This window comes from Limosilactobacillus sp. (genome assembly GCF_040772465.1).
In the GTDB taxonomy this organism is placed as follows: domain Bacteria; phylum Bacillota; class Bacilli; order Lactobacillales; family Lactobacillaceae; genus Limosilactobacillus.
Genome location: NZ_JAXGYB010000004.1, coordinates 57672 through 221448 on the forward strand (window position 1 = coordinate 57672; position 163777 = coordinate 221448).

General features: G+C 45.2%; 168 protein-coding genes, 8 tRNA genes, 1 pseudogene, 1 CRISPR repeat array, 1 riboswitch and 2 other annotated features (1 of these 181 running past the window's edge). Of the genes and pseudogenes, 35 read left to right on the forward strand and 142 right to left on the reverse strand.

Features of this window, described 5'->3' with window-relative positions:
• The 4 genes from priA to gmk form a co-directional block, all read right to left on the reverse strand.
• On the reverse strand, positions 1 to 808 hold the start of the coding sequence (priA, locus tag AB3114_RS05000; RefSeq protein ID WP_367342168.1) for a primosomal protein N'. Its footprint begins 1616 nt before the window's first position; 808 of the gene's 2424 nt are visible here — the first part of the coding sequence; its start codon is at positions 806 to 808; its stop codon lies off the left edge, out of view.
• Entirely contained in the window at positions 809 to 2026 is a 1218-nt protein-coding gene (coaBC, locus tag AB3114_RS05005; RefSeq protein WP_367342169.1) for a bifunctional phosphopantothenoylcysteine decarboxylase/phosphopantothenate--cysteine ligase CoaBC, read from the reverse strand. It lies immediately after the preceding gene.
• 111 nt (positions 2027 to 2137) lie between these two features.
• Entirely contained in the window at positions 2138 to 2356 is a 219-nt protein-coding gene (rpoZ, locus tag AB3114_RS05010; protein WP_367342170.1) for a DNA-directed RNA polymerase subunit omega, read from the reverse strand.
• A 1-nt stretch (position 2357) separates the two neighbouring features.
• On the reverse strand, positions 2358 to 2972 hold the full coding sequence (gmk, locus tag AB3114_RS05015) for a guanylate kinase (protein WP_367342171.1): 615 nt from the start codon (positions 2970 to 2972) through the stop codon (positions 2358 to 2360).
• Positions 2973 to 3137: 165 nt separating this feature from the next.
• Between gmk and AB3114_RS05020 the strand changes: the two genes are divergently transcribed.
• Positions 3138 to 3458: a hypothetical protein gene (locus tag AB3114_RS05020; RefSeq protein ID WP_367342172.1), complete on the forward strand. Its 321-nt coding sequence runs from the start codon at positions 3138 to 3140 to the stop codon at positions 3456 to 3458.
• Positions 3459 to 3584: 126 nt separating this feature from the next.
• Here the strand turns inward: AB3114_RS05020 and recN are convergent, their stop codons facing one another.
• The 15 genes from recN to AB3114_RS05095 all read right to left on the reverse strand — a co-directional run bounded on the left by recN (position 3585) and on the right by AB3114_RS05095 (position 13847).
• Positions 3585 to 5270 carry a DNA repair protein RecN gene (gene recN, locus AB3114_RS05025; protein WP_367342173.1) on the reverse strand — a complete coding sequence of 562 codons (1686 nt, stop codon included), beginning with the start codon at positions 5268 to 5270 and terminating at the stop codon, positions 3585 to 3587.
• 15 nt (positions 5271 to 5285) lie between these two features.
• Entirely contained in the window at positions 5286 to 5735 is a 450-nt protein-coding gene (locus AB3114_RS05030) for an arginine repressor (protein WP_367342174.1), read from the reverse strand.
• Between the two features lie 11 nt (positions 5736 to 5746).
• Complete coding sequence (locus AB3114_RS05035) at positions 5747 to 6562, reverse strand: TlyA family RNA methyltransferase (RefSeq protein WP_367342175.1); 816 nt, start codon at positions 6560 to 6562, stop codon at positions 5747 to 5749.
• Between the two features lie 12 nt (positions 6563 to 6574).
• Complete coding sequence (locus AB3114_RS05040; protein WP_367342176.1) at positions 6575 to 7450, reverse strand: polyprenyl synthetase family protein; 876 nt, start codon at positions 7448 to 7450, stop codon at positions 6575 to 6577.
• An 11-nt stretch (positions 7451 to 7461) separates the two neighbouring features.
• Positions 7462 to 7749, reverse strand: a complete 288-nt coding sequence (locus AB3114_RS05045; RefSeq protein ID WP_367342177.1) for an exodeoxyribonuclease VII small subunit — start codon at positions 7747 to 7749, stop codon at positions 7462 to 7464.
• Entirely contained in the window at positions 7736 to 9094 is a 1359-nt protein-coding gene (xseA, locus tag AB3114_RS05050; protein ID WP_367342178.1) for an exodeoxyribonuclease VII large subunit, read from the reverse strand. Before xseA ends, AB3114_RS05045 begins: the two co-directional genes overlap by 14 nt.
• Entirely contained in the window at positions 9081 to 9944 is an 864-nt protein-coding gene (locus AB3114_RS05055) for a bifunctional 5,10-methylenetetrahydrofolate dehydrogenase/5,10-methenyltetrahydrofolate cyclohydrolase (RefSeq protein ID WP_367342179.1), read from the reverse strand. The genes xseA and AB3114_RS05055 overlap by 14 nt, the downstream gene beginning before the upstream one ends.
• A 106-nt stretch (positions 9945 to 10050) precedes the next feature.
• Positions 10051 to 10464, reverse strand: coding sequence for a transcription antitermination factor NusB (nusB, locus tag AB3114_RS05060; protein WP_367342180.1), 414 nt, complete (start codon positions 10462 to 10464; stop codon positions 10051 to 10053).
• Between the two features lie 2 nt (positions 10465 to 10466).
• Positions 10467 to 10910 (reverse strand): Asp23/Gls24 family envelope stress response protein, encoded by a 444-nt coding sequence (locus AB3114_RS05065; RefSeq protein ID WP_367342181.1) that lies wholly within the window; start codon positions 10908 to 10910, stop codon positions 10467 to 10469.
• Between the two features lie 73 nt (positions 10911 to 10983).
• Entirely contained in the window at positions 10984 to 12057 is a 1074-nt protein-coding gene (locus AB3114_RS05070) for a M24 family metallopeptidase (RefSeq protein WP_367342182.1), read from the reverse strand.
• An 83-nt stretch (positions 12058 to 12140) separates the two neighbouring features.
• Positions 12141 to 12422, reverse strand: coding sequence for a 50S ribosomal protein L27 (rpmA, locus tag AB3114_RS05075; RefSeq protein WP_367342183.1), 282 nt, complete (start codon positions 12420 to 12422; stop codon positions 12141 to 12143).
• A 23-nt stretch (positions 12423 to 12445) separates the two neighbouring features.
• Entirely contained in the window at positions 12446 to 12769 is a 324-nt protein-coding gene (locus AB3114_RS05080; RefSeq protein ID WP_367342184.1) for a ribosomal-processing cysteine protease Prp, read from the reverse strand.
• Between the two features lie 2 nt (positions 12770 to 12771).
• Entirely contained in the window at positions 12772 to 13080 is a 309-nt protein-coding gene (gene rplU / locus AB3114_RS05085; RefSeq protein ID WP_283583471.1) for a 50S ribosomal protein L21, read from the reverse strand.
• Positions 13081 to 13096: 16 nt separating this feature from the next.
• Positions 13097 to 13166: a sequence feature (ribosomal protein L21 leader region), on the reverse strand.
• A gap of 46 nt (positions 13167 to 13212) precedes the next feature.
• On the reverse strand, positions 13213 to 13671 hold the full coding sequence (locus AB3114_RS05090) for a TetR-like C-terminal domain-containing protein (RefSeq protein ID WP_367342185.1): 459 nt from the start codon (positions 13669 to 13671) through the stop codon (positions 13213 to 13215).
• Positions 13656 to 13847 carry a hypothetical protein gene (locus AB3114_RS05095; RefSeq protein ID WP_367342186.1) on the reverse strand — a complete coding sequence of 64 codons (192 nt, stop codon included), beginning with the start codon at positions 13845 to 13847 and terminating at the stop codon, positions 13656 to 13658. The genes AB3114_RS05090 and AB3114_RS05095 overlap by 16 nt, the downstream gene beginning before the upstream one ends.
• 164 nt (positions 13848 to 14011) lie before the next feature.
• Between AB3114_RS05095 and AB3114_RS05100 the strand changes: the two genes are divergently transcribed.
• Positions 14012 to 14085, forward strand: a tRNA-Arg gene (locus AB3114_RS05100).
• 92 nt (positions 14086 to 14177) lie between these two features.
• Here AB3114_RS05100 and AB3114_RS05105 read toward each other — a convergent pair.
• The 4 genes from AB3114_RS05105 to AB3114_RS05120 form a co-directional block, all read right to left on the reverse strand.
• Positions 14178 to 14303 (reverse strand): hypothetical protein, encoded by a 126-nt coding sequence (locus AB3114_RS05105; protein ID WP_367342187.1) that lies wholly within the window; start codon positions 14301 to 14303, stop codon positions 14178 to 14180.
• Positions 14304 to 14414: 111 nt separating this feature from the next.
• Positions 14415 to 14942 carry a hypothetical protein gene (locus AB3114_RS05110; RefSeq protein WP_367342188.1) on the reverse strand — a complete coding sequence of 176 codons (528 nt, stop codon included), beginning with the start codon at positions 14940 to 14942 and terminating at the stop codon, positions 14415 to 14417.
• A gap of 2 nt (positions 14943 to 14944) precedes the next feature.
• Positions 14945 to 15982, reverse strand: coding sequence for a hypothetical protein (locus AB3114_RS05115; protein ID WP_367342189.1), 1038 nt, complete (start codon positions 15980 to 15982; stop codon positions 14945 to 14947).
• The gene (locus AB3114_RS05120; protein WP_367342190.1) at positions 15982 to 16854 is read right to left on the reverse strand and encodes an exonuclease SbcC; all 873 of its coding nucleotides are present in this window, start codon (positions 16852 to 16854) and stop codon (positions 15982 to 15984) included. Before AB3114_RS05120 ends, AB3114_RS05115 begins: the two co-directional genes overlap by 1 nt.
• Before the next feature lie 205 nt (positions 16855 to 17059).
• On the opposite strand from AB3114_RS05120, the gene AB3114_RS05125 reads away from it, so the two are divergent.
• Positions 17060 to 17191 carry a hypothetical protein gene (locus AB3114_RS05125; RefSeq protein ID WP_367342191.1) on the forward strand — a complete coding sequence of 44 codons (132 nt, stop codon included), beginning with the start codon at positions 17060 to 17062 and terminating at the stop codon, positions 17189 to 17191.
• Between the two features lie 124 nt (positions 17192 to 17315).
• On the opposite strand, the gene glnA is transcribed toward AB3114_RS05125, so the two are convergent.
• Positions 17316 to 18659: a type I glutamate--ammonia ligase gene (gene glnA / locus AB3114_RS05130; RefSeq protein WP_367342192.1), complete on the reverse strand. Its 1344-nt coding sequence runs from the start codon at positions 18657 to 18659 to the stop codon at positions 17316 to 17318.
• Between the two features lie 210 nt (positions 18660 to 18869).
• Complete coding sequence (gene miaA / locus AB3114_RS05135; protein ID WP_367342193.1) at positions 18870 to 19790, reverse strand: tRNA (adenosine(37)-N6)-dimethylallyltransferase MiaA; 921 nt, start codon at positions 19788 to 19790, stop codon at positions 18870 to 18872.
• An 82-nt stretch (positions 19791 to 19872) separates the two neighbouring features.
• On the opposite strand from miaA, the gene AB3114_RS05140 reads away from it, so the two are divergent.
• A complete protein-coding gene (locus AB3114_RS05140) occupies positions 19873 to 20049 on the forward strand; it encodes a DUF3042 family protein (RefSeq protein WP_367342194.1) in 177 nt (58 codons plus the stop codon).
• A gap of 74 nt (positions 20050 to 20123) precedes the next feature.
• Here the strand turns inward: AB3114_RS05140 and AB3114_RS05145 are convergent, their stop codons facing one another.
• The 7 genes from AB3114_RS05145 to AB3114_RS05175 form a co-directional block, all read right to left on the reverse strand.
• Positions 20124 to 20549: a rhodanese-like domain-containing protein gene (locus AB3114_RS05145; RefSeq protein ID WP_367342195.1), complete on the reverse strand. Its 426-nt coding sequence runs from the start codon at positions 20547 to 20549 to the stop codon at positions 20124 to 20126.
• 24 nt (positions 20550 to 20573) lie between these two features.
• Positions 20574 to 21539 (reverse strand): ROK family glucokinase, encoded by a 966-nt coding sequence (locus AB3114_RS05150; RefSeq protein ID WP_367342196.1) that lies wholly within the window; start codon positions 21537 to 21539, stop codon positions 20574 to 20576.
• Positions 21532 to 21786 (reverse strand): YqgQ family protein, encoded by a 255-nt coding sequence (locus AB3114_RS05155; RefSeq protein WP_367342197.1) that lies wholly within the window; start codon positions 21784 to 21786, stop codon positions 21532 to 21534. Before AB3114_RS05155 ends, AB3114_RS05150 begins: the two co-directional genes overlap by 8 nt.
• Positions 21786 to 22445, reverse strand: coding sequence for a rhomboid family intramembrane serine protease (locus AB3114_RS05160; RefSeq protein WP_367342198.1), 660 nt, complete (start codon positions 22443 to 22445; stop codon positions 21786 to 21788). The genes AB3114_RS05155 and AB3114_RS05160 overlap by 1 nt, the downstream gene beginning before the upstream one ends.
• A complete protein-coding gene (locus AB3114_RS05165) occupies positions 22442 to 22999 on the reverse strand; it encodes a 5-formyltetrahydrofolate cyclo-ligase (protein WP_367342199.1) in 558 nt (185 codons plus the stop codon). The genes AB3114_RS05160 and AB3114_RS05165 overlap by 4 nt, the downstream gene beginning before the upstream one ends.
• Positions 23000 to 23145: 146 nt before the next feature.
• On the reverse strand, positions 23146 to 23295 hold the full coding sequence (rpmG, locus tag AB3114_RS05170) for a 50S ribosomal protein L33 (protein ID WP_104688004.1): 150 nt from the start codon (positions 23293 to 23295) through the stop codon (positions 23146 to 23148).
• Positions 23296 to 23450: 155 nt separating this feature from the next.
• Positions 23451 to 25532, reverse strand: a complete 2082-nt coding sequence (locus AB3114_RS05175; RefSeq protein WP_367342325.1) for a peptidoglycan D,D-transpeptidase FtsI family protein — start codon at positions 25530 to 25532, stop codon at positions 23451 to 23453.
• A gap of 208 nt (positions 25533 to 25740) precedes the next feature.
• Between AB3114_RS05175 and AB3114_RS05180 the strand changes: the two genes are divergently transcribed.
• Positions 25741 to 28377 (forward strand): YfhO family protein, encoded by a 2637-nt coding sequence (locus AB3114_RS05180; protein ID WP_367342200.1) that lies wholly within the window; start codon positions 25741 to 25743, stop codon positions 28375 to 28377.
• An 81-nt stretch (positions 28378 to 28458) separates the two neighbouring features.
• Here the strand turns inward: AB3114_RS05180 and greA are convergent, their stop codons facing one another.
• From greA to AB3114_RS05215, 7 genes are all read right to left on the reverse strand, one after another.
• Entirely contained in the window at positions 28459 to 28944 is a 486-nt protein-coding gene (gene greA / locus AB3114_RS05185) for a transcription elongation factor GreA (RefSeq protein ID WP_367342201.1), read from the reverse strand.
• 111 nt (positions 28945 to 29055) lie between these two features.
• Positions 29056 to 29415, reverse strand: coding sequence for an endolytic transglycosylase MltG (locus tag AB3114_RS05190; protein WP_367342202.1), 360 nt, complete (start codon positions 29413 to 29415; stop codon positions 29056 to 29058).
• A 9-nt stretch (positions 29416 to 29424) separates the two neighbouring features.
• Positions 29425 to 31851 carry a phenylalanine--tRNA ligase subunit beta gene (gene pheT, locus AB3114_RS05195; protein WP_367342203.1) on the reverse strand — a complete coding sequence of 809 codons (2427 nt, stop codon included), beginning with the start codon at positions 31849 to 31851 and terminating at the stop codon, positions 29425 to 29427.
• Positions 31852 to 31857: 6 nt separating this feature from the next.
• Entirely contained in the window at positions 31858 to 32904 is a 1047-nt protein-coding gene (locus tag AB3114_RS05200) for a phenylalanine--tRNA ligase subunit alpha (RefSeq protein WP_367342204.1), read from the reverse strand.
• Positions 32905 to 33202: 298 nt separating this feature from the next.
• Entirely contained in the window at positions 33203 to 33535 is a 333-nt protein-coding gene (locus tag AB3114_RS05205; protein WP_367342205.1) for a winged helix-turn-helix transcriptional regulator, read from the reverse strand.
• A 12-nt stretch (positions 33536 to 33547) separates the two neighbouring features.
• Positions 33548 to 34048 (reverse strand): HD domain-containing protein, encoded by a 501-nt coding sequence (locus AB3114_RS05210; RefSeq protein WP_367342206.1) that lies wholly within the window; start codon positions 34046 to 34048, stop codon positions 33548 to 33550.
• Between the two features lie 169 nt (positions 34049 to 34217).
• The gene (locus AB3114_RS05215; RefSeq protein ID WP_367342207.1) at positions 34218 to 35009 is read right to left on the reverse strand and encodes a TrmH family RNA methyltransferase; all 792 of its coding nucleotides are present in this window, start codon (positions 35007 to 35009) and stop codon (positions 34218 to 34220) included.
• Between the two features lie 64 nt (positions 35010 to 35073).
• On the opposite strand from AB3114_RS05215, the gene AB3114_RS05220 reads away from it, so the two are divergent.
• The 4 genes from AB3114_RS05220 to AB3114_RS05235 all read left to right on the forward strand — a co-directional run bounded on the left by AB3114_RS05220 (position 35074) and on the right by AB3114_RS05235 (position 38362).
• Positions 35074 to 35346: an acylphosphatase gene (locus AB3114_RS05220; RefSeq protein WP_367342208.1), complete on the forward strand. Its 273-nt coding sequence runs from the start codon at positions 35074 to 35076 to the stop codon at positions 35344 to 35346.
• 95 nt (positions 35347 to 35441) lie between these two features.
• Positions 35442 to 36425 (forward strand): membrane protein insertase YidC, encoded by a 984-nt coding sequence (gene yidC, locus AB3114_RS05225; protein WP_367342209.1) that lies wholly within the window; start codon positions 35442 to 35444, stop codon positions 36423 to 36425.
• Between the two features lie 56 nt (positions 36426 to 36481).
• Positions 36482 to 36892: a peptide deformylase gene (locus AB3114_RS05230; protein ID WP_367342210.1), complete on the forward strand. Its 411-nt coding sequence runs from the start codon at positions 36482 to 36484 to the stop codon at positions 36890 to 36892.
• Positions 36893 to 37051: 159 nt separating this feature from the next.
• Positions 37052 to 38362: an MATE family efflux transporter gene (locus AB3114_RS05235; protein ID WP_367342211.1), complete on the forward strand. Its 1311-nt coding sequence runs from the start codon at positions 37052 to 37054 to the stop codon at positions 38360 to 38362.
• A gap of 89 nt (positions 38363 to 38451) precedes the next feature.
• Here AB3114_RS05235 and AB3114_RS05240 read toward each other — a convergent pair whose 3' ends face one another.
• The 28 genes from AB3114_RS05240 to AB3114_RS05375 all read right to left on the reverse strand — a co-directional run bounded on the left by AB3114_RS05240 (position 38452) and on the right by AB3114_RS05375 (position 70456).
• Positions 38452 to 48060, reverse strand: coding sequence for a DUF1542 domain-containing protein (locus tag AB3114_RS05240; RefSeq protein WP_367342212.1), 9609 nt, complete (start codon positions 48058 to 48060; stop codon positions 38452 to 38454).
• Positions 48035 to 48238: a YSIRK-type signal peptide-containing protein gene (locus AB3114_RS05245; protein WP_367342213.1), complete on the reverse strand. Its 204-nt coding sequence runs from the start codon at positions 48236 to 48238 to the stop codon at positions 48035 to 48037. Before AB3114_RS05245 ends, AB3114_RS05240 begins: the two co-directional genes overlap by 26 nt.
• 531 nt (positions 48239 to 48769) lie before the next feature.
• Positions 48770 to 50266, reverse strand: coding sequence for an ATP-binding protein (locus tag AB3114_RS05250; RefSeq protein WP_367342214.1), 1497 nt, complete (start codon positions 50264 to 50266; stop codon positions 48770 to 48772).
• A gap of 17 nt (positions 50267 to 50283) precedes the next feature.
• The gene (locus tag AB3114_RS05255; protein WP_367342215.1) at positions 50284 to 50970 is read right to left on the reverse strand and encodes a response regulator transcription factor; all 687 of its coding nucleotides are present in this window, start codon (positions 50968 to 50970) and stop codon (positions 50284 to 50286) included.
• Positions 50971 to 51199: 229 nt separating this feature from the next.
• A complete protein-coding gene (locus AB3114_RS05260; RefSeq protein ID WP_367342216.1) occupies positions 51200 to 52102 on the reverse strand; it encodes a CHAP domain-containing protein in 903 nt (300 codons plus the stop codon).
• 209 nt (positions 52103 to 52311) lie between these two features.
• Entirely contained in the window at positions 52312 to 52491 is a 180-nt protein-coding gene (gene rpmF, locus AB3114_RS05265; protein ID WP_283583435.1) for a 50S ribosomal protein L32, read from the reverse strand.
• Positions 52492 to 52542: 51 nt separating this feature from the next.
• Entirely contained in the window at positions 52543 to 53094 is a 552-nt protein-coding gene (locus AB3114_RS05270) for a DUF177 domain-containing protein (RefSeq protein ID WP_367342217.1), read from the reverse strand.
• Between the two features lie 61 nt (positions 53095 to 53155).
• Positions 53156 to 54298 carry a nucleotidyltransferase gene (locus AB3114_RS05275; protein WP_367342326.1) on the reverse strand — a complete coding sequence of 381 codons (1143 nt, stop codon included), beginning with the start codon at positions 54296 to 54298 and terminating at the stop codon, positions 53156 to 53158.
• 9 nt (positions 54299 to 54307) lie between these two features.
• Positions 54308 to 55051, reverse strand: coding sequence for a class I SAM-dependent methyltransferase (locus AB3114_RS05280; protein ID WP_367342218.1), 744 nt, complete (start codon positions 55049 to 55051; stop codon positions 54308 to 54310).
• On the reverse strand, positions 55051 to 55410 hold the full coding sequence (gene rsfS, locus AB3114_RS05285) for a ribosome silencing factor (protein ID WP_367342219.1): 360 nt from the start codon (positions 55408 to 55410) through the stop codon (positions 55051 to 55053). Before rsfS ends, AB3114_RS05280 begins: the two co-directional genes overlap by 1 nt.
• A complete protein-coding gene (gene yqeK / locus AB3114_RS05290; RefSeq protein WP_367342220.1) occupies positions 55403 to 56020 on the reverse strand; it encodes a bis(5'-nucleosyl)-tetraphosphatase (symmetrical) YqeK in 618 nt (205 codons plus the stop codon). Before yqeK ends, rsfS begins: the two co-directional genes overlap by 8 nt.
• Positions 56007 to 56624, reverse strand: a complete 618-nt coding sequence (locus tag AB3114_RS05295; RefSeq protein ID WP_367342327.1) for a nicotinate-nucleotide adenylyltransferase — start codon at positions 56622 to 56624, stop codon at positions 56007 to 56009. The genes yqeK and AB3114_RS05295 overlap by 14 nt, the downstream gene beginning before the upstream one ends.
• A 48-nt stretch (positions 56625 to 56672) precedes the next feature.
• Positions 56673 to 56984, reverse strand: coding sequence for a ribosome assembly RNA-binding protein YhbY (gene yhbY / locus AB3114_RS05300; RefSeq protein ID WP_367342221.1), 312 nt, complete (start codon positions 56982 to 56984; stop codon positions 56673 to 56675).
• 9 nt (positions 56985 to 56993) lie between these two features.
• On the reverse strand, positions 56994 to 58115 hold the full coding sequence (yqeH, locus tag AB3114_RS05305) for a ribosome biogenesis GTPase YqeH (RefSeq protein ID WP_367342222.1): 1122 nt from the start codon (positions 58113 to 58115) through the stop codon (positions 56994 to 56996).
• Complete coding sequence (locus AB3114_RS05310; protein WP_367342223.1) at positions 58108 to 58641, reverse strand: YqeG family HAD IIIA-type phosphatase; 534 nt, start codon at positions 58639 to 58641, stop codon at positions 58108 to 58110. The genes yqeH and AB3114_RS05310 overlap by 8 nt, the downstream gene beginning before the upstream one ends.
• Positions 58642 to 58780: 139 nt before the next feature.
• Positions 58781 to 59134, reverse strand: coding sequence for a 50S ribosomal protein L20 (gene rplT, locus AB3114_RS05315; protein ID WP_367342224.1), 354 nt, complete (start codon positions 59132 to 59134; stop codon positions 58781 to 58783).
• Positions 59135 to 59173: 39 nt separating this feature from the next.
• On the reverse strand, positions 59174 to 59371 hold the full coding sequence (rpmI, locus tag AB3114_RS05320; protein WP_283583426.1) for a 50S ribosomal protein L35: 198 nt from the start codon (positions 59369 to 59371) through the stop codon (positions 59174 to 59176).
• 24 nt (positions 59372 to 59395) lie between these two features.
• On the reverse strand, positions 59396 to 59908 hold the full coding sequence (gene infC, locus AB3114_RS05325) for a translation initiation factor IF-3 (RefSeq protein ID WP_367342225.1): 513 nt from the start codon (positions 59906 to 59908) through the stop codon (positions 59396 to 59398).
• 40 nt (positions 59909 to 59948) lie between these two features.
• Positions 59949 to 60080 (reverse strand) — a sequence feature (ribosomal protein L20 leader region).
• Between the two features lie 52 nt (positions 60081 to 60132).
• On the reverse strand, positions 60133 to 61068 hold the full coding sequence (gene dnaI, locus AB3114_RS05330; protein ID WP_367342226.1) for a primosomal protein DnaI: 936 nt from the start codon (positions 61066 to 61068) through the stop codon (positions 60133 to 60135).
• 14 nt (positions 61069 to 61082) lie between these two features.
• Entirely contained in the window at positions 61083 to 62450 is a 1368-nt protein-coding gene (locus AB3114_RS05335) for a DnaD domain protein (RefSeq protein ID WP_367342227.1), read from the reverse strand.
• Positions 62451 to 62462: 12 nt separating this feature from the next.
• Positions 62463 to 62948: a transcriptional regulator NrdR gene (nrdR, locus tag AB3114_RS05340; RefSeq protein WP_367342228.1), complete on the reverse strand. Its 486-nt coding sequence runs from the start codon at positions 62946 to 62948 to the stop codon at positions 62463 to 62465.
• A gap of 37 nt (positions 62949 to 62985) precedes the next feature.
• The gene (gene coaE, locus AB3114_RS05345) at positions 62986 to 63582 is read right to left on the reverse strand and encodes a dephospho-CoA kinase (RefSeq protein ID WP_367342229.1); all 597 of its coding nucleotides are present in this window, start codon (positions 63580 to 63582) and stop codon (positions 62986 to 62988) included.
• A 9-nt stretch (positions 63583 to 63591) separates the two neighbouring features.
• A complete protein-coding gene (gene mutM / locus AB3114_RS05350) occupies positions 63592 to 64446 on the reverse strand; it encodes a DNA-formamidopyrimidine glycosylase (RefSeq protein WP_367342230.1) in 855 nt (284 codons plus the stop codon).
• Between the two features lie 14 nt (positions 64447 to 64460).
• Positions 64461 to 67127 carry a DNA polymerase I gene (gene polA, locus AB3114_RS05355; protein ID WP_367342231.1) on the reverse strand — a complete coding sequence of 889 codons (2667 nt, stop codon included), beginning with the start codon at positions 67125 to 67127 and terminating at the stop codon, positions 64461 to 64463.
• A gap of 112 nt (positions 67128 to 67239) precedes the next feature.
• Positions 67240 to 67959 carry a Bax inhibitor-1 family protein gene (locus AB3114_RS05360; RefSeq protein ID WP_367342232.1) on the reverse strand — a complete coding sequence of 240 codons (720 nt, stop codon included), beginning with the start codon at positions 67957 to 67959 and terminating at the stop codon, positions 67240 to 67242.
• 87 nt (positions 67960 to 68046) lie between these two features.
• A complete protein-coding gene (murC, locus tag AB3114_RS05365; RefSeq protein ID WP_367342233.1) occupies positions 68047 to 69357 on the reverse strand; it encodes a UDP-N-acetylmuramate--L-alanine ligase in 1311 nt (436 codons plus the stop codon).
• A gap of 81 nt (positions 69358 to 69438) precedes the next feature.
• The gene (gene ytpR, locus AB3114_RS05370; protein ID WP_367342234.1) at positions 69439 to 70077 is read right to left on the reverse strand and encodes a YtpR family tRNA-binding protein; all 639 of its coding nucleotides are present in this window, start codon (positions 70075 to 70077) and stop codon (positions 69439 to 69441) included.
• A 58-nt stretch (positions 70078 to 70135) separates the two neighbouring features.
• A complete protein-coding gene (locus AB3114_RS05375) occupies positions 70136 to 70456 on the reverse strand; it encodes a thioredoxin family protein (RefSeq protein WP_367342235.1) in 321 nt (106 codons plus the stop codon).
• Positions 70457 to 70581: 125 nt separating this feature from the next.
• On the opposite strand from AB3114_RS05375, the gene AB3114_RS05380 reads away from it, so the two are divergent.
• A complete protein-coding gene (locus AB3114_RS05380; protein ID WP_367342328.1) occupies positions 70582 to 70920 on the forward strand; it encodes a hypothetical protein in 339 nt (112 codons plus the stop codon).
• Positions 70921 to 70966: 46 nt separating this feature from the next.
• Here AB3114_RS05380 and trmB read toward each other — a convergent pair whose 3' ends face one another.
• From trmB to AB3114_RS05395, 3 genes are read right to left on the reverse strand one after another with little or no spacing between them, the layout of a single operon-like run.
• A complete protein-coding gene (gene trmB / locus AB3114_RS05385; RefSeq protein ID WP_367342236.1) occupies positions 70967 to 71608 on the reverse strand; it encodes a tRNA (guanosine(46)-N7)-methyltransferase TrmB in 642 nt (213 codons plus the stop codon).
• An 8-nt stretch (positions 71609 to 71616) separates the two neighbouring features.
• Complete coding sequence (locus AB3114_RS05390; RefSeq protein WP_367342237.1) at positions 71617 to 72825, reverse strand: ABC transporter permease; 1209 nt, start codon at positions 72823 to 72825, stop codon at positions 71617 to 71619.
• On the reverse strand, positions 72818 to 73555 hold the full coding sequence (locus AB3114_RS05395) for an ABC transporter ATP-binding protein (RefSeq protein WP_367342238.1): 738 nt from the start codon (positions 73553 to 73555) through the stop codon (positions 72818 to 72820). The genes AB3114_RS05390 and AB3114_RS05395 overlap by 8 nt, the downstream gene beginning before the upstream one ends.
• A gap of 111 nt (positions 73556 to 73666) precedes the next feature.
• Here AB3114_RS05395 and AB3114_RS05400 point away from each other — a divergent pair, with 111 nt between their 5' ends.
• Positions 73667 to 74107 (forward strand): HIT family protein, encoded by a 441-nt coding sequence (locus AB3114_RS05400; protein WP_367342239.1) that lies wholly within the window; start codon positions 73667 to 73669, stop codon positions 74105 to 74107.
• 60 nt (positions 74108 to 74167) lie between these two features.
• On the forward strand, positions 74168 to 74428 hold the full coding sequence (locus tag AB3114_RS05405; protein WP_367342240.1) for a hypothetical protein: 261 nt from the start codon (positions 74168 to 74170) through the stop codon (positions 74426 to 74428).
• A 107-nt stretch (positions 74429 to 74535) separates the two neighbouring features.
• On the opposite strand, the gene AB3114_RS05410 is transcribed toward AB3114_RS05405, so the two are convergent.
• The 8 genes from AB3114_RS05410 to AB3114_RS05445 all read right to left on the reverse strand — a co-directional run bounded on the left by AB3114_RS05410 (position 74536) and on the right by AB3114_RS05445 (position 84512).
• Positions 74536 to 75486 carry a peptidylprolyl isomerase PrsA gene (locus tag AB3114_RS05410; RefSeq protein WP_367342241.1) on the reverse strand — a complete coding sequence of 317 codons (951 nt, stop codon included), beginning with the start codon at positions 75484 to 75486 and terminating at the stop codon, positions 74536 to 74538.
• Positions 75487 to 75581: 95 nt separating this feature from the next.
• On the reverse strand, positions 75582 to 78077 hold the full coding sequence (locus AB3114_RS05415; protein ID WP_367342242.1) for an AAA family ATPase: 2496 nt from the start codon (positions 78075 to 78077) through the stop codon (positions 75582 to 75584).
• Positions 78058 to 79284 (reverse strand): exonuclease SbcCD subunit D, encoded by a 1227-nt coding sequence (locus AB3114_RS05420; RefSeq protein WP_367342243.1) that lies wholly within the window; start codon positions 79282 to 79284, stop codon positions 78058 to 78060. Before AB3114_RS05420 ends, AB3114_RS05415 begins: the two co-directional genes overlap by 20 nt.
• An 85-nt stretch (positions 79285 to 79369) precedes the next feature.
• On the reverse strand, positions 79370 to 79747 hold the full coding sequence (locus AB3114_RS05425; protein WP_367342244.1) for a YlbF family regulator: 378 nt from the start codon (positions 79745 to 79747) through the stop codon (positions 79370 to 79372).
• A gap of 75 nt (positions 79748 to 79822) precedes the next feature.
• Positions 79823 to 81955, reverse strand: coding sequence for a PBP1A family penicillin-binding protein (locus AB3114_RS05430; RefSeq protein WP_367342245.1), 2133 nt, complete (start codon positions 81953 to 81955; stop codon positions 79823 to 79825).
• A gap of 155 nt (positions 81956 to 82110) precedes the next feature.
• Positions 82111 to 83799 (reverse strand): arginine--tRNA ligase, encoded by a 1689-nt coding sequence (gene argS, locus AB3114_RS05435; RefSeq protein ID WP_367342246.1) that lies wholly within the window; start codon positions 83797 to 83799, stop codon positions 82111 to 82113.
• Positions 83800 to 84034: 235 nt separating this feature from the next.
• Positions 84035 to 84105, reverse strand: a tRNA-Gly gene (locus tag AB3114_RS05440).
• Between the two features lie 44 nt (positions 84106 to 84149).
• Complete coding sequence (locus AB3114_RS05445) at positions 84150 to 84512, reverse strand: hypothetical protein (RefSeq protein WP_367342247.1); 363 nt, start codon at positions 84510 to 84512, stop codon at positions 84150 to 84152.
• 109 nt (positions 84513 to 84621) lie between these two features.
• On the opposite strand from AB3114_RS05445, the gene AB3114_RS05450 reads away from it, so the two are divergent.
• The gene (locus AB3114_RS05450; RefSeq protein WP_367342248.1) at positions 84622 to 84960 is read left to right on the forward strand and encodes a DUF1516 family protein; all 339 of its coding nucleotides are present in this window, start codon (positions 84622 to 84624) and stop codon (positions 84958 to 84960) included.
• Here AB3114_RS05450 and folP read toward each other — a convergent pair.
• The 11 genes from folP to AB3114_RS05505 form a co-directional block, all read right to left on the reverse strand.
• A complete protein-coding gene (folP, locus tag AB3114_RS05455) occupies positions 84957 to 86117 on the reverse strand; it encodes a dihydropteroate synthase (protein ID WP_367342249.1) in 1161 nt (386 codons plus the stop codon). The two genes, AB3114_RS05450 and folP, sit on opposite strands and share 4 nt — an antisense overlap.
• 15 nt (positions 86118 to 86132) lie before the next feature.
• Positions 86133 to 86711, reverse strand: coding sequence for a GTP cyclohydrolase I FolE (gene folE / locus AB3114_RS05460; protein WP_367342250.1), 579 nt, complete (start codon positions 86709 to 86711; stop codon positions 86133 to 86135).
• Positions 86692 to 87216: a 2-amino-4-hydroxy-6-hydroxymethyldihydropteridine diphosphokinase gene (folK, locus tag AB3114_RS05465; RefSeq protein WP_367342251.1), complete on the reverse strand. Its 525-nt coding sequence runs from the start codon at positions 87214 to 87216 to the stop codon at positions 86692 to 86694. Before folK ends, folE begins: the two co-directional genes overlap by 20 nt.
• Positions 87206 to 87571 carry a dihydroneopterin aldolase gene (folB, locus tag AB3114_RS05470; protein ID WP_367342252.1) on the reverse strand — a complete coding sequence of 122 codons (366 nt, stop codon included), beginning with the start codon at positions 87569 to 87571 and terminating at the stop codon, positions 87206 to 87208. Before folB ends, folK begins: the two co-directional genes overlap by 11 nt.
• A 15-nt stretch (positions 87572 to 87586) precedes the next feature.
• Complete coding sequence (locus AB3114_RS05475; protein WP_367342253.1) at positions 87587 to 87805, reverse strand: hypothetical protein; 219 nt, start codon at positions 87803 to 87805, stop codon at positions 87587 to 87589.
• A 145-nt stretch (positions 87806 to 87950) separates the two neighbouring features.
• On the reverse strand, positions 87951 to 89249 hold the full coding sequence (locus AB3114_RS05480) for a glutamate--cysteine ligase (protein ID WP_367342254.1): 1299 nt from the start codon (positions 89247 to 89249) through the stop codon (positions 87951 to 87953).
• A 118-nt stretch (positions 89250 to 89367) separates the two neighbouring features.
• Complete coding sequence (locus AB3114_RS05485) at positions 89368 to 89673, reverse strand: HigA family addiction module antitoxin (RefSeq protein ID WP_367342255.1); 306 nt, start codon at positions 89671 to 89673, stop codon at positions 89368 to 89370.
• A 59-nt stretch (positions 89674 to 89732) separates the two neighbouring features.
• Positions 89733 to 91487, reverse strand: a complete 1755-nt coding sequence (locus tag AB3114_RS05490; protein ID WP_367342256.1) for a DUF2075 domain-containing protein — start codon at positions 91485 to 91487, stop codon at positions 89733 to 89735.
• Between the two features lie 148 nt (positions 91488 to 91635).
• Positions 91636 to 91974, reverse strand: coding sequence for a type II toxin-antitoxin system PemK/MazF family toxin (locus AB3114_RS05495; protein ID WP_367342257.1), 339 nt, complete (start codon positions 91972 to 91974; stop codon positions 91636 to 91638).
• A 65-nt stretch (positions 91975 to 92039) separates the two neighbouring features.
• A complete protein-coding gene (locus tag AB3114_RS05500) occupies positions 92040 to 92309 on the reverse strand; it encodes an AbrB/MazE/SpoVT family DNA-binding domain-containing protein (protein ID WP_367342258.1) in 270 nt (89 codons plus the stop codon).
• Positions 92310 to 92564: 255 nt separating this feature from the next.
• A tRNA-Arg gene (locus tag AB3114_RS05505) sits at positions 92565 to 92637 on the reverse strand.
• 105 nt (positions 92638 to 92742) lie between these two features.
• On the opposite strand from AB3114_RS05505, the gene AB3114_RS05510 reads away from it, so the two are divergent.
• The 5 genes from AB3114_RS05510 to AB3114_RS05530 all read left to right on the forward strand — a co-directional run bounded on the left by AB3114_RS05510 (position 92743) and on the right by AB3114_RS05530 (position 95328).
• Positions 92743 to 93234: a hypothetical protein gene (locus tag AB3114_RS05510; protein WP_367342259.1), complete on the forward strand. Its 492-nt coding sequence runs from the start codon at positions 92743 to 92745 to the stop codon at positions 93232 to 93234.
• A gap of 24 nt (positions 93235 to 93258) precedes the next feature.
• Complete coding sequence (locus AB3114_RS05515; protein ID WP_367342260.1) at positions 93259 to 93738, forward strand: hypothetical protein; 480 nt, start codon at positions 93259 to 93261, stop codon at positions 93736 to 93738.
• A 35-nt stretch (positions 93739 to 93773) separates the two neighbouring features.
• On the forward strand, positions 93774 to 94322 hold the full coding sequence (locus AB3114_RS05520; RefSeq protein ID WP_367342261.1) for a hypothetical protein: 549 nt from the start codon (positions 93774 to 93776) through the stop codon (positions 94320 to 94322).
• Positions 94323 to 94382: 60 nt separating this feature from the next.
• Positions 94383 to 94889: an Ltp family lipoprotein gene (locus AB3114_RS05525; protein ID WP_367342262.1), complete on the forward strand. Its 507-nt coding sequence runs from the start codon at positions 94383 to 94385 to the stop codon at positions 94887 to 94889.
• A 76-nt stretch (positions 94890 to 94965) separates the two neighbouring features.
• Positions 94966 to 95328, forward strand: coding sequence for a hypothetical protein (locus tag AB3114_RS05530; RefSeq protein ID WP_367342263.1), 363 nt, complete (start codon positions 94966 to 94968; stop codon positions 95326 to 95328).
• Between the two features lie 281 nt (positions 95329 to 95609).
• Positions 95610 to 96679: a CRISPR direct-repeat array (repeat unit 28 nt; unit sequence GGATCACCCCCACATACGTGGGGAATAC).
• 29 nt (positions 96680 to 96708) lie between these two features.
• Here AB3114_RS05530 and cas2e read toward each other — a convergent pair.
• The 8 genes from cas2e to cas3 are packed head-to-tail and all read right to left on the reverse strand — an operon-like array spanning position 96709 to position 106030.
• Positions 96709 to 97590, reverse strand: coding sequence for a type I-E CRISPR-associated endoribonuclease Cas2e (gene cas2e / locus AB3114_RS05535; protein ID WP_367342264.1), 882 nt, complete (start codon positions 97588 to 97590; stop codon positions 96709 to 96711).
• The gene (cas1e, locus tag AB3114_RS05540) at positions 97587 to 98537 is read right to left on the reverse strand and encodes a type I-E CRISPR-associated endonuclease Cas1e (protein ID WP_367342265.1); all 951 of its coding nucleotides are present in this window, start codon (positions 98535 to 98537) and stop codon (positions 97587 to 97589) included. The genes cas2e and cas1e overlap by 4 nt, the downstream gene beginning before the upstream one ends.
• Positions 98534 to 99175 carry a type I-E CRISPR-associated protein Cas6/Cse3/CasE gene (gene cas6e / locus AB3114_RS05545; protein ID WP_367342266.1) on the reverse strand — a complete coding sequence of 214 codons (642 nt, stop codon included), beginning with the start codon at positions 99173 to 99175 and terminating at the stop codon, positions 98534 to 98536. Before cas6e ends, cas1e begins: the two co-directional genes overlap by 4 nt.
• A 15-nt stretch (positions 99176 to 99190) precedes the next feature.
• Positions 99191 to 99892 (reverse strand): type I-E CRISPR-associated protein Cas5/CasD, encoded by a 702-nt coding sequence (gene cas5e, locus AB3114_RS05550; protein ID WP_367342267.1) that lies wholly within the window; start codon positions 99890 to 99892, stop codon positions 99191 to 99193.
• Positions 99873 to 100964: a type I-E CRISPR-associated protein Cas7/Cse4/CasC gene (cas7e, locus tag AB3114_RS05555; protein ID WP_367342268.1), complete on the reverse strand. Its 1092-nt coding sequence runs from the start codon at positions 100962 to 100964 to the stop codon at positions 99873 to 99875. Before cas7e ends, cas5e begins: the two co-directional genes overlap by 20 nt.
• Positions 100957 to 101556 (reverse strand): type I-E CRISPR-associated protein Cse2/CasB, encoded by a 600-nt coding sequence (gene casB, locus AB3114_RS05560; protein WP_367342269.1) that lies wholly within the window; start codon positions 101554 to 101556, stop codon positions 100957 to 100959. The genes cas7e and casB overlap by 8 nt, the downstream gene beginning before the upstream one ends.
• A gap of 1 nt (position 101557) precedes the next feature.
• Positions 101558 to 103288, reverse strand: coding sequence for a type I-E CRISPR-associated protein Cse1/CasA (locus AB3114_RS05565; RefSeq protein ID WP_367342270.1), 1731 nt, complete (start codon positions 103286 to 103288; stop codon positions 101558 to 101560).
• Between the two features lie 3 nt (positions 103289 to 103291).
• Positions 103292 to 106030 carry a CRISPR-associated helicase Cas3' gene (cas3, locus tag AB3114_RS05570; RefSeq protein ID WP_367342271.1) on the reverse strand — a complete coding sequence of 913 codons (2739 nt, stop codon included), beginning with the start codon at positions 106028 to 106030 and terminating at the stop codon, positions 103292 to 103294.
• 809 nt (positions 106031 to 106839) lie between these two features.
• On the opposite strand from cas3, the gene AB3114_RS05575 reads away from it, so the two are divergent.
• Together AB3114_RS05575 and AB3114_RS05580 are read left to right on the forward strand one after the other, a co-directional pair.
• Positions 106840 to 107367: a helix-turn-helix domain-containing protein gene (locus AB3114_RS05575; protein ID WP_367342272.1), complete on the forward strand. Its 528-nt coding sequence runs from the start codon at positions 106840 to 106842 to the stop codon at positions 107365 to 107367.
• Complete coding sequence (locus AB3114_RS05580) at positions 107352 to 108155, forward strand: IS3 family transposase (protein ID WP_367342329.1); 804 nt, start codon at positions 107352 to 107354, stop codon at positions 108153 to 108155. Before AB3114_RS05575 ends, AB3114_RS05580 begins: the two co-directional genes overlap by 16 nt.
• Before the next feature lie 10 nt (positions 108156 to 108165).
• Here AB3114_RS05580 and AB3114_RS05585 read toward each other — a convergent pair.
• Both AB3114_RS05585 and AB3114_RS05590 read right to left on the reverse strand, forming a co-directional pair.
• Positions 108166 to 109014 (reverse strand): annotated as a pseudogene (locus AB3114_RS05585) (IS3 family transposase).
• Positions 109011 to 109610 (reverse strand): helix-turn-helix domain-containing protein, encoded by a 600-nt coding sequence (locus AB3114_RS05590; RefSeq protein ID WP_367342330.1) that lies wholly within the window; start codon positions 109608 to 109610, stop codon positions 109011 to 109013. The pseudogene AB3114_RS05585 and the gene AB3114_RS05590 overlap by 4 nt, the downstream one beginning before the upstream one ends.
• Before the next feature lie 140 nt (positions 109611 to 109750).
• Here AB3114_RS05590 and AB3114_RS05595 point away from each other — a divergent pair, with 140 nt between their 5' ends.
• On the forward strand, positions 109751 to 109885 hold the full coding sequence (locus tag AB3114_RS05595; RefSeq protein ID WP_367342273.1) for an IS3 family transposase: 135 nt from the start codon (positions 109751 to 109753) through the stop codon (positions 109883 to 109885).
• Between the two features lie 49 nt (positions 109886 to 109934).
• Here the strand turns inward: AB3114_RS05595 and AB3114_RS05600 are convergent, their stop codons facing one another.
• From AB3114_RS05600 to AB3114_RS05610, 3 genes are read right to left on the reverse strand one after another with little or no spacing between them, the layout of a single operon-like run.
• A complete protein-coding gene (locus AB3114_RS05600; RefSeq protein WP_367342274.1) occupies positions 109935 to 110324 on the reverse strand; it encodes a hypothetical protein in 390 nt (129 codons plus the stop codon).
• Positions 110302 to 110841, reverse strand: a complete 540-nt coding sequence (locus tag AB3114_RS05605) for a hypothetical protein (RefSeq protein WP_367342275.1) — start codon at positions 110839 to 110841, stop codon at positions 110302 to 110304. The genes AB3114_RS05600 and AB3114_RS05605 overlap by 23 nt, the downstream gene beginning before the upstream one ends.
• Positions 110825 to 111430 carry a hypothetical protein gene (locus tag AB3114_RS05610; RefSeq protein ID WP_367342276.1) on the reverse strand — a complete coding sequence of 202 codons (606 nt, stop codon included), beginning with the start codon at positions 111428 to 111430 and terminating at the stop codon, positions 110825 to 110827. The genes AB3114_RS05605 and AB3114_RS05610 overlap by 17 nt, the downstream gene beginning before the upstream one ends.
• Before the next feature lie 172 nt (positions 111431 to 111602).
• Between AB3114_RS05610 and AB3114_RS05615 the strand changes: the two genes are divergently transcribed.
• The 3 genes from AB3114_RS05615 (at position 111603) to AB3114_RS05625 (ending at position 114452) form a co-directional block, all read left to right on the forward strand.
• A complete protein-coding gene (locus AB3114_RS05615) occupies positions 111603 to 112316 on the forward strand; it encodes a transposase (protein ID WP_367342277.1) in 714 nt (237 codons plus the stop codon).
• A 38-nt stretch (positions 112317 to 112354) separates the two neighbouring features.
• Positions 112355 to 113164 carry an IS3 family transposase gene (locus tag AB3114_RS05620; RefSeq protein ID WP_367342331.1) on the forward strand — a complete coding sequence of 270 codons (810 nt, stop codon included), beginning with the start codon at positions 112355 to 112357 and terminating at the stop codon, positions 113162 to 113164.
• 196 nt (positions 113165 to 113360) lie between these two features.
• Positions 113361 to 114452 carry a tyrosine-type recombinase/integrase gene (locus AB3114_RS05625; RefSeq protein WP_367342278.1) on the forward strand — a complete coding sequence of 364 codons (1092 nt, stop codon included), beginning with the start codon at positions 113361 to 113363 and terminating at the stop codon, positions 114450 to 114452.
• A gap of 148 nt (positions 114453 to 114600) precedes the next feature.
• Here the strand turns inward: AB3114_RS05625 and AB3114_RS05630 are convergent.
• The 4 genes from AB3114_RS05630 to AB3114_RS05645 all read right to left on the reverse strand — a co-directional run bounded on the left by AB3114_RS05630 (position 114601) and on the right by AB3114_RS05645 (position 117259).
• A tRNA-Leu gene (locus AB3114_RS05630) sits at positions 114601 to 114684 on the reverse strand.
• A gap of 95 nt (positions 114685 to 114779) precedes the next feature.
• Positions 114780 to 115058, reverse strand: coding sequence for a hypothetical protein (locus AB3114_RS05635; RefSeq protein WP_367342279.1), 279 nt, complete (start codon positions 115056 to 115058; stop codon positions 114780 to 114782).
• A 394-nt stretch (positions 115059 to 115452) separates the two neighbouring features.
• Positions 115453 to 116595, reverse strand: a complete 1143-nt coding sequence (locus AB3114_RS05640) for an NADH-dependent flavin oxidoreductase (RefSeq protein ID WP_367342280.1) — start codon at positions 116593 to 116595, stop codon at positions 115453 to 115455.
• A 22-nt stretch (positions 116596 to 116617) separates the two neighbouring features.
• On the reverse strand, positions 116618 to 117259 hold the full coding sequence (locus tag AB3114_RS05645) for an NAD(P)-binding oxidoreductase (protein ID WP_367342332.1): 642 nt from the start codon (positions 117257 to 117259) through the stop codon (positions 116618 to 116620).
• Between the two features lie 181 nt (positions 117260 to 117440).
• Here AB3114_RS05645 and AB3114_RS05650 point away from each other — a divergent pair, with 181 nt between their 5' ends.
• Entirely contained in the window at positions 117441 to 118337 is an 897-nt protein-coding gene (locus AB3114_RS05650; protein ID WP_367342281.1) for a LysR family transcriptional regulator, read from the forward strand.
• Positions 118338 to 118372: 35 nt separating this feature from the next.
• Here AB3114_RS05650 and AB3114_RS05655 read toward each other — a convergent pair whose 3' ends face one another.
• The 5 genes from AB3114_RS05655 to AB3114_RS05675 form a co-directional block, all read right to left on the reverse strand.
• Positions 118373 to 119005: a lysostaphin resistance A-like protein gene (locus tag AB3114_RS05655; protein WP_367342282.1), complete on the reverse strand. Its 633-nt coding sequence runs from the start codon at positions 119003 to 119005 to the stop codon at positions 118373 to 118375.
• A 64-nt stretch (positions 119006 to 119069) separates the two neighbouring features.
• Positions 119070 to 120083 carry a LacI family DNA-binding transcriptional regulator gene (locus AB3114_RS05660; RefSeq protein ID WP_367342283.1) on the reverse strand — a complete coding sequence of 338 codons (1014 nt, stop codon included), beginning with the start codon at positions 120081 to 120083 and terminating at the stop codon, positions 119070 to 119072.
• 102 nt (positions 120084 to 120185) lie between these two features.
• Complete coding sequence (locus tag AB3114_RS05665) at positions 120186 to 120779, reverse strand: hypothetical protein (protein WP_367342284.1); 594 nt, start codon at positions 120777 to 120779, stop codon at positions 120186 to 120188.
• 53 nt (positions 120780 to 120832) lie between these two features.
• Positions 120833 to 121849 (reverse strand): glycoside hydrolase family 73 protein, encoded by a 1017-nt coding sequence (locus tag AB3114_RS05670; RefSeq protein ID WP_367342285.1) that lies wholly within the window; start codon positions 121847 to 121849, stop codon positions 120833 to 120835.
• Positions 121850 to 121947: 98 nt separating this feature from the next.
• Complete coding sequence (locus AB3114_RS05675; protein ID WP_367342286.1) at positions 121948 to 122448, reverse strand: universal stress protein; 501 nt, start codon at positions 122446 to 122448, stop codon at positions 121948 to 121950.
• 126 nt (positions 122449 to 122574) lie between these two features.
• Between AB3114_RS05675 and AB3114_RS05680 the strand changes: the two genes are divergently transcribed.
• Positions 122575 to 123414, forward strand: coding sequence for an NAD(P)H-hydrate dehydratase (locus AB3114_RS05680; protein WP_367342287.1), 840 nt, complete (start codon positions 122575 to 122577; stop codon positions 123412 to 123414).
• On the opposite strand, the gene AB3114_RS05685 is transcribed toward AB3114_RS05680, so the two are convergent.
• The 10 genes from AB3114_RS05685 to AB3114_RS05730 all read right to left on the reverse strand — a co-directional run bounded on the left by AB3114_RS05685 (position 123411) and on the right by AB3114_RS05730 (position 136126).
• The gene (locus AB3114_RS05685; RefSeq protein ID WP_367342288.1) at positions 123411 to 123851 is read right to left on the reverse strand and encodes a CopY/TcrY family copper transport repressor; all 441 of its coding nucleotides are present in this window, start codon (positions 123849 to 123851) and stop codon (positions 123411 to 123413) included. The genes AB3114_RS05680 and AB3114_RS05685 overlap by 4 nt on opposite strands.
• A gap of 99 nt (positions 123852 to 123950) precedes the next feature.
• Positions 123951 to 125597, reverse strand: a complete 1647-nt coding sequence (locus AB3114_RS05690) for a polysaccharide biosynthesis C-terminal domain-containing protein (RefSeq protein WP_367342289.1) — start codon at positions 125595 to 125597, stop codon at positions 123951 to 123953.
• A 42-nt stretch (positions 125598 to 125639) separates the two neighbouring features.
• Complete coding sequence (locus AB3114_RS05695) at positions 125640 to 125903, reverse strand: type II toxin-antitoxin system HicB family antitoxin (RefSeq protein WP_367342290.1); 264 nt, start codon at positions 125901 to 125903, stop codon at positions 125640 to 125642.
• A 149-nt stretch (positions 125904 to 126052) separates the two neighbouring features.
• Positions 126053 to 127966, reverse strand: a complete 1914-nt coding sequence (locus AB3114_RS05700; protein WP_367342291.1) for an ABC transporter permease — start codon at positions 127964 to 127966, stop codon at positions 126053 to 126055.
• Position 127967: 1 nt separating this feature from the next.
• A complete protein-coding gene (locus AB3114_RS05705) occupies positions 127968 to 128723 on the reverse strand; it encodes an ABC transporter ATP-binding protein (RefSeq protein ID WP_367342292.1) in 756 nt (251 codons plus the stop codon).
• Between the two features lie 88 nt (positions 128724 to 128811).
• Complete coding sequence (locus AB3114_RS05710) at positions 128812 to 129786, reverse strand: sensor histidine kinase (RefSeq protein ID WP_367342293.1); 975 nt, start codon at positions 129784 to 129786, stop codon at positions 128812 to 128814.
• Positions 129779 to 130459, reverse strand: coding sequence for a response regulator transcription factor (locus tag AB3114_RS05715; protein ID WP_367342294.1), 681 nt, complete (start codon positions 130457 to 130459; stop codon positions 129779 to 129781). The genes AB3114_RS05710 and AB3114_RS05715 overlap by 8 nt, the downstream gene beginning before the upstream one ends.
• 128 nt (positions 130460 to 130587) lie before the next feature.
• Entirely contained in the window at positions 130588 to 133008 is a 2421-nt protein-coding gene (gene leuS, locus AB3114_RS05720; RefSeq protein WP_367342295.1) for a leucine--tRNA ligase, read from the reverse strand.
• 343 nt (positions 133009 to 133351) lie between these two features.
• Positions 133352 to 134542, reverse strand: coding sequence for a methionine adenosyltransferase (gene metK / locus AB3114_RS05725; RefSeq protein ID WP_367342296.1), 1191 nt, complete (start codon positions 134540 to 134542; stop codon positions 133352 to 133354).
• Positions 134540 to 134639: riboswitch (SMK box riboswitch) on the reverse strand. It overlaps the preceding gene by 3 nt.
• A gap of 137 nt (positions 134640 to 134776) precedes the next feature.
• A complete protein-coding gene (locus AB3114_RS05730; protein WP_222257956.1) occupies positions 134777 to 136126 on the reverse strand; it encodes a transposase in 1350 nt (449 codons plus the stop codon).
• 185 nt (positions 136127 to 136311) lie between these two features.
• On the opposite strand from AB3114_RS05730, the gene AB3114_RS05735 reads away from it, so the two are divergent.
• Together AB3114_RS05735 and AB3114_RS05740 are read left to right on the forward strand one after the other, a co-directional pair.
• Positions 136312 to 137037, forward strand: coding sequence for a hypothetical protein (locus AB3114_RS05735; RefSeq protein WP_367342297.1), 726 nt, complete (start codon positions 136312 to 136314; stop codon positions 137035 to 137037).
• Positions 137038 to 137137: 100 nt separating this feature from the next.
• Entirely contained in the window at positions 137138 to 137998 is an 861-nt protein-coding gene (locus AB3114_RS05740) for an ROK family protein (RefSeq protein ID WP_367342298.1), read from the forward strand.
• 40 nt (positions 137999 to 138038) lie between these two features.
• Here the strand turns inward: AB3114_RS05740 and AB3114_RS05745 are convergent, their stop codons facing one another.
• Both AB3114_RS05745 and AB3114_RS05750 read right to left on the reverse strand, forming a co-directional pair.
• Positions 138039 to 138587, reverse strand: coding sequence for a DNA-3-methyladenine glycosylase I (locus AB3114_RS05745; protein ID WP_367342299.1), 549 nt, complete (start codon positions 138585 to 138587; stop codon positions 138039 to 138041).
• 64 nt (positions 138588 to 138651) lie between these two features.
• Positions 138652 to 140082: an MFS transporter gene (locus tag AB3114_RS05750; protein WP_367342300.1), complete on the reverse strand. Its 1431-nt coding sequence runs from the start codon at positions 140080 to 140082 to the stop codon at positions 138652 to 138654.
• A gap of 156 nt (positions 140083 to 140238) precedes the next feature.
• Here AB3114_RS05750 and AB3114_RS05755 point away from each other — a divergent pair, with 156 nt between their 5' ends.
• Positions 140239 to 140694 carry a Fur family transcriptional regulator gene (locus AB3114_RS05755; RefSeq protein WP_367342301.1) on the forward strand — a complete coding sequence of 152 codons (456 nt, stop codon included), beginning with the start codon at positions 140239 to 140241 and terminating at the stop codon, positions 140692 to 140694.
• Between the two features lie 56 nt (positions 140695 to 140750).
• Here AB3114_RS05755 and AB3114_RS05760 read toward each other — a convergent pair whose 3' ends face one another.
• On the reverse strand, positions 140751 to 142094 hold the full coding sequence (locus tag AB3114_RS05760; protein ID WP_367342302.1) for an amino acid permease: 1344 nt from the start codon (positions 142092 to 142094) through the stop codon (positions 140751 to 140753).
• Between the two features lie 77 nt (positions 142095 to 142171).
• Here AB3114_RS05760 and AB3114_RS05765 point away from each other — a divergent pair, with 77 nt between their 5' ends.
• The 4 genes from AB3114_RS05765 (at position 142172) to AB3114_RS05780 (ending at position 146621) form a co-directional block, all read left to right on the forward strand.
• Positions 142172 to 142693 carry a VanZ family protein gene (locus tag AB3114_RS05765; protein WP_367342303.1) on the forward strand — a complete coding sequence of 174 codons (522 nt, stop codon included), beginning with the start codon at positions 142172 to 142174 and terminating at the stop codon, positions 142691 to 142693.
• 22 nt (positions 142694 to 142715) lie between these two features.
• Entirely contained in the window at positions 142716 to 142994 is a 279-nt protein-coding gene (locus tag AB3114_RS05770; protein ID WP_367342333.1) for a hypothetical protein, read from the forward strand.
• A gap of 122 nt (positions 142995 to 143116) precedes the next feature.
• Positions 143117 to 144862, forward strand: a complete 1746-nt coding sequence (locus AB3114_RS05775) for an ABC transporter ATP-binding protein (protein ID WP_367342304.1) — start codon at positions 143117 to 143119, stop codon at positions 144860 to 144862.
• Complete coding sequence (locus AB3114_RS05780) at positions 144855 to 146621, forward strand: ABC transporter ATP-binding protein (RefSeq protein ID WP_367342305.1); 1767 nt, start codon at positions 144855 to 144857, stop codon at positions 146619 to 146621. The genes AB3114_RS05775 and AB3114_RS05780 overlap by 8 nt, the downstream gene beginning before the upstream one ends.
• 57 nt (positions 146622 to 146678) lie before the next feature.
• Here the strand turns inward: AB3114_RS05780 and AB3114_RS05785 are convergent, their stop codons facing one another.
• The 3 genes from AB3114_RS05785 to AB3114_RS05795 form a co-directional block, all read right to left on the reverse strand.
• Positions 146679 to 147032, reverse strand: a complete 354-nt coding sequence (locus AB3114_RS05785; protein ID WP_367342306.1) for a hypothetical protein — start codon at positions 147030 to 147032, stop codon at positions 146679 to 146681.
• A 57-nt stretch (positions 147033 to 147089) separates the two neighbouring features.
• On the reverse strand, positions 147090 to 147725 hold the full coding sequence (locus tag AB3114_RS05790; RefSeq protein ID WP_367342307.1) for a flavodoxin: 636 nt from the start codon (positions 147723 to 147725) through the stop codon (positions 147090 to 147092).
• Positions 147726 to 147887: 162 nt separating this feature from the next.
• Positions 147888 to 148742, reverse strand: coding sequence for a DUF3737 family protein (locus AB3114_RS05795; protein WP_367342308.1), 855 nt, complete (start codon positions 148740 to 148742; stop codon positions 147888 to 147890).
• A 273-nt stretch (positions 148743 to 149015) separates the two neighbouring features.
• Between AB3114_RS05795 and AB3114_RS05800 the strand changes: the two genes are divergently transcribed.
• Both AB3114_RS05800 and AB3114_RS05805 read left to right on the forward strand, forming a co-directional pair.
• Entirely contained in the window at positions 149016 to 150173 is a 1158-nt protein-coding gene (locus AB3114_RS05800) for a MalY/PatB family protein (protein WP_367342309.1), read from the forward strand.
• 198 nt (positions 150174 to 150371) lie between these two features.
• Positions 150372 to 150830, forward strand: a complete 459-nt coding sequence (locus tag AB3114_RS05805; protein WP_367342310.1) for an NUDIX domain-containing protein — start codon at positions 150372 to 150374, stop codon at positions 150828 to 150830.
• Between the two features lie 66 nt (positions 150831 to 150896).
• Here AB3114_RS05805 and AB3114_RS05810 read toward each other — a convergent pair whose 3' ends face one another.
• The 15 genes from AB3114_RS05810 to AB3114_RS05880 form a co-directional block, all read right to left on the reverse strand.
• Complete coding sequence (locus AB3114_RS05810; RefSeq protein WP_367342311.1) at positions 150897 to 151319, reverse strand: Hsp20/alpha crystallin family protein; 423 nt, start codon at positions 151317 to 151319, stop codon at positions 150897 to 150899.
• A 242-nt stretch (positions 151320 to 151561) separates the two neighbouring features.
• Positions 151562 to 152062 carry an acyl-CoA thioesterase gene (locus AB3114_RS05815; RefSeq protein ID WP_367342312.1) on the reverse strand — a complete coding sequence of 167 codons (501 nt, stop codon included), beginning with the start codon at positions 152060 to 152062 and terminating at the stop codon, positions 151562 to 151564.
• 127 nt (positions 152063 to 152189) lie between these two features.
• Positions 152190 to 152990 carry a LysM peptidoglycan-binding domain-containing protein gene (locus tag AB3114_RS05820; protein WP_367342313.1) on the reverse strand — a complete coding sequence of 267 codons (801 nt, stop codon included), beginning with the start codon at positions 152988 to 152990 and terminating at the stop codon, positions 152190 to 152192.
• Between the two features lie 386 nt (positions 152991 to 153376).
• The gene (locus tag AB3114_RS05825; protein WP_367342314.1) at positions 153377 to 154222 is read right to left on the reverse strand and encodes a hypothetical protein; all 846 of its coding nucleotides are present in this window, start codon (positions 154220 to 154222) and stop codon (positions 153377 to 153379) included.
• A 20-nt stretch (positions 154223 to 154242) separates the two neighbouring features.
• Entirely contained in the window at positions 154243 to 154848 is a 606-nt protein-coding gene (nrdG, locus tag AB3114_RS05830; protein WP_367342315.1) for an anaerobic ribonucleoside-triphosphate reductase activating protein, read from the reverse strand.
• 20 nt (positions 154849 to 154868) lie between these two features.
• Positions 154869 to 157097, reverse strand: a complete 2229-nt coding sequence (gene nrdD / locus AB3114_RS05835; protein ID WP_367342316.1) for an anaerobic ribonucleoside-triphosphate reductase — start codon at positions 157095 to 157097, stop codon at positions 154869 to 154871.
• Positions 157098 to 157416: 319 nt separating this feature from the next.
• On the reverse strand, positions 157417 to 158133 hold the full coding sequence (gene budA, locus AB3114_RS05840; protein ID WP_367342317.1) for an acetolactate decarboxylase: 717 nt from the start codon (positions 158131 to 158133) through the stop codon (positions 157417 to 157419).
• A gap of 20 nt (positions 158134 to 158153) precedes the next feature.
• Complete coding sequence (gene alsS / locus AB3114_RS05845) at positions 158154 to 159833, reverse strand: acetolactate synthase AlsS (protein WP_367342318.1); 1680 nt, start codon at positions 159831 to 159833, stop codon at positions 158154 to 158156.
• 275 nt (positions 159834 to 160108) lie between these two features.
• On the reverse strand, positions 160109 to 160795 hold the full coding sequence (locus tag AB3114_RS05850) for an amino acid ABC transporter permease (RefSeq protein ID WP_367342319.1): 687 nt from the start codon (positions 160793 to 160795) through the stop codon (positions 160109 to 160111).
• Between the two features lie 37 nt (positions 160796 to 160832).
• A complete protein-coding gene (locus AB3114_RS05855) occupies positions 160833 to 161651 on the reverse strand; it encodes a transporter substrate-binding domain-containing protein (protein ID WP_367342320.1) in 819 nt (272 codons plus the stop codon).
• Between the two features lie 371 nt (positions 161652 to 162022).
• The gene (locus AB3114_RS05860) at positions 162023 to 163018 is read right to left on the reverse strand and encodes an asparaginase (RefSeq protein WP_367342321.1); all 996 of its coding nucleotides are present in this window, start codon (positions 163016 to 163018) and stop codon (positions 162023 to 162025) included.
• Between the two features lie 376 nt (positions 163019 to 163394).
• Positions 163395 to 163479 (reverse strand) — tRNA-Leu (locus tag AB3114_RS05865).
• Positions 163480 to 163489: 10 nt separating this feature from the next.
• A tRNA-Cys gene (locus AB3114_RS05870) sits at positions 163490 to 163560 on the reverse strand.
• Positions 163561 to 163609: 49 nt separating this feature from the next.
• Positions 163610 to 163684 (reverse strand) — tRNA-His (locus AB3114_RS05875).
• Positions 163685 to 163701: 17 nt separating this feature from the next.
• Positions 163702 to 163772 (reverse strand) — tRNA-Trp (locus tag AB3114_RS05880).
• Between the last annotated feature and the right edge of the window lie 5 nt (positions 163773 to 163777).

Genomic DNA, 163777 nt, shown 5'->3' on the forward strand with positions numbered 1-163777 from the left:
GTAGCGGTTTGGTCAGTTCCTTATCGTTAGGAATTTTCCCGCCGGGTCGCCGGTAGGTTTCAATTTGCACTTTTTGCAGCCATCCCCGTTTCTCACCCAAACGGAAAGTGGCTGCTGAAAGTCCAGTCTGTTTCTCGGCTTTTTGCTGAGCAACGGTCGAACCATTGAGACTTTGCAAATAAGAAATTAACCTATTTTGGGCGTGCGCGTTCTTAGCAATTCCTTGCCGCTCATCTTCATAGCGTCCAAAGTCTAAGACCGGTTTAATCCCGGTGATTTTCTTGGCGTGCGCCTGGTTTTCCACCTGGTATTCAAAGACAACTTTCTTTTGCCTGCGTAATTGCCGAATTCTTTGGACAATCTCAGGATTAGCAGCTACTTCGCTAAAGTCAATTTCATCAAGGTTATGGAAAATTTCTTCAGCATCCTTTTCACTAACCTCATCGACGATCCGGACAATTCGTCTAGTCTTGCCTTTCAGGGCAGCGGGTATCATCGCGTAAAGGCAGCTTATCCAAAACGAATAGGTATCATCAGCCATCCATTGGGACAGTTTAAGCAATTCTTCATTAATTACCGGTTCCATATCCATCAAAGAACCCAGTGGGCGCAACTGACCTTGATAATGCGTCGGCTGATCAATGTTGACGACAAATCCCTGGACATTGCGATGACCGTTGCCAAAAGGCACTACCACCCGCATGCCTGGTTGGACGATGTCAGACCACTTGTCAGGAACCTCATAACTGTAAGGGTGGTTGGTTTGCATCGTCGGCACATCAACAATTACTTGTGCAACTCTTGCCATTTACCGTCCTTCCCTAATCTTCTGAGCAATTAAATGCATCAGATGTTCCGCAATTTTGTTCTTGCTCTCCACGGGCCAGCGATCTGGCTCAGCATTTTTTTGCAAAATAACGACTTGGTTATCATCACTGCCAAAGCCAATCCCTGCTTTAGAAACGTCATTGGCGATGATCATGTCCGCATGTTTTTGATCTAACTTGCGTTGGGCATTCTCCATGAGGTCATTCGTTTCCGCAGCAAAACCGATGACTAACTGCTGTTGTTTCATCTGGCCAGCCATTTTGAGAATATCCTGAGTTGGAACGAGATCAAAGTGATAATCTTTTTGACCTACCTGCTTCTTCACTTTATGATCAACAGTTTGGCTCGCTTTAAAGTCAGCAACCGCGGCAGCCATGATTAAAACATCGCAGTCAGTAAAATTTTCTTTGACTGCAGCAGCCATCTCTTCTGTCGTTTGAACTCGGACGATATGGCAATTTTCTCCTTCTTGTGGAAGCTGAACTGAAACTGATCCAGCTACAATGGTAAGATCAGCTCCCATTGCCAAGGCAGCCTTAGCAATTGCCACACCCATTTTGCCGGAAGAGCGGTTGCCAATAAAACGCACTGGATCCAGCGGTTCACGGGTTCCGCCTAGTGTTAATAAGACGTGGCACCCAGCTAATTCACCGTGATGATGCAACTGATCAATCCGACGTTGGATCAAGTCGACCACTTCAGGGACTTCCGGTAACCGTCCCTTGCCAGAATAGCCTTCTGCAAGCAACCCTTCTGCTGGTTCGATAATCTGTACACCATCATCCGCTAAGCGTTTCAGATTGCGCTGCGTGCTGGGATTGGCAAGCATATGATTATTCATTGCAGGGAAAACCATCTTTGGGGCAGCCGTCGCCAAAAGCGTAGTGCTGGCCGGATCGTCGGCCAAGCCATTTGCCATCTTGGCGAGGATGTCAGCAGATGCCGGCACAACCACTGCCAATTCCGTCCAGTCGGCTAATTGGATATGCGGCACCTCTCCGGTTAACGTAGGTTTCCACAGATCCGTCATCACCGGATGTTTAGTCAGCGAAGAGAGGGTTGCCGGTCCAATCAACTGCTGGGCAGCAACCGTCTCCACTACCCGGACGTCATGTCCGCGGTGCTGCAGTCCGCGAACTACTTCAACCGCTTTGTATGCCGCGATGCTGCCACTGATATATACCGCAATCCTAGTCATCTTGATTTCCCCCCTGCCTTTTTCTTGTTTTGATTATATCATGACGAACCAAAAGAAAAACAGCGCGCTGCACGTGGATTGAGTACAGCTCGCTGTTAGCATTTCTCAGGACTAGTCCTGCAGATCTTCCGTGTGGTTAGGATCAATCGTGACCTTACCGGCCACAATTTCTTCGAGGGCCTTACCAACAGGCTTGACGGAATCATAGTGATCCAGAACGCCCGGATCACCACTTTCTAATTCGTGTGCCCGCTTGCTAGCTAGCATCACGAGTGAATAACGGGAATCAACCCGCTTTAACAGATCATCAACTGATGGAAACAGAATCATTTTACTTATCTCCTAACATTTCAAGATAATCCGGCATGACACGCGGAACACGTAACCGTTCTGAGCGGATAATGTCTTTAATCTTATTGACCGCGTTTGGTACCTTGTCGTTAACAACGGCATAATCGTAATTTTGCATCATCCGAATTTCACCAAAAGCCTTGTGAATTCGTTTATTGATAACGTCCATGCTATCAGTACCACGGTGAATTAAGCGGTGCTTAAGCTCCATTAAATCTGGCGGCGTCAAGAAAATGAACACCCCATCTGGACACTTAGAACGCACTTGCATAGCCCCATTAACTTCAATTTCGAGAAAGACATCATGGCCGGAGTCCAATGTATCATTAATATATTTTAATGGTGTCCCGTAGTAATTGTCAACGTACTTGGCATATTCCAGCATTTCACCGTTTTGAATATGTTGCTCGAATTCTTCCTTGCTAACAAAAAAGTAATCGACACCGTTTTTTTCGCCAGGACGTGGCTTACGAGTCGTCATTGAAACAGAATATTGGAAATCATTACCAGGTTGATCAAAAATGGCCTTCCGGACAGTACCTTTACCGACACCAGAAGGACCTGATAATACAATTAACATTCCACGCTTCGTCATCACTTGGTGCTCCTTAATCAGAAATGTATTAGTAGTATTGTGCAATATAATATAAGTAAATTCAAGCCCCTTTTTTATAACTTTATTTATCATGACTTTTCCTTGCAATCCAAAACATATGTTCGTATACTATTAGTTGCAAACAAATGTTCGGGAGTGATTATTGTGCAAAACCAGTCATCATTAAATCAAGGTTCAGCTGCTACCAATCTTTACCAAAAAATCAGCCGTTTTTTCCGAGCAGATCCATCTACTAAGCTTTTTAACAAGCAGCCAGAGTGGCAACGACGCCTCTTTCTTCAACGCGCTACTGAGCAAGCTTTAAATATCTTTATTCAAATCTTGCCAGTTAGCAAAGAAGGCAAGGTTACCAATATCACTGGCAGAATTCATCAATTGAGTCATGATCGCTTCTTAGTGCATAATAATAACGTTGATTATTTCTTTAACTTTAACCAAGTTCAGTATCTTATCAATTTAAGTTGATATGATCGGATATTCAAATGGCCCGCGGCAAAATCACCGTGAAATGAACCCCCTAAGTTGGACAAACAATCCAACTTAGGGGGTTCTTTATGACTAAATTTGATTTTGCTGAAATCAGTGTGTAGTTTACTGATCTTCTTGACCCATCTTAAGCAACTCACTGGCGTGCTCACGGGTCAATTTAGTTATTTTTTCACCAGACAACATCCGTGCCAATTCTGCAACACGCGCATCTGGCTTTAACTTAGTTACCGACGTCAATGTCCGTGAACCATGCACGGCCTTTTGGATCAAGAGGTGGTGCTGGGCAACAGCTGCAACTTGTGGTAAGTGGGTAATGCACAGGACTTGCGAATGCTTGGCAATACCTTTGATTTTATCAGCAATCGCTTGAGCCACACGACCACTGACCCCTGTATCCACTTCGTCAAAGATAATGCTGGTAACACCTTCATTGGCGGCAAAGATTGTTTTCAGTGCCAACATCACCCGGGATAATTCACCGCCAGACACAATCTTAACTAGTGGACCCATCCCCTCGCCAGGATTAGTCTGAATGTAAAATTCTACTTCGTCACAACCGTCAGGGCCAAAGTCATGGGATCCAGCAAAATGGACTTTGAACTGGGCTTTGCCCATGTATAAAGACTTCAGTTGCTGGTGAACACGATCTTCCAAGTTATGAGCAGCAGCTTGTCGTGCCCGGGTCAACTGCTCAGCTAACCCTGTCAGCTGCTTAGTCAATTCTGCTAATTCTGCCGACAGGTCATCCGCCGAATCAGCAGCAGCTTCCATCTCTGATAATTCTTGCTGGATCTTGTCATAGTACTTTAAAACAGCTGGAATGTCGTCACCGTACTTATGCTCAAGGGTACCGATCGTTGTTAAACGCTGGTCAATTTCATTTAGCCGGTCACCATCAAATTCCAGCATATCGAGTTGGTGACCAGCATTGTCAGCCAAGTCTTGCAGGGAATAATAGGCATCGGATAATGAACGGTCCATCTCAGCGTAGTCGTCACCAAAGTTGGCAACACCAGATAAAGTATCCATCACCGTTGCTAGTTGATCCAAGACAGCTGGGGATTCATCGTTACCGTTAAGTGCTTCCACCACCGTCTGCAAAGCCGTATTGATCTGCTGAAAATGGGCCAATTGCTCACGTTCTTTCTTGAGTTGTGACTCTTCATCTTCGTGCAGGTCGGCCTCACCGATTTCCTTAACTTGGTAGCGAAGCATATCGAGACGTTGCGCCCACTGCTGTTCATTTTTCTGTCGGTTTTCAATCGTCTTTTTTAGCTTGACATAGTGACGGTATTTTTCTTGGTATTGCGATTTCAACGCTAATAGTTTACTGCCAGCAAACTGATCCAGCATCCCCAGGTGTTTTTCTGGTTGCAGTAGCTGCTGGTGCTCATTTTGCCCCTGGATATCGACTAAGTTAGCGCCAATCTTTTTTAAAATCGTGGTGTTCACGAGTTCGCCATTCACACGGATCGTGTTACGGCCACTACGGTTGATTTGGCGGTTAATGATCAAAACACCGTCATCGTGGTTAATGCCAAGTTGATCTAGCAAGGCAAGGTAATCATCATCTTTGGGAATTGTAAACTGGCCCTGAAGTGATAATTTATCAGCACCGTGACGAATGTATTCTTGGGAACCCCGGCTGCCAGCCAACAAGCCGACGGCATCGATAATGATCGATTTACCGGCACCAGTTTCCCCCGTCAAAACAGTCATGTTGTCAGCAAAGGTTAGTGTCTGGTGCTCAATGATTGCTAAGTTATCAATCGTCAATTCTTGTAACACTTTGCTATCCCTCCACTACTGTTGGTCGCGTAATTGCTGATATAGTTTCTGAGCATCATCGTCAGAATTGCAGATCACGAGTACGTTGCTGTCATCGCCCAAGGTGATGAAAATTTCATCAAAATCCATCTGCTGTAATAATTGTGACATCAATGGCCCCCGACCGGGATTCATCACCATGGCAATAAAACGTTCATTGATTTTCAGTTGACGCACGTCATTAGCCATCATCGTGTTCAGCCGTTGACCGAGATTAGGCTGCTTCCGTGCTGGCATGCTGTAACGATAGCCACCGTCCGTGCTTGGCACCTTAATCAATTGCAATTCCTTAATATCGCGGGACACCGTCGCTTGGGTGACGTCAATTCCCTCGTTTTTGAGCAGCCGCACCATGTCGTCCTGACGTTCAACATTTTGCTGACTAATCAATTCACGAATTTTTTGTTGACGTTCGCTTTTGTTCATTCTAATTCCCCCTAACGATTGAGTTCATCGTCCGCAGCCGCCAAAGTTTTATCAATATCGACATCTGGTGACACAGTACCATGGTGGTCAGTTAGCTTGAGATGCGCCAAAAATTCAATATTGCCTTGGCCACCCTTGATCGGCGAAAAATCAAGGCCGAGTACATCAAAATTGTCTTCAGTGGCAAATTGCAATACCGTTTGCAAGACTTCGCGGTGAACATCGTGGCTGCGAACGATCCCGTTTTTGCCAACCTTTTCACGTCCGGCTTCAAATTGCGGCTTAATCAAAGACACTACTTCACCACCCACTGGCAAAATGTGGGACAGTGGGGGAAGAATTAAACGCAATGAAATAAAGGAAACGTCGATCGATGCAAAAGCCGGTTGACCCTGTGCGAAGTCACTGAGCTTACTGTAGCGAAAGTTAGTTTGCTCCATGACAACAACTCGCGGGTCCTCACGCAGCTGCCAAACCAGTTGATTCGTTCCAACATCCAGAGCATAGACCAGTTTTGCGCCATTTTGCAGCATCACATCGGTAAAGCCACCGGTAGAAGAACCAATGTCCAAGCACGTTTTATCCTTAACATCTACGCCAAAGACTTTAATGGCTTTAGCCAATTTCAGGCCTCCCCGGCTGACATAGGGCATCTTGTGCCCTTTCATGTGGAGAGTCGTTGTCACCGGAATTTTCACACCCGGTTTGTCGAGTCGTTCGTTATTCTTGCCTAAAATTTCTCCAGCCATCACAGCTCGCTTGGCCTGTTCACGTGATTCAAATAATCCCTGCTTGACCAAGAGGACATCAACGCGTTCCTTTTCCATTGTCTTCACCTCCTACGCTTTGAAGTAAGCTAAGAATTCATCGTAGCCAGCAAATGAGTGCCCCGTCAGTTGATTCAGTTGTTCCTGATCTTGACGTGCAGAATCAAGTGCCTTGTCTAACTGCTCTTTGGCACCATCCAAGCCCAGTAGACTTGGGTAAGTATTCTTATTTTCACCCGCATCTTTATGGGTGGCCTTTCCTAATTGTTCAGGTGTCGATGTAACGTCCAAGATATCATCGTAGATTTGAAAGGCCAGGCCAAAACTAGCTCCAAAAGCCTCCAGTGCTTTCATGATTGGCTGATTCTGGTTGGTGATAATACCACCAGCCATCACAGCGTAACGCAATAAAGCACCTGTTTTTTGACGGTGTAAGTAACGAAGCTGATCCAGGTTGAGTTTTGTACCGGTGTAATGAATGTCACGGGCCTGGCCAGCTACCATCCCAGCAGGACCAGCTGCTTTAGAAAGGGCCTGCACTAAACGCAAACGAGTCCTTTCCGGTAAGCCATTTTCGCTGACCCACTGGAAAGCAAGCGTCAACAAGCCATCCCCAGCTAGCGTTGCCATCCCTGCGCCAAAGCGAACATGGTTGGTAGCCTTACCGCGACGCAGCGGATCGTTGTCCATCGCTGGCAGATCATCATGGATCAGTGAATAAGTGTGGAGTAACTCCAAAGCACAGGCTGCTTTTAAAACAGCCTGATCAATAGTTCCACCCAGCATTTCAACGGTAGCTAGGGTCAGGGCAGGTCGCAGACGCTTACCACCGGCCATCAAGGAATAGGTCATCGCATCGCTAAGGGTTTGCTGGTCGATGTCACGTCGTACGAAATGACTTAAGTAATCATTGATTTGTTGCTGATAATCTGACACTGATTTTGTCATATTGACCACCTTTACATATCTTTCAAATCAGAATCGTAGCCCTGGTTGCCACCTTCGTTGGTCGGGTCGTCGCCTTCTTTTTCGTATGGCTGCTCCTGGCCGTTTTCGTCCATCACCTTTGCCAAGGTGTTTTGGGCAGTCGTCAATTTCTTTTGCAGTTTGTTAGCCAGCGTCATACCTTGATTAAACTGTTTCAGTGCTTCTTCAAGGGGAACGTTACCCTGTTCCAACTGGTTGACGATTGAGTCCAATTCCTGCATTTGTTCTTCAAAACTAGCTTTTTTTCTAGTCGTTGCCATTTTTATGCTCCTCTACTCGTGTTTGCTGTATTTGTGCTTGCGCTATCCCATCATGGAAATGAAGCTTAACGGTATCACCATTCTTCAGTTGTTCTGCTGAAGAGATGACATGTTCATCACGACTAACGTAGCTGTAGCCACGCGTCATCACCTTTAACGGGCTTAAACTATCCAGCTCCTTAATCATGGTCGTCAGTGCCTGACGATCAGACTGCAAGCGGTTGTTTGCCAGTTGCTGTAAAGTCATCGTCTGCTCTTTTAGGTGGTGTTGGGCCTGGACCAGACGTTGTTCCGGTGACTGGTGGGCCAAAGCCATCTTTTGTTGGCTCAAATGCTGGCTCAATTTATGTAGCTGCCCTTGAAAGGCCGCCGTCATCTTAGTGGTGAGATTGGACAGATTCTGTTCATAGCCTTGGTATAGCCGTTCCGGACTTTGAAAAATATAACTCTGCGTCAGTTCATTAAGGTGTTGCTGGGACAGGCGCAATTGTCCGTTCATCACCTGTACCAAGCGGTTCTTTTCATTAGCTAACTGCGTCAATAAGTCCGTCAAAACCGGCGTCGTCACTTCAGCAGCAGCGGTTGGCGTTGCTACCCGCCGGTCAGCCACGAGGTCCGCAATCGTCGTGTCCGTTTCGTGACCGACGGATGAGACAACTGGTACCTGGCTGGCCGCGATTGCCCGCGCAACACTCTCTTCATTAAACGGCCAGAGATCTTCAAGCGATCCCCCACCACGACCGATAATCAGGTCATCAAAGTTGCCAATCTGGTTAACCGCCTCAATTTGGTGTACTAACTGCGCAGCAGCATCATCCCCCTGGACAGCAGAAGGAAAAAGAATTATCTGGACTTTCGGATCACGCCGTCGTGCTGTCGTTATGATATCCCTAATCACAGCACCAGAAGGACTGGTGATCACTGCAATTCTCTTGGGAACCAACGGTAATGGTTTCTTAGGTAGGTCGAATAAGCCCTCACCCTTTAGCTTTTTAACCATCTGTTTAAAGCGTAAGTAGAGTGCACCTAGTCCGTCGGGTTCCATGCTTTCCGCAATCAGCTGGTAATTACCGCGCGGTTTATAGACGTCCACCCGTCCGGTAATCAAAACTTTCATCCCATCTTGGGGCTTGAACTGCACCTTCGCAAATTGGGGAGCAAACATTGCCACGTTAATGACCGCCTGTTCATCCTTGATAGAAAAATACTGGTGGCCACGCCGTAAACGAAAGTTATAAAGCTGACCGGTCACATAAACGCGTCTTAGATAGGGGTCCACCGTAAACTTACGTTTGATGTAGTCAGTGAGCTCACTGACAGTTAAAAATTCACTACTCTTCACCATTGATCTTCCATTCCGTCAAATCGACTGATTGTGCCAACATCGAAGCCACGGTCATCGGACCAACTCCGCCCGGCACTGGTGTGATCAAACTAGCCACTTTTTTAACCGCATCGAAGTCAACATCACCGATCAATTTTCCTTCTGCTGTCCGGTTGATACCAACGTCGATGACGACTGCCCCTGGTTTGACGTCGTTGGCACCAATCATCTTAGCTTGGCCGGCAGCCACAATGAGAATATCTGCCGTCCGTGTCAAAGCCGACAAGTTTTTAGTATGGCGACCAGCAATCGTAACGGTAGCGTTAGCGTTAATCATCAACGACTGGAGCGGTCGGCCCACCAGAATGCTGCGACCGACAATAACCACATTTTTGCCCGGCAAGTCGACATCATAGTGCTCCAACATCTTCATAATACCGCGAGGAGTGCATGCAACCGGATAATTTCCCGGCTGTTTATTGTATAGCTTACCCACATTAATCGGGTGAAAGCCATCCACGTCCTTTTGGGGATCGATAGCATTAATTAAATGAACCTGATCCAAATGATCCGGTAGCGGTGCCTGAACCAGGATGGCATTGATCGTTTCATCCTTATTAAATTGTTCGATCGTCCGCATCAGCTCTTGTTCCGTTGCACTTTCTGGGAATTGGGCGATCATAAATTTTATTCCCATCTGTTCTGCTTTACGGCGCTTGGTCCGTGAATAAATCCGGCTCGCCGGATCATTACCAACTAGGATGTCAGCGATCCCTGGTTGCACCCCACGCTGTGCCAACTTAGCAATGCGTAAACTGGTGTTTTGGTTGACCTGCTTGGCTAATTCGCGACCATTAATGATTTCAGCCATCCGTTTTCCTCCTCAAATCAGATATGTATTTAGTATTTTAACATGCAATTTTCATTGTAAAAATACATAAAAAACTGGTTTCTCACGTGAGAAACCAGCCAATTGATTAATTATTATGCTGCTTTACAAAGTTGCCTAAAGCACCATTGATAAATTTGCGGGACTTTTCATCGGAAAAAGTCCGCGCTAACTGTAACGCTTCGTTAATCGCTACAGCGGTTGGTAAGGCTTCTTCATACTGCAATTCATATAAGCCGAGGCGCAGGATAATCAAATCAGGTTTTGCCAGCCGGTCAATTGTCCAGCCATTAGCCAGTAAAGAACTGATTTGCTGATCTAATTCGTCTTTATGTTCCAACACACCGGTTACTAATTGATCCAGATAAGCGGGCACCTGGTCATCTTTATTCATCTTGAGAACGCTATGATAGATTGTTTCCCGACTAGTATCTGGTGAAGCGTCTAAAGCAAATAAGGTTTGAAAGGCGGTTTCCCTAATTTTGTGTCGCGTAATATCCAATCTTAGTCTTCCTCGTTCTCTTCTTCATTAGCGTGTAAACCGAAAATATCATTTTGATCCACTTGGTTTTCTTTTTCAGCTGGAATAATGCCTTGGATGTGGACATTAACCTCACGCGGTTTCAGGTTAGTCATCAACTGAATTTGTTGCTTGACCTTGTCCTGAATTTCAGCCGCGATCTTAGGCACAGAAACGCCATAAGCTAAGTAAACGTCGACGTCGATGGTGATGGCATCATCTGCGTTCGACAACTTGATGCCCTTGCGTTCTGAAGAATGTCCTAAGAAGCGACTAACGCCGTTGGAGATTGAGCCGTGCATCTTCACAACACCCTTAATCTCACTAGCGGCAATGCCAGCGATAATTTCTAAGACCCGTGGAGCCATTTCGATTTTGCCCAATGACTGGTCCTCATTACTTAATACAATATTTGTATCTTTTGCCATTGTCAGCCCTCCCGCTTGATATATCTCTTTTATTTTGCACTATCTGCCATTAAATTGCAATTATCAGCCAAAATTAGTCAATGATTTGAAGATCCGTCGATGCCTTGGTCAGCACTTGTGCATCGCCATGGGTCAGCAAAATGTCGTCTTCAATACGCACGCCACCAAGACCTGGCAAGTAGATGCCAGGTTCGACCGTAATAACTTGGTTGGCCTTAAACCTGACATCATCACGACCAACACTATACGAACTTGGCAGCTCATGAATTGCGAGGCCAATACCATGGCCCATACCATGTTGAAAGTTATCGCCAAACCCAGCCTCTTCGATTAAGGAGCGGCCAACCGCATCCAGCTGGTCGCCACACATTCCAGGTCTAGCGGCTTTGATTACTTCACGGCGTGCCGTGTTAACAACGTCATATATTTCACTTAGTTGGGGATCAGGACGGCCCATCGCAAACGTTCGGGTCATATCAGCCGTATAGCCATCGACAAAGTAACCGAAATCAAGCGTCACCATGTCCCCGTCCTTCAATTGACGGTTCGTTGCAGTAGCGTGGGGTTCCGCCGAATTAGGGCCACTAGCAACGATGGTGTCAAAAGAGGCTTTCTGAGCACCGTGGTCTTTCATCCAAAAATCGAGTTGGTTAGCCACCTGCCGTTCAGTCATCCCTACTTTAATATGATTAAGAATGTAATCATAACCAGCCGTTTGCAGCTCCGCAGCCCGTCTTAACTTGGCAACTTCACCAGAATCTTTGACCGCACGCTGCTTCTCCACCAAATCGCTTTGCGGCACGATGTCAGCTTCCATCACGTCATCTAATTGGTCATATTCGGCATAGCTTAAAGAATCTTCAAAGCCAAGAACATCGATATTAAAGCCTTGGCACAACTTATTAACGGCCCCAAAATAATCCGACGAAATGGTTGCGATCACTTCATCTGAATCAAAATCAGCCAGAGCAGTCTGGTAACGGGCGTCACTGATAATAATGGCATAATCCGCCGTCACTAAAAGAGCGCCATCCCCCTGTAACAAGTCAAAACCTGTCAGGTAATAGATGTTCTCCTCCTTAGTAACCAACATTGCATCAATGTAGAGCTTTGCAAAACGCTTGCGAAGTCGTTCTAAGCGTGTCATTTTCTGGCCTCCTGAGAATAATTACCAAATGAAAAAAGGTTGCGACAACAATGTCACAACCTTTAATATATAGCCGTCCGTTACTATTCAGCAACTGGAACAACTGAAACCTTGCGATTGTTACGACCCATGCGTTCAAACTTAACAACGCCATCGATCTTAGCAAACAGGGTGTCATCGTTGCCGCGGCCTACATTTTCACCTGGGTGAATGTGAGTACCACGTTGACGGTAAATGATTGAACCTGCAGTAACGGTTGAGCCATCAGCTGCCTTAGTGCCTAAACGACGACCAGCAGTCTTACGGCCGTTAGAAGTTGAACCGCCACCTTTGTGGTGTGAGAAGAATTGTAAATCCATAACCATAGTGTTCACCTCCACATGATGAGCTATTCTTTAATTTTAACTTGAAGGTACTGTCCATACTGGTCTTGAATGTCCAAGAGGCCATTCAACAGTGTTTGACAGATAACCTGCGAATCACGTCCAGCATCGATAGCAGTAATCTTAAGGAAACCACCGTCTTTGCTGTTGGCAGTCTGTGTTGGTGCGTGGTGTGCAACCTCGGTCAGGGCATTAACACAAGCCAGTGTTAATGAAGAAACCCCTGCACAAACGAGATCGTAGCCTTCATCAACTGAATCAGCATGCCCCGTTAATTGGAAGGCACTATAGTGATGATCGGCACCAACTCGAAAGATTGCTTTGATCATGACTAAGCGTTGATCTTGTCAATCGTAACCTTAGTGTATGGTTGACGGTGACCCTGCTTAGTGTGAGTGTGCTTCTTTGGCTTGTACTTGAAAGTAACAACCTTCTTTTCCTTGCCTTGTTTGTCAACTTTGCCTTCTACAGAAGCGCCGTCAACCAGTGGCTTACCGATCTTAACATCGTCGCCACCAACAAAGACAACTTGGTCAAATGTTACCTTGTCACCAGCCTTAGCGTCAAGCTTTTCAACGTAGATGGCCTTGCCTTCTTCTACCTTGTATTGCTTGCCACCAGTAACAATAATTGCGTACATCTTCTTGTGCACCTCCTTAGTTTCTAAGACTCGCCGAACGAGTAGCATGTGCTTTTCACTCGTTTGTCGTGCGGTTGTAGTTGTCGGTTCACAAATACAACGCTCTTATGTTATCAAGGATTAGCCATGCAGTCAAGAATGATCATTGATTTTTTCAGTATTGAAATACTGAATGACTGCCATATGCTGATCTTCGTGTTTTAACAACTGATGTAAGTCATCAGTCATGGCAACAGCATTTTCTTTCATTCCGTCCTGCACCCAGGCACTAATCAATCCTAAAACCCCTTGGACCACAAACGCCTGTTGTTCAGCCAAAGCGACCGTTTGATCATCATCATGTTCATCAGCCTGCTTAATAAAGGCTCTGACGTTCTCATTCAGACGCTCTTTGAGCATCCCGAATAAATCACTCTCGTGTTGGTGGTCAAATAAGACTGAAGCTTCGCCAGGATGACGGTGCAAATACAAAAATGCTCTCTCGACCCCAAAAGTTTGTAGACGAAGCAGTTTTCTCCCCAAAACCACATCGTCTTTGACAGAAACAGCTTTAAAAAAGTCATTCACGACCTGATTCAAAGTTGCGGACACAAAATCCTTTTTGTCACGGTAATGCAGGTAAAAGGTTCCCCTGGTAACATAGCTCGTGATGTAATGTGTTGGACGCTAATGGACTTAACCGGCATTACCCGCAAAAGTTCAACCAATGCTCGCCGCAATCGCCGTTGTGTTTTAACAACCCGTGGGTCAATACGTCGATCTGTCATCAATTTAATCCTCCCATCAATTAGTTATAAATTCCCCCTAAGTGCCCAAATTATATAAACTCTTTTATTATTAGTCAAGGCGCGTCAGCAATGGAATTTAATAACATTTTAGGAGAACAAGTATTGACTTTATGTCTAATGGATCGCTATACTTAACAACGTCTGGGGCGGTAGCTCAGCTGGATAGAGCATTCGCCTTCTAAGCGAACGGTCGTGGGTTCGAATCCCACCCGCCTCACTATATTTGGTCACTGCATTATTGCGGTGGCTTTTTTATATAAAAAAGGTCCCGGAAACTTCCGGAACCGATATATGAATAAAATGATTGCTCTAATTAGCTTTCCGCTCATCATTAACCTGGCGAGCGTGCTTACCTTTATTAGCTGCACTGCCAAAGTACCACTGACCGGCAGCTGACAAAATTAAAATTAAGGCAACGATAATAGTTGGTAGCATGTACCTCACTCCCCATTTGTCTTACTATTGGTAAGCATAACTCATGGGCAGAAAATTGCAATCAAATTGTAACAATTGATAAGAATCTTGAAACAATCTTTAATATTTTTGCTAATTCTTTGATTTTGACAATGCCAGCGATGCATCTTCAATCGCATGATCAGCAAAACCTAAATCAACAAGGCCAAACTTTAAAATCATGTGCCAAGCATGGCGGTAACTATCCTGGCTATGACTAAACTGCACATCAGTCAGTAAACGGGTAATGGCCAAAAATTGCTTATTGAGGTCTTGTACTTTGGTTGACTGATCAGCCTCAGCAATCCGCTGCCAGCCATCATCATCTAAAACTACCAGGTGCGTCCACTGTCGCTTTGCCGCCCACAGCAACATCAAATTGAGGCACTGACAATATGCCGTCAGCAGCTTTTGCTGATCAGCTTGGTAATCTTTGCGCAACAAGTTCCAACCGGCCAGCTGAGCGCATTGACTCCACTTAATAATGATTGTCGTCATTATGTTATCTTGATGAGCCTGTGCGCCAACCAGAACTGAATTGTCATCGTCCGCCTGGCGATCACTTTCTGCCCAGTCAGCATCAATTACATTGTGAAGCATCTTGGTAATATCCAGCTTCAATTCTAGTCCTCACTTTCTGCACTATCAGCGGAATGATTATCCGCATTATCTTCATCGTCACTCTTAGCTGCTTGACTACTATCAGCGTAATCGTTAATTGAATCCTCAGGAGCGCTTTGCAGGATTAACGGCAACGAACGAACAGCTACCAGATCACGATTTTGAAGGTACCATTGCCGAATCAATGGGTAATGCAACAGCAAATCGAAGAAACTGGCCTGCTCTTCAGGATCGACAACGACAAATGACCAGACCCGACTGTAGTCCTTCGGGTCAAAACTAATTTGTAATTTGATACCCTCCAGACGCAATTCAGCACCATTGTTCTTTGGCAAGTTCATCAACATGTAGTCTGTTTCGGCAGTTGCCACAAACAGGCGATCGATGACGGTTAAATCAAGGTCTGGCTTGGCAATTTGGTAAGTTACGTCCTGACCGCTAGCTAAGATCCCTAAATCAATTGTGAAGTCCAATTCATCAGCCATCAACTTAGCAAAAGCAACTAGTGGCTTAACGCTCTCAGCCAGCTCCAAATCATTATGCTGGTGCATTCCTTGGTCAATAAAGGAATTGACCAATGCCCGGTTGGAGAAACGCAACTCATGCTCTTTCAAATCAATAAAGAAGAGTAACTCATTGCGTTGTTGATCCACAAAAAATGCACCATTGTGTTCTGGATCATAACGGAAAATATAACTTTCGTTCCGACCTAACGGATCCAACATGGCCTTCAAATGGTGGCTAGAATCGTCTTCGATAACTGTTAAACCATCCACGTCATGCAAGGACAGCAAACGGTCCATCATCAGCAAAAAGTAATCTGCCGGTTGGTAGTGTTGAGGATATTGCACAAAAGGATCTGAGAGGTCTAAATGAACTAACTGCTGCGTAGCAGACAGCAATTCATCGGCCCGGTCGGTGTTGACCATCTGGTCCAGCAACTCAACATAGTGTTGACCAGTTTCCAATCCCCGTTTGATCGAATTACTGAGCTCGGCAACCCTGTCACTGGTGGCAGAAACCATCTTTTGATTACTCATTAGTTCTCACCTGCTTTCTCATTATCTAATGAGTGCAGGTAGTTCGCATATAGATTGCGGTTGGCTAATTCGAAGTCGTCAAAAGAACCAAACGTATCATTAATACTCTTCTGCTCGTAACTCAGAATTGTGTTTTCCTTAGATAATTCCAAAACCGTCTTCTCATTTTCCTTGATGGTGTCAGCAGCTGTTTCTGCTTTCTTATCATCGTCTTCTAGTTCGGATAGTTGTTCTACCAGGCTTTGACGATTTTCCTTAGTACGACTGGATTCAAACAAACCACCACGACTATTATTATCACGGAGTTCCGCTTGAATGCTGCTCTTCTGGCGTTCGCGTTCCTCTGCCTTATCGATCAAATCCTGAAGGTGGTCGTCCTCGTTGGACAGTTCAGCAATCTTAGCACTGTTATAGCGCTTGCCGCTCTTTGCTAATTCAAAACTCTTCTGCAGCTTCTGGTATTCATCCTTGTTAAAGATAAAACGCAGGTTAAGAACGTCGAGTTCACCAAATAAGCGGCGATCCCACCAGTTACCAAAGTAAACGCGGAAGTGACCTGTTTGGTATTCTTCGTAATAAAAGAAAGGATAAGTGTGTCCCAAGTACTTAATCAGTTTCCCACTCAGGTATGTACTTAGCTGATCTGCTAAGTCGTCGACTAAGTTCATTACTCCCTGATTATTCGGTTGTTGTTCACGGTGTTCAATTTCTGCAGCGTAACGCTTATTATCCAGCAACCGGTAGACTTGTTCGTCATCGTGAGCGTCTACTGCCTTTTTCAAATCTTTTAAATATTCAATTTTATTTGCAATTTGATGGTTAATCACTTGACTGATGTCTTGTGCACCATGTCCTTGTTCAACATTCGCCATTGCCAACGCTCCTTGATATAGTCTTAGTTTTATATTAGCAAATTTTCGAAAAGAGTGAACAATTATCGTGAATATCATTCTTTTTTCTTAAGAAATAACTAAGCAAAGTTGCATTGTAGAGAAAGAGGGTTATAATAAAGATGTTTAGATATTTCACATATGTGTAGTACCTAAACCGCATTTGGCGAAAAGAGGCGATAATTTTATGGCACAAAAGTTGAGTAAGCAAGAACGCAAGGAAATGGCTCGCAAGGCCATGGAAAAGCGCGGAAACAAGAAGCCAGATGGCTCCGGCTTTGAAAAGATTGACGCTGACGCCAAGAAGCTTTCTGAATAACGATAACTATTAGATTAAAAATCTCCCTTAGCATTGTGCTTCGGGAGATTTTTTGGTACTAAAAAAAGACCCGTGACTTGCAAGGATTGGCAAATCACAGGTCTTAATTAGTTTTTAATCTAAATTAGTATTGGCTGATGTAGTTGTTCCGCTCCCAGTCAGAAACTTGTTGACGGTAAGCATCATATTCCCGAGTCTTAGCCTCGTAGAAACTCTTGTAAAGGTGGTCGCCCAGGGCACCACGCACAACTGTATCGGTCTTGAGATCCTTAAGGGCGTTGTGGAGGGTGTCTGGCAAGTTCTTAATGTTCTTTTCAGCACGTTCTTCTTCAGTCATCTTGTAGATGTTTTCGTCAACACTTGGTGCTGGAGTCAACTTGTTCTCTAAGCCATCCATGCCGGCAGCCAAGATTGTAGCAATTGCCAGGTATGGGTTAGCCGTTGGGTCAACAGAACGCAATTCCAAACGAGTGCCCATCCCCCGGTCACTTGGGATCCGAACCAATGGTGAACGGTTAGATGCAGACCATGCGACGTACACTGGAGCTTCGTAACCTGGAACCAACCGCTTGTATGAGTTGACGATTGGGTCGCAGATAGCAGTCAAGCTGCGAACGTGCTTCAGAACACCGGCCAAGAAGTGGTAAGCCGTGTCAGATAACTGCATCTTGTCCTTTTCATCGTAAAAGGCATTCTTACCTTCCTGGTTAAAGAGTGACATGTTGATGTGCATCCCTGAACCATTAATGCCAGACAGTGGCTTTGGCATGAAGGTAGCGTGCAGGCCGTGTTGCTTAGCAATCGTCCGAACCACAAACTTGAAAGTCTGGATGTTGTCAGCGGCTTCCAGTGCATCAGCGTACTTAAAGTCAATTTCGTGTTGGCCAGGTGCAACTTCGTGGTGAGAAGCTTCAACGCTGAAGCCCATCTTTTCAAGCATGATGACAATGTCACGACGGCAATCTTCACCAGCATCGCCTGGTTCCATGTCAAAGTATGATTCGTGGTCGTTGACTTGGAAAGTTGGGTTACCGTGTTCATCAGTCTTGAAGAGGAAGAATTCTGGTTCAGGACCAATGTTGAAGCTCTTGAAACCGGCAGCTTCCATCTTCTTAACCTGGTCAATCAGGGCGTTACGTGGGTCACCAGCAAATGGGGTCCCATCAGTCATATGAACAGAGCAGATAACCCGGGCAACCTTGCCGTGTTCTTCACCCCATGGGAAGACCAGCCAAGTAGAGTTATCTGGGTACAGATACATGTCACTCTCTTCGATCCGCACGAAACCATCGATAGAAGAACCATCGAACATGATCTTGTTAGCTAACAGCTTATCCAGTTGGCTAACCGGAATGTCGACGCTCTTCATCGTACCGAACAGATCAGAAAACATCAGACGCAGAAAATGAACATTTTCTTTTTTGACCAGTTCGTGAACTTCATCATTGGTATAGACATGTTTTGACATTGAAATCATCCTTCCGTTGCAATCTGCAACAATCCCTGCGGGCAAGCCCACCTTTACATTTCAGAATGACCAGAAACAGAAAACCGAACAATTACGTCGATCTTTCGCCTGCATCATTCATCACTGGTATAAAGATTAACTATCTGTCCCAAAAATGTCAATTCAAATTTAGTGAATCGAACGGTGAAAGCCCAGAAACCGTTTTCTAATTTATTTTTTTAACCAGTTTTTCAGGTCAACTTCAATTTCTTTAGTGCTATCTTTGCCACTAACTAAGTCATACCAGTGAACGTTCATTTTATTGCGAAACCAAGTTAACTGCCGCTTAGCATAATGGCGTGAATCCAATTTAATTTTATTAATAGCTTCATTCAGCGAACATTGGCCAGCAAAATAAGGAAATAATTCGTGGTAACCAATTCCCTTGCCAGACTGCCAATTTGGTCCCCCAGCATCCCACAGTTGGCGTGCCTCTTCCACTAAGCCATTCTTCACCATCAGATCTACCCGCTGGTTGATTCGCTGGTATAGGACTTTCCGATCAGTCGTCAGCCCAATTAAATAAAATTGATTTTCGTTATCATGCTGTGGTTGTTGGGAAAAAGGCTGACCGGTAACGGAAATAACTTCAAGCGCTCGGACGACTCGACGAACATTGTTAACAGGAATTTTAGCCGTGGCCTCTGAATCCAGTGATTGCAGTTTATTCCAGAGAGCCTGTTTACCATAAGCATGACCATAATCTTCCCATTTTTTTCTAATGGCGGGATCCTCAGCATTGCCATTGCTGCCCAAATTCAAATTATCCACCAGTGCCTGGACATAGAAGCCCGTACCACCAACGATCAAAGGCAAACGTCCCCGCCCAGCGATCTCGTTAATTTGTCGATTGGCTAAATCTTGAAAGTCAGCCACCGAAAAATGTTCATCCGCTTGCCGGATATTAATTAGGTGATGGGGAATCCCTTGCATTTCATCCGGCATAATTTTAGCAGTTCCGATGTCTAGTCCCTTGTAAACTTGCATGGAATCGCCTGAGATCACCTCGCCATCTAAGTCACGAGCAATTTGAATGGACGAAGCTGTTTTACCGACTGCGGTCGGCCCGACTATGGCTGCGACTTTGGTCAATCTAAAGGCCACCTTTCCGAATTTGACTAGTTATGTTGTATAATTAGAGTATATCAACAATGCACTGAAGGAGGTTGTAAAAATGGGTAAATTTGCTAAAGGCTTTGCATTCGGGACATTGGCCACGCTAGCTGCAGTAGCTAGTGGTGTTATCACCTTTCACCAAACGGTGATCAAGCCCGTTGAAGACGAAGAAAACCGCTTTGACGAAAACCGTCGCGCTGCTATCCGTAAAGGTCGGTCAGCTCACCAGGGTTAAAAAACATATTCAAAATCAAAAGCCTCTAGCATTCGGAAATTTCCGGACGTTAGAGGCTTTTGATTTAGTTACGCTTAATCAGCATACTTATCTTTTTTAATCTTGCCGTGCCATTCCAGGTAGCCGCCGCTCAGAATATAGAGATTGCGGTAACCATGTTTGTACAAAATACGTGCGGCCTGAGTAGCAGTGGTAGTGCCAGCATCATAGAGATAAATTGGCAGGTCCGAACGCAATTCACTATACTGCTGTGTTAAATAAGCATAGGGAATATTACGAGCACCTAAAATATGACCTTTTTTGAAGTCTTTGCCCTGACGTACATCCACCACCTGGGCTCTGTGAATGCCACTAGCAAACTGGTCTTCATCAATAACCGTTGCATAATGGTGCATCTGCCAGCGGTTAAAGAAGTAACTGCCACCCCAGACAATTGCCAAGGCACCAAAGACAACGATCAAGGAGCCCCACATATTACCTGTTGTTGCTGCTGCAATCATCAATCTCTCTCATCCTTCCATCAACTATTCAAATTTACGTGCCAATGAGGCAGCACCGATGACACCGGCGTCGTTGCCCAGTTCGGCCAACTTCAAAGTAGTTGAAGTCCGAACCGTTGGGAAGGCAAACTTCATGAAGTTCTTTTGAACCCGATCGAGCAAGAACTTGCCGGCTGCGGAAACCCCGCCACCGATAACCATGTATTGTGGGTTAAGGGCGTTGGATAAGTTAGCACAAGCCAGCCCTAAGTACATGCAGACTTCATCGACAACTTGGTTGGAGAGGAAGTCGTTTTGCTTAGCCAGGTCAAAGACGATCTTGGAGGTAACTTCATCCCCGTTGTCAATCATTGCCTTCAGCTTACTGTCGCCTTCGTATTCTTCAGCCTTGTCCTGGGCAATGTGAACGATCCCGGTAGCAGAAGCGTATTGTTCAAGACAACCGTGGTTGCCACAAGTACACAGGTAGCCACCTGGCTTGACGATCATGTGACCGACTTCACCACCAGCATCACCAAAACCATGGATCAGCTTGCCATTGGCGATCAGGCCACCGCCGACACCGGTGCCCAGTGTGATAAAGGCTACGTCGTCACCTTCGTTACCAGCACCCTTCCAGCGTTCACCAAGGGCTGCGACGTTAGCGTCGTTTTCAATAGCAAACTTCAGGCCGGTACCTTCTTCGATTGGCTTAGCGACAGCAGTTGGCTTCTTCCAACCCAGGTTGTAAGCACTAGTAACAGTACCCTTCTTGTGATCGATGGTGCCGGGAGTACCCATCCCGATACCAACAAAATCACTCTTGTTCATCTTGTACAGGTCGATGTGGTGATTGATTGATTCCACAATGTCAGGTGCAATATGGGCGCCATCATCCAAAATGTTGGTCTTAATAGACCACTTTTGCTGGATTTCACCATTTTCAGTTAAGAAGGCAAACTTAATCGTCGTTCCACCAAGGTCAACACCAATCAGTTTTTTGTTACTCATTTTTGCTCGTCCCTTCCTTATGCTTTAGATCGCGTTCTTTTTGTTCACGATGCTCCCGCCGTAAAACTAATTTAGCCTGTAAATAAGTTTCACGATCTAGAACGCCAGCCTGGTAAAGATTATCGATCTCCAAAGCGGCTAATTCAATATCCCAAAGACGGCGTCCTACGTAAATGAAAACATCAAAGCGCTTGAGGAGTTGCAACACATCGTAATAGGTTTTTAAATGACTACCATTACTCTGCATCAATGTAACCCCATTCCGCTAAATACAAAAATAGCTACAATTAATATAATGCCACTCAGTAAGCGCTTTAGCAAGTCTATTCTTCCAAGTCGCGGTGCACCAACGACTGCAGCCATTAAAAATCCACCGATCAAACCACCGATATGACCAGCTAAATCGACCCCTGGCATAAAAAGGTCAGCTACTAAGTTAAAGACAACTAGGATCAGAAATTGCCGGGCAATAGAACGAATAGCAACGTTATCGCGGAAAACCAATCCCAGCAGCAAAAAGGCGCCAAACAAACCAAAGATCCCGGTACTGGAGCCAGCCGCGATGCCATTGGTCAAAAACGCATTACTCATGATGTTACCGGTAATCACACTGAGCAAGTAAATCACGAGCATCCGCCAGTGACCAAATAAGCGCTCGACGTAATAACCGATAAAATACAACGTAATCGAATTAATGACCAAGTGACCGGTGCCGATGTGAACGAAACCAGCCGTTAACAGCCGCCAATATTGGCCAGCGCGGACTAGAGCAGCTGAGTTAGCCCCAAAGTGAACGAGCACAGCGGTGTTAGTCGATCCACCCGCCAGAGTCATGGCCATAAAGACCAGGACCTGAATAACAACCAGAATCGTCGTTACCGGCGCATCACGCCAAGAAAAACTCATTGATCATCACCTGAGCTAATGACAGTGTCCACTTGAACATCGGTTGCCTCACTTTGCCAAGCACCATCATCCGCTAACTGCACATCCATTGCTAAGGCAATGGTATTACCATGGTAGCCGGCCAAGTAGCGGTCATAATAGCCACCACCAAAGCCCAGTCGTTTACCCTGCTTAGTAAAAGCCACCCCCGGGACGATCACCAGGTCGATTTGTTCAGGGGATAAAACTTTGCCACCAACTGGTTCTAAAACGCCAAAATGGGTTTCCTTAAATTTTGAGGCCTCATCAACGGTTACAAATTCCATCTGGTGACCAGGTAAAGTACGTGGCACCAAGACCTGCTTACCTTCTTCTTGGCCACGCAAAATGATCGGGTGGGTGTCAATTTCAAAACCCATACTCATCGTCACGGCGACTGTCTTTGCCTCTAACCATGCCTGCTGCTCAAAAAGTTTGGAATAAAGCTTCTTTTCCTCATTGATCCGGGTTGTCGGATTCAACTGTCTTAAACGCGCAATAAAAGCTTGGCGAATATCATTTTTGGTTGCTGCCATATTATGCCTCCATCTAATGAACGATATGCTAATACAACAATAGCCCCTAGCATTCAAAGAACACTAGGGACTATTGACAGTTATTTAAGGAATTATTTGAAATTCCCGTGTGACTGCCATCCGCAGCCTTACGGCCATTGACCGTATTACTTAGTTTCGCGGTGCAGGGTCACTTTGCGTTCGCGTGGGCAGTACTTCTTCAGTTCAAGACGGTCGGGATTGTGCCGACGGTTCTTGCTGGTTAAGTAAGTCCGTTCGTGACATGAAGTGCACTCTAAGGTAATGTTTACACGCATCGGTTGCAACCTCCAAACATTTCAGATTATTTCCGGTTATTCGAAAACCTAACTCATTCAATATACCATCAATCAAGTCTTTTTTCCAGAAAAAACTCAGACTTTGTTAAGGAGTTTTCCTTGACATCTCTTTTTTAACTGGATTAAAAGCCTCTTTAGTTAGCTGAATTACTGTTTTCGTACGGCTTTGGATTCTGGACCATCTTCCAGTAGGCATTGAAAATCTGCCGAGCCATCGTCATGTTAGCTCCACCATCACTGTTGGTGCATCCAGGAATGGAAAGGGCTACGACCACTTGCGGGTTATTGGATGGTGCCCAACCAGCAAAACTTAAGGTCGTTGTCGAGTGACCCTCGGAAGTAGTTTCGGCCGTCCCGGTCTTCCCGGAAACAGATGGTTTGATATTCTTCATGTTGCCAGCAGTAACGTAAGAGTTAGTACCATGAGTAACCAGGTACATCCCCTCATGGACTTGGCGGAAGTATTCCTTTTTAGCCGGAATCTTCGCCTGGACTTGCGGTTGAGTTGAATATTCAACAGGTCCTAACTGGCCATTGCTCTTCGTTCCCCGAATTTCCTTGACGATGTACGGCCGCATCTTGTAACCACCGTTAGCGATCGTTGAGATGTACTGGGCCAACTGCATGACGGTGTATTCATCGTAGTTACCATATGAAAGGTCAAGCGCAGAACCAATGTGTTTCCGGGTTGACGGACCTTCGTAACCAATCGTTTCACCTGGCAGGTCGACACCCGTCTTAGTGCCAAGGCCAAACATGTTGAAGTAGTAGCGCAGCTTCGTAAAGGCCTTCGTAGACATCGTCAGGTTTTCGCCGGACTTGTATTTAAAGCCGGCTTCCTTCATTGCCAGTTGCATCATATAGGAGTTAGAAGAAACTTCTAGAGCTGTCGGCGCATCAACGGCCATATCAGCCCCACCACTGTGGTTGAACCAAGACGACTTCTGCGTTCCGGCTAACGTAATTGGGTGGTCGGTCAAGGTACTGTTAGTCGGTGTAATAACACCACTCATGAAGCCACCCATGACGGTAGCACCCTTGACAACCGAACCAAGAACGATTGGCTGGTTAATGGCACCGATCTGGTTAACCGTTTCTTTGCCGGTCTTTGGATTACGGTCAATCCCGGCCATGGCATAAATAGCACCCGTGTTGGGGTTCATCACGACGGCATAAACACCGTTGGAATAGGAATTGCCAGCAGCTGAGTAGTTATTCTGAAGAATACTTTGAACCCGTTTTTGGAATTTAGAGTTAACCGTCAGAACCAGGTTATCACCCTTCTTACCAGCATACTTAGTAACCGACTTGGTGACGTTATTACCAGTAGTTGTAACCTGAGTCTGCGACTTTGAACCAGCCAGCGTCGACTGATACTGTTTTTCCAGATAAGACTGACCCACACTGTCGTTCCGGGAATAGCCTTCTGAAAGCAATGAATTGACTTCATCATCAGGTAAACCGGTTTTGGTCGTGGATACTGTCCCGGTCAACGTCTGAGTATCCTTACCCTGAGGGTAATTTCGTGTCCAGGCCTTACCGATCTTAACACCAGGCATCTGGTTGAGGTGTTCACCAACTTCGGCTAATTCCTTAGACGTAACACCAGTCTCCTTGATGTAGGTCGTCGATAGTGAATAAGCACCATTCATAGCCGCATAAATCTTGGCCTTGTTCTTTTGGTTAGCAGTCAGTGAGTACTTATCCGGGTGATTTTCAAGGTAGGACACACTCTTGTTATAAGCGGAATTGCTTGTAACACTTTCACTACCAGCATGTGCCATCTTCTCAACACGTTTCAGGTTGGAGTCCTTGGCCAGGTAATAGTCGATCTTATTGCGTTCCGTCAAGCGGTTTTTGCCGACGTTAACGTAATTACCCAGTCGATTAGCAATCTTGTACAGCTGGGAAGTTGAAACATTTGAGCCCTTGGTGTACGTGATCGCTTGGTGAGCCTGATTACCAACCATCACGTTGCCCTGGGAATCATAAATCATCCCCCGCTGGACATTGTTGGTTTGGATGGTCGTATCAGAGTGCTTCACTTCAGCCTTGTAGGCATTGCCATTGAGAATCTGCAGGTAAAACAAACGGATACCCAAGACTAGTAACAGAATACCCACGACAGTAATCAAAAGATTTAACCGCGAAGAAATCACTGATTTATTGTTTTTACGTTGGTGGTTGCCGCGGTTGAGCTTAAACCACCCTTTCATTTGATTCAGGAAATCCACTATTCTTTTGCTCCTCTTCGCAATCTTCACGAATAATACTATCAAATATACTCCTGGATTGAAAGCTACTCAAACTGAACGGTCATAGATTAAACTTTTCTTATAATTCCGCACACCTAACTTCCCTCTTCGCCCTAGCGAAAGAAGTGCGCTATAATAATAATTCAATTTAAGTTCTGGAGGCACGGTTGTGAAATTTTCGCACATCAAGATTCATCTAAACGCCCGCCAATGGACACTTTTGGCCAGTTTTTTGCTGCCGTTTTTCATTATGCTCGGCTACTTCATCAGTCGGCAAATGGCCCCTTTTGGTCAGAGTTCAATCCTAACGGTTGATCTGGGGCAGCAGTACGTCGACTTCTTTGCTTATCTACGACGTGCCATCCTGCACCACCCGAGTAGTTTCTTCTATTCATTAGGCAAGGGCCTCGGCGGCGAGATGTGGGGCACAAACGCCTACTATTTGTGGAGCCCACTGAACCTCTTACTGCTGCCGTTTACCGGCCAGCACTTAGCCAGTGGCATCCTTTTCCTCACCTTAGCCAAATACGGTTGCGCCGGTCTTAGCATGGCTTGGCTTTTAGAGCGCCAAAATCTTCAGCATAATGTACGGACCGTCGCTTTTGCCACCGCTTATGCTTTGATGGGCTGGATAATCGCTAACCAACTGAATCTCCTTTGGCTCGACGTTTTATTCATCCTGCCACCACTGCTGGCCGGACTGATCGATATTTGGCAGGGCAAGCGACCTTGGCTTTATGTCGGCTGGCTGACCATCGCGTTAGTCGACAACTATTACATGGCTTGGATGTGCTGTGTCTTCACCATCCTCTTCTCCATTTGGCAAATCAGCGGCCAGCAATTAAGTTGGAAGACACTGGGCTGGCGTTTCTTAAAATATGCTGGCTCTTCATTGTTAGCTGTTGGCAATGCCATGGTCGTTTTATTGCCAACCCTTTTTACCCTATTAGATAGCAAAGCCACTTATACCAGCAATTCATGGCAATGGAAGTTGGAATACCGGCCGTGGAAGATGTTAGCCAAGCTGCTGGTGCCCGGTACATTTAATTTTAAACAAATGCCTTCGGGGCAGCCCAACCTCTACGTTGGCGTCCTCATCGTCTGTGCGGCGCTAGCATACCTGCTTAGTCGCCACATTGCTTGGCAGCGCCGACTAGCTGCCATTATCATCACAGCTTTTCTGGCCGCCTCATTCTGCGTTCAAGCCCTTGACTTATTCTGGCATATCGGCCAGTTCCCGGTGTGGTATCCATACCGCTTCTCATTTATTGCCAGCTTCTGGCTCATTTGGTTAGCAGCCCAAGTTATTCAGCCGGGTTTCCGGCTCAGCTGGTGGCAAACCACCGTCATTGCCCTTCTTATCGGTAGTGGACTAATCTGGCTGTGGTTCCATTCGTCCCAACTCAGTTACATCAGCCACGACCAGATTTTAATGGCCGCCGCCTTCCTAGCTGCATCCCTGATCTACTTTAATTTGCCATCAACAGAAAATCCGTTGGCGGTCGATCTTTTGCTCTTGTTGCTAATTGGTCTTGACGTAGGTACCAATGCAGTAATCTCACTCAATAACATTTCTTATGTTCCGAAAAACCAGTTCGCCGTCTACACCAGGACGATGGACCAAGCCGTCAGCCGTCTGCAAAAGCATGACCACGGTCTTTACCGAACCGGTAAAACCTTCATGCGCACCAAGGATGATCCTTTTCAGGCGGGCTTTAACAGTGGCGACCACTTTGGTTCCACACTGAAGCCCAATACGCCTAACTTCATGGGTGCAATCGGGCAGCCGGATGGCGATGGCTTTGTTACCTACTCCAACGGCACCCAGGTCACGGATTCACTGCTGGGATTCAAATACTTTATGTCCGCTCGCCATAGTGGTTACGAAAATGGCCAAAACGTACTACCGATCACCAGCTACCGTCCCGACCTTAAGGGCCAACACTGCTTTGCCATGACTAAAATGGTCTGGTTATCGCACAATAAAAATGCCCTTCCTTTAGCTTTCGGCGCCAATAAAGAGATTGTGTCTTTGAAACGTACCACAATGGATCCGGTCCAATACCAGTCCCAACTCTTTCAGGCACTCGCTGGCCGCCCGATCTACCAATCATTATTTGCGGTTCAGGATTTCGATCACGTTACCTTTAACAACGTCCAGCGTTCAACCAGGATCACCGGAACCATCTTCCGCAAACAGAACCTGCTGAAACCAGCCAGCATTACATTAACGATCGTGCCCCACACCAACGGTTCCTACTACCTGACCCTTGGCCCAGAACTAAAGGACAACGCAACCATCAAGATTAATGGCAAGCCGTTGCCACAATACCCGACTTATCGTAATACCGTCGTCAGCAACATTGCCTATCATGATCGTGGCCGTCACATCAACGTCACCATCGGCCTAAAGCATTCTTCCCTCTGGATGCAGGACGTTAGCCTGTATCGTCTGCACCAAGGCGCTTTCCAATCTAGCCTGCGGACACTGCAACGTTCCCCGATAACGATCAAGCATTATAGTTCGACCACCATCAAGGGCTTAGTCAACACCAAGGCTAACCAACAAGTCTTGATGACGACGATCCCCAATGATGAGGGCTGGCACGTCAAGGTGGATGGTAAAGCCGTGGCACCGCAAACCGTCGCCGGACTCTTCATGGCGATCCCGATGACGCCAGGACACCACCAGATCACCCTGCACTACCGGCCACCATACCTGATCACCGGTTTACTGGTCAGCATTCTGTCTCTAGTGGTCAGCGGTCTACTGGCCCATTACTTACCGCGCCGTCAACTAATATAAGTCACAACAAAACCCCCAGAATCGGGTTTGGCTCAAACAGCCATCCCAACTCTGGGGGTTATTTTGTAGGTCTAACGGCAATTAAGCAACATTCTCAACTTTCAGAATCTTAACTTTCATCGTGCCGTTAGGAATTTCGATTTCAACTTCTTCGCCAACCTTGTGGCCCAAAAGGCCCTTAGCCATTGGTGATTCGTTAGAAATCTTGCCTGACAGCGGATCTGATTCGGATTCACCGACGATTTGGTAACTCTCGGGTTCTTCATCAGGAAGTTCCTTAAAGGTGACCTTCCGACCCATTGACACTTCGTTTTTGTCAACAGAATTGTTATCGATGATCACCGCATACTGCAGCATGTTTTGGATTTGAGAAATCCGACTTTCAACGAAGGCTTGTTCATCCTTGGCAGACTCGTATTCTGAGTTTTCTGACAAGTCACCATAACTTCTAGCAATCTTAATTCTCTTAATAACTTCAGGGCGACGCTTCAGGCGCAAGTCTTCAAGCTCTTTTTCGAGCTTTTTCTTACCCTCAGCAGTCATCGGAAAGCTTTTTTCCTCAGCCATTGAAAACGCTCCTCTTTGATTTATTTATTAGCATTTGCAACACTACCATCTTCACTAGGAAATGTAAATAGGCAATCAGTTGCTTTTGTCGTTTCAACAGTCAGCTAGCTCTCATTTAACCTTGGCTAGCTGACGTTTTTGAATATTTCGAACAATCTGCGGTGTCGACATCTTACGTGTCATCTTAAATTGACCTGCTTTCACACCAGTCGTCTTGTGCGTCTGTAAGTAATAATCAAAGACGTAGGCACTGCGGACCAAATGGTGCTGTTTTAGCAAGACGCCCACTTCCTTGTCAGTCGCTCCCCGCGGCACAGTAACCCGCACGATTGCTGGATCCGATGGATTCACCGGGCGCAAACTTTGGTCAAAGACCTGGTGAGTCACTAAGCAGGCGATGATCACCAACGCGATGATCACCAAAACAACCACGTTTTGCCGACGCAATTGCTGTTTCGTAAAATGCTTCATGACCGTAAATTAACGAATTTCGGCGCCCAGGTCGTCTTGCAGCCGCTTTTCAATCTTTTCAAAGGCGGCATTGACCTGTTCTTCCTTCAGGGTCGTCTTGTTATCCTGGTAGGTCAGAGTGTAGGCCAGGGACTTCTTTCCCTTTGGCAAGTGCACACCTTCGTAGACGTCGAAGAGATGGATATCCTTCAAGAAGGCCCCACCATGTTGAGTCATCAGATCAACGACTTGCTGGTTCGTAACGGTGTTGTCAACCAGCAGAGCGATATCACGGGTGATGGATGGGTACTTGCTGATGTGTTCGTAGTGACGACTCCGCTTGTCAGCGTCCAACAGGGCTTCGAGGTTCAGCTCAAAGACATAGGTCTCCGGGATCCGGTAATCCTTAGCAACCGATGGGTGAACCTGACCGACAAAGCCGACCAGCTGATCATCCAGGTAAATGTCAGCCGTCCGGCCGGGATGCATTTCAGCGCGATCATGGTTTGCAACGTAGGTAACCTTGCCCGCAACCGCGATGTTATCCAGGTACTGTTCAACAATTCCCTTCATCTGGAAGAAGTCTACCGGCTTCGTCTTGGTGTGCCAATTGTCGGCAGTCAACTGACCGGTGAGGACGCCAGCCAGGTGTTCGTGTTCGACCGGCCGTGGATCACCATTTGGCAGGAAGACCCGCCCCATTTCGTAGAGGGCCACGTTTTGAACCTTGTGGGCAATGTTGTAGGCCACGTCATTCAGCAAGCCGCTGATGATGCTCATCCGCGTTGCCACGTGTTCAGAACTCATTGGGTAGTCAACCTGCATAGGTTCACGGTCTGATGGCTGAATCTGGAACTGCTTAGCTTTGGCAACCGTTGTCAGTGAGTAAGAGATGGCTTGGTTCAGGCCGACACCTTCCATCACACGACGGCTAGCGCGCAGGAACTTTTGCCGTGGCGTGAAGCCACCGACCGTCCGCGTCATTGTTGGCAGAGTTGAAGGAATCTGTTCGTAGCCATACAGACGGGCAATTTCTTCGTTCAAGTCGGCTGGAATGGAAATATCCCAACGACGAGCCGGAACCGTTACCTCGATCTTGTCATCGACCGTCTTGGTTGGGAAGTCAAGGCGACGCATGATATCCGTGATCTGCTCCGTCTTCAGGTCAGTGCCGAGGACAAAGTTGACCCGAGCTTTCGAAATCGTAATCTTCTTCGACTTAACTGGTGCCTGACTGCCGACGACAATACCCTTGGTGACCTTGCCACCACCCAATTGTTGGAGCCAGTAGGCAGCTTCGTTCAAAGCCTGTTCCACAGTTTCAGGGTTAATGCCCCGTTCGAAGCGCATGGATGATTCACTGTGAAGGTCCAGACGGCGAGCCTGCTTCCGAACCATGACCGGATCGAAGATGGCACTTTCCAGTGCAACCGTCGTAGTGTCATCATCAACCGCCGTGGATTCACCACCCATAGTCCCGGCTAAAGCAATCGGCTTGCCATCAGAAGCAATCACGATGTCGTTAGCCTTCAGTGTCCGTTCTTCACCATCCAGGGTCGTCATCTTGGTACCTTCCGCTGGGTGTTGAACGTGAATTTCCTTCACTGGCAGCTTGTCGTAATCAAAACTGTGCAGCGGTTGACCGTACTTCAGGAGGATATAGTTGGTGACGTCGACGACGTTGTTCTTCGGCCGCACACCGGAGTTCCACAGACGAATTTGCATCCACATCGGACTCGGCTTGATCTTGACGTTTTCAATGACCCGCATCGTGTAAGTAGGGGCAATCTTTTCGTCATCAACGTGGACCTTGATCTTGTCTTTAGCCTGGTCATCAGCGTCTTCCGTGCATTCATGGGTGCTGAAGTGCTTTGGCAGGTCGTAGATAGCAGCAATGTCGTTAACGTTGCCGTACATGCTCAGCATGTCACCACGGTTAGGCGTCACGTCGGTGTCAACGATCGTGTCGTCCATCCCCAAGTAAGGAAAGACGGAGTCGCCAACTTTAGCATCGTCTGGCAGGAAGTAAATTCCTTCATCATAATCCTGGGGAGCAATGCTGTTAGAGAAGCCAATTTCCTGAAGAGCACAGAGCATCCCGTCTGATTCTTCGCCCCGGATCTTGCCGCGACGGATCTTGACGTTGTCCGCAACCCGTGCACCAGGCAGAGCCACAATGACCTTCTTGCCTGCTTGAACATTAGGGGCACCGCAGACAATCTGGGTGGTCTCATCCGGGCTAATTTGGACCTGGCAGAGATGAAGGTGGTCGGAATTTGGATGGGCCACACATTCCTTCACGTAACCGACGACAAGTTTCTTCAGACCATCACTAGGGGATGAAACACCGTTGAGGTCGACTGAAGTCCGGGCCAGCTTTTCACCCAGAGCGGCGGGCGTGATGTGGTTAGCCTTCAGGTCAATATATTGATTTAACCAATCGTATGATACCTTCATTTCGCACTATCCTTTCTCGTTGAATTGGGTTAAGAAGCGGACATCATTGAGGTAGAAGTCACGGATATCTTCAACCCCGTATTTCAGCATAGCAAAACGGTCAGGGCCCAGGCCAAAGGCAAAGCCACCGTACTTTTCAGGGTCAACCCCTGACATCTTCAAAACGTTCGGGTGAACCATGCCGGCACCGAGGACTTCAATCCAACCGGTGTTCTTGCAGATTGGGCAGCCCTTGCCCATGCAGTTGAAACAAGTGATGTCGACTTCGACCGATGGTTCGGTGAATGGGAAGTAGCTCGGCCGCAGACGAATGTCCAGGTCATCCCCGAAGAGGGTCTTGGCAACTTCTTGCAGCGTCCCCTTCAAATCGGCCATAGTGACGTGTTCGCCGACCACCAGACCTTCAACCTGGTTGAATTGGTGACTGTGAGTTGGGTCGTCGGTATCACGCCGGTAAACCTTACCTGGTGAAATCATCTTCAACGGACCCTTAGAAAAGTCGTGCTTTTCCATCATCCGGGCCTGCATCGGTGAGGTTTGGGTCCGCATCAGAACCTGGGACGTGACATAGAAGGTATCCTGCATGTCACGAGCCGGGTGGTCCTTCGGCAGGTTCAGTTTTTCAAAGTTGTAAACTTCTTCTTCGACTTCATCACCGACGGCTACTTGGTAGCCCATACCGACGAAGAGATCTTCCAATTGGTCAATGATCTGCTGGATCACGTGCGGTTGGCCCTGAGCCACGGCGGTTCCGGGAAGCGTAACATCCAGTGTTTCTGCTTGCAGCTTGGCGTTCAGCAGGTTCTTAGCTAACTCGGCGCTGCGCTTTTCGATTGCTTCTTGCAGGTCGTTGCGCACCTGGTTGGCGTACTTACCGACAACCGGCCGCTGATCAGCAGCCAGGTCCTTCATTCCACGCAGAACGGCCGTCAGTGAGCCCTTCTTGCCCAGCATGCTGACACGAACGGCATTGACCTTGTCGGGGTCACTACTGTCAGCAATCTGTTGCAGCCCTTGCTTGCGCAATTGCTCTAATTTTTCTTTTAAGCCCATGCAAAATCCTCCTCTTAATGTGGGCAGACCAAATAAAAAACGCCTCGTCAAAGGGACGAAGCGTTCGCGGTACCACCCTAGTTTGCAGTTAGACTACACACTCAAAATCGATAACGGTGATTGGCCGGGGTACGAGGTACCAACTCCGGAAGTGAAATTCGGAATGCCGGGTCATGGACAGCTCTCAGTCAATGACTGTCCTTCCCTGCTGACTAGACAAACCTACTAGTTTCCATCGACGTTTTTTCAATAACAATATTTTAGGCTTGACCACCGAAGTTAGTCAAGCCTAAACAAATTATTTGTCGCAATACTTATCGCTCCACTGGTGAACTGCCGACATAACTGGAGCCAGGTCACGACCCTCAGCAGTCAGGGAATAGCTAACACGGCTTTCTCCCGGCTGGGTGTTGCGGCTAACGATTCCTTCATCCTGAAGTTCACGTAGGCGTTCACACAAAACCCGGTCGCTGCAATCTTGAACGTGATTAGCCAGGTCCTTAAAACGCTGGGTCCGTTCGTGCAGTAACACCTCAATAATTAGCCCATTCCACTTCTTGCCCAAGATCGTAAAAGTATGGGTAAAGCGCGGACACAGGCTGAATTCATCTTTAACTGATGATTCTGCCATCTAAAAGCCTCCTTACGCTTTTGCCTTAATCAAAGCCACCTCACGCCGTACGCGCTTACGGAGCGGCCCGAAGAATTCGTGTTCAGCTTCGTAGTCATCCACGAGCGAAACAATCAAACTTTCGGGATAACGGGGAACGGCCAGGGTTGCGCCAAACATGTGCTTTAAGATGATGTCGCGTTCCTTGGCGTTCAATGGTGTTAATTTTTCTGCGTTGCGCAATGCTACGCGCGGGTGGATAAAGGCGTGAGTACCCAAATCAAACTTTGTGGTGCGCCAATCGTAATAAAACAAATCGTGCAATAAGCCTGCACGGGCAGTGCTACGGTAATCAAGATGCAGCCGCTTAGCAATCCGGTAACTATCGAAAGAAACCGAAATGCAGTGCTGCAGGCGGTTAGAGTGGTGGTGCTGCGTGTAATTTGCTAACTTCTGTACTTCCGGTTTAGCCAACAAATCTTTGACGAGTGACAAGTACTCGCGATCACTTTTCCATTCATTATCTGATTTCATTTAGATGAATCGACCCCTTTTCTATCAAACAAAGCGCTTCTTCGGGCAAATACCCCTTCGCAGAAAAGCAGGTCTATCCCTGCTTACTTAATTATAGTTCATTTGATAGTCAATCGGCAAGCGGGAGCACCAGAAATAATCCGTTTTACTTCCCATGATAATGGTGCATCTAGCCCTGCTGACCTTGCCCGCCTTCCTTATTCAACTCAAACATCAAGATGCCAGCCGAAACCGCCACGTTCAGTGATTCGGCACGACCACGCATCGGGATGTAAAGGTTCTGGTCCGTCAACTCCAGCAAATCCTTGTCCATCCCATTCCCTTCGTTGCCCATGATCAGGGCAAAAGTCTCTGGTGTTTGAACCTCCCGGAAGTTGCGGGCCTGGGGATTCAGTTCCGTCCCGTAAACCGGGGCCTTAATCTTATTAAAATCACCGATCCACTTCTTTAAGTCACCATTAAAGAGGCGCAAGTGGAACTGACTTCCCTGCATGGAGCGCACTACTTTTGGGCTAAAGATGTCAGCCGTCTTTTCGTTAACGACGACTCCCGCAAAGCCTGCTGCATCAGCGGTTCGAACCATCGTGCCGACGTTGCCCGGATCCTGAACGCTGTCGAGCATCAGCCAGGCACCATTGATTTCGCTGGGAATGCCATAAGTAGCCGGCAATTCTGCCACGGCACAGATTCCTTGCGGCGACACAGTTTCCGTGATGTGTTTAATGATTTCGGGAGTCACCTCATAGACCTCATCGACAAGTGATACAATATCACTGTGTTTATCTAACTCGGCGGCCGTCCCAATTAACTGCTCCACCTGAGCTCCGTTGTGCAAGGCTTCATTGACAAGGTGCCAACCATCTAAAAGGTAACGGTTAGTTTGTCGGCGGAATTTTTTGGTCGCCAGTTTTTTCCAATTTTTAACGTGTTGGTTATGAACTGATTTCAGTTGTTCTCGCATTGTTTTCACCTCAGTGCGCTTATTATACCATCGTTTGCTTTAGATTTATTTGGGAGGGATCATCATGGTTAACTATCATTTCCACGTCTATGGCATTGTTCAGGGAGTCGGTTTTCGCGGTACGGTCTATTACACCGCCACTAAGCTGAAGATGACGGGCTTTGTGCGCAACGAGCAGGATGGCAGTGTCTATATCGAAATCCAGGGATCTGACGACCAAATGAAGAAATTCAGGGCCCAACTCGATCGGGGAATGACACCTTATGCCAGAATTTCGAAAATTGAAAAAACGGTTGGCCAAGTCCAGGACTACGGAGCCTTTACGGTTGAATACTGATAACGTCCGGAATCACTCCATCAGATCAGTGGAAATCTGCTGGCCGATAGAGTATGATACATTAAGTTAATTTTGAAAGGATCTTTTATTTTCCAATGAATAAGAAACGACTCAGCCTCATTCTATCGGGAGGAATGATGGCTTTATTATTGAGTGGTTGCCAAAAGATTATCCCAACCGCTCAAAATCCTTCTCATGCCCACCCACACGGCATTGTCTACCATTACTTAGGTGTGCCAATGATGCACATCATGAACTGGTTGGCTAGTTTTCTCGGTCACAACTACGGCTGGGCACTGGTGGCACTGGTTGTCATCGTCCGTTTGATCCTGTTGCCAATTATGATCAGCCAAATGAAGCGCTCGACCATGATGCAGGAAAAAATGAACATGATCCAGCCGCAGATGCGGGAAATTCAAAAACGGACTAAGGAAGCCAAGACACCGGAAGAACAAGCTGCAGCCAGCCAAGCAATGATGCAGCTATACCGGCAAAATAACATCAGTATGACCGGCGGTATCGGTTGCCTGCCCCTGCTGATTCAACTGCCAGTCTTCACTGGTCTGTATGACGCGATTCGTTATTCCCCGCAGCTTTACCACGCTACCTTCATGGGAATCCCGCTGGGGAAGCCGAGTGCACTGATGGCTTTCCTGTCATTTGCCGTCTACCTCTTGCAGGCATGGCTGTCAATGATTGGCGTTCCAAAGTCACAGCAGCGGCAAATGTTTGCGGCGATGATCATGTCACCTGTAATGATCCTGTTCATTTCCCTTTCGGCTTCAGCCGGTTTAGGAATCTATTTCTTCATCGGCGGGCTCTTCGCCGTCATTCAAACCCTTGCAATCAATGCCTACCGGCCACGGATGCGTAAACGCCTGGACCAGCAGATGAAGGATCACCCGATCAAAAAGGTGGACCTGCCCCCATTGCACCAGGAAAGTGCTCAAGATGAGCACCAATCTGCTGTCGAGCAATTGCGGCGTACGAATGCTAATAAGGGCAATAATAATGGAAACAGCAAAGGTGGCAGCGACTTGCGGCGGTTGAATGCCGGCAAGCAGCACCACAAGAAGTAATTAATTTAAATCAGAGGCTGGGCTTGTCACCCGGCCTTTTTTAGGAGGAATTTTCAATGATCAAAGCCATCAACCACGACCAAAACAGTCTCCAGCAAATTTCCCAGCCTGCCAGTCAAAATGATCGTCAGGTCGGCCGTGACCTAGCTGACACCCTTGCCGCCCACCATGATCACTGCGTCGGCATGGCAGCCAACATGATCAACGTCCATAAACGCATCATTGCCGTTTCGATGGGACCTGTTGACGTCGTCATGTTTAATCCCGTGATTACGGCCAAGAGCCAGCCATATCAAACCAAGGAAGGCTGCCTCAGTTTGACCGGTGAACGCCCAGCCAAGCGTTACAAACGAATCGAACTCGACTACCGCGACATGGACTGGCACAAACGTCACATCACCCTCACCGCTTTCACCGCTGAAATCGTCCAACACGAAATCGACCACTGCGACGGGATCCTGATCTAGTTGACGATTGCAACAATTTCCTGATAAGATTTCTGTTGGAATAATTCTTACAAATATGGATGCGGAATCGCCGGGTTCCGCCAAGACTAACTATCTGGTCCTTCACTGACAGGCGCCTGTTTGGGGGAGGTGGGGCCGACCATTTGGGAGGTCAAAAACATGCAACTCAAGCATGAAGTAAATCACTACGTTGTTCGGAACATTGCCGCGATGGTGGGCATGTCGATGTACCTGTTGATCGACACCCTCTTCATCTCAATCGCTGCGGGTCCAATGGGGCTGACGGCCTTGAACGTCGCCTTACCACTGTTCAGTCTCTTCAACTGTCTGGGGATGATGTTTGGGGTTGGCGGAGCGGCCTATTACTCACTCAATAAGATCAATCATCCCGAACGCGTGCATTCGACATACAGCGAATTGATGATCTTCGGGGTCATCTTAGGATTTCTGATCACACTGGCAATTGAAATCTTCATCCACCCGCTGATCTATTTCTTAGGTGGAAGCAACCAAACTTATCACCTGGTGCATACTTACATCTCGATCATCGCCTTTTGCGCGCCACTATACATGGCCAACTTCTTGTCGATTAATTTTATCCGTAACGATGATCATCCAAGCCTGACAATGGCCGCGACCTTAACCGAAACCACTAGCGTCATCGTGATCGATTGGCTGCTGATTTTCGGCATCGGATTGAAGATGGAGGGTGCCGCTATCGCAACGATCTTCTCGCCACTTGCTTCCTTGTTGGTGCTTTCGCGGCACCGGCACTTCGCCAAACGTCAGTTGTCCCTCTTCTGGACAAAGCCACGCCTAAAGACCATTCTCGAGTCGGCCAAATTAGGTCTGGCCGCCGGAATTAACGAACTGAGCAACGGCTTTATTGTCTTTGTCTTTAACATCATTCTGCTGCACATCGCAGGTAACTACGCCATTGCCGCTTACGGGATCATCTCTAATATCGCACTGATTTCAGTGGCTCTGGCCAACGGGGTGGCCCTCGGCATCCAGCCGATTACGAGTCGGGAATACGGAATCGGTAATTATGACAACGTAAAGAAAGCTTTCTGGCAGGGCATTAAGATTACGGTTGCCATTGGCCTAGCAGTCTTCATCATCCTATCGATTTTCCGTCAGCCCGTCGTCAACCTCTTCAATTATCAGCACCAAGCAACGATGTCGAAGTTTGCGATGACCGGAGTCCCGATTTACTTCAGCGGTGCCATGTTTATCAACGCCAACATCCTGATGATCCTCTTCCTGACTTCCATCAAGTCGTCGCGGACTGCCTTTACCCTTTCACTGCTGCGTGGCTACCTCATCCTGACACCGATCACGATCCTGTTAGGCTTTACTGCCGGTGTCAATGGTGTCTGGGCTGCGGTGCCGTTAACCGAATTGATCATCTCGTTGATCAGCGCTTACTTGATTTACAGTCGTTTTAAGAAATTTGAGGCTCGTTCATAATTTTTATAATACGAAAAAACGGCCTGGCCGTGGACATTCCACGGTTAAGCCGTCTTTTTGTGTTGTTAGGAGATTTAAGCTAGTTTAACTTAGTCTTCCTTCTTGTCACGCTTAGCTGCACCAAACAATCCAACAAGTCCTGCAGCAGCCAGTCCCATCAGACCGAGTGCTTCGTTCTTGTCATTACCAGTTTGTGGCAGCTTCTTGCTGTTATCATTAGCACCGGCGTTGGCGTTAGCATTCTTCACAGCGTGAGCCATCGCAGTAAGGCTACCGTTGTTGAGGTTTGCACCATTGCTAGTTCCTGCATTAGCATGGCCAGCATTTGCGCCATTAGCGTTGGCTGAACCGTTATTACCGTTCAGTTCACCAGCGGCTCCGTTGTTGGCACCATTGTTATTGGTGTTGTCAGAACCACTGTTACCGTTTTGGTTACCAGAGTTGTTGCCACCGTTGTTCTGGTTGTTATTAGTGTCGATGTCAGCAGAACTGAGGTTCCGGATACTGTCCAGGCCTTGGTTCAGGGCTTGGCTAATAGCATTGGCGTCACTAGCACTGTTAATGGCTTCCTTAGCCTGGCTTGCAAGATCGTCGGCCTTGTTAACCAGCTGTGACTTCTGATCAGCGTTCAAGCTGTCGTCGGCGTTAATTTCGTCAGTCTTTTGATTCAAAGCATCGTCGATTTGCTTGATTGCTTCAGACTTTTGCTGGTTGAGAACTTCACTAGCGCTTGGTACCTTCACATCATTGATAGCCTTGACACCATCGAAGACAGCGTTGGAAACACCATCGGCAGTTGTAGCCTTGGCAATGTTATCCTTGGCAGTCTTAGCAGCATCGGCAGCTTGCTGGTTCAAGCTCGACTTTTGATCATCGCTCAAGCTGGAGCTGTTGATCTCGTTTTGCTTGTCAGCCAAAGCCTTGTCGATCGTCTTGTCGGCATCGGCCTTGTGTTGTGCCAGAACTTCGCTAGCACTTGGTACGTGGATGCCGTTGATGGCCTTAACACCATCATTTTGAGCCTTGGTGACATCTCCGGCATTAGTAGCCTTAGCGATGTTGTCCTTAGCCGTCTTAGCAGCGTCCTGGGCTTGCTTAGTCAAGTCGTCCTTCTGTGCTTGTGGCAGAGTCGAGTTCTTGATCTCGTCTTCCTTGTTCTTCAGAGCATTGTCGATGGCCTTGTTGGCGTCGGACTTCTGTTGAGTAAGAATCTCGCTAGCACTTGGTACGTGAATGCCGTTGATGGCGTTGACACCATCGTTTTGTGCCTTGGTTACATCTCCGGCATTAGTAGCCTTGTTGATGTTGTCCTTAGCCGTCTTGGCAGTATCTTTTGCTTGCTTGTTCAGATCGTCTTTCTGTGCCTGTGGCAGAGTTGAGTTCTTGATCTCGTCTTCCTTGTTCTTCAGGGCATTGTCGATCGCCTTGTCCGCATCGTTCTTCTGCTGGTTCAGAATTTCGCTAGCACTTGGTACATGAATGCCATTAATAGCATTCACACCATCGTTCTGTGCCTTGGTGACATCACCGGCGTTAGTGGCCTTGTTGATGTTGTCCTTAGCCGTCTTGGCAGTATCTTTTGCTTGCTTGTTCAGATCGTCTTTCTGTGCCTGTGGCAGAGTTGAGTTCTTGATCTCGTCTTCCTTGTTCTTCAGGGCATTGTCGATCGCCTTGTCCGCATCGTTCTTCTGCTGGTTCAGAATTTCGCTAGAACTTGGGACATGGATGCCGTCGATAGCGTTGACACCATCATTTTGGGCCTTAGTTACATCTCCGGCGTTAGTAGCCTTAGCGATGTTGTCCTTAGCCGTCTTGGCAGTATCTTGTGCTTGCTTGTTCAGATCGTCCTTCTGTGCCTGTGGCAGAGTTGAGTTCTGGATCTCGTCTTCCTTGTTCTTCAGGGCATTGTCGATCGCCTTGTCGGCGTCAGACTTCTGTTGATTCAGAACTTCACTGGCACTTGGTACGTGGATGCCGTTGATAGCAGCAATACCATTGTCCTCAGCCGTCTTAATTGCAGCGTCATTATTAGCTGTATCAATGGCCTTATTAGCATTATCAGCTGCATCAGCTACCTGTTGCTTGAGACTAGCCTTAGCATTATCTGACAAGCCCTTGGCGTTGTCAATTTCGGCATTCTTAGCTTGTTGAGCAGCGGCAATTGCAGCCTTTGCAGCAGTTTGTTGTTCTGCCAACGTTGGCACATGAACACCGTTGATGTTGTTCAAGCCTTCCTGTTCAGCCTTAGTCACATCATCGTTAGTCGTTGCCTTGGCGATGTTTTCCTTAGCAGCATTAGCAGCGTCAGTAGCTTGTTTGTTAAGATCAGCCTTTTCAGCATCAGTCAGGTGACTAGCGTTCTTGATTTCATCTTGTTTCTTAGCAAGAGCATCATTAATAGCATTATCTGCCTGCTTCTGCTGGTCAGCTAAGCTTGGAACATGAATACCATTGATAGCGTTGATACCATTGGTTTCGGCACTCTTGACGGCAGCATCATTAGTGGCATTGTCGATGTTCTTCTTAGCTTGGTCAGCAGCATCCTGAGCCTGCTTGTTCAAATCATCCTTCTGAGCTTTATTAAGGTTAGCAGCACTATTAATTTCATTCTGCTTTGCCTTCAGTGCACTGTCGATGGCTGACTTGGAATCATTCTTCTTGTCAGCCAAACTTGGAACATGAACACCATTGATAGCGTCAATACCATTAGCTTCAGCCTGGTTGACAGCATCATTGGTCGTTGCCTTAGCGATGTTGTCCTTAGCGGCCTTAGCGGCATCGGTAACTTGTTTATTCAAGGCATCCTTCTCATCCTGAGTCAGGTTAGCAGCACCATTGATTTCGTTCTGCTTGTTCTTTAAAGCATTATCAATAGCTTGGTTAGCAGCGTCCTTTGCTTCGTCAAGACTTGGTACTTGAACATTACTCAAGTTCTTCAAGCCGTCACTCTTGGCTTGATCAACGCCTGCATTAGTCGTGGCCTTATCAATGTTGGCATTAGCTGTGTCTGCAGCATCTTGTGCCTGCTTGTTCAAGGCATCCTTTTCAGGTTGAGTGAGGTTGTCAGCATTGTTAATTTCGTTCTGCTTGTTCTTCAGAGCGTCATTAATAGCCTGCTTAGCGGCAGTCTTAACTGTTGAGTCAGTTGGCACATTGATCTGATCAATGGAGTCAGTACCCTTCTTTTGGGCATCCTGAACTGCTTGATCACTCGTTGCCTTGTCGATAGCGCTCTTGGCATCGTCCGCTGCCTTATTAACTTGATCCTTCAGAGCATTCTTCTCTTCGTTGGTCAAGTTCTTGTTGGCATCAATGGCACTCTTCTTAGCATCTGCAGCCTTGTCAATGGCATTCTTAGCGGCAGTCTTAGCAGCTGAGTCAGTTGGCACATTGATCTTATCAATGGCGTCAATACCCTTCTTTTGAGCATCCTGAACACCTTGATCACTCGTTGCCTTGTCAATAGCACTCTTGGCATCGTCCGCTGCCTTATTAACTTGATCCTTCAGTGATTGCTTCTCTTCGTTGGTCAAGTTCTTGTTGGCATCGATGGCATCGTTCTTGGCATTTGCAGCCTTGTCAATGTCAGCCTTAGCGGCACTCTTAGCTGCCGAGTCAGTTGGCACATTGATCTGATCAATAGCGTCAGTACCCTTCTTCTGGGCATCCTGAACTGCTTGATCACTCGTTGCCTTGTCGATAGCGCTCTTAGCATTGTCCGCTGCCTTATTAACTTGATCCTTCAGTGATTGCTTCTCTTCGTTGGTCAAGTTCTTGTTGGCATCGATGACATCGTTCTTGGCATTTGCAGCCTTGTCAATGTCAGCCTTAGCGGCACTCTTAGCTGCCGAGTCAGTTGGCACATTGATCTGATCAATAGCGTCAGTACCCTTCTTCTGGGCATCCTGAACTGCTTGATCACTCGTTGCCTTGTCGATAGCGCTCTTAGCATTGTCCGCTGCCTTATTAACTTGATCCTTCAGTGATTGCTTCTCTTCGTTGGTCAAGTTCTTGTTGGCATCGATGGCATCGTTCTTGGCATTTGCTGCCTTGTCAATGTCAGCCTTAGCGGCGGTCTTAGCTGTTGAGTCAGCTGGAATACTGATCTTGTTAATGTTGGCAATACCAGTCGTCTTAGCTGCATCAACGCCATCATTAGTCTTAGCTGAGTTGATAGCTGCAACTGCATCGTCAGCAGCCTTATTAACATCATCGGTCAGCTTTTGGCTTTCATCGGTAGTCAGGTAAGTTGCCTTCTTAATGTCGGCAATCTTTGCGTACTGAGCAGCCTTGACCTCAGCGATCGCAGCACTTTGGCGAGAAGCTAAGGAAGGAACAGTAACGTTGTTAATAGCAGCAATCCCATTAGCTTCAGCGGTGTTGATTGCGTCATCGTTGGCAGCTGCATCGATAGCAGCATTAGCATCGTCAGCAGCCTTCTGAGCATCGTTGTTTAACTGATCTTGCTGTGCCTGAGACAGGTTAGTAGCAGCCTTAATCTCATTTTGCTTTGCAGCCAATGCATCGGCAATTGCCTGGTGAGCCTTAGTCTTTTGTTCAGCCAGTGTTGGAACATTGACATTGTTAATAGCAATGATCCCATCTGATTCAGCCTTGTCAACCGCATCATTAGTCGTGGCCGTGTTGATGTTGTCCTTGGCGTTAGTAGCAGCATCTTCAGCCTGCTTGTTCAGGTCAGCCTTTTCAGCATCACTCAAGTTAGTAGCATTTGAAATCTGTTGCTTCTTAGTAGCAAGGGTTGAATCAATTGCTGCAATAGCGGAGGATTGCTTGTCGGCTAAGCTTGGAATGTTGATGTCATCGATTGCTTTGATACCAGCATTTTGAGCGTCACTAACACCAGCGTTAGTAGTGGCCTTATTGATGTTGTCCTTAGCCGTCTTAGCAGCAGCTTGGGCTTGATCCTTCAGCGCTTGTTGCTCTTGCTTAGTCAAGTTAGTAGCTGCATCAATAGTTTTATTCTTAGCATCCAAAGCATTGTTAATAGCAGCGATAGCGGCTGACTTAGCAGTCGTAGCTGGTGCCTTGACATTGCTAATGGCAGTCTTCCCTGTATTTTCAGCATCAGTAACTGCAGCGTTAGTCTTGGCATTGTCGATTGCAGCCTTAGCAGCAGTTGCAGCATCGCTAGCCTGCTTCTTCAAACTGTTCTTTTCTTCATCAGTTAAGTTGTTTAAACCGTCGATATCTTCCTTCTTAGAATTTAATGCTTGTTGAATAGCCAGCTTAGCATCATTCTTAGCCTTATTCAGTTGAGCAATATTATTGTTGCCATCCAATCCATTGATGGCATCAGTAATCTTCTGAGCTGCGGAGTCAACTTGTGCCTGAGTTGCGTCTGGGTTGTTCAGAACCGTCTGACCATTGCTAATTGCTTGATCATATGCGTCCTTCTTGGCTTGACTTGCTGATGCGTAGTTTGGATCTGCCTTTTGTGCATCTGCCCCATTAACTGCATTTTGCAGGGCAGTCTTATCAGTGGCTTTACCCTTCAAATTGCTCTTGGCATCATTGATGGCCTTCAAAGCATTATCCAGAGCTTCCTTAGTTGGGTTGGCCTCATTCAATACAGTTTGTCCAGCTTTAATGGCATCATCATAAGCCTTCTGGGCTTTATCACTTGCATTGTAGTATCCGTGATCTGCGCGAACGTCTGGTGCGGCATCGACGGCTGTTTGTAGAGCTTTCTTGGAAGTCTGAGTAGCATTGCTGTTACCATCCAATCCGTTGATGGCGTCAGTAATGGCCTGAGTTGCGTTGTCAACTTCAGCTTGAGTTGCGTTCGGGTCGTTCAGAAGCGTCTGACCAGTGCTAATTGCTTGGTCATATGCGTCCTTCTTAGCTTGACTTGCTGATGTGTAATTTTGTTCTGCCTTTTGTGCATCTGCACCATTAACTGCATTTTGCAGGGCAGTCTTATCAGTGGCTTTACCTTTCAAGTTGTCCTTGGCGGTGTTAATAGCTGTTAGTGCGTTTGTAATGTCGGCCTGCTTTGGGTTAGCTTCGGACAAGATGTTCTGACCCTTAGTAATTGCACTGTCGTAAGCATCCTGGGCGTCCTTATCAGCATTGTAGTAGTCATGTTTTTGGCGCTCAGTTGGTGCAGCGTCAACTGCATCCTGCAATGCCTGCTTAGATGCATTGTAGTCACCATCAAGGCCAGTCTTGCTGTCCGTAATCCGCTGCAGAGCATTCTGGTAATCAGCAGTCGTAGAAGCAGGATTGGTTAGAACCTTATTACCGTTAACAATAGCACTATTGTATGCATCTTTAGTAGTCCGGCTAGCCTTAGTATATGCTTCAGTCTTCTTAACATTTGGTTCATCATTAACGGCGTTTTGCAGAGCCTGCTTAGCGATAGCGTTCAAGGCACTATTGATCTTATCCGTAGCAGTCTTTACATCATCGTTGGTAACGTATGGAATAGTGGAAGTGTTAACATTCTTTTCATCGCCGACCTTAGTCACTGCGGCATCGTAAGCAGCCTTCTTATTTTGTAAGTCCTGGGCTGCCTTAATGGCATCAGTGTAAGCCTTTTGTTGATCAGCTGTAGCACCCTTGAAGGCATCACTGTTTTTTTCGTCGCTGGCGCCCTTAACTAATGTGTCAAGGTCACCTGTAGAAGTTCTATCACCATTCAGTGCAGTATATGCATTCTTCAAATTAGCTAAAGCAGTGCTCATTGCACTCGTATCAGTGCCCTTCAATGCATCATTAGCAGCTGACAAAGCCTTCGTATATGCATCTCTATCTTCCTTGCTATCGTTGTAGAACTGGTGAGTCTTTTCAACATTGCTTTCTGTGTTGAGTTCATTCCGAAGATTGGTCTTAGCTTGATCTAAAGCAGTCGAATCTTCGGCAGCTTGTAATGTACTCAAAGCATTTTGGACTTGATTCTGAGTTACAAATGGCGTCTTGGTAGTGTCAACCTTAGTTGGATCTTCTGGTGTACCAGTTTGACTTAATGCGTCACTATATGCTTTGGCACTGTCCAGAATTGTTTGGGCATCTTTAATAGCTTGACCAAGAGTCGTCTTCGGGTTAGCAAGCTTGGAGTCTGCAAGAGCAGCAGCGTTGTCGGTACCTGCCTTGGTAAATTCACTTTGTAACGTCTTGGTATCAGTTGGTTGACCATTCAGATTAGTGACAGCCGTGTTAAGAGCAGTTACGGCTTTAGTGATTGCATCAGGGTCTGTTGAAGTCAGCAATCCATTAGCATTATTCAGTTGACTATCCAGTGCTGACTGGTTAGGAGTCTTATTCTCGGTGACAGGTGTGCTGTTATCGTTCAGGTATTGATAGCCGGCCTTTGCCTTGTTAGCTGCGTTTATAGCATCTTGCAGGTTTTGCCTTGCAGTTGCCAGCTTTTCGGCAGCTTTTGCATCAGCAACCGTAATGGTCTTAGTCTCAGAATCAACGTAGTTCCGAGTGGCCGTAATGTTGATCTTATCAGTGTCTTTCAAACTCAATGCGTTGCCATCGGAATCAACCAATGAAATGGTAAAGTTACCATCTTTATCAGTGACACCCTGGTAAGAAGTCGTCACAGTATGACCATTAGGGTTGTTCTTATCGACTACCCATTCAGAGCTCTTAGCATTTGTATCAGAACTTGCCTTAACTGAGTTTGTAACGCCATTGATGTCAACCTTGATGTAGTTGCCTTGATTGCCACTGTTCGAGGAAGCATTCCCGTGCAAAGTGTGAGTTTTACTGTCGTAGTAAACGTTGTTCAATACAACGTCTTCGCCAGCCAGGGTAAAGTAAACTGACTTAGCATTGGCATCATTGACAATGCCTTGAACAGCATTAACACCGTCTTTGTTAGGACCAGAAATAGTGTTAATCGTTGGCTTGCCATTGCTGCCATATGTCACGTTGATTTCGTGCATTGGTGCTGAGTCAGAACCATCACTCAGGTGAGTCTTGACACGAGTGAAGTCAATGGTCCCATTCTTAACAAATGATGCACTACCAGCATTGTTAGGAAGACTAATACTGAATTCTTGTGGTTGATCGGAAGTAAAGGTAGCACCTGTGCCCATGTTAATGGCAGTAACGTTTGTTCCATCACCACTAATCTTAAAGGTTGAGTGTGGATCCAATTTGACCGTGCTACCTGCACCGGCTGTGAATAGGTGGCCCTTGTAGCTGCCTAGATTAGTTGCGTTGAGAGCAAAAGTAGCATTCTTGCCAATTTCAACAGTGGCCTTGCCATTAATATAAACCGGGTCGTCCCAGCCAGCGCTTATCATATTTGGAGCATCAGTAGAGGTAATCGTTAAATTACCATTATCCGTAATGGTGGCACCTGACTCAATGTCAAAGGCACTTGAAAGGTGGTTATCGTTGGTGGACTTGTTAAGGTTAATTACCAGGTTGGCATTCGGGTCAATGGTGAGGTTCATCTTACCCTTAGAGGCGATGGCACGACTAATACCGTAAGCAGCGAAGCCATTCAAATTTTCCGGTGCGGTAACGGTGTGTGGCTCAAGGGTAACGTTAGCGCCATTAGCAACATCAATGTCAACTGAGCCACCTGCATCAACTTCAATTACGTGACTGTTTTCAGCAATCAAGTTAACGTTGCTGCCAGCCGCAAAGTTTACCTTGTTAACCCCACTGGTAAACTGAAGGACTTGTTGGTTACCGCCTTGAACCGAGTATGAATTATCTTTTAAGGTTTTTGGATCTTTGAAGGTGTATGAATTATGTAGCGACTTAACAGTGACATTGCCATTGAAGTTAACGGTAGTACCAGTAGTGCTAGTCCCGTTGTTAGTAAACACCATCTGGGAGCCAGTGTAAGTCATGTTGTCGAAATTATAGGTTCTGGCATTGTTAATTGGGCCAAAGTAGCTAGTTCCGTAAACATCAACGTTCTTAAAGGTTATGGCATTATCGTTGCTGCCACTGCCGTAAGAGGCAGTGTACCCATTAAAGTTCACTGCGTAACGCTTGCCAGCAGCAGATTCAATAGTGATGTTGCGCTTGTGGGCGATGTTAAAGGCAGTTTGTCCTGGCCAGCTACTGTATGAGCTATTAATATCTTTCCCAATGATAATGTCAGTAGCAGTTCCCTTTTCAATAGCATTTCTTAGGCTGTCCCAGTCAGTAACAGTAACAGCCTCTTGACTATTCGTCGGTTCTTCTACCAGTGATGTTGCCAATGTATTTGCTGACACTGCACTGTTCTTCTTCACATTCGAAAGATTCAGCGTCTCAGTATCACTTGTCTTAGCGTCCTTAGTTACCTCAGTGCCTTTGTTTGCTGAGTCCAAAACAGTCTTGTTAGTGCCTGAAGCCTTAGCACCAGTAAACGTCTTTGCCTGATCATCATTCTTAACTGATTGTGATTTGACCTCACTCGTAGTAGACTTTTCCGTCTTGCTGCTCTGCTTTGTAGTTTGGGCAGATGAATTCTTAATATCACTAGAAGCAGACTGTGCTGCACTGTTAGTGCTTTGCTTCATACTTTGAGCTGATGAATTCTTAGCATCATTCGAAGCAGACTGCGCTGCACTGCTGCCTTGCTTCGTAGCTTGCGCGGAAGAAGCCTGAGTCTCAGTTGCACTAGCATCCGATGCAGCTGAGGAACTAGAAGCAGTAAGGGTTACATGATTCTGGCTAGTCAGCTTTTGTGAACCAGTTTCAGAACCAGTTTGAACCCCCCCCATTTTGGGCAGGAGCGGTCGTATCAGCATGTGCGACCAGCTGGCCACCGCCGTAAAGGCTGAAGGCCACACCGACCAGCACAGATGCCACGCCGACGTTAAACTTGCGCAGAGCAAAACGCTGGTGAACATTCCGCCGATTCTTCTCCTGAATCAACTTCTTATTATTTTTTGAAACCATCAATATACCCCCAAATCTTGTCAGGCACCATCTGTGCCCAAAACTAGATAAATAACCAGAGTAAAAGTATGACCATTGTGTAAAAAAATTCACACTTTCGTCAAAATTCACTTACAAGTGCAATTATATCTTGAAACAAATTTTTAAACAACCAAATTATCGCTAATACTTTTATTTACGTAAAATATTCTAATAATTATTTAATAGTAGAGATTTATTTCTCTTTTTCAATGATCAATTGAAAGATCAAAAAACATGTCTAATGACATCGAAAGGCTTACTGACTGCTTCACTTCTGTGAGATAGCATTTCGAATTTCAAAAAATTTTCAAAAAAATAAGGATAAAAAACAACTTTTCTCGTATCTGCTGATAAATAGAAATAATTTCAGTAATATCAAATGACATTTGTCTTTAAATATTGATCAAACAGGAAATTCAGCACAAAAACAGGCCCCAGTGTTCAGCAACTCGAACACTGGGGCCTTATTTCTACTCTATAAAAAGATGGATCATCTCTGATCCATCCCCATTAATTTTGTTTACCTTTCTTCTTTGGCTCATCCACAATCGGCAAGGTCACCCGGAAGAGTGAACCATAACCGAGCGAACTCTCCAGACTAATCGTGCCATGATAGCCTTCGACCAGTCGTTTAGCAATCGCCAAGCCCAGACCATTGCCGCCTTTCTTCCGGCTCCGCGCCTTATCGACCCGGTAGAAGCGGTCAAAGACCCGCTTGGCATCCTCAGGGCCGATTCCCTCGCCGAAGTCCTGCACACCAATCTCGACTGAATTGAGGTTACGTGACAGGGTGATGTGGATTTCCTTGCGCTTGGTCGAGTACTTAACAGCGTTGTCACACAAGATAATCAGGATCTGCTCAAGGTGGTCATGGTAAACCGGCACCTTAATCTTATTCTTGAGGTCGTTATCCAGCATAAACATGAAGTCCGGATGAACCATCTTGTAGTCATTGTAAACGTGGGTGACCACGTCGTTGACGACACATTCAGAGCCCTTGAATTGAACCTCGACTTCCTCAGCCCGGCTCAGATCCAACATCTCCTGCACCAGACTATTCATCCGGCTCGTTTCTTGCAGGACCGCCTTAATTGACGAATCCAGCAGCTTTGGATCCTTCTTGCCCCAACGATCCAGCATCTCGACGTGGCCCTGAATAATCGTAATCGGCGTCCGCAATTCGTGCGAAACGTCGGAGACAAACTGTCCCTGCTGTTCAATGTAACGCTGCATCTGGTCCAGCATTTCGTTGACCATCTGGCCCAACTCGGAAAGCTCATCGTGACGGTGCATCTCGGGAACCCGAATGTTTTTAACCGGGTCATTGCGGACCGCGACGACAGTGTCGTGAATGTCATTCAACGGCCGCAGCAAGATATATGACAGGAAGTAACCCATCAGACCAGTGACGATAATTACCAAGATCATCAGCAAACCGCAGACCAAGTGAATCCGCTGAACATGCTGGTAATAGGAAGTCAGGTGGTTTTCCACCTGCAGGTAGCCCAGCGTCTGTCCCGTCTGCTTACTCCGCAGGCGCTGATAACCAACATAAATCTTATGGAACTTACCGCGCGTCTGCTGGATAGACCGACCACTCTGCCGTTTCAGCCCTGCCTGGGTCTTGCCAGTCGCAAAGACCGGCCGACCCTGGCGATCATAAACCTTAATCGTCAGGTTGGAATTAGCTAGGCTCTGCACCATCGAGTGGTGGTAGTAAGATCCATCTTTATCGTGAGAATCCGGCTTCTCATAGAGTGACTGGCCGACCTGACGGCTAGTAAATTGACTTTCGTTTTGAAATGAATCATCGATGTGCCTTGCCACAGTGGTCATACTCGTTTGCAGAGAATGACGCTCCTGCCGCAATAAATCTGTTGTAAACGCCGAAACAAGGGTCAGGGCCAAGACCAAGAAGATGATCATTGAACCGATGGCAGTGCCGAAAGCCCACTTGACCCTCAATGACACAAAGCGATTCCCTTTTTTCATTGGACGTTTACCCATCAAATTTCACCTTCAAATTAGGAACGAATGACGTAGCCAGTACCCCGCACGGTCTGAATGTAGCTCTTTTCACCTGGACGATCAATCTTGTTCCGCAGGTAACGGATGTAGACGTCGACCACGTTGGTTTCCACATCGGAGTCGTATCCCCAAACTTTGCTCAAGAGGTCCTTACGAGACATCACGACGTTGATGTGTTCCATCAAGATCAAAAGCAATTCGTATTCGCGCTTGGTCAAGTTGATAACTTCATCCCCACGCCGCACCACGCGGTTTTCTTTTTCGATCGTCAGATCCTTGTAAGTAACCGTGGTCTGATGCGATTCGTTGTTACCATCCTCAATATTGATCCGCCGCAGCAGTGCCCGCACACGAGCCAGCAACTCTTCGATGGCAAACGGCTTGACGATGTAATCATCAGCCCCGTGATCCAGTCCAGAAACCCGGTCGATGACGGAATCCCGCGCCGTCATGATGATGATCGGGGTGTCCTTTAATTCACGCACCCGGCGAGCAACTTCGATCCCGTTGAGTTCTGGCAGCATCAGATCCAGCAAAATGACATCAAAGTCCTGATTCAGTGCAGCATCCAACCCAGCGCGACCATCAAGCTCAACGTCAGTTTCGTACCCTTCGTGTTTTAATTCCAGCTCCACAAAGCGTGCCAGATTCTCTTCGTCTTCGATAATTAAAATCCGACTCATTTTTAAACTCCCTCTATTAAACTCGGCAACCCATCAGGCACCGTAACACTTTCTAATTTTAGCATAGTTTAGCGACCTGCTTGGCAAAGATCATTAAAAAAATTCTATGATTTTGCTCAGATCAATCGACTTTATTATATCCTTTTTATCAGAAAACTCACGCCATAAACACAACAACGCGGGCTCCGGCATTGGCCGCGTCCGCGCTAGTTTCAATTTCAATCATTCTCTACCAATTCAACTGCCAACGGCTCTGGTTGTCAGCATCATAACTCGGCGTAAAGAACTGGGCATGGATGACGTCATGGTAGCAGTGCCGCGAAATCAACATGTAGTTCCACTGGTTAGCAGCTGGACCGTGGGTGTTGTTCCCACCAGAATACAGGCCGTTTTGCTCTGCCGCAATGATGTCGCCGTTAGCCAAAACGTGAATGACCACGAAGGTGTGACCGTAGGGATTGGTACCCAGCGGTTCGGGGTGATCGTGACCAGTACCGGCGATAGCACCGGCATGCGGTACAGAACTAACGTGACCACCAACGGCGTGTGCCCAATCTTCAGCTGCATCGCCGCCCATGGCAACTTTGACCTGTGGCAGGCGTTGCTGACTGCCCTTTTGCGACCACAAAGCGTAGAAGTAGCTGGAAGCAAAGCCCACACACTGATCGGCTGCTACTCCGCGACCGTTAAACCAGCCTGCCGGGTCTTGGTAAGCTAAGCCAGCAGTCCGTGGAGTGTGCAAGTACGGTTTGATATCTTCTGGTTCTTCACCGAGGTACCAGCGCTCCACACCGCCATTATTGGTGTCCGGGTTCTCAGCCACTTGTCCCGTTCCGTCCGGGCGCAAGCCACCATTAGTGCTCGGGGTAAAGAAATCTGTGCTGGCACTGACTGGCAAAACTGTTTTATTACCCGATTGCTGGCTGCTAGTGTCGGAACTAGAACTTGAACTACTGCTGTCGTCTGAACTGCTCTTGCTGCTCAGCGAAGAAAGACTGTTAGCAGCCGACATTGACTTTGGAATCGCCAATTTTGTAATCATTTTAATTGGCTGATGTGTATGATGTTGCATCGCAGCAGCGGTGTGCAGAGGCAATAAAGCCAAAGCTGCAGCCGCTGTGACAATGCTCATTTTTCCGATAATTTTGCGAGATATACTATGCCCTGACAAGGCAACTTCCTCCAAGATTATTATTTTCCCAGAGTCCAATATAGCAAAACCAGCGCAGCCGTAGTGAAAAGCAATCGTTTTGTAAAGGATTGACAACTTGTTTGTAACATTAGACAAAAGAAAAGCCCCGAAGAACCGGTTTCTTCGGAGCTTTTCTGTTTATTTAGTCATTAGTTGTTAGTCTTAACAACTTGTTTGCCATCGTAGTAACCGCAGTTAGGGCAAACCATGTGTGACTTGCGGAGTTCACCGCAGTTTGGGCAAGGTGCCAAGCCAGGAATCGTCAACTTAATGTGACCCCGACGAGTACGCTTACGCATCTTAGACTTCTTACGTGCTGGAACAGCCATGGAAGACACCTCCTTATAAAATAATCATCCACAAAGGTTTTTAACCGCCGGCTAATGCTTTTCATCCTGATCAGGAAATAATTTTTTCAACTTCGCCAGACGTGGATCAACTTGTTTAGCGTTGCGCTTCTGATGCTCTTCGTCGCTGATAACCGCCCAGCCTTTACCGTGCGGCATCACGTTGTTCTTCTTTTCTTCGTCTGTCAACACTCGTGACGGAATCTGTTCGAAGATATTTTCGACGAGAGCATTATCTAAATCAATTGAGGATTCATCTGGATCTACCGTGAAGACAACCTCATCCGCGTCGTAACGATCACGGTGGGCCTCATCCCCAATGTAGGTTTCGGTGAAATCAAAATCGAGCGGCAATTCGACCGGAGCCAGTGAACGACTCGACGGCACCGTAATCGTCGTCTTGACATTGACGGAAATAGTGGCGTCGCCCCGATCGTAGGTCAGGTAACCATCAACCTTAACCGGCTGGGCACCTAAAACCTGCTGCGGAAAACGCGCGCTGAATACCGAATCCAATTGAAAAGTCTTGGTGATATGAAGCGGTTGGTCAGCATACTGCTTTGCCTCTTGTAAAGACCATTTCATTGCCAAAACCTCCTAATGCAACATTTTGAATTATACTAGGTCACTTATTAGTTGTCAATGTTTATTCCTTGACAGCTATTCTGATTGGCCCGTGCTTCAGATCCTGCTCAACCCCGTTGAACATCTGATACAGTTTACCAGCCCGGTAATCGAGTTGCAAGATCTGGTCACGGACATTCTGGTTGACGTTGGTGATTAAAGTCAAAGGTACCGCCCTTTTAATCTGGTGCAGGTAGCGTTGGCCCCGTTCATTGAAACCGAGGATGTGCAGATATGGATGTGCCATCTTAGCTTGGACCTGGTCCACGGTCATCTCTAGCAGAGTGTAAAGATATGCCCGCAGTAAGCGCGCGTAAGTGTAGCGCTTGGACTTGACCGCCCGGTTGAAGTCAGCGAAAGTCAAGTTGCGACTAGCCGCGTCCTTCATCCGGTATTCTAGCCCCTCCGCCACTTCGTAATACTGGCCGAGCAGATCAACTGGAGCTTGGATCAGATGATTACGTAATAATGGGTAGAGATCATCCCATGTTGGCACGTGTTTGACTTGTCCCAACGCCGTCGCAGTTGATGCCGGCACGGCTCCATCAATTGTTTGCCCCTGCTCAACGGCATTGCGGATCGCCGTTGCACTGGCGAGGTGACCATCGAGCTGCGAATCATGGTAGTCGCTGCCGACACGCTGGATGGGGTGAAGCTGCAGATCCAGATGTTGCTGCTGACGTGCCTTTTCGTAAGAAAAAGCCAGGATATCGTTGGGCTCCGTCAACTGGTGGCCCGTCAATTGCTGCAGTTCCATGTTAAATTGCGTCGCGTAAGTGGCATTGTAGCGATGAAATTCAGTGCTGGAAAATTGCCGCTCCGCCTGCACGAGCGTAGTAAAATCCCAGTCCGGATGCTCAGCGCCATAGACGACGTCATTAACTTGCAAAGCCGCCAGCAAGTGCAATGCCCCGGCCGCAAAGATGTGGGCGGGCTGGACTGCGTAAAAGATTGGCAGTTCCACCACCAGGTCAACCCCGTTTTGCAAGGCTAGCTTGGCTCGGTCCCACTTATCGAGAATCATCGGCTCCCCACGCTGGCTAAAGTCACCACTCATCACCACAACTACCACATTGTCGCCAGTCAATCGTTTGGCCTGCGTCAGGTGATAGCGGTGGCCATTGTGAAAAGGATTGTATTCTGCTACTAAACCAACTGCTTTGATTGCACTCACCTACTTGTGACATTCAAAGAAATAACGACGCGTCTTCTCATCAGGCTGGGCATTACCAAAATCAGCAGTGGCTAGGACATCGGTGAAACCAGCGTTTGCTAAAGCCTGTTGCCACCAGTCGATGGAATAAGCCCGCTCAAAATGGGTTTCACCAAAGCGCTGGTAAGAACCATCGTCTTGTCGCTGAAAGATCGCCAAGTCATGGATCACCCCGTGCTCGACATCATCATTGGCGTAACTGGACCACATAAAGGCATACTGCTGATCATCATCTTCATAATTGTACATGTAGCCAGGATAAATGACGTCAGTCTGGTAAGGCGTGATCGCATCAAACAAAAACACTCCGCCATCTTTCAGGTGCGCATACACTTGTTCGAGCGTCTGCTGAACGTCCTCAGGAGCCGGCAAGTAATTGAGAGAATCCGCAAATGACGTGATCGCGTCATAGGACGGCAAACCATCAAGCTTGCGCATATCCGCGGCAATCAGCTGCACATTAACACCAGCCTCCGCCGCGTGTTCACTCGCCAGACTCAGCATTTCTTCTGATTGGTCCAGGTCGGTCATTGCCATCCCCCGCCGGGCTAACAATACACTTAAACGGCCCGCACCACCCGCTAAATCGAGCACTGCTGGCCGTTTAGTTTTGATTCGTTCATCCGCATAGTCTGCCCAGCGCTCATACTGTGAACCGTCGAAAAGGTCATCGTATACCTGGGCAAAGCTCGAATAGATTGCCATTAGTCTTTAACCCATTGGCTGATGTCAACATCTGGAGCTTCGGACCATAACTTTTCCAGGTTGTAGAAATGCCGCGTCTCTTCACGGAAGACGTGGACAACAACATCGCCGAGGTCGATCAGAACCCACTGGGCGTTGTTTTTGCCCTCAACACTGCCGATTTCGACGCCGTTTTCGTGGGCCGCTTCGACAATGGCGTTAGCGATCGCCTGCACCTGACGGTTGGAGCCACCAGTCATGATCACAAAGTAGTCGGCCATCGGGCTAATTTGATCTACCTTTAAAGCTACAATATCGGAAGCCCGGCGACCATCAGCCGCCTTGACTACCATTTTTAATAAGTCTTTACTATTATCCATTAATTTCTCCTTCGTATTTCGGTACCCAGGCGTTATAGGTTAGAATCGTTGCCGGGTAAATTGGTGAACCATGATCGAGCAGATACTGGAGCGTGCTCTTAGTTTGGTAAGCAACACCCAAAGCTAATGACTTCTTTGTCAGTTCCCGCGCCAGGTCAACACCCGGAAAAGCGCGTGCCGGTTCAATGTAATCAGCCATGTAGATAACCTGTTCGAGCTTGGACATGGTCGCAGCACCGGTCGTGTGGTGACGAATGGCATTCAAAATATCTTCGTCCCAAACACCCAATTCGTGCTTGACCATCTCAGCGCCGACGAGGCCGTGCCAGATGGGATTCCCCCAGTTCTTTAAATCGGGGTCTAAGCCGTCACGGTCGATCTCCTTGATGAAGTCCTTATCCGAACGTTGCTTAGCATAGTCATGGCAAAGGCCGGCGATGCTAGCTTTTTCTAAGTCAACGTCATTGGCCTGTGCTAAGTCCAGAGCTGTCTGCTCCACACGCAATACGTGCTTGAAACGTGGCGTGTCTAGCGCTTCTTTCAGGCGGTCGACGAGCTCATCGCGCGTCAGCGGCGTCAACTTCTCAGTATAGTGATCAATGCTTGTCATAGTACAAATGATGCTCCTCAATGTAATCTTGAACAGCTGACGGAACCATATAACGGATTGGGCGTCCATTGGCAACACGTTTGCGAATATCAGTTGAGCTGAAATCAACCTGTGGCACATCCACCCAGATCACGGGGTACTTGCTGAAATTATCAGCCTTCGGACGACGCACCCCAACGAACTGAACCATCTTTGCCAACTCGTCAATCTTATGCCACTTTGGTAGGTAGTCGACCATGTCGCCACCGATGATAAAGTAGTAATCGGTGTCCGGATGCTTCTTTTTGAGACGTTTCATCGTGTCGTAGGTATAACTTACGCCTTGACGGTTGATTTCATCCATTTCCAAACCAAAAAATGAATTGTCCGCAATCGCTAATTTAATCATCGCAACCCGGTCCCGCGCATCGATAGCGTCCTTATGGTCAACGTGCGGCGGTTGGTAATCAGGCATAAATAGGACCCGATCTAGGCAGAGTGCTTTCCCCGCCTGGTCGGCCACTAAGAGATGGGCATTGTGAATCGGATTAAAAGTCCCACCATAAATTCCAACACGCTTGCGGGGACTAAAGCGCACCTGTTGGGGTTTGGCCTGCGGGATCACGCGTGTTGCTGTTTGAGCTTTCTTCTGCACAATGGTTCTTCCTTTACTCTAAATTTTGGCAACTTTGAGCGAGATGTCGCGTTGCTTTTCGTGATCAGACTGCTTAAAGAGGACCAGGGTCTTGCCAATCGTTTGGACCACTTGGATATCAGTGTGGCTTTCAATGAAGTCTTTAAGTTCAGCCGTCGTCACATCAGTGTTCTGCTGTAAGCTGACCTTGATCAACTCACGACGATTAAGAGCACCGTCCAATTGATCTAGCCAAGCATCAGTCAAACCATTTTTGCCAACACTAAACAGTGGCGTTAAGTGGTTTGCCTGTGCCCGTAAGAAACGTTTTTGTTTACCACGTAATTCCATTCTTATCCCTCAAATCATTGCTTTCCGTAATAACACTGCGACACCCTTAGGCGCCCAGCCGACAACGCTGGAATGAGCGGGAACGGTAACCCAGCCCAAGCCTTCGATTACTAAGTCGCTCTTTTCTTCCACCGCAAATTCATGGCGCTCCAAAGCAGGCATGGATTGTAACTCCTTCTTGCTCGGTGGCGTCAGCAATTCGCCCGCGTGCTTTTCGTAAAAGGCATCTGCATTGGCCAACTTAGTCCGGTGAATCATCAAATTGTTATCAAAATATGCTTCAAATCCCTCACGTTGACCGGACACGTAGTCGAAACGCGCGATGGCGCCGAAGAATAGTGTCTGTCCCGCGTTCAGTTGGTAGGTTCGCGGCTTAATCTCCCGTTGGGGAGCAACCAGCTTCAGGTACTTTGCCGGCAAGATGTGTGCCATCTGTTCTTCGTGCACGATTCCTGGTGTGTCGACCAGCTTGTGGCCGTCATCCAGCGGAATTTCAATTTTATCCAGCGTCGTTCCAGGGAAACGCGACGTCGTGATCAGGTCTTTGACCCCGCTGCGTTGCGAGATAATAGCGTTGATCAAAGTGGACTTACCGACGTTGGTAACGCCGACGACGTAAACGTCCTTACCCTTGCGATAATGATCAATTTTAGCCAGCAAGCGGTCAATTTGATGACGCTTCTTGCCAGAGACCAATACCGTGTCGAGGGGACGTAAGCCAGCAGCGTTAGCCTGCTGACGGACCCAATCGGTCAGTTTAGAACGGCGCAGAGAGTGTGGCAAGAGGTCTTCCTTGTTGCCAACCAGCAAGACTGGGTTGTCACCGACAAAACGGTGCAGTCCCGGAATCAGGCTGCCACTGACGTCAAAGACGTCGACGACGTAGACGATCAAAGCATCTTTCTGGCCGATTTGATTAAGCAGACGCAAGAAATCATCATCCGTCAGCGAAACTGGTGCGATTTCGTTATAGTGCCGCAAACGGAAACAACGTTGACAATAGAGTTCATGGCTCTTCAAACCGCGTTCTAACGCTGACTTGGGAGTGTAACCGACACCCTTGGGATCAGTGGTTTGAATAACGGCGCCACAACCGATACAACGTAATTCTTCATCTGATGATTCAGTCATTGATGCCCTCCTGCCATTTCATTTCATCTGGATATTGCCGTTTCAGCTGCTTCATCACCCGGCGTTCAAAAAAGCGGTTGATCTGAGTATCCCACTTATCACTATCGATCAGCGGTTGGACCAAAGCGCTGCGCACCCCAGCCCTGTTAGCGGCACAGACGTCCGTCATTAACTGATCGCCAACCATTAAAACTTCACTTTTTTTCAGACCAAGCTTGCGCCGGGCACGGTTGATCCCAAAGCTCAGTGGTTTTAGTGCTCGCGACATGAATGGCAAATGCAAGTTACGCACTGCCCGGGCAACCCGTTTGGCATTATTGTTGGAGATCACAATCAACGGAATACCAGCTTGGTGCAGCGAATCCATCCATTCTCGCATTTCAGGGGTGCCATTGGGATCGTTCCAAGCCGTCAACGTGTTATCAAGATCGCTGAAGACTGCCCGAATCCCCGCTTTTTTCAGCGCGGCCGGTGAAATAGCATAAGCTGTTTTGACCATCCAGGTTGGTTTAAACGTTTCAAACATTTTGTGCCCCTTTACCTCTCGTAGGATTGTTATACATAGCTAATTATAGTTAAAAAGACCCTATTATTTCAAATTTTTAGTATACAAAAGCGGGGCTCGACAACTAAGAGTGCCACGCCCCGCTGAAATTAATTATTGATTAGTTTAATGCCTTTTTTGCTTCGTCAGCAACTGCCTTAAAGGCGTCAGCATCGTTAACAGCTAAGTCAGCCAACATCTTACGGTTGATGTCGATCTTAGCCAGCTTAAGGCCGTGCATCAACTTGCTGTAGCTCAGACCATTGATCCGGGCAGCGGCGTTGATCCGGGCAATCCAGAGTTCACGGAACTTACGCTTGTTGACTTTCCGGTCACGGAAAGCGTAAGTGTAACTCTTCATCACTTGGTCTTTAGCCGTCTTAAAGAGCGTGCCCTTTGAACCACGGTAGCCCTTTGCTAACTTCATAATCCGCTTGCGCCGTGCGCGCGTAACAGTTCCACCTTTAACTCGCATATTGTGGTATCCTCCTCTTTATTTCATCCGATCCGTCGATTAGTTGAACGGAAGCATCTTCTTGTAACGCTTTACGTTGGTGTGGTCCATCATGCTGGTACCACGAAGTTGACGACGTTGCTTCTTAGTCTTGCCGTGGAAACGGTGACTAGTGAAAGCATTGCCACTCTTGAAACCACCCTTAGCGGTCTTCTTGAAACGCTTTGCAGCAGCGCGATTAGTTTTCATCTTTGGCATAAGAAAAACCCCTACCTTTTGTAATTATTTGTTGTCCTTATCAGTCTTTGGAGCTAATGTCAGGAACATGCTCCGTCCTTCCATCTTTGGCCGTTGCTCAACTTCGGCAACATCCTTGGTTGCTTGAGCCATTCTTTCAATCATGTCACGACCAATATCCTTGTGCGTGATAGCACGGCCACGGAAGCGGATCGAAACCCGAACCTTATCACCTTTACTGATAAACTTCTGTACACGCTTCAACTTAACATTGAAATCATTTGTATCAATGGTTGGGCTTAAACGGATTTCTTTAACAGCAACCGTCTTTTGCCGCTTGCGGGATTCACGCGCTTTCTTTTGCATTTCGAAGCGGTACTTCCCGTAATCCATAATCCGTGCAACCGCTGGCCGCGCCTTTGGGGCAACCAGTACTAAGTCTAATCCAGCATCTTCAGCCATCCGCAGTGCTTCCCGCTTGGACTTAATGCCCAGCTGTTCACCGTCCTGGCCAATTAACCGTACTTCACGTGCGCGAATGCCGTCATTGACAATCATTCCTTGAGCTATAGCAACACACCTCCAATTTCTTGCGAAAGAACCAGCAAAAAAGCGGGATGCAACGCACCCCGCCATTCAGCACTACCATCCCTGGTACTGCCTTATTTCATCTCGTTTGCCCGGCCACTCTAGTAACCAAGGCGAGAAGCGGGTGCTTCTGCTTTTTCTTTCAACGTTTACTAGAATAACCAAAGTCACGACGAATGTCAAGTCATATTTGCTTAGTGTTTTTGCCGCAAATTTTGTCCCATCATCGGCATTTCTTTAGATAAGAACTGAATCCGTTCCATAATCCGTTTAGCCTTCAACGGTTCCTGGTTACCCTGCGCGTCGACAGCCAGGTGCTCTTCTTCCAGTTCCTTCATATCGAAGTTGGAAGAGAAGAAGGTCGGTAGTTCCTGTTGCATCCGGTATTCTAAGATGACGCCGAGGACGTCGTCACGGATCCACGCAGACATAGCATCTGCGCCGATATCATCGATCATCAAAACCGGTGCCGCCTTCACCGTGTTCAGCAAATCCTCGGTCGTGTTATTTTTGATCGAGTTCTTCATCTGGACGGCAAAACTTGGGAAGTGCAGCATCGTCACTTGATCCCCCTGCAGGGCTAACTGGTTAGCAATCGCTCCTAAGAGGAAGGTCTTGCCGACACCGAAACTGCCATAGAGATAGAGTCCAGGTACAAATTTGCCGTTTGGCTTGTAGTCCTGGGTAAATTTGATTGCCGCATTAAAAGCCGCCTGCCGACTAGCCGACTGGTGCTCTTCATCCATATAGAAGTCATCGAAACTGGCCTCACGGATAAAACGCGGCATATTCAGCAAAGTGACACGGTTGCGCAGTGCCGCCTGTTGTTGTTGTTCTTTCAGCTTGGCAGTCGGAACATAGACGACATCGATCTGCCGATAGCCCATTTGCAGCTGGGCACTGTAACCAGGGGCTACCGTCGTCTTACCCTTAGCCGACCGCTGCTTTTCGTCATAGAACTCGAAGAGTTTCGACATGCTGCGTTGGATGATTCCTTGGTCCAGCTCTCCCTGGTGTTGGTGGAGAAACGACTGCACATCGGGGTCAGCCATCACAGTCTTCACTTTTTGCTGGTACTCCGCAGCGTGGCTAGCAAATAAGCTCTTCATGCCGGCACCTACTGATTTCATGGGCTACACCTCCTTCATGACTTTTTTTGTTGACGATGTAATGAAGCCAACAGCTTCTTTGATTCTGCCACTTGGGCATTCGTGGCTTTGTGATGCTGTTTCTTACCAGAATCCTTAGCCCAATCCGGCAACGTTTCCTTAACCTGTCCACGGTTGCTACGACGTTGCCGCTTAGTCCGCGTTACTTGGGTCTTAGTCTGGTGTTGACCAATCTCACGTAAGGCCGCCGCTGCTGACGTGATTTGCGCCCGCTGCCAGCTGTTGGCGATCGTATCAACCAGGTTTTTCCGCAAGGTCGGTAAATTTTGGTTGATGATGACATAATAACTCAAAATATTGATGACGTCTGTCTTCATCCCCATTTGGACCAAGTTGGAAATGATGTATTTTTCGTTGCTGGTGACAAAGCCCCCGCCAGTCTGTTTTTTCAGAGTGGCTAGGAACTGCAATGGAGCTAACTTCTGGGCCACGGCCACCAGTTGCTGCTCTTGAGCACCCAATTGAGCATCAGCGTCCGCGTGCTGAGATTCAGTCTTGGTTTGCTGACCAGATTCTCGCTGCTGTCCTTGTGGTTGCTGATACGATGCGGCCACGGCCATCTGGAAGCTACGCGGCTGGAAGCGATTTTTAACACCCCAGTCGATTGCCTGAAGGACCAATTTGCGAAGGGCCACTTCATCTAGCCCGTACATCAAATGAGTAGTGGTGATTAACTGACGATATTTTTGTAAATCATCACTAGCAACGCCATCCTGTTTCAGTTGCTGCGACAAGGCCCCATAATCAAAACCATCCTGCGGTGTTTGGACAATCCGTTTTTGATCACTAGTTTTGAGTGAATCCTTAGCATCCTTGAGGATCTGTTCATCGCGACCCAATTCTGCCTGATCCGGTTTAAAAACGTCAAAAAAGGCATGCGTCTGCTCATTTAGCTTGTCCACGTCATACTGGTATTGCCCGGCCTTGTCGACCAGTTCCTCGAACTGCTCATTGCCGACGTTCTGCAACAAAAGCGTGCTCAAGAGATCGTCAAAAAGCAACTGCCGGGGAGTCAGCTGGGCTTGTAGCTGGTAGACAAAAAAAGGCTCCCCATCTGCTGTCCCAGAAAAAGTGCGCAGCAATTCTAAAGCCTCTAGTTGGTTGCGTGCCACCGTTAAGTCGTTAACACCAACGTTGAGTAAGGTTAACAAACGGGAATGGTGGTTCAGCTGATCCAATGTCGGGTGGCTTACTAGTTCGGAACGTAACACCTGAATAAGTGCGAAGGCAACCGGACTCATCAGCGGCTGATAGTAGTCAGTCAACTCCTGATTATTTAACTGTGAAAAAGCAGCAGTTGTCGTTACAAGATAGCCACTGTTGGGGCTGATTGCTTCCGTCAACTTTAGTTCACCCTATTTCTTTTTGGTCTTTTCAGAATCCGACTTATTCTGTTTAATCATCGTCTCCAGTTCGTTCATAAAGGCCCCGACATCCTTAAACTGCCGGTAAACGCTAGCAAAACGAATATAAGAAATTTCGTCCACGTCTTTTAACTCGTCCATCACGTATTGGCCAATCACGGCACTAGAAACCTCGTTTTCACCCAGACTACGAACCTTGTTTTCGACGTCATTAGCAATCTTAGTCAGTTGGTCGATGCTAACCGGCCGCTTTTCAGCAGAGCGCACGAGACCATTTAAAATCTTCTTGCGATCGAATTGCTGACGCGTTCCGTTCTTCTTCACAACGAGCAGTGGCGTTTCTTCGTAACGCTCAAAAGTGGTAAAACGCGTCCCGCAGTGCGGACACTCCCGCCGCCGTCGAATAAAGGTTCCGTCATCGCTAGGACGAGAATCAATCACCCGTGAACCATCTTGATGACAATGAGGACAAATCATGGTGAACCCCCCTTGTTTCTTATAATATTTGTTTTAACTATACCATATTCAGATGGTCGATCAACCAGGCCGCCTGCTGGCGCGTAAACTGGCGGTCACCACTGTTATCGATCACCCAGTTAGCCAGTTCCCGTTTCTTTGCTAAAGACATTTGACTCGCGATGCGCTGTTGAGCCTGTTCTTGGCTGAGACTGTCACGGGCGATGAGCCGCTGCAACTGGGTCGTTGGGTCAACGCTAACGACCACGATTTGGTCGCAGTCACCCTGATATCCCTGTTCAAAGAGGGTCGGAGCATCCAGAATGACGTGCGAGCGTCCTTCCCGCTGAGCATCGGCAAAGTTTTGGTTAATGGACTGGCGGATCAAGGGCTGCATGATCTCGTTGAGGGTAGCCAATTGACGCGGCCGGGCAAAGACCAATTGTCCCAAAGCGCGACGGTTCAATGAGCCATCTGGCAATAAGACGTCATTGCCAAAAGCACCGGTAATCTGGGGAATGGCCTTCCCGTCTGCCGCCGTCAACTGATGTGCTACTTTATCGGCATCGACAATCCGCCAGCCAGCATCCCCAAACTGCCGGCTGACGGTCGACTTGCCACTGGCGATGCCGCCAGTTAAACCGATCACTTTCATAACAGGGCCTCACTTATCTTCAGGCAATACTTGGTCATCCGGCATCGGTTGGCAATGCGGGCAAAAAGTCGTGCCCCGCTCGGCTACCTTGATCTTTACCATCTTGGTACCGCACCGCGGACACTTTTCGCCAGAACGGCCATAAGCTTCGAGGTGGTCTTGAAAACCACCAGCATCACCGAGAGCATTTTTAAAAGTGTGCACCGTCGTCCCCTTGTACTTAGTAGCCGTTGCGATTTCTTTAATTATGTTGTCATGCAGGGCCTGGATCTGTTCGGCACTGAGGCTGTTAGCCGCCTGTTCAGGGTTGATCCGGCTTTGCCAGAGCACCTCGTCACAGTAGATGTTACCCAGTCCCGCGACATGCCGTTGGTTGAGAAGGAAGGGCTTGATCTTTCCCCGTGACTTATGAAGGATCTTGGTAAAGTAGTCAACGGTGAAATCCTCAGACGTTGGCTCAGGGCCAATCGTCTTAAGTCCGCCCACCTGCATTTCCGTACCGGTCGGCACCAGCCGCATCCGACCGAATTTACGGGTGTCGTGGTAGCACAATTCTGTGCCGTCGGTGAAATGAAAAACAACGTGGGTATGCTTGTCGATCGGCCCCCCTTCTGGTTGGCTGAAATACTGTCCTTCCATGCGGAGGTGGCTGATCATCGTCAAATCATTGCTAAAACGGAAAAGAAGGTACTTGCCCCGCCGATCGATCCGCAGAATGGTTTGTCCGATCAGATTTTGCCGAAATTTTTCGACATCCCCACGGATGATTTTGCCGTAGTAAACATCAATCCCGCGAATTTGCCGACCTTTAGCAATTTTCATCAGGCCACGGCGAACCGTTTCAACTTCTGGTAATTCTGGCATCCAAACTCACTTCCTTACTTTTTCAAATCGTACCAGGTGTCGCCCCACTTGCTCTCAACTTTCAGTGGAACATCCAGCTTAACTGCGGAGTCCATCACGTGCGGAACTAATTTTTCGAGAGTTGGAATCTCATCCTTTGGTGCTTCAAAGACCAGTTCGTCGTGGATTTGAAGGAGCATCCGGGCTTTCAAACCTTTTTCTTTCAATTGTTGAGCCATATTGATCATCGCAATTTTGATGATATCAGCAGCACTACCCTGAATTGGCGTGTTCATCGCCGTCCGTTCAGCGAAAGAACGCCGGGCAAAGTTTTTCGCATGGATATCCGGTAAGTAACGACGCCGGTGAGTCAGTGTTTCCACATAGCCTTTCTCGTGAGCTGATTTTACGATCCGGTCGATGTAGTCTTTAACCCCGGGGAATTCGTGGAAGTAATTGTCGATGAATTCCTGTGCCTGTTTCCGGCTGACATGAATGCTCTGTGACAAACCGTAAGCGCTGATGCCGTAGACGATGCCGAAGTTCACCGCCTTAGCGTGGCGCCGCATGTTAGGTGTGACTTCTTCGTCAGCACCCAGGTGAAAAATCCGCCGGGCCGTGCTGGCGTGAATGTCCTTGCCATCGATGAAGTCTTGCTGCAGGTTCTTATCACCGGTGACATGGGCAAGAACCCGTAATTCAATTTGCGAATAATCAGAGCTAAAGATCTGCCAGTCCTCGTGGCTTGGTACAAAGGCGTGACGAATTTGCCGACCCTCTTCAGTCCGCACCGGGATGTTTTGCAGATTAGGGTCGACAGAGGACAAGCGTCCCGTCTGGGTCAAAGTTTGCAGATAACGGGTGTGGACCTTGCCATCAGTGCTGTGGATCACCTTCAGCAAGCCATCCACATAGGTAGACTTAACCTTGTTAACTTGGCGGTAAGTCAGAATGTGATCGATGATCGGCGACTGGCCGCGCAGTTTCTCCAAAACGGCGACCGCAGTCGAGTAACCAGTCCGCGTCTTTTTAATCACCGGTAGGCCCATCTTTTCAAAAAGAATATGACCAAGTTGTTTTGGCGAATTGATGTTAAATTCCTCGCCCGCATCATTGTAGATACTTTGTTCCAACTCGCTGAGGCGCTCGGTCATCTTGCTTCCCATTTCCTTGAGCAGGTTGCTGTCCACCTTAAAGCCGTTGATCTCCATCTGGGCCAGTACATAAGTCAGCGGCAACTCAATATCGTGATACAGGGGCAACTGTTCATGATCATCGAGTTCTTTGCGCAATTTAGCATGTAAGTCTTCAATAGCCCGCCCCTTCTTGGCCAAGTGGGTAAAGAAGGTTTGGTCGTCATCAGGAATTGCCCGTTTAACACCCTTGCCATAGACCTGTTCGTCGCTTTCCACATCGAAGTAATTATGCTGATGAGCCAATGCGCCCAAATCATTGTTGTTGTCGTTAGTGTCCAGCAGGTAGGACGCCAGCAAAAGGTCGAAATCGACGTTCTTCAAGGTCAAACCCAAACGGTGCAAACCGACGATCTGTTCTTTAGCATTAAAGCAATTCTTTTGAACTTTTTCACTAGCCAGCAGATCAGCAATTTCCGGCTTCTTCAGCAATTCAACATCGCGGCTGACCAGCCACTGGTCGCCACTACCGATCACAAAACCAGCAAAAGGCGACAGATGGTAATTAGCTTCTGGCATTTCCAAGATAAAGGAAAAGCTGGCTGGCAGTTTTTTGAGCACTGACATGTTGTCAGCCGTCAATTCCGTGTAGTGGATCGGCTTAGCAGCCTTGGCTACTTTGTCATCACCGGCTGCAACGCCCATTTTGGCTAAGAAACTGTTGAAATCCATCTGCTGGTAAAACTTAATCAGATCATCGCGCTGGTCGCCCTGGTAGGTCAGATCGTCCAGCTTGACAGTCAGCGGTGCATCCCGCAGAATCGTTGCCAGCTTCTTATCCTGGCGGGCAATAGCCTCATCAGATACCAGGTGTTCTTTCATCTTGCTGGCCTTTAACTGGTCGATATTATCATAAAGATTCTCAACGCTGCCAAACTTTTGCACCAGCTTGAGGGCCCTCTTTTCCCCAATCCCGGTCACACCAGGATAGTTATCGGAGGTGTCGCCCATCAAGGCTTTTTGGTCGACGATCTGTTCAGGGGTGATCCCCAGTTCCTCCTGAATCGTCTCGGGAGTGTAGTATTTGGTGTCCGTAACACCCTTCATCGTCCGCACAACTGTACTGTTAGCAGTTGCCAACTGGGTCAAGTCCCGGTCACCAGTGACAATCAGAGTTTCATAACCGCGATCATCAGCTTGCTTGGCGAGGGTTCCGATAATATCGTCGGCTTCATAATTCTTCAGTTGGTACGGGGTCATTCCACAGAGTTCACACAGTTTGTGTACGTAGGGAATTTGTTCAACCAATTCTTCGGGAGTCTTGTTGCGGCCGCCCTTATAGTTACTATCCATCTTAGTCCGGAAAGTTACCCTACCAGCATCGAAAGCTGCTAAAGCATAATCCGGTTTAAATTTATTAAGCACGTGATCCAGCATCAGCTTAAAGCCGTAGATCGCAGCCGTGTGCAGGCCATCCGCGTTAGTAAACTTATCAATTTGATTATGCATGGCAAAAAATGCCCGAAACATAATACTATTTCCGTCGATCAGCAACAATTTCTTGGCCATAAAATTTTCGCTCCCTTATTCTTATCCAACCATAATTGTACCAAATTTGGGTCCCCTCACAAAATTTTGAGCATTAAAAAAACGCCCGCACGAGGCGGACGTCCTTATTTAATTAATCCCGGTTGCTTCCCATCTGTAAGATGTTGAGCAGCTGGATGAACAAGTTGATGAAGTCTAAGTACAGCTGTAAAGCCCCAGTGACGGCTAAGCCGTTTGTGGAAACCTGCCCAGCGTAGTTGACGTACAGTTGCTTCATCTTCTGGGCATCATAAGCCGTCAGGACAACGAAGATGATGACGGCGATGTAAGAGAAGATGTAGGTGATCATAGCACTCTTCAAGAACATGTTGATCAGAGAAGCGATGATCAATGCAATCAATGCGGCAAAAGCATGCGAACCGGCCCGGTCCAAATTGCGGTGGGTCACCGATCCGTAAAGCGCTAGTGCCACGAAAATCGAAGCTGCGGAAACGAAGGCCACCGTGATGTTGGCTGCCGTGTACACTCCAGCGATGAGCGCGAACTCAACGCCGTAGATCACCGACATGACCATCAGCATGATGAATCCCCCGACCGCATTGCGGGTTGCGCTGACAGAAACCCCGATTGACAAGGCAATTGGCAACAGTAACAGTAGCCAAACCATGCCTGGGTGTTGGCTAAAGTATCCCAGCACCTGTGTCTTCAGAGGGTTCATCACAACGTAAGCACTCAGTGCCGAGACCAGAACTGCAAAAGCCATCGTCCCGTACATCCGAGTCAAAAAGCTAGTCAACCCACTAGCATCAACAACAACCTTGCGCTGTTGTTGTTCAGGTTGAAAGTTATCCATGGAGATTCCTCCCATCCATTGTTATTTCTATATTGTCAAACTTGGTTAAGCTTGATCTTAGCAGAAGCTGTGACGCCACGCAAGCGATTAACGCTGCGCCAGCAATTTCTTATAAGCATCTTCATATTTTGGAATGTCGCCGGCACCCATGAAGATGATGACGGCGTTGTGGTAATCAAGCAACTGCTTAATTGAATCCATCTCAATGTTAGCACTGCCTGGAATCCGGTCTTCCAAATCCATTCGTGAAACGTTACCGCTGTGTTCACGGATAGATCCAAAGATTGGCGTAACGAAAACCTTGTCGGCACGCGAAAGCGACTTGCCAAAGTCATCCAGGTAAGCAGCCAGCCGTGAATACGTATGTGGCTGAAAGACCGTGATAATTTTGCGGTCCGGGAATTTCTGCCGGGCAGCATCCAAAGTGGCCTTAATTTCGGACGGGTGGTGAGCGTAGTCATCGATGATCTTCATGTCAGCCACGTCCGTTTCGCTAAAGCGGCGTTTGACCCCACTGAAGTTAGCCAGTTCATCGGCGATCACTTCGAGGTCGACCTTTTCCATGTATGAAACGGCGATCACTGCCAAACTGTTGAGAATGCTGTGCTCACCATAGAGGTGAATGGTGAAGGTTCCCAACTTCTTGTCGCGGAAGTAGACGTCAAAGGTCGAGCCGCTTGGTTTACGTTGGATGTTAGCAGCGCGGAAATCATCCTTGTCACCAGTCCCGTAGTAGTAAATCGGCACGTCAAGCTTTAACTTGCGCAGATTTTCATCGTCGCCCCAGGCGAAGACGGCCTTCTTAACCTGCTTACCATACTGTTCAAAGGAAGCTCGCACGTCGTCGATATCCTTAAAGTAGTCCGGGTGATCAAAGTCGATGTTAGTCATAATCGCGTAATCTGGGTGGTAAGCCAGGAAGTGGTCACGGTATTCATCGGCTTCGAATACGAAGAAGCGGGCGTCGGGTTCACCATGGCCGACACCATCCCCGATCAGGTAACCGGTTGGGGCGACAGCATGGAGCACGTGTGAAAGCAAGCCGGTCGTGCTGGTCTTCCCGTGGGCCCCGGCGATACCAATACTGGTGTAACGAGCAACCTGTTCTTCCACGGCTTCTGGGTAGCTCAGGACGGTTAAGCCCATCTCATGAGCACGCTTGATTTCTGGCTGGTCATCACCAAAGGCGTTGCCCTGAATGACAATCATGCCGTCTTTCAGGTTAGCCGGGTCGAAGTTATGAATCTTAATGCCGACGCGTTCCAGCGGGCCCTGGGTGAAAGTTTTCTTTTCGATGTCGCTGCCTTCAACGTGGTTGCCTTGGTCATTTAAGATCCGAGCTAAAGATGCCATCCCGGTTCCTTTGATACCAACAAAATAATATGATTTTTTAGTCATTGTAATCCTTCCCTGAATTTTGGATTGAAGTGGAAGAGGACGTGCCGTCGACTGAGACGTAACGCCCTCCCAATTGATTTTTTAAGCGAACAAGGTGTCGCCGCGTTTAAAGTCGAAAGCATCGCCAACCTGGCCGAAGTCGTCTGGTAAGATAACACAACCAGGACGGTTAGGAGCATTCTTCAAGCGCAATTCGCGGCCCGAGCAAATCATGCCGTTGGATTCGACACCACGCAATGATCCTGGGTAAATGATTTCACCACTAGGCATCATGGCACCGATCTTAGCCACCACGACCTTGATGTGATTCTTTAAATTAGGGGAACCACATACAATCTGCAGCTTTTCATCACCAGTGTCGACCGTCGTAATGTGCAGATGGTCGGAGTCCGGGTGCTTTTCCATCGATTCAACGTAACCCACCACAAACTTTGGCTTGTGGTCAGCCTTTAATTCATTTTCAAAACCAGCCTTCTTAATAGCTGCATTTAAAGTGGCCAACTGGTCATCAGTCAAAAAGACTTGACCATCCTGGCCCTTCAGACCTGGCAGTAACTGACTGGCGTTTAAAAAGTTGTAGCCGAGGAGATGACCATCTTTTTTATCTGTGATGGCAACAACATCGTCGTGCTTAGCAACTTCTTGGCTAGCGGTACTAGCCGCACAAATAACCACGAGAACGTCGCCCATGGCTTTTGGATTGTAACTTGTGATTAACATTTCACATTTCCTTTCCAACAAGTTAACGGCTTTTCACCGCTTTTATATTTTATCTCATTTAGTTAAGCCCGTGAAGAAAATCTTCGACTTGCTGTTTGGTTTTGCGATCTTTGTTCACAAAACGTCCCAGTTCCTTACCATCACGGTAAACGACAAAGCTCGGAATACCAAAGATGTTTAAGTCAGCTGCCAAATCGATATTTTCGTCGCGATCCACTTTCAAAAACTGGTAATCGCTGAAATCAGCCTCAATTTGTGGCATCGCCGGTTTGATAAAACGGCAATCTGGACACCAATCTGCCGTAAAAAAGAGGACGTAGGTGCCATTCTTAACCTTCTCTAAAAGCTGTTCTTCAGTCATTTTTGGTAAAGTTTCCATCATTTAACCTCCATCAAAAGCTGCTTGATCTCCACCGAAAATTATACCTGGCTACCCCAAAAATTGCCAAGAAGATAGATTATGTTACAATTATCTTATTGCAAAATCGGAAGAAGGAGATTGCGATGAACGACTCAAATACTGCATTGAATCCATGGCTTGTCTCTGCCACGCTAGGTGCATCAGGAATTGCCGGCTTCTTGGTTGGCAAATTACTGGGCAACCGTAAGTTATCTGCTAATAAAATTTTGAGAAATATCCGCAGCGATTTTCGAACTGAAGGCCCCGTCACCGGGAGCTGGATCGAAAGCTTCACAAAGCCTTACCAGCGCTTTGCTTTTAAGACTGACACTTATCGTGGTGGCATCAGCCGAATTGAGGACGGCCAAGTCGTCAACTACAACTTTTTAGCAGATGCCCACACTGGCACTCTGCTGCAGCTCGAACGCGAAGACGAAAAGTAAACAAAAAGGCTGGGAAAGCGTGATGTTTTCCCGGCCTTTCGTGTTGTTAAGCAAAGTGCGCCGTCAATTTATAAATTGGCTGCCCCTTTGCCGCAAATTTCTGCTCGTATTCTGTTTCAACGTTGTGTGCTTGTTCATCGCTGTTGTGCAGATCCAACCATACTCCATCAAAGACTAAGCCGTAGTTATTCATGGAACAAAGTGAATACTCGAAGAAACCCATGTTGTCGGTTTTGAGTTCAATCCCGCCGTGTTCCTGCAAAATCTCCTGGTATTCATGTAAGAAGGTTTTGTAAGTCAGACGCCGCTTTTCGTGACGCGACTTCGGCCAGGGATCAGAAAAGTTGAGGTAAAGCCGGCTAATCTCGCTCGGTTGGAAAAAACTGGTTAATTCCGCCCCGTCCGCATTGATCAGCTGCAAGTTAGGCAGCTTTTCTGGCAAGGCCTTCTTAAGGGCAATCGCTGCAACGGTCGACTGGATTTCGACACCGATGAAATTGATCTCTGGATGAGCTTTAGCCATCCCAATGATAAACTGGCCTTTTCCCATCCCCAGTTCTAGTTGTAATGGCTGTTCTTTTTGGAAACGTTCCTGCCACTTACCAGCATATTTAGCCGGTTTTTTTACTAACATTTCGGGATGAGCCTGCATCAGAGGCTCAGCCCACTTTTTATGTTTAACTCGCATTTTTGACCTCACTTTAACTTTTTGATTCGCTGTGGCATCAACAGACGACTGATCAAGATGGCTTCGACAATGCCAGCAGCTATATCAATCAACATCCACTGCCAATCGCCCTGGTTGCCAACACTAGCTATGCCAATTAAGATTCCGCTCGTCATGAGAATTACCATGGCTAAGTGCTGGAAATCATGCATTCTTGCCAAATGACTTGCCGGATAAAGGTGGGTGAAGGCATTATTATCGAAATGTCCGTAGAACGGGGTCAACTCACCCGCAATCACGTAGACAAAGAGCAGCGTCAGTATCAATTTCAGCCACCCGACACCCACAAAGAAGACGACCAACATTGCCACGATCGTCAGCCGACTCACCAAACCCGCAAAATCATCGTTACGGACAAAGCCACGGGCATAGAGATAGGACCACGGATGTTTTTTCACAGTTAATACATTGATGAGACCACGCGCCCAGCGCCGTCGTTTGACAGCTCCCTGAACACTTGGTACATCCGTGAAAAGATTGAAGAAACGGTAAATGCTGTCCATCCGGCTTTGTTCGTAGTCAATTGCCCGACGCCAGTCCAAACTAAACGGCACCCGGTACTCCAGCCAGTTAGCCAGCAAAAATAAAATAGCGACAATCGCACCAGCCCAGGCGTCCTTCGCAAATGTGCCGATAGCAATGACAAACGACTGCAGCCAACGATTGTTCATCCAATCACGCTTGCCTGGTGCCAGGTGTGTATTGTTATTGAAATGAATCCAGTTGACCAGCATCAGGTCAAATTTGCCGATAATCATCGCAATCACGGCCCAGGCCAGTTGATAGTTATTCCATCCCATCGTGACGCGGGCAAACGGAATCGCAACGACAGTGCCGGCAATTGTAATCAGCTCACCCAGCAACAGACTGTGACGCCAAGCTCGTTTCATGTAGCCAGTCATTGCCTTACTCTGCGGCATTAAAAAGACCCGGTCAGCGGGTTGCAACAGCGTCGCAAAGCGCCCAATCTGTAACAAGACACCGGACCAGATGATCAGCAGTAACGGTGCCCACCACAGTCCATGACGCAGTTTACCGAGCCAACCAACGTAGCCATATGCCAGTGCGCCCATTAAGAAGAAGAGAGCAATGACAAAGTGGTCATTAAAAACCAATCGCCAGTACTTGATCAGCATGAGAAAATGGGCTGACTGACGCTTTTTATATAAATCAATCATCGGCACCATCCCTTGCCATTTTCAGATAAATATCATCCAGTGAAGCATTAGCATCACTGGCCTGTTTGCGCAGATCCTTCAGCGTTCCGCTAGCCTTGACGCGCCCGTTTGTCAGCAAGACAAAGCGGTCACAATAGCGTTCGGCCGTGTCAAGGACGTGTGTTGACATCAAAACCGCTGTCTTGTGACGTTTAGCCCGGTTGATCAAACGAATCAGTTCATGAACCGCCAAGGGATCCAGACCATAGAACGGTTCGTCGACGATTAACAGTTTAGGATCCGTCAGAAAGGCGCAGCAGATCATGACCTTCTGCTTCATCCCCTTCGAGAACTTGGCCGGGAACCAATCCAGTTTATTGTCCAAACGGAAAGTCTTTAATAGCTCTTTGCCCCGTTCCCATGCCTTTTTCTTGTCAAGACCATAAGCCGTCATCGTCAATTCCAGGTGTTCCCGTAAAGTCAGTTCATCATACAGAATTGGGGTTTCGGGAACATAGGCAATTGATTGCTTATATTGTTCTTCATTATTTTTGATTGTCATCCCATCTAGTGAAATGGATCCGGAAAATGGCCGCAACAAGCCGATCACGTGGTTAATAGTCGTTGATTTGCCGGCACCGTTAAGACCAATTAAGCCAACCAGTTCGCCGGGTTCAACGTCAAATGTCACATCTTTCAAGACGGGCACCTGCCCGTATCCGCCAACAAGGTGTTCAATCTTTAAGCTCATATTTGTCCCTTCTTGTTTTGATTACCGCTAAATTATACCATAGGCTTATCTTGTGTATCATTGCACTGATCGGCTATACTTAACGTAATGATGACATAAGGAGCTGATCAAATGGCAGATGAAGAAAAAGATTGTATTTTTTGCAAGATCATCCGTGGCGAGATTCCTAGCTACACGGTTTATGAAGACGACGTTGTTAAAGCATTTCTGGATATTTCTCAAAACACCCCAGGGCACACTTTAGTTGTCCCAAAGAAACACGTCAAAGACATCTTTGCCTATGATGACGAATTAGCATCCGAAGTTTTCGCGCGGATTCCAAAGATTGCCCGGGCAATTAAGGCTTCCAACCCTGACATCATTGGGATGAACATCATGAACAACAACGGTCGAGTTGCTTACCAGTCCGTTTTCCATTCACACATCCATCTCTTGCCACGGTATTCCGCATCAGATCCGTTTGAAATCAAGTTTACGGACAATTCCGCTTCGTACGACGAGGCAAAGTACAAGAAAATTCAAGACAGCATTATCAAACATATGGAGGCATAATTCCTGACCAAGATTCAACAAAATATTACCAAAGCAAAGCGTCAACTTCATGTTTTAAAGTTGCATGGTGCCGTCGCCGTTGAAGACATGCGCGAACACTACCGCAACCGTCGCCAAAACACTAAAGAAATCATTGCGGCTGCTGAAACGCTGAAGGATTCTGCTAAAAAATTAAATTCATCATTGAAGGAATTGGAGCCAGGAACGGAAGCAGCTGCCAAGGCCGCTCGTTCAATCAACCGTTCCATCAACCGGATGCAGAACCGCAACCAGGCACAGGTAGAAAAAATCAAACGTGTCCTGAAGAAGTTTGAAAAATAAGAATTGCGGATTATGTCTCAATAATTCCGTCGAGCATTTCTCGTAAAGGCTCACTGATACTAAAAAAGGATCGGCAAAAATGCCGGTCCTTTTTATGTGGATCAAATTTATTTAGCGGATGATGAACTCGTGGACGTGCCCAGTGAGTTACCGCTGTTGCTGGAAGTACTGTTAGTCAAGTAACCATCCAGCACGTTCTTCAAATCGTTATCCTTGATCGAAACGTTACCCTTCTTCAGCACCTTAGATACCACGTTGTGGAGGAAGGTCGTGTTGTTCATGTTCTGTTGAACGATCTGGTTCTTGATGTCACTGATGTGGTCAGACTTCAGACCCTTGTTCGGGTGGTTGATCATGTAAATGACTTCATAACCATTAGCCGTCTTAACTGGTGACTTCGTGTATTCGTTGGTCTTCAGTTTGAAGGCAGCCTTCTTGTAAGCAGAATCCAACTGGGTATCGGTATTGTCAAATGCTGGTACCTTACCGCCATTATTCTTGGTAGATGTATCGGTTGAATTCTTCTTAGCTAACTTCTTGAATTCAGGATACTTGTTGGAACCACTGTAGTTATTCAGCTTGTTGATGATTGACTGAGCGCTGGACTTGGAGCCCACCAGAATTTCAGCCGTTGAAACCTTTGGCTGGTACTTCTTCCACTGCTTGTTGATGTCAGCATTGCTGATGTGAGAATAATGACGCACAGCAGCTTGCAGCAAGAGGTTGGAACGAATCTGCTGCTTAAAGCTCTTGGTAGTCAGACCTTGTTGAGAAAGCACGCTCGAGAAGGATGACCCATATTGCTTCTTGTAGCTGTTGAACTCAGCGTTAACTTTCTTGTCGCTGACTTGTTTGCCGTATTGTTTTTGTAGCACCTTATCCAGGATCATCTGTTGCAGCACTTGCTTGCCTTGGCTAGTTTGCTTCATGCTGGAGTAGTACTGATCTTGGGTGATCTTACCACCACTTGTCGTCGCAACTGCCTTATTACCACAAGCGGCCAGTGGCAGCATCAACATTGCGCCAGCAACGAGTGCTAACATCTTCTTACTCTTCAAATTATTTTCACTCCTTAGTGATTCGGTTATTTTTACACCGTTCTACTATAACACAAACCGTTAAAACGGCAATCAAATGGCAAAATTCTTTATTATTACTTCAAATTTTCTTCACTGGACTGGGCCAGATTCAGTACCGAAATGTCATTTTGCTTGTCGCAAATGCGGTCGTCTGCGGTTAGGTAGATCACTTGACCGGTCTCAGCCATCGACTGGAGTAGTTCAATCATCTTCTGCTTACGAATGCGGTCAAAGTTGACGAAACCATCATCGATAATCAATGGAAATTCGATCGTGTCACTCATGACTTTGATAAAGCCTAGTCGCAGTGCAACATACAGCTGTTCTGCCGTCCCGGTCGACAATTCATTGATATTGAACTGCAGACGATCAGCGGAAGTGACCATCAAATTACCCTTGTCGTCAAAGTCAATATTTTGATAATGACCATCAGTCAATAACTTAAAGTATTCAACGGCGCGTTGCAAAATCAATGGGTAGCGGTCAGCCGATGCCTTTTCCAGAGAGCGACTGATCCACTCCTCCGTCAAACGCAAGCTCAAGTATTGCTTTAACAGTTGGTTGACCTTGGCTTGGGCATTGGCCAACTGCTGTTCTAATTCGGTCACTGTGCCGTCCTTAACCAGGTGGTGCAGTTGAACTTTCAGCGACTCTTGATCGGCGGTCAATTGGTTCTGACGTGCCATCAGCTGACTAACTGCTTTTTGCCTATCCAGGACATTTTGGTCGATCTTCTTAGCCGTCCCCAACGCTTCCAAGGCTTGCCGATCTGCTGGTTTCAATTGCTGGGAAGTGGCTTCAACCTGGGCATCACTCTTGATCGAAGCAGTGCGGTCTTTCAGATACCGCTCAAAATCTTTATCATCAGTAACTTTAAGCTGCTGGTAACCAGCTTTTTTGACTTGCTCATCATGCAGCAATTGATCACGACTGTGCGCCATATCTTCTTCAGCTGTCTTCAGCTCATCCTGCAGTTGTTCCCACCGCTGGTACGACCGTTCGAGTTGATCCAGATTGTTAAGCAGCTGCTGCCAAAAATCGTTGCTGGCTGCCGTATTGAAATCGGGGAAGCGCTGGCTCCACTGTTTCTGCAGATCTTGAAGATGCTGTCCTTCTTTATCATAAGAGCTAATAGCCTGTTCTAAGTCCTGACCGTGATGCAGATCACCCTGCATGGCCAGCCAGTTATCCACTGGGTATCTATCCAGATCATGATCACGACCAAATTGAGCAATTGCCTCCTGGTTGTTGTCACTCGACCGCTTCTTCCTGGACTGCAGATAAAGCAGGTACCCACCGGCAACTAAGACGAGACAGGCAATCAAGGTCAAGGTCACGTTAGGAAGGGCTAAGCCGACAATCATCAACAGAATACCCAATCCTAAAACAAGTGAACCAGGCGTTAGTAGCCCTTGGAAGGTATGCTGCGAGTTTTGCTGGTTCATCAATTGCTGAACCTGCTGCACCTCACTATCATTGAGCGGATCCGGCAAAGGTTTGCCGTACTTCTGCTCAAGCTTGGCCAACTCATTTTGCTGATCTTGGACTTTACTTGCTTGACGCTGGTGGGCCAGCACATCTGCTTGAATTTTCTTCAATAGTGGACGCGGATCATTATTCTCCCGCCACCTAGCAGCGTAGGACTGGATTTGGTTCTGATTGATCTGCTGCAGCTTGCTTCCAATTTGGCCGATCTTTTGTCGCTTCTGAATCACTGAACGCTTTAATTCCGGTTCCTGAGCACGTATCTGCTGCAGCTTAACGATTTGGTCATCACTGGCTTGATGCTGCTGCTTTTTGTTATCCGATGCATCTTTAAATTGCTGATAAACCGGCCACAAACGCTGCAGCCGTACCGCTTCTTCCTGATCCTTTTGGGCTGATTGCAAATCAGTACTTAGTTGCTGCAGTTGCTTCTGCTTCGTCGACAGGTCTTTTTGAAATTGGACGTACTGCTGGTTGTTTTCTTGAGCCGTCGCCAGTTGGCTATCAAGCCGATCAACTTCTTTTAGTGCGACGTTCAGCGGTCGCGTATTCGCACGGACACCATAAAGGCGTTTTGCTTGTGAATCTAATTCCTCTTTTTTCTCCTGCCAGCGCATACTACCAACGGCACCAACCTGCTGAAGATTTTGCTTGAGCTGGTCGTCAGTTACGTCGCTAACCGTCGATAGTTCACCCTGGTCAAAGTAAAAGACGTTCCGCACTAAATCAAGATTCAGTGGGCCTAGCAATTCGTGCAGAGTCATCTTGCTGGCTTGGCCATTTTCATCAGTGATCTGCACGTTGCCACCGCGACTACCCTTGCTGCGGTTAATCCAGTAACGCTGTCCCTGGTGTTCGACTAAAAGGGAACCGCCGTAAGCTTCCGTTTCCCGGGGAATATAGCGCTCGTACTTGTTTTTACCGCGACCATTGGCAAAACCAAAGAGAACACTCAAAATAAACGTCACCAAAGTGGATTTGCCAGCTTCATTGGGGCCGTAAATTGCTTGCAAATGGCTGTCAAGCGGGAGATTAACATCAACCCACTTGCCGAAGCCATCGATTTTAATCGCCAGAATCTTCATCTTCGTTTTGCCCCCTTCCTAACAACTCAGTCGCAGTCTGTTGAAACTGTTTCATCAAATCCGGAGAATTCAAGTAATGACGAATGTAATCGGCACTTAAATTCTTGTCATCATCGACAAGCGCTGCCAGACCCTGCTGACTAAAGACTTCTTTAGCAGCCGAATCCCAATATGGACGGTCAGCTTCCGTTAAAGTGGGCATTGCCCGTTGACCATCAACTTGGGCATGAGCCGGCCACCAAGTTAACGGATTGGCATGACTCTGGGCAGCCTGCAGCTGCTCTAACAGCTTGTCGATATCAACATTGGCTGTATCGCCGTCTTTTACATGCAAACTGATGTTGAGCATCGTCAGCTTCTCTTGCTGCTGTTCGGCAAACTCCTCAGCTAGGTTCATCACCTTTGCCCGCAGCGTCCGTTCATTTTGGGCTTCACCATTCACATCAACATCCAGCGTTGCCCACTTGATCACGTCCGTCGATACAAAACGTGGCACTAATTTTTCGTTATTTTCTTCGACCAAGTAACAACCATGAGATCCTGATTCGTTGATATGCCGGCCCTGGGGATTGCCGCAGTAAACGACCGGTGGCTGCTCGTTTAAGATCTGGTGCTTGTGGATATGGCCGAGTGCCCAGTAATCGTAATGACGGCTCAATAGCTGTTCGACCTTAAAGGGTGCGTAATTGTCATCATGACCATTAGCGACCTGACCGTGCAGCATGCCGATACAGAAATCAGCGTTTTGCCCCAGCGGATACTCATCAACCATGTTTTCTTGAATCCACTTGCGACCATAGCTGAAGCCGGCAATTTTAACTTGTCGCCCGTCTTTGAGGGTCAAGGTTTTCGTTTCAACTTCATTGCCAAAGACGTGCACGTTGTCTGGCAAAAGCATCTGGTCGCTAGCCACGTTTTGGTAATCGTGGTTACCATAGCTCAAATAAGCCGGAATATTCTGGTCAGCTAACCGCTGGCACTGTCGAATAAAGAAATCTTCGGCTTTAACACTATGACGATCACGATCAAAAATGTCTCCGACAATCAAAACGAAGTCGACCCTTTGCCGGATAGCCAAGTCGATAATTTGTGCAAAAGCCTGATAAGTTGATAGCTGAATTTGCTGATGTAATCCTGCCGGAACTTGACTTGCCAACCCCCGAAATGGACTGTCAAGATGGAGGTCACCTGTATGAATAAATTTCAATGAATGCACCCCTCTCTAATACGCCAAACAGGGACTTGCGATCCATTTACATCACAAGCCCCTGTTTTGACTAAAATATCAGTTTTTACTTCTGATCGTTGTTGTTTTGGTTTGGCATCACGGAATTATACAGGTTACGGATTGGGCCCGTAATAATTTCGTTTAACTGCTGGAGCATGTTGTCCATTGCCTGTTCCTTTTCCATCAAGGTCTTGATCAGTGGCTTAGAACTAAATTGTTGGGCCAAGTCCTGCATTTCCTTGATCTCATCCTGAGTTGGTTGCTGGCCAGCCTGTTGCTTCTTTTGCAGTTCCATTTGCTTGGATTGGAACTTAGTGAAGAGCAGCATGGAGTCGGGGTCGTTTTGCATGTCAGCAAAAGCCTTCTTCAGCGCAGTGAATTCCTGCGTTTTGTTCATCTGTTCTTCCATTTCGTTGGCGGTGTCGTAAATGTTAACTACCATCGTATATCCTCCTAAAATAAAATCCACCAATAATTATAACAAATCAATTGCATCTTTGTAGAGCAAATTCTGTTATCAAGGGATCAAACTGCGCAAACCGTTGACAAAGTCGTTGACCTTCTGCCCCAGTTGACCACTCTGGTTCTTGGCATTGTTGAACCAGTTCTCGATTTCCTTGCTGGTGTTATTGCTGCTACTACTGCTGTTATTTCCACCGGTTGCCCGTGTCTGGGCATCCTCAACATCAAACTTGTTGCCAGCCGTGTTCGGCAAGATCCCTTCCATCTCAGTCTTAAAGAGGGAATTGATGCTGTGATCAGTAATATCTTGCAACTGGTGGTTAGCATTAGTCGAATCATAACCTTCCCAAGTAGCCACGACGACATCGGGCGTATAACCGACGACCCACTTGTCACGGTCACCAGTGCCGTAGCCATTGACACCCGAATTGGTTGTCCCGGTCTTACCAGCAATCGTGTAGCCATCCGGCTTAGCGGTTTTCCCGGTACCCAGTTTGAAGACGTCGATCATCATGCTGGTCATCTGCCGGGCAATCCGACTCGACATAACCCGTTTGGTCCGCGGGGTACCAGCCTTCTTAATTGTCTTGCCAGAAGCGTCCTCGATTTTGACGATATATGTCGGTGTCGTCATCTTTCCGTTATTGGCAAAGGCTGAGTAGGCCCGAACCATCTGTTGAGGAGAAACCCCGTGGGTCATTCCCCCAAGGCCCAGTGCCAGGTTCTTATCAGAACTGGTAACGGGCAGGCCAAACTTTTGGGCACTCTTGTAACCTTCGTCTACCCCAATCTTGTTGAGCAGCCAAACCGCTGGTGCGTTCAAACTGTTGTACAAAGCTTTGTACATCGGCACGCTACCGCTATAAGTATCGCTATAGTTTTTCGGTGTGTAGTGGTTAGCCCCGTAAGACTGCTTCTTGTCTTGCAAAGTGGAGTCGTAGTAATAACCATCCTTCAGCGCTGGTGTGTAGACAACTAACGGCTTGATGGTTGAACCCGGCTGACGGCGCATCTGCGTTGCCCGGTTGTAGCCACGGAAAACGTGATCGCCACGGCCACCGACGATGGCGGTGACACCGCCAGTCTTCGGATTCATTGCGATCGAAGCAGACTGTGTCATCGTCCCGTCAGTTGCATTGGCTGGGAAGTTATCATCGTCATCATAGACTTCCTGCATAGCCTTCTGCTGGCCCTGATCAAGGTTCGTATAGATCTTATAGCCGTTGTTCATAATGGCTTTTTCCGACAAGTGATATTTGCTAGCGGCTTCAGAGATCACTTCATCAAAGTAGTACGGGTAGCGGTAAGAATCGTTACCGTGGTAGCCATTCGTGACGACGAGGTCGGTCTTTTTGTAGCGATCGGCATCGGCTTGGCTGAGCTTATGGTTTTCAACCATCAACTGCAGCACCAGGTTGCGCCGCTGCTTCGTCGCTTGCGGATGTTCAACGGGGTCATAAATACCCGGAGCCGTTAGCATCCCCGCCAAAGTGGCCGCCTGTGGCACCGTCAACTGACTAGCGTCTTCATCGAAGTAGCGCTTAGCCGCATCCTGGACACCCCAGACGCCGTGACCAAAGTAGGCATTGTTGAGGTACATCGTCAGGATGCTTTGCTTCGAGTACTGATTTTCAACTTCGATGGAAATGAAGATTTCTTTGGCTTTCCGGGAGAAAGTCTGCTGCTGGGTCAGAAAGGCATTCTTCACCAGTTGTTGGGTCAAAGTACTCCCACCACCAGAGATGTAGTCACGCCGCAGGATCTTATTTTTGACCAGTAATAGCATCGCCCGGGCCGTCCCTTTGACGGAAAAACCATGCTCGTGGTAGAAGTTGCGGTCTTCTGTCGAGAGAACCGCGTTCGGCACGTTCTCCGAAATATTGCTTAATTTCACGTAGGTTCCCTTTTGAGAATACAAACTACCGGCCGACTTCCCATCATGGTCATAAATCTGGGTTGGCCGTTCCAACCGGGCTTCCAAATTTTTGACACCAGCCGTTTTCGCTACGATCGTCAGATACGTGCTGCCAACTAAAATTAAAGTCAAAAACAGGACGATCAGCCAACGGGTCAGCTGAAAACGATGCCAGAACCGTTTAAAGCTAACGCGGGCCGCAGCAAAAAATTTGGTCAGCCAACTGCGAAGCCGCGCCCCCAGTTGACGACCCTTGTTAGGTTCATGGTCCATCAATTTTTATTCTCCTCATACGTATTTATAGATCTATATTTTATCATAATCGGGTTGACCGGCTGATTTTCCATCTGACTTTAACCAATTCATAAAAAAAGATCCCCAGCCCGCAAGCTGAGGATGAGTTTAGGTTTTGCATTTGCAGAAACTGATTACATCTCGTCCGGTGCCTTCACACCCAGCAAGAGGAGTGAGGACTTGAGGACATCGCTGACCGCTTGAACCAGTGCCAACCGCGCCGTCTTCTGCGGGTGATCATCCAGAATCCGCACGTGAGCATAGTACTGGTTGAAGAGCTTGGCCAGTGCCAAGGCGTACTTACCAATTAAGGACGGGTCGTAATTTTCGGCTGCCCGTTGGATCGTTTCACCAAACTGACCCAGCTGCTTGATAACCGGCCATGCTTCGGCATCGTCCAGAGTCAGGTCTTCGCCAGCAAAGCTTGGCTTGCCAGCCTTACGCAGGATCGATTCGGCACGAGCCCGGGCGTATTGAACATACGGACCCGTTTCCCCTTCGAACTTGACGACGTCTTCCAGCTTGAAGTCGATGGCGTTGGTCCGTTCGTTCTTCAAGTCGTGGAAGATAACGGCGCCGACACCGACCTGCTTGGCCACTTCATCGGCATTGGCGAGGTCCGGATTCTTTTCGGCAATCTGTTGACGAGCCAGCTTGATAGAGTCATTCAGCACGTCTTCCAGTTGAACGATGTTGCCCTTCCGGGTTGACATCTTCTTGCCGTTCAAACTCATCAGACCAAATGGGATGTGGTGAATTTGCTTGCTCCAGGTAAAGCCCATCTCACTGAGCACTGCCTTTAATTGGGCAAAGTGGTTAGTTTGTTCGGCCCCCACGACGTAGAGTGACTGCTTGAAGCCGTACATCCGCTTCCGGAAGAGAGCTGCTGCCAGGTCACGGGTGATGTACAGGGTCGCGCCGTCACTCTTGCGGATCAATGCGGGGTTGAGGTTATATGCACTTAAGTCGACGATATCGGCCCCGCGACTTTCCTTCAGCAGGCCCTTGTCTTCCAGCAAGTGCAGAATTTCATCCATCTTGTCGTTGTAGAAGGCTTCACCATTGTAGGAGTCAAAGTCCACACCCAACATCTTGTAAATCTTCATGAAACGCTTGAGCGATTCACGCCGGAACCACTTCCACAGACGGGTTGCTTCTTTGTCGCCGCTTTCCAGTTTCTTGAACCATTCACGACCGGCGTCGTTGTATTCCGGATGGGTGTCCGCTTCCGTGTTGATCCGCACGTAGTACTTTTGCAGGGTATTGATCGGGTCGGCCTTGACAGCCGCTTCGTCGCCCCACATCTCGTAAGCAGCCATCAGCTTACCAAACTGGGTGCCCCAGTCACCGAGGTGGTTGATCCGGATCGGTTCATAGCCGACTTTAGCGAGGATGTTAGCGATGGCGTTGCCGATGACGGTCGAACGCAGGTGGCCCATCCCCATCGGCTTAGCAATGTTCGGGGAAGACAGGTCGATCGTGACGTGGGCCCCATTGCCAAGAGTGGCATCACCGTAGTGTTCCGGATCATTGAGGATGGTTTCCAGCACACCGGCACCAACCTTACCCTTCTTCAAGAAGAAGTTGAGGTAAGGACCAGCAACAACGACCTTGTCGAAAGATCCCTGGTCAATCTTAGAACCTAGATCAGCCGCAATCTTTTGCGGTGCTTGGTGCAGCTGTTTAGCCAAGAAGAAGGTAGGCAGTGCATAATCACCGTTTTTATCGTCTTTGGGCCGTTCCAGGCGATCCATCACCGTAGACTTGTCCAGGTCCGGCATGGCCTTGAGAATTGCGGCAGCAACTTGTTCTTTTTCGTTCATTTTGACTCTCCTTACTAAAAAATCCCTAGTAAGCCTGACTTACTAGAGACGAGAAATTTCCCGCGGTACCACTCTAATTGAAGATTAGTTCCACTCAAAACAAGATTTAGATCAATGTACGAAGCGCGCTTCATAACCCTGGGCAATGCGGCTTTCATCATCCCGCATTCGCTAGGTGCCGACCGATTATTACTCTTCTTCGTAAAAAAGCGCCGTGTAGACCACGACGCTATCAAGCGGGTAACGAGAATCGAACTCGCGACGCAAGCTTGGGAAGCTTGAGTTTTACCACTGAACTATACCCGCATCATGGTGGTTAAAACCACCTCATTATTATAGACTACTTCAGCCTATTTGTCAGTCTTTTTTTGACTTTTTGCTGATTTCTTCGTCTTGGTTGATTTTGCTGACTTAGTTGATTTCTTGTCGTCGCCATCACTTTCGTCATCATCGGTCTTCGGCTTACGCGGCACCTTCTTGATCATTTTGGCGTCCTTCATCCGCACGATGGCACGGCCGTTTAGTTCGTTTACCCCGCTCTTATCGGAAGGATCAAAATCCTTAATGCCAACCATCACCGAGTTGACGTAAACTTTTTCGACTTCGCCCGTGAAGCCGTGGTCCAGTGGGCCCATCTTTTTGCTCTTAATGACATCGCCGACAGCAAAATCATATTTTGGCTGATCCTTATTCTTTTTTCTTTGATTTGCCATGGTAACACCTCTGCTCTTAAGAATAACGGTAATTATTCTACTCTTTTTTCGATTAATTTCAACTCAGACGCACTGCAAGAATGGTAAAATGGGGCCTAAGGAGGGCGCTATGTTAATTAGATTAACAATCATCAGCTTGATTGCGACCATTCTGTGTATCCTCACCAGTCTTGCCGCAACTCACGCCAAAACCGAAAAGAAGGCCACGAACTGGATCGTGACCAGTCGTCTATTAATTTTTCTTGTCCTAGCCATCAATATCGTGATGCTGCTGTGGCATATTACCGACCAACCGCTCTGGCTTTTAATTAAATCTATCTACTTAATCTTCACCATTTGTCTCATGGAAATCGTCTTTCGCCGCATTCGGGAAACTTTTGGGTCCCCTAATCTCAACATCACACTCGTCCTGATGCTAATTATCTACGGCGTCATGATCGTGATTTAAATTTTGGGTGTCGGCTGTGTTGGCCGGGTCCAATAGCCCGATTGAATATGCTCCAATAATTGAACCAACTGAACAGTCTCTTTGATATCGTGGACGCGCAAAATGCGGCCACCAGCTAAGGCCATGTAAGTCTCCGCCACCAGCGTTGCTGGGAGGCGGTCTTTTTTGTCTAAGTTAAAAAGCCGCTTGGCAAAGCCCTTGCGAGAAATGGCCACCATCAATGGGCGATGCAAATCCATGAACTGGTCGATGCCGCGCATCATCGCGAAGTCCTGGTAACCGTCGCGATGGGCCGCGTAGCCAATTCCCTCATCCAGGGCAATCCGCTCGCGGGCGATGCCCATCCCCGTCAACTCGGCGATCCGTTGCTCGAAGAAGTGATGGATATCTGCCGTCAGATTGTCGTAATCGTGGTTGCCGGCCATGTACATCGTGACGAGGCCGACCGACGACTCTGCCACCAACCGACGCATTTCGCTATCCTGGAAGCCGTGGACATCATTGGCAATGTCGATCCCCATTCTGAGCGCTGCCTTGAGGACCGGCGCCTTGTAGGTATCGACGGCGATGGCCACCTCAGGGTGGTACTGATGAATATAGCGGATGGCTGGCGCGATGCGCTGAATTTCCTCTGCTGGTGCCACTTCTTCGAAACGGTCCCGCCGCGTCGACTGGCCGCCGACTTCGATGATATCAGCACCCGCACCCACCATCGCGTCGATGTGGGAACGCATCTTAGCCGGATCAAGGTAGCGGCCGCCGTCATAAAAAGAATCGGGCGTGACATTGAGAATGCCGTAGACGAGCGGTTTGGTCGTCAGATCATAGCTGAAGCGGCCGGCCTGCCAGATCAGCTGGTGATTGTGGGCAATTTCTGCAGCAGAAGTCGTCAGTTCCGGGTCTGCCAATTGAGACATCCACTTGCGCAAGACCGCCAAAGCCGGCATGGGCAGGCAAAACTGGCAATCTTGATCGTGCTGCACTAGCGGCACGTCGAGCCGGCTGACCATTTGCTTGACTGCTGGCCACTGCTCTGGCCGATCGAGGTGCCAGTTGAGTGCTAGGTACTGGTCGCTTTGTATTTTCCGTGCCAAAAAAGCCGCAGCGAGAGACTGCGACTGTTGAAGATCTTCTAATGTGATTTCTGTTAATTTCATAGTTCCTTGCCTCACCTACATGTTGGCATGATGAGCCCGCACCTGGACCAGGAACTCTTCACGCAAGGACTGGTCACGGTCGAAATCACCCGTGAACTTGCTGGTGTAAGTAAACTGGCCACGCTTGTTGATACCACGCATCTCCATGCACATGTGACGGGCATTGATGACCACGGCGATACCCTTCGGATTCAGCAAGCGCTGCAATTCCTTGACCAAATCGGTCGTGACTCGCTCCTGCATCCCCGGGCGACGGGTAACGTAGTCGACCAGCCGCGGAATCTTGGACAGACCAATTACCTGCCCGTCACGCGGAACGTAGGCTACGCTAGCCTCACCAAAAAACGGCAAGAGATGGTGCTCACACAGCGAATAGAACGGAATTTGTTGCACCGTCACCATCCGCGGGCTGTCGTAGACGTGAAAGACCTTGTAGTTTGTGAAATCTTCCGGCTGGTGACCGATCGACGACGCCACTTCCGCGTACATCCGTGCAACCCGTGCGGGCGTTTCCTTCAGCCCGGGGCGCTGTGGGTCTTCGCCAATTGCCCTTAAGAGCTGAGTGACGGCAGATTCAATTGCCTTCTGGTCCATCAAAATTCAATCCCCTTCCCAGTTGCTTAATCCAATGATGGTCGTCAGTGTTAGCGATTAATTGTTGGACGTCACGATGCATCCGTGGATCATCACCCGTCACGTCCAACATCGGTTGCAGGACAAAACGACGGTGTGGGATCTGGGGATGTGGCACCTGCAGGGTTGGCAGATCAATCTGCTGCCGTCCGTAGTACAGGAGATCCAGATCGATCGTCCGCGGTCCCCAGTGGATAATCCGTTTGCGGTGCAGGCTCTGCTCGATAACGTGCAGCCAATCCAAGAGCTCCAGTGGCGTCAAGCGGGTATCGAGAGCCGCCGCAATGTTATAAAAGTTGCGTTGGATGACACCCCCGACCGGCTCCGTGACGTAGATTGGCGAAACTGCAGCAACCGTGATCTCTGGCAACAGCGGCAGCATGTCCACCGCCTGTTGCAGATTGTGGCGTCGATCGCCGATATTGGTGCCAATGCTCAAATAAGCGCGTTCCATCTTATTTTCCATGGCGGCCACTGACTTCGATCTCGACATTATCGTAGGCCCCGGCCATCGGCACCCCGTATTTGCGAATACGCAGTTTAATGGCCTCGACCGTGGTATAAGTAGCCAACAGGTGATGAAGCAAGTTGTTAGCTAAACTCTCAATTAATTTATACGAATGCTCATCGACAAATTGTTTGACCGACTTGTAAACGTCTGAATATGAGATAGTTTCATCCAGGTCGTCGTGGCGCACTTTGGTCTCGATCGGGTATGCGAGATCCACGTCGATTTCGAGCTTCTGCCCTAATTTGCGTTCCTCTGGATAGACGCCGTTATGACCGTAGACAACCATGTTGTTGATCCGAATGCAGCCCATGAGATCACGCCCCTATTAATCTTTTTTATCTGCTGCGTTTAAATCGCCAGTGATTTGTGAAACGGACAGTACCAGGTCCTCATAGTAGGACTTAGACTGCTTTTTGCCGTCCTGTTCTGTCGTCAGCACCCACACGTGCTTATCTTCATTAAAGATCAGATCGCCGTAAATTTGACCGTCGACCTTAACCTTGTAGTGTTGGTTAGGCCCGTCGACTAATGACACTTTCTTCATCTTAATCACCCTTCTAATGTCTGTACGGTATATCATAGCACCTTTTGGGGGCGGGGATGAATAGGGAAAATCGAGAAGCATCTTTTTACAAAAAAGCTCCACGATTAATTCCGTTGAAGGAATGAACTGTGGAGTATTAATTAAGTCAATCCAAAATCTGCCTAAGCTCATCTGCTGTTAAGGTATTGTTTTTCCCAAAGCCAGTGTAAACATTGAGAGCCTGTCGCGAGCGACTTTGAAAAGCTCGGGCCTGCCGCACACCAAAACTGAGCAGAGAGTTGTCGTGTATTTGCCCAACAAGCCGTCCGCTAACCGTTAAAGCAGGATCATCGACCATCTTAGTGATGCGGTCCAAGAGTTCATAATAATCTTGGCCAAGTTGCAACTGAGCAGTGAAGTTTCGTAATTTCTCCAAAAAAGCGCGAATTTCATCTTCATACCTTGTTGGTGCCCCAGGGGCTTCCAAAGCCACCTCTTCATTCTGCTCGTTACTTTTTGCCAGATCAAATTCTGGTGGATTTTCGACGGCAAGAAAAGATGCCATTAAAACGGTCAACGCTAATGCGTCACTGCTAATGCCAACACTAGACCATGGATAGAGGTCAAGTGGCCTGACTTCAAGGTGAGTAATACCACTAGTCAATAGGTCAGCAGCGTTGCCCTGACCACGCAGTCGCACCGGCGAATGAAAATCGTGTTCCGCCAACAGCACCCCGCTCTCTACTCCGTCATGAATACGTCGAACGTAATTTTCTAAACTAGAAAAATCACCATCAAACTTTGTTCCGAAGCCCCAGTGGCTTTGCCGAATGCTTCGTACTAGGTGATCAGGGCCCTCCTGACTGATGAAATAGTTTTGTTCGGCCAGCGGACTGGCACCAAACAAGTAAGTGAAGACAAAGCGATAGCGCAAAAAACCTTGAGCAATTTGGAGGTAAAGATCATTCTGCTCCTGCTGGCTAAGGCCTAATTTAGCTACCATGTTAGAGTTAAAGCCGATGTTGATATGAAAACCACAAGGAGTAGCCTCTTCAAGGGGATGGATTTTCAGCCAAGTAAAGAAATAACGACGCTTCTCCTCACTCGCGTGAGCAACGTCGACCTGACTGCGGTCAAGAGGTAAAGCCGGCGGCATGGACAGGGGCCAAAGATATTCACCATCAGCCAAACCAGCACGTAAAATGTTACTCATTTTTTCAAGATAGTTCAGAGCCTGGCTCCAGCCATCAGCAACAGGAGTGACCACTTCAGACATCGTTTGCATGAAGTCATTGGTGATCCACTGATTGGTTTGCTGGTCGCCAATATTATTTGGATAAGGGAACTTACTAATCTTACCGTTCTTATCAATACGCTGTCTTTCAACCTCTAGGCCGACTCGTGGGGTTAATAAAAGACTGCTAAGCCCACGCTCAGCGATTTCTTTGCCAAGTTTACTGATCATTGAACCTGGCCCTCCTCTATTCTGAATTCCCCCAGTGAAAATAAATATTGTCAGTTATTATACAGCGATGGGAGAAGTGTGCAATATGTTTTAGGAGAGGAAGGTCAATTGTTGTATATTAATTAAATTTTGGTGGCTTGACAATAGATCCGATCTTATTGTATTCATTCATATTTTGTTGATTTATATTGCGAGCATTAATATCTATTTGCACGTCTAAAAAGAATCGATCTGACATTCCGAAAAGGCGACCTAAACGAATGGACGTGTCCGCATCCACGTTTTGACGATTCTGTAGAATATGTTGAATACGCGAAACAGGTACATTAATTTTCTTAGCCACTAGATTTGCTGAAAGGTTAAGAGGATCCATAAATTCTTTTTGTAAAAACTCTCCCATTGAAGTAATTAGCTTTTTTCGCACAACAATGACACTCCTTCATAGATCAACAACAATCCGATGAAATTAACAAATATCAATATCTACTCTACAGCTTTTTTTAATGCTTTCTGCAGCTCCTTGTCATAAGCATGTAAATATAAGCCATGAACTCCTCGAGTTAACAAAATATTAAGCTCATTTTTAATTAATTTTTCTGAAAATGCTTGCTTAGATCCATCATGCATCGTTCTCTTTTGGTAGACCTTTTTGTCTTTACTAGCAGAAGGATCGAAAATAATTTTGCCATTGCGAAACTTAACAGACGGTCCTATTTCGACGCCAGCATAGTTAAGATCAAATCCTTGAATCGTGTAGGTAGAGCCAATTTCTTTTAGTGTGTGTGGTTGCTCTGCCCATGAAAGCTCCGAATACTTAATATCCTTAACTTCGCTCTTATCTTTCTTAGTGGGCTTTAATTGTAAATTCCATGGCATATGCCAAGAACCATCTGACGTTTCCCACAAGCTACCATCCTTTTTGGCAGCACTTGAGTATGGCCAGTCAAAAGTGGCCAGCATTCTGCTAATCCCATTATCTTGGTTCTCTTTAGCCTTTTCTGTAATAGCCTCCTGCATATCAGCAGCACTATCAAAAACTCTTAAATCATACTTGTTGTCTTTGGGTGCCTGGGAAATAACCTGATCATCTATTAGTCTTCGCAGCCATTCAACCATTGCTGGCGACGCGTCGATGCGCATCTGGTTATCTAAGGAAACCTTATACTTCACGCACCGCTCAATTGCTTTGCGATCCTCTTCTTCGACGATCTCGCTATTCTTGACTATCTGCTTGTCATCATAGACAGCGATAATGACTCGTGCTCGTTTAATAATATCCAGCAGTTCATTCGTGCCGTGGCCATAATAGGCTTGACTGCGTTGAGTCAGCAATAAGTGAGCTTCGTCAATAAAAGCAGCATCAATGGGATCATCAGGATTATGTTTTCTAATAAAGGTGGCAGCTTTTTCGATGCGAGCATTATTATTCATTTGCAGTTTATCGGCAATTTGCTTATAAACCTTTTCCTGCTGTTTGTGGTTAACCATCATTACTATTTGCAACGCTTGATTATCCTGATGAGCTAAATCATAAAAAATATTGCTCATAAGCACTGTTTTACCAGTGCCTGCATCACCCTCAACCAGAATTAACTGACTCTTCTGTTTGTTTTGTAAAGCTTGTCCGGTCAGTTTAATAATCTGGCCCTTTGCTCTTAGTTGTTGAGGAGTCAACCGATGAAATGGGGATGCTTTAAAGATAGCCGATTCTTCAATAATGCGCTGAACCGGAAATAAATCAGGCTTGATTTTGTGCAGACGATTCCAGATCTTGTTAAAAATTGGCACCATTTCATCTGCAGTGTAGTAATCACTTTGTGCATTATCCCTTCGATTGTTCAAATGAGTAACAGCGCTAACGCCAGATAAATAATGCATCATTCGATTTTCAATATCCAGAGTCATTGACTTATTGAAATGCTTGTGACCAATTACGTACATAATTGCATCGTGAGCGTGTTGTAATTCGTCCCAATCATTCCGTGATAATGGATCAGTATGCAAATGCTGCCATGTACGTCGCTGAATATCATTAGTTTCACCAACATAAACCGTATAATTTGGTTTTTTGCTATTCTGAGATTGATTGATGATATAGACTGTCGGATAATCCGTTAGTAAATGCTGATCTCGGGGTTCTTTAAAATAATCCTTAATATCCTGGTCTAATTGATCTGCTGTGTGCATGTCATATTTACCTGGAAAGATAATTGGTGAAGACAAATGTTTGGAGGTCATGAGTTAGTCCTTTTATAAATTCCATATATGATTCTTATTTATATAATAATGTTAAATCTTTAGGGTTAACACTAAAAATATGAAACAGGCTATAAGCTGACTATACCCAAACGAGTATATAGTCTTAGTCAATTTATGTTTAATAGTTTCAATATGTTCGACTAATAATTTTTAGCACTTCGTTCATAAACGCCTGGGGTGTGTCACAAGCTAATTCATATCCACGATAACTTAAATCAATACTACGTTCTTGTTCTAATTTCACCATACCATGAATTGGCAATCCTTCTGGAACTGGAATGTGCAGTGGGAATGAACGCATTGTGCCTGTAATAGAAGCAACCTTCACCATTCCTCCACATAGCTCATTAAAATCATCATTTGAAACCACTAAAACGGGACACCTTCCCTGCTGCTCATGACCTTGTGTAGGATTTAAGTTAGTCCACAAAATCTGTCCCTGTTTGGGGGCTTTAAAACGTACCATGTATCATAACTCTCCTAAAAATAGATTTTTATTAATTCTTCGCACAAATTCCTGGTTCAGAAAAATTAAAAATCTTCCTTTCCTTGAGGTTCTCCCCAGTCTTCCTCTTTGTTTTTAGCTGTGTTTTTGAAATATGCTTCAGTATCAAATCCATCAAACATTTTTCTTAATGGACTTTCTTTTTTCTCAGGTGTTAATACAATCTTGTTATCTTTAACTTGATAATCTAATTTATCTTCATTTTTTAATTTTAAAGTATCCAATACTTTTTTAGGGATTCTAATAGATAGGCTATTGCCCCATTTTGATAATGTTAATGTCCCTTTCGTTTTCATGCTAAAAACCTCCTCAACATTTCACTTAAATTATAGCATATGTCGATACTTTTAAGTGTGTCGATACAAAGGTAACCTACAGTGGCAAATGGTTTTGTTTTATCAGAAATTCATCGTCCCATTCGTGTCCCAACTTTAAAATATCTGTCTATTTTACAAGATGGGCATAAATACAAAAAGCAGCCGCAATCCTATCAAATCCAGGTTTACGGCTGTTTTTATTATGTCACGGTATTTCTCAAAAACATATCAAAATGCCCAACCAGAGGTTCGAACTCTGATCTTCGGTTCCGAGGACCGACGTGCTAATCCGTTACACTAATCAGGCAGCTATTGCTCAATGGAACGGTTTCATTATAACATTAAGAGTGGGATTCAGCTAAAATAATGCGCTGAATAAATAGCATTATTGAACAACCTTGGGAGGATTACATTGAAACGAATTTTATTATTATCAGCCACTACCCTCGCCTGCCTATCCTTAGCGGCTTGCGGTAATCAGAGCAGTAGCAAATCATCAAAAGCAGCATCATCTTCTATGTCCAGCAAAGTCGTAAAGCATCACCATCATGTTAAACATCACAAGCGACAAAAATATGCAGTGAACAAGAATGATGCGTCACAAAGTTCATCTAGTGCAAGTTCTAGTAACAATGAAAATGGTGGGCAGAGGCAGCAAAGTAATAACAGTCAGTCTGCTCAGTCAAATAACGCACAAGCAGCACAAAACGATGAACCATCTGCTGACAACTTGAGTGATTTTGTTAACAAATACGGTGAATCACCTGCTGCTTACAAAATGGAACATGATGGGATGTCCGCACGGGATGCTTTAATGTCTACTCCTGATAACATGAAATCATCTGGGGAATTGCAAGCTACTCATATGTACCAAAATGGACAGGATCCGTATGCTGGCAATTAACTTTATTTTCTAGGGGGAATAATAATGAAAAAACTCGGTTTACTCTGTGCTACTCTGATCGCCTGCAGTGGTTTAGCCGCCTGTGGCACCCAACATTCTTCATCGCAAGTGTCTAATTCTTCAAAAATTAGCAAGCTCAAAGCTGAAAATTCAAGCTTGAAGGCAAAGAAGCATCACCAACACAAGAGTCACAAAGTTAAAAAGCAAAACAGCAAATCCAAAACTACGTCTGAAACCGCAAATAGTAGTGCACAAACATCCTCAACCCAAACAAGCAATGCTAAACAGACCAGTCAAACACAATCCAGCAACAATGCTAATTCGCAAAATAACAACACTAGCCAAGATAATCGACCAAGTGATGTACCAGCTAATTTCAAAGAATACACATCATATACAACTGATGGCCACAAAATGACTCAATGGAACGATGCAGGGTCATATGAAGGTGATCCAGACGTTCAATATGATACTATTCGCAAACAAACTGAAGAAGGATTTTAGAAATAAAAAATTATAATTTTTATGAGGGAATTATCATGAAAAAAATCAGTTTGCTCTGTGCTACTCTGCTCGCCTGTAGCGGTTTAGTCGCCTGTGGCACTCAACCTTCTTCTTCGCAAGCAACCAATTCTTCAAAAATTAGCAAGCTTAAAGCTGAAAACTCGAGCTTAAAAGCTAAGAAACATCATAAGCACAAAACTCATACTCAACAAAGTAAGAAAAAAACTACTAAAAATTCACAATCTAATTCTAGTAGTTCCCAGTCGAGTATTAAAAACAGCTCATCCACAAATTCCAATAAAAATAGCAATAATAGCCATTCTAACGATACTCAACAAACTGCCAGCAGCAATGATGACAACATCCCTGAATCTTACAAGGAAAATATGCGCAAGGGTCTTGAATGGGACGGCACACGTAAACGTAGTTCTTTCAATTCCGATGCTGATTATCAACGTTACAACGCTTGGCACCAAGGATATAACTATGATCCCTCCACTGGTCAATACAGTCCAATGAACCAAGATCAACTTAATCAAATGCGTGCTTCGATGAATAGAGATGGCGGGCAGGATTTTAAGTAATTGATTTTGGTCCAAAAACTGAAGACCCTAAAAGCTGTAATCTAGGGGGAGGTCATTATTATGGCTAAGAAAATTAAAGATAAAGACGGAAAAATATACGTTGAGGTTAAACCTTGGTACAAACGTTTATGGGTTTGGATACTTGCAATTGTTGTTATAGTATTAATTGTTGGTATTGCAAGTGGCAATGGCAGTGATGATGATAAGTCTTCATCATCATCAAGTTCCTCAAAATCTTCTAGTACTGTAGTAACGCATGCTTCCGCTCAAGAAAGAGCAGCTTTACGTTCAGCTGAAACTTACGCTCACGATATGAATATGTCAAAACAAGGAATTTACGATCAGCTAACCAGTGATGCAGGCGATAAATTCAAAGCAAAAGATGCTCAATATGCGGTTAATCACGTTCATGCAAACTGGAATAAAAACGCACTAGCAAGTGCTAAATCATATCAAAAAGATCAAGATATGTCTACAGAAGAAATTCGCGATCAGCTCACATCACAGGACGGCGATCAATTTACCCAACAACAGGCTGATTATGCTATCAACCATCTGCCAAAATAATGAATGAAAATAATTAATAGTGTTTATGTCCAAATACTGATGACTTTAAAAGCTGAATTTCTTTGGGGGTTAATTCATGAAAGTTACAAAACTTGTTTTAGGTATTATTATGATTATTCTTGGTGTTATTATTTTCTTCCAATCCATGCTTGTAGGTGTTGGCAACGCTATTGAAGCCAGCAATTCACATAGTGGTGCTTCAGGTATTTTTGTTGCTGTCTTATATATAGCTACTGGTATTGTTTACATTGCCACCCGTAAAATGGAAAAAATGGGTGGTGATATTGCTGGGCTTGTAATGATGATTATCGTTTGGCTATTAGGTGCTTTTAATGTTGGTATCTATAAAGACCTTCAAGTTTGGGCATGGCTTGGACTAATTCTTGGCGTTATGTTCTTTGTATGGCATTTGTTGGCAAATCGCAAAGAAGAAAAATAATAAATACTGTAACCTATTAATTTAGCACAGTAGTAATTAAATATATTAATTTAAAAATGGATTGTGATTCGATAAAACCACAATCCATTTTGTGTTTTGTAAATTACAAGTGCAAAATTATGCAACAAATTTCTACATAAATCGACAGTCTTACCTGTTTGTCTAACTTGTACCTGATAGTGCACACCTATTCTATAACTTTCCCCACTAAACATCACTATATGAACATGATAAATTAAAACATAAACTAATATTAATATAAGTGGCGGATCAATAAAAAAACTCTCCCCCCACATACGTGGGGAATACTGTCAGGGTGCCCACATGAACTTGCTGGACTTGGGATCACCCCCACATACGTGGGGAATACAAAGGATGAATGAAATGGCAGTAAATCCATATAGGATCACCCCCACATACGTGGGGAATACCGGTTTAAGTTCATTCCTTATGCTAAGCTGATGGGATCACCCCCACATACGTGGGTAATACTGATTGTTTTCATCCTTTGGCCTATTCAACGTAGGATCACCCCCACATACGTGGGGAATACAAAGTAAGAATTTTAGAAATCAATTTGAACACAGGATCACCCCCACATACGTGGGGAATACCCTAAGTGCATTGGCTGGTGGAAGTGAATGTCAGGATCACCCCCACATACGTGGGGAATACTCAAGACACTGATTGATGATATCCAGGGCGGTAGGATCACCCCCACATACGTGGGGAATACCCGTTGTTGTTAACCCAACCGTTAGTGACTTGGGGATCACCCCCACATACGTGGGGAATACTCTGTGATGTTACTAAAGATGCTTATGGCTTCAGGATCACCCCCACATACGTGGGGAATACCACGCCGGAAAGCCAGTGTTGGCTTGTTCAACGGGATCACCCCCACATACGTGGGGAATACGTAACAAACTTTTTCAGTGTTTCGAAACTACTGGGATCACCCCCACATACGTGGGGAATACTAACTGGCATATCGTATTCTGCGCTGGTAGTAAGGATCACCCCCACATACGTGGGGAATACATCCCTGCGAATATACATGGTACCTTCGTCGATAGGATCACCCCCACATACGTGGGGAATACTCCATAAGTACATATTCGGCATATGCTATCTTGGGATCACCCCCACATACGTGGGGAATACTGCAACCACATAGTGATGAAAAGCCATCACACAACAGGATCACCCCCACATACGTGGGGAATACGATATGAAGCTAATCGAAGATTCAACCAATATTGGGATCACCCCCACATACGTGGGGAATACCTATCTATTCTTGTCACGGTTAAGCTGCTTTAAGGATCACCCCCACATACGTGGGGAATACAGTAAAAGATCCCTGTTATAAAGCCATTTTCATAAATGCAGGTTACCAGTTTCAATTAGTTTATTAGCTAATTCACAGGTAGCTTTTGCATCACTAAGAGCATTATGCGGTTTATTATTAGTTATCCCATACTTTTTTAAAGTAGTCGCCAAATGATAATTGTCCAAAAACCTATTGCATTGTTTAACAATCCCAAGTAAATCAACAAAAGAATTAGTTATAGGTTTAATATTATTCTGCAAAGCAGCCATCCTCAAGAAGCGTTGGTCAAATGCTAAATTATAACCAACAACAGGCAGCTCTCCTATAAACGAATTTAGTCTATTCAAAGCTTCCTTAATAGTAATTCCTTTACTATCAAGTATTGCATTGTTCAAACCTGTTATATCTTGAATGCTAGAAGATACTCTATGATTAATTTTGACAAGCTCATACAGTGTTTCTTCTTTCTTTCCTATATTTTTAATAGCACCTATAGAAATAATTTTATCAGTACTAGCATTTAAGCCTGTAGTCTCAATGTCCAAGGCAATATAGGATGTGATTTCGTCATAATTATCATGACAATGTTCCATTCTAAATTGTCGCGAACGATGCAGATGAGCTGCCTTACTAAAACCGTGCTTAACAGAATCACTATTTTTTAATGTCATCATCAATGGTATGCCATCAAAACTAACTACTTTTTTATTTTTTCTTGTAGTTCTAAACGTATAACCAATTTCATTGTTAGTATTATAAGCAATGGTAGCCTCACCATTACCAATATTTTCATTGATTCGTTGCCATAATCGTTCACGAATTTTAGTGTTTACATTACCCACATAGATTCCTGTCTGTATCTCCTGACACCATTTAGTCAAATCCCCTCTTAAGGAATAAGGGACTTTAGTCAGAGCTATTACAATCAATATTTATCATCTTCATAATCAGGTGTCATATACTGAACTCCAAATTTCTTCAGTCCCTCTTTGTCATCCCATAAATGCATTACTGATACTTCAGACTGATCATTGACATTTAATAAATATTTCAAATCTTTGACCATCTGTACTATTAGTTTACCTTGAGCAAATACATCTCGCATTTCTCTACGAGTGCAATCAGCAATATCCTTATCGCCATATTTTGCAGCTGATTCAAAAGCTACGGGAATGGAATAATTTGCTTTGTAAAGATCAGCAAAATCATAAACAAATGACAAATCATGCCCTGTATGAACAAATCCTAATCCAGGAGATGCACCCATTGCTACTATAACACTGTAACTTAATCCATAAAGAGCTTGATGGGCTGCTGTTAAAGCCTTATTGATTGTAGAAGAAGAGTTAAAATCATCAACTTTATATTCACGTCGTTTCCATTCGACACCGGTTCTTTGGGACTGTTTTAGATATGTTCTACGAATCCTAGCTCCTTCTTTACCTCTAAGCTGTTGCATTGTCATGTGCGATACATCTTCATCTGGAAAACGCATTTGGTACATTTTACGAGCTACGGCTAATCTTGAACGTACATTAGATACAAGTTTAGCTTGACTTTGCAAGAAACGTGCCGAATGATTCAATGAACAGCCATGTGCATATTGCCTAACACCGTGTTCTCCAACCCAAACGACTGACATTCCAGTATCGCCTATTAATTCCATTGCACGATGAGTGATATCAACACCAGGCCCCAACATTAATACACTGACAATTGCTGAAGGAATGAACACAACACCATCTTTAGTCGATACAGTTACTGCACTATCTTTTCTATTGATTCGTGCATGTTCCAAATATAGAAAAGTAATTCTATCTTGTGTCCTGTCTAAGTCATTAAGTTTCGTTTTAGGCGCTCCAAAATTGTTGCTCATATTGCTTTACCTATTGGAATAACCGTTAACAAACCCATACCAAATGCTTTTTCGCGTCCAATGCCTGTCAATAAGGCCTTGCGAAATTGGTCAATATTGGTGATCTGCAAAATCCCTTCAAAAGTTACTCTGCTTAAACGTATCCGCCTTTTATGATAAAGAATGGGCCAATCGCGACTTACAATGTCATAAATTAACTCATCGTTTGTTCCTGTTATTAACTTGAATCCAGATTTTACAGACTGTTTCAGAAGCCACGATTTTTGTTGTTCAACAGTAATATGGGGGAATACTTTGCCACTTGCTGCTTCACGATAGGTTGGATTCGCTGTTAGCCTAAATCTCATTATTTGTTCATCAACCAATTTATTTAGAAATGGTTGATAATTTTTAATTTGAGCTGACCCTTTAATACCAAACTGTTCAAACGGATCAAGTGCAGGTTTCTCGTTACTCAACAAAAGAAGATACTGTCTGCCATTTAATGGATCGATTCTCCAAAGATGACGTTGTCGTTCACCCAATTTTATTTCTGTCGGAAAACATGACTCAACCCAATGATGATAAGCACCTAAGTGACTTAATTTTTTTAAATTCTGATGATTATTACTATCTATTTCTACTCTTGATAAATACATGAGGCATTTTCCTTCTTAAATAAATGACATAACATCATGCGTAGAATCATTGGGATGATAATAGGGATTGGTCATATGTACACTCATACTACTAACAGAACGATAAGTGTGGAAACGGTTAGATTGATTGAAGTTCCCAACATTATCCTTAACGAAGTAATTTAATTTATTGTTAAGTAAATTTTCATCCACAATTACTTCAGCAGAATATGTAGCAGAATGCTGTTTTTTTTGATACCAAACAGAAGCTTGCCATGGGTAATGTGCCAGTACATCAACTAAATTCGATTCATTCATTAAAGATGTTAGCAAGAGACCTGCCGGAACATTAGCACGTCTTCCAAGATAAAGTTGAAAATGTGGATGATGAAGATCCTTTTCAATTTTGCTTATTAAAGCATCGTCACCTGCAATGCCAACTACAAAAACAGCATCTTGTAAATAATCACGATAGGTAATCTTGGGCGATTTTTTTATGTTGTATTTCACAATTTGAAAATCTGTCATGATCGTACCTGGTTGATCGATACGTACACCATATTGAATATTATTTAGCTTTAAAATGTCAGGATTATCTCGATGATATCCTAAAGCAGCCGCAATTATACCAATCACTGCACTTTTTGATGGATAATGGTAAATAGTTCTTCGGTTAAAAGTCGCTTCATTCCCATATGATTGAAATGGACCAGCTAATTTAATTATCAGTGTTTTCATTAACAAGCCTCGTTTTTAGATATGCTGAAATTTTCTGAGTAAGTTCGTTTAAAGAATTAACTTGTGAATTCAATACAGACTTATTAGTAGTTAAAACATAAGTTGCGAGTGGTGCATCAACAAATTTTTGTGTATCAGAATATTCTTTCTCTAATTTCGTAATTGATGATTGAACAAAACCATCGCGCGATTTAACGGGGTCCTCAAAAGCAGACACTAGATTTACTGGTGTGTCTGTCCTGAGCGTAACCATCACATAATTTGGCACTGTTTTATTAGCAAAACTGTTCTGATGTCCACTTGGCATCGACATTGTGAAATCTTTAATGAATAGATTTAATCCTTGCAAAGCTACTTCTGAATTACCTAAATTGTGAACTAGTTCATTAACATTTACATTTGCATAACGATAAAGAGTTGACGAATTATACTCAATCGTCCCCAACATTGCTGAACCTGCTGTATCTTCTGGGCGTTTATCATCGACAGCAGCATAGTAGTCAAACTCTGGAGTGACTTCATGGGTTGAAATAGCATGGGCTACTTGGCAAGATGCATCAACATTTAATGCTGAATCACCTGCTACCATTCGGCCAAAAAGGGCCAAGTCTAAAGAATTATCATTTTGTAACACTTTCTTAACAGCCTTTGAATCAATATCTGAATTATCTATTACATATTTAGCTAGCTTTTCAATTTGACCATTGCTTAACATCAATAAAGCCTTTGTTTGATGTTTCTTTTTGTCGATTTTAATTCTGGCTTCTTGAAAGACTTCTTGTGCTTTATCTATTGCACCTTCTTCAGAAATATTTTCATCAATTTTCTGAATTTCATCAGCTAATAACTGAGGTCCATACAACGTTCTAATTCCATCTAACCATGTAGCATTGTTACTTTCCTGTGCAAAAGCTTGGCGAACAGCCCTTTTCCAACTTTGAGATGAAACACGTGAACGAATTATGCCTCCATAAATAGCAGTTTTAGGAGCACCAGTATCATCACGATTTATATTTGAAGATGGAACGGTCTGAAGGATATTAATATCTACGTATAAATTTTTGTTATCCATTGTTTGCCTCCGGTTTGTTATCTTTTGATTCTTGCATCCAGTAATAATCTTGACCCCACTTAAGCTTGATTTGTCGAGCAAAATAATTATTCAATTGATAGTTGTACAAATCTTGACTTAATTGCCCAAAATCAATTAATGATTTATTATTGGCTGCTTTCAAAATGGCAATAAGATGTGGTAATTCATTGATTATACTGTCAATATTGGTACTAATTAAAATCTGACGAACACGCCTATCTAAGGCATCTTCGTTATTTTGATTTCTGATAATTGATAAAGCTTTAAATAAAGTTCTATTATTATTTTCCTTGGTATTGGAAGCATAGACAAGTTGAGGACTTCCCTGTTGATAAATTGCATAACAGTGTAATCCAGTATAAACTGCTATTTCGGCAAATGTTGGTTTTCCTGAAACGCTTAAATCTTGTTTATCCATAATCGAAAAAATTAATGGCCAAGTATTAACTGCTTTCCTATTATCTATAGATGTTGAATGGCGCAGTGCTGCCAAAAATGATTTATCAGGTTGTCCATTTGACCAAGCTCTGTTAATTATTTGAGCTGTTTCTTTTCCAACACGAAAATGCATTTTACCTACCTCCCTTGTTTGAATAATTCATAATGTGAAATAATAAAACGATAAAATGCTTAAAAGAAATAAATATATTGCTTACTTTTTTACCTTCCTTGTCCTGATTGCTTTTACCACGGATTTCTTTCATTGAGGCCCGTTTAAATTGATTCGTTCCGACTTCTTTTGCAAGATGATAAGCTTGGCTTTTCCAAATATTTTCCTTTTCGTCACGTTCATCATCATTAGAAAGTCCAGATAGCCATTCTCGAAATGGCATATTTAACTTATCGTAATATTGCGAGGTTACTCGGTCTGCAAAGGAATTGGGATCAGCAATACCCCTAAACTTGGCAACGTCGTGAGCAAAGTAATTCAATACTCCACCCATTTTATTAGTCAAAACAACCATATCGTCAATGCGTTTTGGCCAATAATTCTTTTTTATTGGATCTTTATCAAATAAAACATCAGCATTGATTTGCATATCATCAAAAAATTCTGCAATAGGTGCTTGCGACGGCTTACCATCGCTAATCAAACCCGCAGTTGCTAAGTGTATTAGATAGTTGCCCGGTATCAATTTGATAGATTTTAATAAATCCAACCATTTAACCACCCCTGGTTCTTTTGAAACATCATCTCCAGAAATAGAAACATACTGGCCAAAATTACGCCACATAGCTTTACTTAACGAATTAATTCTTCTAATGTCCGGCTTTGTTTTTTTGTGTTTCTTGTCAAATTTCCATGTTGTCATTGGCTCAACAAATGCACTATCATTATTTACTTTTGGCAACATTGCACTAAAAATAACAGGACTATCACCTACCCATTCAATATGAATTAAACGTGACCATAATGTATACAGTTCAGTAATATTATTAGGTAAAATCTGTGAGAGCCTTTCATCTACATACTCATTAACTGTTTGTTCCCACACAGGTGCTTGAATATATGATTCTATATCTTGTTCCTGCCCATTCACTAAGATCATATTAAGCATTAAAGTTTCAAACAAACTATTCCCAATGACGTATACAGGATTTAATTCATAAAGCCACCCCTTTGAATTTGTAAAATTTTCTTTAGAGATCACCTTTGTTTTATCAGTCACTGCTGAATAGTTTTGGTAAGTAATCAGCCACCTTACCAATGCATCCAAAGAAATTTTATTTTTAGTTTGATTAGTTCGTGGAGAAAAAATATCAGGAGTATTATTGCTTTCCGATATTGTTCTATCCAGTTGTTTAATAGCTACTGTTCCTTTACCATGTTCTATGGATTTCTCCTCTGGTACAAAACTATCATATTGTGACTTAGTAACTTGGTAAAAAGGAACATCTTCATCGAACAGATCAAAGTGCCTTGAATAAAGGCTGAGATAGTCCTCAACTATCTTAGAAAAATGCCCATTCTGATATAGTTTATGCCATGTAGTAAGTAAATCTTCATTAATTTCATCCGGTTCGATATCTTCATCGATACTATCCACTTTGAGTGTAGTATCGTCCAATGTTAACCAATCATAAGGTTCATTGTCAGCATTAAAGCGTGAGTAAACTGTATTTAAAATAGCCAATAAAAATCTCAATATAGCCAAATCTTGTGATTTCATTTCTCCAGCTAATTGACGATAATCCCCTGCATGCTCAAATAACGTTTTTAAAGAGACAGTTTTTTCAACATTTTGATCATCAATCACTTTAATCCACGGGTCATCAATTAAACTGAAATGTCGCTGTACCATAAGTCAATTAATCCTTTCATAACTTAAACCTAAACTTTTAGAATATGAAATATGATAATTATTGAATTCTGTTTGCAATTCATCATCTAAAGGCAAGGCAATCATTCCCTTTAACCAGACACTATCTTGCCAGTTGGAATAATATTTGGTGGTTATATTTTCTAAACTTACAATACTTTTATTAATATTAGGCGTAATCGCATTAGGTAAACGTATCAATTGCTGAGCAATCTCCTTGTCACTTATATCTTGAATATTGCGACCATCCAACAAATAATCACCATGATTAGTATGTTGCAAGAGGATCACTTCAATTGATTCCTTTATATCTCTAACAGAAGCTTCAGCAGTAATGTCACTTAAGTCAGCTCCTTGTTTTGATCGATCTAACCAGCCATGAATGCTGTTATCCCCAACAACACTACTAGTGTTTTTTAATTTGGGCCTGCCAATTTGATATGCTCTCGCCTTTTGAACTTCTTTTTTTACCACTACCTGTTCATCATGCTTTGAATCCTGAATGCCTTCAATTTGTTGATCAGTTTCAGAATCATAAACATCTTGAACAAGCTTAGAAATATCATCCGGAAGCGTAATTGTATCAGGTAAAAAATGGTCTGTTTTTATTAACCAATATTTTTCGTAAATATCTTCATTTGCTTCACCATAGTCTCTTGGCGACTCAATTCCTAAAATATATACTTGCGGTTTAACTAGTTTCTTAGGACGATTAATTTTATGACGATGAAGCCTACCAATTCGTTGCAGAATCAAATCCATTGGTGCAATATCAGTAAAAAGAATATCAAAGTCTATATCAAGAGATTGTTCTAGTACCTGCGTACCGATAACAACTAACTTATTAGGACGTTTTGCATTCTTTCCAATATATGATTGCACTTTCTTTTCTAGATCAGCACGATCTGGTGCCAAAAAAGCAGAATGTAAAACAATTAAAGGCACATTATCAGGCAATAATTTAGCTATTTCTTGTGATCTCTTAACGGTATTTACCACAACACCAGCTACTCCGCCATCTTCAATGGAGTCAACAATTTGTTGAATTAATTCATCATTACTACCAATAAATCTATGAATAGCTACATTATTTCTGACACCATCACTTTTAAAATTATCCATCTGCTTAATCTGTTTGCCATCCATATATGTAAGCAATGGATAACTTTCTGTATTTTCCCAATCAACATTCTGATCATGAACTTTTTTACCGTACTTACCACGATAGTAAGATTCTATTAATTCCTTTCGCTTTTCTTTAGGTAGAGTAGCAGAAAGAGCAATTACCGGAACATGATACGAACCTAGCCATTCTAAAGATTTTTTAAGGTAAGAACTCATGTAGGTGTCATAAGCATGTATTTCATCAATTACGACAACTTTCCCACTTAAACCCAGATGGCGTAAAAATAAATGTTTTTGTTTCAACCCCATTAATAGCAAATGATCAATCGTACCAATGACAAAATCAGTAAGAATCGATTTTTTGCCAGAGAACCAACTATTGATGACAACTGATCCAGCATCACCAACATTTTCTGCATGTGGAAGTTTTTGCATTTCCTCATTAAATTGTGCTTTGCCATGCATCAATTTAATTGGCAAGTTAGTTCGACTTTCAGTGGCTATACTTTTTAACCATTTATTGACCCTGTTAAACATTGCATTAGTTGTTGCTTGTGTAGGCAGTCCCATGAAAAAGCCTGTTCTTCCACTTGAAAAAGCTAACTGTTCAACTGCAGTTAGGGCAATTTCTGTTTTACCAATACCCATAGGAGCTTCAATGATTAACATACCAGGATCAGTAATTTTTGCTATTCTTCTAGACATTAATTCTTGAACAGAACGGGGATTAAACCCCCAACGTTTTTGATAATGTTCTTGAACATCATTAATTGGTTGTGCATTCCAATGGCCACTTTGGTCCCAATTAAGAATCGCACGCTGATAACGTTCGGTCATATTTAAATCGTCAAAGTGCTTATCTAAAGAAATTAAGGGAAAAAGCTCTAAAGAATGATCTTTATCAATGAATTCACTAGATGCTAACCAATCAGCCATAATTAGTAGCCCTTCATATAGCACTGCCTGAGGCTCATTAATATCTGGAATATCATCAAGACTAGCAAATTTTGTTAAATTACAACCATATTTAACCAGTTCTTGTTGAACTTTTCTCCAATCATTCTTTAGATTGACATTATGATCTGACTGAAAATAATTGCTTGTATAATCATTAATTTGCGACTCAAATCTGAAATATTTATGAGCAGGTTTTCCATGATGTCCACCAATAATTGCGCCTACACTATTATTCAGTCCTAAATGTTCCAGAATTGTTTCTCCCGCAATAGCATGAGGAGATTTACTTCTTTGAGAAGGATGAAAATCATCGAGACTGTTGAAACCACACCTCATCAGTTGCTCTATCAATTCATTATCTAATAAGTTATCGTTGTTATAAGAATGTTTTGTTTGAAAGGCAGGTGTGGCTTTTCCAATATCATGAAAAAATCCTAAGAATTCTGCTAATTGTCGTGCAGTATCATTCCCTATTCCCTGCGCCAAAACAGCCCTTTGGCCATCATCTAACCAATGATTATACAAATAATTAATTACATTTTTAGTATCAATAAGATGAGCAATTAAGGGCAACCACAACTCTTCTCCATCATGATTAGTTTTTTTTGCCCATAAAGATTTAGCGCTGGGTGAAAGTAACATTGTTCTGCTTTCTCTCCTTTTATGTAAGGGATTACATATTGCTGTCTTATTTTACAATAAATATCTCTACTTAACAATTTTAAATTATTGATAGATACTCGTTTAAATTATGTATTTCCGTTAATCGATATTTTCTAAAATGTGATTTAGAAATTTTTCCAATATGTAGAATGCATACGCTTTAGCATCAACATTTGCTAGATAATTTGAGTTATAATGACGCGCATGATTTTTAAAACGTCAAAAGGATTCCCCCACTACAATTTAAAATCTCCCATACAATGTTCTTAGAAATTTCTGGTAGGATTATCTAATAATAATAAAGAAATTATATACATTAGACGTATTGGTTGCAGCCAATCTTTGGTTAGTTGGATGCGGACAGCAAATCTCTTCAAGCAGTACTAAATCTTCATCGAAAACCGCTGTAAGCAGCAGTTCCCGCACTTCAACCAGTCTTTGGAGCCAAAACACAATTCTCAACAGTTACACAGCTTCATCGATCAATGGGCACCTACTATAAAGAAATCATATACTGAATATAACATTCTTGATGAATTAAATGCTGGGTCTAGTATGGAATAAAGTCAACACGTCAATGACAGTAATGACTCCATCGGCCGGGATCCTACAGACGGCACTTATGTCCCATATAACACGGTCAAAAATAGCAATGGTGACACATATTATATTTATCAAAACGGAAAAACAGAAATAATTGATGTAACTAAAAAAGAACCCCAACCGTTCAAAGCTGATGAAGTGAACCCCCTAAGTTGGACGAATAATCTAACTTAGGGGGTTCTTTTATGACTAAATTTAATTTCAAATTAAAATTAAAAGTTGTTCAAAGTTATTTGCGTGGTATTGGTTCGACGACTTTAGCGAAGAGATTTGGTATTAAGAAGGCATCACAAATTCTGAATTGGGTTCATCGTTACCAAAAATATGGTATGGACGGACTTATAGTCCGTCAGCCAAAATATGATTATGATGGTAATTTCAAGCTCAAAGTCTTAAACTGGAAAAAACAAAATCATGCTTCATATCCACAAGCAGCACTTCATTTTGACATTAGTAGCGCAGGAACTATCGCTATTTGGCAAAAGAAATTAAATGTGAGTGGGGTGCAAGCCTTATTTATCAGACGAGGACGGGCTAAACACGTGACTACTAATCATAACAAACAGGCTAACAAAACTGAGTTAACTGAATTAGAACGGTTAAGAGCAGAAAATCACGCACTACATGTCGAGAATGAATACTTAAAAAAAGTCGAGGCCTTAGTTCAGAAGCGCGGTCATCGCAAGAAGAATACCAAATCATCCAAGAACTAAGGCAGCAGTTTGGGTATTCACTGACTGAGTTATTAGAGTACAGTCCAATTAAGAGGAGCACTTTCTATCATCAGGCACATCGTCACGAGAGAAAACAATCAATTTCCGATCGGAAATTGATCAAACTAATACAGCAAATCAAGAAGAATAATCCTTGTTTCGGTTATCGAACCGTGACTGATGCTTTACGTAATCAAGGATACCAGATTAACCACAAACGAGTAGCTAGAGTCATGCGTGACAATAATTTGTCAGCACACATGTATAATAAACAGACACGCAAATACAACTCAGCCATTGGTCCGCAAGGTAAAAAAGCCAAAAATCTCCTTAACAGACGTTTTCAAACTGATCGTCCTTATCAGAAGATGGTTACAGATGTATCTGAATTCAGATATGGACATGAAACTCAACAAGAACGAGTGTACCTATCACCAATCAAAGATTTATTTGACGATGAGATTGTAACATTTAATATTTCAGATCATCCAACAACAAATTTTGTGATGAAACCTTTACAAGAGCTTGTTGGACTTCGTCCAAAACTAAACTATCGTATGACAATCCATAGTGATCAAGGAATTCAATATCAAAGTTACCAATGGCATCACTATTTGAAAGATCATCATATCTTTCAGAGTATGTCTAGACGAGCAACGTGTTTGGATAATGCCGCAATGGAAAGCTTCTTTCACACCATGAAAGTCGAACTGTATTATCAACACCATTATGAAACGAAAACAAAGCTCATTAGAGTGGTACTGTACCCTGTCAAGTTTACACATTAAATAATAAAAATTAGCTGACCTTGCCGTAGCGAAATTCTGTTGCGGTGAGGTCATTTCTGGTTGCTGAGATAAATTGGCAGGTAAAGTATTTAACTCCTGCTTTAACTTGGTCGGTTAACTCTTCTAGGCTCTGAGCCTTAGGCTGATGGGCCATTCAAATTGCTTTAAAATCTGCCCACCAGTGTTCAATAACGGCATTATCTGCTGGTGTTCCTGGTGCTGAATAACTATGTTGTGCGCCATTGCTGGTCAGATATTGATTAAGAGCTTTGGCAGTATATGCTGCGCCACGATCCGTATGGATCAGCGGAGCTAATCATCTTTCATGACGTTGAGCAGCTTGAAAGACTTTAATCGCGCCATCTGTTGTTTCTGTCGGTGTGATTAACCAGCTTAAATGATATTGACCATATAGATCTAACACGACGTGAAGCCGCACCTTATTATTTTGGACGCCATAAACTAACTCTGTTGTATCAGTTACCCAAACCTCATTGGCAGCTGTTCGTTTAAATTGTCGGTTAAGAATGTTTTCTGCTTGATAGGTTTGATGTTGCTGAACTCGTTTTCGCTTAGGCTGACGATAATCGGCCTTGATACTATGTTCTCTCATGATTCGGATAACCCGCTTCTTATTGATCTTAAATGAGAACTTATCAGAGCGATTAATTAGTCTAGTCATCTTATCATAGCCAACACAGTGCTGATTTTCCGTTTCAATTGCTTGAATTAAAGTTAATATTTGCTCATCTTCTCGATCTTTAAGTGTCGGATGACGGCTTTGCCACTGGTAATAAGCCTAACGGCTTATTCCAGCAGCTATTACTAGCTCAGTAATAGAATATCCTTCATTACTCATTTCCTGAATCGCTTGATATCGTCCGGTCGTTGCACCCCCCGATTGTGTATTTCGATTAATTTTTTTGCAAAATTTATCTCAACCTCTCGTTCGCGCTTTTCCCGTTCTAGCTCTCGTACTCGCTGCCGTAATCTCTCTACTTCACTGCTAGCTTCTTTGCCCTTATTTCGACCACGATTATCCCTTAAAGCCTGCCAGTCTTGGCTGTTAGAGTACTTGTGGACCCACGAATAAACCCGTTGGTAACTTACATTATATTTCTCGGCAGCTGCCTGGTAATTCCGTTGGTGATCGAGTGTCCATTGGACTATCTCTTTCTTCTCGTCAAAGGATACTTTTCTTCCCATCTTTCGGACTCGCTTTCTTGTTGCGTAAGCAACATCTAGTTTGCCCATATTGTACTGGATAATCCATTGTGATAGTTGAGAAGCGTTACGAATGTTGTATTGATTTAATATTTCAGGACTGGAATATTTTCCAGAACGATAGGCTTCAACTGCCTTTAACTTGGTCTGGAGCGAATATCTATGGTTGTGTTTAGGACGTAATAACCCCAAAAGGCCTGAAAGAAGGAACTGTCGAATCCAATTAGACAGATTAGCTGGACGGACGCCTTTATAATCGGCAAAGACGATTAAAGGGACATCTGTCTCTTGATAATCATTGAGTAATTCCAACTTCTCCAATGTTGTATAGCTTGTAAAATGAAACACCCCCTAAATTTTTATTATTTAAAGTGTCAACTCTAAGGGATATTGTACGAGCGATGGTTGAATGGATTAATTATTACAATAACGAACGAATTAAACACAAACTAAAAGGCAAGACTCCGATCGAATATCGAAATCTTGCCTTAAGAAAAGCATCGTAAGTAAAGTGTCCAACTTTAAGGGTTCACTTCAAAGCATGCTTTCTTATTTCTATCTGTTTTCTTCTTTCGTAATTTTAATTCCCGATGGAAAATCAAAATCATGAATAACAAATGGGGATCCATAGTCTAATGATGTAACTTCTTTTACAATTTCTTGTATTTTAATTACACAAAAGTTCAGAGCATAATCCTGAATCAATTCCCTGAATTTTGGTTCGTCAAATTTTTCATTGTCTGCAAGCTTAACCTTATAAACAAAATCAGCACTTACTGTTAAATTTTGCTGCATTACTATTTCTTTTTTTAATGACCTATTAGCTATTCCCTTAACAGTTATAATTGCAGTCTGTTGACCATGTTTATCAGTATTTAGAGCAACTCTCCCATCATCAATGGTTAAGCTTTGATTTTGCTTATCACCCGAATTTATATTCTGCACTTGGTACTGAAGATCCTTTAACAAGAACCCTTGATAATTCAGTTGCATGATTTTCGCTCTTTTCTTTAGTAATACCAACATAAACATATCCGTTTGAAGCTTTATTCGGAAACAAATCTGCAAGCAATATCTGTTTTAGTAATCTCGCTTCTTGCTTATTTTCATTTTGATTAAAGCGTTTAGACCTGAACATTGTTTTTCTTCTCTTAACACCATAAAATGTTTTGGACACAAACAAAACGTCATTTTGATTAGCTGCATCATCTAACTCAGAAAGTATCGTCTCATATTCGTCCTTTGTTGCAGTTGTATTTACACCATTCTCAAAGCTTCTATATTTGTCTTCACTTATACCAACTTTTGCTGCAGCTTCTTTAGGCGATAACCCAAGACTAATGCGCTTTCCTAATATTTTTTGAGAAATCTTGAACTGATAAGATTCAAAACGTTCTTTTATGGCAGAATTGTCTGGCTTATTCAGTGCTTTCTCAAAAGCTTGATTAAAGTTCAACTTCATCTCGTTCACCCTCTTTACCTAAATATAAATTAGTTGAATTTGATCCTGCTACTTTATCATTAATAAGACTAAACAAGTCACTAGCTACTCTACCAAGTTGAGTAGTCACATCGTTTGCAGTACCTATACCGTAATAATAATTAATTTCCTTCACTTTAGAAAAACCATGTGTGAGAACTAAACAATTTAAATTCTTATGAATTGTCAGAACAATACGATACTCTTTCATGCTTTTTCTATACGATTCACCCTTAAATCTGATTTCATAAGAGTGATTGCCTGCATCCAATTTTTTCAGTATTGAATAGTATATCTTTTTATCAGGATGTTTTGGGTCATAATTAAAATAGTCTTGAATCCCTACATATGATGTCCCATTGTATGTGATAAGATTTTGAAGTTCATTTATTTCTCCATTATTATCTAAAGTAAGATAATTTAAAATATTGAAGATTCTTTTAATAGCTTCAAGCAACCATTTAGAAGACTCATTGATTGTGTTAATAAGATACACTTCAGCCAGTGGCACATCACCGGTTGGTTTTTTATTAACCTTAGGCTTTAGCAAAAATAATTGTTTCACTGGCATCACCAATTGATTTCATTTAATCCATTACTCACAACTACAATTATCTTATCATATCTGGGAACGGCCAAATAAAAAAATGTCTTACAATTGCTAGGCAAAGGATCCCGGCTATAATGCCCTCTAAGTATACAGATGAAATAGAAAATTCATCTTATACTTGGGGGCATTTTTTATGTGCAGAAAAGGAAAATATAGTGTGGAACAAAAACTAGCCATATTAAGTGAAGCGTCACATTGCACTACTCAGGAAGTGGCCAGGAAATATGGGATTCATAATAGAACCATAACTACCTGGAGACGACTATATACTTACCAAGGAATCGATGGTTTACGATCTGTGCACTACAATCGCAGTTATTCCAAGAAATTAAAATTATCTCTGGTTAAAAAGTATCAGACGTCAAATGATTCGCTTGAACTTTTCGCAATTAAGCATGGGTTGAAGTCTAAGAACCTATTAGCACGATGGATTATCCAGTATAATGAATCAAAACTAAAGGCTTACACGCCAAGAAAGCGAGATTCAATTATGCCAGGACGTAGAACGACTTTTGAAGAGAGATTATCAATTATTGAGGAATTGATTAAACACGATATTAATTACAATTGGGCTGTAGATAAATATCATGTGAGTTATCAACAAGTTTATAGCTGGTATCAGAAGTATCGTAAAAGTGGCAATGATCCGCAATCACTTCGTGATCGGCGAGGTAAAGCAAAGCCACAAGATGACTGGACAGAAATTGATCAGTTAAGAGCGCAGAATCGATTGCTTAAAGCACAACTTCTTCGTAAAGAGATGGAGGAGGCATACGCAAAAAAAGTAATGGAAATACGCAATCGGGAGGTGGACAATTCTACAAACAACAAGCAATCAAAAAGTTAAATGAACAATATGGTTGGCCAATTAGTATTTTATGCGAAATTGCAGGTATTACACGTGGCGCCTACTATAAATGGACTCATCGGAAACATAATAAGTATGAAGATGAACAAATAGAATTACTGCAAGCTATTCTGGATTTAGAAAAACAACATAAGTGGACTTTAGGCTACTTAGGCATGACTACCCAACTAGTTTTTGAAAATAAATTAAGCTTTAAAGCAGGACTGAAGCGAGTTACTAATTGTATGAGAAAGCATGGGATTCGTTCTAATATCCGGAAAAAGAGGCACAATCGCGTTAAACGTCATGAAGAATATATCAATGACAACTTACTCAATGAACAATTTGATTGCCATAATAAGAATGAAGTTTGGTTAACTGATACTACAGAAGTCCAATATGGTACAAACACAATCAAAAAAGCAAGAGTACACGTAGTTTTAGATTTATATGGTCGTTATGCTTTGAGCTACAACATTTCTGCCACTGAGAATACATCATCAGTAATTGAAGTATTCAATCGAGCCTTTAATTTAGAGCCGAAGGCTCATCCAATGATTCATACTGATCGAGGAGCTGCCTACTGTTCAATGGCTTTTAATAACTATCTAGCTAATCAAAACTGCATTCATAGTATGTCTCACCCAGGTCATCCTTGGGAAAATTCGCCAATGGAACGTTGGTGGAATGATTTTAAACTCGTTTGGCTAGCTAAGCGCTCTCGTCCTAAAACATTGGCAGAATTGGATCAGTCGGTCAAGAAAGCTATTAATTATTTCAACACACGGCGAGCATATGCATCAAAAAACAGCTTGACCGCGGAAAAATTCCGCAATCAAGTCGCATAAACTTTTTCTATTTGGAATGTATACTTGACAGGATATAGTGCCATTACAGGCACTACTGAAGGATTCAACACATTAATCATGTACAGATAAATAAAAAATCCACCCCCTGCTGGCACAGAGAATGGACTATGGGGTGGATAATTTTTGCGTGATCATCAACCCTTTCATTATACACAATAATGGGGGGGTAATTTCTATGGCACAATTTATTAAGCGTAGTCGTTTTTGGACGGCTCGCTTGCGATGGACTGACAGTGCTGGTAAGAAACACTCAAAGTCTAAATCAGGGTTCAAAGTAAAACGTGATGCTCAGGCTTGGGCGGCTAAAGCAGAAAACAAGATTAATCAGGGAGTGGCAATTGACAAGCAGATTAGCTTAGCCAATTACTATGACCGTTGGATTAAGACATACAAAGATAAGAAATTAGCTCAAATCACGTTGGATCGTTATAAGTATACTGGTGAAGCCTTGCGATCATTCTTTGGCAACATTCCTATCAAAAACATTAATCGACAACATTATCAGCAGTTCATCAATAAGTATGGCAGCAATCATGCTCCTGATACCGTTAAGAAAGTCAATTCAATTATCCACTCTTGCGTAAAGTCTGCCATTCTTGATGATTATTTAACTAAGAACTTTACCCAACGGGTAGAACTGATTGCTAACCAAGATCGTGTCTTGAATGTTGATTATCTGAATCTCAAAGAAATTAAACGGCTAAAAACTGCTACGATGGAAGGCATTAAGCGACGGCCAGGCTTTACTAGTCGTTATATGATTATCACTGCGATTTACACGGGAATGCGCTTGTCTGAAATTCAAGCATTAACATGGAATGATATTGACTGGATTTGCCAAACTATTTCTATCAGCAAATCATGGGACATGCGTACCAAACAATTCAAGCCAGCAAAGAGCAAATCTAGCAATCGCACCATTAAAGTTAATCAACAATTGCTAGATTGTTTGAAACATTTACAGCAAAACAATTCAACAATGGTGTTCATGAATCAGTATGGCACCATCCCCACTAGCAACGCAGTCAATAAAACACTTAGGCAATTACTAAAGAAGCTTCATATTCACCGGAAAAACTTCCACTTTCACAGCCTAAGACACAGTCATGTTGCTTTGCTCCTAGCAAATGGTGTGGGCATTTATGGAATTAGTAAGCGATTAGGCCACAATGATATTTCTACAACGACAAAAGTTTATGCTTACTTGCTTGACGAGTACCAGAATAAAGTTGATCAAAAGATTATTTCAGCCTTATCTTCGCTTTAAAAAATGGGTCTCGAATGGGCCTCGGCCTCACAAAATCTCGTCATTTCTCAGGAATACGATAATAATAAAAAAACAGCCATAAGCCTATCGAATCAAGGCTTACAGCTGTATTCATTACTTCCCAGAATTCCTGAAAAACATACAAAAATGCCCCAAACAGGATTCGAACCTGTACATGGTTACCCATACAACGACCTGAACGTTGCGCGTCTGCCAGTTCCGCCACTGGGGCATCTATTATGATGTGTTGCTCTCTCAAACAACAATATATAATATACATGATTCAGACGGTTATGGCAAGGACTTTTTGGGATTTTCTTGAATTAATTAGTCCGGCATCTTGATCATCGTGCCATAGCCCGTCAAGATCAGGAATTTCGGCGCTACCTGCACGTTTGCAACTGACTGCTGGAAACGAACGCCAACTACTCCATCAGCTCCCTGATCGGCAGCCTTGCGTTTTAACTCATTCTCCACTTCATCAAACAGTTGATCAAAGCTCTCAAATTCATCGATAGAATCACTCGGCAGCATCAGCTTCGCCGTCGCATTCACTAATCCCATCATCTTGTGTTTACCACGGAACTCTTCTGTTGAAAGAAACATCGTTCCCCACCCCTTTGAATCATTTTATACATATTCTAACAAATTTTGCTGTAACCAAAAAATCCGCCTCCAGGTGGGGCGGATTACTTTGGGAAGGAATCAATGTAACTTTGCGTTAAAGCCTTTTTATTATCCATGTCATTTTGATTCAATCTTTCCGCAAAGTTATTTAAAATTGCTCTGGTGCACGACGGTGACCACACATTCAATAATACTTTTCGTCTACTTCTCTGTGTCACACTTACACTGCTTCTAACCTACTCGAATTGCTTCAGTTGCCAGGCTTTGAATGGTTTCTTATTTCCTTCCTCACCAATAATATACCATGCCTTGAAAGCGCTTGCAATAACTTTTTTCGCTTTTTCAAAAAAGTTTTTTGATGAGTATTCTCTTACTAGTTCCACAACGAACTACGTTTCTTCGGCCAGTGCGGAATCAAATCATGCCCCGCATCAGCAAAAATGGTTTGCAGACCCGCCGTCAAATGTGCTGCGGCCATATTATCTTTGGTAATTGTATCGACAATCCGGTCACCATGTCCCTCTAATACTTTGCGGGCAAAATTTGGGTCAGCGATCGATCCACGGCCGACTGACAACAAATCAGCGTACTTTAACGCGTCCTGGGCATCACTTGCCGTGCGAATGTTACCCACGATACCTAACTTGGCATTGCCGATAAACGGTTTGAAGATCTCCGCAAAAGTTTGATTAGAATCTATGGGTTTCTGGTCGTATTGGGGAAGTGAGAGGTCGATATAATCAATGGCAAACTGGTCAGTCAGAGCCTTGATTAGTTGCGTCGATTCGTGCCAAGTATAACCAATCGTATCGTGAATTTCTTCAGGACTAAAACGGTAACCTACGATGAAATCATTTGGTGCTGATTCTTTCACTACCCGCAAGACTTCAGCAACAACTGCTAACGGGAAATTCATCCGTTTCTCTAAGCTGCCACCCCAGTGATCATCACGTTTATTAGAGATAGTGGAGAAAAACTGCTGCAGCAAATAGTGGTTGGCGCCATGAATCAAAACACCATCAAAACCGGCGTCAATGGCACGCTTGGTCGCTTTTCCAAAATCCTTGATAATTGCCTTGATTTGTTCATCATTCAGTTCCTTGACCGGATATGGCAAGAAGGAATAGTCAATCTCACTCGGCGCATAAACCGACTTGCCCATGTCAGCTAACCCTGATGCTTGCCGGCCATCATGTGCTATTTCAATGATGGCTTTATTGCCGTGAGATTTAATTGCTTCAGCCAGCTTTTTAAGCTGAGGCACAAAGCGGTCATCGAAGATGGCTAACTGGCTGTGATCAGGAGCCCATGTCATCGCTGGTCCTCCATTTTCTGATACGTAGGCATATTCCACGGTGACCATCCCCGCCGAATCAGAACGCGCACCATAATATTGGATAGTGTCGGCCGTTACTTCACCTTGGTTGCCGCTATTAGTTAACATCGGGGGCTGAACAAAGCGATTTTTAATACTAGCCCCGTTGGGAAAAATTACTGGATCACTTAACTTTTTCATCAATAAAATCCTCCTTGAATGTTTATTTCACTGCAGCTAAAGCGTCATCGATCGGCGTCTTGCCAGTACGCATCATCATCACTTTTTTGCTCATATTAGGATGGTCCAAAATTTTAGCTAGTGTCATTGCGACATCAGGAATCGGATTGGTTCCAACTTTGCCTTCGTCAATTGTGATCTTCCCCGTTCCAGCTTCTTCGGTCAGGTTGGTGGGGCTCAGAATTGTGTAATCCAAGTCAGTTTGGTTCACCAAGTAGTTATCAGCGAAGAATTTGGCATCTTTATAAGCGGCATAAATCATCAAGCCATTTTCCGCCCATTTCTCTGGCTCCAGGGGAAACATCGCACTGAGCATGATGTAGCGATGAATCCCATTTTGCTGAGCGACTTTCATCGTTTTCACTGCTCCCATCGCATCTGTCCGCAGAAGATCAGCTCCATTGGAACCAGCAGTGAAGTAAATAACATCCGGATGCCCAATGATCTGGCTCAACTGAGCCGGACTATCATGCAGATCCAGCTTAACAGGAGTTACATTATCCATTTTCACAATATTCTCCGGATGGCGTGAACCAGCCGTCACTTGATGTCCCGCAGCTACTAGGTCTTTTACCAAGTCGGTTCCGACTCGTCCTGAACCACCTACAATAAAAATTTTCATTATTGATCCCGCCTTAAACATAACTTAATGGTAGTTTGATTATGAGTTGTTAGCTTTAATATTGCTAAGCAGTCGCTTACTCGCTATTGACCGCTTTTGATATTATTATTATCCGTAGATCATTGAAGTGGAATTGCCTTTTTGATTAAGATAGTGTTAACTAATAGTTAAGGAGGAATTACGAATGCTCGATCAACGGGTCAAAACATTCTTAAAAGTTATCCAAGCTGGTAGTTTTACCAAGGCTGCTAAGGAAGAATACCGATCCACGGTTGCCGTGATGAAACAAATTTCATCTTTAGAACAGGAAGTTGGCGTCAAACTTGTTAACCGCAGTCATCAGGGTATTAGTCCAACCTCTGCCGGTAAATACTTTTATGAGCGAACACATCAACTAGCCGGGGAAGCCAACGAAATCTTACGCAACGTCCAACAAATTGATCAGCAGGGATCACACGTTATTCGCATTGGGACGTCTTTATTGCGCCCCAGTGATGAACTAATCAAATTGTGGCTGAAACATGACCAACAGAATAGCAAGTTCACCTTACAACTGGTTCCCTTCGTCGATTCTTTTGACGTGAGGAGCGATGAAGTTTTGACACCCCAAATGGACTGCGTCGTCACTCCTTCAAGTGTTGAGGCATGGAATGAACAATATGCTTATCTGCCACTGGGTTCTTTTCCTTGTCAGATTGGCATTCCAGCCCAGCACCCCCTGGCCAAGAAAAATAGCCTTACTTGGTCCGACCTCGATGGTCAGCGTCTTCTTTTACTGTCCAAAGGTATTTCAGCCGTAATCGACCAATTGCGCGACCAAATTAGTCAGCATCATCCCAGCATCAAAGTGATCGATCTTCAGCACCTCTACGACATCAACAGTTTTAATGAGGCGATCACAACTAATTCGTTAATCGAAATCCCCAGTGCCTGGCAAAACATCAATCCTGAAATCAAGTCGGTTCCGATGGCTTGGGACTACCGTATTCCGTATGGTGTGATTTATCGGCGCGATGCTAGTACGCGGGTGCGGGATTTTATTGATGAATTACAAGAAATTACGCCAAAACAAAAAGCATGACCCCGAAGAATCATGCTTTAATATTGAAATGGATGTCACATCACCAGCGGAATCAACGCAATCGCATTATTCAAGCCATGCAACAGCATCGAATTCTTAATATCACCGCTCTTGCTGTACACGATCGCCAGCACAATTCCTAAGTAAGCGTAAATCAAGAAACTGATCGGCGTGCTGTTGGCGTGACTCGCCGCAAAGATTGCCGCTGATAAAATCACTTTGGCCCACAACCAGCTCGGCTTGAAGAACAGGTTCATGGCGGAGCCCCGGAAAATTAACTCTTCGGCAATCGGTGTCAAAAAGATCGCTGAGACACACAAGGCCACCGTAATCAATGGATTCTTACTCATCAAGTGAGCAATGTTAGCGTTATTTGCCGTCGTCGTCTGGTGATAAATCATCCGGTTCAAAGTTGATAAGCAGTAGCTGCCTAGCATAATGGCCAGATAACCACCCACTACCCAACGAAGGCGTTTGCCTAGTGACTGTGGCAAGTGTGGTCGCTGGTCAACCCGCTGGTAGATACCCGCCGCCAAAATGATTATCAAGATAAAGGCAACGAAGTACAGACCCAGCAGAGTTGCTGAAAAATGATTCAGCTGGTGATAATGACGCAACCGTACTAAAACCAATGGTGGCAGTTGAATGACAAAAGCCAAAACAACCATTAATAAAAGCCGGACAATAAAGCCTGGCCTTTTTTTGTTTGAGTTCTCGATATACACTAAATCATCACTTCTTTAAATTTTTAACACTATCGCGTGTTACTAATTTAACCGGTAAGTGCACAGTTTGCAAATCCATCTCCGGATTTTGCACCCGTTTGATCAGCATATTAGTCGCTTCTTCACCGATTTGGTGCATCGGTTGTTCAATAGTCGTCAGCTTAGGACTGACGTATTCGTCAAAATCGATATTGTCGTAACCCATTACCGAGATGTCATCAGGGATACTAAGACCTTTTTCGTGCAATCCCCGCATCAAACCAATAGCCATTTCATCGTTGGCTGAAAAGACCGCCGTAGGATGCTTTGCCAGAACCGCGTCGGTTTGGTCGTAACCACCTATCTTCGTCAATTCAGCCGAAACGATGTCCTGTTGCGGATCAAAATCAATTCCAGCATCGTGCAGCCCATCCGTAAATCCCTTGAGACGGTTATTGACGTTGGCCGTCGGATTCGTTGGGTGCAGCATCACGATTTTTTGGTGACCCATCTTTGCTAAATATTCGGCAGCTTGACGTCCGCCTTGGTAATCATCGACTTCTAGACGGTCGCCAGCCCGGTTACCGTTTTGGTCAAAAAGAACGTACGGCGCGTGCCACGGTTTCAGCAAGTCATCAATCGTTTTAGCAGTGATCGAAGCACTTGCGATGATAAAGCCATCGACGGAACGCTCCATCAGCTGACGCAAATAAAAGCGCTCCAAATCCTCTTCATGATTTGCACCGAAGACCAGGGCAATAAAGCCCTCTTTGCGGGCGGTACTGTCGACGCCATGGATGAAAGTGCTGAAGAAGGGGTTATTTAAATTCGGAACTAAAACCCCAATCGTCTTCGAAGACCGCAAAATCAAGTTACGAGCGTTGAAATCAGGCACGTAGCCCAATTCATCACGCAGATGAAGAACCTTTTCCTGGGTTGCTTTACTAAAACGATTGCCCTTCCCGTTTAAAATTTGGGAAACCGTCGTTACCGAGACACCAGCAGCACTGGCCAGATCACGAATCGTTATTTTCTTTGCCATGAATAATAACCTTCATTTCTCTTTGGCTTAGCGTAAATCATTTTACGTAAACATTTTACCTCAGCCTTCATGGCAGCGCAACCATCCTTGAAATGATAGACTTTATTGATGAAAAACGTCTTTAAAAATAGCTGCCGTTGTCGCCATCTGGTAACCACGGACACGCAGGTAGTCGATATTGACCAGCAAGACTTCGTATTCCCATAAAGATGACAGATCATGCTCGTTATAGTAATTCATCGTCACTTTCATATCATCGAGTTTAGTCAGGTAGCCTTCGAAATCATCCTGGGACTTGTACTTATTCGTACCGATCACCACCGGCAAATGCTGATCTAAAGAATCCTGTAAAAACGTCTTCAGTAACGGCTTGTTAGTAAAATCATGCTGCTGCAGGAATTTCTGCAGGCCCCAGACATCAAAATAGCCATTATCCTGAGCTACTTTGGCCTTAATGGTGACGGTGGTCAGATAGTCCGTTTGGCGGCGAATGCGGCGAATACTGGTCAGGCGCGTAACCAGCAGGCAATTAATCTTCCCATCCCAGTCCAACACCAGCAGTAACGCACACAACTTATCCATCGCGATAACGAAACCGACGTCGAAATAGTCGTCGCTATCGAGATTATAGATTTCAACTAGGGTGCCCTGTTGCTGGGCAATCGTCATTTCTCTGCGAACTTCATCCTGAGTCATTATTTGAACCGATCTCCCTTAATTTTCTAAGAGAATATTTTCTCATGGAAAGTCTAACGATGCAATTGTTTAACTTTGATCAGCACTAGTGACGCTAAAGCCCCAGCCACTGACATTATCAAAACGTGACCCTTTCTTTTGGCAGGACGCGCCTTACTCTGGTGTGATTTAACTGCCACTTTTCCATGGTGCTTCCTTGGAAGATATGATTGCTGTTTAATTGCATCACCCTTTTTCGTGTCAGGCTGATCCAATTGATCATCATAACTGGTTAAATCAAATGCTTTGATGATTGCTGCTAGTTTCTGGTCATAGTGAACATCAGTTGCGTAGCTGCCACGCAAGGCCTTCAGTGCGCGCTGGTAATCCCCTGCTTGGTGGCGATGAACCATTCGGAACTGCTCCGTCTCCAATAAATTAGCATAATCATTCAATGATTCTTGCCAATCCTTGTACTTACGAAAAGCAGCTTTAATCGTATAGGAATGGCCACTGTGATCCTGTTCACTCGTCGTCATTTCGACGCTGGGCAAACCTGGCATCGCTTTGACACCCATCAAGTTATTATGACGACTGGCCAATTCACTAGCGCCAAAATTACTTTCCAACGCAGCCTGGGCCAATAAAATCGACGGGTAGAGATCAAACTGTCGACTGATTTTGACAGCCAACGGCCCTAATTTTTCAAAAAATTCTTTTTGACTTCTTGTCGGCTGACCGAGGTTGTAGTGAAATGTTGCTCCACTGTCAGAAGGCTCTGGTCCCTGGACAGTTTCAGCATCAGTACGATCACGAGCCTGCGATTCTGGAACCGAAGTTGCCTTGCCTGCTTCCTGCTGTTGTTTTTGCATACTCTCACGGAATCCCCGCTCATAACCAGCTCTCACAAAGGCATCCTGAAACTGATGCTTTTGTTGGCGCTGGCTATCGATCATCCCTTGACGGTAACCCGTCAGGTAGCGATCACGTTCAGCCTGCGAAAAACTGGCCGCTTGGGCTGGAACACTCAGCGTCCCTAAAACTATCATGGCCACTAATAGGCATTCTGAAATTATTCGTCTCATTTTCATTTGTATCCCTCCACTAGAGAGATACGGAAAGAAGCTAAAAATTGCACGAAAAAAGACCGGAGATTTAATCTCCAGCCTCAGAATTCAAATGATATTCTCTAGATTGTCGGGTACGATGACGTATCAATCTTAATCGGTTTGTTAGCATCGTCCGTCTTGACCACGACGACATCACAAGGTGCTTGGCGAACCACATAAGCGGTCGTGGAACCGACGATCATGCGGCCAACAACGTTCAAGCCACTAGCACCGACGACGATCATGTCGATCTTGTTTTTCTTGACATAGCCCGTCGTCAGTTCAACTTTGGCATTGCCGATCAAAACGTCGGTATTAACCTTCGTTAAGCCGGCAACCTCAGCCTGTTTCTTTAACTTAGCCAATTCATCAGTCAGCTTTTTCGTTGCCTTGTCATACATCGACCGGTCGATAAAGCCATAGGTAACCGTTCCTGAAGATGAATCTTTCGTGCCATTGACGACACTGAGTAAATTCAAAGTTGCTTGATTACGTTTTGCGATATCAACGGCCTTTTTAAAAGCCATTTCGGATTGCTTGGAGCCATCAATGCCAACCAAAATATTAGTGTACTCACTCATGCAAACCGCCTCCTCAATCTCTTTAATTTAATTATAACATGAATACGCTTACGTGATACATTCGTCTCGCTCGCACACTCATGGGAAAAATGTCATAATAACACTGAGTAATGAGGAGGCCTTCCAATGAAAAAATTAAGTGCACAAATTTTAAGAGACGTCATCAAGCCCCGGCCAGTCAACTCCTTTAAGGGCACTTTTGGCAAAGTCACCCTTGTCGGCGGAAACCAACACTTTGGCGGTGCCATTATCATGGCCACGACGGCGGCAGTTTACTCTGGTGCGGGTCTGGTGACCACCTGCACCGATCGCTTGAATGTCGGCCCGTTGCACGCTAACGTGCCCGAAGCGATGTTTGCCGACTTCCACGACCAGCAATCACTAAAAAACTTAATCAGTGGCGTCACCAGCGTCGTCGTGGGCCCCGGCTTAGGCGAAGACGAGCAGAGCCAAACCATCCTGCAAATGGTCTTTGAGACGATTCAACCAGAACAAAACCTGATCATCGACGGGTCGGCCATCACGATGATGGCTCACCAGCACATCACCCAACCAGATGCCCACGTCATTTACACACCACACCAAATGGAATGGCAACGCTTATCCGGAATCAAAATAGCTGACCAGGAACCCGCAAAAAACCGCGAAGTTGCTGATCAGCTCAAAGCAACGGTGGTACTAAAACGTCACCACACCCAAATTTATTTAACTAATGGATCGACTTACGAATTAACCATTGGCACACCCGCCCAGGCCGTCGGTGGGATGGGCGATACCCTGGCAGGAATGGTCGGTGGTTTTACTGCCCAGTTCCACGATAATACGGATAAGGCTGTACTTGCCGCAGTCTACGCCCACAGTGCAGTGGCAGAAGAAATTGCCAAAAAACAATACATCGTCCTTCCCCACCAGATCAGTCATGCCCTACCGGAATTCATGGCACGGGTAGCAAGCGGCCAATTTTAGTTGCATTTGACATTCTGGGGACACCCAATACAGTTGCAAGGCACTTCTTTTGGAGCGTCTTGCAATTTTTTTTGCAATAAATTTTGGAGGCTCTTGATGTCAGACTGGCTGAGATCCACTTGATCGATCACGTCTGCTAAGGTCTGACCAACACGTTTGGCGCAGATATTGTGGAATAATTGCAATGCTGCACGGCTGATGGTAGCTTGCTGCTCGACCAAAGGGATGTAGCGAAAAGCCCGCCCTTCGCGCCGCGTTGCCAAAATCTTTTTCTGGACCAGGCGTCGCAAGAGCGTTTTGACGGTCGCTGCCTGCCAGCCAAATGGATCTTCAAGCAGTTTTGTCAGTTCAGTGCTGGTCGCACTTCCCCGGGTCCAAATCACCCGCATCACCTGCCACTCAGCTGGACTGATGTCTAACTCTTCATTGTCTGCCATCTGAACATCCCTCCCTTTTTCAATGCAAGTTTACGTTTGTAAACAAACAAAGTCAAGCTAAACCCCGCCACCAGCAATTGATGACGGGGTCCAAATAGATTATTTAATATGCAATTTTTGCCGCAAGCCAGCAACACGTGCACCCAGAATGTCTTCAGCCAAGCGCGACCGCAGAGAAAGGTACAAATAAATACCAGCGCCAACAACAACTCCTGGAATCAGGATAAAGAAGGCAGTGAAACGACCATACGGGCTGACGAAGCGTTCTAGCAAGTACATCAAGGCCCGGGTGACCACAAACATCAACAGCGAGAATCCCAAGATCTTGTTCGTCGGTTTTGCCATCTCGTGGAATGGCAAGTTAAATTCATCGTTGAAACTGTGCAAGATCAGGTAATTGATAACGGTCATCGAAATTCCCGTTGCCAGCAGCGGGCCAATGCCCCGGAAGAAGTAGATGCACGGGAATTGGATGATGAATTTGACAACTAGGCCAACAGCCAGGTTGACCATCATCTTCTTGTTTTCGGAAATCCCTTGCATCATCGCCGCCGCAACCGTGTACAAGCCGAACGGAATCGATATGAATGAGGCAAATTCCAAAATGGTGATTCCGGCCTGGTTATAGCGGTAAAAGACCGTGTAGACTTGTTGGGCGACAGCCGACAATCCTAAAGCAGCCGGCACCATCACGAAGTAGAACATCATCAAAACGTTGACGATCTGCTTGCGCATCCCTGCCTGGTCGTTTTGGGCCCGCGCTTCCGCCAAAAGCGGAATAACCGTCGCTGCCAGAGCCGAGGCCAAGGAAATAACGATCATGTAGAGCTTGTTGGCATTGAATGAGAACAGAGCGTAGACAACTGACAGCTGGTAGTTCGTGTAGTGTCCCACAGCACGCATCATCGGGTTGAAAGTGTATTGATCGATCAGCTGGAAGAGCGTAATTCCGGATTCAATGATGATGAAGGGGATGGATTGATAGATGATCTTCATCATCAACTGCATCGTCGAGACATCGGCTTCACCCACAGAATCGCGGGCCATCTGATTCATCGTTCGCAGATGGCGAAGATAGGCGGTCGTCAAGACAATGATCGCCCCAATTGCCCCGATAAAGGCTGCAAATGTCGACTGGGTAACGGCTGCTACCCAGTTACCACTACCAAGTTTCATGATAAAGTATGTCGCGCCCAGCATGTAAATAATCCGGAAGAGCTGTTCAATAAACTGGCTCATCGCTGATGGCGCCATCCAGGCGTATCCTTGCAGATAACCACGGGTGATACTCATACATGGAATGATCAAAACTGCCCAAGCCAGTGAACGGACAACTGGCACGACATTGACGTCGCCACCACTAAGGATGCCCGCACCGAGCATCATGACGGTGGCACAAATGACACCCATCGCTGCTGCCACGTACATTCCCGAGTGATAAAGCTTGCGCGATACATTGGCTTGATCCAAGCCATTATAGTGAGCCACCAGTTTAGAAATGGCGGACGGAATGCCCGCCGTCGCTACCACTAAGAACAGATTGTAGATATTGTAACCTTTGGCATACACGGCGTTAGCGACATTACTGTATGCCCCTAACCACGTGACCCACGGAATAATGTAGATTGCCCCTAAAATCCGCGAGGCAATGCTGCCGGCCGTCATCCAGGCCGAACCGGTTATCATTTTCTGAGTGGCATCCGTAGAAGTGTCATTTCCTTCATTTGGATGTTGTTGCTCGTCCATAAGTTGTACCCGCTCCCGTCTTTTTGATTTTAAAAGTTCAAATTAGTATTCATCTAAATCCACTTGGACACTGATGACGTCTTTGCCGCCGTAGCGCTGTTTCAATTCATCAACGCTCCGGGCTTTCGGCAAAGATTCATAATGCGTGATCATGTCATTTAAAGTGATGGCTAAGGCCAATTTCGCATTTTGCAGAGCATCATCCTTCGTTTTGCCGCGCGCACTGGCGTCCAAAACATCGGGAAAAGTGAGCTGGTATTCACCGCTCTTTTGTTCTAATAAGGCTGCATATTCCACTTTAGTCATGACGCACCTCCATTGATAACGGACAATAGATCGAAACTATATTATACGCCTGTTTCAGGAGAGACCAAGCAAATTTAAAAAAGTTGTCAAATTTTTTAATCTATCAAAAAACTCCACGCCTAATCTAAGAGACGTAGAGTGAAATTCAATTATTTATCAATAATTTGCTGATAGGTCCGCGTTGTCATCGCGTAAAGTGCGATATAAATTATCAATAAAACAACAGGTACGACGATCCCGACAACGATCAAAATCTGCTGGTTATAGAAATTGAGCTCATGCAAGATTTGCCTAATAGCTGGGAGGGCAAAAAGCATGTTAATGATTGCTCCAACGACAGGCATCAGGAACACCATCAGCACTTGTGAATGGATTGCTTGGGCTGTTTCCTTTTCACTCAGCCCCACCTCTTGCATAATCACAAAACGTCTGCGATCAGCGTAACCTTCAGAAATTTGTTTGAAGTAGAGGACGATCGCTGTCGCCACTGCCAATGCCAAGCTGGTCAAAATGCCGACAAAAATTAAACCGCCGTACAAGCCAGTAATCAAATTCTTAATTGTCGATTGACCACTAACGCTAATGGTCGGTGAAATTTTGCTGAGGTCTTTTTCGAATTTAATCCGTTTTTGCTTTCCTTGAAGCTGGTAATCAAATGCATAGATGTTGGTTGTCATCACATTGCGTGGCAGTTTTTTGACAATCAGATAAGTAGTAACGTAAGTGGAACGATCTGGGTTATAGTAATTCTTTATAGTTTTCATGGGCTGAGCGTGGTAGCTCTGACCCATCACTTTAATCTCACCCCGCAATGGCTTGGCACCACGATAAGTCAATGCTTGGTCTGGCTTGATCTTAATCCTGTGTGCACTCAATTTGCCATATTCCTTAGCAGTCATCATAATCACACCGGCGTCGGTTCGCACCGAAACGTGTTGGAGGTTGCCCTGTGCAACAAAACGATTTCTCTGCCAATATCCATAAGTGGGCACACTCATTTGATACAGGTGTTGATGAAGGATTTGAGCATGAGATCGGTTTGCAAGATGGTGAATGACGTGCCTTTCCTTCTCACTAATCGATTGAGGACTCATCATTAAGACATTTTGTGGTGCATAAGCACGGGTTGTGCTGTTGATTCCTAGGTACAGTGAAATAGAAGTAAAGATAATCACCAAAATTGCACTGCAGAGCAAACAGATCGTCGCCAGGCTGGCACCATTTTGCTGCATCCGCTGACGCATCCCCGAAACGGCAATGAAGTGTTTGGGCTGGTAATAATAATTTTTGCGGTGCTGAAGCCAACTCAGAATCATCACACTACCAGCAATAAACAACAAATAAGTCCCAACAATCAGAAGGACGACCGCAAGCATAAAGTGTGTGATAGCGGTAACTCTGGGCTTGATGGTCAAGGTAGTGTAATACGTAATCCCCAGTAAAATAATTCCAGTGATTCCTGCCACGGTAGTGAGGAGGCCGTGACGTTGGGGATGAGCAGATTTCGTTTTCCACAATTGTTGAGCAGACATCAGCCGCACTTTCAACGAGTCAATGGCCATAATCACAAGGAAGAACGCGAAGATCATCAACGCCGTTTCGAATAAAGCATCCCATTGTATCCACGGTTGCTTAATTTTGGACATTGCAAGTAAATATTTGAGGCCCAGAAAGGCGAGTTTCTCAAAAATCACCCCAATCACCAAGCCGACTGCCAGGCTAATGACCAGCAAATATAATTTTTCGATAATGATCAGGACCTGCACGTTATTGCTAGTCATCCCCAGCATTTCGTATAGTCCAAACTCATCACTTCGTTCTTGCCATAAAAAACGGTTCACGTAAATTAAGAAAGCAGCCGTGATCAATAAAACGAAGGTGATTCCAACCTTAATCATGGCTGTCGTAACAGCACCCGTTTGCAAATGCTTGAGACTGGCATTAGCGCCCATCGCGGCAAAAATGTAGTTGATCGCCACTAAAATGCTAGTGGCCATTAAGTATGGCAGATAAACCTTGCCGTTACGACGAAAACTAGAATTGACCAGTTTAAAATACAACATCTCATTCACCTCCGTTCGTCAAGGTCATCATCGTGTCGCTAATTTTCTGTTGGTATTCTTGCTGGCTCATCTGTCCCCGGTATAGCTCATGGTAGATTCGCCCATCTTTAATAAATAGCACTCGCTTGGTATAAGACGCTGCGGCCGTACTATGTGTGACCATGATAATGGACTGGCCTTGTTGATTCACCATATCAAATAAGTTGAGGATTTCCTTACTGGTGTTGGAATCTAACGCCCCCGTCGGTTCATCAGCAAGGAGCAACTCCGGATGAGTAATCAACGCACGGGCAATTGCGATCCGTTGTTGCTGACCGCCAGAAATCTCTGAAGGATAGCGATCGATGATCTTGTCAATGCCTAATGCTTTAACGAGCGGCGCTAATCTTTTCTCCATTTCCTCAACCGGCGTCTTCGTCAACACTAACGGCAAATAAATATTGTCGCGATTTGAAAGGGAATCTAAGAGATTAAAGTGCTGAAACACAAAACCCAAATGCTGGCGCCGATACTTGGCTGCTTGGTCCTTGCCCAGTTGGCTGACATCGCGTCCACTAAGCATAACTTGCCCAGCAGTTGGTTTTTCCAATGTTGCAATAATATTGAGCAAAGTACTTTTGCCCGCACCTGATTCACCCATGATGGCCAAGTATTCACCTTGTGGAACGGAAAATGTGATGTCTTTTAGTGCATGGACTGGATGGGATGATGTTGCGTGGTAAGTGCGTTGAACACGTTTGATTTCTAGTAGGTTCATTTTTGTTCCCTCGCTTTCGTTACTTCAATTATAAAAAGGCCCCCTGCTTATTCCTACTTACGGAATTGCAGAGAACCTTACAGTTTTGTTAGCTTTGACGAATATTAGATGAAGGAAAACGAAGGCTAGCCGTCGTCAAATGCCCTGACGTAGATTGCAGATGCACCGTGAAATTCAACTGCTCTGTCACTTTCTTGACTAAGTAGAGCCCCATTCCTGTCGATTTGGTTGTTTGGTGGCCATTGCGCCCAGAAAAGCCGTTGTCAAAAACACGGGGTAAATCCGTCTGGCTAATACCGTCTCCAGCATTGGTAAAAGATAGTGACCGCCCTTGCCAACTGATGACGATATTTTCACCTTCGGGAGAATATTTAATAGCATTTGACAGCAGCTGATTGATGCAAAAACGCAACCATTTACGGTCAGTGAGTACCGCAACATCACCCACTCCCTTTAATTGGGGAATTAATTGCCGTTTAATAAATAACGCAGAATTGTCCTGAACGATACCGCGAATCAAACGTCCCAGATTAATCCACTCAAAGTCGTAATCATGACTAGGCATGGCCAAACGCTGATCGTTGAGCATCAGATCGAGATGATAGTTGGCTTGACGAACAGCACTGTTGATGACCTCACTTTTAACATTTTGATCATTTTCTGCAGCAGCTTGCAAAGTCATCAAGGAGTTTTTGATTTCGTGCGAATAAAGTTCTAGATGGTCATACTGCTGCTGATAAAGCTGGTTTAAGCGCTGCTCTTCTTTTTGACTAGTCTGGCGCGAATGTTGCTCTTGATCCATGAGCGATGATTGAACGGGATCCGTTGGTTGAATTGGTTGATGATGACTGACCCGTTTGGCTGCCTGACAATAGTGTCGTCCTAATAAAGTCAACCAGATAACCAACAATGGCAGCGTAAAGCGAATTGCATCGATAAAAATCTGCTTGTTGGCATGGTAAAACAGGATCAGCATCCCCAGTACCATCATCATCACCGCATAGGAAGCAATCCACGGCAAATATGCACGCCAGAGTGTGTGCCAATATCGATGCTTATTCATTGTCTACCACCAAGCGGTAACCAACACCACGTTCAGTCCGGATGGCGTTACCTAAATCGATTGTTTCTAACTTGCGCCGTAAACGACTGATATTGACGTTTAAGGTATTATCATTCAAATACTTGCCACCCTGCCAAAGCCACTCCAATAACTGATGTTTAGTGACGGTTTTGCCATGGTGATCGGCCAACACTGCGATTAAAGCTCCTTCGGTGGGCGTCAACTGAACAGTTCCAGCATTATTGGACAATTCATTTGTTAAATGGTTGAAGTGGTTATCACCCCACTGCAGTTGTTCATCATCACTCTTTTGTTGATTGCGTCGCAGCAACGCCTGCACCTTTGCCACTAAAACAGTGGCGGAGAAGGGTTTCATCAAATAGTCATCCGCCCCAGCAGCGACGGCATGCATGATGTTGCTGTCGATATCCGCTGCTGAGATCACGATTATCGGGGCAGAAGTTAAGTGTCTGGCCTGCTGCATCCAGTAAAAACCATCGAAGGTCGGCAATGTGATGTCGCACAAAATGAGGTCAGGCTGCAAAATATCAATTTCATCATCGAGATGGTCCCAGTCCTTGACGGCAACCACTTGGTATTGCCACTTAGCCAGTTGTTTTCGAACCATCTTGATGACCGCTGGATTGTCTTCGATGACATAGATCATTGCCATAGCAGGCTGCCTCCTTTACAAATTCAAAACCATTATAGCAAAAAGGACCGGAAAATTTCCGGTCCTTTATTAAGGGTCAATTGACAGCTTCCAAATTGCGCAAATTAAACGCGATCCTAATGGGTAGCTTACTTTGCCACAATGTTGACGATCTTGTTTGGCACCACGATGACCTTCTTGATGTCTTTGCCATCAGTAAACTTCTTAACACGATCGTTAGCCAAAGCCTGCTTCTGGGCTTCGTCTTTAGCAACATCCTTTGGCATTTCAATCTTGGCCCGCAGCTTGCCGTTAACCTGAATCATCATGTTAACTGTGCTTTCAACCAATGCACTTGGGTCGTACTTTGGCCATGGTTGGTAAGTGATAGTGTCAGAAACACCGAACTTGCTCCAGATTTCTTCACACATGTGCGGCGCAATTGGTGCCAGCATCTTGACGAAGCCTTCCATGTATTCGACTGGCAGGTCGTCAACCTTGTAAGCTTCGTTGACGAAGACCATCATCTGACTGATGGCGGTGTTGAAGTGCATCCGCTCAAAGTCATCGGTAACCTTCTTGACGGTTTGGTTGTAGACCTTCTTCAGTTTGCCGTCATTAAAGTTGGATACCCGGTCGCGGAGGTGGTTGTTATCGTCAATCATCAACCGCCATACCCGTTGCAGCCACTTGTTTGCACCGTGCAGTCCCTTGGTGTCCCACGGAACAGATTCGGTCAGTGGACCCATGAACATTTCGTAAAGGCGCAGCGTGTCGGCACCGTACTGGTCCACGATGTCGTCCGGGTTGACCACGTTGCCCTTGGACTTGGACATCTTTTCGTGGTTCTTCCCCAGGATCATCCCCTGGTTGACCAGCTTCATGAATGGTTCTGGCGTCGGTACTAAGCCCAGGTCGTAAAGAAACTTGTGCCAGAAGCGGGCGTAGAGCAGGTGCAGGACAGCGTGTTCTGCCCCACCGACGTAAAGGTCAACTGGTGACCAGTAGTCCAGTGATTCCTTAGAAGCAAATGCTTTGTCGTTGTGCGGGTCGCAGTAACGGAGCCAGTACCATGAAGATCCAGCCCATTGCGGCATGGTGTTAGTTTCACGCAGGCCGTGACGACCATTCTTGTCGTACACGTTGACCCAGTCCTTGACGTTGGCCAACGGACTTTCGCCGGTGCCGGATGGTTGGATGTCATCAGTTTCTGGCAACTTCACTGGCAGCTGATCTTCTGGAACCAGTGAGGTTGTCCCGTCATCCCAGTGGATGATCGGAATCGGTTCACCCCAGTAGCGTTGCCGACTGAAGATCCAGTCACGCAGCTTGTAGTTAACCTTCTTATGACCACACTTGTGTTCTTCCAGCCAGTCGATCATCTTAGCGATCGCCTGCTTCTTGTCCAAGCCGTTCAGGAAGCCGGAATTAATGTGAGTCCCATCTTCCGTGTATGGTGCCTTGTCAACATCGCCGCCTTCGATCACGGGAACGATCGGCAGGCCAAACTTCTTAGCAAATGCCCAGTCACGGTCATCGTGAGCCGGAACCGCCATGATAGCACCAGTCCCGTAGCTAGCAAGGACGTAGTCAGAAATCCAGATTGGCAGTTTCTTGCCGTTAACCGGGTTAATACCGTAAGCACCGGTGAAGACCCCGGTCTTTTCCTTACTGCCGTCCGTCCGTTCACGTTCAGACCGCCGGGCAGCTTCTTTCTTGTATTCTTCGACGGCCGCCTTTTGGTCGTCAGTAGTGATTTCGTCGACTAATTCGTGTTCTGGAGCCAGCACCATGTACTGTGCCCCAAAGAGGGTGTCAGGACGGGTAGTGTAAACTTCGATCTGCTTACCTTCGTGACCGTCGACGTTGAAGAAGATGCTGGCACCTTCGGAACGGCCGATCCAGTTGCGTTGCATTTCCTTGACGCTTTCTGGCCAGTCGACGAGGTCCAGGTCCTTGATCAGCCGGTCCGCATAAGCCGTGATCTTCAGAACCCACTGCTTCATCGGTTTCCGGTAAACCGGGTAGCCACCACGCTTGGTCTTCCCGTCTTCGACTTCTTCGTTAGCCACGACGGTGCCGCCCATGAAGTCTGGGGCCCAGTTAACTTCGATTTCATCTTCGTATGCTAAGCCGTGCTTGTACAGTTGTTCAAAGATCCACTGCGTCCACTTGTAATAGTTAGGATCAGAGGTCTTGACTTCGCGATCCCAGTCATAGGAGAAGCCCAGTGACTGAATTTGGTTGCGGAAATGATCGATGTTCTTGTCGGTAAAGCCGTTTGGATTATGGCCGGTCTTCAAGGCATATTGTTCGGCTGGCAGACCAAAGGCATCAAAGCCCATAGGGTGCAGGACGTTGAAGCCCTGCATCCGCTTCATCCGGGCCATCACATCAGTGGCAGTGTAGCCTTCGGGGTGACCAACGTGCAGCCCCTGACCAGAAGGATACGGGAACATGTCCAGTGCGTAATACTTCTTTTGGTCTTTGTTAATTTCAGCCTTAAAAGTTTTGTTCTTTTTCCAGAAACGCTGCCATTTCTGTTCAATGTACTTATGATCGTAAGCCATTTTATTTCTCCTTTGTATTCAAACTCAAGCATGGCGGAATAAAAAAAGTCCCGTTGATCAAATCAACGAGACGAATTTTTCCGCGGTACCACCCGATATTCCTCTAATGAGGCTCTTTTGCTGGATTAACGCTCTCCACGCCAATGCTTACTAAAAATTCAGCACCGGATTAACCGAGCCAGTTCGTCAGGTAACACTCCACATTCCCATCACCATGTGGTCGCTTCAAGTGCTGAGCCTCACTAGTAACTCTCGGATGTCTTTCTTTAAACATTGTAGCAATCGCTTTTCGGGATTGCAACCAATTCTGAGTAAAAATTAGAAATTAATGAGAATTAACCCGTTAACCCAGAATCTTTTTCAGATCATCAACCTTGTCGAGTTGTTCCCATGGCAGGTTGAGGTCATCACGACCAAAGTGACCATAAGCAGCAACTTGTTCGTAGATTGGCCGCTTCAGGTCGAGCATCTTGATGATCCCAGCAGGACGCAAATCAAAGACCTGACGAATGGCAGCAACCAGGTCGGCATCGCTGCGCGTACCAGTACCATAGGTGTTAACCTGAATCGATACCGGGTGAGCCACACCGATAGCGTAGGCAACCTGAATTTCCAACTTCTTAGCATACCCGGCAGCGACGACGTTCTTGGCGATGTAACGGGCAGCGTAACTAGCTGAACGGTCCACCTTCGTAGCGTCCTTCCCAGAGAAGGCACCGCCACCGTGGTGGGCTGCTCCACCGTAAGTGTCCACGATGATCTTCCGGCCAGTCAAACCAGCATCGGCACTAGGACCCCCGAGAACAAAACGACCGGTTGGGTTGATGAAGTAACGGGTTTTGTCGTCGAGAAGGTCGGCAGGAATAACCTGCTTAATGATCTGTTCCTTCACGTCCTTGTGAATTTGATCCTGGCTAACGTCAGGATCATGCTGGGTGGAGAGGACAACCGTGTCAACGCGCTTTGGTTTGTCGTCATCGTCATATTCGACCGTCACTTCAGCCTTAGCATCCGGACGGAGGTAAGGAATCTGCCCACTCTTACGCAGTTCTGCCTGCTTTTGCATCAAGTGGTGTGACAGCATCAATGCCAGTGGCATGTATTCCGGAGTTTCGTCAGTAGCGTAACCAAACATCAAACCTTGGTCACCGGCACCAATCTTGTCCAGTGCGTCCGTCTTGCCTTCGTCACGTTGTTCGAGGGCGTCGTCGACACCCTGCGCAATGTCTGGAGATTGTGAGTCGATGGCGGTCAGGACACCACAAGTGTTGCCGTCGAAGCCATAAGCGGCGTTGTCGTAACCGATCCGCTTGATTGTCTTACGAACGATGCCTTGAATATCAACATAAGCCTTCGTTGAAACTTCACCAAAGACCAGTACCAAACCGGTCGTGACGGAAACTTCAATCGCACAGTGTGAATCTGGATCCTGCTTCAGCATTGCATCCAGCAGTGCATCAGCAATTTGATCGGCCACCTTGTCCGGGTGACCTTCAGAAACTGATTCTGAAGTAAATAAATGTCTTTCTTTCATAATAGGTAATTCCCCCTGCTAAATCTTCTAGTCACTGGTTACAAGGCATCTTCGCAACGATGTACGAATCCTATCGGGAATTTGCTTTATAACGAAAAAAGCTTATCACACTTTTGAGCGATAAAGCAAGAAAACATCAAATCAGAAACTGGTATAATGTTAACTGAAACTTGAAAGCACGAAAACTAGCCGGAGCTGCGTCAGCTTCGGCTTTTCTCAGCCTAAATTAGACTTTTAGATGCCAGTATTCAATGCTTTTTGGATCGTTATTGGCAACTGAGCTATGAATCGATTAATGATGTCATCAATGTGATCAGTTAGGCTGAGCTCAGCTCGACCCAGTTCATGAAATAAGTAGACCAATGCGTCCATAAAACGAATATCTGGCAGTGCTTGATTCATAATGTAAAAGAGTCCACCAATTGTGCGATCATCAGTATTAAGTCGTTCTTGCCAAGCCAATAAGTCATAAGTAATCATGGTGACGGCAATATAACCACATTGACCGTCGTAACTTTGAATTTGTGATCGATTAAGAGCTAAATACTGCTTAGCAGCTTTGAAATAGGTCTCAATTTGCCAGCGGCGTCCGTACAATTGAATGATTTCTTCTGGCCGCATAGCTAAGTTAGTGGTCGCTAAAACTAGGTAGTCCTGACGGTGCCCCTTTTTGGATACAAAAACCACTTTTAGCGGAAACTGATGGCCATGATATTGGGCTTGAATGACACTGCTGTAAAGATAGTGATGCCGACAATTCATTTTAGAAGCTGCTAAACGTTGATAAAGACCCTTAATGCTATAGTGACGACCACGATATCGATAATAGACTTTTGCGCTGCGTTTGAGCATACCCACACCAAAAAGCTGAAGCTGAGCGAGTTGCCAAAACATCTTCGGCGAACTGTACCAAGAATCAAAAAGGACGTATTTAGCTGACACGCCTAGTGTTTGCGCTTGTCTAATCAATTCTAGAGCCACTTGGTTCATTGGGCGTTGAGCTTGAGCCCTTCTTTGACCGGCAATTTGACGTTGGTCAGTAATCTGCGCTAAGCATCCAATCAGATTAGCAGGCTGGTGAGTTGACATTAAAGCAAAATTAATAGGCAAAAAAGTATTACCATCACTCCAACCGAGAGTTAAGCCACGGTAACCATTTACATACTCGTGCTTATCGTGGTCATAGGTCTTGGCTAATAATTCAGTCTTTTGGGACCAACGACGTGCTAACAGAGTATCATCAAGCACTAATGCCAAACGACGTCGACCATCAATAAACGGGGTTAAGATGCGAATTAATTGAATCGCTACTAAACAGACTAATTTCTGCCAGTTAATACGGCCATCATTCAAAACATTCCGTGCCGTTCTTGGGGTAAAATGGCAATCTGGATGAGCACGATTGATCGAAAGACGCTCAAAATGAGCTGTCATTAACCAAGCTACGATCATTTTCAATGAACATAATGAGTGACGCTTAAAATTCACCCTGTGAGTTAGCTTAGCTAGACCAATTAGGCTTAAGAAGTGAGAAATAATGTTTTGAGAATCGTTTTCAGTACTGAAATGGTTTATAATTTGCATAGCGCAAGACTCTTTTCTACTTTGATTTTGACACTTAAAGTATAGCGTAAGAGTTCTTGCGTTTTTTATTTTTTTCGTCCAAAAGCCCTGAACCACAATGATTTCATTGCAATTCAGGGCTTTCAAGTTTCAGATGTTAATTTAAGAACCCAAAATAAGCTGATCAAAACATTGGGGGAATTCACGTGCAAAATTTTGTAAAGCAGCTGAAAGCAATCCATTGGAAAATCATCATTCCCAATATTCTGGTTCAAATGATTTGTTGGTCATATGTAGCTGCTAGTTACGCCGTCAACATCAAAGTGTCAGATTTCAAAGCAAACTTGCTGGTCCTCTTCGTCTACCAGTTCTTCGTCGCTGCTGCAATCATATTGATGAGTGAACAGGCCAACTCACCCCTGATCATCCCCGCACTGATTGCGAGTGCTTTCTTTGCCTTTGATGGTCTCTGGCACGGCAACGTCATGGCAGCTGGACTACTTCTGATGGTCCCGCTCTGTCTCTTCTTAATCTTCCTCGGCATTTTGGATCAGCCTGCTGAAAGCCAATGGCTGACGTACAGCTTCATCTACACCCTCGCCATCCCCTTGGTGATGGTTCGCCTCATCACCGGCTTTGTCACCCTCAGTTCCGTCATCTCCCTACTGCCCATGCTAGCGATCGTTGCTTTCTGTCAGTCTCCACTAGCACTAGCAGGGACGAATTATCATCTACTGGATACAACGATTGCTGGCGTCGTTGCGATCGTTTTAACCTTAGCCATGCGATCGTTTGGATTAGCACTAGTTATCGCAATTCTCATGATGATCGGTGGCTGGCTTTTCTTAATGCGCTATCGCCATCTTCAAATTTCTCCAGCCGCAGTCAATTTCTTCCAAATGCTTGTACTGATATTCGCTTACTGGCATTAATACATCTTAGTTTTTTGTAAATAATTACCACTATTTTCTTAATGGAAAATAGTTTTTATTTATGATATAATGAAAGCGCTTAAGAAGGGAGAGACCGACCATGAGTAAAAATTATTTGGCTTTCGACGTTGGGGGTACTTCGATCAAATATGCGTTGATGGACAGCGACCTCAATTTCTTGGAACGTGGCAAGGCCCTGACCAATCACAATAAGAACCACGCCATTATTACTAATTTAACTACTATCTCGGCAGATCTTGCCGCAAAATACGATATTGCAGGCATTGGGGTCAGTACCGCCGGTCGGGTTGGGCAAAATGGGGAAATCGTCTTTTCAGGCCCGACGATTCAGGATTACCAGGGTACACAAATTAAACGGGTCCTTGAAAAAGAAAGCCAGCTCCCGGTACACGTTTTAAACGACGTTGACGCTGCCCTGCGTGGCGAAATCTTTTGTGGTGCCGGCAAACTTTTCCGCTCGATTTATTGCATTGCCCTGGGTACTGGCATCGGTGGTTCCTTCTACATTGATCACCATTTAGTTGACGGAGCACATAATCTCGGCAACTCGGTCGGTTATCTCGATTATGATCCTGCTGATAAATCCACGTTTGAAAGCCATTACTCTACCCTCGCCTTTGAACGTCAACTGAGTACCGAAAACATATCAGTTCCTGATGCCTTCGCCAAGGCACGTCAAGGTAATCAGCATTATTTGCAGCTAATCGATCAGTGGTGTGATCAAATTGGCAAACGAATGGCTCAGATCTGTCTCATCCTTGACCCTGAAGCCTTTTTGATCGGTGGGGCTGTCAGTCAGCAAGGTGACTTCTTTACCGGGCGACTGGCTGCTGCGACCAAAAAATACATGCCTGACGGGATGTTCCACGTGCAAATCAAGCCGGCCATGTTGCAAGACCGATCGCAATTATTTGGTGCGGTTGCAGACTTTATTGAATAGACAAAGGGATCGGATCCGCAAGTACGAATCCGATCCCTTATTATTTATTTAAATGCTTCACATCAATCATCCCGACCGCTGCCATGAGACTCATCGCAGTAGCAGGTCCGACGCGGCTAAAACCATCCGCCTTCATCTGTTGAGCAACGTTAGTAGAAGCAGCTGTCCGCAAGGGCAGTGCCTCACCCAAAGGAACTGGCGAAGGCAGTGGTTGTCCACCAACCATTTCCCAAAGATAGTTATCCAGACTAGTTCCACTATCCGCCATTAAAGCCACAAGACGAGCGTTTTTTACTACTGCCATGATCTTCCGGTGATTACGGATAATCCGTGAATTTTGCGCCAGTTCGTAGATTTTATCGTCATCAAAGAAGGCGATCTCCCGAAAATCAAAGTTGGCAAAAGCATCTTCAAATGCCTGCCGCCTTTTCCAGACCATCGACCAATTCAAGCCGGCCTCAAAGATTTCTAGTGATAGCATTTCAAACAGCTGATAATCATCGTGAATGGGGAGCCCCCAGTGATGATCGTAGTAATCCTGCATCAATGCATTGCGCTGTGCCCATTTCGGTCGCACCAGTGTTGTCATAATGATTCCTCCTGAAAAGTCTTCACTATTGAATTACGTTATTCAGGAGCAAATCACGTGAAAATTAAGCAGCTTTCTTTTCGTTTCTGATCATCAATGCCAAGGCCAGACCGATCACTTCGATCACAACCATCATGATGAAGACTAAGTGATAGCCGTGGATAGCAGCCGCAACTGATTGCATCCCATGTTGAAGTCCGCTTGCAGTAGCCGTTGTCAACACGATTGTAGCGATAGCAACTCCGAGGGAACCGAAGACTTGACGAACCGTTGTGATCACGGCAGTCCCGTGCGGCACCAATTCGTCTGGCAGTGAGTTAGCACCCAGGGTTACGGCTGGCATCATTACAAAGGCGTTACCACCTTCGATGATCATTGCTGAGAAGATCATCCAGCCCAGTTGTTGCTGGTTGACCATGAATAAAGTGATGATCCAACCCGCGACGATCATAACCATGCCGACCAGCATCGTCGGCTTAAAGCCAATTTTGTCAGCCAACGAACCGGTCAGCGGGTTCAGGATACTCAACAATACCGCACCTGGGACCAAAGACATTCCGGAAGCAAATGGCGAAAGCTTCAGAACACCTTGGTAGTACAGTGGGAAAATAATCGTCGTGACAATCAAGGCAACGTATGAAATGGCAGTCAGCAAAATAGCCAAGTCGTAATTAAAGGTCTTCATAACCCGTAAATCAAGCAGTGGTTGCTCCTGGTGCAACTGACGGTAGCAGAACCAAACTAAAGCGATAAAGCTAATAATCAACAGTGGCAGGTTAAAGCCCCAGTTAATCTGGGTCTTACCGATTTGGTTGACGACGTACATGATGCCGATCAAACCGATGGACAAGATGACAGACAGCCAGTCCAGGCTACTTTGGTGACGCTTCATAACGTCGCGAATCAAACCGGACCAAGCCATCAGGAAGATCACCGTGATAACCAGCATGAAGAAGATAAACAGGCTCTTCCAACTGAAGAATTTGAGGACGATCCCGGAAATGATTGGGCCAACGGCTAAGGCGGAGCCCATCACTAGTCCGGCAACCCCCATAATTAAACCACGCTGGCTTTCCGGCGTAATTTCCAGAAGAACTGATTGGTACGACGGGAAAAGCACTCCAACCGCAAAGGCTTCGAGCACCCGGCCCACCATCATGAAGGCAAAGCCGCGGCTCCCCCAGCCGCTCGGCGTCAAGGTAATCATCAAAGTACCGATGTCGAAGAGGGCTAACGCGCCCATGTACAAGGTCTTAAAATTGATATTATTCAATAACCACGGACTGATCGGCATCGAGACACACATCACAAGCATGAAACCAGTCGTCAGCCATTGAACAGTTGACGCCTGAATGCCAAAGGCCCGCATCAAAGTCGGGTAAGCCGTCGACAATGATGACTGACTGATTGACATCGTAAAAGTACCAACCAGTAAAGTTAAAATAAACCAAAAACGACTATATGATTGCCCATTTTGGTCAATACTCTTTTCCATAACTACTCCCTCTCCCTTAATTTAGAATCATTATTAACTCCAGCAGCTATTATAATCATTTTTACCCCGATAGGTCAACTTATCCTAATTGAAAAGACCCTAAATGATGCTATAATTAAACTAGTTTATAATTGTTTTAACGAAAGGAGAATGCTAATGGCTACCTCGGAATATGATCAAGCATTGCAACGGCTTCGCGAACACCACGTACGGTTGACACCACAACGCAAAACGATTCTGCGGTACTTAATTAGTCATCATACCCACCCAACCGTTGAAATGATCTATAATGATTTAAAAGATCAGGTTGATAACATTTCTTTAGCGACCGTTTACAACACTTTAAAGGTACTGGTGGATTACCATATCGTCATCGAATTAAAAACCGGTGACGGCAGTGCGCACTACGATTATTTCGGCCATCCCCACTACCACGTGGTTTGCGACAACTGTGGCAAGATCACCGATGTTTTCGACAAACGCTTCAGTAAGTTTACCCAGGATCTCGAACAGATCACTCGCGATAAAACAGGCTACTTGGTCACCGAGAGTAACATCGAAGTGCACGGCCTGTGCCCAGAATGCCAATTTAAACTTGGTTTGCGTAAATAAATCCTTTACTATAATTAAAAACTCTAGCTCCCCCAAAGAGCTAGAGTTTTTAACGTCTAATGTGGACTTTTAGCCAGTGAAGCTACGCTGACAACAGCGATAACGGCAACCGATAGCAACAGTGCGACGAATGTATCCTCACTCAGGCACAAAACCACGGCGACAAAGGCAAAGAAGATTAACACTAGCCAGTTGCTATAAGGAGCAAACGGCATTCCCTTTGATTCGGGGTGTTTTTGCTGGTATTTAAGGTCAGTCAAGATGATCAGCCCCCAGATAAAGAGGAAGGACGTCGTGGCTACACTGGATACCAATGTGAAAACACTGCTGGGAATAAAGTAGTTTAACAACGAAGACAGGGCGATAATCACCGCTGACACAACGATAGCGCGGGCAGGCACTGCTTTCTTTGATAAGCGACTAATCCGCTGAATGGTTGGCCTTCGCGACTGACTGGTCAATTCAGCCAGCATGCGCCCCGTTGTATACAGCGAACTATTGCAAGCTGATGCAGCAGCCGTAATCACAACGAAGTTGATTAAGCTAGCGGCTCCAGGAATTCCAATGGCCTTAAAGACCATGACAAACGGGCTGGCATTTGCCGGTAGTTTATTCCAGGGATAAATGCACATGATAATCAGCAAGGAGCCAATGTAGAACAACAATATTCGTGTCGGAATCTCGTTAATGGCCTTGGGAATAATCTTCCGAGGATTAGCGGTTTCCGCTGCTGTCATTCCGATCATCTCAATCCCCGCAAAGGCAAAGACAACCATCTGGAATGATAACAGAAAACCCTTAGTGCCCGTTGGGAAGAAGCCACCATATTTCAGCAAATTAGCCGGCGTTGACATATAACCATTCGGCGTGCGGAACCGCATCAGCATTAGGACAATGCCGACACCGATTAAAAAGAGAATAGCGACGACTTTAATCATGGCAAACCAAAATTCTACTTCACCAAACGCTTTGACTGTGATTAAATTGATACATACTAGTATCAAAATTGTGAGCAAGCCAGGTATCCACTGGGGGCAGTGTGGCAGCCATAGTTGGATATACATCCCAATTGCGGTGACTTCGGCCATGGCAATAGCTACCCAACACGCCCAGTAAACCCAGCCGGCGACGAATGCCGTTCGCTCACCAAGGTAGTCACGCATCGGTTCGATAAAGGTGCGGTAATTGAGGTTGGAGAGCAACAGCTCCCCCATCGCCCGCATCAATAAAAAGCAGATAATCCCCGTCAGGAGATATGACAAAACAATCGAGGGTCCTGCCACATGGATAGTTTTACCCGCTCCTAAGAACAGACCAGTACCAATGGTCCCGCCGAGCGCAATCATCTGGACATGTCGGCCCTTCAGATTGCGCTCCAACGTGGGTTTTTGCTTATTCATGGAATGATTTCACCCTTTTCAATATCGTTCGAATTAATCTTGAAACACTATTGTACCATGGAGGAAGAAAAAGCAAATTGAAAGTTTGGTTTCCGATTATTATTTACATCGCAGTCCTCGACGTAATCATCAGCCACAGTCTCCACAATCAGCATCATGGCTGGCAGTACTTGACTTTGATTACGTGCTGGATCTACGCCCTGGTCATCGGTTGTCTCTGTTTTACGCCAGCCAGCTACAACTGGGGCAGCGTCCATAAAGTCTTTTTCTATTTTCATGGGGTTCCCTTTAATGTCATTCCCTTCCAGGCTTTTTCGCTAGAATTCTTCCTTAACATTATCATGACGATTCCGGCAGGCTGCTACGTCTTTTTCGATCGTCGCCATCACGGTAAGACCTGGCCGTTAGTAATGGGACTGGTGATTGGCTGTGGTATTGAATGCTGTCAATTCCTCATCAACCTCATCTTTGGGGTCGAGCGTTTTGCCGATATCGACGACATCATCACCAATTTTCTAGGTGTTCAGATCGGTTTCGCGGCTACTTGGTTGTTAAATAAAACCGCTCTCCAGCACTGGTTTGATGAATTGCAATTATGAATCTGTTACACTATTATTCGAGGTGAAAACTATGATTTCCAATGAACAACGGGCCCATGATATCGCACTGGCCCTAATGGCAAAAAACGTCAAGGGCAACGACCCGGTAGCTGCTTATCAGCAATACGTCAATTACTTACTGCCTATCTTGAAGCAAATTGATAAAGACTTTCCACTAGGCATCCTGGAACATCCAGACGGTGATCCCAAAAAGGGTAATAAAAATAGTTCTGAAAACAAGTCTGATCAACACGCTTCTGACAATCCGGCTCAAACCGAAAATGAAGCTAGTAATGATTAATATTAGATGTCTTCGGGAATTCACATCCCCTAGAATTGGTTGGCTGAACGTCTATCAATTCTAGGGTCTTTTTTAAGTATTAAGTACTCATTTTAAGCATTGATTAACTGGGTGGTGTCTAAATGCGAATATTAAAACAACTGAAATGGTTCTTCCGCGAGCAGCGACGCCAGTATCTGATTGGTATCGTCGCTTTACTGCTGATTGCTTTCTTCAACGTCATTCCGGCGCGGATCATCGGTAACGTTGTCGATGCCATTAGCAACCACCGGGTTACACCAGCTTGGCTGATGATCCAGGTAGGTATCATGCTCGTTGCTGCAGCCTGTCAGTACTTACTCCGTTTTGTCTGGCAAAAGGAAATTTATGGTAGTTCTTACGTCTTGGAACGCCAACTGCGTGGTCAACTCTTCCATCACTTCATGAAGATGGATCCTTCTTTTTACAAACGTTGGCGTACCGGGGATCTGATGGCTCACGCTACCAATGACGTCGAAGCGGTTCGTCAGGTTGCCAGTTATGGAATCTTGGCTTTTGCCGACTTCATCATTACTGGGGGTTCAATGATCATCGCCATGGGTACCTTCGTCAGTTGGCGTTTAACCATTCTGACGCTTTTGCCGATGCCTTTATTGGTGGTTCTGTCTGACCGCCTTGGCGAAAAAATTCACGCTTCGTATGGTGAAGCACAAATGGCATTCGGTGACCTCAACAATAAAATTCAAGAAAGCGTCACTGGAATTAAAGTTATTCAGTCCCTTGGCGAAGAAAAGTCAGACTTGAAAGACTTTCATCGTTATGTTGATAAAGCGCTGCGTACCAACCAACGTGCCTATTTCTGGGATGCCCTGTTTAACCCAGTCACAACTCTAATCATGGGATTATCTTACGTCATCGCCATCGCCGTTGGTGGTTGGATGGTCGGACAACGCTACTTAACTGTCGGGCAACTGGTTACCCTCATCACCTATCTGGGTGAACTCACGTGGCCCCTATTTGCCATCGGTACCCTCTTCAACACCCTCGAACGTGGACACGCTAGCTATGACCGAATTGAGACTGTTTTGAGTGAAAAGGCCGCTTGGCAGTTGCCGACAAAGGATGAGGTTCACTTTGGTCCCATCCAATTCGACATCCAAAGTTTTTCCTACCCTGACAGTCATCAACCAGTCCTCCGGGACATCAAGTTCCCCTTACGTCCAGGTGAAAAAGTTGGCATCATCGGTCCGACCGGTAGTGGGAAGACCTCTTTACTCCGACTACTAGTGCGCGATTATGACCACTATGATGGTCAGATTACGGTCAGTGGTGATGACATTCGGACAGTGCCACTGGAGAAATACCGCAGTCATCTTGCATACGTGCCACAAGTGATATTCCTGTTTTCTACGACCATCGAAAAAAACTTGCGCTTTGGGGGCAAAGATGCATCCCCGTCAGCAATTGAAGCAGTAGCTGCTCAGGCGGCCATGGATCAAGAAATAAATGCAATGCCCGACCGCTACCAAACTGAAGTCGGTCAGCAGGGCATCATTCTCTCCGGCGGACAGCAACAGCGTCTGACGTTGAGCCGGGCATTGTTAAAAAAGGCTGATCTCTTAGTCCTCGATGACCCCTTCTCAGCTATCGACGCCGAAACTGCCAGCAAGATTAAAGACGTGCTCGATCATCTTGACCGCCGTTCGCTCATTATGACAGCTAGTCGCCTTAGCACCGTCCAAAATATGGACTGGCTGTTCGTCATGGAAAATGGCCGCATTACGGCCCAAGGACGACCAGATGATTTGAGCCGACAACCTGGTTGGTACCGTGATACTTTGAAAGAACAACAACATCGTCAACAACTGGAGGATGATTTAAATGAATAAAAAGAATAATTTAACTCGTCACCAGCAGTTCCATATCCTCGCACGGCTCAGTCAAGCAGCCAAGCCATTTTGGATGCAGTTTACGTTGGCAGTCGTAGTCGCTGTCGTCTTAAGTATCGTCAACCTGCTCTTGCCACGGATGATTCAGTTTTACATTGACCATTACCTGCGCCACGGTCCAGTTCTGGTCAAGTGGATCGTCCTGTTTGCCGGATTGTACTTTGGCATGACTATCATCAGAGCCGTCTTGCAGTTTATCCAAGCATACTCATTTTCTATGGGTTCCGAACGAACACTAGAAAGCCTGCGCAACCAATTAGCACAACACGTTTACGGACTCGGGATGACATACTTCGACCAAACACCCGTCGGTGACATTATTTCACGGATCAGCAACGATACTAAGACACTCTATAACTTTTGGAACTTGATCCTCAACTTGATCGTCGCCCTGACCAGCCTGGTATCGGCCTTCGTAGCCATGTACATGGTTAACCACCTGCTTGCCTGGGTAACCCTCTTTCTCCTATTCCTGATCGTCATGCTGGTAGCCTTGTACCAAAAAGTGAGTGTGCCCGTTTACCAACGCGTAAGGTCAAAGCTCAGCCAAATTAATTCGTCACTCAACGAAAACTTAACAGGGGTCGAAGTCATCCAACAGTTTGGCCAGCAAAAACAGCTAACCGACCAATTCGACCAAGAAAACACCCAGTACTTTAATTATCGAAATCGGTTGATTAACTATGATTCGTTGCTGCTCTACCCAATTGTCAGTCTCATGTTTACCCTTGCTGAAACAGCAACGTTGGCTTATTTCGGTTGGTCCAGTCAACACGCAATGGTAGCCACTGGTGTTGTTTACGCCTTCATCGCCTATCAGCAAAACTTCTTTAATCCATTGTCAACAGTGATGGACAACCTCGCTTATTTCCAAGAAGGAATTGTGGCCGGATCGCGAATCTTTCACTTGCTGAATCAACCATCGACTCAGCCAAAACAAGAAAAGCGTCCTCTTAAGATCAAGGACGGCCAAATTGAGTTCCGCCACGTTACTTTCGGTTATAATCCAGACGAACCCGTCTTAAGAGACATCTCCTTCACCGTGAAGCCGGGGCAAAAAGTCGCCCTCGTCGGCCACACTGGCAGCGGCAAGAGTTCGATCATCAACCTTTTGATGCGTTTCTACGAATTTCAAAGGGGTCAAATCCTGATTGATGGCAAGGACATTCGTCAATATCCAATTGAAGAATTGCGTCACCACTTCGGTTTAGTTGTCCAAAATCCCGTGATCTTCTACGGAACAGTGAATCATAATATTGGCATGTTTAATGATCACGTTGACCAGCAAGCCATCAAAAAAGCGGCACAAATGGTCAATGCCGACCAATTCATTGATCAATTGCCGCAAAAATACGAAACGATGCTCAGTGAGAGCGGATCAAACTTATCAATGGGTCAACGACAATTAGTCGCATTTGCCCGGGTTATGGCACGTCATCCCCAAGTACTGATTCTTGACGAAGCAACGGCTAACATCGACTCACAAACTGAAGAGATGATCACGCAAAGTCTCCAGAAGATGAGTCACCAACAGACAACAATCGCCATTGCTCACCGTCTGTCAACGATTGCCGATTCGGATATGATTCTGGTTCTGCGCGACGGAAAAATCGTTGAACGCGGACGCCATGATGAATTGATGGCCAAGAATGGTTATTATGCCAAACTAGTAAGATTGCAGGCAGCCGAAGATAAGTAACATTTTACAAACAAATAAGCCGGTCCAGCACGTCATCCGTGCTGCGACCGGCTTTTATTAGTTATCATTTTGTTTTGTCAGAATTTCATGGAAATCCAACAAGTTCATTTGCTTATGATTTTTACTGAAGCGAATCGGATTACCATACGGTCCTAAAGTAACGTTATTACTACCCGTTATCCTCCAGGTACCATGGTAAATGTTCTTATGATGGTGCTGTTCCTCTGTCCAACGGTGATTGGATTTAAAAGTAATCCGCTGATGAATGGACTTATCGCGGTGGTTAACCCAAACTCCAACAACATCGCTGTCCTTAAGTGGCTGCGCACTCGCCTGTGCGGCCATTGGCACTGTAGTCAGCATTACCAATGATGTTAGGCACACAAACATCATTTGCACAAATTTTTTCATTGATAATCACCTAATTTTTGTAATTGATCGTGTAAGTTATTGCAAATCACGCATCAATTAATATCCCAAGCCATCCAACCAAGCGTTAACTCGACGGGCTACGGCATTCGGGTGATTCTTGACCGTATTACCAACTGCTGTAAAACCGCGCCGGACACGTGCTTGTGGATATTTATGCTTCAGTGCCGCCGAAGTATTCCCTAATCCCGAACCTTCAGAAGTCGTAAACGGAATCAACGTCTTGTGATTCAGGTTAACCCGATCCATAAAGGTGTAAACAACCATCGGGTACTCACCCCACCAGATAGGACCGCCAACGAACACGGTCTTATATTTCTTGACATTGGGTAATGAGCCGGCAATAGCTGGACGAGCACGACGATTTTCTTCACGCTGAGCTTGGTCAACGACGTGTTGGTATGAGCCGGTATATGGACGAGCTGCCTTAATTTCATAAGTGTCAGCCCCAGTCTTTTTCTGGATGTCCTGGGCAACACGAGCGGTATTTCCAACACTCAACGGTTTCCCATCACTGTTGCGTTTGTAAGAAAAATAAACCACCAGTGTTTGCTTACCGCGATTTTTAGCGGCCATGGCTTGGTTATTAGATTGAGTTAGTACCAAGCCGACAAAGCACGCCAACAGTACCGTTAACAATCCACTAATCTTAACTATTTTTCTCAATGTCTTCATCTTCTTTCATTAAATGTTGTTTAACAGTTTACTGGAACGAACGTCCCATGTAAAATGCTCATTTGAAATGATAATCAATGCTTAATAAGTATATATAATTCAAAAAAAAAGCCAGGAAGAATTTCTCCCTGACTGATAGCACTGTTTACTCATGCATCCAAATTATTGCTTATCCCGTTCGATAATTTGGATCTTGCTTTGATCAATTGTCTGTGGTTTGCCATCAAAGATGATGTCATCAGCATGGTCGACGACGATCTTACCACTGATTGGGTTCTTAATGGACATGATGGAGCCATTTAATTCGGCATCGATATTGGTGCACAGTTCAAAGGCCAAATCAGTCCGAACTGTCCGACAATTCTTCATCGTGAGATGGTCCACGTAACAGAGGCCCTGATCACTTTCAATCGTGCAGTTGATAAAAGTGATGTTCTTGGTGTTCCATGACAGGTATTCACCGCTGATCTTGGAGTCGTAAACCGTTACGTTTTCACAGTTCCAGAAGGCATCCTTAGAAACCAACCGTGAGTTGTGTACTTCGATGTTCTTACCACCATCGAAAAGGTAATTGCCGACCAGGTCCATGTGATCAACGTAGATGTTTTCACTGTTCATGCCAAAGTAGTCACCGTTGACGTAAACATCATGCATCTTGATGTTTTTACAGTTCCACATCGTTTCTTCGGCATCTGAGAAGTGAACATTATCTAGCTTAATACCATCGCAACGACGGAATTCTTTTGGTGCCTGAATGGTGCTGTCCGTAATTTCAATATCATTAGTGTACCAAATTCCTGAACGTGAGAGGGTTTCAAAGATCGTGTTGTTAACCTTAATATGGTTAGAATACCAAAGCGGGTATTTGTAAGTGAATACGACACCATCTAAGTCAAGGTTAGCAGTTTCCTTTAATGGTGATTCCCCTACACCAAAAGTCGTGTTGGTCAACTTAGCATCGCATAAAGCGTACAGTGGGCGTTCGCCTTCGTAATAATCGTCTTTAAATTCTTTCATCACGTAATGTCCTTTCTTTATAGTTAATTGAGTATCGTCAGAAGGATGAGTAAATCTCTAACAAAAAGTAACTCATCCGAGCACAAATATATAATAGCATTATTGAGCAATAATTAAAATTACCTATATAAAATTGGTTACGATACATAGGGTGTATAATCAATAAGGAAGAGTTTCATGCAAATCTAACCAGATCATTCTCATTGCATGACAACATATCTCTATGCTAAAACTTGTAGTGAACTACATGTTAAATAAAAGGAGAGAGCTTAATTGAAATACGATTTTGATACAATTCTAGACCGTCGCCACACTAATTCTGAAAAGTGGGATGTCAAAGATGGTGAACTGCCAATGACAACTGCCGACATGGACTTCAAAACTGCTCCCGAAATTATCCAGGCAATGACTAACAAACTAACTAACGGTGCGTTTGGCTACGAATACCCCACTGATGAGTACTTCAATGCCGTCGCTGACTGGTACCAGAAGGAACACAATGCCACTGCCGATCCCCGGTGGATGCGTTTTGCCACCGGTGTCGTTCCATCCATTACAGCCAGTGTCAACTACTTGAGCCATGAAGGCGACAACGTTCTCTTAATGGTACCTGTTTACAACATCTTCTATAATTCTGTCCTGAATAGTGGTCGTCACGTCATCGAAAATCAATTGCACTATGATCGTACAAAACATCTCTACACTGTTGACTGGGACGATCTAGAAACCAAAATGGCTAACCCGTTGACCACCATGATGATTCTCTGTAATCCGCACAACCCAACCGGCTATGTTTGGACACGCGAAGAATTGATTAGAATCATCAAACTTGCTCAAAAGCACGGCGTTATCGTCATCAGCGATGAAATCCACGGTGATCTCGTCTTAAGCGGTCAGGATTACACCCCAACATTCTCGTTGCCTGAAGATTGTCGCCAAAACGTCGTCACCCTGGTTTCTACCAGCAAGACATTCAACTTGGCAGCCTTGCATGCAGCCACCGGAATTGTTCCGAACCCAATTCTGCGCGAACGGTTTACTCGCGCAATCAATAAATATGAAGTTGCCGAACCCAACCTCTTAGCAATTCCATCTGTCATTGCTGCTTACACAAAGGGTGCTGACTGGCTCCACCAACTAAAAGCTTACTTGCTTAACAATCGTCACTACATTGAAGAATTTATTGAGAAGAAGCTACCAGAACTCAGTGTTGTCCCCGGCACAGCCACTTACCTGATCTGGATTGATGTCAGCAACATCACAAGTGACAGTGCAGCATTATCTGCTAAAATTCGCAAAGAAACGGGCTTGGTCATCAATCCTGGAACATACTACCACGGCGACGGTGCCGACTTCATTCGCATCAACTTTGCTTACCCGTTAGCCCAAGTAAAGGACGGAATGAACCGCTTAGCTAAGGCACTGAAGTAAACACAAGTTTAAGTTATCACACAACTGCCCCGAACGTTTAAAGCTTGAACGTTCGAGGCATTTTTCATGTTTTGTTCGCAATCCATCCAGCCAGCACAGGTCAATTTGTTATATAATGAGCAATAGTAAAGCGCTTACGTTATTTAAAAAGGAGATCCTAACATGAAATATTGTCCTGAATGCGGCACAAAGCTCATTATGAAGAAAAACGGCATCGATGGGATGGTGCCCTACTGCCCGCATTGCCAACAGTTTCGTTTCATCAAGTTTTCCAGTGCCATTTCCGCAATTATTTTCAATCCCTCTCATGATAAAGTCTTGCTCCTGAAGCAATACGGCAATCCTCATTACATCTTGCTATCTGGTTACATCAACCCCGGTGAGAACGCTAAGGAAGCGCTGAAGCGGGAAATGAAAGAAGAAACCCAGTTGCCGATCAAGACTTTTGAATACAACGACAACGCCTACTTCAAGGCTCATGATGTTTTGATCCACAACTACATTGTGCAGGCCGCTAGTGATCAGGTCCACGCTAATAACGAAATTGATCAGTATGATTGGATCCCGGTTGACCAAGTTGATTCAACCATCATGCCAAACTCACTGGCTCAATCATTTGTTGAAGAATGGTGGACAAAAGCGGGCATTACAGAATAAAAAAACAACGGTCAGCCGACAATTGCCGGTTGACCGTCATTTTTAACTGAGCAACTTTAACTTTAATTAGTCAATGTCAATGTTGTTACCATTAGCAGAATTTGCTTCCAGCTTTGGCAAGGTGATGATCAGAACACCGTCTTCGTACTTAGCGTTAACCTTCTTCAAGTCAACATCTGGCAGACGGTACTGACGACTCATCTGACCGTAGTTGCGTTCACTGTGAAGGATGTTACCTTCCTTATCAGATTCATCACTAATAGTGTCACGATGGCATGATACCGTTAAAATGTCGTCCTTATATTCGATGTGAATATCCTTCTTCTGGAAGCCTGGCATGTCGATCTTGACACGATAGTCCTTACCAGTTTCGGCAATGTCAGTCCGCATGTACTTAACGGTATCACCCATTAAGTCGCCATTGAACCAGTTGCGAACGTTCATCATGTCATCAAAAAAGTTGTTACGACGTTCAATTTCGTTAGCCATAAATTAAAACTTCCTTTCGTTTCTCTTTCCCGGTACACTTTTATACTAGCTCATAATTGAGAAGCTTCAAGGAAAAATTAGCACTCTATACCATTAAGCGCTAATTAATTGTTTGACTAATTTTGACAAAACAGTCGTAGTGCCTGATATATCAATGCTCATTGGCAGTTCAAATTTAATCAAACCACTTACTGAAAATGCTTATTTTTTATCAATATATGATGTAACAATCATATATTGTATTAATCCAACTCCATCGATTTCAACAAAAGCTGATTTTCTTGCCGAGCATTGCGGCGAGCAACCCGGCGATCTTGATAACCAGCGGTCATCACTTTCTCCTCTTTGTTCTCAGGAATAACTTGGTCAAACGGTGCTACTGCGTCAGGTTCATCAGTTACATAAGTGGCAAAGCACGTGAACCCGACAAACCTTTCACCCGTCAATAAGTGCTCCCCGATCACCTTGATGAATACCTCAACAGAACGACGGCCAATTCCCGTCACGTAAGCCGTTAAAATCATTGCATCGTTGATCGTAAATGGCGCAACAAAGTTAATATGGTCAATACTAGCTGTTACTACTTTAGTCCGAAACATCCGGACGGCTGCCAGTGATCCTTCCAAGTCAACCATCGCTAGAGTGCGCCCACCAAAGACTGTTCCATGGTCGTTAATGTCCTTCATCAATAAGCGGTGCTCATGGCTAACACGTGTCTGAGAGCAGTTAATAGTTTTTGTCATCATTTCACCTGATTTATACGTATTTTTCCCTCTTATAAAGATCATGATACCAAAAAAGCGCCTGGAATTTGACAATTCCAGACGTTTTAAATTCAATTTAATTAAGGGTTAGTTTCTAAAATCGATTTTAGTACCAACCGTGTGATTGCCAGAAGCTTTGGGCATTAGTCCATGAACCGTAACGACTAGCAACGTATTGGTCAGCAACACGTTCCTGGTTAGCTGCGGAGTAGTCACCGTTCAGGTAACTAGCTGACAATTGGTATTTACCAACGTATTGGCCATTCCGGGCAGTGTATGAACCACCAGATTCACGAGCAGCAATCCATGCCTTAGCAGAAGCATCGTTCCCAGAAACGCTAGAAGTGTAACTGGAGTTAGAGCTTGAGCTGTATGAAGCAGCTGCTGGGGTAGTTACAGTATTGTTGTATGAAGCAGCTGCCGGAGTGGTTGCACTAGTGTTGTATGAACTACGTGCCTGAGTTGTTGCGGCATTGTTAGTTGAAGCACTAGCCTGAGTAGTTGCAGCGCTGTTGTTTGAAGCAGCAGTGTTATTAGTTGAAGCAGATGCTGCACTTTGCGTGTTTGAAGTAGTAGTTGCTGCTTGGTTTTGAGTCGTAGTTTGGTTAGCAGCAGGCAGGTTTGCAATCTGGCTTGCAGTAGCCGGAGCAATTTGACCATCGTCCATAATAACCAGCTTGTCACCGACGTGGATCAGGTTCTTGTTGGCGATGTTGTTCTTCTGTGCAATCTGGTCAACATTGTTCAGGTTGCCGAAGAATTTGTACGAAATCGCGGAAAGCGTGTCGCCAGCTTGCACGGTGTAGATCGTGTCAGCATTAGCGGTCGTAACAGTAGCGGCCGTCCCCAGTGCAACAGCACCGGCAATTGCTGCAGTCAGTTTGAAAGCTTTCTTAGTAAATTTCATCAAAATATATATCATCCTTTGCTTTTTTGTTTTGCGATTCAACGGTTATAACTATAACGCTCGTAAATTACGACGCGGTTACTAAGACGTATCATGCCTTAACTTTTTCGTAATCTTCTGTTACATTTTTGTATTATTTGTGGACAAAGATCAGAAAAAAGTCTGCTTAACTCCTTTATGGCGGTAAGTTATGCACACCTAACTTTATAAGATGATCAACTAACAAAATCCTCAAATTAATTCAAATTTCTCTAAATTTTTTTGAAATTCACCAAAAAAGGCCTTTTTGCGACTAAATATGACAGATTGTGTAACAATGTTACGGCAATTTCGAAAAAAAGTGGAACCGGTCACCATTTGAGGACCTGATTCCACTTTGTAATTCACTATTTAATTGTCACTGCTTGGCCAAATGATCCTGTCAGTTGCCAAGGCCTTTCAGCCGCCAGCAATTGTCTCTGGTAAGTGCAATCCTGAGAAAAATGGCTATCGACATGACTATTCACAACCGTCGAGTGTGTTAAATTATCAACGTTCACTGCAACTTGACTGTCATCCCCATCAAGATCGCCACGCAGCGCTAAGACCGACTTGCTAGCATTATGACCCGCAATTTTAACTCTTAATGATGATCCTTGCGCTTGATAGCTACCTACGGCGATATAGCTTTCATCCGCCTGACAATCAACATGCCATTGGTAATTGACCTCAGCACCTGTCCCTAGAAGGATCTCCAAGCCCGTCATTGCTGGTTGATGACTAATGAACTCACGCTGGTCTTTAATTTGTAGATGTGCCCCTGCTCCCACGATCACTAATGTATGGTAATTGGTTGCTGCCAACTGCCCCTTCAACTGTACAGTCTCTTCTACATTAGTATTATCAGGAACATAGATTAGTCGGCCTCCATTTAGCAAAGCAAGGTGCAGAGCGTTTAGCTGGCTGTGCTGCCAAAAGAGCCCTTTTTCCATCCAATTTTCCTGACAGAGGGCAGGATACGTCTGCCATGCCCAGTGCAATGGCTGATTGTATATTTCACTATCATTTTCAGTTTCTTGTTTTTCCGTCAGCCATGTCAATTGTGGTTTCTTTTGCCAAGCCGTCACCCAGTCGTCACAATCAGCTCCAGTTGAAAAACGCGTCAGCAGCATTGCAGCTAACTGACGCTTTTTTCGAAGCCAGTCCGGTTGATCCGTACTAGCAGCTTGGACTTGTTGGATTAAATCATTCATCTCATCAAGTCCTCACATTATTAATGCATAAGTTTATCCCAGATAACAACCTTACCTGCTTTTAGTGATTTGGGAACATCAATCACGCGCTGGTTTGAGCTGCCCCGAAATTGCAGTGTCAAATCCTTCTTATCTTGTAAGAAACGGCCATCAACTAGGATGTCGATTAAACTCAGCAGTTCCTTTTTGTCGTCTGAATCCTTGAGCAATTCTTCCCAGGTGTAGCCAGACCATGACCAAATATCCTTCTTATGACCAAATTCTTTCCGCACTCGTTTGCATAACTTCAAGCAAACCTGAGTGTTCAGGAAAGGTTCACCACCAAGCAGGGTCAACCCCTGGACATAGTCATGACTAAGGTCTTCGATAATCTGGTCTTCAAGGTCTTGGGTATACGGCTGACCATAATGGAAGTTCTGGGCTGCTTTATTATAACAGCCCGGACAATTGAAGAGGCATCCACTGACGTAAATGCTGCAACGCACCCCTTCACCATCAACAAAGTTAAAGGGTTTGTAATCTGCCACGTACTGCATCGAATGATCCGCAGCCAACCATTCCTTCGGTTTAGGGTTGTTTGGCAAACGGTGACGATGTGGATGATGGGCTTTAATGATTTCTGGCATTCTCTCCTATGCCTCCCATCCTAGTTGGCGTGACTGTGGTGTTGGATCCGGACGTTATCAGCCTGCTTATCACGTTCAAACTTGGCAGCGTTGGCAATCATCCCGGCATTCATGTGCTTGACACGGTGAATGATTTCTTCGTGACGACCGTGGACCATTGGCCGTTGCATTGGGTTACCCAGGTAACCACAAGTCCGCTTAACCACGTCACAAGTTGCTGGGTCGTTGTTGCCACATTGTGGGCACTTGAAACCAGTTGAGGTAGCTTCGAATTCACCTTTGTAGCCACACTTGAAGCATTGGTCAATAGAGGTGTTAGTACCTAAGTAGGCAACATGGTCATATGCCCAGTCCCAAACAGCTTCCAATGCCTTCGGGTTCTGACGCAGGTTTGGATATTCGCAGTAGTGAATGAAACCACCGGCAGCGTACTTCGGGAAGTCTTCCTCGAATTCCAGCTTTTCAAATGGCGTTGGGTGCTTGCGGACATCATAGTGGAAACTGTTAGTGTAGTATTCTTTGTCCGTGATGTTTTCAATCCGACCAAACTTCTTGATATCATCCTGGCAGAAGGTGTCAGTCAGTGATTCAGCTGGCGTGGAGTAAAGACTGTAGTGGTAACCCTCAGCCTTTTCCCACTTAGCACAGTCATCGTGCATTGCCTTGACAATTGAAACGGCAAAGTCATGAGCTTCCTTATTGTGTTCCCAGTTAGGACCGTAGAAAGTCGTGCAGACTTCATACAGGCCGATGTAACCTAAGGAAACCGTGGCACGGGAGTTCTTAAAGACTTCATCAACACTATCGGTCCGCTTCAGGCGTTTACCAAATGCACCATACATGTACAGCAGCGGTGCATTTTCTGGCTTGGCTTCCTTGGTCCGCTTGATCCGGTACTTGAGTGCCGTGTGGCAGATGCTCATCCGTTCGTTGAAGATATCCCAGAAGAGGTTCTTGTCGCCGCGTGCTTCCAAAGCGATCCGTGGTAAGTTGACGGTAACAACACCCAGGTTCATCCGGCCGGAGTTAACTTCCTTACCGTTTTCGTCTTTCCAGCCCTGCAGGAATGAACGACAGCCCATCGGTGCTTTGAATGAACCAGTGATTTCCTTAACCTTGTCGTACATCAAGAGGTCTGGGTACATCCGCTTAGTGGAGCATTCCAGAGCCAACTGCTTGACGTCGTAGTTCGGGTCACCAGGGTTTAAGTTCAAGCCACGCTTGATGGTGAAGACCAGCTTAGGGAAGATAGCAGTCCGGTGTTCGCGACCGAGGCCCTTGATCCGGATCTTCAGAATAGACTTTTGGATTTCCCGGCAGATCCAGCTAGTCCCTAAACCAAAGTTAATGGTAGTAAATGGCGTTTGACCCTGGCTGGAGTACAAAGTATTGATTTCGTATTCCAAAGCCTGCATAGCATCATAAATGTCTTTCTTGGTCTTAGCCTTGGCAAATTCTTCCTGTTTGTCAGGTGCGATCCATTCCTTAGCGTCCTTCATGTGCTTTTCGTAGTTGATCTTAGCGTACGGTTCTAAGACTTGGTCAATCCGGTTGGCCGTGCAGCCACCATATTGTAATGAAGCAACGTTGGCGATAATCTGTGACATCTGGGCAGTGGCCGTTTGAATAGAACGCGGTGAAGAAACCCAGGCATTACCAATCTTGAAACCATGTTTGAACATTTCATCAAAGTCGATCAAACAACAGTTGGTTTCAGGAGTAACCGGTGAGTAATCTAGGTCATGCCAGTGAATGTCACCGCGCATGTGCGCCTTCGCAACAATCTGCGGAAGCATCCGTAAACCGATAGCCCGACTTACCGCTCCGGCTTCCAGGTCACGCTGCGTGTTAAAAACTTTACTATCTTTATTAGCATTTTCGTGCACAACCCGGGAGTTGCGGTCAAACAATTTGTTCAGCTTGTACTGTGGGTTAGTGGCGTTAGCAAATTCTTCTTCATCTAATTTCCGGTACTTCAGGAAACTAGCAGCCATTTCATCATGACCTGCGTCACGCAATGCATCGACGATAATGTTGGCAATTGTGGCCGTATCAACACTATCTTTACCTTTTAATTGTTGGAGCAGGTGGTCTGCCACAATCTTTTGGGTGTCAACGTCAGCCTTCAGTTCACGCAGAACCAGGTTGATTTTATATGAGTAAAATGATGTTTTCGTACCGTCACGTTTAATGACAGCAACCCCTTTGAGGGTATCTAAACTGTTTGTCACTGTTGTTTGTACTTTCATCGAAAATTACCCCTAATCAAATTTTTCTTAATTGAATTAACAGTTACTAGCTTAACCGGAAATAGAAAAAAACACAAGATATTGATTGCAAGTAATGCCAAACCACAATATCTTGTGTTTATTAGTGAAGAATCTAAAGTAATGTAACTAATCAGTTGATTAGTTAGCTCAATCCTTACTCTTTCTTGAATCCTGTATGAGTATACCTTTGCAACAGGATGTCGTCAAGAATCAACATTCTGTCATCGGCAAATTGATCAGCCTTTAATTCAAAAAATAAAATGCAAAGATGTGTTTTTGATCAAGCGAATTAAAACGACTAATCTTGATGTCCTTCTGACTTAGCAATGCCCTCGCGCAGTGACTCAATATCCACGTCGGATTCACGGAATTCCTTATCATTAACTGGGAAGTGCTGGTCTAACTGATCAAAGACTTCATAGTCCCCTGTCATCTCATCTGAATCAAAACTGAGGAGGTGGCCTTCATATTGATGGTCGTCGCTCAGGAAGTGCAGGTGCCAGCCGGCAGCAGTGATGCTACCAAAGGCAGCCGGCGCATAATAACCAAACACCGTACCAGTGATGTTTTTACGTGGAAAGGTCGGCTGACCCTTGGCTACTTCCAGCAAACTGGGGTAAGGACGTTCCTGCTTAGGAGCAATTCGAATCAGCACATCGGACAGAGTACCGTGTAACCGCAAAGCCGCAAAAACGTTTTGTAATTGATGGTCATGAACAAATGACTTATTTAATAGATCAAAGTTAACGTTTTGGAGACTCACTTTGTGTTGGTCTTGTGGAAAATGGACTGAAGCAAACGGCAACGTCGTCTGCATATCAGTGATATGGTGAACCTTGCCAGAACTTTCGGCTTGGTAAACTTCGTTATCCAGGATCATTACTTCACCATCAAGACCTTCAAAGGTCCCTAGACCGCAACTACCGTGTTTTAATAACTCACCTAAGGTAATTGTCCCTGCCAGGTTCTTCGCCATCAGCATGGCCAATGTACCGTGTTCATAGAGTGTGTTCAATTAAAAATGCCTCCCAAATTTTAGCCTAAAGCAGAATCCACCAAACTAGCAGCTAATTCCTTGTTATGGCTGTAATCAACTGGTACGTCAACGACCACTGGACCCGGTGTCTTAAAGGCCTTTGCCATGACTGAATTCAGTTCGCTTGGCATGTTAACCCGTAAACCAGTAGCGCCAAATGACTTGGCATACTTCACAACATCGACTTCACCGAACTTAACACCGGCTGCCTTATTGTATTTCAGCTCTTCTTGGAAACGAACCATGTCGTAGTGACCACCATCGTTCCAAACCACCATCACCAGATTAAGGTGGTGAGCAACCGCAGTTGCTAGTTCAACACCAGAGTACAAGAAACCACCATCACCACAAACGGCAACGGCCTTCTTTTCGGGGTGCAACATGGAAGCAACCATGGCCCATGGCAAACCAACCCCAAGTGTTTGCATCCCGTTCGAGATCAGAAGGTGACGTGGCTTGTAACACCGGAAGTGGCGAGCCATCCAAATGTAGTGGGAACCGACATCGACAGAAACGATAGTGTCATCGTTAACTTGCTTTTGGATAGCTTCGACAATTGCCAAAGGATGCGAGGTCTTGCCGTTTGGAGTAGGTTCAGTAATCTTGTCTTCTTGTACCAGTTCCTTGCGGAATTTGGCCAGCCGACTAGCTGCTGCCTCTGGCAACTGGTAGCCACTCAGCAACTTGGCCAAATCATCAAGACTGTCCGCAATATCACCGACCAACTGCATCTCCGGCTGGAAGTTGTTATCAATCTGTGCACCAGTTGAATCCAAGTCGACGATTCGTAAGTGGCCTTCCTTATTCCAGTTACGTGGTTCATATTCAATTGGGTCGTAGCCCACCGTTACCACAAGATCACTAGCTGCCAGGAGACGGTCACCAACTTGGTTTCTAAAGAGGCCAACCCGACCAAAGTATGATGTCTTTTCCAAGTCACGCGAAACAACCCCAGCTGCCTGGTAAGTTTCAACAACCGGCAAGTGGTAGTTTTCCAGCAACTGGTGCAACGACTTCGTAACCTTGTCGTCAGCACCACGAAGGCCAACCAAAAGCACCGGTAACTTAGCTTGGGCAATCATCGTCGCCAACTTGCTCAGTTGTTGGTGTGATGCTGGACCGCGTTGAGCACCGTTGTAATACGGAATTGGATCATGTTTAACCGGAGCGTCGTCCACATCTTGTGGCAAACTGACAAAGGAAGCCCCATGACGTGGTCCTTGGCTAGCCTCAAAGGCGTTAGCCATGATTTCAGAAATGTTTTCTGGATCCTGAATTTCAGCAGAATAGTTGGTAATTGGGGCAAGCATCATGGTTGATGGTGCAGACTGGTGTGTTGCCCGGTGCAGGTCCTTTCGTGGAACCTGACCACCAATTGCTAAAACGGCATCCCCTTCAGCACTTGCCGTCATCAGTCCGGTCGTAAAGTTACCAACACCAGGACCAGAAGTGGCAATGGCAACCCCCGTTTTACCAGTCAGACGAGCGTAAGCCTGGGCCATGAACAACGCGTTTTGTTCATGACGGGTGACGATCAGCTTTGGATTGCCAGCCGTCCCATCTTCCAGTGATTCAAATAAACGGTCAATTTTTGCACCAGGAATTCCGAAAACCAAACCGATGTGGTGTTTCCGTAAACTATCGACAACCACGTCAGCTCCATATCTTGTTTTTGGCATATGCATCAAACCCCTTTCCCTTTCTAAACTATAACTGAAATCATTCTAAACGGAAAAATACGGTGGTGCAATATTGCAAATAGCTTCACAACATTAGCAATGTGCCATGACGCAACACATGCTTAATTTCATCTCTCTAATCAAGCTCTCAGAAAATTTTAAATTATTGACTTTGTGAATGCAAAAACAGTAATCAAATGAAAAGGCCCACCAGTTAGTACTGGTAGGCTTTTTTGAAGTGATTTGAAATGTTCAAGTCAAACATAACTCTATATTTAGTTAGCACCTGCAAAACCTTTACTCAGCTTATTCTCCAGCAAATTCAGCAAGAAGGTAAGCACTTGGGTGATAACGAAGTAAATGGCAGCAGCGACAATCAGAGGCGGAATAAAGTTGTACAGGGTTCCACCGACACCGAGGGCTTCGGCAGTGATTTCCTGAACACCAATATAGAACAGCACTGATGATTCCTTAGTCAAAGTGATAAATTCGTTACCCATTGCTGGCAAGCAATTACGTAAAGCTTGTGGCAGCACGATGGAGAACATCGTTTGCCGTTGGCTAAGGCCAAGTGACAATCCAGCTTCCGTTTGACCAGCTGAAATGGAAATAATTCCTGACCGGAAAATTTCGGATGTATAAGCCCCTGAGTTCAAGCCAAGTGCCAATGCACCTGGAATCACACGGTCAAGACCGGATCCCAAGACCTGAACGGAAGGAATTGGAAGAGACTTAGAAAGCAGGTAGTAAATTAACATAACCTGAATCATCGATGGTGTCCCCCGAACAACTGAGACGTAGATTCGGGCGATCCATGAAATGACTTTAATATGTGACATGCGCATCAGTGTCATCAAAAGACCGATTAAGAAACCGATAATTACACCGATGACTGAAATTAATAAGGTCTGTAATGTTCCTTGCAGAAACATTGGCCAATAGTGTCCTAGGAAATCAAACATGGCATCCTCCTTTGATTATTCTGCATCTCACAGCAAATTACTTGCCGCTCTTTTCTTGTTCGTGTTGGGCTTGCTTGAACATCTTGTTCAACTGACCAGTCTTTTCCAAGTGGGTAATTTCTTTGTTAACCCGCTTCTTCAGAGCTGGTTCGTTCTTTGGAATAGCAATGTTCAAGTACTTAAGTGAAGTTGGCACTTTCATGTTGTACTTAGCTTCTGCGTATTGGTTCGGGTACTTCTTAACATATTCGTCAGCAACAACCTTAGCTAACACAACCCCGTCTAGTTTACCGGACTTAAGATCAGTTGTTAGTGACGTCGTCAGAGATTCAGTGACGATATGAGCATCAGTCTCGCTCTTTGCTAGAGTTTCTTGAGTAGATGATTGTTGAGCACCAAATGATGCACCCTTGGTAGATGCCTTTGTGTTGTACTTGTTGGCATCGCTCTTCTTGACCAGGATCTTTTCACTTTCGGTGTAGTAGTGTCTAGAGAAGTCAACGGCTTTTTCACGCTTCTTTGTCTTCGTCATTCCGGCAAGAACCAGGTCAACCTTGTGGTTCTGCAGTTCGGAAATTAATGAAGGGAATTCAATGTTTTGAACCTTCAGCTTAACGCCCAAGTTCTTAGCAATCTTTTGAGCAACAAGAATGTCATAACCTTCAATCACCTTATGACCATTCTTGACAACCGGGAATTCAAATGGAGCAAAGTCGGCTGACGTCCCAATCGTCAATGTCTTCTTATCCTGAATCCGTTTAACACTGTTGTCAGCTTTCTTGTTGCCGCAACCAGCTAAACCGCCAACTAATAAGGCTGCTAAAGCAACCCCTGCAAATAACTTTTTGAATTTCATTTTCTTCCTCCGTTTTCACCATTTTGAACTTTTACCACGCTTAAGATGAATAATATTCAGTTCCCAAGTGGTTGTTTATGCATCTCAAATAAGTACGATTCTGATAATACACATTTCATACAAAAAAATCAAGGGTTTTAGCCAAATTTATGTATATTTATCGGAATTAATTGTATATATATTTTGGATACCTGAATATAAATTGAGCGTGACAGAAGTCGTCTACGACTCCGTAGTCACGCCCCCGCAAGCAACAATAGGCCAGTAGTGTTCGGATTTGTCGAATGCCACAGGCCATTGTTGTACTGCATGTTCATTTTTTAACCATGTAAAATGACTTATGTCACAGGCCCCTCGTCTTCATTTAGCTATTATTCACTCAAGGTCACTTCACCAGCGACATCTGTTGCAAAAAAGTTTGTAACCTGCTGCAAATTCATCCCTTGTCCTAGTGCCCACATCAATTTGGTGATGGCACTTTCAGATGTCATATCGTGCGCACTGATGGCTCCTTCTAGAAGAGCCTGGCGACCGACTTCGTATTTTGTAAGGTCACTGCGTTCATATAGACACTGACTAGCAGCGATTACCGGAATCCCACGACGAATAAGTTTACCAACTGCTCCTACTAAATTCCTCCGAATGAAGGTCATACCACCTAGTCCATAACCTTCGATCACTATACCACGGCAACCATTTTGAGCCAATACTTCCAATAATGATGGATCAAACCCAGGAAAGAGTTTAAGTAAGGAAACATTACTATCTACTTTAGTATTGAGTTGACATTCACTATGTTGTTGGTGATTGTGTACGTGAATTTCAAAACCATCCGATGTAACCCGAGCGACCACCGGAAAGTTAACACTTTCAAATGCATTAAAAGCTGTTGTACGCACTTTAACGGCCCGACAACCGCGCATCACTTGCCGATCAAAAGCCAAATAAATGCCGGGATCACAATTTGCAGCTGCAGCAAATGCAAGTTTCATATTAGATTGGGCATCATTTAAAACGACATTCATCGGCACCTGGCTACCAGTAAACACAACTGGCAAGTTAATGCCTTGAAGCATAAAAGTCATCATCGATGTCGTATAAGCCATCGTATCTGTCCCGTGGGAAACCACAATTCCATCATAATCATGGCGAGCATTGTAGATAGCTTTTGCAATCACGGCCCATTCTTCCGGTTGGATATTAGATGAGTCGAGACTCAGGACATCCTTAACAGTGATGTCATATGGTAACGAGCCCATCATCTTGATAAGCTGCTCGCCGGATTCACCGGGAACCAATCCATCATCAGAAGCGACAGAAGCAATGGTACCACCTGTTGATAACAGCAAAAGCTTTTTCTTTGACATGACTTTTCACCTAACCATTTTTTAACTTCATTTTAGTTGTTGGCAAAAACTTTAACAAGAAGAACTTTTGCATTGTTTGGTGTACATGTGTGGCATAAGAAAAGCAGGCAATTCGATGTCGCTGAAAATGTTCCTTGAACCACTGAAAATGTAAAAAGGCCTTATACATTAGGACTTAGACGATTCTTAGTACTGAAGAAATGTGCGTCGGGCGTGCGTCAAACGTGCCCCATTTGTAAATTTTCTTAGGTTTTCTGTGGTTTTCTTATTTTTTTATGGAGCAATTAGAAGCGTTACTAAACGCTGTCATATCAACGTTTATAGCATTTTTAAAGGGTAAAGAAAAAAGGCTGTTTCTTCTCGAAACAACCCAGGATGCCTCCGGTGGGGGTCGAACCCACACTCCCTCAACGGGAACTGGATTTTGAGTCCAGCGCGTCTGCCAATTCCGCCACAGAGGCAATCTATAAAAGGTGGTAATCGGATTTGAACCGATGATAAGGGTTTTGCAGACCCGTGCCTTACCACTTGGCTATACCACCAACAGATTTTTAAACAATTAGACGAGGATTAACCTCGCCTAATTTCAAGGGCGGTAAGTGGGATTCGAACCCACGCGTGTCGGACCCACAAACCGATGTGTTAACCAAGCTTCACCATTACCGCCATTAAATTCAGTTGAGCAGGGATAGTAGGAATCGAACCCACAACGACGGTTTTGGAGACCGTAGTTATACCGTTTAACTATATCCCTATAAA

What these genes read in the sequence shown, in the direction of transcription:
- AB3114_RS05825 (WP_367342314.1), bottom strand. Translation starts at nt 154,222, where the DNA reads ATGAATGATTTAATCCAACAAGTCCAAGCTGCTAGTACGGATCAACCG.
- AB3114_RS05480 (WP_367342254.1), bottom strand. Translation starts at nt 89,249, where the DNA reads ATGATCAGTAAACTTGGCAAAGAAATCGCTGAGCGTGGGCTTAGCAGT.
- AB3114_RS05040 (WP_367342176.1), bottom strand. Translation starts at nt 7,450, where the DNA reads ATGACAAAATCAGTGTCAGATTATCAGCAACAAATCAATGATTACTTA.
- AB3114_RS05310 (WP_367342223.1), bottom strand. Translation starts at nt 58,641, where the DNA reads ATGTTTGAAACGTTTAAACCAACCTGGATGGTCAAAACAGCTTATGCT.
- AB3114_RS05730 (WP_222257956.1), bottom strand. Translation starts at nt 136,126, where the DNA reads ATGCAAATTATAAACCATTTCAGTACTGAAAACGATTCTCAAAACATT.
- AB3114_RS05785 (WP_367342306.1), bottom strand. Translation starts at nt 147,032, where the DNA reads ATGAAAAAATTTGTGCAAATGATGTTTGTGTGCCTAACATCATTGGTA.
- AB3114_RS05860 (WP_367342321.1), bottom strand. Translation starts at nt 163,018, where the DNA reads ATGTCAAAGAAAAAGCTTTTGCTGTTATCAACAGGTGGTACCATTGCT.
- AB3114_RS05715 (WP_367342294.1), bottom strand. Translation starts at nt 130,459, where the DNA reads ATGGCAATGATCTATGTCATCGAAGACAATCCAGCGGTCATCAAGATG.
- AB3114_RS05280 (WP_367342218.1), bottom strand. Translation starts at nt 55,051, where the DNA reads ATGGCAATCTATTCGAGCTTTGCCCAGGTATACGATGACCTTTTCGAC.
- AB3114_RS05650 (WP_367342281.1), top strand. Translation starts at nt 117,441, where the DNA reads ATGCTCGATCAACGGGTCAAAACATTCTTAAAAGTTATCCAAGCTGGT.
- AB3114_RS05245 (WP_367342213.1), bottom strand. Translation starts at nt 48,238, where the DNA reads ATGGTTTCAAAAAATAATAAGAAGTTGATTCAGGAGAAGAATCGGCGG.
- AB3114_RS05115 (WP_367342189.1), bottom strand. Translation starts at nt 15,982, where the DNA reads ATGAGTAATCAAAAGATGGTTTCTGCCACCAGTGACAGGGTTGCCGAG.
- AB3114_RS05230 (WP_367342210.1), top strand. Translation starts at nt 36,482, where the DNA reads ATGATCAAAGCCATCAACCACGACCAAAACAGTCTCCAGCAAATTTCC.
- folB (WP_367342252.1), bottom strand. Translation starts at nt 87,571, where the DNA reads ATGGGCTGCATTCGGATCAACAACATGGTTGTCTACGGTCATAACGGC.
- AB3114_RS05690 (WP_367342289.1), bottom strand. Translation starts at nt 125,597, where the DNA reads ATGGACGAGCAACAACATCCAAATGAAGGAAATGACACTTCTACGGAT.
- coaE (WP_367342229.1), bottom strand. Translation starts at nt 63,582, where the DNA reads ATGAAAGTGATCGGTTTAACTGGCGGCATCGCCAGTGGCAAGTCGACC.
- AB3114_RS05145 (WP_367342195.1), bottom strand. Translation starts at nt 20,549, where the DNA reads ATGATTGCAGCAGCAACAACAGGTAATATGTGGGGCTCCTTGATCGTT.
- AB3114_RS05815 (WP_367342312.1), bottom strand. Translation starts at nt 152,062, where the DNA reads ATGACAAAAACTATTAACTGCTCTCAGACACGTGTTAGCCATGAGCAC.
- AB3114_RS05150 (WP_367342196.1), bottom strand. Translation starts at nt 21,539, where the DNA reads ATGAGTAACAAAAAACTGATTGGTGTTGACCTTGGTGGAACGACGATT.
- argS (WP_367342246.1), bottom strand. Translation starts at nt 83,799, where the DNA reads ATGAACGAAAAAGAACAAGTTGCTGCCGCAATTCTCAAGGCCATGCCG.
- AB3114_RS05790 (WP_367342307.1), bottom strand. Translation starts at nt 147,725, where the DNA reads ATGAAGACATTGAGAAAAATAGTTAAGATTAGTGGATTGTTAACGGTA.
- coaBC (WP_367342169.1), bottom strand. Translation starts at nt 2,026, where the DNA reads ATGACTAGGATTGCGGTATATATCAGTGGCAGCATCGCGGCATACAAA.
- AB3114_RS05780 (WP_367342305.1), top strand. Translation starts at nt 144,855, where the DNA reads ATGAATAAAAAGAATAATTTAACTCGTCACCAGCAGTTCCATATCCTC.
- rpmG (WP_104688004.1), bottom strand. Translation starts at nt 23,295, where the DNA reads ATGCGTGTAAACATTACCTTAGAGTGCACTTCATGTCACGAACGGACT.
- AB3114_RS05850 (WP_367342319.1), bottom strand. Translation starts at nt 160,795, where the DNA reads ATGTTTGATTTCCTAGGACACTATTGGCCAATGTTTCTGCAAGGAACA.
- AB3114_RS05165 (WP_367342199.1), bottom strand. Translation starts at nt 22,999, where the DNA reads ATGGCAGCAACCAAAAATGATATTCGCCAAGCTTTTATTGCGCGTTTA.
- AB3114_RS05635 (WP_367342279.1), bottom strand. Translation starts at nt 115,058, where the DNA reads ATGTTTCTTTCAACAGAAGAGTTCCGTGGTAAACACAAGATGATGGGA.
- cas6e (WP_367342266.1), bottom strand. Translation starts at nt 99,175, where the DNA reads ATGTATTTATCAAGAGTAGAAATAGATAGTAATAATCATCAGAATTTA.
- AB3114_RS05175 (WP_367342325.1), bottom strand. Translation starts at nt 25,532, where the DNA reads ATGAAAGGGTGGTTTAAGCTCAACCGCGGCAACCACCAACGTAAAAAC.
- AB3114_RS05610 (WP_367342276.1), bottom strand. Translation starts at nt 111,430, where the DNA reads ATGCCAGTGAAACAATTATTTTTGCTAAAGCCTAAGGTTAATAAAAAA.
- AB3114_RS05515 (WP_367342260.1), top strand. Translation starts at nt 93,259, where the DNA reads ATGAAAAAACTCGGTTTACTCTGTGCTACTCTGATCGCCTGCAGTGGT.
- pheT (WP_367342203.1), bottom strand. Translation starts at nt 31,851, where the DNA reads ATGAAGGTATCATACGATTGGTTAAATCAATATATTGACCTGAAGGCT.
- AB3114_RS05755 (WP_367342301.1), top strand. Translation starts at nt 140,239, where the DNA reads ATGGCTACCTCGGAATATGATCAAGCATTGCAACGGCTTCGCGAACAC.
- AB3114_RS05810 (WP_367342311.1), bottom strand. Translation starts at nt 151,319, where the DNA reads ATGGCTAACGAAATTGAACGTCGTAACAACTTTTTTGATGACATGATG.
- AB3114_RS05080 (WP_367342184.1), bottom strand. Translation starts at nt 12,769, where the DNA reads ATGATCAAAGCAATCTTTCGAGTTGGTGCCGATCATCACTATAGTGCC.
- AB3114_RS05490 (WP_367342256.1), bottom strand. Translation starts at nt 91,487, where the DNA reads ATGACCTCCAAACATTTGTCTTCACCAATTATCTTTCCAGGTAAATAT.
- AB3114_RS05450 (WP_367342248.1), top strand. Translation starts at nt 84,622, where the DNA reads ATGTTAATTAGATTAACAATCATCAGCTTGATTGCGACCATTCTGTGT.
- AB3114_RS05425 (WP_367342244.1), bottom strand. Translation starts at nt 79,747, where the DNA reads ATGGTAGTTAACATTTACGACACCGCCAACGAAATGGAAGAACAGATG.
- yqeK (WP_367342220.1), bottom strand. Translation starts at nt 56,020, where the DNA reads ATGACAAGCATTGATCACTATACTGAGAAGTTGACGCCGCTGACGCGC.
- AB3114_RS05575 (WP_367342272.1), top strand. Translation starts at nt 106,840, where the DNA reads ATGACTAAATTTAATTTCAAATTAAAATTAAAAGTTGTTCAAAGTTAT.
- AB3114_RS05125 (WP_367342191.1), top strand. Translation starts at nt 17,060, where the DNA reads ATGGCACAAAAGTTGAGTAAGCAAGAACGCAAGGAAATGGCTCGCAAG.
- AB3114_RS05120 (WP_367342190.1), bottom strand. Translation starts at nt 16,854, where the DNA reads ATGGCGAATGTTGAACAAGGACATGGTGCACAAGACATCAGTCAAGTG.
- AB3114_RS05400 (WP_367342239.1), top strand. Translation starts at nt 73,667, where the DNA reads ATGGCAGATGAAGAAAAAGATTGTATTTTTTGCAAGATCATCCGTGGC.
- polA (WP_367342231.1), bottom strand. Translation starts at nt 67,127, where the DNA reads ATGGCCAAGAAATTGTTGCTGATCGACGGAAATAGTATTATGTTTCGG.
- AB3114_RS05395 (WP_367342238.1), bottom strand. Translation starts at nt 73,555, where the DNA reads ATGAGCTTAAAGATTGAACACCTTGTTGGCGGATACGGGCAGGTGCCC.
- yqeH (WP_367342222.1), bottom strand. Translation starts at nt 58,115, where the DNA reads ATGACTGAATCATCAGATGAAGAATTACGTTGTATCGGTTGTGGCGCC.
- AB3114_RS05695 (WP_367342290.1), bottom strand. Translation starts at nt 125,903, where the DNA reads ATGACTAAAGTGGAATATGCAGCCTTATTAGAACAAAAGAGCGGTGAA.
- AB3114_RS05640 (WP_367342280.1), bottom strand. Translation starts at nt 116,595, where the DNA reads ATGAAAAAGTTAAGTGATCCAGTAATTTTTCCCAACGGGGCTAGTATT.
- cas1e (WP_367342265.1), bottom strand. Translation starts at nt 98,537, where the DNA reads ATGAGCAACAATTTTGGAGCGCCTAAAACGAAACTTAATGACTTAGAC.
- AB3114_RS05820 (WP_367342313.1), bottom strand. Translation starts at nt 152,990, where the DNA reads ATGAAATTTACTAAGAAAGCTTTCAAACTGACTGCAGCAATTGCCGGT.
- AB3114_RS05775 (WP_367342304.1), top strand. Translation starts at nt 143,117, where the DNA reads ATGCGAATATTAAAACAACTGAAATGGTTCTTCCGCGAGCAGCGACGC.
- AB3114_RS05495 (WP_367342257.1), bottom strand. Translation starts at nt 91,974, where the DNA reads ATGGTACGTTTTAAAGCCCCCAAACAGGGACAGATTTTGTGGACTAAC.
- AB3114_RS05200 (WP_367342204.1), bottom strand. Translation starts at nt 32,904, where the DNA reads ATGGGCTTAAAAGAAAAATTAGAGCAATTGCGCAAGCAAGGGCTGCAA.
- AB3114_RS05055 (WP_367342179.1), bottom strand. Translation starts at nt 9,944, where the DNA reads ATGGCTGAAATCATTAATGGTCGCGAATTAGCCAAGCAGGTCAACCAA.
- AB3114_RS05045 (WP_367342177.1), bottom strand. Translation starts at nt 7,749, where the DNA reads ATGGCAACGACTAGAAAAAAAGCTAGTTTTGAAGAACAAATGCAGGAA.
- rpmA (WP_367342183.1), bottom strand. Translation starts at nt 12,422, where the DNA reads ATGGTTATGGATTTACAATTCTTCTCACACCACAAAGGTGGCGGTTCA.
- AB3114_RS05390 (WP_367342237.1), bottom strand. Translation starts at nt 72,825, where the DNA reads ATGATTGATTTATATAAAAAGCGTCAGTCAGCCCATTTTCTCATGCTG.
- AB3114_RS05605 (WP_367342275.1), bottom strand. Translation starts at nt 110,841, where the DNA reads ATGAAGTTGAACTTTAATCAAGCTTTTGAGAAAGCACTGAATAAGCCA.
- metK (WP_367342296.1), bottom strand. Translation starts at nt 134,542, where the DNA reads ATGAAAGAAAGACATTTATTTACTTCAGAATCAGTTTCTGAAGGTCAC.
- glnA (WP_367342192.1), bottom strand. Translation starts at nt 18,659, where the DNA reads ATGTCAAAACATGTCTATACCAATGATGAAGTTCACGAACTGGTCAAA.
- rpoZ (WP_367342170.1), bottom strand. Translation starts at nt 2,356, where the DNA reads ATGATTCTGTTTCCATCAGTTGATGATCTGTTAAAGCGGGTTGATTCC.
- leuS (WP_367342295.1), bottom strand. Translation starts at nt 133,008, where the DNA reads ATGGCTTACGATCATAAGTACATTGAACAGAAATGGCAGCGTTTCTGG.
- rplU (WP_283583471.1), bottom strand. Translation starts at nt 13,080, where the DNA reads ATGTACGCAATTATTGTTACTGGTGGCAAGCAATACAAGGTAGAAGAA.
- AB3114_RS05700 (WP_367342291.1), bottom strand. Translation starts at nt 127,966, where the DNA reads ATGTTGTATTTTAAACTGGTCAATTCTAGTTTTCGTCGTAACGGCAAG.
- alsS (WP_367342318.1), bottom strand. Translation starts at nt 159,833, where the DNA reads ATGCCAAAAACAAGATATGGAGCTGACGTGGTTGTCGATAGTTTACGG.
- AB3114_RS05760 (WP_367342302.1), bottom strand. Translation starts at nt 142,094, where the DNA reads ATGAATAAGCAAAAACCCACGTTGGAGCGCAATCTGAAGGGCCGACAT.
- yhbY (WP_367342221.1), bottom strand. Translation starts at nt 56,984, where the DNA reads ATGGAATTACGTGGTAAACAAAAACGTTTCTTACGGGCACAGGCAAAC.
- nrdR (WP_367342228.1), bottom strand. Translation starts at nt 62,948, where the DNA reads ATGATTTGTCCTCATTGTCATCAAGATGGTTCACGGGTGATTGATTCT.
- AB3114_RS05680 (WP_367342287.1), top strand. Translation starts at nt 122,575, where the DNA reads ATGAAAAAATTAAGTGCACAAATTTTAAGAGACGTCATCAAGCCCCGG.
- AB3114_RS05750 (WP_367342300.1), bottom strand. Translation starts at nt 140,082, where the DNA reads ATGGAAAAGAGTATTGACCAAAATGGGCAATCATATAGTCGTTTTTGG.
- AB3114_RS05625 (WP_367342278.1), top strand. Translation starts at nt 113,361, where the DNA reads ATGGCACAATTTATTAAGCGTAGTCGTTTTTGGACGGCTCGCTTGCGA.
- AB3114_RS05665 (WP_367342284.1), bottom strand. Translation starts at nt 120,779, where the DNA reads ATGACTCAGGATGAAGTTCGCAGAGAAATGACGATTGCCCAGCAACAG.
- AB3114_RS05430 (WP_367342245.1), bottom strand. Translation starts at nt 81,955, where the DNA reads ATGGACCATGAACCTAACAAGGGTCGTCAACTGGGGGCGCGGCTTCGC.
- rpmI (WP_283583426.1), bottom strand. Translation starts at nt 59,371, where the DNA reads ATGCCAAAGATGAAAACTAATCGCGCTGCTGCAAAGCGTTTCAAGAAG.
- AB3114_RS05140 (WP_367342194.1), top strand. Translation starts at nt 19,873, where the DNA reads ATGGGTAAATTTGCTAAAGGCTTTGCATTCGGGACATTGGCCACGCTA.
- AB3114_RS05655 (WP_367342282.1), bottom strand. Translation starts at nt 119,005, where the DNA reads ATGGTTGTTTTGGCTTTTGTCATTCAACTGCCACCATTGGTTTTAGTA.
- cas5e (WP_367342267.1), bottom strand. Translation starts at nt 99,892, where the DNA reads ATGAAAACACTGATAATTAAATTAGCTGGTCCATTTCAATCATATGGG.
- AB3114_RS05710 (WP_367342293.1), bottom strand. Translation starts at nt 129,786, where the DNA reads ATGAATAAGCATCGATATTGGCACACACTCTGGCGTGCATATTTGCCG.
- AB3114_RS05520 (WP_367342261.1), top strand. Translation starts at nt 93,774, where the DNA reads ATGAAAAAAATCAGTTTGCTCTGTGCTACTCTGCTCGCCTGTAGCGGT.
- folP (WP_367342249.1), bottom strand. Translation starts at nt 86,117, where the DNA reads ATGAAATTAACAGAAATCACATTAGAAGATCTTCAACAGTCGCAGTCT.
- AB3114_RS05615 (WP_367342277.1), top strand. Translation starts at nt 111,603, where the DNA reads ATGTGCAGAAAAGGAAAATATAGTGTGGAACAAAAACTAGCCATATTA.
- AB3114_RS05070 (WP_367342182.1), bottom strand. Translation starts at nt 12,057, where the DNA reads ATGACACGCTTAGAACGACTTCGCAAGCGTTTTGCAAAGCTCTACATT.
- AB3114_RS05240 (WP_367342212.1), bottom strand. Translation starts at nt 48,060, where the DNA reads ATGGGGGGGGTTCAAACTGGTTCTGAAACTGGTTCACAAAAGCTGACT.
- AB3114_RS05250 (WP_367342214.1), bottom strand. Translation starts at nt 50,266, where the DNA reads ATGGGTAAACGTCCAATGAAAAAAGGGAATCGCTTTGTGTCATTGAGG.
- AB3114_RS05155 (WP_367342197.1), bottom strand. Translation starts at nt 21,786, where the DNA reads ATGCAGAGTAATGGTAGTCATTTAAAAACCTATTACGATGTGTTGCAA.
- trmB (WP_367342236.1), bottom strand. Translation starts at nt 71,608, where the DNA reads ATGCGAGTTAAACATAAAAAGTGGGCTGAGCCTCTGATGCAGGCTCAT.
- AB3114_RS05160 (WP_367342198.1), bottom strand. Translation starts at nt 22,445, where the DNA reads ATGAGTTTTTCTTGGCGTGATGCGCCGGTAACGACGATTCTGGTTGTT.
- gmk (WP_367342171.1), bottom strand. Translation starts at nt 2,972, where the DNA reads ATGACGAAGCGTGGAATGTTAATTGTATTATCAGGTCCTTCTGGTGTC.
- casB (WP_367342269.1), bottom strand. Translation starts at nt 101,556, where the DNA reads ATGCATTTTCGTGTTGGAAAAGAAACAGCTCAAATAATTAACAGAGCT.
- infC (WP_367342225.1), bottom strand. Translation starts at nt 59,908, where the DNA reads ATGATTGTCAATGACGGCATTCGCGCACGTGAAGTACGGTTAATTGGC.
- AB3114_RS05685 (WP_367342288.1), bottom strand. Translation starts at nt 123,851, where the DNA reads ATGGCAGACAATGAAGAGTTAGACATCAGTCCAGCTGAGTGGCAGGTG.
- AB3114_RS05675 (WP_367342286.1), bottom strand. Translation starts at nt 122,448, where the DNA reads ATGAGTGAGTACACTAATATTTTGGTTGGCATTGATGGCTCCAAGCAA.
- murC (WP_367342233.1), bottom strand. Translation starts at nt 69,357, where the DNA reads ATGACTAAAAAATCATATTATTTTGTTGGTATCAAAGGAACCGGGATG.
- ytpR (WP_367342234.1), bottom strand. Translation starts at nt 70,077, where the DNA reads ATGTTAATCACAAGTTACAATCCAAAAGCCATGGGCGACGTTCTCGTG.
- AB3114_RS05105 (WP_367342187.1), bottom strand. Translation starts at nt 14,303, where the DNA reads ATGCTACCAACTATTATCGTTGCCTTAATTTTAATTTTGTCAGCTGCC.
- rpmF (WP_283583435.1), bottom strand. Translation starts at nt 52,491, where the DNA reads ATGGCTGTTCCAGCACGTAAGAAGTCTAAGATGCGTAAGCGTACTCGT.
- AB3114_RS05500 (WP_367342258.1), bottom strand. Translation starts at nt 92,309, where the DNA reads ATGAAAACGAAAGGGACATTAACATTATCAAAATGGGGCAATAGCCTA.
- AB3114_RS05795 (WP_367342308.1), bottom strand. Translation starts at nt 148,742, where the DNA reads ATGAAAGAATTTAAAGACGATTATTACGAAGGCGAACGCCCACTGTAC.
- dnaI (WP_367342226.1), bottom strand. Translation starts at nt 61,068, where the DNA reads ATGAAATCAGTAGGTGCCGGCATGAAGAGCTTATTTGCTAGCCACGCT.
- folK (WP_367342251.1), bottom strand. Translation starts at nt 87,216, where the DNA reads ATGGAAAATAAGATGGAACGCGCTTATTTGAGCATTGGCACCAATATC.
- rsfS (WP_367342219.1), bottom strand. Translation starts at nt 55,410, where the DNA reads ATGGATAATAGTAAAGACTTATTAAAAATGGTAGTCAAGGCGGCTGAT.
- AB3114_RS05855 (WP_367342320.1), bottom strand. Translation starts at nt 161,651, where the DNA reads ATGAAATTCAAAAAGTTATTTGCAGGGGTTGCTTTAGCAGCCTTATTA.
- AB3114_RS05065 (WP_367342181.1), bottom strand. Translation starts at nt 10,910, where the DNA reads ATGGCAAAAGATACAAATATTGTATTAAGTAATGAGGACCAGTCATTG.
- AB3114_RS05205 (WP_367342205.1), bottom strand. Translation starts at nt 33,535, where the DNA reads ATGGCAGAATCATCAGTTAAAGATGAATTCAGCCTGTGTCCGCGCTTT.
- folE (WP_367342250.1), bottom strand. Translation starts at nt 86,711, where the DNA reads ATGGACCAGAAGGCAATTGAATCTGCCGTCACTCAGCTCTTAAGGGCA.
- AB3114_RS05660 (WP_367342283.1), bottom strand. Translation starts at nt 120,083, where the DNA reads ATGGCAAAGAAAATAACGATTCGTGATCTGGCCAGTGCTGCTGGTGTC.
- AB3114_RS05475 (WP_367342253.1), bottom strand. Translation starts at nt 87,805, where the DNA reads ATGAAGAAAGTGTCATTAGTCGACGGGCCTAACCAACACTACAAGGTT.
- AB3114_RS05255 (WP_367342215.1), bottom strand. Translation starts at nt 50,970, where the DNA reads ATGAGTCGGATTTTAATTATCGAAGACGAAGAGAATCTGGCACGCTTT.
- AB3114_RS05745 (WP_367342299.1), bottom strand. Translation starts at nt 138,587, where the DNA reads ATGACAACACTGGTGCGACCGAAATGGGCACAGCGCAATGCATTGATG.
- AB3114_RS05805 (WP_367342310.1), top strand. Translation starts at nt 150,372, where the DNA reads ATGAAGAAAAACGGCATCGATGGGATGGTGCCCTACTGCCCGCATTGC.
- mutM (WP_367342230.1), bottom strand. Translation starts at nt 64,446, where the DNA reads ATGCCAGAATTACCAGAAGTTGAAACGGTTCGCCGTGGCCTGATGAAA.
- AB3114_RS05705 (WP_367342292.1), bottom strand. Translation starts at nt 128,723, where the DNA reads ATGAACCTACTAGAAATCAAACGTGTTCAACGCACTTACCACGCAACA.
- AB3114_RS05380 (WP_367342328.1), top strand. Translation starts at nt 70,582, where the DNA reads ATGAACGACTCAAATACTGCATTGAATCCATGGCTTGTCTCTGCCACG.
- AB3114_RS05035 (WP_367342175.1), bottom strand. Translation starts at nt 6,562, where the DNA reads ATGGAAAAGGAACGCGTTGATGTCCTCTTGGTCAAGCAGGGATTATTT.
- AB3114_RS05670 (WP_367342285.1), bottom strand. Translation starts at nt 121,849, where the DNA reads ATGAAAATGAGACGAATAATTTCAGAATGCCTATTAGTGGCCATGATA.
- AB3114_RS05375 (WP_367342235.1), bottom strand. Translation starts at nt 70,456, where the DNA reads ATGGAAACTTTACCAAAAATGACTGAAGAACAGCTTTTAGAGAAGGTT.
- AB3114_RS05215 (WP_367342207.1), bottom strand. Translation starts at nt 35,009, where the DNA reads ATGCGAGAACAACTGAAATCAGTTCATAACCAACACGTTAAAAATTGG.
- greA (WP_367342201.1), bottom strand. Translation starts at nt 28,944, where the DNA reads ATGGCTGAGGAAAAAAGCTTTCCGATGACTGCTGAGGGTAAGAAAAAG.
- nrdD (WP_367342316.1), bottom strand. Translation starts at nt 157,097, where the DNA reads ATGAAAGTACAAACAACAGTGACAAACAGTTTAGATACCCTCAAAGGG.
- AB3114_RS05525 (WP_367342262.1), top strand. Translation starts at nt 94,383, where the DNA reads ATGGCTAAGAAAATTAAAGATAAAGACGGAAAAATATACGTTGAGGTT.
- AB3114_RS05260 (WP_367342216.1), bottom strand. Translation starts at nt 52,102, where the DNA reads ATGAGCATTGTCACAGCGGCTGCAGCTTTGGCTTTATTGCCTCTGCAC.
- AB3114_RS05190 (WP_367342202.1), bottom strand. Translation starts at nt 29,415, where the DNA reads ATGAAGCATTTTACGAAACAGCAATTGCGTCGGCAAAACGTGGTTGTT.
- AB3114_RS05235 (WP_367342211.1), top strand. Translation starts at nt 37,052, where the DNA reads ATGCAACTCAAGCATGAAGTAAATCACTACGTTGTTCGGAACATTGCC.
- xseA (WP_367342178.1), bottom strand. Translation starts at nt 9,094, where the DNA reads ATGGTGAAGAGTAGTGAATTTTTAACTGTCAGTGAGCTCACTGACTAC.
- cas7e (WP_367342268.1), bottom strand. Translation starts at nt 100,964, where the DNA reads ATGGATAACAAAAATTTATACGTAGATATTAATATCCTTCAGACCGTT.
- AB3114_RS05220 (WP_367342208.1), top strand. Translation starts at nt 35,074, where the DNA reads ATGGTTAACTATCATTTCCACGTCTATGGCATTGTTCAGGGAGTCGGT.
- AB3114_RS05270 (WP_367342217.1), bottom strand. Translation starts at nt 53,094, where the DNA reads ATGAAATGGTCTTTACAAGAGGCAAAGCAGTATGCTGACCAACCGCTT.
- AB3114_RS05210 (WP_367342206.1), bottom strand. Translation starts at nt 34,048, where the DNA reads ATGAAATCAGATAATGAATGGAAAAGTGATCGCGAGTACTTGTCACTC.
- nrdG (WP_367342315.1), bottom strand. Translation starts at nt 154,848, where the DNA reads ATGCCAGAAATCATTAAAGCCCATCATCCACATCGTCACCGTTTGCCA.
- AB3114_RS05530 (WP_367342263.1), top strand. Translation starts at nt 94,966, where the DNA reads ATGAAAGTTACAAAACTTGTTTTAGGTATTATTATGATTATTCTTGGT.
- AB3114_RS05360 (WP_367342232.1), bottom strand. Translation starts at nt 67,959, where the DNA reads ATGGATAACTTTCAACCTGAACAACAACAGCGCAAGGTTGTTGTTGAT.
- AB3114_RS05095 (WP_367342186.1), bottom strand. Translation starts at nt 13,847, where the DNA reads ATGACAGATCGACGTATTGACCCACGGGTTGTTAAAACACAACGGCGA.
- AB3114_RS05740 (WP_367342298.1), top strand. Translation starts at nt 137,138, where the DNA reads ATGAGTAAAAATTATTTGGCTTTCGACGTTGGGGGTACTTCGATCAAA.
- AB3114_RS05565 (WP_367342270.1), bottom strand. Translation starts at nt 103,288, where the DNA reads ATGGTACAGCGACATTTCAGTTTAATTGATGACCCGTGGATTAAAGTG.
- yidC (WP_367342209.1), top strand. Translation starts at nt 35,442, where the DNA reads ATGAATAAGAAACGACTCAGCCTCATTCTATCGGGAGGAATGATGGCT.
- cas3 (WP_367342271.1), bottom strand. Translation starts at nt 106,030, where the DNA reads ATGTTACTTTCACCCAGCGCTAAATCTTTATGGGCAAAAAAAACTAAT.
- rplT (WP_367342224.1), bottom strand. Translation starts at nt 59,134, where the DNA reads ATGCGAGTTAAAGGTGGAACTGTTACGCGCGCACGGCGCAAGCGGATT.
- AB3114_RS05030 (WP_367342174.1), bottom strand. Translation starts at nt 5,735, where the DNA reads ATGAACAAAAGCGAACGTCAACAAAAAATTCGTGAATTGATTAGTCAG.
- AB3114_RS05445 (WP_367342247.1), bottom strand. Translation starts at nt 84,512, where the DNA reads ATGGCAAATCAAAGAAAAAAGAATAAGGATCAGCCAAAATATGATTTT.
- AB3114_RS05415 (WP_367342242.1), bottom strand. Translation starts at nt 78,077, where the DNA reads ATGAAGATTCTGGCGATTAAAATCGATGGCTTCGGCAAGTGGGTTGAT.